Genomic DNA, 225,308 nt, shown 5'->3' on the forward strand with positions numbered 1-225,308 from the left:
CTGCGCACCCGTGGCACCTACGGCACCGGTTTCACCCTGAGCACCCGTGTCGCCCTTGGCGCCAGTTTCACCCTGCGCACCGGTCTCACCGACTGCGCCAGTGTCACCCTTGGCGCCCATTTCACCCTGGGCACCAGTGTCGCCCTTGGCACCGGTCTCACCCTGAACGCCAGTGGCACCTACGGCACCCGTTTCACCCTGAGCGCCAGTGTCGCCCTTGGCGCCGGCAGCACCTGTGGCACCTTGGGATCCGGCAGCACCCGTAGCGCCTTGGGCGCCGGCCGCACCCGTATCGCCCTTAGCGCCAGCGGCACCAGTGTCACCCTTGGCGCCAGCGGCACCAGTGTCACCAGCGGCTCCCGTGGCGCCGGCAGCGCCCGTGGCACCTTGGGCGCCAGCGGCACCCGTGTCGCCCTTGGCACCGGTGGCACCCGTGTCACCCTTGGCACCAGCCGCTCCCGTGGCGCCGGCAGCACCCGTTGCACCTTGGGCGCCCGCGGCGCCCGTGGCGCCGGTGTTGCCCCTTGCGCCGGTTGCACCGGGGGCACCTTGCAGGCCGGTCGCCCCGGCAGCTCCCGTGGCACCCGTGTTGCCCTTGGCACCCGTCGCGCCAGCGGCGCCGGTGGCACCGGTGGCACCCGTGTTGCCCTTGGCGCCGGTCGCACCAGCGGCACCCGTCGCGCCGGCGGCACCGGTGTTGCCCTTGGCGCCCGTTGCACCCGTGGCGCCCGTTGCACCCGTGGCGCCGGTCGGTCCATCGAGGGCCGAGCCGCCTGCGCTGGTGGCGGGGGCAGCGGCAAAAGCCTCCCAATAGGTGGAGGCGGAGAGGCTGGGCATGATGTTGGCGGGCACCGGCACCTTGGCGCGCCAGGTGGAGCCACCGTAGAAGACCATTTCATCGGTCATGTAGGCCTGGGTGCTGACCCAGTCGCCGCGCGTCTTCAGCGTGATCGGGCTGCAATTGGCGACATTGACGACAACCGTGGGCTGCCCCGCAGAGGTGAGCTTTACCACGCAGCGATGCGGAATATAGTTGAGCGCCGTGCCGAAGGTGAAATTGCCGCCGGCCCCGGTGGTGGCGGACGCAATGCCACCATCGAGCACGATGACCGACCCCGCCGTGGCCGTTCCGGACAGGGTGAGCTTTCCGCCAGAGGCAGATGCGGTGGTGACGGTAATCGCCGCCTGGGCGAGTTCACTCTGCAGTAGGCCCGCCGAAATCGTGGTCGTGGTTACGAGAAGAGACCTGACCGCAAATTGCCCCAAACGACGCATCTGTCACCCGTTTCATTAAACTTAATATAGTATTAAATCTTGAACGGGTCGTATTGAGTGCAAAAGCGTAGGTCAACCGGGCGTAAGTACCATTCAACTTAGAAGATGTACCAGTTTCATAAGTGAATACCCAATTCTCATAGGCATAAATACTCTGGACAATTCGACCTCATTGCGAGACGTCGGTATTTATACACTTTCGATAGGTGTTTTTACTTCACCCAATCGGCAATCGGAGATATTCGCAACCGCGCAATCGACGGCGCGACGGGCGGATCGTGCGCGGTGCGGCCGACGACGGTTGCGGCCTTGCATCGGCCGTGGTTTTCGGCCATAAGCCGCCTCGCTGTAAGGCACCCGGCTGGGGGCTGAACGGAAGGGTCATGCGCCGCAAGGCATGTGGCCAGGGGTGGAACCCCGTCTTCCCGTGTCTCCGCTCTTTCGTTTGACCGGTCTTTCGAGCCTTTCTACGGGTTCGAAGGAGGCTCTGCGCCGGATGACTTGCGGTTGTGAAACGTAACGAAAGGCAGATCCAATATGGCTCTCTACGAGCACGTGTTCCTGACCCGTCAGGACGCTGCACCCGCTCAGGTCGATGCCCTGACGGAGCAGTACAAGGCGCTCCTCGCTGCCAATGGCGGCAAGGTGACCAAGACCGAATACTGGGGCCTCAAGTCCCTCACCTACCGCATCAAGAAGAACCGCAAGGCGCATTACACGCTCTTCAACATCGACGCCCCGTCGGCCGCCGTCCAGGAGATGGAACGCCAGATGTCGATCTCGGAAGACGTGATCCGCTTCATGACGGTGAAGGTCGAGGCCCATGAGGATGGTCCCTCCGCCCAGATGCGCCGCCGCGAAGACCGCGACCGCCGCGAAGACCGCAACGAATCGTCCAGCGAGGAGAGCAACTGATGTCCGCTCCGCAAGCCCGCAGGCCTTTCTTCCGCCGCAAGAAGAGCTGCCCCTTCACCGGCGAGAACGCGCCGAAGATCGACTACAAGGACGTGCGCCTCCTGCAGCGCTATGTCTCCGAGCGCGGCAAGATCGTGCCGAGCCGCATCACCGCGGTGTGCGCCAAGAAGCAGCGTGAGCTGGCCCAGGCCATCAAGCGCTCCCGCTTCCTGGGCCTGCTGCCCTATGTGCTGAAGTAAGGAGTAGCCCAGATGGACGTCATTCTTCTCGAGCGTGTGGCCAAGCTTGGCCACATGGGCGAAGTGGTGAAGGTCAAGGACGGCTATGCCCGTAACTTCCTTCTGAGCCAGGGCAAGGCGCTGCGCGCCACCGAGGCCAACAAGGCCAAGTTCGAGCGCGAGCGCGCGGCCCTCGAGGCCCGCAACGCCGAACGCCGTGCCGCCGCCGGCGATGAAGCCAAGGCGCTGGACGGCAAGGTGTTCACGCTGATCCGCCAGGCCGGCGAATCGGGCCAGCTCTATGGTTCCGTGTCGCCCCGTGACATCGTCGAGGCTGCGGCCGCCGCCGGCGTCAAGGTCGATCGTGGCCACGTCATGCTGACCAACCCGATCAAGACCATCGGCCTCCACGAGGTGATCGTGTCGCCGCATCCGGAAGTCGAAGTGAAGGTCACGGTGAACGTTGCCCGTTCGCCCGAGGAAGCCGCCGCCCAGGCGCGTGGCGAAGACCTCACCGGCCCGACCTCGGACCGCGCCGAAATCCGCGCAGCCGCCGAGGCCCTCTTCGAGGAAGCCCAGGCCGAAGCCGCCGCGGAAGACAACGCCTGAACCGCGCGCAGGCGCAGTAACGGGGGCCGCCCATTGGGGCGGCCCTTTTTCGTTCCCGGTGCCACCACCGATCGGGGCGGCGACGGCGCGTCTGGCTCCCGCCCGATCACCAGTGCTTGGCGGCAGAGGAGGCGGCACGCCCAACGCTGGAGGTGCATCTCCCCGGCCTGCCCTCCTAGCCATCGCAACCGTCGGCTACTGGCGCGTCAGCCGGCCCGGCGCCGCGGCGCCCGCAGGGCTTGACCAAAGTCAGCCAGGGCGCACCGCCTTCCCCGGAGGCCCCGCCGCCATGCGCCAATCCGCGTTAACCCTTGTGAAATCACCCTCTTGCGCAGGGCTCTTGGCTGACATTAAACTTTTGTTAATGAACATGGCATCAGGGGGAGGTGCCGGAAGCCGCTGCCATTGCGGCGGGCAAGGGAGCGCTGGAGCATGTATGCACTTCTGGATCGTGCACTCAAAACAGTGATGGAAAAGGGCACGCTGCGCGTGACCGGGCCGGACGGCAAGCTGCGCGACTATGGCGATGGCACGGGCACACCGGTGAACATCTCCATCAAGACGCCGCTCGCCGCCGCCAAGATCGCGGCCGATGCTGACCTCTACCTGGGCGAATGCTACATGGACGGTTCGCTCGACGTGTCCGGCGGCACGACCATCTATGACGCGCTGGCAATCCTGCTCGAGAATGCCCAGACGCACAAATGGCCCAAGATCGCCAAGGCGGCCAACGCCGTGCGCATCGCCATGAAGCGCGTGGACCAGTACAATCCCGTCGGCAAGGCCAAGAACAACGTCGCCCACCACTATGATCTTTCGGGCGCGCTTTACGACCTGTTCCTCGACCGCGACCGGCAGTATTCCTGCGCCTATTTCGAGACCGACGACGGCTCGCTGGAAGATGCCCAGCTGGCCAAGAAGCGCCACCTCGCGGCGAAGCTCGCCATCAAGCCCGGCATGAAGGTTCTCGACATCGGCTCCGGCTGGGGCGGGCTCGGCCTCTATCTCGCCGAGATCTGCGGGGCGGAGGTCACCGGCGTGACCCTGTCGGAGGAGCAGCACAAGCTGTCGAACGAGCGCGCCAAGCAGCGCGGCGTGTCCGACCGCGTGCAGTTCCTGCTGAAGGACTATCGCCACCTCGAGACCAAGTTCGACCGCATCGTCTCCGTCGGCATGTTCGAGCATGTGGGTGTCGGGCACTTCAGGGAGTTCTTCACCAAGGTGAACGCCCTCCTCAAGGATGATGGCGTCGCTGTGCTGCATTCGATCAACCGCTCGGCCGGCCCCGATGCGACGTCTGCCTGGATCAAGAAATACATCTTCCCCGGCGGCTACATTCCCGCCCTGTCGGAAGTGCTGCCGCACATCGAGAAGTCGGGGCTCTATGTCACCGACATCGAGATCCTCAGGCTGCATTATGCCAAGACGCTGCGTGAATGGTTCCTGCGCTTCGCCGACCACCGTGAGCGCGCCAGGGAACTCTACGACGAGCGCTTCTGCCGCATGTGGGAGTTCTACCTCGCGGCCTCCGAAACGGCCTTCCGCTTCCTCGGCATGAACAACTTCCAGATCCAGTTCGTGAAGAACCAGCATGCCCTGCCGTTGACCCGCAACTACATGATCACGGAAGAAGAGCGCCTGCGCGAAATCGACTCCAAGTTGCCGCGGTTCAAGTCGGTTCCCGCCGAGTAGGCGGGAAGGACTGCACCACCCTGCGTCCGCGTCGGTTCCGTTCCGCCACTGTGGATAGCGTTCATAAGGCGCATAAAAGCGCCGCAAATGTTCGCCATCTGTCTACGGTCACCCGATGATTCAGAACCCTGCCCTTCGCGCCGTCGAGCCGTCACCGGACGACGAGAGCTTCCGCACCCCGCCCCACAACATCGAGGCGGAACAGGCGTTGCTGGGCGCGATCCTGGTCAACAACGAGGCGGCCGACAAGGTGTCTGCCTTTCTGCTGCCGGAGCATTTCTTCGAGCCATTGCATGCGCGCATCTTCGAAGCCGCGACGACGCTGATCAAGATCGGCAAGCTGGCGAGCCCCGTCACCCTCAAGACGCATTTCGAAAATGACGCGACGCTGAAGGAAATCGGCGGCACCGCCTATCTCGCAAGGCTCGCCGCGAGCGCGACCACCATCATCAATGCCGAGGAATATGGCCGCACCATCTATGAGCTGGCGCAGCGGAGAAAGCTCATCGGCATCGGCACCGACCTCGTCAACGAGGCCTTCGAGCCGGACATCGAGGACACCTCGCGCGAGCTGATCGAGCGCGCCGAACAGACGCTCTATTCGATGGCCGAGACGGGCAAGTATGGCCAGGGTTTCCAGCCCTTCGCCCGCGCCTTGACCGATGCCGTCGACATGGCGGCGAGCGCCTATCAGCGCGACGGCGGGCTTTCCGGCATCTCGACCGGCCTCAAGGACCTCGACGAGAAGATGGGCGGCCTGCAGTCCTCCGACCTCATCATCCTCGCCGGCAGGCCTGCCATGGGCAAGACGTCGCTTGCCACCAACATCGCCTACAACATCGCCAAGGCCTACAAGGCCGAGCACAATGCCGATGGCTCGGTGAAGGTGACGGATGGCGGGGTCGTCGCCTTCTTCTCGCTCGAAATGTCCGCCGAGCAGCTGGCCACGCGTATCATTTCCGAGCAGGCGATGATCCCGTCGGAGCGCATCCGCCGCGGCAAGATCACCGAGGACGAGTTCGCCAAGATCGTCGAGGTGACGCGCGAGATGCAGTCGCTGCCGCTCTACATCGACGCCACCGGCGGCATCACCATCGCGCAGGTGGCGGCGCGTGCGCGCCGCCTCAAGCGCCAGCGCGGGCTCGGCCTGCTGGTGGTGGACTATCTGCAGCTGCTCTCCGGCTCGTCGCGCCGCGCCTCGGAGGGCCGCGTGCAGGAAGTCTCGGAGATCACGGTGGGCCTCAAGGCGCTGGCCAAGGAACTCTCGGTGCCGATCATCGCGCTCTCGCAGCTCTCCCGCCAGGTGGAGAACCGCGACGACAAGCGCCCGCAGCTGGCGGACCTGCGCGAATCCGGCTCGATCGAGCAGGACGCCGACGTCGTGCTGTTCGTCTACCGCGAGGAATATTATCTTGCCCGCAAGGAGCCCCGGCCCAACACGCAGGAGCACTTCGACTGGCAGGAGCAGATGAACCGCGTCAACGGCGTTGCCGAGGTCATCATCGGCAAGCAGCGCCACGGCCCCACCGGCATCGTCGAACTGCAGTTCGAGGCCAGCCTGACCAAGTTCCAGAACCTCGTCCGCACGGACTACCTGCCGGAACGCTTCGAATAGCAACCAGCTGCAATCATCGCGGGCATTTTGCCTCCCGTTCGAGCAGCATTTCGTTCAAATTGCACAGAATAGGATTACGTTCTGCGCGCATCTGGTGCATTATACGCCGGTCTGGTTCGGGACATGAACGGCGGGGCCGGTGATGGGCATGAGAGCAGAGATCATGGCGGAGGCGCTGCGGTGAACCAGCACGCCCCCTTCTCTCCCCACAAGAACTTCGCCGACAATCTGCGCGCCCTCTGCACGCGCCACGGCTCCATCGCGGCCGTGTGCCGTGCGCTCGGCATGAACCGCCAGCAGTTCAACAAGTATCTCTCGGGTTCGACGCTGCCCAACGTGGCGACGCTCGAAAAGATCTGCGGATTCTTCCACATCGAATCCGAAAGCCTGTTTCAGGACCCCGCCGGCCTCAAGAAACCGAAGGGCGAGGCAATGCCAGGCGGACTGCCGCTTCACGGGCTGGGCCTCGTCGCCAGTGCCTTCGCCGCCATGCAGCCAACCACGCTGCGCGCCGGTTGCTATCACCTCTACAGCCTGTGGCCGCGCGACGAGGGCCAGTGCCTGCGGGAGGCGGTGTTCATCCAGAAGAAGGCCGGAGCCACGCTGTTCACGCGCTTTACCAAGTATCGCGCCGTCGGGCAGCACCAGAACTACTATTTGAGCGGGCGGCATGACGGCGTGGTGCTGGAATCGGAGAAGGCCCGCTTCCTGCTGTCGCTCAACCGCAAGGGCTGCGGCGAGATGAGCCTCGTGTCGATCGGGGCGGAAAGCGCCCGGTCGCCGGGCTTTCTCAGCGGCCTCGCGCTGGTGATGACGCCGTCCGGCGCGCCGCAGGCGGTGCGGGCCACGCTGCAGTTCCGGGGCTGCCGCGAGATCCTGCGGCGCACGATCAGCGAGGCGGGCCTATTGCCACTCTCTGATCAATCGATTCCAGACGAGGTGAGGCAGTCACTCACGGTGACACGCCAGATGCCGGTTTCCCATCTCGAGGCCTTCAGCCTGCTCGATGGGCTGCCATCCACCTTCCGCTAGCTATTCGGTGACGACGTCGTCCGGCGCGAACTTGTTGAGCGTCAACATGGCGGCAACAACCTTGCGGGTTTTGACCGCAATCGGTTTCGATGCCTTCAGGCGACGAATCGAACCGGCCATCTGGTCCTTGAAGGCATCGAGCAGGATCGACTGATAGTGATCGAAGCGGCTCGGGCCACCTGGTGCAATCGGTTGCCACAGGGCGCTGCCGTCACCCCGCGCGATCTTTTTCACGGAGCGCAGCACGCGGCGCAGCTCCTTGTTGTCAATCTTCGGGGGGGCCTTCGGAGCGCGCTTCGTTTCGCGCGGCGCTTGCAGCGTGGCCTGCGTTCCATCCATTGTGTCACCCCCGGCTGATCCTGCGAACGCAAAGCTGGTTACGTTCATCTAGTTGTAAATTATGCAATCGCTTGCAGAAGGCAATTTCGCTTTGCTTTCGCTCTGCGCGCGAAGGGCGAGCGTCATGCGGGTTTTGATCTTCCCTTCGGTCAGGCTTGATCCGGCTCGCAGCCGCCTTTAAGCCACGACGGGAAAGGACGTGATCGCGCGCATGACCCCCACTCCCGAAGATCTCGCCGGTGCGGTGCTGACCATTGACCTGGTGGCGCTGAAAGACAATTGGCGGCGGCTTAACGCACTGGCGGGAAAGGCAGAATGCGGCGCGGCGGTGAAGGGCAACGCCTATGGGCTGGGGATTGCCCCGGTGGCCCGGGCGCTGTGGGAGGCAGGCTGCCGCTCCTTCTTCGTGGCGCGGCCCAAGGAGGGCGAGGAGCTGCGCGAGCTGCTGCCGGACGCGACCATCTACATTCTCGACGGGCTGTTCGCGGGCCAGGCCGAATTCTATGCCAAGCGCAACCTGTGCCCGGCCCTCATTTCCATCGAGGAGGCCCGGGAATGGGCAGCGTTTGGAAGGGTTTACGGGCGAAGGCTGCCCTGTGCCATCCATGTCGACACCGGCATCAACCGGCTCGGCTTCTCGCTCGCCGAATTCGATTCGCTGCTCGCCGACGCCTTCACCATGGAGGGCCTGAACGTCAGCCTGCTGATGAGCCACCTGGCCTGCGCGGATGACCCCTCCCACCCCCTGAACCTGCGCCAGCGCGAGGCCTTTGCGGCGGTGCGGGCGAAGCTGCCGGGCGTGGCGGCGAGCCTTGCCAATTCCAGCGGCATCTTCCTGGGTGATGGTTTCACCCATGACCTGGTGCGGCCGGGCATTGCCTTGTACGGCGGAAATCCGACGCAGGACGTTGCCAATCCGATGTCGCCCGTTGCCATCCTGGAGGGCGCCGTGATGCAACTGCGCTACGTTGCCGCGGGCGACACGGTTGGCTATGGCGGAACCTGGACGGCAACCCGCCCGACCCGCATCGCCATCCTCGGGGCCGGCTACAAGGACGGGGTGCCACGCGCCCTCTCCTCCCGGGAGCCCGGAGGGCCTGCGCAGGTCTTCATCAGCGACCGGCGCTGCCCGGTTATCGGGCGGATCTCGATGGACATGATGGCAATCGACATCACCGACCTGCCGGTGGGCGCGGTGCGGCGCGGAACGCGGGCCGAGATCCTGGGCCGCCACATCGGCATCGACGCGGCAGCCTCCTGGGCGGGCACCATTTCCTACGAGTTGCTGACGAGGCTGGGCAGCCGCTATGCAAGGCTCTACACCGGACTCGAATCGGACCGCACAGCTTGAACGTCCTTGCCCATATCGGCCGCGCCACGCTGGCCATGCTTGCCGAGATCGGGCGGGTGAGCCTGTTCCTCAAGGACGCGCTGCTGCAGGGCCTCACCCCGAAAATCTTCCTGCGCCAGATCCTCGAGCAGATGATGCGGATCGGCTACTTCTCGCTGCCTGTCGTCGGCCTCACGGCCTTTTTCACCGGCGGTGCGCTGGCGCTGCAGATCTATCTCGGCTCATCGCGCTTCAACGCGGAGAGCCTCGTCGCCTCGATCGTGGCGCTCGGCATCACGCGCGAACTGGGCCCGGTCCTGGCCGGCCTCATGGTGGCAGGCCGCGTCGGCGCCTCGATTGCCGCCGAACTCGGCACCATGCGGGTGACGGAACAGATCGACGCGCTGGTGACGCTGGCCACCAACCCGTTCAAGTATCTCGTGGGACCGCGCATCATCGCCGCCGTGGTGACGCTGCCGATCCTGGTTGGCATTGCCGACATCATCGGCATCATGGGCGGCTACATCGTCGGCACGCGCTCGATCGGGCTCAACGGCTATGCCTATATCCGCAACACCGCGGACTTCCTCGAGTTCGGCGACGTCACATCGGGGCTGATCAAGGCCGCGGTCTTCGGCTTCATTATCGCGGTGATGGGCTGCTACCACGGCTTCAACTCGAAGGGCGGCGCGCAGGGCGTGGGCCGGGCGACCACCAATGCCGTGGTGTCCTCGGCGATCCTGATCCTCGCCGCCAACTTTGCCCTCACCTCGCTGCTGTTCGCGGATTGATGTGATGGCCGAACCGGGACACATCGTTCTCACCGACGTCCGCAAGAGCTTCGGGCCGAAGCACGTGCTGAACGGCGTCAACCTGTCGGTGCCCAAAGGCCATTCGCTGGTGGTGATCGGCGGATCGGGCACCGGCAAGTCGGTCATGCTGAAATGCATCCTCGGCCTCATCCATCCCGATTCGGGCTCGATCCGGATCGCCGGCGAAGAGGTGGTGGGCCTCCGCGGCAAGGCGCGCGATGCCTATCTGTCGCGCTTCGGCATGCTGTTCCAGGGAGCGGCCCTCTTCGATTCGCTCTCGGTGTGGGAAAACGTCGCCTTCGGGTTGATCCAGGGCCGCCACATGGCGCGCGCCCAGGCGCGTGACATCGCCATCGAGAAACTGGGCCAGGTGGGGCTGGGTCCGGAGGTTGGCAATCTTTACCCTGCGGAACTGTCGGGCGGCATGCAGAAGCGCGTCGGGCTGGCCCGCGCCATCGCGGCTGACCCCGAAATCATCTTCTTCGACGAACCCACGACGGGCCTCGACCCGATCATGGCGGATGTCATCAACAACCTGATCGTCGACTGCGTGAAGCGGCTGGGCGCCACCACCGTGTCGATTACCCACGACATGGCCTCGGCCCGCAAGATCGCCGACGACATCGCCATGATCTTCAAGGGCGAGATCATCTGGCAGGGGCCGGCGAAGACCATCGACCACAGCGGCAACCCCTATGTCGACCAGTTCATCCACGGCCGCGCCGAAGGGCCGATCCAGATGGACGTGCTGAAGCCGTGAGAAGTGGCCGGACGGGCCAAGCTGCGGCGCCCCCCCGGCGGACCTAAATCCCTGATCTTTCGCCTAAACCTGGGTTTAGATGACCGGCCCTGGCGTTGGGAAACGACAGTTTAAACCCCAGCCCAATGGATTGCCGCGCCGGACAGCTCTAGTTCCCGGGCCGTTCGCTGGCGCAGCGGACGGATCGCTCCGGGGGTCTTCCCCGGCGCCGGTCCACAACCCAAGACAATCATGACTGGAATGAATCACATGAAACGCGTTCTCTTCGCCCTTCCCCTGCTGGTGATGGCCTCTTCCGCTTTCGCGGCCGGCCTCGCGGTGACCAACAACAGCGGCCTGCCGATCGACGAACTCTTCGCCTCGCCGGCGGGCAAGGGTGCTTTCGGCGCCAACCTGATGGAAGGCATCAAGGAGGGCGCGCTGGACGACGGCAAGACCGCCACCATCTCCGAACTGGCCAGCGGCACCTATGACCTGAAGATCTCCGCCCCGGACGAGGGCGTGCTGTGCACCATCAAGGACGTGAAGGTTGACGGTGCCGCCCTCACCCTGACCGCCGAACAGGGCAAGGCCTGCAAGTAAGGCTCCCGCCGGGCGAGCCGCCCGGGAGCGCCGCGAGGCCTCCCGGCGCGCCGCCGTCTCACACAAGGACATCCGACACATGAAGAAGACAATCGCTGCAGCCGTTGCGCTGGCCATCGGCGCGGGCATCATCGGCGCCGGGGCCGGCCTTGCGGCGGGCACCGCGGACGAGCTGATCACCGCCCGCCAGGCCGAGATGAAGGCCAACATGGCCGCCATGAAGGCCATGGTCTCGATGCTGAAGGGCGAAACCCCCTATGACGCTGCCGCGGTGAAGGCCGCCGCGAAGTCGATGGCCGATGCCCAGGCCGAAGGCGTGGCGAAGGGCGTCTGGGACGCGGCGACGCAGACCGGGGCCACGGTGAAGACGGGTGCCAAGCCGGAGATCTGGAGCAATGCCGCCGGCTTCGATGCCGCCTGGAAGACCTTCGACACCGCCGTGGCGGCGATTGCCGCCACCCCGGACGAGGCCTCCTTCAAGGCTGCCTTCCCCGCCGTCGGGGCCGCCTGCAAGGGCTGCCACGAGACGTTCCGCGCCGCCGAATAAGGACCCGCCCATGCGCCGTCGTGCCAGAGCACTTGCCACGATCTCCGTTCTCGCTGTCGCCGGCCTTGCGCTGGCCTGGGGGATGAGCACGCCTCATCCCCTGACGGCCGCGGAGCTTCCCGCCCACACACCGGACGTGGCGAATGGCAAGCTGCTGTTCAACGCCGCCGGCTGCCTGTCCTGCCACAAGCCGGACGCCGCGCTGGCCGGGTCTGACGCGTCGCTGCCGTCGGGCGGATCGCCCTTCAAGACGCCGCTCGGCACCTTCTACCCGCCGAACCTGACCCCAGACCCCGCCACCGGCATCGGCTCCTGGACCGATCTCGACTTCGTCAACGCCGTGCAGCGGGGCATCTCGCCCGAGGGCCAGAACCTCATTCCCGCTTTTCCCTATACGTCCTACGCCCGGATGAAGACGTCCGACGTACTCGACATCAAGGCCTATCTCGACAGCCTGCCGCCCGTCGTCTCGGCGGAGAAGCAGGCGGAAATCCCCCTGCCCTGGCTCATCCGCCGCGGCGTCGGGCTGTGGAAGCACATCGGCTTCGACACGGCGCAATGGACACCGGACGACAAGCAGACGGCGGACTGGAACCTCGGCGCCTACATCGCCAATGGCGCCGGGCACTGCAACGAATGCCACACGCCGCGCAATGCCCTGATGGTGTTCGACTGGAACCGCCAGTTCGCCGGTGGCCCGCACCCCGGCGGCGAGGGCAAGGTGCCCTCGCTGCGTGACCTCGTAGGGCGCGGCAAGTATAGCGATGCGGCCGACCTCGCCTCGGCCCTGCAGAACGGCGAGATGATGGGCTATGAGCACCTCTCGTCCGGCGGCATGGGCGAGGTGCAGACCAACCTGTCAAAGCTTCCCGGCAACTACGTGCAGGCCCTGGCGGATTACATCGCCAGCCTGAAGTGAGCAACCATCAGCGCGCGCTCCGGGCCGGACCTGGTTGCGCCGCTTCGGCCGGCAACAGGGGCCGGTCGATCAACGTATCCATGATGTGGCTGAGCACCTCGGCGCGGTTGCGGGCATTGGCCTTGCGATAGATGCCGTTGAGATGCGCCTTCACCGTGCCTTCGGCGGAGCCGCGCACGCCGGCGATCTCCGATATGCTCAGCCCCTTGACCATGAGGCTTGCCACGTCGCGTTCGCTGGGGGTCAGCTTCCAGTCGTCGAAATGCTGTTCGATGACGTTCTGCAGCGCGGCGCTGGCGAGGCCGACGCTGCGCTCGAGCGTGGCCTTCCGGCGCAGCAGCTGCCGCAAATAGAAGATGGTGAAGACGATGCCTGCGAACAGGGCGGCGCTGGCAAGTGCCTCCGGCAGGAGTTCCCAGGCCGGGCCGCCGAGATCGACGAGGTCGCGCAGCACATCGGCCATGAAGATGAGGGCGCAGACGATCTGCCCCGCAAGCATGATGATGATGAGGGTAGGCAGCCGGGGCTTCATGAAACGCTCTGCATGGTGCTGCCGGAGCTTGTACCGGCAAAACCGGGCGTGAGGAAGGTTGCAGCGGGCCCCGCCCAGCGGCACCGCGACGCAGCGGGCCTGCCGCAGCCGCGCGCCCGGAAGCGGCGGACGCCGACAAGCTTCAGTGCAGGTCGTGCCCGGTGAAGGCCATCTTGACGTCGATGGCGAAGGCCACCACGGCGCAGAGCAGGAAAACGGCAGCCGCGATGAACAGCACGGCCGCGATCCATACATGGTGGATCTCCATCAATGCGGCGCCGAAGGCGGCGATGATGAGGATGAGCGCAGCGAAACCGCTCATCAGGCCAAAGAAGATGGCGACGTTCAGCAGCGCGGCGCGGCGGCGCAGCCGGGCGATGATCTTGCGGCGGTCTTCGGTGGAGAATTCGGGGTCATTACCCTTGCCGAGGTCGCGCACCCGGCCGACGACGCCCAGCAGCCGGTCATGCAGGAGGGAGATGAAGCTCCCCACCGCGCCGAGGAGGAAGGCCGGCGCCACGACATGGGAAATGAGCTGGGAAAGATGTTCGACCGAGCCGGGTTCTAGATTCATTGCAATTCCATGGAGCCTGCCGCGCGGCGGACTCTAGCGGAGCCGCACTTGGCCATGCAAGCAAGCCCTTGCGCCCTTCCGCGGACATCGCCCTGCGGCGCGCGAGGAGATGAAACTTCAATCACCCGTGGAAACCCCGGTGCCGGCAAGGCTGATCGCCGTTCAGCCCTTCGATTCGAGCACCAGGCGCAGGGCTTCCGGATCGGTGATGACGAGCTGGCCATAGTCGATGTCGACGCAGTTCTGCGCCCGGAACAGGCGGAGGATCGCGCCGATGGAGTTGCGCGACAGGTTGGTCATGTGCGCCAGGTCCGCCTGGGTGATGTCGAGCTCCACCGGTGTGCTGGGGCGCGGCACGTTGTGGCGGAAGCCGCCCAGCCGCAGCAGCGTGGCCGCACAGCGCTGGCGGGCATCGCGCAGCATGAGGTCATAGGCAGCGCCCATGGCGAGCTGACCGTTGATCACGGCCAGCAGGGCAAAGGCCGGCCAGCGTCGCGGATCCTGCGCCACGATGGCATCAATCTCGCGGGTGGCGAGCAGGACAACGCGCGACATGCGCGTGGCGTGCACGCCGACGGTGCGTGCCCGCCGCACCAGTGCCGTCTCGCCCAGCCACGACCCGGGCAGCATGAGATGCGCCAGGGTGGGGCCGAATTCCGGCACGACGAAGGACACCCCAAGACCGCCGGACAGCACGCCGTAAAGACCGGAGGACGGATCCGTGGGGTGGAACAGCGGTTCACCCGCTTCGAGAACCTGCACGCGGCTCCGCTGCAGCAGCGATTCCGCGAAGGAAGGTTCGCAGAGGCTGAGCCAGCCCCGCGCCATCAGGAATCGCATGTCGTCCATCGTCAACCGGTTCACAGGGCAGGAATTTGCCAAGCTCACGCATCTGGATTGCCCATGATTGGGCAAAGAATGGCCGACACCCAGAAATTGAATCAATCAAAAGCTGTGCAAAGGTTTGTGTACGATATCGAGGAGGTTCGCGGGCGGCGAACCCCCTCCCTTACCCGCCATCTAGCCCGATTATCCCGTGGGCGAGAGGAGGAGCGACTGTCACGAGCCTCCTTAACCGACAATGTCTTTGATCTGTTTTTCCCGTCCCCGGAAGCGAGGGCGTGCGGAACGAAAAAGGCCGCCCACTGGGCGGCCTTTCCGTGAGATGCGCCGGGAGGCGGTCTCGATATCTCGTCGTCAGCTCCGCGAACCTGCGGAGGCAACGATCCGGCTGCCCGGCACAGTGAACTCACTCGACATCGGATCACCTCCTTTCGTTGTTGACACTGGCATGCAGGGTGGGGGCTTGCCGGGCTTTCGTCAAGCGGGCAATTTCGCGGGCGCAAAGTGAAGGACGCCTGACATGACTGCCGCCGACATTCTGATCACCAATGCACGTGTGCTGACCATGGACCCTGCCCGGCCCCGCGCCGAAGCCGTGGCGATCGCGGGGAACCGCATCATCCGCGTGGGCTCCGCCGATGACGTGGCGGGGCTGAAGGCAAGGCACACGCGGGTGATCGATGCGGCGCAGAAGACGGTGATGCCCGGCATCATCGAGGGGCACGTGCATCTCTTCGGCGGCGCCGTCGAACTCGAGACGCTGATGCTCAATGGCATGACCGGCTTCGAGGCCGTGGCGGAGGCCGTGGCGCGTTTTCGCCGGCAGCGCCCGGGCGAGCCCGTGCTGCTGGCCACCGGCATCGCGCATGAGGCCTTCGGCGAACCGATCACGCGGCAGATGCTGGACCGCATGGTCTCCGACATTCCCTTCATCATGGGCTGCTTCGACCACCACACCATGTGGGCCAACACCAAGGCGCTCGAAATGGCAGGCATCATGAAGGGGCGCGAGCTGCCCGTGGGCAACGAGATCGTGCTCGACCACAATGGCATCGCTACGGGCGAGCTGCGCGAACCGGCAGCCTACATGCTGGTGCAGGCGCTGACCCCGACGGGCGGGCGCGAATGGCTGGGCATGACCACGGGCGAGAACCCCGACCCGCCGGCAACGCCCGCGCAGCGCGAGCTCGACATCGGTTTCTTCAAGAAGGGCATCGCGCATGCGGCGTCCCTCGGCATCACCTCGATGCACAACATGGATGGCAACTGGTACCAGCTCGAACTGCTGCAGACGCTGCTCGACCGCGGCGAGATGCTGGCGCGCGTCGAGATTCCCTTCCACCAGAAGAACACCTTCGAAATCGCGCGTGTCGAGGAAGCCGCCGACATGCGTGCAAAATATGCCCGCACGCGACCGGGCGGCGAGATGCTGCACTGCGACCGCGTGAAGGTCTTCGTCGACGGCGTGCTCGAGACCTATACGGCGCTGATGCTGGAGGGCTATCCCGACCAGCCGGAGAACATGGGTGCGCCGCTGTTCACCGCGGAGGAGATGAACGAGATCGTGCGCCGTGCCGACAGGCACGGACTGCAGGTGGCGACCCATGCCATCGGTGACGGCGGCGTGCGCCGCACGCTCGATGCCTATGACAACGCGATCAGGGCGAATGGCAGGCGCGACTCGCGCCACCGCATCGAGCACATCGAGATGATCGATCCCGCCGACATTCCCCGGTTGAAGGAACTCGGCGTCGTCGCCTCGCTGCAGCCCATCGCCGGTGTGGGCGTTCCAGGCTCACCGCATGAGCCCATCCTGTCGCGCGTGGGCGACAAGCTGCCATGGTCCTATGCCTGGCAGACGCTGCGCGAGACGGGTGCGGTGATCGCCTTCTCCTCCGACTGGCCGGTGGCGCCCCTGAGCCCCTTCCTCGGCATGCAGGCGGCGATGACGGCAGTGCCCTTGAGGCCCGACTGCCCGCCGCAGGCCCAGAGCCTGATGGACACGCTGCACGGCTTCACCGCCGCCGGCGCCTACATGGAGTTCATGGAGGACCGGAAAGGAACGCTGAAGGAAGGCTATCTCGCCGACGTCGTCGTGCTCGACGCCGACATGGAGAAAACGGCGAAGACCGAGGTCGCGAATGTGCGGCCCGTCACCACCATCTGCGACGGGCGCGTGAGTTTCGAGGCATGACGTTTTCGTCTTCTCCCGCTCCGTCAGCGGAAGAAGATTAGTGTTTCCCTGTGTGGTACCGCATTGCAGGGCGTAGCAGAAGTCTCTGATATGCCTTGATCTTCGTCCTACCCTCTGGTCATGCGGTACCTGGTGTTTCATCTGCGGCGCTACCTATGTGGCCCGCAGGTAGCATGGGGAACCTCGCATATGCCGACGCTCAAGCTGACGAAGCCTCTGATCGACGACCTCAGGCCACAGGCAACAGACCAGGTTTACTGGGATCAAAGCCTACGAGGATTTGGCCTGAAGGTAACCCCGGCAGGCCGCAAGGTCTTCATCGTGATGTATCGCACGACGGACGACCGACGCCTCCGGAAGTACACGCTTGGACCCTATGGCGTCATGACCTTGATATCGGCCCGAACGGCCGCCCAGAAGGTTCTTCTGGCGCGGCTTGATGGTCAGGACCCAGCAGCCGAAAAGCAGGCCCGACGCAGGCGGCCGGTCGGACTGGAGATTGGCGCGGTCATTCAGCAGTACAAGCTGGAATACCTCCAACCTCGCGAGATCGGCCTGGAGACGGTCCGCATTCTCAACCGGATCGTGCTTCCCTTGTGGAAAGGTCGTCAGATCAGCAGCATAAGCCGGACCGACGTCCGGGACTGCATCGAGGCCATTGTGCAGAGGGGCGCCTTGGCCATGGCGGGGCGAGCGCTGACCGTCATCCGGGCGTTCTTCAACTGGTGCATCGGAAGAGGCATTGTCGAGACTTCCCCGTGCCGGGGCCTGATCCCCCCTTCTTCAGGTCGATCCCGGGACCGGGTGCTGTCGGATGATGAACTGGCTGCCGTGCTCAGAACTGGCATGACACTGCCTGACCCGTACGGTCCTATCGTCATGTTTCTTGCCCTGACGGGCCAGAGACGGAGCGAGGTGGCAGGCATGCGCTGGGAAGAACTCGACCTCGACAAGAACCTGTGGACCATCCCCGCTCGCCGCACGAAGACACGGCGCGGCCATGTTGTCCACCTGACGCCAAAGATGAAGGCGCTTCTCCCCGACCGTGACGAAGAGCAACCTCTGGTATTCGCCTCGGCACAGGGCAAGACCTTTCAGTACTTCAGTGCGATGAAGAAGCGCCACGACGCGGCCTCAGGCGTGAAGGGCTGGGTGTTGCATGACCTCCGGCGGACGGTCGCCACCGGGATGGCGGCACTTGGGGTGGCGCCGCATGTTGCCGACAAGATCCTCAACCACCAGAGCGGCGCGATCAGCGGAATCGTGGCTGTCTATCAGCGGCATGAGTTCATGAATGAGCGCAAGGCGGCAATCGAGCTCTGGTCGAACCACGTGGCGGCGATCCTTGGTGAGGAGAACGGCTCTCAGGCGGCGCCCGGACCCACGGGGGAGCCGCTTGGGGATAAGGTGGAAAAAGGTCTCAGCCCGCTCCGGCAAGACCCCCGGATCGGCTAATCTGGGTGCAGCAGTCGACTCGAGGAGGTTGCCTGATGCCACGACACTACAAGGCAGTGATCGATCATAGCCCGATTGACTACCACAAGGACCTTCGCGCGATCGCGCGCTACTTCCGGGGAAAGGGCGCCCAGTTCCTGGCGATCTACGACCGGTGGAAGCTTCCCGCTCCGGCCCACGATGATCTCAGGGCACTTCTTGAACAGGTCACCCGGCGGTTGATCGACTTTGCACTCGCCTGCGACGCCATTCCCATGCGTACCCCGCTCAAGCTGATGCCGACGGTCCGGAGGATCGCCAGGCGGCCCGCAGAGTTTCTGGCCAAAGTCCACAAATATGATCCTCAGGCGGTTGCCCTGGTGTATGACTCCTTCACCAGAGGCTGCCGAGAAAACCGGCTCGTCCTGTCGCAGTTCGAGGCGGGCGAGGACACACGGCCACCTGACGAGGAAATCGCCCGTGCCGCCTCTGTGGTCTTGGCCGATCTCCAAAGGAAAAACGAGGACGATTCACACAAAGGTGGTCAGACGCTCGTTCTGCAGCGTGAGCTCATTCAGGATCTGGCGGTCATGTTTGTGAGGTCTGGCGGTTCCGGGAAGCGGACGACACAGTTCAACATGGATCTCCCTGCTCTCTATATCTATCATGGCCCGTTCCACGCCTTTCTGGCGCTCGTTCTGATCCCGGTGCGCCCCTTCGCAAGGAAATCAGGCTTCAAGATGGAGAGTATTCGTAGCCTCGCCACCATACCAGACTGGGAGAATTTGGACATGAGCGAAACAGACCCTTGGCTATTTGGCAAACATGAAGATCGAGGCCTTGAAAGAGGTCCGGCGCGGGTGGGCAACTTCTTTAAGCTGCATGCCCATCGGCTTAAGAATGGGAGCAAGGTCGTAGAGCGATGAAGTGCTGACCCCGGCATCCCTCGATTCTGCTGCAACAGTCGGCGATCGATGGCACGGGCAATGACCTGCTAGCTGCGTCATCGCCTAGTCTGGCCGTCAGCCTGAATGAGGGTAGCGCGATCACTGCGTAGACGTTTGTCACTGGATTGCTGTGTTCGGATTCCTCATAGCCGGTGCTCTGGCCCAAACCGCCGACCGAAGGCGTGATGAAGAGTTCACCAAGCATCTCAATTGCAGGCGCAGCTTACTCGCCTAGCGATACGGTTTCAGCTCACACTGACCTGGGCTCAGTCCGCCTTCGACCTTTAGCTTTTCAGAAAGGTTCCCATTCGGTCAGTGAGGCGAAGCACTCTGGTGCGTTTGCGTGAGCGGCTTGCGGCGGACGACCCGAGCGCGCATGCGGCAGAACGAGTGTTCGAGTCTGATTGCGGAAACCGAGCTGGGGCCCAGAGCTGAGACACTCCGGTGTGGCAGGTTGACTCAGTCCGACAGGTGCGTGTGTTGAGACGCGTCAAGCGGCGTCAGCCTGAAGCAAAACCCTGTGTGCAGAATTGTGCACAACGCTAAAACGATCGGCGATATCAATAATAGAGCTGATTAAAAGTCAGGCACTGACTGAGTGAGTGAGTGAGTGACTGAGTGACTGAGTGAGTGAGTGAGTGAGTGAGTGAGTGAGTGACTGAGTGAGTTGTCACTGCTGATAGCTCGAAGTCCAGTCTAGAATGCCAACAGCGTTCCAAAGTTCTCGTGTCTCGATACTAGATATTCCACCCATTCGATTGCCTAAAACAGTAGCCCCCCGAATCTGGCTTTCTGTCGCGCGAAACACAGCGCCAACAGGGAAGCCACTATGAAACCCACCCCTCCCAACATCCACCGCCACACGACGACCTCGCGCCAATCGGCCTGTCACCAGGACAGCAGTCACCCTCAGACCCTTCCACAGCGCCCGCATCCGCCGACCGAGCGCATGATCCCTGCACCCAACAAGCACACGGAGAGGGCCGTCTCCCGGCGCTTGCACCGAAAGCCGACGGCAAACTATCTTGGCGTCTCCCTCTCGTGGCTCGACAAGTCGCGCCTGCGGGGCGACGGGCCTCCGTTCCTTCAGATCGGCGGTCGCGTGGTCTACGACACCGGCGATCTGGACACCTACCTAGCGTCGCGTCGTCGCCAGTCCACCTCTGAGCCACGCTGAGGAGGTCGAGATGTCTATGCCCACGAAGGCGGCCTCTGGGCCGAAGTACCACCGCATCGAGACGATTGCCGCGAAGCTCGACCTGAGCCCGCGCTCTGTGCAGCGACTGATCAGCAACGGGACGCTTCAGGCCGTGAAGATCGGCGGTGCAGTGCGCGTTTCCGACGATGAACTGCAGCGTCTGCTGGCCGCGAGCCGGATCGTCCGTGATCCGGATTTCTGACGTCGTTTGTCGTTGTTTGTCATGTATTTGATGGCTGTCATAAGAGCTCGGCAAGTGACGATATCCCATTGTGTTATGAGTAGCACCTATGAATGACGTCTCCTGTCGCCTCCTGTCGTGCCGTGTCACCGCCTGTCCTGCCCCCTGACGGAGATCACCATGCCCCTTCACCCCATGAGCCTCGCGGATGTCATCGCGGCGGTGCCTGTTATTCCCGGGATTTCCGCTCGCACCAAGGCCAACCTCGCCAGCGCTGTCCGCTGTTTCTGCAAGGTGACCGGCCTCGACCCACGGACGACCGCTGCCGGCGACCTTGGCGTCCTCCAGGAACGGCTGGCCTCGGCGCACCCGGCGCGCCATGGCGTGACACCCCACCGCTGGGGCGTGATCCGCAGTCAGGTGCTGAGGGCCCTGGCGCTGACCGGCGCCGCAAAACCGCTGCAGACCGCATCCACCCGCCTGTCATCGGGCTGGGAGGAGCTGATCGCCGGCCTGCCGAAGATCCGTCACCGCCTCGCACTTTCCCGCCTTGCCCGTTACTGCACGCAACAGGGTACAGAGCCTGGAGACGTCACCCAGGACAGCTTTGACGCCTTTCGCGAGGCTCTCATGGCCTCGAGCCTCGTCCGCAATCCGCACCGCGTCTGCCGTGAGGCCGCCAGCGCATGGAACCAGATCCCCCCAGGCCCGCCGGGTCGCCACCCAGTCGTGCAGGTGATCGTGCCCCCTACAGGCACCGCCAAGGCCCCGGGACGCCATCCGCTGGCTGCCTTCCCGGCATCCCTCCGTGAGGATCTCGAGGCCTTCCAGCGCTGGTGCGCCACCGCCGACCCTCTCGATGAGCGGGCGCGGCCAAAGGCGCTGCGCGCCCAGACGGTGATCTCCTATACCAGCAACCTGCACAGCGCGGCGGATGCAGCGGTACGCTCCGGCGTCCCCATCACCGATCTTGCCGGCCTTGCCGTCCTTACCCGGCCCGACGTCTACCTGGCCATCCTGCGCCAGATGCTTGCCGATGCCGGCAAGGTGGCGACCGCCAATCTGCATGGCGTGGCCACCGTCGTGGTGATCCTGGCGCAAGGCTGGCTCGGGCAGTCCCCGGACGAGATCGCCGCCCTGAAGGCACTCAAGGCCAAGCTGCCGAAGCTCCGGCCGGGCATGACCTCCAAGAACCGCGATCTGCTGGCGGCCTTCGACGACAAGGCCTTTCTGGGACGCTTCCTGAGACTTGGTGACGAGCTGTGGAAGGAAGCGCTGTCGGACAGGCTGCCTGCCAGTCAGCGCCTCGTGCGGGCCCAGCTGGCACTTCTCATCGGTATCCTGCAGATCACGCCGCTGCGCCGGAAGAACATGTGCGCGCTGGTCTTCGACAGGCACATCACCTGGCCCAATGGCCCCCGGGCAGAGGCCCTGATCCATGTACCGGTGACCGAGCACAAGACGGATCGGGACTATCTCGGCGAGTTGCCCGTGGCGCTGTCCCGCCGTCTCCACCATTATCGGACGAAGCTCGCCCCTGAGCTCACCGGCACGACGCCGTCACAGCTCTTCGTCCGGGCCGACGGCCAGCCCAAGAAGCAGGAGAGCGTCGCCAACCGTCTCGAATTGGTTCTGGAGAAGCGCCTCGGCCGCAGGATGAGCATGCACCAGTTCCGCCACGTCTGCGGCAAGCTGCTGCTCGATGCCAATCCCGGGGCCTTCGAAGCCGCCGCCCAGCTCCTCGGTCACTCCGGGACCAAGAACGTGGTCAAGTTCTATGCCGGCACCGATACCCGCCGCGCTTCCCGCTGGCACGCTGCCCTGGTCGAACGGCTCCGTGACGAGGCCCGGAAGCGTGGTCCGGGGCGCCCCAAGGAAAGGTAGCGGGCCATGAGCCGGACAAACGCCAGCGACCCGGTGACTGTCTCACCGCTCCTTCACCTGCCGGAGAGCGCCTGGCCGGAGTTGGACCGCGCGGCCTTTGCAAATGCCTTCGACAGGTCCCACGACGTCTTCGATGACCAAGGTCGCGGCGCCCGCCTCAAGCCCAGCACCAGGGACTCAATCCGCTACGGCTACCGCCGCTGGCTGGGCTGGCTGAGCTCCCGCCATCCCGCTCTCCTTGCAGCTCCACCCGAGACCCGCGCATCCCCGGAGATGATCAGGGCCTTCGTGGCTCACCTCCGCGAGACCTGCTCGCCTCGTACCGTCGCGTCACAGATCGGAAGGCTCCATGACGGCCTCCGGTTCATGTTTCCAGCGCGAGGCTGGACGTGGTTCAAGGCCATCAAGACCCGGCTGGAGCGCGCTGTACCCGCAGCCGGGCGAAAGCCGATCGAGATCACCTCGCAACGGCTCATCGATGCAAGCCTCGCGCGGATGGACGCGGTTGATCTCGCCCTTGCCACAACGGTACCGGGCGTCAGCCGCAAGCACCTCCAAGCCCTTGCGCTGCGCTACCGCGATGCTCTGCTGGTGGCGATCGCCACCTTCTCTCCCCTCCGCCGCACCAATCTCTCGCAGCTGGAACTCGGGACAACCTTCCGCCGCGAACCCTCAGGCTGGGTGATCCGCATCCCTGGGGACCTGGTCAAGAACGGAGAACCCGCCGAGGCCGACCTCGAGGACTGGCTCAACATCCATGTCGACCGCTATCTCGCTGTCTACCGCCCCCTGATCTTCGCCAGCCAGCACCACCAGGGCCTCTGGGCCTCCGCCAGGGGAAGGCCGGCGACCGGTGACGCTCTCTACAACGCCTTCCAGGCGGAGGCGAAGGCATCACTGGGGCTTCATCTGACCCTTCATGACACCCGCCGCATCGGCGTCACCACCTGGGCCGTCCACGATCCCGTCAATGCTGCCGGAGCAAGGGATCTCCTGGGCGACCGCAGCGACCGGATCCTCGCACAGCATTACAATCTCGCAAGCGGTATCCAGGCTTCGCGCAACATGGCCAAAGTCATCGGCAGCCTCAAAGGCTGTAAATAGATCCACTGTCACTCGATAGCTTTCCACAATGATTGTGTACTAGGAGTTAGGCTAGATCAGCACGAGGCCGGTTAGCCTGTAGAGATTTCGTTGGTGTTTGGCGCAACTGTTGCGCCAGGAGTTGAGGTGCTAGATCAATCGTATGGACGTTCGATCCTTTTGGATTGGCACTCAAGTTCTCCAAAGTCGCAAAGCAGGGCCAGGACCCCTAGGTATTACCGATGGACCAGTTGATCGCCTCAACCGGATGCGCCCACGTTTCTGATGACGCTCGTAGAGTAGTTGGTGATGACACCACTCCAGACCGTGTTGTTGGGAACGATCATCGTGAGCCCGTCTTCTTTCTCGACAACGGTGCTGAAGATCGTGACGGCCTGCACCTTGCCCTTGATGCCTGAACCAATCTCCACGGTGTCACCAACGTCGAAGGGCTTGTTCACCATGATCAGCAGACCGCTCGCGAAGTTGCTGAGCGTACCTTGAAGTGCAAAGGCGACCACAAAACCGGCAGCGCCGACTGCCGCGAGGATGGGCGACAGGTTGAACTCCAGGGCGGACAACCCCAGAAGAACGCCGAAGAAGACGACCGCGCGACCCGACATCGAAACAACGAAATCGCGCAGAAGATTGGACGAGACATGCGTCACGTTCATCGCACGCCGGAGGACCCGTCGCAGTATCCACGCAATGATGACTGACCCCAGGACATAGCCAAGGAAGATACCCAGGTTGCGCGACCAGCGCAGTCCGCCCTCGTCGGCGACAAGCCACGCCTTGGTCCTCGCCCAGGTCGCGGTCCGGTCGGAGACATCGATCTTGAAGCCGCTGAGTGACGAGACGTACTGGCGATACTCGGCCGGATCGCCTCCCTTCAGTTCCCACTTGTCGAGAACCAGCTTCAGGCGGTCGGCAAGTGCGGTGCGTTCGCTCGTCAACTGCGTGCTCAGATCAACCAGAGCGACCTTGACGTCGGTCTTGGCACCGGTGGCCTCACTAGCCTTTTCAGAAAGCTGTACAGCCTTGTTGGAGGCCTTCTCCGCTGAAATTCCACTTCCCGAATCATCTGCAGACGCCGCGGCGGCCTCCTTCGCGATGGACGTGGCGGCTTCCGGCGCATTGCCCGGCTCGCTGGCCTTCTGTTCCACTGCCGCAGCGACAGGATCCGTCCCGTCTCCGGTTTTTGCCACTTGGCCAACGGTTGAAGAGACCTTCGCCGCCTCCGCAGTCTTCGCGCTTGCCACGCTTGCTGCCGTTGACGCCTGCTCCTGATCGCTGGCCGCCTGCTTCTCGGCAGAGTCAACCGTCTCGGCAAGATCCTTCTGCGCCGCTGCGAGACGCTCTGCAGCCGCAGCCTTCTCGGCCGCCGTCGTATCAGTGCTGCCCTCCTTGGACTTTGCATCCTGTGCAGCCTTCGCCAGAGCGTCTCCAGCTGCCTTCTCCTTGGCCAACTGCGCGATCTCGCGGTTCTTGCGATGTACCGCGAGTTCGGCAAGGCTGATCTCGCTGACCTTGGCGCGAAGCAAGGCGAACCAGGCCTTGGCCTCGACCGCGACTTCAGCGCGGGTCAGCGGCTCCAGCATGATTTCGAGGTCATCAAGCGCGATACCCGGGTCTGCGGTCGTGGTCGGCGCGGACTCTCGGGCCGGGCTCTCCGTGCCGGAAACTGCCGAAGGTGCATCCGGGCTCTCCGCCTGCGTTACGTCAGGGCCCAAAACCGCGAAGAACAGAAGTGTGAGCAATCTGAATGAGCGAGCAACGCCGCGAAACGTCCAAAGTGTTAGTTCCACGTGCTCTCTCTCTGACATGTTCGACCTTCCGCTTTCCCCAGATGGGTCTGGTAGGCTGCCGGTTCAGATTGCGCAAGCCGTGCAATAGCCTCAATTCTACAGCCCAAGACAACAACGCTCGTCGGCGATCGGAGCCACCTCGTCAGTTCGGCGCCAAACAAGAAATTCTACCGCCTTAGTTAGATCAGAGACTTAGCAAGAGCATCATCCAGTTCTCAACTTCATCTTGTCCGGTGCGCCAACATTTTAAGCGATTGAAATCACTGCATGCCGGTGTCTACCCTACAGGACCAAAAATAGAACCCTAGGGCGGGCTCCATCATCAGACGTTTGCACGGGACCAATCGGGTGAAATCTGTTCATTCCGGAAGCAAGCAAGTGAGCGGTCACCTAGGAAACCACGAACCCTGCCAAGCGGTCGATAAACCACACTGTAGCAACAATCCCGATCACATAGGCAGCGGCAACGCGCGCCCTTGAGTTTGGCACAGTGGTCACGGTCTTTAGGGCCGCGTACATCAGAAGCACCGCCCCCACGAACATCAGCTGCCCTGCTTCGACGCCCAGATTGAAGGTGAGTAAGGCCAGGGGCACGTCCTTTTGGGGAAGTCCGATCTCCTTGAGCGCGTCGGCAAAGCCAAAGCCGTGCAGTAGTCCGAACGAAAAGGCCACCACCCATGGATAGGCCTCCGAAAGTCGCCGCTCTCCGGGCTTCATCTTGACGAGTTCGCTGGCGACGAAAGCGATGCTCAGCGCGATCGTCGCCTCCACGGGCTTCTGGGGCAGGCTGAAGTAGCCCAGTGCGGCGCCTGCGAGCGTGATGCTGTGGGCCAGCGTGAATGCGGTGATTGTCTTGAGCAGCATCCAGCGCTCGCGGATGAGCAGCATCAGCGCGAGGACGAACAGGAGGTGGTCGACGCCACCAAGGATATGTTCGACGCCAAGCACGAAGTAAGTCCAAGCTATCAGCGGGATGCTCTGCACGCCCTTCAGGATCAGGACCGGGTGCTCCGGTGTCAGCCGTGCAACTTCGGTGGTGCCATCCGTCCAGCTGATCCGGGCGAGAACGTCCGTCATGCTTGTGCGCAGGCCATCAATGGTAACCGAGCGGCCCTTGAGGCTGCCCTTGCAGGACAACTTCCAGCGTTCAAAGTAAGTCGCGCCGTCGATTGAGCCCACGGGCTCGCCCAGGTTTTGGCATTCTGCCGGAAACCGCACGTAGATCGCGAGCCGGCGATCACCTATGGCGGGAACCTTCCAGAGCACCGAGTATTGCGCCTGTGCTGTCTCGTCGATCTGAAGGTAAGCCGGACGAATTTCATGCGCAGCGGCGGGACATGCCATCGCAAGAAGCAAGGCAAACAAAGACAGCAGCCTCATCACTTGGATGGACTCCCGTCTGCCGAGAGGGGCTCGACAATCACCTTGTAGCGCTTGAGGAGGTCGTCGAAGCGCTGCTGCTCGACAACGTTACGATGATCGTTCATCCACTCCCGTTCCACCGCGGGGCGAATGTCCTTGAGTGCCGGCAGGCTGCCAGGCACGCGCTCGTTCACCTTCACCAGATGCAAGCCGATGTCAGAGGTGATGGGTCCCTGCCACTGTCCGGGCACAATGTTGGTCACTTCGGCCGCAAAATCGTCGCCAAAGACCTCTGCGATGCCCCGCTGGTCCGTTAGCGGCATTGCCGCCGGCAGGAGAGTCGGGTCGCCTGCGGTCGCCGCATAGTTTGCATCCTTACGAAGGGGACCAAGAAGCGCCTTGGCGGCAGCGCTTGCATCCGGCTCATGCTTTTGCGGGTTGATATAGACCTGCTCGAACGACACCCGTGGCGCCTGGCGGAACGTGTCAGGGTGACTGTCCAGATAGGCCTGGAGTTGGGCCTCCGTGGGAGGGCTTGCCTCTGCTTCGGCCGAGTTGAGGAACTCCATCTTCAGCCGCAACCGCTTGCGGATAACCGCATCATTCGCATCCAGGCCCATGCGGAGCGCCTCGCGGACGTAGACTTCCTCCTTCACATAGTCATCGATCAGCCCCTTCAGCTCTTCAGCCGTCGGAGGCCGCTGCCACGTCTTGGCAAAAAGCCCAGCCAGCTGTTCGATCTTCGCTTGGGTGACGTCAATCGTCCCGGTGGCTGACTGCTGACCGGTCACGAGTCCGTAAGCGGCAAAAACCAGCGCGGCCAGGAGCAGGAAATGAACGAGCGGTTCGCGGATAACCCGCTTGATCACGGGCCTACCTACGGCGTGTACCAGATGGGCGAGGTGTAGGCACGCTCGGTGACGGTCATCTGTGTGCCCGGCAAAGGCTTAACACCGTAGCGCTTGGCATCGTAGGCGGTCCAGCGGGGCGTCGGAATCTCGATGACGCGTCCGTAGTAGAATGCCTTCTGCTTGGGATCGAAGTCCGGGTCTTTCCACACGGCGATCAGCTCCGATGCGCCGATTGTATTTTTCCAGGTTGCGTTCTCGATATCGACCGTGCTGCCCACCGAGGGTACTTTCCTATCGGACCCTGGCTTGCGGTCACCGCTCCAGGCCACGTCATATATCTGCTCGTGGGTTTCGCCCTTCTCGTCAAGCCATCCCTTGACGACCTGGTAGCGATCAAGATTTGCGCCGATCGGGTCCTTCAGGGCTGCCACCAGGAAGGTTGGAACCTTTCCCGTGGGTGCCGCCTTCAGGTCGCCGCCCATGGGCACCCCCTTCGCATAGCCGATGGCACCCGGATTGCGGTTATCGGCATCGGCAGGGTCAAAGTCCCAGCCGCCGAAGAAGCGGACCGTCATGCGCGACCCCGTCGTGGCATAGGTTTCCTTGCGCTGCATCGCATCCCACAGGGCCTCGCGCGTATTGTCAGTTGCCCACACGGCCGCGTAGCCGGAGGCGCTGACTTGCCAGTCCATGACCTTGATTTTCGTCTTTGGATTATCAACGAAGGTTGCGGTGAGGCGCTCGGGGCTTGGCTCCTGCGGCGTGGTCTTGCCGAAGAAGTTGTCTTCTTCGACGGCGGCCAAGCCGGTGTGGGCGTCGGTACTGCCGATCATGCCGAACTTGTAGGGGTTCGTGCCCAACTCGCTTTCGAGCTTGAGGCCATTGCGGAGGGCCGACCGCGCATACTCGAACTGGAGCATGTCCGGAGTCTTGGCCACGCTCGCGTCGAGGTTGCCGAAATCCCAGCGCTCGAAATTGGCAAATTCATCGTTCGGCGACAGCGTCGGATGGGTCTCTCCGTCACCCTTGGTCTGGGTGACCTCGTAGAGCGGCTCCCATCTGGCGCGCTCATCCACATACGTCTTATCCAGAGGCTTGCCGGTAAAGGATTCGATCATCGGAAACATGATGCCGTTTGACAGGTTTCCGTTATGCGCGATGGCCAGAACGCTTCCGCCAGTCTTGTCCTCGTAAGCCTGCATCCACCTCCACAGGTCGCGCGGGTTGTCGCTGCCCAAGGGCTTCATGGTGGTGTAGGGTACCACCTGGTCGGCCCTGTCCCCATTGTCGCGGAAGATCACGTTGCGATGGAGGTTGTTCCCGCCGGTGTTGGACGTCCACTCATAGCCGATGAAGGCCGTGAACCGGCCCGGATCATTGTATTCCTCGGCCGCCTTCACCGTGTCTTGCCACGCGTTCTTGTAAGGCCGCGTATCCGGCCCATAGATCATCGATGCCGGAAGGGTGCCGGAGCTGAAGCCCATGATGATCTGGAGTGCAGCTTCGCCACCCTTGCCGGACTTGATCATGTCGTACCAGGTCCTCGCCTGCGGGTCGGCTATGACTTCGGGCTTGCCGGCATAGAGGTCGGGGAACATGCCCATATTGTCGGAATGATCGGCGACCACCAGGAAATCGAGTGGGCGCGACAGCTTTGCAGGCTGGCCGCTCGAGGCCATGATTTCCTCGCCCCGTGCGAAGCGATAGGCGTCGCGTGGCGTCAGCCGCGCACCGAACGCTCCCGCATCGAACGAGGCGGCTGTATGCAGATGAGTATCGCCGAAGAACGGCCGCGTCGGGAAGTTCCGCCCGGCATAGGGGGAGTAGTTCGGCTTCGCCGCATACACCCTTGCGGCCACCTCGGGCGTAAGTGTTCCAACATCGTCATCAGCGAAAGCAACACCTGCTATGCCGATAATGGCCGTGCTCACAAGACACGCCCTCAAAGTCGCACGGCTCATGACTGCCTCCCTGCCAGAATAATTGAATCCGCTTCATTGCGATGTAGCGGCAGAAGATTAAGTATACTCCCCGAGCAGCAAATTTCCACAAAATACCCCGTCGCTGAATTGTCAACTCGCTTTGGGAATGATCTCGCGCACTGCCTGCCCTCTGGGCTAACAAATACCCTTCTCGGCGCATCAACGGTTTAACAGAATAAGCCAGTTATTAACCTCTTCCCGTTGGGCGCGCCACTTCAAGGGTGATGACCTCAATGACGGTGCGGCTATCTTGGCCGAAAAGGGCAAGGAGTATGCTAAGACCGCCATGATCGACCAGGATCGCAGCATCATGGAAGTGTAAGGTCTGAGCTGGGGGTGCAATTGTCTCGCTCAGCCGCTCGGAGTTCGCAGCTCTTTAGCTCCGCGAGCGAGACCATCTTCCGTTGATGACTGTTCCAGAGCGTGAGGCGGACACAATTGAGGCTCTCGCGAACACTAAGACGGCTGATCTAACGGAGCTGCGGGTAATCCGAAACGACTTCGGGGATTCTATAGAATGGAATGCGGCTCGACAGATGATGGACGTGATGGATGCCGATGTTCCCAGTGAGCCACATCAGCGCCGGCGGAAGATCGTAGAAGGCACTTCCGTGCAGCGCCACGTCCGCGTGGGACCAACTAGGGTCCTTCTCCCAGTAGGTTCTTTCGAACTGATGCTGAAAGTAGACTAGCCAGACCCCGATCGAGGCACCCGCAATGACGATCGGAAGATGCACGGATAGAAGCGTTGAGAGTCCGACTAATTGGCCAACACCCAGGATGAGAGCGGCGACAGCGAGATTGGTCAGGCCGGTACTAAGCCAGGGCATGGCCACATGCTTCATGGCGCCGAAAGGCAGGCGGGGCTGCAGCGTGAACAGGTATGATGGTCCCAGACCGAACATGACCAGCGGGTGTCGGTAAATTCGGCACCACATTCGTCCCCACCTGCTTCGTGAGACATACTCCTCAACCACAAGGGTATCGATGCCGCCAATTCCCCTGCGGTCAAGATGTATTAATCCCGCATGATGCAGTGCATGGGAGTGCCGCTAGAAGTCATAGGGAGTAAGAGTCAGAACGTCGAGGGCTCGTCCCGTCCAATCGTTCGCCCTCCGCGACGAGAAGAAGGAGTTGTGTCCGCAATCATGCTGTACCATGAAGAGTCGCACCAGGAGGGCGCCGGCCGGCACGACGAGTGGGAGCCGAAGCCAAAAGCTTCGGGCTGCCAGAACCCACATCAACACCCAGAGTGCTATGAACGGCAGACCTGTCACCAATATCTCGAAGACAGCCCGCCGGTTGTCCGCATTCTTGTAGAGCGCTAGACGGAAGGACCAGGATTTTATGGCGTCAATCACGTGGACGAACCTCTCCTTTGTGAGCGGTCTGTCAGTGGGGACGGGTCTCAATCACCTTAATACGCAACATCAAAGGCCGTTTGATGTTCCAGCACTAGCAGCTATTTGCCGCCTCAGCTGCTTGAGCAGGAGTGGGCCAGTGAGCATGTTGAGCGCATATCCTTCTTGGGCGAGCAGCCTGCCGAGACGCTCTATTGTCGCGGCATCGCCAGAGTCAGCAATTTCGAAGGCCCGTTCGATGGTCGATTTGAGATCCAGTTGCTGGCTCATGGTTGGGCTTTCTGATTGTGATGATTGATTTGCCGAGAGGCTCGAATATGAAGCCGCTAGTCCTTTGGTTCAGCGGCCGTGGCGTCGGCTCTGTGCGCCATCCGGATGCTCAACTTTTCGGCGGTCGATCGGTCGGAGTCCTTGAGCTGCCAGAATAGGAACCCGACGCCTGCGATACAGAGTAGAGCGATAAGAACAATCAGCATCACGGCTCCAACTTTGAGGCATCACGCTTACGAGCATCCGCAAGCGCATGGGGATCGATTGTAACTACCTGTTCCCGCCCGACTTCGTGGCCTATCGCAGGCAAATAGATCTGCGTGGCAACCCTGCGCCAAGCAATGAAGGAAAGGCCCGGAATCTCATCTTCCTCAGTAAGCACCATATATGTTCCGGCTGGCTGCTCGTTCTCGAGACCAGGAAGGGTGAATGGGTGGTGGAAAGTGACCATGTCTCGCGAGGAGCGCATCAGTTTTTTCCTCTCGTCGGTTTCACATCAGGCCCGCTATGCCAAGGCAGGTCCTCGAAGTGGGGCTCATACTCCCGCCGGCGATATTCGGCCTCAGTCATGAAGAGGGAGCAGTTGCCGCTGATAACCCAAACGTCGCTTGAGCGCTGAGCGTCCCCTGGTATCCGGTAAAGCCCAACTATATCGCGCGCTCGCGCTAGTGTTGAGGAGCTAAGCACCCTGCGTCTAGGTACAGCTTCCCGATCGCTCTTGATTCTAACATTTGCCAATCCTTCGTCCATTGGGACGGAGTGCTCCGGCAGCCCCGAAAATCGGACGTCGTTCTGAACAATCTGGTGGGGTTTCCGCGACATGGCTCTCTTTCTACTGAGCGGGAGCGCGTCGGTTGTCTCTCAGCTGCCGGCGCTCAAGGCATGCCCGGGCAGTTTATCTGAAGTGGGGACTCTCTGGCGGACTTAAAAGTACCTTCACGAAAACAAAACTTCTATAAAGCATGGAACTTTCTGGCCGCATAGTTCAACAAGCATAGTCTGGAGGTCTGGCTGCCTTACACTGGTCTTGGTGTTGCGCTCTATCTTCGTCCAGGATGGGTCATGCAGGTTAGGAGTAACATCATCAGGATCCCGAGCGACGCTGAGCACACTGAGGCAGAAATGATTGCAAGCTTGGCCTCGCCTAGCATGCCCGGCGCAGATCATGCTCTCTACGAAGCAAAGAGGTCCGGTCGTAACCGCGTGGTCACACTATCCGTCAGAAGTCTGTGCTCGCAAAGCATGGAGTTCAGCAATTGGGGTTGGGAGCAGATTGCGAAGGAGCATCAGGGGGTAAACGTGGTCGTCCTGTTTCGTTAGGATAAAGCCTTTCGCTGAACTTCACTTCAATCACTGCCCAGCGATAGATGATGGGCATGGATATGTCCCCGCGAGGGCCGATGCCACTAGTCCGCTCGCCTGGTAATGCAGGTAGTTGGGATGAAAATGCATCCACTCTATGACCGTCGCCACAAGTTTCTGCTGATTATTGAACCTTGCACTGTCCCAGTTGAACCCCAAGGCCTTGTTCTTGCAGTCGAAGGTGTCCGATACCCCGATGATGTAGCCAGTGCATTCCGAGAGCTTGAGCCGGTATACTGGATCGATCGTTTGTGGCTGACAGATATCAAGTAGATCGGCACCAGTCATGACACCAGATTGGCTCATTGAACAGTTTAGCGATAAGAATGAAAAGGCAGCCGCCAGGCAACGCCACATTATCAAATACATGGACGCACTCCTCCACGTGCAGAGATGCACGTAAACTATTGGGATATCAAAATGCCGCTACAGAGATGCTAAGCGGACATGGATGTCTTCTGCGAGGAGATCTTCGAGGCGGTGGGCCAAGCTTAACTGAAGAGAGCGAACCCACTCTATGCGGCTGAGAGAAAGGTTTCTCGTGTCAACCAGCGGCAATGTGATTTCTGCCTGAAGCAACGCATCTATGACTGCAGCCATCTCAACTCTGCTTAAAACCGGGTGAAAGCCTTCTTCAGCCGGTTCAGTCACTCTAATCGAAGCCTTAGCAGTGGGATACATGGTCAACTCCTGCCCAGAACTGGATTCCTAGGTATCGCGTGCTGCGCGGGATTATGTGGGCGATGATAGCTGAAGAGACCGTTGCTCAGTGCTGTCAATGAATTCAAGTACAACTCGGCCGACCTAAATACCATGATAATCAGCAGAATGAACAGATATGCAATGCGTTTTTCTGAATGTGTTAGTGATCTTCCTGTGCTCCCGTGGTGCCTCAGACGAGTTGACCTTAGCGTATGTATCCTCGCATCTTGTGATCGATCTTAAGGTAATGGCCACGATTCCGCGTCGATTAGCTTGGAGCCACCGGATAATCGCACTGCAGGTAGATGGTTGTTGTGACGCCCAGTGAAATGGCCTATTGAACTGCGGTGAGTGAGACCGACGGTCTGGCATGGATCTCTGGACCTGAACTCTCTGCCTTTTGGTGAGTGCGATGTCGGAAGCCACCGAGAAAGCCATTTTTGAGCGAATGAACAGGCTGGAGGCAGACATTGCCGCCCTGCGGGAAAGCTATGTAGTCGTCAATGAGCGCTATGCCGATACGCTCAACATGATGAAGTCCCTCACCGCGAACGCACTCGAGGCTGCTCTACGGGCAGCGATGGCGGCGGAAAAAGCTTCTTTGGCCTGCAAGAATGCAACCATAGCTGCCGTTTCTTCTGCTGCAGCCTCCGTCTTGGAGGCTACCGAGGCTGCTGCAGAGGCGGCGGGGTTGGCTGCCCTGGCCGCTGCAGAGGCGGCCGCTGCTGCATCGGCAGCAGCATCCGCAGCAGCTTCAGCTGCCGCTATTCACGCTGAAGAGCAATCAACAAGAGCGTCCGCCGAGGCGGCCCGGGCGACCGCAAGAGCTACGATAGCTTCGGCAGAGGCTGCCCAACTTGCTAATGCTGCTGCGGCAGCAGCCAGAAGCTTCAAGAACAATAAATCTGAGTGAATGGCACTGATACCAGTTGGTACAATCCGACTGATGAATCACAAGGCGGAAGTTGTCCTCTGAGGGCGCTAGGTAGCTGTGCATCTGAACACCCGTAGGGCGCTTGCTCGCAGAGTGCGAGTTATGGGTACGCTGGAGTATGCGCGTGATACAAATCAGCGACTCGAAGCGCTTAACGCCCAAGTTGAAGCCCTTTACGAACTCATGCCATTCGGCACTTACCTCACAGGATCGGGTGGAACGATACTGAGTATGAACAGTGCGGCATTGACCCTCTTCGATAGAGATCGAAACGACCTCGTTGGGAAGGTCGTTCCTCATGATTGCTTCAACTCGACAAACGCTGATCAGCTCGCGCGCCTGCTGGACCCTTATGACTATGACTTTGACGACTACAAAATTGAACTGAGCTGTGGGAATGGTATTACTCGTCAAGTATACGTCAGTGGACGGCAGCAGAGCGAGTTTTCTGGTGTTCCGAATTCGTACCGCTTTTTCATGGTGGAATGCATCAGGAACTTGCATTCCTCAGGACACCGGAGCGCCAAAGGCGTGGATGTTATCTGTAGACACATCGTCAGCCGCGGCCCACCCCACCTGACTTCGAGTGAAATGATGGCGCTTACCGGTCTAACAGCCCGGGCTCTGAATTATGCATTTCGTCTGCGTTTTGGCTGCTCACCCATGGAATGGCAGCAAATGCACTTCCCCGAACTTGCACGACAATACATCATGGAAAGCGACGTCAGTGCCTCGGTCAAGACTGTAGCCAGGCAGTTTGGTTTCGCATCCGCTGCCGCATTCTCGAGGTTCTATAAAAGACGCTTTGGCCACAACCCCAGCAACCCCAACCGTGGCTGAGCAACCTGCGCATTGCCTGATGCGGAGCCCCGCCGGGGCAGTAGATCGACCAACTCCATCAACAGTCCCTCAGCCCCCCTTGCCGCCCCACTGCCGCTCCTCTAATCCCCGGTCCGCCGCAGGCGTAGTCCACTGGTAGAACGGCAGCTTCCCAAGCTACATATCGTCGGTTCTGTTTCCATCGTGACACCTTTGTCCCCGGCCCCGCCGCAACATTTACGCCTGCGTGTCCTGGGCACCTGTGGGATGGATAACAACAACGAGGACATAACGAGTTAATGCGGTTGGCGATGGGATTAGCCTGCGTACTCCTTTGTGCTTTATAACTGCATTTCAATTAAATAGAGGTTCACTTCTTCATTCCGCATGGTGCGCCGGACAAGACAAAGATGAGAACTGGATGCTCTTGCTAAGTCTCTGATCCATCTAAGTCAGTATTGCTCCTTCTTTGGTGCCGAACTGAAATGGTGGCTGCGAAGTTGGTGGGTGTGTTGTTATCTTGGGTTGCGTAACAGGAGCTATTGCACGGCTTGCGCATTCTGAAGCGGCAGCCTACCAGACCATCCGCTGAAGACGGAAGGTCGCACATGTCCAAGAAATCTCACGTGAAGGTAACCCATTGGACGCTTCACCGTGTTGCTCGAGTATTCGCATCCGTCGCTCTCCTGGCTCTCTTGGTGTTGAGCCATGGCGCGGCGATGGCGGAGAACCCGGCTGCGCCTTCGACAGTTTCCGGCACGGAGAGCCCGGCCCCCGAACCCGCGCCAACCACGACCGCAGATCCTGGCATCGCGCTTGATGACCTCGAAATCATGCTGGAGCCGCTGACCCGCGCCGAAGTCGCGGTCGAGGCCAAGGCTTGGCTCGCCTTGCTTCGCGCCAAGGTCAGCGAGATCAGCCTTGCCGAACTGGCGGTACATCGCAAGAACCGCGAGATCGCGCAGTTGGCCAAGGAGAAGGCGGCTGGAGACGCTCTGGCGAAGGCTGCGCAGGAGGCCAAGTCCAAGGAGAGCAGCACTGATACGACGGCGGCCGAGAAGGTCGCGGCTGCAGAGCGTCTGGCGGCAGCGCAGAAGGATCTCGCCAACACAGTTGACTCTGCCGAGAAGCAGGCCGCCAGCGATCAGGAGCAGGCATCAGCGGCAGCAAGCGTCGCCAGCGCGAAGACTGCGGAGGCGGCGAAGGTCTCTTCAGCCGTTGGCCAAGTGGCAAAGGCCGGCGACGGGACGGATCCTGTTGCTGCGGCAGTTGAGCAGAAGGCGACTGACCCGGCTGCTGCGCCGGAAGTCGCCGCGTCCATCGCGAAGGAGGCTGCCGTGCCGTCTGCAGACGGGTCCGGAAGTGGAATTTCAGCGGAGCAGACATCCAACAAGGCTGTACAGCTTTCCGAAAAGGCTAGTGAGGCCACCGGGGCCAAGACCGACGTTAAGGTCGCTCTGGTTGATCTCAGCACGCAGTTGACGAGCGAACGCACCGCACTTGCCGACCGCCTGAAGCTGGTTCTCGACAAGTGGGAACTGAAGGGAGGCGATCCGGCCGAGTATCGCCAGTACGTCTCGTCACTCAGCGGCTTCAAGATCGATGTCTCCGACCGGACCGCGACCTGGGCGAGGACCAAGGCTTGGCTTGTCGCCGACGAGGGCGGACTGCGCTGGTCGCGCAACTTGGGCATCTTCCTTGGCTATGTCCTGGGATCAGTCATCATAGCGTGGATTCTGCGACGGGTGCTCCGGCGTGCGATGAACGTGACGCATGTCTCGTCCAATCTTCTGCGCGATTTCGTTGTTTCGATGTCGGGTCGCGCGGTCGTCTTCTTCGGCGTTCTTCTGGGGTTGTCTGCCCTGGAGTTCAACCTGTCGCCCATCCTCGCGGCAGTCGGCGCTGCCGGCTTTGTGGTCGCCTTTGCACTTCAGGGCACGCTCAGCAACTTCGCGAGCGGTCTGCTGATCATGGTCAACAAGCCCTTCGACGTTGGTGACATCGTGGAGATTGGTTCAGGCATCAAGGGCAAGGTGCAGGCCGTCACGATCTTCAGCACCGTAGCCGAGAAGGAAGACGGGCTCACGATGATCGTTCCCAACAACACGGTCTGGAGTGGTGTCATCACCAACTACTCTACGAGCGTCATTAGCAACGCGAGCGCATCCGGCTGAAGCGATCAACTTGTCCATCGGTAATACCTAGGGGTCCTGGCCCTGCTTTGCGACGCTGGAGAACTTGAGTGCCATTCTAAAAGGATCGAATTTCTATACGATTGATCTAGCGCCTCAACTCGTGACGCAACAGTTGAGCCAAACACCAACGAAATCTCTACATGCTAACCGGCCTCGTGCTGATCTAGGCTAACTTCTAGTGCACAATCATTGTGGAATCTGGGACAGCCATAGTTTGCAGGTATTGGCGAATATTGGCCCGTCAAGTCCGGCTTGCGGATAGCCCGGCGCATCTGTTTAACTGATTCCCCTGGAATGGAACTGAATTGCAAGGCGGGAGAAAGCAGGATGCGCAACAGTCGACTCATGCGAGGCCTTCATTGCTTTGAAGCTGTGGCACGGCACGGATCCGTCAAAATGGCAGCGGATGAGCTCGGAGTGTCGCAGAGTGCGGTCAGCCACCAGCTCCGCGACCTCACTGAATCGTTGGGCGAGCAATTGTTCATCCGCGCCGGACGTGGGATCGCGCTCACCGCCACCGGGCGACGACTGGCTGATAAGCTCGCCACAACCTTTTCTGGCCTGCAATCCTCCCTCGACGACATCATCGGAAGTGGGCGACCGTCGCTGCGGCTTGCGGTTTGCAGCAGCTTCGGGCCGGGGTGGCTCATCCCGAGGCTTGCTTCCTTCTATGAGGCAAATCCGGCGGTCAACCTCCAGCTCCGCCTCTATGCTCAGGATCCCGAACAGACCGCCGAGGTGGCAGACGCCTTCGTCACCGCACAGGAACTGAGGCCTGGTTTCACCGCGGTTCACCTTCTCGATGAGATGCTGGTCGCCGTGGCGTCACCCCGCCTGTGTGGCTCGTCGGCGGAAAGGGATCTTCCGCTCATCACCACCGACATCACGACGGAACGTTTCGGGCAGGAGTGGCGGGACTATTGCGCCATGACGGGGCGGAGCCTCGAGGGACTGCAATCCGGACGCTTCCTCGAGTGCACCCACTACATGCTATCCGTGGAAATGGCAGGTGCCGGTCTCGGCCTTGCACTGGTCCCGGACTTTCTCGCCAGGCGCCATGTCGAGGCGGGCGGGCTCGCTTATTTCGACCGCATGCTTATGCCATCCGGGAGACGCTATCACCTGTGCTTCAAGAAGTCCCGCGCCCAGGATCCGGAGGTCAGAGACCTCGTGCAATGGCTCCGGGCGGAGCGTGCGCCCAAACCCGTCAAGAACCTTGCATAAAAAAGCGGCAGTTGAAGCTTGGGAACTAGTGAACCGGTCCCTTTCGCCGCAAACATGAATACAGCTCAACAATCGCCAGTATTGCTCATTTGACCTGAGCCCTCGGTTCAGTGACATCTGCAAGCATGTACGTGGATTCACTGATTTCCCGGCGCCGGCTTCTTCGGTCGCTCGCCACCGCGACCACGGTCCCACTATGGGCAGGCGCCGCCGCCGCACAGCTGGTCAACAAGCTGGCCTATGACCTGAAGAACGGCGAGTTCAACTGGTTCCCAGAACGTTCGGAAGGCGGGCCGATCCTCATCATAGTCTCGATTCCGGACCAGCTGGTGCACGTTTACCGCAATGGCATCCGGATCGCTGCCTCAACCTGCTCGACTGGCAAGCCCGGCCACCGCACGCCGACCGGGGTGTTCCAGATCCTGCAGAAGGACAAGCACCACCACTCCTCGACCTATTCCAACGCTCCCATGCCCAACATGAACCGGCTGACGTGGAGCGGCATCGCGCTCCATGCTGGCAACCTTCCAGGCTATCCCGCCTCGCACGGTTGCGTACGCCTGCCGATGCAGTTCTCGGAGCTCCTTTTCGACATCACCCGCAAGGGCATGACGGTGGTGATCGCCGACAATACCTCGCAGCCCGCCGCCATCACCCATCCGGGCATGGTGCTGGGCGATTATGCGCGGCGCGAGTTCGCCGCCGTCGACACGGCCCTCGTCAAGGACCAGTACACCGCCGGGCACGAGGCGAAGCCCAGCATCACCAGCGTCGTCGTCAGCAGCAAGGACAAGTCCGTCACGGTGCTCGAGGATGGCCGCGTAGTGGCCAAGGGCAAGGCCACCATCACGGGCGGCGCAAAGCCCATCGGCGAGAGTGTCTACAGTCTCACCGGTTCCAGCACCTCGGATGACAGCCTCACCTGGTCGGGCATGGGCTATGGCAAGACCGACCGCGAGGACATGGGTCATGAACTCCGTCGCATCTCGGCGGACCCGCAGGTTCGCGAGCAGATCCGCAAACGCATGAAGAACGGAATGACGGTGGTGACCACCGACCAGTCCAACTCCGCCTCCCACCGCGCCACCGATTTCACCATCATGGAGGGAGTCTACTGATGAAGGCTGGCACTTCACTCCTTATCGCGGCATTGCTTCTTGGTCCCTCGCAGTCCGGCTTCGCCGCTGACCGGGCGGAGACCGTGAAGTTCAATTCAGGTGCCTCCTCAGCGGAGAAGAAATCCTCGATCAAGGGATATGACAGCGTTGATTACCGCATTGCTGCGCGGGCAGGTCAGATCATGCAGGTTCTGTTCAGTCCGTCGAACCGCTCCTGCTACATGAACGTGCTGCCACCCGGCGGAGATACGGCCATCTTCAACGGTTCGGTGTCTGGAAACGAGTTCTCCAGGAACCTGACGGCCACCGGCACCTACAGGGTGCAAGTCTATCTCATGCGCAATGCGGCGCGTCGCGGCGAGACTTGCAACTTCGCGATCTCGTTTGAAATCACTGGCTAAACCACCACAACGGAAGGAACACTACCATGAAGCCTGTCACCGCCGCAGCCGCTGTTGCGTTCGTCGCGCTCTTCACCGTACCTGCACTCGCCAACCCGCCTAAGTTCACGGCGAGCTGCCCTACCGGCATCACGGTGAAATCGAATGGCAGCGGCAAGGTGAAGATCAATGGCACGAAGGCGACTGTGAAGACCTTCAGCAACAAGGCTTGGGAAGCGAGTGCCAACGGCGTTTCAATCGATTTCGGTCTCGATGGCTCCGAGCTTTCCGTCACCTACACCGGCAAGGGCGGCGCGAATGGCATCTGCCAGGTCACGAGCGGCGGAACAAGCGGTGCTGGTTCGCCCGCCGGAAGCAATGCTGCGGGCGATTTGAACGGCGTTTCGCCCAAGGATCAGCAGGCCTGCCTCGCCGCCGTCTCGAACACGGCTAACAATGGAGATGTCGACGTGCTCGATGCCTACAGCTCGGAGGCCAACAATCAGGTCATCGTTGGCGTGGGCTCGAAGAAGGCAAAGTGGCAGTGCCTGGTCAAGAACGGCAGGGTCGCCAACGTCATGTCAATGTCGAACTAGAGCGGCGCCTCAGCGCTTCAGCCGCACCAGCACTCCACGGCTTTTCCATGAGCGAGGCTCCATGATCCGTCACCTGTCGCGTCATCTGGCGTATTCCGTGGTCGCCTGCCACCTTCTCTGGGCGGCTCCCGTCATGGCGCAGCAGGCCGCACCGACGGTCGAGAGTCTCGTGCAAGGGGCTACACTCGCTGGGCCGGGCCGCATTGGCGCTTACAGCAAGGGCGGGAAGCTGCTTCTGCTGCTTCCCGCCGAGTCGCTCGGAAAGCCCTTCATCTGGTATGCCGAGGTGGTGGGGCTTCCGGCGGGTGTCGTGTCGGACTCGCTTCAGGCGGCGGGCCTGCTGGCGCGCTTCGAGCGCCGTAACGGCGTGGTGCTGGCGCGTGACCTGACGACGAAGTCGACGCGCGGCAGCGGCACGGCCGACGATGCACCCGGGTCCCCGGCGCCTGGTGAAGCGCCGGAGCCCATCTCGCCAGCCACCACCGACGGACATGAACGGCCGATCGAAACAGCCCTCAATCTTATCGAGACAGGACCGGTGATCGCAGCGTTTCCGGTTCTTGCCGAGGCATCGGACGGGCGGCTTCTGATCGATGCAACGCAGGTGTTTTCGAGCGACGTTGAAAGTGCTTCCGGTCGTGATTTCGTGGCGCTGGGAGGCAGCGTCGCAGCAGGCGTCGATCCTGCACGCTCATATATCGAACGCGTCACGTCCAGCGAGGAGGCTCTCAATGTCCGCTCGCACCTCACCTTCCTCGCTGCCGATCCCGCCCATCCTGCCGCCGGCGTGAAGCCGGTCTCGATGGTCGTCGGGCATTCCTTCGTGTTCCTCCCTGATAAGCCGATGGCCTATCGCGCGGCAGATCCGCGCATCGGCTTCTTCACGGCGAAGTTCACGGAATTCGAACCAGGGTCGGGATCAGCTGTGCTGAGCCGCGACGTGATCACCCGCTTCCGTCTGGAAAAGAAGGATCCCTCCGCCAAGGTGAGCGATCCCGTAAAGCCCATCGTCTTCTACATAGGGCCGGGCGTGCCGAAGCGCTGGCGGCCCTACATTAAGGCTGGCGTGGAGTTATGGAAGCCTGCCTTCGAGGCGGCGGGCTTTTCAAACGCCATCATGGCGGTAGAGGCGCCCGACCCGTCAGTCGATCCGAACTGGTCGGTGGAGGACATCACTCACAACGTCATTCGCTGGGTGCCGACGAACCGCGTCAATGCCTACGGGCCTCATGTCATAGATCCGCGCTCGGGTGAAATCCTCTCGGCCCACATCCTCGTCTGGCCAAGCGTGCTGGATTACTTCTCGAAGTACTATTACGCGGTCGCCGGAACGCTCGACCCCGATGCCAGCCACCTTCCCCTGCCGCAGGAGAAGATGGGCGAGATCCTCACCTATGTCGTAGCGCATGAAGTGGGCCACACGCTGGGGCTCCGGCACAATCACATCGCATCGACGGCCTATTCGGTGGAGCAGATGCGTAATCCCGCCTTCGCAAATGCGCACGGCCCCAACAGTTCGATCATGGCCTATGGGAGATTCAACCAGGCCGCCCAGCCGGGAGACGGTATCAAGGTGCTGATCCCGAAGCTCGGACCCTATGACATTGCGGCGATCCAGTGGGGTTATGCCCCCGTGACGGGTACCCAGGCCGAGCAGCAGGCCCATATCGCCGAGGCATCGCGAAAGTTCACGGAGCAGAGGGAGTTGTGGTGGGCCGCCGGCGAATTGCCCCCGGAGACCGCAACCTACCTTCACGATCCGCGCGTGCAGAAGGAAAACACTGGCGCTGATCGGATAGATGCCACCCGTCTCGGCATTGCCAATATCGAGCGATCGCTGTCCCGCCTCGACGCCGCGACGGGAGGTGACAATGATCTGTTTTCCTCAACCTATGCGGTTCTGCTAGCCACCCAGAAGCGCATGCTCGATTCGGTCGCCGTGCTGGTGGGCGGTGCGATGCCCCGGATCGGCGCCCCGGCGGGCAAGCGCGTCGATCTGGTTCGCGCAGACGAGCAGACTGCCGCCGTCGACTACCTCCTTGGGGAAGGTGCCCGCTCGCTTGATGCCTTCAGTGATCCGGCGCTGCTCGAGCGTATCGCCGTAACAGGGGGCGGCCGCACAGTGGAAGACATGCAGCGTTCACTTCTGGCGACGCTGCTCGACGGAGCGCGGCTTGCCGTCCTGCAAAGCCAGTCCGATCAGGATGCCGAAGCCTATTCCACGATCAAGCTCGGGCACGACGTAGGTGACGCCGTGTGGGGCAATCTGGAGCAGGCTTCCCATACAGATCGGGTGCTGCAGCGCGCCTATGTGAACCGGACGCGCGACATGATCCGATCATGGCAGAACCCCACTCCGGCAGAGTCTGCTGGTGCCGCGGTCGCCGTCAAGGCAGGCTTTCCGCAATCCTTCGCCGAGATCGAATCTGACACTGGCGACGACACAGACTATCCGGCCTGGCTGCGCTCTTACCTGCCCCAGCTCAAGAACAGGCTCGACCAGGCTTCGCGTCAGGCCGAGAGCGCCGCAGACCGGCAGCACTTCGCCGAGATGTCCGTCGAGATCGGTCAACTCTCGTCATTGATGCAGCAGGAGTGACCGGACGGCGCGCACGGGAGTCATCGCCCGGGCGCCCGCATTCCAGCTACTAGGCAATTTGCAAGAAAGAGGACGCAACTGATGGATTACCAGCACATCCTCGCATTAGTCGCATCCCTTTTGGGTCAGCCCGGCGATATAGCGGCCGGAACGCCGAACCTGACGGCCGCGGTCACGCACATCGCATGTCCACGACCCTATCCCGTGAACGAGATCGACGGCCAGACGATCACCTGCGGCACCGTGCAGGTGCCAGAGGATCACGATCATCCGGAGGGCAAGAAGATCGCCCTCAAGTTCATGATCATGAAGTCGCATTCCCAGTACCCGGAGCCTGATCCACTGGTGTATCTTGATGGCGGACCCGGTGGCAGTGCATTCGGCGTGATCGGCAAGGTCGACCGGGGCTTTGCACCCTGGCGCAGAACCCGCGACATTGTGTTCTGGGATCAACGCTCCGCAGGCATTTCAGGGCACTCGGTCAATTGTTACAAGGCGCTATCCGAGAACGCGGTGAAGATTGCGAAGGGCGAAACGCTGAACGTCGATGCCAAAGGCGATCCCATCAAGGACAGTCTCGTGAGCAAATGCCTCGGAGAGCTCGAGTCTTCAGGCATCGATATCGCAAAGTACAACACGACGCAGGACGCGAAGGATATTCCGGTCGTGATGGCCGCGCTCGGTTATCCGACCTACAATCTCTATGGAATATCATTCGGCTCAAAGCTTGCGCTCGAAACAATGCGCGTTGCGCCGCAAGGCATTCGCTCGGTCATCATCGACGGCGTGGCCCCGTCCTGGGTCCATCTCTACAACTCCTTCACCGTGAAGACCGACGAGGCCATCGAGAACGTGGTGGAGCAGTGCAGGGCGGATCCTGTCTGCAACAAGACCTATCCCGATCTCCACAAGGTGATCATCGAGACGTTGCATATGGCTCATGACGGCAAGATCATCCATCAGGGGAAGCCGGTCACGACAGCCACGATCTTCCGGCCCTTCAACGAGAGAAACGGTCAGGATTCCAGGGTCTCGATGACACCCTACATTCCCGCATTCATCTATGAGCTCCATCGCGGCGGGGACATGCCCACCGTGGACATGCTCATGGCGCGAAACTTTCTGATGCCGGAGTTGGGAGACGACGACGTGACAGAAGCTTCGGCGAGCCTGCCGAAGGAACAGAGGAACTTGATCCGCACGCTTTCCGACAATGTTGCAATTTCGCGCAGAGTTGAAAAGTCGAATGCCAACGTCGTTGAGGAGTTGCGTGACACCGTCGATGAGCGCGACCAGTATGGTCCCGTGGCAGTGTTATTCGACCGGGAACTGGAAAAGGCACTCACTGCCGAAGGAAAGAGCGATCCGGCGAAGATAGCCAAGAGCATTGCAGACTATGTCGCGCTTCAGAACATCAAGCCGTCGCGAGATGCGCTCAAAGTCTTCGTGGAGGGTTACACCTCTGGCGAGCAACGTGCGCGGCTCCTGTCCCTGATCCAGAGTATGAGCGAAGCGGAGGTTGCTGGCTATTTTGACATCATCAAACGCGATGTCATGGCGTCTCAGACTCACTTCTTCGACAACATGTATCTGTTCAACTACGCCTGCCAGGAAGACATCCCTTACAATAGCTATGAAGGTTACAAGAAGGTCGCGGCAAGCGACAAATATCCATATCTCGACGAAGACTACGACCTTATGGTGAGGAACTTCTTTGCCGGATGTGCTCCATTCAAGCCGCAGGAGCGCGAGAATTGGCATACCCCCGTGGCAAGCGACATTCCCACCCTGTCCATCGGCGGCCTGTATGATATTCAAACCCCAGCAAGCTGGGCAAGGCTCGCCACGGAGAAGCTCACAAACGCGCAGGTCTTCATGATCCCCGAGGCAGGTCACGGCGCCGTCATCTACCAGCCCTGCGTGGCAGATATCGGTGTCGCTTTCACGAACAACCCCTATCGCAAGCTGTCCGATGCGTGCCCCAAGAGCATCACCATCAACTGGCACATTCCCGACTGGGCCAAGGAAGCGAAGTAGGTCGACCGCGCGCGCCAACCCAAAACCTAGGGGAACCCATCATGGAACAAGCCCTGTCTACGCCGCCCATCTGGCTGCGTGTCCTGCAATTTCCGCTGACTCGACTGATCGTGCTGGGCGGCATCGTGTTCTACATGATGGCTTGGACGGAAGGGAAGATCATCGCCTTCAAGGACAGTCCGCTCACCGGTGTTGCGATTGCCGTCGCAATGGCCGTGGCCATCATGGTCTTCTATGCCGCCTGGGGAAAAGTCATCGAGCGGCGTGAGGTCACCGAATTGTCGTTGCCGGGTGCCGGCCGCGAATTCGCTATCGGTGCGCTGGTCGGCACCGCGCTCTATACGGCCTGCGTGCTGCTGCTGATGGTGCTCGGCATGTACAAGATCGAAGGGCTGAACCCTCTGTCCATCATGATTCCCGGCATTGCGATGGCCGTCAAATCGGCAGTGTTCGAGGAACTGGTGTTTCGCGGCATCCTGTTCGGCTCGGTCGAGGCCATGGCTGGCAGTTGGATCGCGATCATCATTTCATCTCTCGTCTTTGGCTTTATCCATCTGCTCAATCCCTCCGCCACCATTGGCGGTGCTGTCTACATCTGCATCGAAGCCGGTCTGCTGTTCTCAGCGGCCTATATGGTCACGCGGCGCCTGTGGATGGCGATGGGCCTCCACATGCTGTGGAATTATGTTCAGTCGGGGGTGTTCTCCGGCATCGTGTCGGGTGGCGTCATGATGCCCGGCCTGTTCAAGACCCAGGTGGAGGGGCCAGATTTCGTGACGGGTGGTTCCTTCGGCATGGAAGAGTCGCTTGGTGCGCTGATCTTCTGCACGGGCGCCGGCATTGTCATGCTGCTGATTGCGATGCGTCGCGGCCACATGCTGCCCCCACCGTGGAAGCGCAAGGGGTGACGGCGACAGCCCGCTGACAGAGCGAAGGGTGAGGGCCGCACATTTCGCAGGAATTGCTGAAACTGCGCGGACACTGAACGGGAGCAGCATGCGGAGTTGCACTTCAACGGCCCGGTCATTTCAAAGATCAATGTCAAATGTCGCACCCTTCGGGGGTTCGACACTCGTGGATAGCGGCCCTCAGGTAGAGACTAGACCGGTTTGGATCTCGGCGCGGGATTCGAACTCAGTTGATTTTCGGACCCAACAATATCAATGACTTAATCACGGAGAGAGTTAGCTGCCGGACTCTCTCCCTCCGTCGGGAGGTAGCCTCAAGTCGTCTACTCAGAAAACCCCGACGAAACGAATTCACTGGCGGGACTGGCGGGGAGGTAGTTGTTAAGGACGCGTTCGATTGCTTGTTGCGGTGAGGGCGAGTCAACTTGCCTTGCAATCCAATTCTCAAGTCGTGCCTTCAACGCCGTGGGCAACTTCATCGAAATCGCCTCGTCCTTTGAATTGGACGGCTTCTTTGCAGTAACATGTTCAGTGCGCTTCTCGACCCGGAACAGCGGGGCGAGCTTCTTGAAGTATCCGTCGCTCGTCTCCATCCAGTAATTGTTCGGGTGGGGACCAGCGCGGTCTGACTTCTTCACGACGAAATCGTCTAGGTTTTTGTATCGCCTGGTTTTGCGCACGAGGCTGTTGAGAACGCACACGACACTCTGGCGCGCGTATCTGGGGCGCCTCTCTTGCTCCGGATAGTGCTTCTCAACGATCTCCAAGGACGTCAATTCATTGCCACTCGCCTTGCGCAGAATTTCCAGCAGGCGCTTTTCATTCACCGTATAGCTCGCGTTACTCATTTGGGGGGGCTCCAGTTTAGCATTTCGCCCGGGTTGGGCAGGCTGCAATTGGGATAAATCACCTATTCAAGGTATGGGTAGTTCGAGCCTCTTTTACAAGATCTGCCCTTCATTTCGTCTCCTTCAGGAGACGTTTGATCTCTTGTTCCGCTGTCCATGGAGCATGGTCCCACCCGTAACGCATGTATTTTCCGATCCGCACTTGACCATCGATCTCTAGCTGGACGGTTAGATACTCACCATTCTGCTCGATCTGGACAACGCGGGGTCGTCGGCCAGAGGAGAGTGCCTTACGTGACATAGGGAAACTCCTGTTTAGCTGTTCGCCGTCTGTCGGCAGGCCGCAAGTGGGTTTAAATCGCCTGCTTATTAGATGGCTGCAACAGGTCCCGATTTCAATGCCCTTGGCGCTGGTGGTTGGGGAATGTTGGGAATGTGGGGAATGTTTTATACGGCTGCCTCCGCCGGAATTCTGATTTCGGGCTGCTAGGCTGTAAAATTGAAAAACTGCCGACAATGAACCTCGGTAAACTTTCCCCACTTTCCCCACTTTCCCCACCGCCGCCATTCGTTGGCACGCCGACCATTCAGAGAACACTCAAAATCTGGTATGGTGACGTTTTCCACAAAGGCATTTGGAATTAAGGCGAATCTGTAAAACTCCCACTTTATTTCGGTGATGAGCGATGTCTGGAACAGGAAAGAAACGCCGACTTCCGGTCATTGAAGATGGTCACACCCTAGATCTGGGCGACCTACGTCGGCAGGGTCTGCTGCGGGTAGACGGGATCAGCAGGACAGCAACTGTTCAGTGGCGTTCGGGACTATCGCCGAAACCTACCCTAGAAGTGGCCGTGACTTGCTTCGCCACACCAGAGTATGGCTGGATGGAACTCCGTTATAAACTGTCCAAGAGGGACGGAAGCAGTATCGAAATGCACGAGCGTATTCATCTGTTACCACGCCCCCAGCCTTACGGCGGCTACCGGGTTCTCGCAAAGTGCCCCTTTTCGGGTCGGGCATGCCGCTGTTTGCACCTTCTGAACGGGGCCACCCGCTTCCAGTCGCGCCACGGCTACCAGACTAAACCGCAGCATAGGTCACAGAGTTTGACGCTGCATCAACGGCTCTTGAGGTGGCGGCACAGCATTGCTGAGAAACTTCTTCGGAACCAACATCAGGCGGTCCGAGACGTAATCGACGGGTCGGACGTTCCACCTCGGCCTAAGGGAATGCACGTGAAGACCTATATGAGACTGGCTGCGCGCTGGCGGCTACACAACCAGATGGCTGATGTTGCCTTTGAGCGATGGCAGGAGAAGAACTGGGGGCAAAGTGGAGTTCCTAATGCCAGTGAAATGGAAGCTCTCTATGCGGACACTGTGCGGACACAAAACAATTAAGCTCCTCGCCGAGAGCATCGGTCGGTAGCAACTTCTTGCAATACCTAGAGAGTTTGGCGCGCCCGACAGGATTCGAACCCATGACCCCCAGATTCGTAGTCTGGTGCCCAATTGGTGGTTAAGTCCCAGCTACCTATCTATTACCTGAAAATAGCTCTTCGCAAGCATACCCTAAAGTTAGGGAACAGTTATAGCGCATTATCTCGCACCTTTCGATTTTGCTTGCTCCGTCAGCGGGAGAAGAGGGGAATACACGATCGCCTCGGTGGTTGATCTCGCTTCCCCTCACCTACCCCGACTGCGTTGGGGCCTCCTCCTCACCCGCTGAAGCGGGAGAGGACGACTAGGTCACGCACGCGACAGCAGCTCCGCCAGCACCGGGTTGGGAAAGCGCCGCTCGCGCGTGACGGCGAGGAAATGCTCGCGGATGCCGTCGAGCTGGGCCACCTCGGCGAGGAGGCCGGAGGTGAGTTCGTCGCGCACCACGATGGGCGGGATGACGGCGAGGCCCGCATCCTCGCGCGCCAGAAGACGCAGCATGGCCATGTCATCCGCCTCCGCTGCGATGTGAGGCGTGACGGCGTAACGCGCCATCAGCGCATCGAAGGCGGAGCGCAGTGCCGAGTCCTTGGCGGGAAGCACGAGCGCCTCCTCACGCAGCAGGCTCTGCATGTCGCGCGTGCCCACCCGCCGCGGCGTGCCGATGAGGCTTACCGGCTGTTCGCCGATCTGGTGCACGAGCCAGGGTGTCTCCGCCTCGCGCGGCGGGGCGAGATTGGTGAGCACCACGTCGAGGGCCAGCGAGTCGAGCTCGCGCAGCAGTTCCGCCTGGCTCCCTGAGCGCAGGATCACCTCCACCTCGCGGCGGCCCACCAGCGGGCGAAGGAACTCCATCTGGAAATTGCGCGACAGTGTTGCCAGCGCGCCGACGCGCAGCGCGCGGCGGGCATTGCCGGTCTCGCGCATCACGGCGGCGAGATCCTCCGCTGTGCGGAAGATCGCATCGGCATGGTCCAGCGCGATGCGGCCCGCCTCGGTGAGGACGAGGTTGCGGCCCCGGCGCTCGAAGAGGTCATGACCTAGCGAGGCCTCCAGCGCCTTGATCTGGGTCGAGAGGGCCGATTGCGACAGGTTCAGCCGCCGGGCGGCCCCGGTGAGGGTGCCGTCCGCCGCCACGGCGCGGAACAGGCGGAGATGGTGCAGGTTCATGAACCATCTATAAAACAGAACGACATTCCGCAAAAGATGTAATTTCATAGAAGCGAGATAGAGCATATCCCTTCGGACATCCCCGGAACGGAGTCGACCGATGAACGCGCTTCCCCCGCTCACTGCCTTTGCCCCGCTCGTGCTGCTGGCCGTTGCAGCGCTGGGCCTGATCAACCCCGGCCGCCGGCCCGGCCTGTTCCCCCGCATCGCGGAGGGGGCGGCCCTTGCTGCGCTGGCGCTGGCGCTTGCCGGGCTGGTGCAATTGCTGTGGACCGGCCCCGCGACGCCGAGCCTCGGCAGCGGGGCGGCACTGCTGGCCCTGCGGCTCGATGCGGTGAGCGTCTCCATGGCACTGCTCGTCAGCTTCGTCGGCTGGATCGTGGTGCGCTATGCGCGCACCTATCTCGACGGCGAGGCGCGCGAGGGGCGCTTCCACGGGCTGATGCTGGCAACGCTCGCCGCAGTGCTGGTGCTGGTGCAAGCGGGAAGCCTGGGCGTGGTCGTGCTCGGCTTCATCGCCATCGGCGTCGTGCTGCGCCAGCTCCTGCTGTTCTACCCCGCGCGTGCCGAGGCGCGCCGCGCGGCGGCCAAGTTCTCGCTCGTCTGGGGTGCGGGTGACGTGGCGCTCGTGATTGCCGCGCTGCTGATCGGCGTCAGCCTCGGCACGGCGAGCCTCGCCGAAATCGGGGCGAAGGCTGCCAGTGGCCTGCCGCTCGCGGCGGACATCGGCGTTGCCTTCCTGGTGCTGGCCGCGGCGCTGAAGACGGCCGCCTTCCCGCTCCATGGCTGGCTGACGGAAGTGATGGAGGCACCCACTCCGGTCTCGGCCCTGCTCCATGCCGGCATCATCAATTCGGGCGGCGTGCTGCTGATCGCACTGGCACCCCTGGTGCAGGCGAGCACCGGCGCCATGGCGGCGCTGGTGATGATCGGCGGCCTCACGGCGCTGTTCGGTGCAGCGGTGATGCTGACGCAGAGCGCGGTGAAGACCGCACTCGCCTGGTCTACCGTCGCGCAGATGGGCTTCATGCTGCTGCAGTGTGGCCTCGGGCTGTGGACACTGGCGCTGCTCCATATCGTGGCGCATTCGCTCTACAAGGCACACGCCTTCCTTTCCTCCGGTGGCGCGGTGCGCGCCGTCGCCGCGGTGGGGCGGCCGGGTCCCGTCGCGGTGCCCGGCGTCGCGGCGGTGGCCAAGGCCTTCCTGCTGGCGCTCATGCTCTTCGCCATCGTGGCGAGCTTGTTCTCGCTGGTGGCGCCGAAGTCGCCGCAGTCACTGGCCCTGGGTGCGATCCTGATCTTCGGTGTCGCCTACCTTGTGGCGCAAGGCTTGGCCGATGCCGCACCGCGCGCGCTCACCCTGCGCACGGCGCTGGCCTCCACCGCAGCGGCGGTCGCCTATTTCAGCTTCCAGCTGATCGCGCATGCGCTGTGGGGCACGAGCCTGCCGCAGCCGCCGGAGGCGGGGCCGCTGGAATGGGCGCTGATCGTGCTGGCGCTCGTCTCCTTCGGCATCGTGGCGGTGGCACAGGCGCTGTTCCCGCTCTGGGCGCACCACCCGGCAACCGCGGGCCTGCGCGTCCACCTCGCCAACGGCCTTTACCTCAACGCGCTGCTCGACCGGGCGACCGGCGGCTTCCGCGCCACCCGCGCTGCCTGACACAGGAGACGACCGATGTTCATGATGCATCCGCAGTTCGCACCAGCCCAGGTCAACAGCCTGCTCAAGGCTGCAGAAGATGCCGCGCGGGCGATCCCGCCGGCCTTTCCGCTCACCGCCACGGTGGCGGTGAACCCGTTCCTCGGCCAGACCGGCAAGGACCTCGCGACGACGGCAGCGCTGATGGCGCGTGTCGCCGGCATCCGCGTGAACCTGCCGCGCAGCGACCATGCCGCGAAGCTGCGCGCCGGCGAGATCACCGATGCCGACCTCACCGCAGCGCTCGCCGCCGCGGCTTCGCCGCTGAAGCCCCGCGACGTCGCCGCGCTCAAGGCGCTGATCGCTGTCGAGCGCGCCGCACCGCAGGCGCTGCCGACCATGGCGGAGCTTGCCACGCGGGCCGACGGTACCGATTGGCCCGGCGTCATCGCCCGCGCCATCGGGCTGTGGGCGGCCGGTCACTTCGACCGCGGCCAGGCGCTGTGGTCGCCCGCACCGGGGCTGAGCACCTATGCCGCCTGGCGCGCCTGGGCGGTGCATGACCTGACGCCTGAGATCGCCGGCCTCACCGGCTTCTGCTCACATGTGGCGGAAGCGCCCGACACGGCGGAGCGCGCCATCCTGCGCGCCGCCCAGAGCCTCGGCCTCACCGAGGCATCAGCTGGCACCGCCTTCCACCGCCTGCTCGTCGACCTCGGCGGCTGGGCGCAGCATGCGCGCTGGCTGTTATGGGAGGCGGAGCTGAAGGGGGCGACCGACGCGACGCTGACCGACCTCCTGGCCATCCGCCTGATCTGGGAAGAGGCGTTGCTGGCGCACCGGCCCTATCTCGCCGGCACCTGGCAGCAGGTGACGGAGGCCCATGCCGCGCCCGTCATGGCGTCGGCCGACGACGTGGCGGATGCGATCCTGCAGGAGGCGGCCGAACGCGCGCAGCAACGCCAGATGGCCGCGGCGCTTGTCAACGCACACGCCGCGAAGGAACGCCCCTCGCTGCAGGCGGCCTTCTGCATCGACGTGCGCTCCGAGGTGTTCCGCCGCGCGCTGGAGGCGGTGGATCCCAGCGTCGAGACCATCGGCTTCGCTGGCTTCTTCGGCCTGCCCGTCAGGCACCGGCCACATGGCACCGAGCTGACGGAGGCGCATCTGCCCGTGCTGCTGAACCCCGCACTCACCTCGACCGGGCACGGCAGTGAAACGTCCGAGACCGAGGCGCGCATCGCGGCGCGCGCGGTCAGGGCCTGGGGGCGCTTCCGGCAGGCGGCGGTCTCGTCCTTCGCCTTCGTCGAGGCGGCGGGGCCAGCCTATGCGGGCAAGCTCGTCAAGGATGCCCTCGCCCTCGGCGGCAAGGCGGAAACGCCCGAGCCCGCGCCCCGCATCGAGGGCGGCCTGACGGCGGAGGCCAAGGCCGCCACCGCCGCCGCGGTGCTGAAGGCGATGAGCCTCACCACCGGCCACGCGCCGCTGGTGCTGCTGCTCGGCCATGGCGCACAGGTGACCAACAACCCGCATGAAAGCGCCTATCACTGCGGCGCCTGCGGCGGCCATACGGGCGAGGTCTCCGCAAGGCTGCTGGCGCAGCTGCTCAATGACGCCGAGACGCGCGCAGGCCTCGCGGCCCATGGCATCAGCCTGCCGGACGACACGCTCTTCGTCGCGGGCCTGCACGATACGACGACGGACCAGATCACGCTCTATGAGGACGGCTTCGGGCCCGCACAGTCGGCGCGCCTCGCTGTGCCGCGGCAGCTGCTCCTCAGGGCGGCGGAGATGGCCCGGGCCGAGCGGGCGTTGCGGCTGCCCGGCGCCACCGCGGCCACCATCACCCGGCGGGCGCTGAACTGGGCGGAGGTGCGGCCCGAATGGGGCCTCGCCGGCTGCGCGGCCTTCATCGCGGCACCACGCCGCGTGACGGCCCGGGCAGACCTCGGCGGACGGAGCTTCCTGCACAGCTACGACTGGCAGGCCGACAAGGGTTTCGCGACGCTGGAACTGATCATCACCGCGCCCGTCGTCGTCGCCAGCTGGATCAGCCTGCAGTATTATGGCTCGGCGGTGGCGCCCGACGTCTTCGGCGGCGGCAACAAGCTCATTCACAACGTGGTGGGCGGCATCGGCGTGCTGCAGGGCAATGGCGGCACTCTGCGGGCGGGGCTTCCGTGGCAGGCGGTGCATGACGGGGCGAAGCTGGTGCACGAACCCCTGCGCCTGAGTGTCATGATCGAGGCGCCGCAGGAGGCGATCGGCGTGGTGCTGGCCAGGCACCCGCAAGTCGCGGCCCTCTTCGACAATGGCTGGCTGCACCTCCTTGCGCTGAAGGATGGCGCCGTCGCGGCCCGCTACCGCCCCGGCGGCAGCTGGGAGCAGCTGACCGAAACGCGCCACGTGGCATGAGCTATCGCGGCCTCACCGCGGCACTCGCCACGCAGCACGGCAAGCAACGCGCCATCGCGCCCGCCTTCGCGAAGGCCCTGGGCCTTGCCGTGGAGGTGCCGTGCGGCATCGACACCGATGCGCTGGGCACTTTCACCGGCGAGACCGCGCGCCCGGGCACGATGCGCGAGGCCGCACGCAGCAAGGCGCGGCTTGGCATGGCGGCAGCGGGCCTGCCCCTTGGCATCGCCAGCGAGGGAAGTTTCGGGCCGCACCCCTTCATGCCCTTCCTTGCCGCGGGGCGCGAAATGCTGGTCTTCATCGATGACACGCGGGGCATCGAGGTGGTGGAGGAAGCCCTGTCGGAGAAGACCAACTTCGCGGCCCTCGACCTGACGCCGGGGGCGGACGTGGCGGGCTTCCTCACGCGTACGGGCTTTCCATCACATGCACTCGTGCTGCGCAGCGGCGGCAGGATCACCAAGGGGATCGACAGCCATGCCGAACTCGGGCGTCTGCTGGCGGCGGCCCCGGAGGGTGCAAGGCTCGAGACCGACATGCGTGCCCACGTGAACCCCACGCGCATGGCCGAGATCGGCAAGCTGGCCCGCAGGCTGGTGCATCGCATCGCCACACCCTGCCCCGCCTGCGGCACGCCGGGCTTCGGCGTGATCCGTTCGGAGGCGGGCCTCCCCTGTGCCGATTGCAACACGCCGACCACACTCGTGCGCAACCTCGTATCGGGCTGCGCGCGGTGCAGCCACGAAAACCGACAACCGCGGAGCGACGGCCGTGAGGCCGCCTCGCCCGCCGAATGCCCGGAGTGCAACCCATGAGACTGTCCCACCTCGACCGCCTCGAAGCCGAGGCGATCCACATCATCCGCGAGACGGCGGCGCAGTTCAGGAAGCCCGTGCTGCTCTATTCGATCGGCAAGGACTCGACCACGCTGCTGCACCTCTGCGCCAAGGCCTTCCACCCGGGAAAGCCGCCCTTCCCGCTGCTGCACATCGATTCGACCTGGGAGTTCCGCGATGCCCTCGCCTTCCGCGACCGGGTGGTGAAGCACTACGGCGTGGAGCTGATCGTCTATCGCAACGAGGAGGGTGTGCAGAAGAACATCAACCCCTTCGACCACGGCTCGAGCCTTTACACCGAGATCATGCGCACCGTGCCGCTGAAGCAGGCGATCACCGAACTGGGCTTCGACGCGGCGATCGGCGGCGCACGGCGCGATGAGGAGAAGTCGCGCGCCAAGGAACGCGTGTTCTCGGTACGCGATGCCAGCCATGGCTGGAACCCGAAGAACCAGCGGCCGGAGCTGTGGGACAATTACAATGGGCGCCTGGCACCCGGCCAGACGATGCGCGTGTTCCCCATCTCCAACTGGACGGAACTCGACGTGTGGCTCTACATCCTGCGCGAGGAGATTCCGCTGCCGCCGGTTTACTTCGCGGCCGAACGGCCGGTGGTGACGCGCGACGGGCAGATCATCCTCGTCGACGACGACCGGATGCGGCTTCACCCCGGCGAGGAGCCGGAAATGCGGCCCGTCCGCTTCCGCACCTGCGGCTGCTATCCGCTGACAGGGGGCATGCTGTCAGCGGCGAAGGATGTGCGCGAGGTGATCCTCGAGACGGTGCAGGCCTCGGGCTCCGAGCGCGCCGGGCGCATGATCGACAAGGACGGCGCCTCGGCCATGGAAGACAAGAAGCGGCAGGGCTATTTCTGAGCGAGGTCGTAGAGGATCTCGTTGCGGCGCAGGAAGCCGGGCGTGAAGGGATCGTTGTAATAGGCGAAGATCGGCGGGCCGGACGTGGCAAGGCCCTTCCGTCTCAGCCAGTCCTGCAATGCCGCATTCTTCTCGGCGAAGAGCGCATCGTTCCACCAGCCGCTGAAGCGGATGGCGGCGCGGCGCACCGGAGGCTCCTCGCTGAGGCGCACATCCGCACCCGCAGGCTTCGGCAGGCTCGCCAGCGTGTAACCCGATGGCATGATGAACTGGATGGTCCAGGCCTCGCCGCCCTGCTGCTGGGTAACGGGTGCCGTCATGGCGATCCTGTCGCCCGCACGGTCGCTGGCGAAGATGTAGCGGGCGAGCGGCCCGAAGCCGGCGCGCACTGCCTGGTCGCGGCTGCCGGTGCGGGTGACTTCGGCCACGGTGAGGGCCGGATAGTCGCGGATCTCGATGGAGCCATCTGACTCGACCACCGCATAGCGGGCGATTTCCACGTTGCGGGTCTGGACGTACCAGAACGCCACGAGGCCCGCGGCAACCGCCACGACGAGGAGTGCGAGGATGAGGATCATGCGCTTCGCCTTGTCCATGGGCCCTGCCTTTGGGGTTTCTACGCGGGGCCGCGGGGCATAGATCGCCCCCGGAAACGGCAGGCGGAGCGGAGGCCGTCCCGCGCTCCGCTCCGCCCTTCGCCGCCCGGGTCTGCACGAGGGCGGCGATGTTCCGGTGACCAGCACTGCATGAGGCGCGGGGCTGGACCCATGACGTAAGTCAATTCCTCGGCCTATAAGCAGCGAAATTGCCATCCCCTGCAACCGTAGAAACCCCGATCCCCGTGAACCAGCGCCATCTCGTGACCTATCTCGTGCTGGCGCTGGTGTGGGGCCTGTCCTTCATGGTTCTGGTGTATGTGGTGAAGGCCTTCGGCTGGGCCGGGACGGTGAGCCTGCGGGCGCTGACGGCCGGAGGCGCCCTCTGGGCCGTGGCCCTGCTCATGCGGCGCAGGCTGGATTTCAGCTGTGGCTGGCGCCCGCTGGCCATTGCCGGCTTCACCACCGTGGTGATGCAGCTCGCCGGCATCGCCTATGCGGCACCGCGGATCGGCACGGCCATGACGGCCATCATCGTCTCCGCCATTCCGCTGTTCACCATGGTGGTGGGGCGCATCGCGGGGATCGAGAGGCTCAACGGGCGCAGCATCGTCGGGCTTGTCATGGGGTTCGCGGGGATCGTGCTGCTGGTGGGCTTTCCCGATGCGCCGCTGACGCCGGCGTTCCTGCTGGCCTGCGCCATCTCGATCCTCGGCTCGTTCTCGGCGGCCTGCGGCAGCCTCTATGTGAGTACCAGGCTGCGCACCACCGACCCCTGGGTCGTCACCATCGGTTCGTTCCTGTGGGGCGGCGTGATGACGCTGCCGCTGATCCTGTTCGTGCCGCTGCCCACCGTTCCGGGGGTGACGGACGTGCTGTGGCTGCTGGTCCTCGGCCTCGTCACCAGCGCGCTGATGTATGTGCTGTTCTACGGGCTGCTGGCGGCCATCGGGCCGACGCGGGCGATCAGCGTCGAGTTCGCGGTGACGGTGGTGGCGGTCGCGGCCGGCACCATGCTGCTGGGCGAGCGCCTGTCCTGGGCGCAGGTGGCAGGCGGCACGGTGATCATCGCCGGCTGCGCCCTGGTGCTGGGGATCTGGCCCGGCGCACGCCGCCAGGCCACCGGTCTTTGACGCTACGTCAGCACGGCTTACATTTAAGTTGATTTCACAACCTTCACTAGCGTAATATTCTGTTCATCACCCAAGCCCCGACGACAGCGGGAGTGAGGTGTGCAAGGTCCGCCTGCCCCGGCCCCTTGCAGGACGTGCCTGCCGGGGGACGCCCGAGGAAGTATTGTTTGCCTCGCAGCATCCCCAAGTGCGCGGTTCCCGGCCGGTCCCGGAGGTGCCCCACCCCTTCGGGACCGCTGCCTGCGTGATGCCATCCGGCAGCATAGGCCAACAGCATGGGCCAGCAGCATGCCGTGCAACTTGCCCCTTTCCGTTCCATGAATGTTCCGGTACACAGGGGCATGGCCAAATCTTCTCATTTCGTCTGCCAGAGCTGCGGCTCGACCTCCACCAAGTGGTCCGGCCGCTGCGACAATTGCGGCGAGTGGAACTCCATGGTGGAGGAACAGGCCGCGGCACCGCTGTCGGGCTCCAGGGGTGCCAGCCTGCCCAAGGGGCGGGCCACGCGGCTGGTGGGCCTGCGCGGCGAATCGCCCGCACCGCCACGCATCGTCACCGGCATCACCGAGCTCGATCGGGTGGCGGGCGGCGGCTTCGTTCCCGGCTCCGGCGTGCTGATCGGCGGCGACCCCGGCATCGGCAAGTCCACCCTGCTGCTGCAGGCCATGGCCGCCCTGGCACGCAAGGGCGAGCGCGTGGTCTATATCTCCGGCGAGGAGGCGATTGCCCAGGTGCGGCTGCGCGCCCAGCGCCTTGGGCTCGACGATGCGGCGGTGCTGCTGGCCACCGAAACCAACGTTTCCGACATCGTGGCCACGCTGTCCGAGGACAAGCCGCCCGCCATCGCGGTGATCGATTCGATCCAGACCCTGTGGGCGCCCTCGATCGAGGCGGCCCCCGGCACGGTTTCACAGCTGAAGGCGGGTTCGGAGGCGCTGATCCGCTTCGCCAAGCAGAAGGGCACGGCCGTGCTGCTGGTCGGCCACGTCACCAAGGACGGCCAGATCGCCGGCCCCAAGGTGGTGGAACACATGGTCGATGCGGTGCTCTATTTCGAGGGCGACCGCGGCCACCAGTACCGCATCCTGCGCGCCGTCAAGAATCGCTTCGGGCCGACCGACGAGATCGGCGTTTTCGAGATGTCGGACGGCGGCTTGGCCGAGGTCACCAATCCCTCGCGCCTGTTCATGGGCTCGGACGAGCGGCCGACGCCCGGTACGGCGGTCTTCGCCGGCATGGAAGGCACGAGGCCCCTGCTGATCGAGGTGCAGGCGCTGGTCTCGCCCTCTCCCCTCGGCACGCCGCGGCGTACCACCGTGGGCTGGGATTCGAACCGGCTGGCCATGATCCTGGCCGTGCTGGAAGCCCGCGCCGGGGTGCAGATCGGGCAGAACGACGTCTACCTGAACGTCGCCGGCGGGCTGAAGGTGCGCGAGCCCGCAGCCGACCTCGCCGTTGCGGCAGCGCTGCTCTCCTCGCTCACCGGCACGGTGATCCCGCCCGGCACGGCGGTGTTCGGCGAGATCGCGCTGTCCGGCGCCATCCGCCCGGTGGGCCAGACCGAGGCCCGCCTGAAGGAGGCCCAGAAGCTTGGCCTCAAGGAGGCCATCGTTGCCGCCACGGCGGAACAGCCGGGCGCCAGGGGCCTGAAGGTGAAGGGCCTCGAGACCATCATGGACCTCGTTGCATGGTCTGCCGCCCAGGACCGGGGACAGCGGAGAATCGCCTAGGCTCGGAGCGGAATCCTTTCTATAAGGACCCCGAAACCGGGTCGCCGCACCCCTTCAGGACCACGAGATGCCGCTGACACTTCTCGATTTCATTCTCCTCGCCATCATGCTCGTTTCCGGCCTCCTGGCGCTGATGCGCGGCTTCACCCGCGAAGTGTTGTCGCTGGTTGCATGGGGTGCCGCGGCGGTCGCCGCCTATTTCGCCATCAAGCAGCCGGCCCTCGTCACCTGGGCCAAGGCCAACGTGCCCTACCTCGAAAAGGACATCCTGGCCCAGATCGCGGTGGGCGCCACGGCGTTCCTGATCGTGCTGATCATCGTGTCGATCATCAGCGTGAAGATCTCGGACTGGGTGGTCGATTCGGCCGCCGGCTCCTTCGACCGCACGCTGGGCTTCATTTTCGGCGTGGTCAGGGGTTTTATTCTCGTCGCCATCGCCTATCTGTTCTATGGCTGGCTCCTGCCCTTCGACAAGCAGGAGACGTGGGTCCGGAACGCCTATTCGCTGCCGATGATCAAGTCGGCCGGCGAAGGTCTCCTGTCCTTCATGCCGCCCGACATCGCGGATACGCTGAACAACACGGCTCTCGCCACCGGCGGCGAGAAGACGTCGGCGGAACCCGAGGCCGGGCAGACCGACCCGGGCTACAAGACCAACGACAGCCAGCAGCTGGACAACCTGATGCAGAGCACCGGCGGCAACGACCAGCAGCCAGCCGCCGGACAGGAGACGGGCCAATGAGCATGGACCTCGACTTCGAACTGAACGCCGACCGCCTGCGCGAGGAGTGCGGCGTGTTCGGCATCTATGGCCACCCGGACGCCGCGGCCCTCACGGCCCTCGGCCTGCATGCGCTGCAGCACCGCGGCCAGGAAGCAGCGGGAATCGTCTCCTTCGACGGCGAGCGCTTCCAGACCGAGCGCCGCCTGGGGCTCGTCGGCGACCACTTCTCCTCCGAGAAGGTGATCAACCGCCTGCAGGGCTCCTCGGCACTGGGCCATGTGCGCTATTCGACGACCGGCGAGACCATCCTGCGCAACGTGCAGCCGCTGTTCGCCGAGCTCGCCGCCGGCGGCTTCGCCGTCGCCCACAACGGCAACCTCACCAATGGCCTGACGCTGCGCCGCGAGCTGATCTCGCAGGGTGCCATCTGCCAGTCGACCTCCGACACCGAGGTGATCCTCCACCTCGTGGCACGCTCGCAGAAGAGCCGCATCGTGGAACGCTACATCGACGCGCTGCGCTCGCTGGAAGGTGCCTATGCCCTGGTGGCGCTGACCAACAAGAAGCTGATCGGCGCGCGCGACCCCAACGGAATCCGCCCGCTGATCCTCGGCGAGCTGAACGGCGCCTATATCCTGTGCTCGGAAACCTGCGCACTGGACATCATCGGCGCCAAGTACATCCGCGAGATCGAGAACGGCGAAGTCGTTGTGATCTCGGATGACGGGATCGAGAGCCTCCGCCCCTTCCCCAAGACGCCGGCGCGCCCCTGCATCTTCGAATACATCTACTTCTCGCGCCCCGACTCCATGCTGGGCGGCCGCTCGATCTATGAAGTGCGCAAGGCGATGGGCCGCGAGCTGGCGCGGGAATCCGCCGTGGCGGCGGACGTGATCGTGCCGATCCCCGACTCGGGCGTTCCCGCGGCGCTGGGCTTCGCGCAGGAAACGGGCATTCCCTTCGAGCTCGGCATCATCCGCAACCATTATGTGGGCCGCACCTTCATCGAGCCCACGCAAACGATCCGCTCGCTGGGCGTGAAGCTGAAGCACAATGCCAACCGCGCCGTCGTCCAGGGCAAGCGCGTGGTGCTGGTCGACGATTCGATCGTGCGCGGCACCACGTCCGTCAAGATCGTGCGGATGATGTATGAGGCCGGGGCGAAGGAGGTGCACATGCGCATCTCGAGCCCGCCCATCAAGCACCCGGATTTCTACGGCATCGACACGCCGGAGCAGAAGTCGCTGCTCGCCGCCACCCACACGCTGGAAGAGATGCGCCAGTATATCGGCGTCGACTCGCTGGCCTTCCTGTCGGTCGATGGCGTCTACCGGTCGGTGGGCTACGAGGGCCGCGACAATGCCCGGCCGCAGTTCACCGATCACTGCTTCACCGGCGATTATCCCACCCACCTCACCGACCTCGTGGGTGAAACCAAGAAGCAGCAGCTCTCGCTGCTGGCGGAAGCGGGCTGAACACGAATGACACGACGGCTTGAAGGGCGCGTCGCCCTGGTGACGGGCGCATCGCGCGGGCTTGGCGCCTCCGCCGCCATCGCGCTGGCCAGGGAAGGCGCCCACATCATCGCCACGGCGCGCACCGAGGGCGGCCTCACCGAACTCGACGACGAGATCAAGAAGGTCGGCGGCTCCGCCACGCTGGTGCCGGTCGACATCAAGGACTTCCCCGCCATCGACCGGCTGGGGGCCGCCATCTTCGACCGCTGGAAGAAGCTCGACATCCTGGTCGGCAATGCCGGCGTGCTGGGCAAGCTGACGCCCGTGGCCCATGCCGACCCCAAGATGTGGGACGAGGTGATGGCGGTGAACGTCACCGCCAATTACCGTCTCATCCGCTCCATGGATCCGCTGCTGCGCCAGTCGGATGCGGGCCGCGCGGTCTTCGTCACCTCCGGGCTTGCCCACAAGTGCTGGGCCTATTGGGGCCCCTATTCGATTTCCAAGGCCGCGCTCGAAGCGATGGTGAAGACCTATGCGGCGGAGAACGCCACCACGGCGGTGCGCGCCAACTGCTTCAGCCCCGGCGCCACGCGCACCGACATGCGCGCCAGGGCCATGCCCGGCGAAGACCCGATGACGCTTCCCCACCCCGACGAGGTGGCGGCCCAGATCGTGCCGATGTGCGAGGCCTCCTTCAGCGACAATGGCGGGGTGTGGAAATACGCGCCCGAAGGACTGTTCAAGCAATTCTGAGAAAGGTGCCCCGATGAGCGACAACCAGGTGATCGCGGCCTTCGCCGCCGCCCGCAAGTCACAGTCGCCGCTGAGCCGCCTGCCGGAGGATGCCGCCCCCGACCTCGCCCGCGCCTTCCGCCTGCAATGCGCCGTCACCACGGAGCTTGGCTGGGAGCAGGCCGGCTGGAAGATCGGCTGCACGTCCGAGCGCGCGCAGAAGGCACTCAACGCCAAGGGCCCCTTCCCCGGCACGATCTTCGCCAACCGCGTCTATCGCTCGGGCGAGGCCTTTCCCACCATCGCGGAGAACAAGCGCGTGGTGGAGCCCGAGGTGTGCTTCACCATGGAAAGCCCCCTGCCCCCGCGCGGCCGCGACTACACCGTGGACGAAGTGATGACGGCGGTGGCGCATGTCTGCGTCGCGATCGAGGTCGTCAACCCGCGCACGCCGCGGGGCTTCGGCGACGAGGTGCCGTGGTTCATCGTCGACGGCGGCTTGAACGAGGGGATCGTGCTGGGCGAGGCGCGGAAGCCGCTGTCACGCGCCGACTACGCCTCGCTGCGCGGGCAGGTGTGGTGGAACGGCCGCGAGATGCAGGGCGGCGTGGGCGCCAATGCGCTGGGCGGTGGCGACCTGGCGCTCACCTGGCTGGCCAATCACCTCAATGGTCACGGCCTGGGGCTGAAGGAAGGCGACATCATCACCACAGGCGTGATCACCGAATTCTTCTCCGCCGCACTGGGCGACGACATCGAGGTCCGCTTCGAGCACCTTGGCGATGTGACGGTGAAGTTCTGACCTGCGAAGCCGCCGCCGGCCTGCCCAGGCCCCAATCAATACACGCCTTAAAATTGCTTAATGAAGCATTGCCCGCCTGAAGGCCTCGAAACTATAAACAATGCTATAGTGCGCCCTATATAACTTACAGAAGTCATTCACTTTTATTTACATCGGCTGCATTTTTTTGACATAGATCAAGCACACGACTTCATCGGCGGTGCTTCCTGTCAGTAGAGCCGGCGGACGCGTCCGTCGCGCGGTTCACCGATGGGAGGGAAGACAGATCATGACCAAGAGCAGACTCCTCGCATGCTGCCTGGCGCTTGCCGGCGTGCTGCTGGCAACCGATGCCGGGGCCTATGACCTCAACAACGGCCGCCTGCTGGCCTCGAACTGCACGCAGTGCCACTCCACCAACGTCCTGCCCAAGACCGGCGGCTACGACAGCCTGGTGGGCGAGTCTTACAGCGAGATCTACGGCGAACTGCGCGAGTTCAAGCAGAAGTTCAACGCCACCACGAAAACCTGCACCGAGAATGATCCGAAGGAATGTCTCATGGCCGTGCACGCCATGCCCTACACCGACAAGGAAATGCAGGACATCGCCTGGTACCTGTCCCAGCGCTAACCCATCACCGGATCAAGGAGCCTCACATGCTTAGGCGCGAATTCGTCAAGTATCTCACCGCCGGTGCCGCCGGCCAGTTCATCCTTCCGGTGTCGGGCGCCAGCGCCGCGACCCCGCTCAACGTCGTGGTCATCGGCGGCGGCATGGCGGGCGCCACCGCGGCGAAGTACCTGCGCGTCTGGGCCAGGAAGCTCGCCCTCGATGCCCTTGTCAGCGTGACGATCATCGACAAGAGCGACCAGTATGTCTCCAACATCATGAGCAACATGGTGCTGACGGGCGAGAAAACCATCGCCAACCTCACCTACACCTATGCCAGCCTGAAGACCAAGTATGGCATCAACTTCATCAAGGCGACGGTCTCCTCCGTCGATACGGCCAATGGCTGGGTCTATGGCAAGCTGAACAACACCGGCAGCGACATCCTGCTCAATGCCACGCCGTTCAACCGGCTCATCCTCGCCACCGGCATCAGTTTCGACCCATCCACCTTCACGCTGAACGTTCCGTCGACCGTCTATGCCAACCCCTGGGAAGCCATCCCGCATGCCTGGCAGGCGGGCACCCAGACGACGCTGCTGCGCAACCAGCTCGTCAACATGACGGCGGGCAACCACGTGGCGGTGACCATTCCCGTCTCCCCCTACCGCTGCCCCCCCGGGCCTTACGAACGCGCCTGCGTTCTCGCCGACTGGCTGCGGGTAAAGAAGCCGGGTTCGAAGATCTATCTCATCGACCCGGGCCAGACCGCCGATGGCCGGCCGCCGGTGGAGCCCAACAATTTCGGCTATGCCTTTGCCAACATCCACAAGAACCTCGTCTATGTGCAGAACGCCAGGCTGACGGCGGTGACCGGCTCGCTCGCCGGCACGACGAAGTTCAAGACCCTGTCACTGGTGCCGAACAGCGCCACGCCACTCAACACGGTCAATGCCCTCGCCAGCCCCACGGCGGTGAAGGTGGAGGTGGCGAACGTCATCCCCAAGATGCAGGCAGCCGACCTCACGCGCAGCGTGCTGGGCCCGGCGGGCCTTGACGCCGACGGCCGCTGGGCCGTGGTGGACGAGCGCAGCTACAAGTCGCTGGTTCCCAAGGTCTATGTGATCGGCGACTCGATCAAGTCGGCGAACCAGCCGAAGGCCGGCCACATCGGCAACCAGCAGGCCAAGGTCTGCGCCGATGCGATCCTGCGCGAACTCAGCAACGTGGCACTCTATGATGCCCCGGTGACCAACTCCGCCTGCTTCACGCCGGTGACCACCAACCTCAACAGCCAGTATGGCGCCATGGCGTCATGGCTCACCGCCACCTTCCGCTATGGCGTCGACCCAACCGACAACGTCAGCCGGATGCTGCGGGTGAGCACCAACATCGAGTCACCGGGACGTCCGTCGAAAGACAATTTCTCCTCGATGGGCAAGTGGTTCACCTCGCTGATGCAGGATGTCTATTCCTGATCGCCACCTCGGTTCAGCAGGTGCGGTGAGACTTGGGCATCCCGGCTTGCGCCGGGATGTCCCGCGTTCCGGCTAGCGATCCTTGTCGAAGGGATTGCGGCCGCCGCGCAGGCTGAAGCGGATGGGCACGCCCTTGAGGTCGAAGCTCTCGCGCAGCCCGTTCATCAGATAGCGGATGTAGCTGTCCGGCAGCTTCGAGAGCTGGTTGCCGAAGATGGCGAAGGTCGGCGGCCGGGCGCTGGCCTGGGTGGCGTAGCGGATCTTGATGCGGCGGCCCGACGGCGCGGGTGGCGGGTTGCGCTCGATGGCGCCTTCGAGCCAGCGGTTGACCTGGCCGGTGGTGATGCGGCTGTTCCAGCGCTCCATCGCCTTCATCACGTTCTCGAGCAGCTTGTCGATTCCCTTCTCCTGCTTGGAGGAGATGGTGACGACGGGCACGCCGCGGATTTCCGGCAGCACGTCCTCGAGGTCGCTCTGCACTTCCTTCAGCTTCTTCTGCTTCTCCTCGACGAGGTCCCACTTGGACAGCGCCAGCACGATGGCGCGGCCTTCGCCCGCCACCAGGTCGCAGAGCGAAAGGTCCTGCCGCTCGATGGGCAGCGAGGCGTCGATCAGCACCACCACGCATTCGGCGAAGCGGATGGCGCGCAGCGCGTCCGACACCGCGAGCTTCTCGATCTTGCCGACGACGCGCGACTTCCGCCGGATGCCCGCAGTGTCCCACAGCTTGATCTTCTGGCCGCGCCACTCGAACTCGGAGGAGATCGCATCGCGCGTGATGCCGGCCTCGGGGCCGGTGAGCATGCGATCCTCGCCCAGGATGGTGTTGACGAGGGTGGACTTGCCGGCATTGGGCTGGCCGATGATGGCCAGCCGCAGCGGGCCGTCGCCGCGGTCCTCGCCTTCCATGTCGCCTGCCTTTTCCTCCGTATACGGAAGGATGGCGTCATAGAGCTGGTCCAGGCCCTCGCCGTGCTCGGCGGAAATCGCCAGCGGCTCGCCGAAGCCCAGCTCGAAAGCCTCGAGCAATGCGCCCTCATGGCCCCTGCCCTCGGCCTTGTTGGCAACGAGGATGACGGGCTTGCCGCGGCGGCGCACGCGGCCGGCGAATTCGCGGTCGGTGGGCGTGACACCGGCGCGCGCGTCATAGACGAAGAGCACGACGTCGGAGTCGTCGACGGCGGTCTCCGCCTGGGCGCTCATGCGGGCTTCCAGGCTGTCGCCCTTGATATCGTCGAGGCCGGCCGTGTCGAAGACGCGGAAGCGCAGGTCGCCGAGCCTCGCCTCGCCTTCGCGGCGGTCACGCGTGACGCCGGGCTGGTCGTCGACGAGGGCGATCTTGCGGCCGACGAGCCTGTTGAACAGGGTCGACTTGCCGACATTCGGCCGCCCCATGATGGCGACGGTTGCTGTCATTGCGGATCTTTGAAGGTTTCGCTTGTGGAGGACGGCGGCTTGCAGCCCGGATCATTCTCGGCGCAGCCCGCGCCGGCGCTGGCCGGCTGCGACGCGGTGCCGACCTGCGGATCGGGCTTGTCGGGGAAGCTCGAACGGCCGGGAATGGCATCCTCGCGCGCGCCGGGCAGCACCTTGTTGTTGGTCTGGCCGGTGAAGGTGTCGATGTAGCTGCAGCCGGTCAGCAGCGTCATGATGCCTGCGGCCAGCAGCAGCCGGGCGGGAAGCCTCATTGCGCGGTCACCATGGGCTGGATGAGCTGCGCCATCATGTTGGCGCGCTGGCGCAGCGTGGCGGGCGTTTCAGGATCGGCGAGCATGGCCTGCACCTGCTTGTCGGCGCCGGCATAGTCCTTCAGGCGATACTGCACCGAGGCCATGATCTCGCGCGCCATGTGGCGCCACGGGCTGGTCGCGGCGGTGAAGTCCTTCAGCCGCCCCTCGATGTCGGCGAAGGCGGCCGTATCGGCCAGCGCGGCAGCGGCGCGGATGCGGGCCACGTCGCGCAGCGTCGGGTCCACCTTGGCATCGGCGGCGATCGCGTCATAGAGCTTCACCGCCTCGTCGAGCTTCCCCTCGGTGGCGAGTTCGGCCGCGGCGCGCAGCCGGCCGAGATCGGCAAAGCCGGTCTTGTCGATGGCCTCGAACTGCTTGACGGCGTCTGCCGCCTTGCCGCCGGTGGCAAGTTCGGCGGCAGCGAAGAAGCTGTCGCCCGCGGTTTCCGACTGCTTCAGCTGGAAATACTTCCAGCCTTCCATGCCGGCGACACCGAGAATGACGAGAATGCCCACGCCGATGACGAAGTTGCCATAGCGGGCCCACAGTTTCTTGTACTGTTCCTGGCGGACTTCTTCGTCCACCTCGCGAAACAGGGATTCGTCGCTCAAAGCGTGGCTCCTCATATCAGCCAAGGGATTGAGAAGCGGCGTAGATCAGCCCCAAGGCAAGATCAAGGCAATTCAGGCGCGCTGGCGCCCGCGGCGCACCCCGTAGACGCCCTCCACGACGCGGCTGCTGTCACGCTGGTAAAGTCCCCAGAAGGCCGCGCCGACGCCGGCCACGCCGAAGAGAAAGCCCAGAACCTCGAAGAGCATGATCCCACCCAGACTCCTATTGCCCGGACGAATGCTGGCGGGCCGCAGTTAACGGCAGGTTAAGCCGGGCTCATTCCGCAACCGTGAAGGTGCCGATCAGCCCGCCGTCGGCGCGCTCCGCCACCAGGGAGTGCAAAGCCCACAGTCCGGGATTGTCGGCGGTGAAGGCGAGGCTGACGGTCTGCCCGGCGGGGACCACCACCGTATCGAGGAAAGGCCCGGGCGGCTCGCCGCCAAGCACCTGCCAGGCATGGCCGTGGATGTGAATGGGCTGGGCGAACGCCGTCCGGTTGACGATGTCGAGGCGGATGGTCTCGCCTTTCTTCGCCGTGAACATCGGCTCCGCAGCAGGCCCGGCCACGCCATTGATGGCCCAGCCCTTGCCATTCTCGAGCAGGGTGCGGAGATCGCGCTCCTCACCGTTCAGGATGGCCCTGGCGAGGCCGCCCTTGATGCCGCCCTCGAGCGTGAGGGTGACACCCTTCATCTTGTCGGGCGCGGCAAGCGGCGGCACCGGGTTGGCTGGCAGGGCGAAATTGTCGGCAATGGCCGGCGGGTCGATGCTGCCACCGGGCGCGATGAGCCAGCCGATCTCGGCCACGTCCTCGAACAGGTCCAGCGCCAGGCCGATATCGCCCTCACTGGCGCTGACGAGCAGGTCGGCGCGCTCGCCCGGGGCCAGCGCAATCGACTTGCCATTCAGCATCTCCGGCCTCACCGGCTGGCCGTCGCGCGCGATGAGCAGCGGGTTCTGGCCCTTGAACAGCAGGTACATGGTGCGGACATTGGCGGCATTGAGGACGCGCAGCCGCGTGAAGCTGTCCCTGGCGAGATCCAGCTTCGGGCGGAAACGATTGTTGATGGTGAACCAGTTGCCCAGCCGCCCCTCGCCCACCATGGCCTCGACATCACCGAAATTGCCTTCGACGGCGCCGGTATCGTCGAGCTTCCAGTCATCGAGCACGAGGACAAGATCGGCGAGGCCGGGGATGGGCTGGGCCTCCTCCACCACCAGCACGGCGCCGAGCCCCATGTCGCGCAGGCGCGACTGGTCCGACATGGGGGCGAGCCAGAAGGTGCCGGCATCGGGCGGGGTGAAGACGCAGTCGACCGCGTGGTCGGCCCCCGGCGGCACGTTGATGGTCATCAGCTCGGTCGGCCCGCGCACCCCGAAGAAATGCAGCCAGATCTCCCTGTCGAGATCGTTGATGAGGCGGAGCTTGAGGGGCTCGCCCTGCCGGGCGCGGATGATGGCGGGGCCGGGCCCGGGGCCAAGCAGCCAGGCTTCCGTCTTGCCCGCCCCCGCCTCGAGCAGGCCGAGCGTCACTTTCTGCGCATGGAGTTCGATGAAGCCATCGGCGGTGAGCTGCTGGGCGCGGGCCGCAGCACTCATGCCGGCCAGGGCCAGCGTGCCTCCAAGGAAATGCCGCCGCGTGATCACCATCGTCATCCTTCGTTTGGAAGACCCTCGTGCCCGCAAGAGGCGGCAAGATGATGGCAGCGGCTAGTCCTTCATCTCGTAGGTATTCTCGGGGGCGGGAAAGGCACGGCTCCGCACGTCCTCGGCATACATCCGGATGGCGCCTTCGATGGCGGCCCCGACCTTGCCGAATTCCTTGACGAATTTCGGCACGCGCGGGGAGAGCCCCAGCATGTCCTCCATCACGAGGATCTGGCCATCGCAGGCGGGCGAGGCGCCGATGCCGATGGTCGGGATGGGGATCGTCCTGGTGATCTTCGCGGCGAGCGGCTCGGCAATCGCCTCGAGCACCACGGCGAAGGCGCCGGCCTCGGTGACGGCCTGTGCATCCTCCTCGATGATCGCCCATTGCGCCTGGGTGCGACCTTGCGTCTTGAAGCCGCCGAGGATGTTGATCGACTGCGGCGTCAACCCGATGTGCGCCATCACCGGAATGCCGCGCTCGGAGAGGAAGCGGATGGTCTCCGCCATGCGCTTGCCGCCTTCCAGCTTGATGGCGCCGCACTGGGTTTCCTTCATCACCAGCGCCGCATTGCGGAAGGCCTGCTGCGGGCTTTCCTCGTACGACCCGAAGGGCATGTCGACGACGACGAGGGCGTGCTTGGCTCCGCGCATCACCGCACGGCCATGCAGGATCATCAGTTCCAGCGGCACCGGCAGCGTCGACTCGAAGCCGTGCATCACCATGCCGAGCGAGTCGCCCACCAGCAGGAAGTCCACATACTTGTCGGCAATCGCCGCCGTGTGGGCGTGGTAGGAGGTGAGCGAGACGATGGGATCCTTGCCCTTGCGGGCGGTGATGTCCGGCGCGGTGAGGCGTTTCGATGTGACGTGCTGCGACATGGGGCCGAGCCTAGTCCCCTTGCGTCAACCCGGCAAGCATCAGCTGAGCTGGAAGACGGGCACGCCGATCAGCGCCATGTGGAGCTGGGTCATGATGCCATAGAGCGCGATGCCGCCCAGCACCGAGAGCAGGTTATGGCCTTCACGCACGACGGGCGACGGCCTCACGCCATTTGCCGTGCCGATGATGATGTGGAGCACCGCATAGACGAGGAAGCCGCCGAACAGGATGATGCTGGCCAGATCGCCATTGGCGAGCAGGTGCCCGGTGGCCCAGAAGATCGCCGCGAAGGCCATGGGGAAACGCACCGTCTGGCGCCACGACCCGCGGAACAGGAAGATGCCGAGGAAGATGAAGGCGACCAGCGTGAGCAGGTAATTGGCATGCCTGCCCCACGCCGGCGGATCATAGACGAAAACGAAATCGGAGGCCCGCCAGCCGAGCACGATGAGCCCGATGCCGATGAGCGAGGCGATGCCGAAGACCGGGCCATAGGCCTTCTCGCCCACCCGCTGCTTGAAGCGGGCCTTGAGCGAAGGAACGGCGGCGACGAGATGCAGGACGGCGGTGAACAACACGCCAAAGGCAAGAAGCAGCATCAGACCACCGGAATTCCGAGAACATAGGGATGGAAGCCGAACAGGAACACGGCATAGAGCACGATGCCGATGACGACGGCCAGGATGTCGGAACGCACGCGCGGAATATAGTCCGGCCGCTTGCCGCGGATCTCCGACATGATGATGTCGGCGAGGCCGACGACGAGGAAGGTGCCGAACAGCCAGATGTCGGCGCGCTGGCCGTTGACCAGCAGGTGGCCTGTCGACCACAGCACGATGCCGAGCGACATCGGGTTGTGCAGCCACTTCTTGAGGTAGCCCTTGCCATGCGAAGCACCGATCAGGATGAAGGCGAAGAGCACCAGCAGCATGGTGAGGTGCTTCATGCCGGGCAGCCCGGCATAGATCACGTCGGGCTCGGCGCGCGCGAAGCCCATGATCATCAGCACCAGCCCGACGAGCGACACCAGACCGTAGAGCGCCTTCCAGGCCTTTTCGCCCAGCTGCGCCCGGAAGCTGTCACGAAGGCCCGGGAACAGGATGGAAAAGAGATGGCTGCCGCCGAACAGCAGGCTGCCGATGTAGAGCAGTGTCATGTCGCGTTATCCTTCTCCCGGTGCCGCTTGTGCCAGATTATTCATGCCGTTCCAAGCCCGCGGAGCGCTGCGGGAAGGCTGGCGAGGCTCTGCGCGATCACCGCGTCGGTGCCAAGGCCTGGCGGCAGGCGGCCATCGATGATGAGGCTCGCAAAGCCATGCACCAGCGCGAAGGCGTGGGCGGCACGCGCCTCGACGTCGGGCCGCTCCGCACCGATGACCGCAGCCACCGCCTCCTCGAGCTGCGTCCAGGCCGCTTCCGCCGCCGCGCTGTAATGCGGCGTGCGCTCGAAGCTGTCCTGGTCGCGGAACATCATCTGGTAGGCGGCGGGATTGGCGGTGGCGAAGCGCACATAGGCCGCGCCCATGGCCAACAGGCGCCCTTCCGCCGATGGCGACGGTGCTGCATCTGCTGCTGCCGCGAGTTCACGCTGCATCTGCTCGAAGCCGCGCGCGCCGATCTCGGCCTTGAGGTGCTCGACCGTGGGGAAGTGGTTCTTGGGAGCCGCATGCGAGACGCCGGCCCGCCTGGCGCATTCGCGCAGCGTGAAGCTCGAAAGCCCACCCTCCGTCAGGATGTCGATCCCGGCCTGAACCAGCGCCTCGCGCAGGCCGCCATGGTGATAGGGCTTCTTGTTCGGGGGCGCTCGATCCATGGATCACCTTTTCCCACGATATATTTACGCTGTCAATATTTATGTTGACGGCGTCAATTTTACTGGGATAGCACAACCTCCACGGCATGATGCAAGGAGGTTCAGCAATGCCCGAAACGGTCTTTTCACTTGCAGGCTACCTTGCCATGGGGGGCTGGCTCGCCCTCGTCCTCGGCATCGTGCTGGACAAGCCCCTGCTGCGCGACCGCATTGCGGGGCTGTGGATCCCCCTCATCCTGGCTTCCGCCTACAGCGTGGCCATCGCGGTGTTCTGGTGGGACGCGGAAGGCAGCTTCGACAGCCTGGCCGGCGTACAGCAGCTTTTCACCTGGCCCTGGGTGGCGCTCGCCGGCTGGGTCCACTACCTCGCCTATGACCTGTTCATCGGCGCGCTGATGTCGCGCCGCATCATGGAGGCGAAGATCAACCGCCTCGTGCTCGTCCCCATCCTGCCCTTGGCCTTCATGTTCGGCCCCATCGGCTTCGTCATGGCGCAAGCCCTGCTTCTCACCCGAAGGGAAAACAACGCATGACCTTTCTCGCTCCCACGCTGCACCCCACCCTTCCCGCCCCCGGCACGCTGCGCCGGGCCAACCCGGCCATGTGGAACACCGGCATCGTCTTCCTCGCACTGTGCCTCGTGTGCATGGGCCTCACGCTGGTCGACCACCGGCTGTTCAACGGCATCAACGTGTGGATCAAGCCGGCCAAGTTCTTCGGCGCGATCGGCCTCCATCTCCTGACCGTGACGGCGGCCCTGCTGCTGCTGCCGGAGAAGACGCGCACCAGCGGCAGGATGACCGCCCTCGCCTCTCTGATGGTCGCCTTCATGATCTATGAGACAGGCTACATCTCGCTCCGTGCGGCACGCCTTGAAGCGTCGCACTACAATGAAACGCCGTGGGGTGCCCTGGGCTATGCGATGATGGGCGTGGGCGCCGTGTCGGTGGTGATCTTCACCGCATGGGTCGGCATGCTGGTGCTGCGCCAGGGGCCGGGCACGCTGCTCGGCCGGGCCGTCGGCTGGTCATTCATCCTGTCGGCCCCGCTCACCATCGTCACCGCGGCAACGCTGAGCGCCATGGGGTCGCACTGGATCGGCGGCGACCAGACGGATGCGACGGGCCTGCCCTTCTTCCACTGGTCGACCACGGGCGGCGATCTCCGTCCGGCGCATTTCTTCGCGCTGCACCTCATCCAGATCGTGCCCGCCGCCGCGCTGACTGGCAACCGGCGCTTCACCCTCGCCGTGGGTGCTTTCACCGTGGCAGCCGCGCTCGGCAGTTTCGGGCTGGGACTGGCCGGAATTCCACTCCTCCCCCTGCGCTGAGGCCGTCGCTGAAAACGTCGTCTCCGCCGCTCGCCCGGCGGAGACATTTACCGGGCGTATACGCGCAGGTTTCATGCTATCTGTCCGCGATCCGTCGCGGGGACCTGTCCGCCACCACGCGCATCCTGTGTGAAGCCAAGGAAATGCCCGCTCCACCCACCATCTACATCGTCTGCTCCGACCGCGGCCGCAATGGCAAGACGCTGCTGGCGCGCATCCTGGTCGACCACCTGCTGATCGCGGAACGCGACCCCTTCTGCTTCGACCTGAGTGCGCCCGAGGGGGCGCTGCGTGCCTATTTCCCCGGGCGCACGGCCCTCATCGACATGCACGAGGCGAAGGGCCGGGAGAAGCTGTTCGACATTCTGCTCAGCCGTGCGGGGCGCGACTATGTGATCGACGTCCCCAGCGCCCAGCTCGCCCGCTTTCTCGAGGCGGCGGGCGAGGCGCGGCTGCACGAGGAGGCAGCGGCCAGGGGCTTCCGCCTCTGCGTGCTCTTCGTGGTCGACCGCGACCCTGCCTCGCTCAAGACCGCGGTGGCGCTGGAGGAGATGCTGCAGCCGGACATGCTGGTGCCGGTGGTGAACCGCTTCGTCGGCACCTCGCTGCCCGAGGGTGTGCCCGGCCCCGTGGTGATGCTCGACAAGATCGAGGGTGAGTTGCGCGTCATCATCTCGCACCGGCGCTTCTCGCTCAGGAGCTTCCTGCTCGGCGACGAGCAGGAGGTGCCGGCGCGGCTGCGCCCGCAGCTGAAGAACGTGTTGCACGGCGTGATCGACGGGCTGCGCAACATCGAGCCCGCCATGAGCCTGCAGTCGCTGCACGGGGCCGACCTCTGAAATTTGAATTTGAACGTCCCTGCCGCGGCGACTAGACTGCAGGTTGACCGAATTCCGGGAGTTTCCCCATGAAGACCCTCAAGGCCCTGCCCTTCGCCCTGGCCCTTCTCGCCGCGAGCGCGATCGTTCCGCTGTGCGCGCCGCAGGCCGTTGCGCAGGTGACGAACATCGACGTGCAATGGGCCATTTCATCGATCCAGATGGCGGGCAAGCGCGCCAGCCAGGTGCCCGGCATCAAGAAGGTGCCGAGCGTCGGCGTCATCCGTCTCGACATCCCCACCGTGCCCATGTACCGCGGCGACATTCCGGACTGGCAGGACTTCAAGATCATGACCCAGCGCAATGCCGCGGGCGTCGCCAAGCTGCAGCGCAACCTGGCGGCCAATCCGGTGACGGCGGCAGCGCTTGCCAAGGTACGCGTCAAGCCCTCGCAGGTGGCAGGCGTGCAGATCGGCAGCAATGGCGCGCTGCGGCTCTACATCTTCTCGGCCCGCAACTGGTAGCTCAGGCGGCGATACGCCGGGCCACGTCTTCCAGCTGGTCCGCCGCCTTTCCCCAGCCGTCGTGGAAACCCATCTCCTCGTGGCGCTGGCGGGCGGCCTCCGACCAGTGGCGCACCCGCGCCTCGTAGCGCGTGCCGCCTGCCTCGTCGGCAAAGCTGGCGATGGCGGTCATGAAGGGTTCGGCCGAGGGCACCCAGGCTTCCACATAGGCATCGGTGAAGACCAGGCGCTGCTGCGGCACCACCTCCAGATAGATCCCGCGGTTGGGGAATTCCTCGCCGTTGGGGCCGCGGAACAGCATGTAGCTGGCGCCGCCGGGGCGCAGGTCGATCTCGACGACGGGCGTGGTCCACGGCCTCGGCGTGAACCATTGCTTGATCAGCTCGGGCTCCGTCCAGCAGCGCCAGACGGCAGCCCGCGGCGCGGCGATGAGGCGGGTGAGCGAGAGTTCGTGGAGCGGTTCAGCCATGGGGCTTCCTCCGGAATGCGTATCGCGCAACAATTGCTTTCGGCCGCTTCGGCTAGGTGCAAGACTAGCATCCCGCATCGGCAGAAAGGACCAGCATCATGATCCGGCATTTTTCGTGGGGGCGCCAGTACCTCTGGGTTCAGTTCGCGGCCCTCTTGCTCGTGCTGCTGACGGCGGGCCACGCCCGGGCGGATGATCCGCTGCCCTCATGGAACGAGGGAGCGGCCAAGAGCGCCATCATCGGCTACGTGACGAAGGTGACACGGCAGGGCACCCCGGATTTCGTTCCCGAAGGCGAGCGCGTCGCGGTGTTCGACAATGACGGGACGCTGTGGCCGGAAAACCCCATGCCCTTCCAGATGGCCTATGCCATCGACGTGGCGAAGCAGCTTGCCGCCACCGACCCCAAGATCGCGGCAAACCCGATGGTGAAGGCGCTCATCGCCGATGACTGGGCAACGCTGATGGCCGCGCCGCACCACCAGGGCTTCCTCGAGATCGTGGCGCTCACCCACGCCGGCACCACGGTGGACGAGTTCCGCCAGTCGGTGGAGGCGTGGATGAAAACCGCGACGCATCCGCGCTTCAAGCGCCGCTATGACCAGCTCACCTACCAGCCGATGCAGGAGGTGCTGGCCTATTTCCGCGCCAACGGCTTCAAGACCTTCATCGTCTCCGGCGGCGGGGCGGACTTCATGCGGGTCTGGAGCGAGCGCGTCTATGGCATTCCGCCGGCCCAGGTCGTGGGTTCCACCACCAGGGTGGTCTACGAGCTACGCGACTCGGGGCCGGTGCTGGTCAAGACGATGGACAACCTCGTCGTCGACGACAAGGCGGGCAAGCCCGCCGGCATCCATGCCTATATCGGCCAGCGCCCCATCGCGGTCTTCGGCAACAGCGACGGCGACAAGGAGATGCTGGAATATGGCACCATCGCCAACCCGCTTCCGAGCCTCGGCGTCATCGTGCACCACACCGATGCGGAGCGCGAATACCAGTATGACGTGAACCCGAAGAGCAGCGGCACGCTGGTCGAGGCGCTGAAGGAAGCCCCGCAGCGCGGCTGGACCGTGGTCAGCATGAAGGACGACTGGAAGACGATCTTCGCGCCGGAGTGAGTCAGCCCGCCGCGGAGTCCGGGGCCGCCCTGCGCCGGTCGGCCTTGTCGATCTCGATCTGCAGGAAATAGTTGAGCGCCGTCCGGATGGTGGCGATGGCCGCCAGCTGGCCGATTTCAGACCAGGTGGGCGCCACCGCGGTGCGCAGGATGTCGGCGGCGAGCAGGAATTCCAGCGCCAGGGCCAGCCAGCGGCCGAGACGCAGGCGCACATCCTCCTTGGCCTCGTGGGTGGAGGCGGCATCGCCGGGCGCGAAGCTCTGCAGGATCAGCAGCAGGGTGCGGAAGGCCCCCTCGATGACCGCGATGGCAATGACGAAGGCCGCCACTCCCTCCGTGATGGTGGAGAGCATCAGGGTCAGTTCCTTGATCAGCTCGGCGGTCATCCGACGTCCTTCAGCACCAGTGTCTGTCCTGCCCCCTTGTGCCACGGGCGCGGCAACCCGTCACGCCCCCAGATCGCCGGACGCCGGACGATTGCCGCGGAACCATTTGCGCCATTTTGCCCCTTTGACGGCAACCGGAGCAGGTCCTAAAAGATGTATTGTAAATGCAACTAAATCCGGGAGGCACCATGAAACTGCTGAAACTGTCGTTGCAGGCGGCTGCACTGTCGACGCTCATCTCCACCGCCGCACTGGCCGAGCCGGTGGTGACCGTGACCCTCATCGACAAGGTGGGAAGCAGCACCAGCGAGGTGCCGGAAATGGGCATGGGCACCGGCGGCGACATGGCCATGGCCAAGATGGGCGTCAACGCCAGCCCCCGCCAGGTGCGCCCCGGCCCGGTGACCTTCAAGGTCACCAACCTCGCCAGCCAGATCGTGCATGAGGTGATCGTGGCAAGGCTGCCGGAGGGCACGGAGAAACTGCCCTACGACGAGAAGACCATGCTGGTGGACGAAAACGCCCTGCAGTCCTTCGGCGCCGTGAAGGAGATCGACCCCAGCCGCAGCGCCGCGCTGACGGTCACGCTGAAGCCCGGCAAGTACCTGCTCTACTGCAACCTTCCCGGCCACTACATGGCGGGCATGTGGACGGTGATCGACGTCGTCCCCTGACGGCGGGCGGAGCAGGACAGGCGGGCGCCGGGAACCACGGCGCCCCTTGCTGCGTTTGGCGGCGTTCCCTCAACGAGTGACAGACGGATCATGCCAGAGAAAGCTCCCGCCATTTCCCGTGAACGGCTCGCGGCACTGCTGAACGACGACCTCGCGCGCGAATATCAGGCGATCATCGCCTATACGGTCTACTCGCAGGTGCTGAAGGGCGCGCAATACATGAGCATTGCCGACCAGCTGCAGCTGCACGCGGCGGAGGAGCTGAAGCATGCCCTCACCATCGCCCGCCAGATCGACTATCTCGGCGCCATGCCCACCGCCACGCCGAAGCCGGTGAAGCTCACCGACAGCGCCGAGGAGATGCTGCGCGCCGACCTCGCGAACGAGGTCGACACCATTCGCCACTATCGCACCCGCGTGCGGCAGTGCGAGGCGCTGGGCGAGTTCGCCATTGCCGAACACATCCGCGAAATCCTGCTCGATGAGCAGGACCACCTCATCGATCTCGCCACCGCACTGGGCGAGGATGCTCCGGCGGTGGGCGACGCACAGCCCTGACCCGCGCCGCCCATTGACATGGCGCGGACACGCGGCGAAGGCTCGCTCCATGCTGCGCGTGTGTTGCCTGAGTCTCCTGCTGGTGCTGTCCACAAGTCTCCCTGCCCAGGCCGGGGACAGCGGCGAGGTCATCGACTTTCCCTGCCTCAAGAATCTCGGCGATGGCCGCGTGCTGGTCGACGGCACGCAATGGGATGACGCAATGCGCAGCCTGGGCCACGTTCTCACGGACGGCGCCTATGTGCCTTACGAGGTGCTCTCCTTCGAACTGAAGAAGAAGCAGGACGACACCTGGGCGGAAGGCCAGTGCCGCATGAAGCTGCTGCCCGTGGCCAGGTGAGCCGCGGCGCCGCCCAATGCACCATCTCTGCGCTCTAAGCTTCTGATTGTATTGTTGTTTTCTGGCAACAAGCGACGGCTTTTGCGCGCCACCGCTAGGTTTCGGGCGGGCTTGCCACTATGCCTCTCTCACGGGTCCACGAGAGACTCACATACTGTCAGGGGATATTCAAACATGACCTTCCGTTCCTGCCCGGCGCTTGTCGCCGGCCTTCTTCTGTCTGTGTCCGCCGGTGCGATGACCGCCCAGGCCGCTGACGTCGCCGTTCCTGCAAGTGATCTTTGGAATGGCTTCTATGTTGGCGCCCAGGCCGGATACCTGCAGGGCTCCTACAGCAATTCGGACCTCTGCCAGAACATCACGGGCGAGGGCCGCATCTGCCTCGGCGACATGGAGAACAATTTCAACATCGGCGATTCCAGCCCGGACGGCGTCACCGCCGGCGGCTATGTGGGCTACAACTACCGCATCGAGTCCGTCGTGCTCGGCCTCGAGGGCGACTGGAACTGGGACAATGGCCAGGACAGCAAGAGCCTGCTCGGCGAACTGAGCTACGACACCTCGCTCAACTGGGATGCGGCGATCCGCGCCCGCCTCGGCTATGTGTTGGATGAGCGCGCGCTGCTCTACGTGACGGGCGGCCCGAGCTGGCTCAACACCGAGCTCTCCACCAGCTTCAACATCAACGTCAATGCCCCCGCCCCCAACGTCAAGAAGGGCGACAGCAGCACCGAGTTCGGCTGGGTCCTCGGCGCGGGCGCGGAATATGCCATCACCGAGCACCTGAGCGTCAAGGCCGAGTACCTGCACGGCTGGTACGGCGATGCCGATCTCGACATCCTGAGCGGCACCAGCGGCGGCGAGACGGAGAAAATCTACATCAAGCAGGACCTGCAGACCAACCTGGTGCGCGCCGGCGTCGCCTATCACTTCGGCGGCCTCTGAGAAGAAGCGCCACACCAAACGGAAAACCCCGCCGCGAGGCGGGGTTTTTGTTTGGGCTCAGTAATGCGGCGGCGGCTTCTCCGGCCCGCCACCCTGCATCCGGCCGGCCTCGTCGAACTCCTCGCGCAGCTCCGACACGCGCCGCTCCAGTGAGTCGATCTTGCGCCACTGCGCCACCACCATGTCGTTCAGGTCGGCGATCACCTTGTCCTGCTCGGCAATGCGCAGTTCGAGCTCGGCGATGAGCAGGGCCGTCCCGTCACCCGGCATGGCGGTCACTCCCACTCGATCGTGCCGGGCGGCTTCGACGTCACGTCGTAGACCACGCGGCTCACACCCTTCACCTCGTTGATGATGCGGGTGGCCACGCGGGCGAGGAAGGCGTGGTCGAAGGGATAGCTCTCGGCCGTCATGCCGTCGGTGGAGGTGACGGCGCGCAGGCCCAGCACGCGGTCATAGGTGCGGCCATCGCCCATCACGCCCACGGTGCGCACGGGGAGCAGCACGGCGAAGGCCTGCCAGATCGCATCATAGAGGCCGGCCTTGCGGATCTCGTCCAGGTAGATGGCGTCGGCCTTGCGCAGGATGTCGAGCTTTTCCTGCGTGATGTCGTCATGCGGAATGCGGATGGCGAGGCCCGGACCGGGGAATGGGTGGCGGCCGACGAAATGCGGCGGCAGGCCCAGTTCCTTGCCGAGCAGCCGCACCTCGTCCTTGAACAATTCGCGCAGCGGCTCCACGAGCTTCATGTTCATGCGCTCAGGCAGCCCGCCCACATTGTGGTGCGACTTGATGGTGACGGAGGGGCCGCCGGTGAAGGAGACGCTCTCGATCACGTCCGGGTAGAGTGTTCCCTGTGCGAGATAGGCCGCGCCGCCGATCTTCTTGGCCTCGGCTTCGAACACGTCGATGAACAGCTTGCCGATGATCTTGCGCTTCTTCTCGGGGTCGGTGACACCTTCCAGTTCCCTGAGGAACAGCTTCGAGGCATCCACGTGCACGAGCGGGATGTTGTAGGCCTCGCGGAACAGCCTGACCACCTCGTCCGCCTCGTTGAGGCGCATCAGGCCATGATCGACGAAGATGCAGGTGAGCTGCTCGCCGATCGCCTCGTGGATCAGCACCGCGGTCACGGCGGAATCCACACCACCCGAGAGGCCGCAGATCACCCGGTCGAGGCCGACCTGCTTCTTGATCTTGTGCACCATCTCCGACTTGAAATGCGCCATCGACCAGTCGCCCTTGCAGCCGCAGATGTCGCGGGCGAAATTGGCGAGCAGCTTCGCGCCATCCGGCGTGTGCACCACTTCCATGTGGAACTGCGTCGCATAGAACTGGCGCTGCTCGTCGGCGATGGCCGCGAAGGGCGCACCCTCGGAGGTGGCGATGGCCTTGAAGCCCGAAGGGATCGCGCTCACGCGGTCGCCATGGCTCATCCACACCTGGTGGCGCTCGTCCTTTTCCCACACGCCGTCGAACAGCGCGTTCGCTTCCTTCACCTCGACGAAGGCCTTGCCGAATTCGCGGTGGTCGGAGGGCTCCACCTTGCCGCCCAGCTGGGCGCACATGGTCTGCTCGCCATAACAGATGCCGAGAACCGGCAGGCCGCGGGTGAAGACCCGCTCCGGCGCCCGCGGGCTGCCGCCCTCATGCACCGAGGCCGGGCCGCCCGACAGGATGATGCCCTTGAGGCCGGGCCAGTCCAGCGCCTTGTCAGCCGACTGGAAGGGCACGATTTCCGAGTAGACCCCCGCCTCGCGGATGCGCCGGGCGATGAGCTGGGTGACCTGTGAGCCGAAGTCGATGATGAGGATACGGTCTTGCATGCGGGGCTATTAAGGAAGCGGACACGAGTCTGCAAGCATGCGCCACCTGCCCCCCGAATCGCACGCCATCTTGACGCTTGATAAATACATCTTTAGCGTGAATCATTCACCCGAAACAACAGGTGCGGCATGTGTGACTTCGACAAGATCTCCCGCCTCATCATCGGGGCGCAGGCCGCCTATCTGGTGAGCCTCGGCATCGTGGCGGCAGCCGTCATACTGGGCTCGAACCCCTTCACCTCGGGTGCCAATATCCCGGCCATGGTCATCGCCTCGGCCTCCGCTGCAACGGCTGCCCTCCTCATGGCCGGCGCCATTGCGGAGCTGGACAAATGCGCCAGCGGGCCCTGCGGGCCCTCGGTGGCGACGCTCCGCACCAACCTGGTCGCGCTGGCCGCCTCGATCGGCATCTTCAGCGTTTCGCTTGCGGCACTCGCGCTGGTCGCCGGGGTGCCCTTCGCGGGATCCGTGGCGGCGGGGGCACTCGCCATCTGGGCCGTCAGCCTCACCAGCCTCTTCGCGGCCGTGGCCTCGGGCTATCTTGGCAATGCGGTGCAGGCCTTCAATTCATGCCTCAGCGCCAGCGGATCGGGCAACACCGGCACCACCACGGTCATCGTGGTGCTCGGCGTGCTCACCATCCTGCTGACAGTTGTGTTCAATGCCTTCGGCACGGCCAGCGGCGTCATTCCGGTAAAGTCGATCCTGACCATCTTCGGCTGACACTCAGCCGGTCGCGATGTCCCACAGCAGCTTGACGTTGAGGCTGATGATGATGGCGGCGATCAGCCCTGCCACCAGCGTCAGCCATGTGGGCGCCGTGAAGACCCCCATCTTGGCCCTGTCGCGGGTGAACATGACCAGCGGCACGATGGCGAAGGGCAGCTGGAAGGCCAGGATCACCTGGCTGAGGATCAGCAGCATGCCGGTCCCCTCCGCCCCGTAATAGAGCGTCACCAGTGCCGCCGGCACGATGGCCACGATGCGGGTGATGAGGCGGCGGGCCCAGGCCGGCAGCCGGATGTCGAGGAAGCCCTCCATCACGATCTGCCCCGCCATGGTGGCGGTGACGGTGGAGTTGAGCCCGCAGCACAGCAGCGCGATGGCGAAGAGCTTCGGCGCCAGCAGCGAGCCTACCAGCGGCGCCAGCATGGAATGGGCCTCGCCGATTTCGGCCACCGTCGTCTGCCCGCCGGCATGGAAGGTGGCGGCGGCGAGAATGAGGATCGAGGCGTTGATGAGCAGCGCGAACATCAGAGCCGTCGTCGAATCCCAGGTGGCGAAGCGCAGCGCCTCGCGCTTTTCGGGCAGGCTCTCGCCATAGGCCCTGGTCTGCACGATGCCGGAATGGAGGTAGAGATTGTGCGGCATCACGGTGGCGCCGATGATGCCGAGCGCCAGGTAGAGCATGGCCGGGTTCTTGACGATCTCGACGGTGGGCGCGAAGCCGCGGATCACCTGCCCCCACTCCGGGTCCGCCATGGCGATCTGCAGCAGGAAGCAGACGAAGATCACGCCCAGCAGCGTAATGATGAAGGCCTCGATCCAGCGGAAGCCGAGGCGCTGCAGCCACAGGATCAGGAACACGTCGAGCGCCGTGATGATGACGCCCAGTTCCAGCGGGATGCCGAACAGCAGGTTGAGGCCGATGGCCGTTCCCACCACCTCGGCGATGTCGGTGGCGATGATGGCGATCTCGGCGAAGAGCCAGAGGATCCAAGCGACAGGCCGCGGGAAGGCATCGCGGCAGGCCTGCGCGAGGTCGCGGCCGGAGCCGATGGCGAGCCTGGCGCAGAGCGACTGCAGGATGATGGCCATGATGTTGGACATCAGTGCCACGGTGAGCAGCGCATAGCCGAACTGCGCGCCCCCGGCGATGGAGGTGGCCCAGTTGCCGGGGTCCATGTAGCCGACCGCCACGAGGAAGCCGGGCCCGACGAAGGCCATGGCCCGGCGGAACAGCGAGGCCTTGTCGGAGACGCGAACGGTGCGGAACACGTCGACCAGCGGCGGTTCGCCCCGGCTGCGGCGCCAGCCCGTCTCGTCCGGCATTTCGGTGGATATCGTCACGCGATCGGCCATCTTCCAAAGTTTAGCATTGGCTAAACTTCTTTCAAGGGGAATTCCGGGCGGCCTGTTCCGGTTCCCTCCGGCTCAGCCGAAATGGTGCATCAGCAGCGAGGCCAGCACCACCATGCCGGCCCCGCCCAGCCGCGTCACCATCTGGGAAAAGGGCATCAGGTTCATGCGGTTGGCAGCCGACAGGATAGCGACGTCGCCAGTGCCGCCGAGGCCTGAATGGCAGACGGTCACCACCGCCGTCTCGACCGGATACATCTTCATCATCTGCCCGGTGAGGAAGGCGGTGGAGACGAGCGCCAGCACGGTCGCGGCACAGACCACGAAATAGCCGGGTGACAGCGAGGCGACGAGCTGGTTCCAGGAAATGAAGATCGCCCCCAGCCCCACCAGCACGGCAGGCGTCAGGTTCACCGCCACGAAGCGGTACATCTGGTAGCAGCCGAGTTCCATGCGCTCCGGCATCACGCGGGTGAGCTTCAGCGCCGCGGTGAGCACGATCATCATCACCGGCCCCGAAATGCCGGTGATGGGCGCCAGCAGCCCGCCGAAGGTGAACATCACGCAGATGATCAAGAGCCCCGCCCCCATCAGCTTCAGGTCATAAGCCTGCTCCTCCGGCTCCGGCTTGAGGTCCAGCTCGTCGCCGAGCTTCACCAGCCTGCCCTTGCCGCTGAAGCGCGGGTGGCGCTCGCCGAACCAGCCGAGGGTGCCGGCGGAGAGGATCGCCACCACATTGCCGATCAGCGCCGCCGGGATCATCAGGGCGATGAGGTCCGCCTGCGACTTTCCCGCCGTCTGCGCATAGGCGATCGACAGCGGCAGGATGCCCTCGCCGATGCCGCCGCCGAGGATGGGTGTGACGATGTAGAAGAAGGTGTGCTTGAGCTCGAAGCCCATCAGCGCGCCGACACCCAGGCCCACCACCACCGCCATCACGGTTCCGGCGAGGAAGGGCACCAGCATCCTGAGGAAGCCCGTGCCCAGCACCCGGTGGTCGATGCCGAGGATCGAGCCGACGACGAGGCTGGCGATATAGAGATAAAGCAGGTTGTCGGTCTTGATCGCCGCTGTCACTGCCGCCAGCATCTGCGGCTGGAACAGGCCATAGCCAACCAGCGCCGCCGGCACGAAGAGGCAGAAGATGGCAGGCCCCCCGATGTTGCGCAGGATCGGCACGTTGCGCCCGGCCCAGTCCAGCACCACGCCCGCCACCATCATCACCGCCAGCCCGCCGATCAGGTCCGCCGTCAGCCGCCCGGCATAGCCGGCGATGACGACGATCACGGCGGCACAGAGGAAGACCGGCACGGGCAGCACGCCCAGTTCGAGGCGGCTGGCGCGCGACCAGAGCGAGGGGCTGGTATCCGGCAAGGTGTTCTCCAGTTCCGGGTTGGACGCGCGCACTCTCCCGTTTAGGATGCCGAAAACCATTGGCAGAAACACGGACTCATGGCGCAGCGCGCAAAGAAGCAAGGGGCGATCCGCTCGGCCGCCTTCCGGCGGATCCGGGCCGACCACTCCTCCGAGCTGGCGGAGGACTATGTCGAGCTGATCGCCGACCTGATCGACGAGAAGGGCGAGGCGCGCGGCTCCGACGTTGCCATGCGGCTCGGCGTCGCCAATGCCACCGTGGTCAAGACGCTGAAGCGCCTGCAGGACGCAGGCCTCGTCACCCAGGAACCCTACCGCTCCATCTTCCTCACCGGCGAAGGCTGGAAAATGGCCGAGGACGGCCGCAGGAAGCACAAGATCGTCGAGGCCTTCCTGCTGGCGCTGGGCGTCTCCGAGGAGACGGCGCGGATCGACTCCGAAGGGATCGAGCACCACGTGAGCGAGGAGACGCTGCGGGCCATGGCCCGGTTCCTGGCGCGGAAGGTGCTGTAGGGTCGCCGCCCATCACCACTCCACCCACTCAAGCCGTCATCCCGGCGAAGGCCGGGATCCAGCTTCCTTTCCATCCGCACCTGCTGACCCAAAGCTGGGCCCCGGCTTTCGCCGGGGTGACGGTCGGAGGGAGGGTGACGGCATGGGAGGGTGGGTGACGGCATCGAGAGTGTGTGACGGACTACCCGCCCTTCTTCATCACCGCCATGAAGAACCCGTCCGTGTCATGCCGTGCGGGCGTCAGGACCAGCGTGTCCGCAGCACCATCGGCCGAGTCCGGCGCCACACCGCCGATCATGCGCGCCCAAACCTGTTTGTAAGGAACGAGTCGCATCTCCTTGTGATGACTCAGGAATGCGGCGACCTGCTCGGTGTTCTCCTCGGGCAGCACGGAGCACGTGATGTAGAGGATGATCCCACCCGGCTTCGCCAATTGGAATCCCTTTTCAAGAACTTGGGCCTGGTCCTTGATTCTTTGTGCGAACTGCTTGGGCGTGAGGCGCCATTTGGCGTCTGGCTTCCGCCGCCACGAGCCCGAGCCCGAGCAGGGCGCATCGATCACCACGGTATCGAAGGGGCCTGCGGCCTCCAGCTTGCCCTTGTCCTGCGCCGAGATCACCTCGCAGTTGGTGACCCCCGCCCGGGTGAGGCGCTCGAAGATCGGGCGCAGGCGGAAGCGGTCGAGGTCATGGGCGACGAGCGTCCCCTCGTTCTTCATCATGGCGGCGAGCGCCAGCGTCTTGCCGCCTGCTCCCGCGCAGATGTCGGCAACTTTCATGCCGGGCTCGACGCCGGACAGCAGTGCGGCCACCTGCGAGCCCGCATCCTGCACCTCGAACCAGCCGAGCCCATGGGCGGGCTCGGCCTCGACATTGGCATTGCGGGTCTCGGGCCCCGGCGCCGCAATGCGCACGGCAAGCGGCGACCATGGTCCTTCAATCGCGCCGAAGCGCTCGAGCGCGGAGAGCACCTGGCCCCGCTCCGCCTTCAGCAAGTTGACTCGCAGGTCAACCGGCGCGCGCTGGGCGAGTGCGGCCCCCTCCGCCGCCGCGCGCGGCCCGAAGGCCTTCTCGTAGGAGGCCACCAGCCACTCGGGAACATCGCCCGCCACATGGACGGGGAGATCGGCGGGTAACGCGCGGGAAAGTGCCGTCCGCTCCTCCACCGTCAGTTTGCCCGGCCCGTGCTGCTCCTCGGCCATCGATCCGATGGCATCGGTGGAGAGCCCCCAGACATCCCGCAACCCGGCCAAGGCCAGCGCCCGGGGCGCGTCGCTCCCCATGCGGAACCCAAGCGAGTTCCGCCGCCGGAGCGCGTCATAGACCAGCGTGCCGATGGCGTGGCGGTCGGTGGACCCGGCAAAGCGATGCGCCTTGCCCCAGTCCTTCAGCGCTTCAGACGCCGGGCGGTGACGCTCGAAGATCTCGGTCAGGACGTCGATTGCCGCAGAGACGCGGCCGGCGAGGCGCATGGATTATCCGATCACATAGAGGCGGAGCGCGAACCACGCCCACAGGGTGACGAGCGTGATGAAGCCGAAGACGAAGGCGCGGAAGCGGTTGAGCACCACGTTGTCGCCCGTATGAATGACCGAGTGCACGATGCGGCTGGCGATGAACACCCAGGCCAGCACCACCGAGAACCAGTCGACCTTCACCAGCAGGATCAGCAGCGGCAGGATGGCGTAGAACAGCATCGGCAGCTGGAACTGGTTGTCGTAATTGTTGGAGAGCTTGCGGATCTCGTCCGGCCAGCGCGAATTGTCCAGCGCCACGTCCCTGATATTCACCTGACCCGCCTTCACTGCCTGGACGCGCGCTGTGCCCATCCGGCGTGCCAGGAAGAGCAGCCAGAACACATGCACGAAGGCCGGCAGCAGCAGCCACTGGACGATGGTCATGGGGCTAGCCCTGGCGCTGGTAGTTCGGCGCCTCGCGGGTGATCATCACGTCGTGCACATGGCTCTCGCGCATGCCCGCCGAGGTGATGCGGATGAACTGCACGCGTTCGCGCATCTCGGCCAGGTCCGCCGCACCGACATAACCCATCGCAGCACGCAGCCCGCCCACCAGCTGGTGCAGCACCGCGCCCACCGGGCCCTTGTAGGGCACCTGCCCCTCGATCCCTTCCGGCACCAGCTTCAGGCTGTCCTTCACCTCCTGCTGGAAGTATCGGTCCGCCGAACCGCGCGCCATGGCACCCACCGAGCCCATGCCGCGATAGGCCTTGTAGCTGCGGCCATTGTAAAGATAGACCTCGCCCGGGCTTTCATCCGTGCCGGCGAGAAGCGAGCCGACCATCGCGACTTCCGCACCCGCCGCCAGCGCCTTGGCGAGATCGCCAGAGAGCTTGATGCCACCATCGGCGATCACCGGCGTATCCTGCTTCGCACCCTCCTCTGCGCATTCCATGATGGCGGAGAGTTGCGGCACGCCAACGCCCGCGACGACGCGCGTCGTACAGATGGAGCCCGGCCCGATGCCGATCTTCACCGCATCGGCCCCTGCCCCGATCAGCGCCTTCACGGCCTCGGCGGTCGCCACATTGCCCGCCACGATCTGCACCTTGTTGGACAGCGCCTTGAGCCGTGTGACCTGCTTGATCACGTTCTCCGAATGCCCGTGCGCGGTATCGACCACGATCAGGTCGGCGCCCGCGTCGACCAGCATGGCCGCGCGCTCGAAGCCCGCGTCGCCCGTGCCGGTGGCAGCGCCGACGAGCAGCCGCTCATGCTCGTCCTTCGCCGCCAGCGGATGGTCGGCGGCCTTCTCCATGTCATTGACCGTGATGAGGCCCACGCACTTGTAGTCGTCGTCCACCACGATCAGCTTCTCGATCCGGTACTTGTGGAGCAGCCGCTTCGCCTCGGCGCGCTCCACCCCCGCCTTCACCGTGACGAGGTTCTGGTTGGTCATCAGGTCCGCCACCTTCATGTTGAGGTCGGTGGCGAAGCGGACGTCGCGGTTGGTGATGATGCCGCAGAGCTTGCCGCTCGCATCGACCACCGGGATGCCGGAAATCCTGTGGCGCTCCTTCAGCGCCAGCACGTCGCCCAGCGTCGCGTCGGGCGCGATGGTGATCGGGTTCACCACCATGCCGGATTCGAAGCGCTTCACCTGGCGCACGTGCTCGGCCTGCTCATGGGGCTCGAGGTTCTTGTGGATGATGCCGAGGCCACCCGCCTGCGCCATGGCGATGGCAAGCCTGGCCTCCGTCACCGTGTCCATGGCGGCGGAAATGATGGGGATCGAGAGCTTCAGCGTCTTCGTCAGCCGCGTTCCCGTCTGCACCTGCGCGGGCAGCACGGACGAAGCGCCGGGCTTCATCAGCACGTCGTCGAAGGTCAGATATTCGGGGATTTGCCGTGGCATGGGCCAACCTCTCAAAGCGGACGGAGTCGGGTGAAGATTGGCGACCGTCCTTAACACCGGCGTTACGAAAGGGGCAAGCGGGGAATCCCGGCTCTTCACTTGCAATTGAACCGATTCCACCCCTATTTCTGGGTCATGATTTCCCAGCGCGCCCGCTATGCCTTCAAGGCGATGGTCGCCCTTGCCCGGGCGAAGCCTGGCGAGGGCCTGCAGATTCGCCAGCTCTGCGAACAGGAAAAGCTGCCGCGCAAGTTCCTGGAGCAGATCCTGCTCACCCTCAAGGCGGCGGGCTACATCACCAGCCGCCGCGGCCGCGACGGCGGCTACGAGATGCTGAAGGACCCCGAAAAGATACTGATCGGGCCCCTCCTGCGCACCGTGGACGGCCCCATCGCACCCCTTCCCTGCCTCTCCCGCACCGCCTACCGCCGCTGCGAGGATTGCCGCGACGAGGCCCATTGCGAGCTCCGTATCGCCTTCGACAAGGCCTATTCGCTCTATTTGTCGGCGCTGGAGAAGACGACGCTGGCGGAAGTGATGAACGAAGCCGGGGAACCGGCGAGGCAGCTGCTGGAGCAGTGATCGCGTAGCATTTCCCTCCCCCTTGTGGGGAGGGACCAAGGGTGGGGGTCCGCGAGTCGGCTGCCTTAGACTGAACCTGCGGACCGACCCCCACCCCTACCCCTCCCCACAAGGGGGAGGGGAAATCCTTCGCGGGCGCTGCGGAGCCCATTCCTCTTCCCTAACCCCCTGAAATCTTTCTTTAGAACGCTTTGTTCGGCAAATAGAACTTTCTCACTTGATTCCCTACTAATCCCGTATAGTATAGGGACATCAACTGAAGGAGACCCCGATGCGCCTGCTCACCCGCCGTTCCCTCGCCCTTGGCACCGCAGCCCTGTTCCTGTCCGTCGGAGCCGCCCAGGCACTGGCCGACCGCACGCTGCTCAACGTGTCCTATGACCCGACCCGCGAGTTCTACAAGGAGTTCAACGCCGCCTTCGCCGCCGACTGGAAGGCCAAGACGGGCGAGGCCGTCACCATCGAACAGTCGCATGGCGGCTCCGGCAAGCAGGCCCGCGCCGTGATTGACGGCCTCCAGGCCGACGTGGTCACCCTGGCACTCGCCGGCGACATCGACCAGATCGCCAGCAAGACCGACAAGCTGCCCAAGGACTGGGCGAGCAAGCTCCCGCACAATTCCGCGCCCTATACCTCGACCATCGTTTTCCTCGTCCGGAAAGGCAACCCCAAGGCCATCAAGGACTGGGGCGACCTGGTGAAGGAGGGCGTGCAGGTGATCACGCCCAACCCCAAGACCTCCGGCGGCGCGCGCTGGAACTACCTTGCCGCCTGGGCCTATGCCGCAAAGCAGCTGGGTGGTGACGAGGCCAAGACCAAGGAATGGATCGCCGACCTCTATCGCAACGTGCCGGTGCTCGACACCGGTGCGCGCGGCTCCACCACCACCTTCGCCCAGCGCGGCATCGGCGACGTGCTGATCAGCTGGGAGAACGAGGCCTTCCTCGTCCAGAAGGAATTCGGCGCCGACAATTTCGACATCGTCGTCCCCTCGCTCTCGATCCTCGCCGAGCCGCCGGTGGCCGTCGTCGAAGGCAATGCCAAGGCCAAGGGCAACCTCGATGTGGCCGAGGCCTACCTGAAGTTCCTCTATTCGCCGGAGGGCCAGAAGCTGGCGGCGAAGAACTTCTTCCGCCCGGTCGATCCGGCTTCGGCCGACCCCGCTGACCTCGCCCGCTTCCCCAAGCTCGAGCTCGTGTCGATCGACAAGGACTTCGGCGGCTGGGCCAAGGCGCAGAAGGACTTCTTCGCCGACGGCGCGATCTTCGACCAGATCTACCGCCCGACCAACTGATGACCTTCCTGCCGTCCTCCCTGCGGCAGCCGAGCGCCCTTCCCGGTTTCGGGTTGGCGCTCGGTTTCACGCTGGCCGCCCTCAGCATCATTGTGCTCATCCCGCTCGCAGCCCTCGTGCTGCGCGCGGCCTCGATCGGCCCTGCCGAATTCCTCAAGATCGCGACGGACCCGCGCACCATTGCCGCCCTTCGCCTGTCCTTCGGCACGGCGCTGGTCGCGGCGCTGATCAACACCGTCTTCGGGCTCCTCATCGCCTGGGTGCTGGTGCGCTACCGCTTCCCCGGCCGCCGCATCATCGATGCCGCGGTGGACCTGCCCTTCGCGCTTCCCACCGCGGTGGCCGGCATCGCCATGGCGGCGATCTATGCGCCCAACGGCCCCATCGGCTCGGTCGCACAGAGCCTCGGTTTCAAGATCGCCTATACGCCGCTCGGCATCGTGGTGGCCCTCGTCTTCATCGGCCTGCCCTTCGTGGTGCGCACCGTGCAGCCGATCCTCGAGGAGGTCGAGACCGACATCGAGGAAGCCTCGGCCCTCCTCGGCGCCAGCCGGCTCCGCACCGTCTTCCAGGTGGTGCTGCCGCATGTCTATCCGGCGCTGCTCACCGGCTTCGCGCTGGCCTTCGCGCGCGGCGTGGGTGAATATGGCTCCGTCATCTTCATCGCCGGCAACATTCCGCTCGTCTCGGAAATCGCGCCGCTATTGATCGTCATCAAGCTCGAGGAATTCGACTATGGCGGGGCGACCGTCATCGCCACGCTGATGCTGGCCATCTCGTTTGCCATGCTCTTCCTCATCAACGCCATCCAGGGCTGGAGCCGCAAGAAATATGGCAATGTCTGACCGCGTCCTGCCGCTCGCGCACCATCCAGAGCGCGCGACGACTGAAACCGCCACGACCAAGGTGATCCTCATCGCCATCGCCGTGCTGTTCCTTGCAGCGATCCTCTTCCTGCCGCTCGTCACCGTCTTCATCGAGGCGCTGCGCAAGGGGTGGGGCACGCTGTTCGAAAGCTTCAGCGATCCGGATACGCTCGCCGCCATCCGCCTCACCCTGCTGGTCGCCGCCATCGCCGTGCCCTTCAACGCGGTCGTTGGACTGGCCGCCTCCTGGGCCATCGCCAAGTTCGAGTTCAAGGGCAAGAACCTGCTGCTGACGCTGATCGACCTCCCCTTCTCGATCTCGCCCGTCATATCGGGCCTCGTCTATGTGCTGCTTTTCGGCGCTCAAGGGTGGCTCGGGCCCTGGCTGGTGGCGCACGACATCCAGATCATCTTCGCCGTGCCCGGCATCGTGCTCGCCACCGTGCTCGTCACCTTCCCCTTCGTGGCGCGCGAGCTGATCCCGCTCATGCAATCCCAGGGCACCTCCGAGGAGGAAGCCGCCCTGATGCTCGGCGCGTCGGGCTGGTACACCTTCTTGCACGTGACGCTGCCCAACGTGAAATGGGCGCTGCTCTATGGCGTGCTGCTCTGCAATGCCCGCGCCATGGGCGAATTCGGTGCCGTGTCCGTCGTCTCGGGCCATATCCGCGGCCTCACCAACACCATGCCGCTCCACATCGAGATCCTCTACAACGAATACAACTTCGTCGGCGCCTTCGCCGTCGCCTCGCTGCTCGCGGGCCTCGCGCTTTTCACGCTGCTGGCCAAGACCTTCCTCGAATGGCGCTTCGCCGGCGAACTCGCCGCCAGCGCGCGCCGCCACTAGATCAAGGAGACACAGAATGTCCGTCCCCGTCCGCGTCAGGAACCTCGAAAAGAACTTCGGCCGGTATCCGGCCTTGAAGGGTGTCTCGCTCGATGTCGAGGCGGGCGAACTCGTCGCCCTGCTCGGGCCGTCGGGTTCCGGCAAGACCACCCTGCTGCGCGCCATCGCCGGCCTCGAGCAGCCCGATGGCGGCCAGGTGCTGTTCGGCGACATCGATGCCAACAGCCTGAGCCTTCGCGAGCGCCGCATCGGCTTCGTGTTCCAGCAATATGCGCTGTTCAAGCACATGAAGGTCTTCGACAACATCGCCTTCGGCCTGCGTGCGAGGCCGCGCACCTCCAGGCCGTCCGAGTCCGCCATCAAGGCGAAGGTGCTGGAGCTCCTCCACCTCGTGCAGCTCGACGGGCTCGAGGCGCGGTATCCCGCCCAGCTCTCCGGCGGCCAGCGCCAGCGCGTGGCGCTTGCCCGCGCACTTGCCATCGAGCCCCGCGTGCTGCTGCTGGACGAGCCCTTCGGCGCCCTCGACGCCCGCGTCAGGAAGGACCTTCGCAAGTGGCTGCGCGAACTCCACCAGCGCACCGGCCATACGACCCTCTTCGTCACCCATGACCAGGATGAGGCCTTCGAACTCGCCGACCGCATCGCCATCCTCGACCACGGCAGGATCGAGCAGGTCGGCACCGCGCAGGAGATCCTCGACCATCCCGCAACCCCCTTCATCGACAGCTTCATCGAGGGCATCGCCCGGCGCGAGGCGCAGGCCCGCGAATGGACCAAGCCCCATGTGGTGGCGAGCAGGTAAAGAGCCGCCAGCCAGGCCCTGAAAATGAAAATGGCCGGGGCGAACCCGGCCATGAAGAGTTTTCTGGACATTGCGCCTTCCTAGCACATCGAGCGCGCGCTGTCAAGGACTAAATTCGTATATTAGGAAGCTCACATCTTCGGCAGCAGCACGTGGTCGATCACGTGGATCACGCCATTCGACTGCTCGACATCGGCGATGGTCACCGTCGCCATGCCGCCCGCCTCGTCCTTGATCATCACCATGCCGTCCTTGGCGGAGAGCCACAGCTTGCAGCCGCCGACGGTGGTCACCTCGTGCGTCCCGCCATCGGCCATCGCCATCTTGGCGACGTCGGCGGCGGTGGCCTTGGCGGCCAGCACATGGCAGGTGAGGATCTTGGTGAGCGTCTTCTTGTTCTCGGGCTTGAGCAGCGTCTCCACGGTTCCCGCCGGCAGGGCGGCGAAGGCCTCGTTGGTGGGCGCGAAGACGGTGAAGGGGCCCTTGCCCTCGAGGGTGGGCACCAGGTCCGCGGCCTTCACCGCGGCAACCAGCGTCGTATGGTCCTTCGAGTTGACGGCGTTCTCGACGATGTTCTTCGTCGCATACATCGGGGCACCCCCGACCATCGGGTTCTCCGCCAGCACCGGCGTGGCGGCGGCGCAGGCGATGACGGCTGACAGGGCGGCGGCGAAGAGCGGGGTGTTCACACGGTTCATGACGATCTCCTGTTATGGGTCTGTCCTCATCTGGACAGCCGCAGTCACGAGAGGCCGGGTGGGAGAGTTTCAGCGCGCCGGGCTGCGTCCGGTCACAAACCCGTGACCCCCGTGTGATCACATGGCGATGAGCGGAGCGGTGGCGAGGACCGCGCCCGTCGGCTGTCCGGTGGGAGAACCGCCCAGCGGTTCGTCGCTGACGGCGAGCAGCGCCTTGGGCGCAAGCTTCGCCGCAATGGCGGATGCCAGCTCCAGGCTGGCGCTGGTCGCAGCCGGAACCACGCCGAGCGAGATCGGCGCCTCATTGCCGGCGATGAGCCAGAGCTGCAGGTCACGTCCCTGCGCCGGACCACCGCTGACGCGGTTGAGCTTCAGCACGCGGCTCCCGGCATCATAGAGCACCTCGATCTGCAACGGTGCCGCGCTGGCCGTCAGGCTCGCGACATAGGAGGGCCCCACCGGCAGGTTCGCGCGCTGCGTGGAGAACAGGCCCAGCCCCGCCACGACGAGAACGAGAAGCAGGGCCGTGGCGGCGCGCCAAAAAGCCAGGCTGCCCCACAGCCCGCGCGGCTGCACCGCGTGCGGGAACAGGCGCTTCTCCACCGCCGCCAGCACATGCGCCGGTGGCCGAACCGGCTCGACCTCGGCGCCGAGCGGCGCGAACTCGTCTTCCCAGAAGCGCCGGCGCGCCTCCAGCGCAGGCTCGGCCTCGAGACGCGCCGCCAGCGCCACACGCTCCTCATGCGGCAGCACGCCGAGCACATATTCGGCTACCAGCAGGTCGTCTTCCGGCGTCATGTCGGTGCCATCGGTCATTGCTGCAGGCACTCCCGCAATTGCAGCAGGCTGCGGCGCAGCCAGGTGCGCACCGTGTTGAGCGGCAGGCGGAAGCGCTCCGCCAGCTCCTGGTAGCTGTGTCCATCGACATAGGCCGCGCGCACCGCATCGGCGCGTTCGGCCTTCAGCCGCGACAGGCAGTCGTCGATCCGCCGGCGCTCGGCAGTCGCCAGGACAGCCCGTTCCGGATCAGGCCCATCGTCCGGAATCTCCGGCGCATCGCTGATCGCGACGGCCAGCGGCTTGCGCGCCCTGATCCTGTCGATCGCATGATTGCGCGCAATGGCGGCGAGCCAGCTGACCGGGCTTTGCCCCGTCACGGCAAAACGCGGCGCGCCATGCCAGACCTTGATGTAGACCTCCTGCAATGCGTCCTCGGCGTCTGACCTCTCGCGCAAGACACGGAGGCAGACGGCATAGAGTTTCGGGCTGGTGAGGGAATAGAGCGTCCGGAAGGCTTGCCTGTCGCCAAGCCCCACGCGCTGAATCAGTGTCGACAGATCTTCCGGCATCGCCCCACGGACCATTCCCCTGCGCAGGATTGAAGAGTTGCGGAGCGCGGTCCAGTCAATTCTGCTGGCGCTGCAACGCCGCACAACCGGCAGGTGCGGCGATGGTGCAAGTCCTCGTTGGGGTCATTCACGCCCCGCCGCGGAATCCCATGGCCAGAACGAAGAGTTCCGCCGAGTCATCACGGCTCGCCATCGGCTTGACGTGGCGGACGGAAGCGAAGTCCTTCTTCATCATCTTCAGCATCTCGCCCTCGGTGCCGCCGCGCAGCACCTTGGCGAGATAGGTGCCGCCGGGCTTCAGCACCTCTTTCGCGAATTCATAGCCCGCTTCGGCCAGCGCCATGATGTTGATGTGGTCGGTCTGCCGGTGGCCCGTGGCATGGGCCGCCATGTCGGAGAGCACGCAGTCGGCCTTCTCGCCGCCCAGCGCCTCGATCAGCAGGGCCGGCGCGTCCTCCTCGAGGAAGTCCTTCTTGAAGATGGTGACGGCGCTGAGCGGGTCCATGCCATGCATGTCGATGGCAATCACCTTGCCGCGGCCCTCTTCCGCCTTTGTGCGCTTCACCGCCACCTGGCTCCAGCCGCCGGGGGCGGCGCCCAAGTCGACGATGCGGCCGCCGGGCTTCAGGAACTTGTACTTGTCGTCGATCTCGGTGAGCTTGAAGGCGGCGCGCGAGCGGTAGCCCAGCTTCTTGGCCTCCTGCACGTAAGGATCGTTGAGCTGGCGCTCAAGCCAGTTCTTCTGCGAGACCGTGCGGCCCTTGCCGGTCTTCACCCGCACCTTGAGCCGCACGCCCGGCTTCTTGCCGCTTCCCGGCCTGCTCATGCGGTCCTCCCGTAGGTTCCGTCTTCCTTCATCAGCATGGTGAGGATTCCTTCGCGAAGCCCGCGGTCGGCAACGCGGATGCGCTGCGCCGGAAAGGCGAGGCGGATTTCCTCGAGGATCGCACAGCCCGCCAGCACGAGGTCGGCACGCTCGCGCCCGATGCAGGGGTTCGCCGCCCGCTGCTCATAGCTGAGATGCAGCAGCCGGTGCGTCACCGCGCCGATCTCGTCGCTCTCGAGCCAGCAGCCATCGACGCGCGCGCGGTCATAGCGCTGCAGGCCAAGCTGCACGCCGGCGATGGTCGTCACCGTGCCGGAGGTGCCGAGAAGGTGCGAAGGGACGGGCGAGGTTCCGCCATTGGCCGCCGAGACGCGCTGCGCGAACTCCTGAAGCATGGGCCGCAGGTACTCGCGCATCGCCGCGAAGGACGCAGGTGTCACGTCGACGCCACCGCCAAACCGCTCCGAGATGGTCACGACACCCGCCGCCAGCGAGGTCCAGGCCACGGTCTCGAAACGCTCACCGGCCCGGCGCATCCACAGCACTTCGGTGGATCCGCCGCCGATGTCGAAGACCAGCGCGGTCTCGGCGTCACGGTCGACCAGCGGCTCGGCGCCCACCGCGGCAAGGCCCGCTTCCGTCTCGCGGTCGATGATCTCGAGCCTGAGGCCCGTCTCGCTCTTCACGCGGTCGATGAAGGCAGGTCCGTTCTCGGCCATGCGGCAGGCCTCGGTCGCCACCAGCCGCACCCGGTCGACATTGCGCCAGCGCAGCTTGTTGGCGCAGACCCGCAAGGCCTCGATGGTGCGCCCCATGGCGTCATCGCTCAGCCGGCCGGTCTGGGCCAGCCGCTCGCCCAGCCGCACGATGCGCGAAAACGCATCGACCACCGAGAACCCGTTGTGGGTGGGGGTTGCGATCAGAAGTCGACAATTGTTCGTGCCGAGGTCGAGGGCGCCATAAAGGCCCCCCGGCGGCGGCTCGCGCGAAGCCGACGGTTTCCGGGCGTGAGGACTCCCGGCCGCCGGTTTGCGCCGTGGCCGGTCCCTGCCCGGCCTGCTGGTCGCATCCACGTCCAAACCTTTCGAGGGCAGCCGGGCTCGACGGAGAACCGGAGCAGCAGCGGCCGCCCTTACAATCATTGCGTTATTCCGAATGTACCAGTTTCCGCCCCCCCTCACAAAGCAAATCTCCCGCCGGAAACGGCGGGCCACATTAACCGGAAGTTGAGACATGAGGTTGCAAATGATCCCTGTAACGTTCGGGTGTGTCATGCGTACTTTCGGCCCCAAATGGTTCAAGGACGGCTCGCTGATCGGCGAATTCTCCGATCATCTCGGCCTCGCCATCCCGCAGCGCAAGCAGGCCATGGCCCTGCAGGCGGCCAAGGTCGATGCCGAACTCGCCTCCAAGGCAAAGTCCGAGTTCATCGCCAACATGAGCCATGAGCTCAGGACGCCGCTCAACGCCATCATCGGCTTCTCCGACATGCTGCACACCAGGACGGCGACGAGCCCGGAGAAGGTTCACCAGTACACGGGCTACATCAAGCAGGCAGCCGAACACCTGCTGGAACTGATCAACGGCATCCTCGACGTCTCCAAGATACAGGCCGGCAAGCTCGCGGTGGAGAAGGAGCAGGTCGAGCTGGGGCCGGTGCTGGCCTCCTGCCTGCTCATCGTCGACGCCCGGGCGCGCGACAAGCACATCTCGGTCGAGCACAGGGTGGACGATGACCTGCCGCCGCTGGCGGCCGATCCGCTGCGGCTGAAGCAGATCCTCATCAACCTCCTCGGCAATGCCGTGAAATTCACGCCCGAGAACGGCCACGTGCGGATCACTGCCGCGGCCACGGCGGCTTCGGCGGTGATCGTGGTCGAGGACACCGGCATCGGCATGACCCCGGCGGAGGTCGAAACCGCGCTCCGCCCCTTCGGGCAGGTCGACTCGGGCTTCAACAAGCGCCACGAAGGCACGGGCCTCGGGTTGCCCATCGCCTTCGCGCTGGCCAGGCTGCATGGCGGCGATCTGCGCATCCAGTCCGAGAAGGGCCAGGGCACGCGCATCAGCGTGCGGCTGCCCCTCGCCCTCCCCGCCGAGCCCGAACCCCACATCCATTGAGAGTGCGCCGATGACCTCCCCGGACAAGACCACCTCCCGCATCGGCCGCATCGTGGCGGTGACGGGCGCCCATGCGGTGATCCTCATCGACGGCGGATCTGACGCCGATGCGCGCGCCAAGACCCCCGAGATCGGCACGCTGCTGAGGGTCGACACGCCGCGCACCATCTCCCTGTGCATCGTGTCCGCCCTGTCCTCGCCCATGCCGAGCCACATGCCGGACGAACCCGAGACGCGGATCATCGAAGTCGAGTTCCTCGGCGAACTGCCGCGCGACGAGCGGGGCGAGCCGATGCATTTCCGCCGCGGCGTGTCGTGCTACCCGTCACTCGGCGACACGGTGTTCCGCGCCTCGAAACACGAGCTCGCCAAGGCCTATGCCTATCACACCGACATGGCCATCCGCGTCGGCCACATCACCCAGGACGAGGCCATCCCCGCCATGGTGAAGGTCGACGACCTGCTGGGAAAGCACTTCGCCATCCTCGGCACCACCGGCACCGGCAAGTCCTGCACGGTTGCCCTCCTCCTGCGCCGCATCCTCGAGAAGAACCCGCAGGGCCACGTGCTGCTCCTCGACGTCCACCGCGAATATGCCCATGCCTTCCGCGACATCGCGGAGGTCATCAGCCCCGCCAACATGAACCTGCCGTTCTGGCTGCTGAACTTCGAGGAGATCGTCGAGATCCTCATCGGCCAGCAGCCCAACCGCGAGGCGGACGTGGAGGTACTGCGGGAACTCATTCCCATTGCCAAGCTGCGCTTCATGAACAACCAGCGCCGCGAGCGGCCGGCGCTGCAGCGCGCCCGCGAGCAGATCGAGCCGTCCTCCATCGGCGTCGACACGCCGGTGCCCTATCGCTCGTCCGACCTCATCGGCCTCCTCGACGAGCATCTGGGCAAGCTCGAACTGCGCGGCGAACTCGCCCCCTACAAGCGGCTCAAGTCGCGGCTCGAGGCAATCAACCGCGACAGCCGCTATGCCTTCATGTTCGGCTCGCTCACGGTGCAGGACACCATGTCCCAGGTGCTGTCGCGGCTGTTCCGCATCCCGGTCAACGGCAAGCCCATTGCCATTCTCGAGCTGGGCGGATTGCCGTCGGAGATCATCAACGTCGTGGTGTCGGTGCTGGCCCGCCTCGCCTTCGACTTCGGGGTGTGGAGTGCCGGCCGCATTCCCATCACCTTCGTCTGCGAGGAGGCGCATCGCTATGTGCCAGTGGACAAGACACTGGGCTTCGAGCCCACCAAGCGGTCGATCTCCCGCATCGCCAAGGAGGGCCGCAAATACGGGATCTCGCTGTGCATCGTGTCGCAACGCCCGGCCGAGCTGGACGCCACCATCCTGTCCCAGTGCAACACCATCTTCTCGATGCGGCTGGCCAACGAGCGCGACCAGGAGATCCTGCGCGCCGGCATTTCGGACGCCGCCTCGAGCCTTCTCGACTTCATGCCCACCATGGGCACGGGCGAGGCCATCACCTTCGGCGAGGGCGTGGCGCTGCCCACCCGCATCAAGTTCGACACGCTTCCCGCCGATGAATGGCCGATGAGCAACACCGCCTCGGTGACCGGCAGCTGGGCCCGCGAAATGCCGGAAGACGGCTTCCTGCAGGACATCGTGCTGCGCTGGCGCGCCCAGAGCTTCGCGCCGGAGGGCACCGTCTTCGACATGCCGCAGCAGGCAACCTTCGGCCAGCAGCAGCAGACCTCACCCACCGCCGCAGACCTCACGGCCCCGCTCCGCCGCCTGTCCGCCGCCGCCAACCGCCCTGTGGGCAGCGGCGAGGAGCGACCGAGCCTCGCCAGCCTCATCCGCCAGATCAAGAGCTGAGGCAGATACCCCTTGCGCAGCGGGCACCTAGCGGCTATCTAGCCGCCACCTGAACCGTTGGGGGATCGTCTAACGGTAGGACCGCGGACTCTGACTCCGCTAGTCTAGGTTCGAATCCTAGTCCCCCAGCCATTTGTTTTTGAAGCGAATTTTATCGTCATGCGGGCGCCGGCGACTGGGCCGAGCGGGCTTGGTCACAGCCGCGCCAACCGCAGAAACTCTATCGGTCGAGATTTCCTGGAAATCAGGGGTGCAATCCAATCCGCCGCGAATGCGTCGCGCGCGGGCAATTGCCTGGACCAAGGCCCGCCACGAACAGGTTATCGGCGTGAGATGGCATTGGTCATGTTGTTTGCAGTCCAAAGCGAAATGCCATCAGATGCGACGTCCAACGGCGCGGCTCCAACTGGTATCGTTTTCAAGAGTGAGCCGTTAGAGGACCTCAAGACGCTGACGGTATTCGAAGTCTGGTTCGCGACGTAAACATACGTTCCGTCGGAGTCGATGCCTCCGGGTCGAGTTCCAACCGGATAGCTTCCGATCACCGCCGCTGTAGCCGCCACGATCTTTGTGACGCTGTTTGCAGTTTGATTTGTAACCCAGATATAGGTTCCATCAAAAACGGAATAGACAGTTACGGAAGGTGTCGCCACGGTCGCCACGACGGTGCCAGCAGTATTCAGTTTCTTGAGACCCGAAGATCCTGCATTCGAAACCCAGAGATTTACTCCATCAAAAGTAATGCCATACGGGTTGGATCCACCAGACGAAAACTTTGCGGCCACGACACCCGTTGAGGGGTTCACCTTGGCGACCTGATTAGCATCACACAGCGTCACATAGAGCCAGGCGCCATCAAAAGCGAACGACTGCGGACCGCTTCCAACTGCATAAGTACCAAGGATTGCCCCAGTCGATGCCCTGATCTTTGTTATGGACCCACTAAAGCGGTTGGTGGCCCAAATGTTCTCGCCGTCGAAAATGATGCCGGAAACATTCCCGGGGGTCGCATATGTTCCAATTACCGTACCATAAACAGGGTCAATCTTACTGACCGACTTGCCATTGAAATTGCCGACCCAGATATACCTGCCATCGAACAGCACTTCGGTGAAACTAAACGAAGTCGTTGAGCCGATTGGATAATTTCTATTGCCCGTCCACCACTTGTTGGTGATCCGCTGCTCGACAGTCTGCGCTGGACTTGGACTGGCGAGCAGCAGCAATCCGAGAAGCGAGAGCGTGAACACCTTGAGCATTGGATCCCCCTGAACTGGCTCTCGGACAGAGACCTGGCCCATGGTCTCCGATCATGACCATGTCAAATACGAAAGTTAATCATTTATGTCAAACAACTAAGCTTATGCGCAATCTGTCCATCTTGATCACGGTCAGCCTCGTTTACGCGCAATGATCCTTGCCTGCGGACTGCGGCGTCGAGCGGCAGCAACCGATGCAATGCCTGACTGAACAAACTTAGGGCGGACATAAGCGAAGTTTTGATCCCTGGCTGGACTCCGTCGATCCCTACCCGACACTTTCATCAAGTTTGCTGCTGTTTGCTCAGTACCGGGAAAGCATGCTGCGGTTCTCGCGGACGCGGGTGACGAATGTTGCTACAATCGTTATCAGAAACCGATTGGAGGCTCTCATGCCCGGCATCGACCGTGAAACCCGCAATGCTTTCAACGAACTGGCCTTGATGGACCAGCTGTCGCGGTTGCCGGTGGGTGGGCTGCTGCGGGTACTGCAAACGATACCACTTCCCGTGCTGGAGGCGGCGGTCAGCGGAGCTTCTCGAAGCCCTTGCCGAGGTGGGTCGGGCTGGCGTGATGGCAGCCTTCGGCCAGGTTCTCGATGATCGGGCAATCGGGCCTGCCGTCGCCATGACAGTTGGCGGCCAGGTGCTTGAGGGTATTGGCCATTTCCTCGATCTCGCGCGTCTTGGCCTCGAGCGCCTCGACATGCTCCAGGGCGATGCGCTTGACGTCGGCGCTGGCGCGCGAGCGGTCGCGCCAGAGATGCATGAGGCCTGAGATCTGCTCCACCGTGAAGCCGAGGTCACGCGCGCGGCGGATGAACTTGAGCTCGTGGATGTTGCTCTTGTCGTAGGCGCGGTAGCCATTCTGGTTGCGCGCCGGTGCACGGATGAGGCCAACCTCCTCGTAGTAGCGGATCATCTTGGCGGACACGCCGGACTCCTTCGCAGCGTCACCGATGTTCATGCGTGGTCCTCCTTCGGGTGGTAGCGCCTCAGGCGCAGGGCATTGCTGATGACGAAAACGCTGGAGAGCGCCATGGCCCCTGCCCCGATCATGGGCGACAAGAGCGTGCCGTTGACCGGATAGAGCAGCCCGGCCGCGACGGGAATGAGCAGCACGTTATATGCGAAGGCCCAGAACAGGTTTTCCTTGATGTTGCGGATGACCGCCTGGGAGAGGCCGATGGCGGTGGGCACGCCCTTTAGGTCGCCCGACATCAGCACCACGTCGGCACTTTCGATGGCAATGTCGGTGCCCGTGCCGATGGCGATGCCGACGTCCGCCGCGGCGAGTGCCGGCGCATCGTTGATGCCGTCGCCGACGAAGGCGACGCGGCCCTTGTGCTTCAGCCGCGCGATGGCCTCCACCTTGCCCTCGGGCAGCACCTCGGCGACGACCTCGTCGATGCCGAGCGTCCTGGCGATGGCTTCTGCGGTCCGGCGATTGTCGCCGGTGATCATCGCGACCTTGAGGCCCATGGCGTGGAGGGCGGCGATTGCGGACGGCGTGGTGGGCTTCACCGGGTCGGACACCGCGATGACGGCGGCGAGACGGCCGTCGATGGCGGCGTAGAGTGGCGTCCTGCCCTGCTGGCCGAGACGCTCCGCCGTGGCGGCGAAGGACGCGACGTCGAGGCCGAGCTTCGCCATGTAGCGGTCGGCGCCTACCGCCACCTCGCGGCCCTGCACCTGCCCGCGCGCGCCGAAGCCGGGAATGGCCTCGAATCCCGCGACGGCGGCGGGCGCGAGGCCCTTCGCCCGGGCAGCAGCGACGATGGCCGCGGCGATGGGATGTTCGGATGGGCTCTCGACGGCGGCGATGAGGGACAGGGCCTCATCGGGCGCGATGCCATGGACCTCGAAGTCGGTGAGCTCCGGTCGGCCCTCGGTCAGCGTGCCGGTCTTGTCCATCGCCACGACCTGAACATCGCGCAGGGACTGCAGCGCCTCGCCCTTGCGGAAAAGCACGCCCAGTTCCGCAGCACGGCCTGTGCCGACCATGATGGAGGTGGGTGTGGCAAGCCCCATGGCGCAGGGGCAGGCGATGATGAGCACGGCCACCGCATTGACGAGGCCGAAGGTGAGCGCGGGCTCCGGCCCGAAGACCAGCCAGACGAGGAAGGTGAGGGTCGCCACCGCCATCACCGCGGGCACGAACCACGCCGTGATGCGATCGACCAGCGCCTGGATGGGCAGCTTGGCGCCCTGCGCCTGCTCGACCATGCGGATGATCTGGGCCAGCAGCGTATCGGCCCCCACCTTGGTGGCCCGATAGGTGAAGCTGCCGGTCTTGTTGATGGTGCCGCCGACGACCTCCGCCCCCTCTCCCTTGGCGACGGGGATCGGCTCGCCGGTGATCATCGATTCGTCGACGAAGGAGGAGCCGGCGACGACCACGCCGTCGACGGGAAGCCTGTCGCCCGGGCGCACCTGCACGATGTCGCCCGCCACCACCTGGTCGAGCGGCAGCTCGACGATCTCGCCGTTCCGTTCCACGCGCGCCGACTTGGCCTGCAGGCCGACGAGCTTCGCCACCGCCGCGCTGGTGCGGCCCTTGGCGCGCGCCTCGAGCAGGCGGCCGAGAAGGATCAGGGTGACGATGACGGCCGAGGCCTCGTAATAGACATTCGCCGTCCCTTCGGGCAGCAGCGACGGCCAGAAGGTGGCGACCACCGAATAGCCCCAGGCGGCGGTGGAGCCCAGCACCACGAGCGAGTTCATGTCGGGCGCCAGCTTCAGCAGGTTGGGAACACCCTTCCTGTAGAAGCGCAGGCCGGGGCCGAACTGCACGATGGTGGCGAGGACGAAGTAGAAGACATAGAGCGAGAAGCGATCCACGCCATGGAGCCAGTGGCCAAAGGCGGGAACGAGATGGCCGCCCATCTCCATCACGAAGAGCGGCAAGGTGAAGATGGCGGCGATCAGGACGTCGCGCTTCAGCTTGCGATACTCCTGGTCCCTGGCCGCCTGATGGGCATCGGCGTCCACATGGTCGAGGCGGCGCGGTTCATAGCCCGCCGTGCGGATGGCGGCCTCGATCGATGAGAGCGGCGTTCCCGCAACGAACGTCACCGTTGCACGCTCGGTGGCGAGGTTGACGGCGGCAGAGACGACACCCGGCACGCCGCCGATGGCCTTCTCGACCCGCCTCACGCAGGAGGCGCAGGTCATGCCCTCGACGCCGAGGTCGACGGTCTGGCTGGCAACCTCATAGCCCGCAGCCTTGATGGCGGCGACCACCGCCTCCGGCGTGGCGGGCGCGGCGAGGCGCACGTCGGCGCGCTCGGTGGCGAGGTTAACGGCGGCACTCTCGACGCCGGGCACGGCGGCGATGGCCTTCTCCACGCGCCTGACACAGGAGGCGCAGGTCATGCCCTCCACGGGGAAGCTCTGAAGCGGGGCTGGCGAAATCTGGTTCATGGTGGCGGTCCTTTCCTGCCACGCCTCATATGGACCTTCCAATGATGGGAGGGTCAAGCGATGATTTCAAGCTTCGCAAGCCACCGTATTCCTACCTATAACGAAGACCGGCATTTCATCAGGGGGCGGCAATGACGGACGGCAGCAAGGACATTCAACCCATCAGGGGCAACAAGGGCGCAACCGATCCGGGCCCCCGCAATCCTTTGCTGGATGCGCAGAACCCGGATGTGCTGATCCCGCCGGAAACCGACAATGGCGGGCTGCCCAACCTCAAATTCTCCTTCGGCATGGCCCACAACCGGCTGGAGGATGGCGGCTGGGCGCGCGAGGTGACGGTGCGCGAACTGCCGGCGGCCAGGACAATGGCGGGCGTGGACATGCGGCTCGACGCCGGGGTGGTGCGCGAGCTCCATTGGCACAAGGAGGCGGAGTGGGCCTATGTGCTGCAAGGCCGCGTGCGCTTCACCGTGGTGGACCCCGACCGCGGCGTGTGGATCGACGACCTGGGGCCGGGCGACCTGTGGTTTGCCCCGGCGGGCGTTCCGCACTCGATCCAGGGCCTGGAGGGCGGCACCGAATTCCTGCTGGTCTTCGACGACGGCAATTTTTCCGAAAACCAGACGCTGCTGATCACCGAATTCATGGCCCACATGCCGCCCGAGGTGGTGGCCAAGAATTTCGGCCTGCCGCCATCGCAGTTCGCCTCCATTCCGAAATCGCAGAAATACATCTTCCGCATGCCGGTGCCCGACGCGCTGGAGAAGGTGCGGGCCGAGGTGGGCGGCAGCACGGCGAAGCAGGCCTTCACCTATCACACCGCGGCCAAGGAACCGGTCTCCTATCCGGGCGGCAAGGCCACGGTGATCGATGCCGCCGACTTTCCCGTCACCAGCATGGCGGCACTCATCATGGAGATCGAGCCGGGCGGCATGCGCGAACTGCACTGGCACCCGGATGCCGACGAGTGGCAGTTCTACAAGGAAGGCCAGGCGCGCATGACGGTGTTCGACGCCACCGCCAATGCCCGCACCTTCAACTACACGGCGGGCGACGTGGGCTTCGTGCCGCGCACACTGGGCCACTACATCGAGAACATCGGGACCGGCGTGCTGCGCATCGTCAATGTCTTCAACCGCCCCCTCTACAAGGACATCTCGCTCAACAACTGGATGGCGCTGACACCCCCCGCCCTGGTGCAGGCCCACCTGAACCTCGACGAGACCGTGATGAAGGCGCTGCGCAAGGAGCGCTCGACGCTGGTGCGCTGAGTCTCGCTGCAGCGACCGGCGGCTGCCGCCTGACGATCGGCCGTTCTTCCACGCAAGGCTGTCGACAGTGCCGTGCCATGCCGACACCATGAGCTGGTCCTGCACTTCGTTGGTGAACCCCGGGGATCAGCGGTCCACGGCTTCCGTCTCCCGAAGCGGGACCACGGCTTTCTCCCGGTATCCGGACCTGCCCATCCCGCCACCCCGGCGCGCAACTTATGCTAATAAGCAAATAGGCAAAACCGGAGCCACCACTCCCGCGGGAGTGGCGCTTTGCAACCAAGCCAAGAAGGACAAAATCGGCGACATACTGCAATGCACGCTATGAGGGTATTCATTTTATTTATTATTTTCAATAATTTACAAAGCACAACCCGTCACAATTCCCACCACAATACATTACGATGAGTTAATGCAATTTTCACTTGCAGGCCACAATTGGGTCCGGATTTACACCTACGTGCAGCCTTGCTTACACTAAGTAATTCCAATCAGTGAAAGCATGAACGAAGCAATCTGACACGTAACAATGGAGATCCAATCTTGATTCGTATGCTCACCCTTTTCACCGCGACGGCGCTTTCGGCGGGCGTTGCCATGTCCGCCGCGGCCAACGCGGCGTGCTCGGACCTGCCCTCGCATGATGCCCTGACCAAGGCGCTGCAAGGTGCGGTGAAGGCCTCTGGCGGCCCGTCGAACGGCGGCCTGGACCTCAACATGTGGGCCACCGTCGTCGACAAGGACGGCACGGTCTGTGCCGTCACCTATTCCGGCAAGGAATACACCGACCAGTGGCTCGGCAGCCGTGTGATCTCGGCCCAGAAAGCCAACACCGCGAATGCCTTCAGCCTCGACGGCCTCGCCCTCTCGACCGCCAACATCTACTCGCCGGTGCAGCCCGGCGGCAGCCTGTTCGGCCTGCAGGAGAGCAACCCGGTCGACACCGCCGTCGCCTATGCCGGCAAGGCTTCGAAGTTCGGTACGGAGCATGACCCGATGGTCGACCACCGCATCGGCGGCGTGAACGTGTTCGGCGGTGGCCTCGCCCTCTACAAGGACGGCAAGAAGGTCGGCGCTGTGGGCGTTTCCGGCGACACCTCCTGCGCCGACCACAACATCGCATGGCGGGTGCGCGGCACCCTCGACCTCGGCAAGGTTCCCGCCGGCGTGAGCCCGAACAAGGATGACGGCGTGATCTACGACATCACCGACGGCAAGAGCGCGAGCGGCTTCGGCCACCCGGCCTGCGGCGGCAAGGAGATCGACGTCGCCAAGGAGATCAAGGCCGGCAGCTGATGCTGCCCCGCGAACACGCCTTTGCGGCAGGCTGCTGCAGGAGAGCTTGCGCCTCGCCTGCAGCGGCCGATCCCACACAAGACAAATCCCTTCAATTCACATGAGGTCGTCACATCGTGACATCATCACTCCTGCGCGCCGTAGCCGGCGCGTCGCTCGCGCTCTGCGTCATGGCAGGCACGAGCCTTGCGGCTACCATGAACTATAACGGCTCATGGCTGAACACCAAGAACTATGCCATCGGCGCCGTCGTCTCCTACGACAACGAGATCTACTACGCCCTGGCCGCGAACCTGAACGCAGTTCCCTCTCCCACCTCCGCCAAGTGGAAGCTGCTTGGCGTCAACGGCATGGACTTCAAGGGCATGTGGTCCGGTACCGCGACCTACAAGCTCGGCGCCGTGGTGAGACTCGGATCCCAGGTGTTCTATTCGCTGCAGAACGGCAACTTGAACAAGGCCCCGGCGACCGAGACCACGTTCTGGGCGCCGATCGGCACCAACGGCAACACCCTGCGCTCGGGCGCCGGTGCGCCGGCGGCAAATCTCGGCGTGCCGGGCGACTTCTACATCGACACCACGGCCAAGGCCCTGCGCGGCCCCAAGACTGCGGCCGGCTGGCCGATTGCCATCACCGCTCTCATCGGGCCCCAGGGCCCCAAGGGCAGCACCGGCGCCCAGGGACCGGCCGGCCCGGCGGGGCCGGCAGGCCCGGCCGGACCGACGGGCCTTGCAGGACCGCCGGGCCTGATGGGGTTCCGGGGACCGGTGGGTCTTCAGGGACCCGTGGGCCCGACCCTGATGAAGCGCGCGTCCTTCCAGTTCGTCGCGGCCCCGGCTCCGGGCGTCACGCCGGCAACGGCGGCGACCCTGAGCTTCACGCCCACCGTGAGCGGCACGGTGCTGCTGCGCAGCCGCGGCCACTGCAACCTCACCAGCGGCCCCGTCGGCTTCAACGAGATCGACCTCGACGCGGCCAGCAGCGTGGCAACGTCCTTCGGCGGAACATCGGCCGACTGGGGCGTCATCCACGTGCCCATGGACCTGCTGCTCAACACCCAGCTGTTCGGATTCACCACCGAGGAGCCGATAACGGTCAGCGCCGGCGTTCCCGTGACCTACTCGCTCTTCCTGCGGCACACCCCCGCATTCGGCAGCACACCGCTGCCAGCCGACTGCTCGGGCTCCTTCACCGCCGAACTCTACAACGGCACGCTCTGAGCCAACCACCCGATGACCATGCAGAGGCCCGGCACACCGCCGGGCCTTTCGCATGGGTCGACTGAAGCAAGGCTTGCAGGGGTCGGAAAGCGTAGGTCCGCCTCGTCCCGCAGCCGACCCGCAGGAACCGCCGGCATGACCGGCGGTTTTCGGCTCCTGCAACCTGGAGTGATTTTACGTAGAAGTACCTTCTTGTAAGAAGTTTCAATAAGTCATAGGCCCCATGCGGGCGTCGAAAGTGACCTTCGCTGCGCGCCCGCCTTGTGAATTCATCGCATCAACATCCGCTACAGCCGGGCCCTGCACCATGACACGCACCTCCTTCGCCAATAGCCTTCTTGCCATCGCCGCCTTCGCCACCCTCGCGCTCACCACCCCCGTTCGCGCCGACGATTTCAAGGCGGAGGTGAAATACGTCGAGGTGAATGGCGTGAAGCTCGCCTATTACACGCGCGGACAGGGCAAGCCGCTCGTCATGATCAACGGCTTCATCTCGACGATGAGCCTGTGGGACCCGTTGCTGGTCCAGGACCTTGCGAAGAACCACCAGCTGATCCTGTTCGACAATCGCGGTGTCGGCCTGTCGACCGACACTGCGGAGAACAACACCACGATCCCGCAGATGGCGGATGACGCGGTGGCCCTCATCCAGGCGCTGGGCCTGAAGCAGCCTGACGTGCTGGGCTGGTCGATGGGTGCTCGCATCGCGCAGCAAGTGGTGATCCGCCACCCGGATGCGGTGGGCAAGGTCATTCTCGCAGCCCCCAACCCCGGCGGCAGCCACAACATTCCCGCCACCAAGGAGGTCGAGGACAAGCTCAACGACCCGAACCTGCCGATGGAAGGCAAGATCGGTCTCGTCTTCCCGCCGGAAGTGGGCGGCGTAAAGGCCGGCACGGAGATCTTCGCGCGCATCAAGCAGGCGGCGGCCGACGGCACCGCCCCCAACGACATCGATGTCTCGAAGCAGACGACCGAGCGCCAGGACCGCGCCCGCACCACGCTGTGGTCGGCCGATGAGACGAATTTCGAGAACCTCAAGAACGTCAAGAACCCGATGCTGGTGACCGACGGGCAATATGACCTGATCGACAACCCGGCAAATTCGGCGCTGATCGCACAGCAGGTGCCCTTCGCGTGGCTTGCCTTCTTCGATGGCGGCCACGCTTTCCTGTTCCAGCAGCATGAAAAGTTCACAGCGACCGTCGAGGCCTTCCTGCAGGACTCTGCACCGACCGAGTAATGCAGGCGGCAGGCACGCACACCATTCCACTCTCCCCCTGGAGTCACTCATGAACACCCTCAAGACCAGTTTCCGCAGCTGGCAGAAAGTCTGTGCGACCTCGCTCTCCGCGCTGACGGCGCTCGGCGCAGGACCCGCCGCCGCCTGCACGGCGCTGATGATCACCGATGCCAATGGCGTCGCCTACAGCGGCAAGACCATGGAGTATTCAACGCCCATCCCGCTGCTGATGACCTACATGCCGGCCGGCACCAGGGTCGTCTCGCTGGCGCCCGACGGCTCGGACGGCATGAGCTTCACCACCAGGTATCCGATCCTCGGCGGCGCCACGGCGGCCGCCCTGCAGCCCGGCGCGCACCAGGGCATGATGGTGGAGGCGGCGAATGACCAGGGCCTTTCGGTGAGCTCCAACGAGTTGCCGGAAACGGTCGAACCCACCGATGTCGGCACTGACAAGGCAAAGCAGCTGGCGGGCACCGATCTTTCGAACTGGGTGCTCGGCAATTTCGCCACCGTGGCGGAAGCCAAGGCGGCGCTGGCCAAGGGCGAGGTGAAGGTCTGGCTGCCGAAGCTCGATTTCGTCAGCGGCATCCTGCCCGAGCATTACATCTTCTTCGACAAGACCGGCGACGGCATGGTGATCGAGTTCACCGGCGGCAGGATGAATGTCTATGACAACCCGGTCGGCGTGGCCACCAATGGCCCGGAGTTCCCCTGGCACCTCGCCAATCTGCGGAACTATTCCTTCCTCGACAACATGGACCGCAACTCAGGACAGTTCGGCAAGCTGAAGGTGACATCGCCCGACAGCGGCAACGCCCTGGCCGGAGTGCCCTCGACCCAGATTTCCTATGGCCGCTTCGTCAAGGCCGCCTACTACACCACCTTCACGCGGAAGGCGAAGACCCCGCAGGACGCCGTGGTGACGCTCGCCCACATCCTCAACAACTTCGACCGGCCCTATAACCTCTCGGAGGATGCGGCGGGAACGGGTGGCGACGGCACCAAGATCTGGGACACCTCGTCGGAAGTGACGATCTTCACCTGGATGAACGACAAGGCCCGCAACCGCTACTACCTGCGCACCATCGACGCGCTGAGCTTCACGGCGTTCGACATCGCCAGGCTCGCCTCGCTCAAGAAGGTGGTGGCGGTGGACTTCACCAAGTTCGTCGACCAGCCCGACGGCACCCAGATGCTGCTGGACGCGGCCGCCCAGTGAGGGAAGCGGCACGGCCACCCGACCCCGGTGGCCGTGCCCCCTTGACCTTCCCACGCTGGCAAGGCCCATATGGCCTGGCAGGCACGGAAACCAGAGGAGTTCGACCATGAAGTTCAACGTTCCCGACATGACCTGCGGCCATTGCGTGGCCACCATCACCAGGGCCGTGAAGGCGCTGGACCCCACAGCCGAGGTGCAGGCGGATCTCGCGGGCAAGACGGTGACGGTGGAGAGCACGGTGCCGGCCGCCGCCATGGCCCAGGCGCTGGACCAGGCGGGGTACCCCAATACGGGGGCATGACGCCTCCTTCACTCATCATCGCCGGGCTTGACCCGGCGATCCTTTTCGGTGGCCCTTGGAAAGGTTGCCCGGGTCAAGCCCGGGCATGATGGCATCGGGAGCGCGTGCTGCGCAGGCCGGCGCGAAATGTGGGACAATCGTGCCCCATTCCCCATATAGTTGCCCATGCGGCCCGCGGCGGGCTATGGAATTGGGAGTGAACGTGCAGCAGGACGAGATTTACGACGGCGGGTTGGACAAGAGGCAGAAACCGTCGCGGCTTTCCGACATCGTCCGCTCCATGGACACCAGCCAGGACACCACCATCGGCGAGCTGGCGGATTCATTGGGCGAGCGGGCCTTCGGCGCGCTGATGTTCATTTTCGCCGTGCCCAATGCCATTCCCACGCCGCCCGGCACCTCGGCCATCCTCGGCCTGCCGCTGGTGATCCTCACCTGGCAGGTGCTGGTGGGGCGCCAGACGCTGTGGCTGCCGGAGGTGGTGCGCAAGCGCCGCATCTCGAAGGAGATGCTGCATGCCTTCGTGACCAAGGTGACGCCGATCATGGCCAAGCTCGAACGCGTGCTGAAGCCGCGGCTTGGCTTCATCGTGACCTCCGACATCGCCGAGCGGCTGATCGGGCTCGTGGCCTTTCCGCTCGCCCTGATCCTGTTCCTGCCCATTCCCTTCGGAAACATTCCGCCCGCCGCCGCCATCGCCTGCCTCGCGCTGGGGCTCGCCGAGCGCGACGGACTGGCGGTGATCGTGGGCTATGTGCTGTCGGCCGCCTCGGTGGCGATCCTCGCGGCGGTGTCCTCCGCCCTCTATGCGGGCGTGGTGGCCTTCTTCCAGGCGCTGTTCGGGGTCTAGCTTCCCCTGCCCGGCCAATCCTGCTATCGGGCCTCATCAATCGAGCTTGCGAAGGAAGTTCCACCCTTGTCCTCCCCCGTCATCACCGTCATGACCGCCGCCGTCCGCAAGGCGGCCCGCACCCTCCAGCGCGACTATGGCGAACTCGCCAACCTGCAGGTGTCGCAGAAGGCGCCGGGCGACTATGTCACCATCGCCGACCAGAAGGTCGACAAGATCCTGCGCGAGGAACTGGCCAAGGTGCGCCCCGGCTATGCCTTCCTCACCGAGGAGACGGGCGTGGTGGCGGGCACCGACCCCGACCACCGCTTCATCATCGACCCGATCGACGGCACCATGAACTTCATGCATGCCGTGCCCTTCTTCGCCATCACCGTGGCGCTGGAACGGAAGGGCGAACTGGTCGCGGCGCTGACCTACAACCCGATCACCGACGAGATGTATTCCGCCGAAAAGGGCGGCGGCGCCTTCCTCAACAACAAGCGCATCCGCGTGGCCCAGCGCCGCGACATCCACGATACGCTGGTGAGCTATGAGGTGCCGCACCGCGGCGGCAAGGACCTGCCCCTGTCGCGCGCCGAGATCTCGGTGCTGCAGGCGCGCGTCGTCGGCATCCGCGGCACGGGTTCGGCCGCCCTCTCGCTCGCCTATGTGGCGGCCGGGCGCTTCGATGCCATGGTGTGCCGCAACATCAAGCCGTGGGACATGGCGGCGGGCATCCTGCTCGTGCGCGAGGCCGGCGGCTTCGTGGCCGACCCCGATGGCGAGAAGAACCCGATGGAGACCGGCAACATCCTCGCCACCAACGCCGACCTGCTGCCGCATTTCAAGGACGCGCTGAGCAAGGCGCGGGAGCAGTAACCGTTTTGGTGCCGTCATCCCGGCGAAAGCCGGGACCCAGCTTCGGGCGGCAACCACGTGGACGGAAAGCTGGGCCCCGGCTTTCGCCGGGGTGACGGACATATTGGTTTGCTGGGAGCACGACATGACCGACCTTCACTGGAAGTCCGCCGCGAAGCTCGTGAAGGGTTATGCGAAGAAGAAGTTCTCTCCCGTCGAGGTGACGCAAGCCTGCCTTGCGCAGATCGAGCGGCACGACAAGCAGCTGAACGCCATGGTCGCCGTCCATGCCGAGGAGGCCCTCGCCCAGGCCAGGGCCAGCGAGGCGCGCTGGATGAAGGGGACGCCCCAGGGGCCGGTCGATGGCGTGCCCACCCTGATCAAGGACCTCCTGCTGGTACGCGGCTGGCCGACGCTGCGCGGCTCGCTCACCGTCGACCGGAACCAGGCCTGGGACCAGGACGCGCCGAGCGTTGCGCGCCTGCGCGAATGCGGGGCGGTGTTCCTCGGTGCCGCAACAACGCCGGAGTTCGGCTGGAAGGGTGTGACTGACTCTCCGCTCACCGGCATCACCCGCAACCCGTGGGACGTGACGAAGACACCGGGCGGCTCGTCGGGCGGATCGTCGGCGGCGGCAGCGGCGGGCTATGCGCCCCTGACCCTCGGCACCGATGGCGGCGGGTCGATCCGCATCCCGGCGGGCTTCACCGGAATCTTCGGGTTGAAGCCGTCCTTCGGGCGGGTGCCCGCCTATCCGCTCTCGCCCTTCGGCACGGTGGCGCATGTGGGGCCGATGACCCGCACGGTGGAGGATGCCTGCCTGATGATGAACGTCATCGCGCAGCCCGATGCGCGTGACTGGACTTCGCTGCCGCCGGACGGCACCGACTACACGGCGAAGCTCGGCAAGGGCGTAAAGGGCCTGAAGATCGCCTTCAGCCCGACGCTCGGCTACGTCGACGTCGACCCCGAGATCGCCCAGCTGGTGCAGGACGCCGTGCGCGTGCTGGAGGAACTGGGCGCCGAGGTAGAGGAGGTCGATCCCGGCTTCGCGGACCCCGCCGCCTGCTTCCGCACCCTGTGGTGGTCCGGCGCGCGCGCCCTTCTCGGCAAGCTGCCGGAGGAGAAGAAGGCGCTGCTCGACCCGGCGCTGGCCGATGTGGTGGCGCAGTCGATGGCGATCTCGCTCGACGAGTATCAGGATGCCGTGAAGGCCCGTGGCGCGCTGGGCAGCCAGATGCGCCAGTTCATGGAGGGCTTTGACCTGCTGGTGACGCCAACCCTTCCCATCCCTGCCTTCGAGGCCGGCAGGCTGGCGCCGGCCGCCCCCGACAACACGGGCAAATGGGTGAACTGGACGCCCTTCAGCTATCCCTTCAACCTCACCCAGCAGCCGGCGGCGAGCGTGCCCTGCGGCTTTACCGCGACGGGCCTGCCCGCCGGCCTGCACCTCGTCGGGCGCATGTTCGACGACCGCACGGTGCTTGACGCAGCCCACGCCTACGAACATGCGACCGCGTGGCACAAAGCCCGGCCGCCAGGCTATTGAGCAACTCCGCCCTCAGGCGGCGTGCTGGTGCTCGAGGCGGGAGATTTCGTCCTTGATCTTGAGTTTCTTGCGCTTGAGTTCGGCGATTTCGGCGTCAGACGAGGCCGGGTGGTTGATGGCGTCCGCGAGTTCGGCCTCCAGGGCCTTATGCTTCGCGTGCAGTTCGCCAAGATGCGCTTGAAGACTCATGCGATCCTCCATTGTTTGGCTATGGATTGAGAACATCTTTGCACAGAGTTGGGGGCTTGTCGAACCCTCGCAAAGGGCATTAGTGAAGAAAGCCGGAAAACAAATTCGTGAACTGTCGGGGACGGAATGCCGAAGCTGGACGTGATACAGGAGGTGCAGCTTCGCGCGCAGCTGCAATCATTGATCCAGCAGCACCGCGACCTCGACACCGCCATCACGTCCCTTGCCGAGACCGGAACGGGCGACCAGCTGCAGCTGCGCCGCCTCAAGAAGATGAAGCTGGACATCAAGGACAAGATCCAGACCATCGAGAACATGCTCATCCCCGACATCATCGCCTGAGGACGGCCCCATGACCACGCCCCCCGTCGCCATCATCATGGGCAGCCAGTCCGACTGGGCCACCATGAAACACGCCGCCGAAACCCTCGACCGGCTGGGCATCGCCCATGACGACCGCATCGTCTCGGCCCACCGCACGCCCAAGCGGCTCTATGACTTCGCCACCTCCGCGCGTGCCGCGGGCGTCCAGGTGATCATCGCCGGGGCCGGTGGCGCAGCACACCTGCCGGGGATGGCGGCCGCCATGACCTCGCTTCCCGTCTTCGGCGTGCCGGTCGAATCCCGGGCGCTGTCGGGCCAGGACTCGCTCCTCTCCATCGTGCAGATGCCGGCGGGCATTCCGGTGGGGACGCTTGCCATCGGCAAGGCCGGGGCGGTGAATGCCGCGCTCCTGGCGGCGAGCGTGCTGTCGCTCGGCGATCCGGCGCTGGCCCGGCGCCTCGACGCCTTCCGCGCCGAGCAGACCGCCGCCGTGGCCGAGCGCCCGAAGGACGAGGCATGAAGAAGATTTCCGCCCCCCTGCCCCCCGGCTCCACCGTCGGCATCCTCGGCGGCGGGCAGCTCGCCCGCATGCTGGCGCTGGCGGCGGGGCGGCTCGGCATCGACTGCCATGTCTATGCGCCGGAAGCCGACAGCCCGGCCTTCGCCGTCTCCGCCGCGAGGACGGTGGCGGGTTATGACGACTTCGCGGCGCTGGAGGCCTTCGCCAGAGAGGTCGATGTCGTCACCTATGAGTTCGAGAACGTGCCGGGTGACACGGCGGGCTTCCTCGACAGCCGTGTTCCCGTGGCCCCGGGCGTGGCGGCGCTGAAGACGGCGCAGGACCGGATTGCGGAAAAGAGCTTCATCGCCGGGCTCGGCATTCCCGTGGCGCCCTTCGCCGAGGTGTGCGACCTCGCTTCGCTGGAAGCCGCCATCGCCCGCATCGGCCGGCCCGCCGTGCTGAAGACGAGGCGCTTCGGCTATGACGGCAAGGGCCAGACCAAGATCCACGACGGCACGGACCCAGGCACCGCCTTCGCCGAGATCGGCCGCCAGCCGGCGATTCTCGAAGGTTTCGTGCAGTTCGAGAAGGAAATCTCGGTCATCGCTGCCCGCAGCTGGTCCGGCGAGGTGCAGGTCTATGACGTGCCTGAGAACCACCACGAGAACCACATCCTCAAGACCTCGACGGTTCCCGCCCGGATTTCCCCCGCCGTCGCCCGCGCCGCCATGGATTTCGGCAGCAGGATCATCGCGGCGCTGGACTATGTGGGGGTGATCGGCATCGAGATGTTCGTGGCGGGGGATGATGTAATCGTCAATGAAATCGCGCCCCGCGTGCATAATTCCGGGCACTGGACGATGGACGCCTGCGCCGTCTCGCAGTTCGAGCAGCACATCCGGGCGGTCTGCGGCTGGCCGCTGGGAAGCCCGGAGCGCTATGCCGACGTGGTGATGACCAACCTGCTGGGGGACGAGGCCGGCCGCTGGCGGGAACTGGCCGCCGAGCCCCGCGTCCACCTCCATCTCTATGGCAAGCGGGAAGCGCGGCCGGGTCGCAAAATGGGTCATTTCAACAGGGTGACCCCTCGACAGCCTCAAGACTCTATGCTAACCCGCCGCCCACGCTGAGGCTCGAAAGGCGCCTCGATCACCAATCCAACCTGTTTGCAGAGGTAGCACTTGCAAGTCGTAGTCCGTGACAACAACGTCGATCAGGCCCTCAAGGCGCTCAAGAAGAAGATGCAGCGCGAGGGTATTTTCCGCGAGATGAAGCTGCGCGGCCACTATGAGAAGCCCTCCGAGAAGAAGGCCCGCGAAAAGGCGGAAGCCGTGCGCCGGGCGCGCAAGCTGCAGCGCAAGAAGCTGCAGCGCGAGGGCCTGCTGCCGATGCCGAAGAAGGTCGAAGGTCCGGCCCGCGGCCCGCGCCCGCAGTAAAAAGCCTTTCCGGTTCGCCGGTTAGAGGGCCGCATCCCCCCGGGAGAGCGGCCCTTTTCAATTGTGGCAGCCGCCGCAATTGCCCCAAACTGAACACAACCTACCACAAACTGGTTACAGGATCGTCCTACGGTTGGACGGATCGCCCCCTAGATCAGGATCATCGAAAGAGATCGAGAGGGGAAGACAATGATCCGCTACGCCATCATCCTGATCGCCGCCATGGGCACCGTCGCCGGCGCCGCCGCGATGCAGAATGCGCCCGCTGCAGCGCAGTCGGCCCCCCTCACCAACCAGACCGTGATCGAAAAGAACAGCCCCTTCCCGGTGCTGGGCCCACTCGTCGTCACCGAATGCCGCCTCGACGACTGCTCGGACGTTCCTAACGGATAATTCATGCGCGGCCGCCGCCAGCGGCATTGAATAATCACATTCAGCTCCCAACATGTTTCCCATCCCCAGGCAGTACTTCCCCCCCATCCCCTGCAAACACTGCCTGTACCTGAACCCCGGCCGCCAACTGCGCCGGGGTTTTTTTCTCGCCGCCAACAAAGTTTCCGAAAACTTAACGGGTGTGACGCGCGTTACAGTCCCAACCCCGGCCGTGGCCTACAAAGGGACCATCAAGACCGACGGGAACCACGACAATGAAGCGCACCACCCTTTACATGCTGATCGCCCTGGCCACCGCCGCAAGCGCGCTCGCTTCGGTGTCGCCCAAGGAAGCCACCTCGATCGAACCCGCATCGCGCAACGAAACGGTGATCGAGAAGAACCAGGCCTTTCCGCTGGTGGGCCCGCTCACCGTGCAGGAATGCCTGAACGAGGACTGCACGCAACTTCGAAGCTGACGATTTCCCTGGGCCGCCACTTCCCCCCATCCCCTGCAAACGGCAGCCCACAACTTGGCGGCCCCGGGCTTCGCGCCTGGGGCCACCATTTTCCCGAAACCAAATTCCGCCCACTGACGTTTCTCCTCCATGGAGCAAGGCAATGAAGACGCTGACCACATCGATTGTCCTGAGCGTGATGTTCCTCTCGGCGGGAGCCTTCGCCGGATCGAGCCGCGGCGTGCACCCCGCCGTCATGCCGGCAGCGAGCCCTGCCAACGTCACCATCGTCACCAAGAACGCGGCCTGGCCGCCGGTGGGGCAGATCTCGGTCGAGCCCTGCAGCCGCGCCCGCTGCATCGCCATCTGACCCTCGAGGAGCAAATCCATGCGCCTGCTGTTCGCCTCGCTGATCCTGCTGACCGTCGCGGCACCGGCCCATGCGGCCGAAGTGCGCAATTATTTCGCACCGCAGCTGGACGGGCAGCGCATCGCCGCCTGCCTCTCCGACGGCGCCTGCGGCAAGCCGGCGGCCGACGCCTTCTGCCAGTCGGAGGGCTATGACAAGGCCATGCTGTTCCAGCGCGAGCGGTCGAATTCGGCCCGCCTGATCGATTCGGACAAGGTCTGCGATGGCGACTGCCCGACCTTCCGGCAGGTGAAGTGCTTCACCGTGCGCAGCGACCTGCAGGTGAGCAACGCGGCGCTTTAGAACGGCTCGCGTCCGGACACCACTCGCCCCTACGTTCCGTCACCCCGGCGAAAGCCGGGGCCCCGCTTCGGGCGGCAGTCGCGCGGAAAGCGGGGTCCCGGCTTTCGCCGGGATGACGGCATTCGGGTGGGAAACCTCGCCCCGTCCACAGGCGTCCCCGATTGGGCTTGGAATCCCTCCCCCTTGTGTGTAGGAAACCCAAAATTCGGGTTTCCCTCACATGCCAAAACGCGACGACATCAAATCCATCCTCATCATCGGGGCTGGACCGATCATTATCGGCCAGGCTTGCGAGTTCGACTATTCCGGCACCCAGGCCTGCAAGGCCCTGAAGGCCGAGGGCTACCGCATCATCCTGGTGAACTCCAATCCGGCCACCATCATGACGGACCCGGACCTGGCGGATGCCACCTACATCGAGCCGATCACGCCCGAAGTCGTCGCCCGCATCATCGAGAAGGAGCGGCCTGACGCGCTGCTGCCCACCATGGGCGGCCAGACGGCGCTCAACACCGCCCTGTCGCTCAACAGGATGGGCGTGCTCGAGAAGTTCAACGTCGAGCTGATCGGCGCCAAGGCCGATGCCATCGACAAGGCGGAAGACCGCGAGCTGTTCCGCGAGGCGATGAAGAAGATCGGCCTCGACACGCCGAAGTCGCGGCTGGCCAATGCCTCCGCCGCCAAGGACGCCGACAAGGACTTCTACGCTGCCGAGATCGCCCGTCTTCAGAAGGAGGGCGGCGACATCGAGGGTTTCGAGAAGAAGTGGGCGGCGGAAGAGCCCGAGCGCCAGAGGAACTACCGCAACCGCGCCATGGTCGAGGCCTTCGAGGCCATGCTGGAGGTGGGGCTTCCCTGCATCATCCGCCCGTCCTTCACGCTGGGCGGAACGGGCGGCGGCATCGCCTACAACCGGGAGGAATTCTTCGACATCGTGGAAAAGGGCCTCGACGCCTCTCCCACGGCGGAAGTCCTCATCGAGGAGTCGGTCCTGGGCTGGAAGGAATATGAGATGGAAGTGGTCCGCGATCACGCGGACAACTGCATCATCATCTGCTCGATCGAGAACGTCGACCCGATGGGCGTGCATACGGGTGACTCGATCACCGTCGCCCCGGCGCTGACGCTGACCGACAAGGAATACCAGATCATGCGCAACGCCTCGATCGCGGTGCTGCGCGAGATCGGCATCGAGACCGGCGGCTCCAACGTGCAGTTCGGCGTCAACCCCGCCGATGGCCGCCTCGTCGTCATCGAGATGAACCCGCGCGTGTCGCGCTCCTCCGCACTCGCCTCCAAGGCCACCGGCTTCCCCATCGCCAAGGTCGCGGCCAAGCTGGCGGTGGGCTACACGCTGGACGAACTGGCCAACGACATCACCGGCGGGGCCACGCCTGCGGCCTTCGAGCCGACCATCGACTACGTCGTCACCAAGATCCCGCGTTTCGCCTTCGAGAAGTTCCCGGGCTCTTCCCCCACGCTGACCACTGCCATGAAGTCGGTGGGCGAGGTGATGGCCATCGGCCGCTCCTTCCAGGAGTCGATGCAGAAGGCGCTGCGCGGCCTCGAGACGGGCCTCACCGGCTTCAACGAGGTCGAGATCCCCGGGGCCGGCGAAGGCGACGACAAGAACGCCATTCGCGCGGCACTGGGCACCCCCACGCCCGACCGCCTGCTGAAGATCGCCCAGGCCTTCCGCATGGGCGCCACCGTCGAGCAGATCTTCGCGTCGTGCAAATACGAGCCGTGGTTCCTGCGCCAGATCGAAGAGATCGTGCAGACGGAGGAAAAGATCCGGGAACGCGGCCTGCCGAAGGACGCCGTCAACATGAAGAAGCTCAAGGCCATGGGCTTCTCCGACAAGCGCCTGGGCGAGCTTGTGAAGCTCTCCGAGGACAAGGTGCGCGCGCATCGCCACAAGATCGGCGTCCGCCCCGTGTTCAAGCGCATCGACACCTGTGCGGCGGAATTCGCCTCGCCCACCGCCTACATGTATTCGACCTACGATGCCGAGGACGAGGCCAAGCCCTCCGACCGCCAAAAGGTGATCATCCTCGGCGGCGGGCCGAACCGCATCGGGCAAGGGATCGAGTTCGACTACTGCTGCTGCCATGCCTGCTTTGCGCTGCATGACGCGGGCTATGAATCGATCATGGTCAACTGCAACCCCGAGACCGTGTCGACCGACTATGACACCTCCGACCGCCTCTATTTCGAGCCGCTGACGGCCGAAGACGTGCAGGAGATCATCCACAAGGAGCAGCAGAACGGCACGCTGAAGGGCGTCATCGTCCAGTTCGGCGGCCAGACGCCGCTGAAGCTGGCGGACGCGCTGGAAAAGGCGGGCGTTCCCATCCTCGGCACCACGCCCGATGCGATCGACCTCGCGGAGGACCGTGACCGCTTCTCGAAGCTCCTCAAGAAGCTGAAGCTGCGCCAGCCGGAAAACGGCATCGCGCATTCAGGTGCAGAGGCCAAGAAGATCGCCAAGAAGATCGGCTTCCCCGTGGTGATCCGCCCGTCCTATGTGCTGGGCGGCCGCGCCATGGAGATCGTCAAGGACGATGCGCAGCTCGAACGCTACATCACCGAGGCCGTGGTCGTTTCGGGCGACTCGCCGGTGCTGATCGACAGCTATCTCTCCAACGCCATCGAGGTCGACGTCGACGCGATCTGCGACGGCAAGGACGTGTTCATCGCCGGCGTGATGGAGCACATCGAGGAGGCGGGCATCCATTCGGGCGACTCGGCCTGCTCGCTGCCGCCCTATTCGCTGAAGCCCGCGGTGATCGCCGAGCTCGAGCGCCAGGCCAAGGTGATGGCGCTGGCCTTGAACGTCGTGGGCCTGATGAACGTGCAGTTCGCCATCAAGGACGATGACATCTATGTCCTCGAAGTGAACCCGCGTGCGTCCCGCACCGTGCCCTTCGTCGCCAAGGTGATCGGCCTTCCCGTCGCCAAGATCGCGGCGCGCGTGATGGCTGGCGAGTCGCTCGCCAGCTTCAGGCTGAAGCAGAAGAAGCTCAACCACGTCGCCGTGAAGGAAGCCGTCTTCCCCTTCAACCGCTTCCCCGGCGTCGACGTGCTGCTCGGCCCCGAGATGCGCTCGACCGGCGAAGTCATGGGCCTCGACATGAGCTACGACATGGCCTTTGCCAAGAGCCAGCTCGGTGCCGGCATGAGGATGCCGCAGGCGGGCACGGTGTTCATCTCGGTCAAGGATGCCGACAAGCCGAAGATCCTCCCCGCCATGAAGAAGCTCGTCGAGATGGGCTTCAAGCTCGTCGCCACGGGCGGCACGCAGCGCTACTTCGAGGACAAGGGTGTTCCTTCCACCAAGATCAACAAGGTGCTGGAAGGCCGCCCGCATGTGGTGGACGCCATCAAGAACGGCGACATCCAGCTGGTGCTGAACACCACCGAGACACGCGCCTCGCAGTCGGACTCCAAGCCCATCCGCCAGACGGCGCTGATGCAGAAGGTGCCCTACTACACCACGCTGCCAGGCATCCTCGCCGTCACCAAGGCCATCGCCGCCCAGCGCGAGGGCCGCCTGGACGTGAAGCCGCTGCAGGATTATTTCTGAGGCGGCTCTCCCCGCGTTCTCAACACGTCATCATGGCCGGGCTCGTCCCGGCCATCTTTTTTGCAGCAACCCAAAGGATGGCCGGGTCAAGCCCGGCCATGATGGGAGTGGGTGGGGGTCTTCAGGACCTTAGGGCCCGCTCTTACGCGCCTCCGTCACGATCAAGTCCGCCCACCTCTTCACCCGTGCGAGGTTCACGCCCATGTCGGACTTGCCGAGCTGCGAGCGGGAATAGAGCAGCACGGCTGAACCGCCATTGGCCGTGGGCACGACCTTGACGTTGATGGTGTCGGGGAAACCCATCACCCGGCTCCGCTGGACGAAGCGCAGGGTGCCCTGCTCCGCGTTGGCATCGACCTGTTCGAGGCCCGGCTCATGCACCACCGCGTCCTGCACCGCGAGGAACACATCACCGAAGGGCCTGGCGATCACCACAGCGGGGATGTCGGCTTTCGCGGCGCAGAATTCGGCTGAACAGGCCAGAGCATCATTCGGCGTGTCGCGGCGGGTGAGCGTGGCGAAGTCGACCTCGCCCAGGTCGGCCGGGCCGAACCGGGCCCACAGCCGCTCCGGTCCGAGGATGAGGAAGGCGGCGGCGAAGAGGACAACGACGGCAGCAACCAGAACCGCAACGGCTGTGAGGAATTTGCGCATGGCGGGAGATTAATCACCCTCCCCGCCGGCTTGCCAGCGAAAGCTGGCGCCCAGCTTCCTTTACGGCAGCCAAAGCTGGGCCCCCGCTTTCGCTGGGGTAACGGCCTGTAAAATCAGTGACTTAAGCGGCACACTCCCGCTCCCCTTGAAATCCGGGCCGAGTTGGGCCATGTTTCTGCTTCGCCCGGCAGGATACGGTTCACTCCGTATCGCCGGGTGTCGTTTTTCCCAGACACGGATGGAATTACGCCTCCGGGCCAGCCCGGGGGATGAAGAAACTGGAATAGATTGGACGAGACCGATGGACAAAGTGCCAATGACCGCCGAAGGCCACTCCGCCATGATGGATGAGGTGAAGCACCTCAAGACCGTGGAGCGCCCGCGCATCATCAAGGCCATCGAGGAAGCCCGTTCGCACGGCGATCTCTCCGAAAATGCCGAATACCATGCCGCCAAGGAGCAGCAGGGCTGGACCGAGGCCCGCGTCGCGGAGCTGGAGGACAAGCTGTCGCGCGCCGAGATCATCGACATCTCGAAGCTGTCGGGCGACACCGTGATGTTCGGCGCCAAGGTGACGCTGATCGACGAGGAGACCGACGAGAAGACGGCCTACCAGATCGTCGGCGAATTTGAGGCCGACGTGAAGAAGGGCAAGATCTCCGTCTCCTCCCCCATCGCGCGCGCCATCATCGGCAAGAAGAAGGGCGACTCGGTCGAGGTCAACACGCCCGGCGGCGGCAAGTCCTACGAGATTGCCAAGGTGGCCTGGCGCTGAGGCGCTGACCACATCGCTCTGCCATTCATCATCGCCGGGCTCGTCCCGGCGATCTTCTTTGGTGCGCGCAAAATAATGCCCGGGACGAGCCCGGGCATGATGAGTTCACGAGAGGTGAGACGCCCTACTTCGCCGCCAGCGCCTTGTCGACCGCAGCGGTGATCTTCGGCCCCATGGGCTTGGTGGGCGTCGAGAACCAGTCGATGAAGCGGCCATCCGCCCCGATCAGGTATTTGTGGAAGTTCCACTTGGGCCGGCCCAGAGCGCCGGCCTTCTCGCCCGCCCACTTGTAGAAGGGATCGGCCTTGTCACCCTTCACCACCGTCTTGTCGGCGAGCGGGAAGGTGACGCCGTAATTCACCTTGCAGAACGTGGCGATCTCCTCTGACGTTCCCGGCTCCTGGCCGCCGAAATCGTTGGACGGCACGCCGATGATCACGAGACCCTTGTCCTTGTAGGCCAGCCAGAGCTTCTCCAGGTCCTCGTATTGCGGGGTGTAGCCGCATTCCGATGCCGTGTTGACGATCAGCATCGGGTGGCCCCTGAACTGGGCGAGCGGCATCGGCTTGCCGTCGATGCCGGTGAGGGTGAAGTCATAGGCGGTGGTCTCGGCCATGGCGGCGGTGCTCGCGAAGACAAGGGCGCAAAGGGTGAGGAACAGCTGTCGCATGCTCCTCAAACGCGCGCAAGCCGCCTGCGGATCAGCGCAGGTCCACCTTGGCCACATGCTCCCGCGCATCCTGCTTCGGATCATGCCCGAACAGCATCTTGAGGCCGGCGAAGAGGCCGCCCTCGTTCTCCCAGATCTCCGCGCGGTCGGCATCGAAGCGGATGAGCGCCAGCTCCGGGTCATCCTTGCCGCCCTCGAACCACGCCTCGACATAGGGGTTCCACAACTCGTCGATGATCTCCGGATCGTTGCTGAGGCTCAGTCTCCCGTGCACCGAGGCGAAGATCTCATGATCCTTCGCCGCGAAGGTGCCGATGGCCCGGCTGTCGGCGCGCAGGTTCTGCACCAGCGAGGTGTCGCGCGCGGTGAAGAAGAAGATCGGCCCTTCCGAGCCCCGCAGCTGCGCCGTCATGGGCCGCGTGTGGCTTTCCTCGACGCCGACGAGGCCGAGCATCATCGTCATGTCGGACTTGAGCGCCATCCAGAACTTGGTTTCGAGCTCGTGGTTCTTGCTGCCCATGGGACATCTCCTGTGTGATGGGCAGGAACGTGGGACCTCCGGCTCAGTTCCGCTGGATCAGGTGACGCGCCCCAAACAGCACGAGCCCCGCAACGAGGCCCCAGAAGGCGGAACCCACACCCATGATGGTGAGGCCGCTCGCCGTGACGAGGAAGGTGACGAGCGCGCTCTCGATGTCGCGTGGCTCCTTCATCATGGCCGTGACGCCGCCCATCAGCGGCGAGAACAGGGCAAGGCCCGCAATCGCCGTGATCAGGTCCTTCGGCAGGGCCCCCAGCACATGGACGAAGCTGGCGGCCATGAGCCCGATCAGTCCGTAGAGCACGAGATAGGGATAGGCGACGAGCCAGCGCTTCTTCGGGTCCGGGTGGCAGTCGGGGCCGGTGACGATCGATGCCGTGATCGCCGCCATGTTGATGGCGTGGCTGCCGAAGGGCGCCATCAGCGTGGAGCCGATGCCGGTGACGAGCAGCGCAGGCTGCACCGGAGGCTGGTAACCCGACGCGCGCAGCACCGCAAAGCCCGGCAGGTTCTGCGACGCCATGGTGACAAGGAACAGCGGCACGCCGATGGAGAGGATCGTCTGCCAGTCGAAGCTCGGCGTCGTCCATTCAAGCGCCGTGATGCCGAAGCTGCAGCAATCGCCCGTCAGACCGCCGCCGAAAGCCGCGAGCACCACGCCGAGCACCACGACCACCGGCACGGCATAGAGCGGATAGGACAGGCGCAGGCCGAAGAACACGATGACCAGCGGCAGCACCGCCCAGGGCATGGCCATGGCGGCACCGGGAACGCCCAGCGTATAGCGCAGCAGCACGCCCGCCAGCATGGCGGCAGCGACGGGTGCGGGAATCTTCTCGATGGCCTTTTCCAGCGGCTTGATGAGGCCGGCGACCACCATCAGCAGGCCCGCGACGAGGAAGGCGCCCAATGCGTTGGAATAGGTGATCCCTGTCCCGCTGGTGGCGATCAGCACCGCGCCCGGCGTCGACCAGGCGGTGATCATCGGCATCCTGTAGCGCCATGAGAGAATGAACGAGGTCGCCGCCATCCCGAAGCACAGCGCCGCCGCCCAGGAGGCCTGCTGCGAAGGCGAGGCGCCGACGTTGCGCGCCGCCTCCATGATGACGAGGATGGTGGACGCGAAGCCCACCACGACGGCGGTGAGGGTCGAGGAAAAGATGCTGAACCAGCCGGAATGGTCGCGCTTCAGGGCCGTCTCGGTCACGGGATGGGAACTCCAGGCTGGTATTTCGCCACGCGAAGCATGAGCGTGGTCTTGACGTTCTCCACGTTGGGCGCGGAGGTCAATTCACGAATGATGTAGTCTTGCAACGACGGCAGGTCGCGCGCCACGCATTTGAGCAGGAAGTCGGCCTCTCCCGAGATCGCATAGGCCTCGCGCACCAGCGGCCACTGCGCCACGCGCTCGGTGAAGGCGCGCAGCTCGGCCTCCGCCTGGCTCCGGAGGCCGACGAAGACGAAAAGCGTCACCTCGAAGCCCAGGGCCGCGGCATCGAGCAGTGCCCGGTAGCCGGCAATCACCCCTGCCCTTTCCAGCGCCTGCACCCGCCGCAGGCAGGGCGGCGGCGACAGGCCGACGCGGCTCGCCAGCTCGACATTGGTCAGCCGTCCATGACGCTGCAATTCGCGCAGGATCTTCCAGTCGGTGGCATCGAGTTCCATATCTCCGCTCTAGCAACTCCGCAGCCATGCGGCGAGTGGATGATGCCGCGCGCCTACCTCGCCCATTTCTGCATTGCTCCGATGGTGCAGCGCCGCATTGCGGATTGTGCAGAGCAGCACAGCTGCGGCCCGCAACCTCCGGAAGAGACACGCAAATTCCGCTTGTAACTCATGAAGTAAAATTCGGGCAGAACCTCTGTTCACAACAGCTTGTAGTACCCTTGCCGTTGCGCCCAATTAAGCTATGCTGTTTTTTCATAGCAACTGGAGCAAACCATGTCCGCCCGCCACGCCCGGGTGCTGATCCTCGGATCGGGACCTGCCGGTTATACCGCCGCCATCTATGCCGCCCGCGCAATGCTGAAGCCGATTCTCGTGCAAGGCATCCAGCCGGGGGGCCAGCTCACCATCACGACCGACGTCGAGAACTATCCGGGCTTTGCCGACGTCATCCAGGGCCCGTGGCTGATGGAGCAGATGCGCGCCCAGGCGGAACACGTGGGCACCGAGATCGTCTCCGACACCATCACCGAGGTGCGGCTGAAGGACAAGCCGATCTGGCTCAAGGGCGACTCCGGCGATGAATATACCTGCGATGCGCTGATCATCTGCACCGGTGCGCAGGCCAAGTGGCTCGACCTGCCGTCGGAGCAGGCCTTCCGCGGCTTCGGCGTTTCGGCCTGCGCGACCTGTGACGGATTCTTCTATCGCAACAAGCGGGTGATCGTGGTGGGTGGCGGCAACACCGCGGTGGAGGAAGCCCTGTTCCTCACCAACTTCGCCTCGGAGGTGATCGTCGTGCACCGCCGCGACGCGTTCAAGGCTGAGCGCATCCTGCAGAACCGCCTGTTCGAGCACCCGAAGATCAAGGTGATGTGGGACACGGCACTGGCCGATGTTCTGGGCACGGACAATCCGCGTGGCGTCACCCATGCCCGGCTCCGGAACGTCAAGACCGGCGAAACGCAGGACGTGGCGGTCGACGGCATCTTCATCGCCATCGGCCACAAGCCCGCGACCGAGCTGTTCGAGGGCCAGCTGCCCTTCAAGCAGGGCGGCTATCTCGTCACCGAACCGCGCTCGACGCAGACGGCGATCGAGGGCGTCTATGCCGCGGGCGACGTGACGGACGACGTCTACCGCCAGGCGGTGACGGCGGCCGGCATGGGCTGCATGGCCGCACTCGAGGCCGAACGCTGGCTCCACACCCAGAAGGAGCTGCGCCATGCCGCTGAGTAACTCGGTGATGGACTGGGACAAGCTGAGGATCTTCCACGCGGTGGCGGATGCCGGCAGCTTCACCCATGCCGGTCATGAGCTGGGCCTGTCGCAGTCCGCCGTGAGCCGCCAGATCTCGGCGCTGGAAGATGCGCTGAACGTGCCGCTCTTCCACCGCCATGCGCGCGGGCTGATCCTCACCGAGCAGGGCGAGATGCTCTATCGCACGGCGCATGAGGTGTTCACCAAGCTCACCGCCGCGCAGACCCGTCTGATGGACTCGAAGGAAAAGCCCTCGGGCGAGTTGCGCATCACCACCACGGTGGGGCTGGGCAGCGTGTGGCTGACGCCGCGCCTGAAGGAATTCTCCGAGATCTATCCGGAGATCGCCATCACCCTGCTGCTCGATGACCGCGAACTCGATCTGTCCATGCGCGAGGCCGACGTGGCGGTGCGGCTGAGAAGGCCGACGCAGCCGGACCTGATCCAGCGCAAGCTCTTCACCGTGCACCACCATCTCTATGCCTCGGCCGATTACCTCAAGAAACACGGCATCCCGAAGTCGCTCGAGGAACTCGACAAGCACAAGATCCTCACCTTCGGCCAGGCGCCCAACTACCTGACGCCGGTGAACTGGCTCGAATATGTGGGCCGCCCGGAAGGTGAGCCGAGGCCGGTGGCGCTGCGCGTCAACAACGCCTATGGGCTGCGCCGCGCCGTGCAGGCCGGCATGGGCATCGCGTCGCTCGCCGACTACATCGTGCCTGAGGATTCAGGGCTGGTGCAGATCGACGTGCCGGTGGAGACGCCGGAGTTCGACACCTACTTCGTCTATCCTGAGGAACTGAAGGATACGAAGCGCGTGACGGTGTTCCGCGACTTCCTGGTGGCGAAGGCCAAGGAGTGGAGCTTCTAGTCCGCCGCTACGGCTATCGACTCTCATCATGCCCGGGCTCGTCCCGGGCATCCTTTTGCGGCCGGTGAAAAAGGTCGCCGGGCCACGCCCGGCGATGATGAAGGGTGGATTGTGCATTCCCCCGCCACATGGCTCCCATGAACACGCATTGCTTGCCGAATGCACGCGCGAAAGTCACACTTCTCCTTGCCGCGCATTCCGGCGCGGAATTCGCCGCTTCACTGTCTCCCCTTGCGAAGCGGCCGATGGGTCTTCGCCCTCTCACCCCTGATCGGGCGGACGGGACCAATCCCTCGGCGACGAGGGGGAACGGGTAACTTCAAAGGCCGGTCGCTGGACTGGCCTTTTTCTTTACATGTAGAGCTTTTCGGACTCGAGGCCCTTGTAGAGGCCTGCCACCTGCGCGCCATAGCCGTTGAACAGCACGGTCGGGATGCGTTCGCCGGTGCCCAGCACCTCTTCCGAGGCCTGGCTCCAGCGCGGATGCGCCACCTCCGGGTTGACGTTGGCCCAGAAGCCATATTCCTCCGGCCCCAGCTGCTCCCAGAAGCTCACCGGACGTTCGGCAACGAAGCTCACCTTCACGATGCCCTTGATCGACTTGAAGCCATATTTCCACGGCAGGTGCAGGCGCAGCGGCGCGCCCATCGAGTTGGGCAGCGGCTTGCCATAGGCGCCGGTGACCATCAGCGGCAGCTCGTTCATCGCCTCCGCCATGGTGACACCCTCGACATAGGGCCAGGGGAAGGACGTGAAGAGGCCATCCTTCTGTCCCACCGCCACCTCGGGCTTGTTGAATGTCTCGAAGCGCAGGTACCTGGCGTTCGATGTGGGCCTGGCGATCTCCACCAAACGTGACAGCGGAAAGCCGGTCCACGGCACCACCATGGACCACGCCTCGACGCAGCGGTGGCGGTAGATGCGCTCCTCGAAGGTCACCTGCCGGAAGAGATCATCGATGGCGATGGTGGCGGGCTTCTCCACCTCGCCGTCGATGGTGATGGTCCACGGCCGGACGGGCAGCGCCCTGGCCGCATCGGCGATCTGCTTCGAGGTGCCGAACTCATAGTAGTTGTTGAAGTTGGCGTTGTCGGCCTCGGCGGTCACCGGCCGCCCCGCATCGCCGAAGGCTGGGTTCGGCTTGGCGGGGTAGAGTGCGGCCGAAGGATCCGTCTCCGCCCGGGCGGGCTTGACCGCCGCAAGCGCCATGGCCCCGGCGCCGGCCGCCATCAGCCGGCGGCGACTGAAGAACACATGCTCCGGCGTGACGCGCGCCTCCGGAATTTCCCAGCCCCGATTGCGCTTGATCAACATCTGTGACGTCTCCTGTGAGAGCCCTGTTATAGGCCTCACCTCTCACGCAGGCCAATCAAGCCCCGATCACTTTTGGGGGAGGTGCGTGAAGTCCTTTCCCCTGCTCCTGCGAGCCCTCCGGGGCAGTACGCCTCCAGACTGCCAGAAGGGACTTCCCAACGGCATGGCCCAGCAGCGGATCGAGCACACGCGACACCGGAACCATGTTCCGGTCCCAGAAGCGGATCTGCGCCGAAGACGGCGCGCCCGAATGGAGCAGCATTCGGTTGCCCAATGACGCAAGAAGTCCCACACTGTCCAGGTAGCGCACAAACACCTCTTCGCAGGACTTGGGCCGGAGGTTTCGAAGTGCCGCCCGGTCATAGCGGCGGTAATGCCCTATTGCGGCGTCGAATTCCGAGAAGAGAAACTGATGCGCCGGGACCAGCACGATCAGGAAGCCGCCCGGTTTCAGGCGTTTCGCGGCTTTCTCGATCTCGGCAGAGTCGTCCCTGATATGTTCGATGACGTCGATGTAAAGAGTGGAATCGAACCTTTCGTGTTCTGGGAGATCGTCGAGCGTTCCACAAACCACCTCGAGGTTCGACACGTTCCGCCTGCGCGCATCCTGCTGCAACTGCCCGGCGAGTCCTGAGTCAGGTTCCAGGGCGATCCAGCGTTCCTGATGCTCTCCCTTCAGACTCCATGTCGCCGAGCCAATCCCTGCCCCGACTTCGAGGACCGTCCTCCCCAGATAGGGTCGCACGGCCTTGCTCCAATAACTGCGCCACGTGGTGGCAAGCGCAAAGCTTGCGAGTTCGTTGCCGATGTAGCTCATGCGCTGCTCGGCCGGTGCGACGCCAGCAGGCGGCAGGACCCAACCAAAAGCCGTCCATCACGGCCGGGCACGGAAGGGACCGACGAATTGCTCGCGAGCATCATGATGGCGGCGATGGTCAGCAGCGTGAGAGCCTGGAATGCGATGATGGCAGAGACCCCGACCACGTTGGTGGCCCACCCCGGAATTGCGATGCTGGTGAGAACACGGATCGTTGCGGCCGCAATACCCCCTGCGGCGGCGAGCGTCATAAGGGCGATGCATAGCATGATGAGCCTGACGAACACGGCGTCCATGAAAACAGCAATTGCGCTGAAGCCATGAATGATCAGTGACGGCAAGCTCATCGATGACTTCCCCTTGTAGCGCGTGCCCCGAGCCGTGGGCACCCTTACCAGCGGCAGGCGCGACTTGAGAAGCGTTGCACCGAGGTGGCTCCAGAGTTCGCGCATGAAGATCAGGCGATCGAGGTGACAGAAAGGGATCAGGCAGAAATTTCCGAAGTCGATGGTCCTCCCCGTCAGTATGCGGAACAGCGCCTTGAACAACTGGTACATGACCTTGAAGCCTGCAGGCTCAGACCTCTTCTGACGCTGCGCGACGATCAGCGAAAGGGGATTCGCGGCGTGGGCGGCGAGAAGGTTCGGAATGTCACTGGGCCTATCCTCCCCATCGGCATCCATGACGATCACCGCATCGTAGCCCGTACGCTCCGCCACAATCGACAGCCCAATGGCCGCAGAGCGCTGATGCCCAACATTGCTCCGCAGCCGGATACATTCCAGCTGCTCCACCGATGGGGGGAGATGTCCCATTATCTCGGGCGCCGGAACCATGGAGCAATCGTCGACGACGAATATGCTGAACGTTCGACCTTCCACCGGAAGCCCGCCGATGTCAGCCAGCAGCCGTCCGAGACAGTCCCAGTCATTGAAGAGCGGAATGACAATCGCGATACGCTCACTGTCAGACGACATCACCACCTCCGCGCATTCATGCTTCACGATTGGCAGGGACGGCGCACGGTCGACCCCGCATCCGGAGCGACCACGCAAGGCCGCCAAGAGCAAGGATGCCACCTGCTGCAGCCATCCAGAACCCCATGGTCAGCCCGGCAGGCCAGTATTCAATGACGACTTGCCCACGAGTCTGGCCGGGCAGCCTGACCTGAACAAGCAGTCCGCGCACCGCCTCGACCGGCAACTCAACGCCATTCAGCCGCGCGTGCCAATCCGGATACCAGGCCCGTGCCAGGACCAGCGTCGCCTCGGTCGCAGCGTCATTCGCGACATAGACGATGATGCGCCGTGGTGACTGCGAGAGAACCTCCGTCTGCACGCCTGGCGATTGCCAGGAAACTGGATCGGCGGGGCCAGCAGCGTCAATCTGGCGGCTGAACACCGTTGCTCCCGATGGCTTGATGCTGGACCGCCATCCGCCCGCCGCGACGCGGCTGAACTGCTCGGCCATCTGTGGAGACTGGATATCGAGGACCTCCGTACGCGTGAGATCGAGAAGGCTGCTGCCCAGGCCTTCGACGGGCAACGTCAGGCGGTCGATGATATCGTCGCAAGTCAGACCGCCCAGATAGTCGAAGCAGAACTGCTCGCGGAAGGGCTTGGGCAAGAAGGCGCTGTAGCCATTGATGCTGATGACGCTGTCGAACAGGGATGAGTTGCCGGGTCTGAAATCGCGCCAATCGGCTTCGGCGCCTGCAAGCCCCGCCCTGGAGAAGAGCGCGATGCGCCGGCTCGGCACAGCGCTTGCGGCCTCTTCCCGGTTGGAAAAGGGTGACAGGAACTTGGTCGGATAGGATGGAAAGCCAGCGCTGACAAAACTGTAACTCGCCGCCCAGACGACCAGGACATTGCTCAGCAGTGCGAGTCCGGCCCAGGTGCCCCGCCTTCCCCGCGCCAGGAATGTGGTTGCGATGATGAGGAGCAACACAAGTACCGTCGATCCAGCATAGACCACGGTCATCCCGGGCAAGGTCAGAAGCGAAACCGCAAGCGGCACCAGCAAGGCAAGTGCCGTGGGAAGCGTCCGGAAGCCGATGGTCTCCCCGCGCCTGCTGAGAACAAGCGCAGTCAGCACGATCAAGGCGATCTGATAGTAGGGAAGCAGCCGGAACATCCAGCGAAAATGCCCAAGCTGGGGGAGCATTGACAGACCGGCCAGACAGATGACCACGGCAAGCAGGGCCGCTTCTTCCGGTGTCTTCAGAATTCGTTCCAGGCTGGCATTCGCGAGCACAACGGGAATGAACCAGGCGACATAGGTCATCGGGAGTGCGACGACCTCTCTGCCGTAGAATGTGTCCCACACCGTGCTGTCGAACGGCAAGCCAACGGCCAGCAGCGCCGCGAGGCTTGACTGCCAGATCGGGGCTGCGTCGACCAGGCGCTCACTGTAGAGCAGATAGGGGACCATCGGAAGCACGGCGGGGGCAGCCAGCAACCCACCCGCGAGGAGCGCGAGATAGATCGGTACGCAGCGCCTGATATTGCCCTTCAATTGCCAAGATACCGTCATCAGCCACACCACCGCCACCACGGTGGTGAAGGCCAGCACGGCAAAGGGCCAGCCCGATACCAGCACCAAGGCCACGCTGAACGCCGCAGGGAGAAACCACTGCCAACCGCCATGAAGGCGCAGCAGCGAACCGACCGCCCAGGGCATCCACGCCAGGCTGACGAGTGCAGGTATCCAGTTGCCGGCACCCCAGTATAGCAGCCATCCACTCGTCGACGCGGTCACGGCGGCCATCATCGAAAGCGAAGGCCTGCATTGCAGAGCGCGGCACAGGAAGTAGATTCCGGCGGCGAAGACTGCGATATGAAACAGGGAGTAAACTGCTGCTGCCGCGGGGGCCGGACCGATGTTCGCAATCAGCAGATAAAGAGCGAGGGACACCGGATTGAATACCGCAAGCTGGTATTCCGCAAGAATTGCGCCCCCGCTCCAGATGCGGTCCGTGATGAACGGAAACTCCCCAGTTTCCAGAAGGCGAGCCACCTCATGGAACAAGGGCATGAAGTAGGTCTGGTAGTCATCGGTGTAGAAGAAGCGCGGCTCCCACAGCAGCGGTGCGCCGGCGGCGGCGACAGCAAGAACCGCACTGACGAAGGTAAGGGCGACATCCTGGACCCTTGTGTCGCCAGACAGCGCAGAACTGTCGCCTGCCCGAGACTTAACCATTCCGCATGCCGAGTTTGCCCCTGTCAGGTCCAGCCTAGAGCAACAGAACGGGAGAAACAACCCGCTGCGGTTTAGATTGGTAGCGGCCTCGCGGAACCGGAGGCCGCTACCCTCCGTCCCCTTAAGCCGCTTCCGCCTTCCTTCCTGCCACCACCTGCTCCGCCGCGCGGCCCGTCAGTTCGGCCATGTGGTCGAGCGTGAAGGTGAATGTGCCCACGCCCGAGGTGGCCGAGCGCAGTTCGATGATCAGCGAGGCCATTTCAGACTCGGGCATGTGGGCCTTCACCGTGTCCCAGCCGGGCCAGCCGTCGCGGCCGTCATAGCCCAGCAATTGCCCGCGGTGGCCGGTGACGATCTGGTTCACGCGCGAGGTGGCATCACTTGGGACATGGATCTCCACCTGCACGATGGGCTCGAGCAGCACGGGAGAGCATTGCGGCATGCCTTCCGTCATGGCGATGCGCGCCGCCGTCTTGAACGCCATTTCGGAGGAGTCGACGTCATGATAGGAGCCATCCGACAGGTTGACGCCGAAGTCGACGACGGGGAAGCCCAGGGGCCCATGCCCCATCCACTCGCGCACCCCCTGCTCCACCGCCGGGATATACTGCTTCGGCACCACGCCCCCGGTGATCGTGTCGGTGAACTGGAAGCCGGAGCCGCGCGGCAGCGGTGCGATCTCCACCACCACGTCGCCATATTGCCCGTGCCCGCCCGACTGCTTCTTGTGGCGGCCGCGGATCTGCACGGGCTTGCGGATCGTCTCCTTGTAGGCGATGCGGCGCGGCTTGGCATTGGCGTGGACGCCGAACTTGACCTGCAGCTTTTCCAGCGCCACGCGCAGGTGCATCTCGCCCTGGCCCCACAGCACCATCTCATGCGTGTCATGGTTATGTTCGAGCGACAGCGAGGGGTCCTCTTCGCAGAGCTTGGCGATGGCGCTCGTCAGCTTCACCTCGTCCTTGCGGTCGGCAACCGAGATGGCGAAGCCATAGACGCCGGGAGCAGTCTCGACCGTCACCAGCTGCGGCGTGTTGCCCCTGGTGGTCGAGAGCGTCTCGCCGGTATGGGCAGCCTCGAGGCGGCCCAGCGCCACGGTGTCACCCGCCACGGCCTTCTGCACCTTGCTGGGCGCGGAGCCCATCAGCGTGAAGACGCCGGCGACACGGCTGTCCTGGCCATCCGCGCCATGCAGCACGGCGCCATCGGCGACCTCGCCTGACAGCACGCGTGACAATGACAGCTTGCCGCCATGCGCGGTGTGGAAGGTCTTCAGCACCTGCACGGTGGTGCCATTGGCCTTGAGGCCCAGCCGCTTCGCAGTCTCGGCAATGCCGGGCGCCTCGTGGCGCAGCGCCTTCAGCAGGCGCTCGATGCCGGTGCCATGTTCGGCGGAGCCGAACAGCACGGGCGTGATGAAGCCGTCTGCGAGCTCACTGGCGAGATCGCCGAAGATGCGGTCGCGCGGCGGCTCCATGTCCGAGAGCAATTGCTCCATCAGCTCGTCGTCATGGTCAGCCAGCCGCTCCAGCATGGCGAAGCGCTGCGACTTCTCGAGCTCCGCCATGTCGGCGGGCATGTCGATCAGCTTGCTCTCGAGATGCTCCTGGTAGACGAAGGCACGTTCAAGGGCGAGGTCGACGAAGCCTGTGACGATCGAGCCCTTCATGATCGGGAGCTGGCGCAGGATGAGCGGCTTCGATGAGGCGGGCTGCAGCCATTCGAGCACGTTGCGCGGCGAGGAATCTGACTTGTCCACCTTGTTGATGAACAGGATGCGGGGCAGGTTGATCTCATCGAGCTGCTTGAGGATCAGCTGCAGGGCGGGCGCCTTCTTGTCATCCGCCTCGCAGACGACGATGGCGACATCGGCACCCGCCAGTGCGGCGCGCTGGTCCTGCGCGAATTCGACGGAGCCGGGACAATCGAGGAAGGTGTAGCTGTCACCCAGATAGCTCGTGGTGGCGGCGTTGAGTTCGATCGACATGCCGTGGGCGCGCGCTTCCGGAGCGGCGTCGCCGACGGAGGACTTGTCGGACACCCTGCCCTGGCGCGCGATGGCGCCGGTGCGGAACAGGATGGCTTCGAGGAGAGTGGTCTTGCCGCTGAGGTAGGGGCCCACCAGTGCCACGCACCGCGAGCCCGAGGGCCTTCTGCCGTTCTGGGTATCCATGGACAATGCTCCTTTGACTGCTGAACTCAGTGCAGCGAAGGACCGCCCTCTTCTAGCCTGTGTCACCACGCCGGGGCGGTTCCACGCCCTGAAGACTGACTCCGTTCCGGACGCCCGGCAAGGAAATTCCGAAACGCAGAAGGGCCCGGCGTCGCCGCCGGGCCCTTCGCGCAGAAATCCGGATGGTTACTTCTTGACGGCCTTGAGGCGCAGCGCGGCGATGCCGGCAGCCACGTTCAGGCCGGTCTGGGCCTGCACGCTGAGCGGCTGCAGCGCGATCGACTTGTTGCCGCCGCCGACCAGCACGTTGGCGCCGAGGCCAACTGCCACCGAGGCTTCAGCCGAAGCGCCGGCATAGCGGCCCTGCAGCGCGCCCTTGGCGATCTGGCCCGGGGCGAAGACGACCCAGGACATCACGCCCTTGCCGGTGAAGCCGATGTCGACACCGAGCTTCTCGATGGTGCCCTTGTAGTATTCCTTGCCGCCCACAGCGCGGTCGAAGGTGCACTTCACCGTCTTGGACGAGGCGAGGATCATGCCCACGCCGGCCGACACGTCGCAGTTCAGCACGCCGATCTTGACGCCGGTGGTCTTGGCGAAGGCGGGCGAGGCCGCGAGGCCGAGGGTGAGAAGAGCCGCAATGGCCAGTTTCTTCATATTCTTAAGTCTCCTATTGGACGGTGCAGGCTAGAGGCCGATATTGTGTCAGGAATTGGACCGGCCCGGTAGGGTCAGCGGAAATGGCAGTTAATCCACACGGTTAACCGCCATTTCCGGCAGATCAGGGAACGTATTCCAGCTTGAACGAGGCGAGGCCCGCGGCGACGTTCACGCCGGCCTGGCCCTCGACGCTGACCGGCTGCAGCGCGATCGACTGCTGCGAGCCGCCGACCAGCACATTGGCGCCGAGGCCGACCGCGAAGGAAGCATCCGCCGTGGCGCCGGCATAGGTGCCCGCCAGCGCGCCCTTGCCCACCTGGCCCGGCGCAAAGACCGCCCAGGACATGATGGCGCCGGCCGTGACGCCGATGTCGAGGCCGACCTGGGTGATGCGGCCCTTGTAATACTCGGTGCCGTTGGGGCCCTGGAAGGTGCAGCTTGCGGATTCCGTGCCGCCGAGGATCAGCCCGATCGAGCCCGACACGTCGCACACCAGCATGCCGAGCTTCACGCCGCCGTCGGCATGCGCCGGCAGGGTGAGGAGGCCAAGGGCCAGGAGCGAGGCAGCAATCTTCTTCATGGTTTTCGTCCTTTGTGGGATGTTCGCTTCACGCGTGGTTACTGACCGCCCGCCAGGAAATCCGGCTTGCCTAACTCGATTCCGTTGTGGCGGAGAATGGCATAGGCGGTGGTGACGTGGAAGTAGAAGTTGGGTTTCGCCCAGGTCTCGAGATAGGCGAAACCCTTGAAATTCAACTCGCGCCCACCCGCCTTGAGCGAGATCTCGCGGGTTTCCGCCCCGTCGAACTGTTCCGCCTTCAAGTCCGACAGGAAGGCGATGGTGCGGGCGATTCGGGCCTGCAGTTCCTCGAAGCTCCTTTCCTCGTCCGCCCAGCTCGGCACGGCCATGCCGGTGAGCCTCGCGCCGGCGCCCTTGGCGGCGTCCGAGGCGATCTGCACCTGGCGGGTCAGCGGGAACATGTCGGGGAAGAGCCGCGCCGAGAGGATCACCGACGGATCGATCTTCTTCGCCGTGCAATGCACTTCCGCCTTCTTCAGGATCACCGAGAGCGAGCGCAGGAAGTGGACGAAGACGGGAACCGAGGCATCATACATGTTCATCGCGTTGTCTCCTCAGCGCAGGTTGCCGCAGAAGCGCTGGATGCGCTTGCAGGCGTCCTCCAGCGTCTCGGTCGCGGTCGCATATGAAATCCGGAAGAACGGCGACATGCCGAAGGCCGCGCCGTGCACCGCGGCGACACCTTCCGCCGCAAGGAGCTCGGTCACGAAATCCTCGTCGTTGCGGATGACGTTGCCCGAGGGTGCGGTCTTGCCGATGCAGCCCAAGCAGGACGGATAGACATAGAAGGCACCTTCCGGTGTGGGGCAGTTGAGGCCCTTGGCCTGGTTCAGCATCGAGACCACGAGGTCGCGGCGCTGCTTGAACACCTCGTTGTTGCTGGCGATGAAGTCCTGCGGCCCGTTCAGCGCCTCGACCGCCGCCCACTGCGCGATGGAGGACGGGTTCGACGTCGACTGCGACTGCAGCTTGCTCATCGCCTTGATCAGCTGCTCCGGCCCCGCGCCATAGCCGATGCGCCAGCCCGTCATGCAATAGGACTTGGAGACGCCGTTCATGGTCAGCGTGCGGTCATAGAGCTTCGGCTCCACCTGCGCCGGCGTGGTGAATTCGAAATCGTCATAGACGAGGTGCTCGTACATGTCGTCGGAGAGCACCCACACATGCGGGTGCTTCAGCAGCACGTCGGTCAGGGCCTTCAGCTCGGCGCGCGAGTAGGCCGCACCGGACGGGTTCGACGGCGAATTGAGGATCAGCCACTTGGTCTTCGGCGTGATCGCCTTCTCGAGGTCGGCCGCCTGCAGCTTGAAGCCGTTCTCGACCTTGCCTTCGACGAAGACCGGCGTGCCGCCCGCCAGCATCACGATGTCGGGGTAGCTCACCCAGTAAGGGGCGGGCACGATCACCTCGTCGCCGGGGTTCACGGTGGCCATCAGCGCGTTGAACAGCACCTGCTTGCCGCCCGAGCCCACCGAGACCTGGGAGACCTTGTAGTCCAGGCTGTTCTCGCGCTTGAACTTGTCGACGATCGCCTTCTTGAGTTCGGGAATGCCGTCAACCGGCGTGTACTTGGTCTTGCCCGCCTGGATCGCCTTGATGGCCGCGTCCTTGATGTTCTGCGGCGTGTCGAAGTCGGGCTCGCCCGCCGCCAGGCCGATCACGTTCTTGCCCTCGGCCTTCAGCTGCATCGCCTTGTTGGAGATGGCGATGGTGGCGGACGGCTGGATGCGGTTCAGCGAATCGGAGATGAAGCCCATGGCGGTAACCTTTCGATTTTTCGGGCTGAATAGGCTCTGCCGGGCCCGGGGGCAAGCCTCAATCCGCCGCACTTCAACAGGCCGCGGATTGAGCTAAAAGGCGGCCATGGACGACCATCCCATCCTCATCGCCGGCGGCGGCATCGGCGGACTGGCGGCAGCCCTGGGGCTGGCCCGCCACGGCCGGGCCGTGCGCCTGTTCGAACAGGCCCAGGCCTTCGAGGAAATCGGCGCCGGCCTCCAGATGTCGCCCAACGGCGTGCGCGCGCTGAAGGCGCTGGGCGCCTGGGATGCGGTGGAGCCCGCCTGCGTCATCCCCTCCGAAATCCACATGCGGGACGGCCTGTCGGGTGCCCTCCTGCAGCGCATCCGGCTGGGCAAGACCTTCGAGGAGCGTTTCGGAGCACCCTACCGCGTCTGCCACCGGGCCGACCTGCTGGCCGGCCTGCTGGCCGCCGCCAGGCGCAATTTTGCCATCGAGCTCAACCCCGGCAAGCGCGCCACGGCAGTCGCTGACACCGGCGCTGCCACCGAGCTCCACTTCGCCGATGGCGCCTCTGCCCGGGGTGCGGCCGTGGTGGCGGCAGACGGCATCCGCTCAGGCCTGCGCGCCGCGGTGGCGGGCGATATCCAGCCGACGCCGCGTGGCGTGATCCTTTATCGCGGCCTCATGCCGCTCAACCGCGTGCCGCCGGAGATCGAGGCCGACTGCGTCACCCTGTGGGTCTGCCCCGGCGCCCACGTGGTGCATTACCCCGTCTCGAACTGGCGCAACTTCAACGTGGTCGTGGCGGTCGACGGCACGCTGCCGGACGACGGCTGGAAGACCCAGGCTCCCTCCGGCGAGGTCGCGCGGCGCCTGTCCTCGGTGTGCGAGGAACTGAGCCTGCTGCTGGCGGCTCCCGCCACCTGGACGCGCTGGCCCGGCGCCGACCTCTCGCCCTTGCCGCACTGGTGCAAGGGTCGCGTGGCGCTGCTGGGCGATGCCGCCCATGCCACCCTGCCCTTCCTCGCCCAGGGCGCGGTGATGGCGCTGGAGGACGCCGTCGTCATGGCGCGCGAGGCGGCCCGCACGCCGGACGTGGCCCAGGCCTTCCGCGCCTATGAAGCCCAGCGGCGCGAGCGCACCGCCCGGGTGCAGGAACAGTCGCGCGGCATGAGCCGCATCTACCATGCCTCCGGGGTGCTGGCGGCGGGGCGCAACCTGGCGCTCCGGCTGGCCGGCCCTTCCTATGCGCTGGGGCGGCTCGAGTGGATCTACCGCTGGGCGCCGGACCGGCCGGCCTGATCACCAAATCGTGTGGAATGGCACGGCCTTCGCCTGCGTATCAGGAGCAGGACCCAAAACCCGGGAGGATTCCATGTCACGTCTCGTTCCGCTTGCCCTGACGGTTCTTCTTGCGATTGCAGCGCCCGCCTATGCCGCAGGCGGCGGCGACGGCGGTGGCGGCGGCAGCGGCGGCAGCAGCAGCGGGGGCAGCAGCAGTGGCGGCAAGAGCAGCGGCAGCAGCAACGGGGCCAGCGGCAGCGGCGCCAACGCCTCGCCCGCCGCCAAGAATTGCAAGACCGGCCAGGTTTGGAACAAGAAGTCCAAGAAATGCGTGAAGGCCCAGTCCGGCGTGCTGCCGGACGAGGAGCTCTACCAGCAGGGCCGCGCGCTCGCCAAGGAAGCCCGCTATGACTGGGCCATCGCGGTGCTCTCGACCATCCAGGACCAGCAGGACCCGCGGGTGCTGAACTACCTTGGTTACTCCAACCGCAAGGCCGGCCGCCTCGACATCGGCATCACATATTACCAGAAGGCGCTCGCCATCGACCCCAACTTCAACCTGGCGCGCGAATATCTGGGCGAAGGCTATCTCGCCGCCGGCCGCGTCGACCTCGCCATGGCGCAGCTCGAGGCGATTGCGAAGAGCTGCGGCACCACCTGCGAAGAGTACCAGGAGCTGAACGCAGCGATCAACGCCGGCCACTGACAGCCGGCGCAGCCGCCCCCGGGCCTGCTCAGGGGCAACTTGCCCATTGGCGATAGGCCCCGGGCGGCAGCGATCCCGCGATCTTGCGGACGCCGCCCGGCGTCCAGTACCGGATATTGACCTTGTAGACGCCATTGGCCTTGGACAGCGCCACGTCGATCGTGGTCATGCCAAGGAAATTGGTGAGCGGCCTGTCCTGGTGCACGAAGCCGTGCGCCTGCACGGTGGCCTTGCAACCATTGATGCTGACCGTCTGGCCATAGGCCGTGCCGCACTCGAAGGCATAGTCCTCGTTGCCGCTGCCATACGCGAAGGCGCTTCCCGCCAGCGACTCGGGCGTCGGCCCATGCACCGAGCAGAGGTTCGCCGGGCTGTCGGAGATGAGCAGCGTGAGGTCGCCGCCACCGCCCGGGTCCTTCTCGCGCGCCTCGATGAACAGGTTGTAGGTCGCCCCCGTCGCGGTATCCCGCACGGCGACCGGCGCATCGAACTTGCCGATGGCAAGTTCGGCACCGGGCCCGGCCAGCGCGGCGGGCGCCGCAGCAGCAAGGGCACTCAGGCACAGCACAACGGCAAGTCGGTCGCGAAGCAAGCCCATCCCAGCCTCCCTGAAAGCAGCCTCCTGCTTATCACATGCAAGTTTCGCCATGAATGCGCATAAGGAGCGTGAACTTCACGTTCCGCGCGATCAGCACTCGAAGGCCAGCTGCACCTGCTGCCTGCCGCCCGACTGCGCGACCGTCGAATAGTCCGACAGCTTGCGCAGGATCCAGCCGCCCATGCGCAGGACGCCGTCGGGGCTGTCGGTGAGCTCATCGATGTCGGGCGCCCTGCCCGGCAGCACCAGCGGGCGGCCGTCATAGACGAAGCGCATCGCCAGCACGAGCTCGTTATAGGAGATGGTGCAGTCGATCGGGCCCTTGGCAATGCCGCCCAGCAGGTCGAGCGTCTCGCGCATCGCGGCAGCGGCGCGCGCACCCGTCTGGCGGTGCATGCCCCAGCGCTCGCCCAGGGTCTGCATGATCTCGTCGGCATCGCTGTCCTCGCCCGCGGCGCTGAAGACCATCCTCTCCTGCTGGCGGATGCCGATGCGCATGACGAGGTTCAGCACGATCGCCACAATGGTGGCGAAGGTCATGGGCGCCAGCACATGCTCAATGGACGTTCCGGCGAAGCGCGTGGTGAGGGCGGGCACCGATTGCAGCAGCACACCTGCGCCGACCGACAGCCCGATCACCAGCGCGCGCCGCGGCGAGAGCATGCGTGACAGCGCAAGCTCCGCACCCGACACGATGAAATAGCACGCCGCATAGAACAGGATGCCTGCCACGACGGCATCCGGCAGCGACAGCACGTGCTTCAGCGCCAGCGGCACGAAGGCGACGGCCATCAGCAGTCCGCCCGCCGCCATGGCGACGGCGCGCGACGTGACGCCGGTGGCATAGGCGAGCGTGAGGTTCGCCGATGACATGCCAACCGCCGTGCCGCCGAGCAGGCCCGAGAGCGCGGTGAAAACGCCCGAGGCCTGCAGGCCCTTCGACATGGTGGTGAAGTTGGGCCGCCGCCAGTCGGCATCGTCCAGCCGCTCGGTGCCGATCAGCACGCCCAACTCGTCAACGACGTTGACCAATGCCGCCACCACCGCGAGATAGACCAGCCCCATGTCGAAGGTGAGGCCGGGCAGGTGGATGGACGGCAGCGCAAAGGCCGGAACGTCCAGTCCCGTCTTCGCGTCGCCCGGCTGCCAAACGCCCAGCGCATAGGCCACGATCATGCCGGCCACGCAGCCCAGAAGGAGCGAGAAGAAGCGCGCCATGCCCTTGAGCCAAACCGATCCGGCCGAGGCCACCGCGAGCGTCACCAGCGCCACCACCAGGCCCGCGTTCTCGACATGCAGGAAGCTCTTGTCCACCGACTGGGTGACGATGCCGCGCAGCGTGCCCGGCAGCAGCGATACGCCGAGCATGATGACCACCACGCCGCAGACTTCCGGCGGGAAGAACACGCGCAGCCGCCGCACCAGCGAGCCGAAGACGAACTGCACGATGCCGGCCGTGAGCAGGAGCACCGCGATGCCGCCCGGCCCCGCCGTCAGCCCCGCGGCAATGGCGAGCGGGATGTAGATCGGGTTGGGGTGGAACACGATCAGCAGTTTCGAGGCGAATTTCGCCTGCAGCAGCGTGCCCAGGCCGCAGACCAGCAGCGTCGTCGACAGCATGGCGAACTGGTCTGCCGCCGAAAGGTTCAGCGCCTTGGTGATGATCACCACATAGACGAGATTGATGAGGACGATGGCCGAATGCTGGAAGGCCAGGATGGCGGTGGAGAGCGGCGGCGGCGTCTCGTCATTCGCAAATTGCAGGTAGGAAGGCCGCTTCGCCATCAGTCACTCACCCCCGGGAACCGGCTGCTCTGCGGCAGCCTGGACAAGGCGCGCAGATAAGCATGGGTGCCCGCACAGGCCTAGCGCCATGTCCCGTGATGCCTCGGGAAATGCGGCGGCGCCAGCAATCTCAAGTAGGCTTATTGATCCAGGAGACCTCGCCCTTGCCCCAGTTGCCGAGGCCGAGGCGCTGCGCCAGTGCGGGAACCAGGATCTCGAGCTCCCTGTCGAGCTTCCATGGCGCGTTGAGGATGGCGAGGCCGGAGCCCGCCAGTCCGCCGGCGCCGAAGGCTTCGCGCACGCGGAGTTCCACCTTCAGCGTGCCGGGCAGGCCGATCTCGCGGATGCCGGCAAGGATCGTCTCGGCCGTGGCATCGGCCTTCAGCGGATACCAAACGACGAAGACGCCCTGCAGGAAGCGGCGGATGCCATGGCCCAGCATACGCACCGTCTTCTCCGCCTCGTTCTTCACCTCATAGGGCGGGTCGATGAGGATGAGGCCGCGGCGCTCCGGCGGCGGCAGCTTGGCCTTGAGGCAGGTCTCGGCATCCATCGAGGTCACGTCGCAGCGCGGGTCGCGGAGGTATTCACGCTCCAGCGCGATGGCATCCTGCGGGTGAAGCTCGTTGGCGATGAGCCGGTCCTGGGGCCGCATCAGGCGCAGCGCCAGTTCGGGCGAGCCCGGGTAATGGCGCAGGCCACCTGCCGGGTTGAGCGCCGCGATCACCTCGCGATAGGGCGTCAGCAGCGCTTCGACCTCGGCATCGAAGGGATCGGCCAGCTTGCCGACGCCGCCCTCCCATTCGCCGGTCTTGCCCGCCTCGATGCCGGAGAGGTCATAGAGCCCGATGCCGGCATGCGCATCGATGACGCGGAAGGGCTTGTCCTTCTTCGCCATGTGCACCATCAGGCGCGCCAGCACCGCGTGCTTCAGCACGTCGGCGTGGTTGCCGGCGTGATAGGCGTGGCGGTAGTTCATCCGCGGAACACGAAGAAGGCGCCGGCACAGATCAGCGCGAAGCCGATGGCATGGTTCACGGTGATCGCCTGCCCAAGATAGAAGACCGAGAACACCGAGAAGACGACGAAGGTGATGACCTCCTGGATGGTCTTGAGCTCGGCCGCGTTATAGACCTCGAAGCCGATGCGGTTCGCGGGCACGGCGAGCCAGTATTCGAAGAAGGCGATGCCCCAGCTGGCGATCACCGCCGCCCACAGCGGCTTGTTGGTGTAGTGCAGGTGGCCATACCAGGCGAAGGTCATGAACACGTTGGATGCGACGAGCATCAGGATGGGCAGCACGTAGGGCGAGGTCAGGGCGGGCATCAGGGGACTTCTGCTGTTACTTGAAGCGGATGGAGGCGAGGTCGATCATGGTGCCGTCCTGGCCGAGATTGGCATAGAGGATGCGGTCCGGCGCGCCGTCCTTCACCATGAAGAAGCCGACCGAGTCGACCGCATAGCCCAGCCGGCCGCAGGGCGGATCCGGAATTTCCTCCTGCACCTGCCGATCGAAGTCCTCCTTCATCCTGCCGGTGGGAACCACCTGCCAGGCGGTCCAGCCGGCGGGCGCGGGCTGGTCATTGACCTGCGCCATCTGGCACTGGGGGTCATCGAGCACGAGGCCCTGTTGCTTGAGCGTGTCGAGGAGGGCGGGCGGGCCGCCCGGCTCGCGGAATTCCTGCAGCACGGTATAGGGCTCGCCGTCATCCACCCGCAGCGCGAAGAGATTGTCCCGCTCGTTGTAGGTGACGCCCCACAGCCCGGTGTCGAACTTGCAGGTCTCGGTCCACAGGCCGAGGTCGCTGCCCTGGCGCCACACCCAGTTGCAGGCCGCCCTGTCGGTTGAATAGAACGGCACCGGCGAGGCGCCCTCGACCGGCTCATGCGGGGCCACCCGCACGCTGACATCGGCCAGCGGCACGCAGACATCGCCGCCGCCATCGGGCGAGGCGAGTGCGGCGAGTTTCGGGTCGCCCGCCTCCAGTCCCTTGTCCTGGCCATAGAGGCACAGGCTTTCGGCGCTGACGCCATAGACGGTGACGCCGTCGAAATCCGCCTTCGCCAGGTGGTCCTTCACGAAGGCCTCGGAGAAGCGCACGTCGATCTGCTTGCCCAGCGCCGCGCGCAGCTCGGCAAGCGCCTGCGCGGCGGGCACCAGCGTGCCGTCGGCCGCGGCGGGCGCGGCGGCGAGCAGCAGTCCAAGCAGGGCGGGAGCAAGCTGTTTCATGGCCCGCACTCATGCCAGAAGACGCGGGCTTTGGCTATTGGCGGAACCATCGCACCCCGCCGCCGTTCCGCACCGGACCAAACCGGAGGATGTGCCATGGCCGACGACCGACAGGAAACCGACGAACGCCTCATGCAGTGGCTGCGCGACGCCCATGCCATGGAAAGACAGGCCGAGACCATGCTCTCCGGCATGGAAAGCCGCATCGAGCATTACCCGCATCTGAGAAAGCGCATCGCCCAGCACCTGAAGGAAACCCAGCACCAGGCGCAGCGCCTGGACGATGCCATCGGCCGCCTCGGCGGCTCCACCTCCGCGCTCAAGGACACGGTGGCGAGCCTCGCCACCCTGGCGCAGGGGCTGATGGGCTCCATGGCGGGCGACGAGGTGATGAAGGGCCTGCTCGCCGGCTATGCCTTCGAGCATTACGAGATCGGCGCCTACCGCATCCTCATCGCCGCCGCCGCCGCGCTGGGCGACGTCGAAACCACCCGCATCCTGCGCGAGAACCTGCGCGAGGAGGAGGACATGGCGCAGTGGCTCTCCTCCAGCATCGACCCGCTGACGGCGGAATATCTCGAGCGCGAGGCCAACGGCAGCGAGCGGGCGAAGCGGTAGGACGGGCCCTCATCCGCCCTTCCCGATTCCCCTCCCCCGCCCTATATTCCCCCCATCATGGGACATTCACGCCAGGAAGGCGGCTTCGCGGAAGCGCCGCAGCCGCTCGATCTCGACTCCGCCGAGTCCATCACCGGGGGCCTCGGCCCCCTGCGGCCGGAATTCGTGCCGCTGTCGAGCTTCACCCCCGTCAAGCCGCCGAAGCCACCGAAGTCCGATGGCGGCCGCCGCCTGAAGATCGTCTCGGAATTCGAGCCGCGCGGCGACCAGCCGACCGCCATCCGCGAGCTGGTCAATGGCGTGGCCCAGATGGAGCGCGACCAGGTGCTCCTCGGCGTCACCGGCTCCGGCAAGACCTTCACCATGGCCAAGGTGATCGAGGAGACGCAGCGCCCGGCCCTCATCCTCGCCCCCAACAAGACGCTGGCCGCCCAGCTCTATGGCGAGTTCCAGAGCTTCTTCCCCGAGAACGCGGTGGAGTATTTCGTCTCCTACTACGACTACTACACGCCCGAGGCCTATGTGCCGCGCAGCGACACCTATATCGAGAAGGAATCCGCCATCAACGAGCAGATCGACCGCATGCGCCACTCGGCCACGCGCTCGCTCTTGGAACGCGACGACGTGGTGGTGGTCGCTTCGGTCTCCTGCATCTACGGCATCGGCGACGTCGAGACCTATTCGGCCATGGCCTTCCAGCTGAAGAAGGGCGACCGCACGCCGCAGCGCCAGCTGCTGGCCGACCTCGTGGCGCTCCACTACAAGCGCAATGACGGGAATTTCGTGCGCGGCACCTTCCGGGTGCGCGGCGACACGATCGAGCTCTTCCCGTCCCACTTCGAGGACCGCGCCTGGCGCATCTCGCTGTTCGGCGACGAGGTGGAGTCGATCTCCGAGTTCGACCCGCTCACCGGCCAGAAGATGGCGGAGCTGGAGCAGATCAAGGTCTATTCCAACTCGCATTACGTGACGCCCAAGCCCACGCTGGAACAGGCCGTCGCCCGCATCAAGAACGACCTGCGCATCCGCCTCAACGAGTTCAACAGCGCCGGCCGGTTGCTGGAGGCCCAGCGCCTCGAGCAGCGCACCATGTTCGACATCGAGATGATGATGGCCACCGGCAGCTGCGCGGGCATCGAGAACTATTCGCGCTACCTGACCGGGCGAAAGCCCGGCGAGCCGCCGCCCACGCTCTTCGAATATCTCCCCGACAATGCGCTGGTCTTCATCGACGAGAGCCATGTGACGATCCCGCAGATCGGCGGCATGTTCCGCGGCGACTTAAACCGCAAGGCCACGCTGGCCGAATATGGCTTCCGCCTGCCCTCCTGCATCGACAACCGCCCCTTGCGCTTCGAGGAGTGGGACGCGATGCGCCCGCAGACCGTCTGCGTCTCCGCCACGCCCGGCAAGTGGGAGATGGAGCAGACCGGCGGCGTCTTCGCCGAGCAGGTGATCCGCCCCACCGGCCTCATCGACCCGCCGGTCATCATCCGCCCGGTCAAGGACCAGGTGGACGACCTCGTGGCCGAGTGCCGCGAGACGGCGCTCAAGGGCTACCGCATCCTCGTCACCACGCTCACCAAGCGCATGGCGGAGGACCTGACGGAATACATGCATGAACAGGGCATCCGTGTGCGCTACATGCATTCCGACATCGACACGCTGGAGCGGATCGAGATCATCCGCGACCTCAGGCTCGGCGCCTTCGACGTGCTGATCGGCATCAACCTGCTGCGCGAGGGCCTGGACATTCCGGAATGCGCCCTCGTCGCCATCCTCGACGCCGACAAGGAAGGCTTCCTGCGCTCCGAGACGTCCCTGATCCAGACCATCGGCCGCGCCGCACGCAACGTCGACGGCAAGGTGATCCTCTATGCCGACCAGATGACGGGCTCGATGGAACGCGCCATCGCGGAAACCAACCGCCGCCGCGAGAAGCAGGTCGCCTATAACGAGGCCAACGGCATCACCCCGCAGAGTGTGAAGAAGAACATCGGCGACATCCTGAAGAGCGTCTACGAACAGGACCACGTCCGCGCCGACGCGGGCCTCCTCGACGACGGCCCGCTCATCGGCCACAACCTCGAAAAGGTCCTGGCCGACCTCGAAAAGAAAATGCGCGAAGCCGCCGCGAATTTGGAGTTCGAGGAAGCCGCCCGCCTGCGCGACGAGGTGAAACGCCTGAAGGCCGTGGAACTGGCCGTCATCGACGACCCCACGGTGCGCCAGAGCAACATCAAGGACGCAACAGCAAGCTGGCCGCAGCCGAAGGGGGACCGCAAGGCGAGCTCGACGGCGGGCAAGCCGGGGACGCGGGCGTATCGGGGGCCGAAGAAGAAGAGGTAGATTTTGCTGCTCTTCCCCACGACCGCCGTCCCATCTACACCCGTCATCCCGGCGACCCCAAGACCGTCATCCCGGCGAAGGCCGGGATCCAGCTGTCCGCGTGACGACCGCCCGAAGCTGGACCCCGGCCTTCGCCGGGGTGACGGCACGTTGCTGGGTTGACGCACAAGCCTCGAGCCAAGGGTCTCGATCCGCAAGCCCGGTCGAAACCCCTCCCCCTCCGTGCTATTCTCCCCCCATGACCAAGCTCGAGAAAATCGAACAGGACATCGCCAGCCTCACCCCCGGCGAGGTGGCGAAACTCGCCCAGTGGTTCGCCGAATACCAGGCCGAGCTGTGGGACAAGCAGCTCGAGTCCGACGCCGAGTCCGGCCGCCTCGACAGTCTGGCGGACGAGGCCCTGGCCAGCCACCACGCAGGCAAGACCCGCCCGCTGGCAGACTGAAGCGGCAGAACTGGCGGCAGCCAAAGAGTAAGAGGAAGATGATAAGATCAAGTCTCAGTTGGAAAAGACTCGATCTTTTTGGTCAGCATTCTCGGAGAAGAGGTTCGTCTGAGAACAGCTAGAGCGTCGAGAATTTCATCTCGTTGCAATTCACCTGTCCGCACTTTGTTTGTGATAAGTCTGCCGTATCCATAAAATCGATGCGCGCGAGCGCTTATCCTGAACAAGTCGACCATGCGCTCATACAATATGCTTTCTTCGCTCTCGGTGAGAGCGGCGTTTATCACCCATTTCTCTAGGTCAGCCAATCGCGATGTAGAAATCTGAATACTTGAGAGCAGACGTCCCAGCTCAATAGATACGTCCAAAGGAGCTACTTCGACAACGTCTCTTAACTTCTGGAAGGCCGATTCTGGCAATTGCGCCATCACAAATCGGGTCTGTCCAATAGGAGTAGCGAATGCGGGACCAGTATCGCGCCACGCCTCAATCTCATAGAGTCTTTCGAGTGAAGTTGTACAAAACACCTCAATATCGCTCAGTGCGAATGGGATAAGGGTTCGTGCGGCTAGCAGTCTCTGATTATTCTTCGCATCCTCCAAGTGCATTGCGTGCTCTATCTGTAGACGCGCCGCCTTAACGGTAAACCATGCGGCTGAAAGAGCGAGTACAGCACTCACTAATGTCTGATATTGCTGCAACCACTTATGGAACGTGGCCTCAAGTGGTGACGTGAACAGAATCGCGGCTAAGCTCACACCTGCAAGCAATCCGAGCCAAAACCAGATATCGAAGTGATTTTGTTTGTCTTCCACTTAGTCTTACTCGATTTATTATTCATTCTATTTCAATAATTTCACAAAAAATTGGCGTCAGGGATGCGGCGAAGGCTGCCATCCGACCGCCACCAAATGACGGATCGCCGCTTCATGCGGTGCGATCTGGCCGCGGGCATTGATGGGGTGCAGGGGCCAGTGGGGCATGCGGTGTTCTCTCTTGGCTGCGTGTCAGGTCATACGTTCCAGATAAACCTTATGAAAATGTAGGTCGCGCCCAAGCCGAGGATGACGTCGATGATCCAGTAAGGCTGAGAAACTTGTAGTGTGAATGATGCTTGTAAAGGAAGTAGCCGACGCAGGAAAAGAAGTAGACAATTGCCAGATTGAGGTCGCGCGCCCACTCCAGCATCGCGAAAAGAGCGATGAGCAGCAACGCCCATGACAGATGGGCGCACGCGAAGGGAGACAAATCTATGAGGTGCGGAAGTCGCCACATCATCGCAACGCAGATGTGGGTCGCGGCTGATAAAGTCAAATATTTTTATACGACATCTTTCATGTAAAGCATTTCAGTCGGCTGCCCAAAGCGGGACCCCGGCCTTCGCCGGGGTGACGGCATCAGGGGTGTTGTTCTGCGGAAGGACAGCTAGGCCGCCCGCCCCTGCTCCCTCTTCCGCAACACCGCCCACCACAACCCCGCCGCCACCACCGGGCTGACGATGATGCCGATGATGACAAGGTTGCCGAAATCCGCCTGCCACAGGCCGCCGAGGAACTGCACCATGTCCCACAGGATGTGGAAGGCGATGACGGGCAGGAGGCTGTTGGCGCGCAGGGCGAAGCAGGCCATGGCGAAGCCGAAGACGAAGGTGAGGCCCAGCTGCTGGACCATCGCCTCCACCGGCATCAGCGCCAGCACGTTCACCGCATGGAGCAGCGCGAAGAGGACCGAGGAGAGCAGGATGGCCTTGCCGGTGGAGAGGGCGGTGAGCGCGCCGCGCAGCGCCACGCCGCGGAACATCAGCTCCTCCGAGAAGCCGATCAGCAGGTTGGTGGCGACGAGCACCAGCGCCACCAGCGAGACGGTGGGGGTGCCGGTGGCGAAGAGTGCCAAGAAGAGCGCCGCGATGACGGCGAAGCTCGGCACCATCCAGGCGAGGCCGCGCGCGTCCAGCGGGTGGAAGCCACAGTCCCAGCCGCCGAAGAGCCGCCGCGCCATGACGATGGCATAGAGGCTCAGCGCCACCTCGAAGGGGGCCAGCACAAGAACCATTTCGGTGGTGCCGTATTCATAGCCGAAGACATGGCCGGTGGTGAACATGCCCACCGCCATGATCGCGATGTAGCCCAGCGCCGCGAGAACGGCCTGTTTCAGTGTCGCCCGTGACTCGCCCATCGCCCTGCCCCCTGCTGCACGCGGAGGGAGTGTATTGATGCGCGGTGGCGGGGGCAATGGCGGTGAGTTTCCCTCGCTTCGTCACCCCGGCGAAGGCCGGGGCCCAGCTTTCCTTCAGTTTGCCAGCGGCACGACCCCCACCCCTTCCCCTCCCCACAAGGGGGAGGGCACAGAGTTCTGATGCGCCCGTTCCTCGTTCCCCTCCCCCTTGTGGGGAGGGGTCAGGGGTGGGGGACCCGATGCCCCCTTTCCTGCCGGAACCCGCATGCCGCGCCTGCCGTTTCCGTCCCTCTCATCACGCAGGAGGCAGCCATGCCCAAGGGCGACAAGTCGGCCTATACCGACAAGCAGAAGCGCAAGGCGGAGCACATCGAGGAAGGCTACGCGAAGAAGGGCGTCTCGGAACAGGAGGCGGAGAAGCGGGCCTGGGCCACCGTCAACAAGCAGGATGGCGGCGGCAAGAAGTCCGGCGCGGGCCGCAAGGGCTGAGGGCGGCGCCCCTCCGCCAAAATCCTGCCGCGTTTTCAAGGTCTAGCGGGTGATTGTCCGCGGGTGCCTATTCTTGCCCGCCGCGATTGTGTATGTAAGGCCCGTTGGGGCAATTTTGGGGATCATCGGATGCAGTTCTGGGTGAAGGATGGACGCGGGCTGGCGGCGGTTGCGCTGGTGGCCCTGGCGCTGGCGGGCTGCTCGAGCTTTCCGGGCGGCGACAAGTCCAGCACCACCGATGTTCCCTCCGTCATGACCGCGGCCGAGATCCGCTCGACCCTTGCCGGCAAGAGCTGGCGCTTCCAGGGCCCCAACAACACCGGCACCACGCTTTATGCCGAGGACGGCTCCTCGCTCGTCGAGGTGGACGGCAAGGGCCGCACCAAGGGCAAGTGGATGACCAAGGACGGCCAGCTCTGCGAGAGCTTCGATCCCTCGCCGCCCTGGCTGCCGGGTGGCGTGCCGATGAGCTGCTATCCCTTCTCGCGCGGCACCACGCCCAACACCTACCAGGCCGGCAAGGCCGTGTTCTCGCCCGCCGGCTAGGCGCTGGCCGCAAGGCTGGCTCCCGCCACATTTGGGCCACAGGCTCACCCAAGTGATGCCCTTGCGGCGCGGGATAGGCTTGGCCTCACGGCTTGTGATTTTCTGGGGTTGAGTTGATGATTTCGCGCCTGTCGCGCCGCCGCCTGCTTCTGTCCTCGCTCGCACTCGGCCTCGGCGGCAGGACCGCCTCCGCCCAGTCCTACGGCAACGAGGCAGACCCCTTCGGCGGCGGCATGGAAGCGGGCGACACTGGTGGCGAACTCTTCGACCCCGCGCTGCTGCCCCCGGCCGAAAGCCCCATCGACTTTCCCGTGCCGGTCATCCCCGACCGCAAGATCAAGAAGCAGTTCCGCCGCCAGATGGTGGAGTTCGACGGGCCGGAGGAGCCGGGCACACTGGTCGTCGACCCCGACAACCGCTTCCTCTACCACGTGCTCGCCTATGGCTCGGCCATGCGCTACGGCGTGGGCGTGGGCCGCGCCGGCTTCGCCTGGGAGGGCCATGCCCAGATCGGCATGAAGCGGCGCTGGCCGCGCTGGGTGCCGCCGCGCGAGATGGTGGAGCGTGACCCGCGCGCCCGCGAATGGGTCAACGGCCAGCCCGGCGGCCCGGACAACCCCCTCGGTGCCCGCGCCCTCTACCTTTATGCCGGCGGGCAGGATACGCTCTACCGCATCCATGGCACCAACGAGCCGAACTCCATCGGCAAGGCCATGTCATCGGGTTGCATCCGCATGCTGAACCAGGACATCGCAGAACTCTTCGACCAGGTGATCGTCGGCACCCCGGTCACCGTGCGCCCGTCGCGGGGCGCCTGAGACGTGAGCGGCCTCAGCACCATCGGCTTCGATGCGGATGACACGCTGTGGCAGAACGAAACCTTCTTCCGCCTCACCGAGCAGCGCTTCACCGAGCTGCTCTCGGAACACGGCGCGCATGAGGTGATCTCGGCGAAGCTGCTCGAGGCTGAGCGCCGCAACCTCCGCTTCTATGGCTTCGGCGTGAAGGGCTTCACCCTGTCGATGATCGAGACGGCGGTGGAGGTGACGAATGGCCAGGTCTCGGCCTCCGTCATCGGGGAGATCCTCGGCTTTGGCCGCCAGATGCTGCAGAACCCGGTCGAGACGCTGCCCGGCGCCAGGGAGACGCTGGACCAGCTGGCCGGCCGCTACCGCATCCTGCTCATCACCAAGGGCGACCTCTTCGACCAGGAGCGCAAGCTCGCCCAGTCGGGCCTCGGCGACTATTTCTCCGCCGTCGAGATCGTCAGCGACAAGACGCCCGATACCTACCGCCGCATCTTCTCCCGCCATGGCGACGGGCCGGAGCGCGCGATGATGGTGGGGAATTCGCTGAAATCCGATATCGTCCCCGCCATCCGGGCGGGAAGCTGGGGCGTCTACGTGCCGCATGAGCTGACCTGGGTACTGGAGCACGAGGAGGCACCCGAGGCCGAGCCCCGCTTCCGCCGCATCGCCAGCCTGGGCGCCCTGCCCGGCCTTCTCGCCCAAATGACTTGAAGGCCCCTGCTGCCTGTGGCACATGCGGCCAACCCAAGGATCAAACGATTTTGAACCGCCCTTTCCTTCGCACTGCCGCCGTCCTGTCGCTGGCCCTGGCGCTCGCCGCCTGCACCAACAGCCCCAAGGGCGTGCGCATCACCAATGGTGGCACCTCCGCCACCACCGACAAGACGCCGGTGCCGATCACCAATTTCAACGCCGAGCAGATCCGCACCGCGATCTCGGGCAAGACCTTCCAGTACACGAGGCCCGATGGCAACGGCTTCGTCACCTACAATGCCGATGGCACCTTCAGCTTCCAGGACGATGCCAAGGGCGGCGGCGTGGGCAAGTGGACGGCCAACGGCACGCAGTATTGCGAAAGCTGGGGCAAGGGCCTGCCCGAATGCGGCGTGTTCAAGAACACCGGTGACGCCTACTTCGCGTCGAACTCCCGCCTCGTCGAGATGAAGACCTAGCTATTCGTTGAGGAACGGGTTGGTTTCCCGTTCCACGCCGATCTGGCAGGGCTGGCCATGGCCCGGCAGGCAGACGACGTCATCGCCCAGCGGATAGAGCTTCTCCTTGATCGAGCGGATCAGCGCCGCATGGTCGCCGCGCGGAAAATCGGTGCGGCCGATCGAACCCTGGAACAGCACGTCGCCCACCAGCGCGAAGCGGTTGGCCTCGTTGAAGAACACCACCGACCCCGGCGTATGCCCCGGCGCCTCGTAGATCCTGAACGCGAGGCCACCGACGGTGACGGTGTCGCCTTCCTTCAGCCAGCGGTCCGGCCTGACCGGGCGGGCTTCGAACCCATATTTCGCTCCGCTGGCCGCAAGATCGTCGAGCAGGAACGTATCCTCCTCGTGCGGACCCTCGATCGGCACGCCGAGCTTCTCCTTCAGCTCCGCCGCCCCGCCCGCATGGTCGATGTGGCCGTGGGTGAGCAGGATCTTCTCGACCTTGACGCCCGACTGCCTGATGGCCTCGAGGATCACCGGCACGTCGCCGCCGGGGTCGACGATGGCACCCACCTTGCTTGCCTCGTCATAGACGAGCGAGCAGTTCTGCTGGAACGGCGTGACGGGGATGATGAAGGCCTTGAGCTGCGCGGGCTGTGGCGTCTTGGTCTGTGTCATGGCGGCAGTGCATAGCTGTGCCCCACCGGCCGTGCAACCGCCTTGCCGGGCGCGGTGCGGGCCTCTAGAGCTTGTTGAACGAAAGTTCAAATAGAACCGGTTTCATGACAACCCCAGAAGGCACTTCGCGCACCGGAATCATCGTCGCCGCCCTGGCGACGGTGGGCGCCTGCGACATCGCCTTCGGCCTGACGCTGCAGCTGATCCCCCTGCTGATGAACGAGCGCGGCTGGCCGGCCTGGGCCATCGGGCTCAACTCCGCCATGGGGCCGATCGGCATCCTGATGGCAGGCCCCTTCCTGCCGCGCATCATCGCGCGCGTGGGCACCAAGAGGATCGTGCTCATCATCATCGGCGTGCTGGTGGTGAGCCTCGCCGCCATCAGTTCGCTTCCCGTGTGGATGTGGTTTCCGCTGCGCTTCTTCTTCGGCCTGTCGACAGGCGCCCTGTTCGTGGTGAGCGAGGCGTGGATCCTCTCGGCGGCAACGGCCGAGAACCGCGGCCGGGTGATGGGGGTCTATACCTCACTCCTCTCCGTCACCTTCGCCACCGGGCCGCTGATCCTGCCCTGGACCGGCATTGACGGCTTCCTGCCCTGGGGCATCGGCATCGCCTGCGTGCTGCTCGCCACCCTGCCGCTGGCCTTCGTCAAGGTCTCCGACGCGCAGTTCCAGCAGCATGGCGGCGGCGGCAGCTTCTTCGGCTTCGTGCGCCGCGCCCCCATGCTGCTCTATGCGATCGGTGCCGCCACGCTGTTCGACAATGTGCTGATCGCCTTCTTCACCATCTATGGCATCAGCAACGGGCTGGACCTCGCCGTGGCGAGCCGGCTCCTTGGCATCGGCATCATCGGCAACGTCCTGTTTTCCTATCCGCTCGGCTGGCTGGCCGACCACTGGTCACGCAAGGCCGTCATCTATCTCTCGGCCGCCATCACCGTCGTGCTGTCGCTGAGCCTGCTCATCGTCATCGGGCACTGGTCGGTGTGGCCGATCATGATGGTGCTGGCACCCATGGCCTTCGCCACCTACGTCGTGGGCCTCGCCACCATGGGCGACACCTTCAAGGGCCCGGACCTGATGGCAGGAACGGCGGCGGTGGCCACCATGTGGGGCGTGGGCGGACTCATCGGGCCGCCGGTGGCGGGAGCCGCCATCGACCTCGTGGGCATTGATGCAATGCCGGTCACGCTCGCCGCCTTCTTCGTGCTGCTGCTGGCGGGCCTCGGGCTGACGGGCGGCAGGCTGGTGCGGGACATCCGCAATGGATAGGCAGCGCGTCATCAACCTGCTGGCGGCGGTTGCCGCCATCACCGTGTTCGGCTTCACCTTCGGGCTGATGTTCCCGCTGCTCTCGCTGATCATGGAGAGCCGCGGCATCCCTTCGCAGTGGATCGGCATCAACTCGGCGATGCACCCCGTCGGAATCGTGCTGTCGATCTTCGTGATCCCCTATGTGGTGCGGCGCTTCGGCGCCAAGCGGGCGGTGATCGGCTCGGGCCTCGTCACCGCGGCGGTCATCATCTCCTATCCGTTCTTTCCGGTCTTCTGGTGGTGGTTCGGGCTCAGGCTGCTGCAGGGCTTCTTCGTGTCGATCCTCTTCGCCATCAGCGAAGCCTGGATCGTGCGATTTGCCGAAGGGCCCTGGCGCACCCGCATCCTGGCAATCTACACCTCGATCTTCGCGCTGAGCTTCGGCTTCGGCCCGGCGATCATCAGCTTTACCGGCATCGACAGCATCACGCCCTTCGCCGTCGGCGTGGCCATGCTTCTCGCGGCAACCATTCCCATCTTCTTCGTGAAGGACGAGGAGGTGGACAGCGAGGACGAGACGCCCCTTTCCGTCCTGTCCTTCGCAAGGAAGGCGCCGATCCTGCTTTTCGCGGTGGGCATGTTCGCGATCCTCGATGCGGCGAACCTCAGCTTCCTGCCGGTCTATGCGGTGAAGAAGGGCTTCGACCAGGAGACCGCCGCCCTGGCCCTCACCGCCTTCGTGCTCGGCAACACCGTGCTGCAGTTCCCCATCGGCTGGTGCGCCGACCATTTCAACAAGCGCTGGGTGATGGTGGGCTGTGGCGTGCTGAGCGGCATGAGCTCGCTGCTCGTGCCCTTCGTCTTCGGCACCTGGGCCCTGTGGCCGGTCCTGACGGTGATGGGCGCCACCGCGGCAGGCATCTACACGGTCGCACTGGCGGAACTGGGCGAGCGCTTCTCGGGCCATGAACTGGTCACCGGCACGGCTTCCTTCTCGACCATGTGGGGCCTGGGGGCGCTGGTGGGCTCGCTCGCGGCCGGCTGGTCCATTGCGGGCTTCGGGCCGGACGGGCTACCTTTCACCATGGCGGCGGTGTTCATGGTGTTCATCGTCTCCGCCATGTTCAGCGCCGTGCGGGAGCGGCCGAAGCCGGCATGAGCCAGAAAGTCTTCAGCTATGGCGCGGGCGTGCTCTTTGCAGCAGCCGGCGCCGCGTGCTGGAGCATGGCAGGCGGCCTTGTCCGCCTCACCCACGGCATCGATGCCTGGCAGATCGTGTTCTACCGGTCGGCGGTGGTGCTGGCCTGCATGCTGGTCTGGCTTGGCCTGCGCTTCCGGGGCGAATTCCTGGCCAAGACGCGCGACGCGGGCGTCAATGCGGTGATTGCCGGCGTGGCCATCGGCACCGCCGGGCTCGTTTTCATCATCGCCATGTTCTACACCACCGTTGCCGACGCCGTGTTCATGACCGGCGTGGCACCCTTCCTGTCCGCCATCCTCGGCGTGTGGATCCTGCGCGAGCGCATTCCCGCCATCACATGGTTCGCCATGTGCGTGGCGCTGGCGGGCATGGGGATCATCTTCTACGGCAATGCCGGAGGCGGCGCCTTCGTCGGCACCCTTCTGGCGCTCTATTCCGCCTTCTGCTTCTCCTGCTACGCGGTGATGCTGCGCTGGGGGCAGCGGTCCGACATGTCGGTCGCCCTCATCTGGAATGCCGTCTACCTCGTCGTGGTGACCGGCGTGATCATCCTGCTGCCGACCGCGCTGCGCGACAGCCACGGCCTGCAGGACTTCGCCATCGGCTGGCGGAATTTCGGCCTGTGCTTCGTGATGGGCGCGGTGCAGCTGACGCTGGGCCTGATCCTCTTCACCATCGGATCGCGCAGCGTGCCGGCAGCACAGCTGGCCCTGATCGCCCTGGTGGAGCCGACCCTCTCGCCGCTCTGGGCGTGGCTGGCCAGCGGCGAGCTGCCACCCGTCTGGACTTTCCTCGGCGGCGCGGTGATTGTGGCAGCGATCGTGATTCAGGCCCTCTTCGCCACCAGGAACAAGCGCCATGCCAGACAAGCTCGCCAGCGAAGCCTCGAGCCAGCTTTCGACCATCCGTGACTTCCTGCGCTGGGCACTGTCGGAATTCCGTGCCGCCAAACTGGTCCATGGTCACGGCACCACATCGGCCACCGACGAGGCGGCCTTCCTGATCCTCGAGGCACTGCACCTGCCGGTCGACGACATCAACCCGTGGCTCGATGCACGGCTGCTGGAACCCGAAAGGCAGAGGCTCGCGCAGCTCATCCGGGCGCGGATCGATACGCGCATGCCGGCCGCCTATCTGGTGAAGCGCGCCTATATCCACGGCATCCCCTTCTACGTCGACGAACGGGTGATCGTACCGCGCTCCTTTATCGGCGAACTGATGTTCTCCGGCATCTTCGGCGGCGAAGACGCTCCGCTGATCGAGGATGTCTCCAATGTCACAAGCGTCCTCGACCTCTGCACCGGCTCGGGTTGCCTCGCCATTCTGGCCGCAGGCCTGTTCCCGGATGCCGAGGTGGACGCAGCAGACCTCTCCGCCGATGCCCTGGAGGTGGCACGCATCAATGTCGACGAGCATGACCTGGCCGACCGGGTGAACCTGCTCCACGGCGACCTCTTCGATGCGGTGGAGGGGCGGACATATGATCTCATCATCTCCAACCCGCCCTATGTCGCGGGCGGCGAAGTTGCGGCCTTTCCGGCTGAATATGGCCACGAGCCGGTGATGGCGCATCTCGGCGGCGAAGACGGTCTCGACCTCGTGCGGCGCATCCTCGCCGCAGCCGCGGACCACCTGAACCCCGGGGGCGGATTGCTCTGCGAGATCGGCACCGGGCGCGAGCGGCTGGTCGACGACTATCCCCAGCTCGACTTCCTGTGGCTCGATACCGAGGAGTCGGAGGGCGAGGTGTTCTGGATCACCCGCGAGCAACTGCTGGAGGCAGAGCTCTAGCTATTTCCGCAGGCCGGAGGACACCGCCAGATTGTCATACATGCGCCGCGTCATGCGGGCCATTTGCGGCATGAGGGGAAAGGACTCCCGCACCAGCCGCTGGTAGGCACCCTCGCCACAGTGCTTTTCGAGATTGGCGACATAGCCCGGCAGCGACGACCAGGACGCCACCGACTGCGGCGAGAACTCGCAATGGAACTGGGTGCTCATGGCATGATCGCCGACTGCCAGGGCCTGTACCGGGGTGCGGGGTGAGGAGGCCAGCACGCGGGCCTGCTGCGGCACGCGCTTCACCTCTGCCATGTGCCATTGCATGACCTTGTGGCGGGGCTCCAGCCCCTGCATGAGGCGGTGGGATGCCGCCTCCCCGGTCAGCGTCACGTCGAAGACGCCGACCTCGCCTTCCTCCGCCAGCGCCACCTCGCCGCCCAGCGCGGTGGCCAGCAGCTGGTGGCCGAGGCAGACACCGAAATAGGGCTTGGCGCGCTCGGCCACCCACTCGCGGATCGCCTGTTTCTCGGCAACGAGCCACGGAAACTCGGCTTCCTGCCAGGTGTCCTGCGCACCCCCGAGAACGAAGAGAAGATCATAGGAGGCGAGAGACGGGATGTCCTGCCCCTCGAACAGCCGCACGGCCTCGGGCACGATGCCGTCTTCGGCGAAGTAGTCGACGAACCGACCGGGATGGTCGTGGTCCATGTGCTGGAAGACGAGTGCGCGCTTCATTCCCATAGCCTTCTTCCCGGAGCAGCGGCCCCGGCGAAGACGGCAATTGCAGGAAAACCGGCCCTTTGTCGAGACTCGGACGCGAGCCTCGATTGCGAGGCTGGCACGCTGCGGGGCGGCGGAGCGGCCAGCTTTGCGGGCTTCCTGCCGAAGCCCGGCCAGAGATCAGTCGATCTGCAGGTTCACGGCCTGCGGGCCGCGGCCCTTCTTGTCAGGCTGAACCTCGAAACTGATCTTCATGTTTTCCGAGAGCTCGGGAATGCCGGAACGTTGCACGGCGGTGATATGCACGAACACATCCTTGCCGCCACCTTCTGGCGAAATGAACCCGTAGCCCTTGGCTTGGTTGAAAAACTTCACAGTGCCGTTCTGGCGCATCGAAACAGCGTCCCTCATCCAGTCTTTTCTTGACGCCCGTCGCCGCCGCCTGCGAGGCGGCACCGGACCTGCCTCAGCCGCGTCCCAATGGAAAGGCACTTTCCCCTGATGAGGATACGGGTCTTGACCAGTTGAACAGCACAGCCGACATCCGGACTTGCCGCCCGGACAGGTTTTATTATGAGCCACCTATGCGTTTGCGGCAAGAGGGGTCTTCCGCGCAGGCGGAGCTTGACTGGATGGGTTATGAAGTGGTCATGATTCGCTCGAGACCGATCCGGGCCGCCGTTGCGGCCCTCTTGTTGCTCGCGGGAGCTGGCCCCGCCCCGGCAGACACCACGCACAGCATCGAGTTCACCTATTATCCGGTGGCCGGCCGGACGCCCGGGGAGATCTACCGGTCGATCGTGAACCGCGGCCCCAAGGTTGCTGGCGAGCGCGCCATTGCCGCCACGTCCGCCCGCGGGGTCCAGAACTATAGCCTGCAGCAGGAGGGCTCATCCTGCCGGGTGGTGGAAAACCACGTCAATTTCCGCTTCACCGTGGAGATGCCGAAGCCCACCGGACTTGCGTCACTGTCGGCCAGGGACCGGGGCCTGTGGCAGCAGTTCACCGCCTTCCTCAAGGCACACGAACTGCAGCACACCAGGCTGTGGCTGCGCTGCGCCGCCGACCTCGACCGCAAGGTACTCGGCATCAAGACCGGCAACTGCAAGGACGCGGCCCAGGAGGCGGAAGACCTGTGGCGGAAGATGAAGACCGCCTGCGACAAGAAGCAGGTGCGCTTCGACAGCGAGCAGCGCGCCGAACTTCTGGCCCAGCCCTTCATGCAGAGGGTGATGCGCGGGGACTGAACTCGGGGGGCAAGAAACTACCTAGACTTATTTTCTTGATCCCCCGCCTCCGGCTGCCGATAGTGCTGGTGCAGCTTCAGCAGGATTGTTCAACCCATGGTATCACCCTGGCCCGCGGCACTTGCGCTATCCGTGCTCTGCTTCTGTGGCCAGGCCGGGGCCAAGGTGGTCTCGAACACCCAGATCTCCTACTACACGGCTGACGGCACGACGCCGGGAGCGATTTTCCGCGCCCTGCTGAAGGGGGGGCCGCGCGTCGGCGGCGCCCAGGCCATTGCGTCGATCTCCACCCGCGCCGTGCAGGACGGCGGCCTCAACGAAAGCAATGGCGGCTGCGTGATTGCTGACTATGCGATCAAGCTCAACTTTCTCATCAAGCGGCCGCGCATTGCGAACCTGGGCGTTCTGTCGGCAGCCGACAGGGCGAAATGGAACCAGCTGAACGGCTTCATCATCGCGCATGAAAACCAGCACAAGCAGATATGGCTCACCTGCGCCGCAGACCTCGACCGGCGCATCCGCGCCACCACGGCCCCTTCCTGCAAGCAGCTGGCGGGCAAGGGGCAAGCCATGTGGAAGAAGATGCTGGCGGATTGTGACCGCAAGCAACGTTCCTTCGATGGCGTCCAGGCGCGGCAGCTCGAGGCGCTGCCCTTCATGAAGCGCGCCCGCAGCGGCGCCGACTAGCCGCGGCCCAGAACCCGGCCCGCCACTGCATCGAGCATGGCGAGACGTTGCGGGTCGCGCTCGTCCGGCGCCGTCATGATGGCGAAGTCGAGCGCCCGGTCCGACCCCGCCGGGCACGGCGGATGCTGGCGCGGGAAGCTTTTCGCAATGCGCGACACCAGCCGCGTGGCATTGCCGGAATTGGCCTTCAGCACCTCGATGACCTTCGCAACGTCGACCGAGCCGTGGTCCTCGTGCCAGCAGTCGTAGTCCGTCACCATGGCGATGGTGCAGTAGCTGATCTCCGCCTCGCGGGCGAGCTTGGCCTCGGGCATGTTGGTCATGCCGATCACCCTGGCACCCCAGCTGCGATAGAGCTGGGATTCGGCCAGCGTCGAGAACTGCGGACCCTCCATCACCATGTAGGTGCCGCCGCGGGCATGGGCGATGCCTTCGGCCTTCAGGGCTGCCTCTGCGATGTCCTGGAGCACGGGCGAAACCGGATGCGAAAAGGCGACATGCGCCACGCAGCCCGTGCCGAAGAAGCTCTTCTCGCGCGCGAAGGTGCGGTCGATGAACTGGTCGACCAGCACGAAGGTGCCGGGCGGCAGGTCGCCATGCAGCGAACCCACGGCAGACAGCGAATAAAGGTCGGTCACCCCGGCCCGCTTCAAGACATCGATGTTGGCGCGGTAATTGATCGAACTCGGTGAATAGACGTGCCCCCGCCCATGGCGCGGCATGAAGACGACGGACAGGCCATCGATCTCGCCGCGCCGCACGGCATCCGAAGGCTGGCCCCAGGGCGAGGCGATCTCCTCCCAGCGCGCATTGTCCATCGGGATGTCATAGATGCCGGAGCCGCCGATGATTCCCAGAACCGATGCCGCCATGAAGCCCTCCAACTGCTGGCCGCAGGATGCCCGAGGCCAGCAAAAAGGAAAAGGCCCGGACCATCGTCCGGGCCTCGTCAGATCGTCGCCTGGCTGGCGTCAGTGCACGTCGGCCCAGACCTTCTTCTTCACCAGGTACAGCAGCAGCGCCAGGATGCCGAGGAAGATCATGACCATGAAGCCGGTGCGCTTCCTCTCTTCCATCTTCGGTTCTGCCGTCCAGGCGAGGAAGGCGGACACGTCGCGCGCCATCTGGTCGACGGTCGCCTTGGTGCCGTCGTCATAGGTCACCTGGTCGTCGGTCAGCGGCGGCGGCATGCCGATCCAGTGGCCGTTGGCGAAATAGGGGTTGTAGTGCTTGCCCTCGGGCTGCTCCTTCTTGAGCTCCTCGGGGACCTGCTCGTCCGGCACATAGCCGGTCAGCACCGAGTAGACATACTGCGGGCCGCCGATGCCGTTGAACAGCTGGTTGAAGGTGCCGTACCAGCCGGGGCGGTACTTGGTGATGAGCGACAGGTCCGGCGGATAGGCGCCGCCATTGGCGACGCGCGCCGCCTGCTCGTTCGGGAACGGCGAGGGGAAGCGGTCGGAGGGAAGGCCGGTCCGCTCGAACATTTCGCCCTGGTCGTTGGGCCCGTCCTGCATGGTGTAGCCGGCGGCGACCGCCTTCACCTGCTCGTCGGAGAATTCCGGCCCGCCCGGCTGGGACAGGTTGCGGAACGAGACATAGTGCATCGAGTGGCAGTTCGAGCAGACTTCCTTGTAGACCTTGTAGCCGCGCTGCAGCTGCGCCCGGTCGAAGGTGCCGAAGGGCCCTTCGAAGGAATAGCTGATGCCCTTTGCGGGGGTCTGGCCCTCGGCCGCCTGTGCCGCCCCGAAGGACAGCGCGAGGCCCATGGCCGCGATTGCGAGTGTCTTGAGCAGTGTCATGTTCTCTTTCCCCCAGATCACTCGGCAGGCACGGCCGTGGTGGCAGGATGCTTCTTGGCGAGCACCGCATCGGAAATCGAGGCGGGCAGCGGCTTCGGCGTTTCGAGCAGGCCGAGCAGCGGCAGGATCACCAGGAAGTGCGCGAAGTAATAGGCCGTCAGGATGCGCGAGAACACCACGTAGAGCCCTTCCGCCGGCTTGGAGCCGAGGTAGCCGAGCGCCACGCAGACGATCACGAAGATCCAGAAGAAGCCCTTGAACAGCGGGCGGTAGTTGCCCGAGCGCACCTTCGAGGTATCAAGCCACGGCAGCGCGAACAGGATCAGGATCGAGCCGAACATCGCGATGACGCCGCCCAGCTTGTCCGGAATGGCGCGCAGGATGGCGTAGAACGGCAGGTAGTACCATTCCGGCACGATGTGCGCCGGCGTCACCAGCGGGTTGGCTTCCTGGTAGTTGATGGCGTGACCCAGGTAGTTGGGCGCGAAGAAGATCCACGCCGCGAAGAACATCAGGAAGATGACGATCGCGAAGGCATCCTTCACCGTGTAGTAGGGGCTGAAGGGAATGGTGTCCTGCGCGCTCTTCACCGACACGCCGGTCGGGTTGTTGTTGCCCACCACGTGCAGCGCCCAGATGTGCAGGCCAACGAGCGCGGCAAGCACGAAGGGCAGCAGGTAGTGCAGCGAGAAGAAGCGGTTCAGCGTCGGATTGTCGACCGAGTAGCCGCCCCACAGCAGCGTGGTGATCGAGTTGCCGACGAAGGGGATGGCCGAGAACAGGTTGGTGATGACCTTGGCGCCCCAGAACGACATCTGGCCCCAGGGCAGAACGTAGCCCATGAAGGCGGTAGCCATCATCACGAGGTAGATCAGCACGCCGATCATCCACAGCACTTCGCGCGGCGCCTTGTAGGAACCGTAATACATGCCGCGGAAAATGTGGATATAGACCGCGATGAAGAACATCGAGGCCCCGTTGGCGTGCATGTAGCGCAGCAGCCAGCCGGAGTTCACGTCGCGCATGATGCCTTCGACCGACTGGAAGGCCATGTCGACGTGCGGCGTGTAGTGCATGACCAGCACGACGCCGGTGACGATCTGCACCACCAGCATGACGGCGAGGATGCCGCCGAAGGTCCACCAGTAGTTCAGGTTCTTCGGGGTGGGGAAGTCCAGCGCCTGGCCCTGCACCATGTCCATGACGGGAAGCCGCTCATGGAACCACTTCGCGAAGGCCGACTTGGGCTGATAATTCGATGCGTGTCCGCTCATTGAGGATGGTCCTTCTTAGCCGATGCGGATCTTGGTGTCGGTGAGATAGGCATAGGCCGGAACCGGCAGGTTCTGCGGCGCGGGGCCTTTCCGGATGCGGCCGGCGGTGTCGTAGTGCGAGCCGTGGCAGGGGCAGAACCAGCCGCCGTGCTTGGCAGAACCCTCGACCACCGCGAAGTCGCCCTCGTTGGCGATCGGCACGCAGCCCAGGTGGGTGCACACGCCCATCATGATGAGGAACTGTTCCTTGCCACCCACCACGCGGTTCACGTCGGTCGCGGGGTCGCTTTCGGGCAGGTTGGCGTTGCGGGCCAGCGGGTCCTTCAGGTCGGTCATCGGGACGGCCTTGGCCGCCTCGATCTCGGCCGGCAGCCGGTGGCGCACGAACACCGGGTTGCCGCGCCACTTGATGGTGATTTCCTGGCCTTCGGCGATGGGGGCCAGGTCGAGTTCGACCGAGGCCATGGCCAGCACCGAGGCGTCGGGGTTCATCTGGTTGATGAATGGCCAAGCCGCCAGCGCTGCGCCGACGGCTGCAACCGAACCCGTTGCGATATAGAGAAAATCGCGCCGGTTGGTTTCCGCATGTTCCGCTGTGGACACGTGTCTTCTTCCCTTTTGTTGCCGCGCCGTACCGTAGAACAGGCTACGGGCGGGCGTTCCCCGGCGCTCAAACCCGCGACCTTTTGGCATTGCGCTTTCGAGAAGTCTAGCCATCAAGTGTCGCAGTTCGCAGGGAAATTGGTAGGCCCCCGGGGCCTGCGGAAGGAACCGGAAAATGCTCGAAATCGCCCTCTACCAGCCGGACATCGCCCCCAACGCGGCCACCATCCTCCGGATGTGCGCCTGTTTCGGCCTCACCTGCCGCATCATCGAGCCGGCGGGCTTCGTGATGAGCGAGTCCCAGTTCCGCCGGGCCGGCATGGACTATCTGGACAAGGCCGCCCTCCTCACCCACGCCTCCTGGGCGGCCTACCGGCAGGCCACCGCCGGCCGGCGCAGCGTGCTGCTGACCACAAGGGCCAGCCTGCCCGTCTGGGACTTCGCCTTCCAGCCGGATGACCTGATCCTGATGGGGCGGGAAAGCGTGGGGGTGCCCGACACGGTGCACGCGGCCGTCGAGGCGCGCGTGACCCTGCCCATGCGCGAGGGGCTGCGCTCGCTCAACGTGGCGATCGCCTGCGCCATCGCCACCGGCGAGGCGCTGCGCCAGCTTCGCGGCCGCCCTACTCCTTGAGGCTGTTGTAGGAGAAGGCCATGCCGATCCGCTTGAAGGCGTTCTGAAGGCCAGCGGCCGTATTCACGTTATAGAAGTCGGCTGGGGATGAGGCGCAGTTCTTGAGCATGTCGAGCGTGTCGGTGATGTTGATGGAGAGCGCCACCGTACTGATCTTGATGTCGTCGTCCTTGATGTTGGCGCAAATGTCGAGTGTCAGTTGATCAGATGCCGCACTCGGCCCTCTCACGCCGTCTTTAGCGGTCGTGGGTCGCCACCAGTTTTGGCCATCCGTCAGCAGCACGATGGACTTGCGGGGCGCCGAGTCACCCGTCGCGGATGACGATTTCGTCAGCGGCTCCTCCGGGGTGAGCATGTTCCATCCCCAGATCAGGCCGACGGGGATGTAGGTCTGATTCGTATTGCCGTTGCCCATGACAGGCAGGGCATTGATCCTGTTGCGGATGATGGTCTTTCCGGTGTTGTTGACGTCTGCCTTTGCGGTCAGGTCGGTAATCCATGGGGTGTCGCAACCGCCGATCGGGCCTTCATACGGGGGTGACGTCGGACTACTGATGTTGGGGATCGGGGTCCAGGGCGTTCCACTGCCCCGCATCGGCACACATCCTGCAAATTCTACGGTTCTGCATCCGGTGCAAACTCGGGGCTCGTACTCGGTGCATCTATAGCACCGGTAGGTTCCTGGGCCATCGGAATTGGCGCACTCCGTCCAATATCCGGCTTTGCACACGAGCGGCGAGCAATGGAGATCACAGAGCCGGTCGGGCGTTCCAAGCTTCAGCCACGGTGCGCCGTTGTAGGCGGTGGTGATGTTCACCGCTCTCGCAAAAGGCACGATGCCGACCTTGGCGTAATCACTGTCCAGCACATAATCGGTCAAACCCGTGGCGGCCTTTTGCATCTCGACCATCTTCGATTTTCCGCTATCCATGAGTTCGACCATCGATCCGGTGACGTCGAGCACAAGCGCCAGTTCGAGCGGTGCAGGCCGCGGGCGCTTGACACGGCCGCCTACAGTGATCGGGATCTCCGGCACCAGGAGCCTGGCGAAGGCCAGTTGAACCTTGCCCTTCGCGGTGATGATGATGCTGTCCTCGTTCTCGCCGGTGGACACGTAGTCGACCTGGAGGTCATTGACGTCGTTCGGGTTGAAGACCAGAAGCTCCGGCGAGATGTTGTAATTGGCCTTGAAGAAGGCAATGACGGTTGCCTTCGCCCGTGCCTTCTTTTCCGCCTCGGTGATGCCCAGCGGTTGTTCCAGGGCATCGGCGGCGGCAGCCTTCGCGGCGCTGTCCACCGCGATCTGCAGGTCGCTGCGGATGAGGTAGGCCCGGCCCAGGTCGATTGCGGCAGCCGCCAGGACCATAAGCCCCACCAGGGCAACCGCGACAATGATGGCCACCGCCCCCCTTTCGCGTTGTCTGTGAACGAACGTCTTCATTGGCCTGCACCATTCCACTGCCAAGTCACCTTTAAGTAGCATACTTGACCGAAAATGCACAACCGCCCTGCGACGGAAGGTTACCGGATTTTCCCGTTCGGGCGTTCCTTCGGGCGCTGTTCACCACCGCGCGCCCGGTGCTAGGCTGTCGGGAAACCACAGGAATCGCCGATGACCGACAGCCTTCCCGCCCGCCAGGACGCCGCCCGCAGCTGGTTCGAAAGCCTCCGGGACCGTATCTGTGCCGCGCTGGAGGAGATCGAGGGCGGCGCCCGCTTCGCGCGCAAGGCGTGGGAACGCCCGGACGGCGGCGGCGGCGTCATGTCCATGCTGCACGGCAAGGTGTTCGAGAAGGCGGGTGTCCATACGTCAACGGTGCATGGCGAGTTCTCGCCGGAGTTCCGGAAGCAGATCCCGGGTGCGGAGGAGGACCCGCGCTTCTGGGCCTCCGGCATCTCGCTCATCATCCACCCCTGGAACCCCTTCGTGCCGGCCGTCCACATGAACACCCGCTTCATCGTGACGACCAGGACCTGGTTTGGCGGCGGCGCCGACCTGACCCCGGTGCTCGACCGCCGCCGGGTGCAGGACCATCCGGATTCGGTGGACTTCCACGCCGCCATGCAGGCGGCCTGCGATGCCCACGCCGTGGCCGACTATCCGAAGTTCAGGAAGTGGTGCGACGAATACTTCTTCCTGCCGCACCGGAACGAGCCGCGCGGCATCGGCGGCATTTTCTATGACCACTTCAACTCGGGCGACTGGGAAAAGGACTTCGCCTTCACCCGCGACGTCGGCTTGGCCTTCCTCGGCGTCTATCCGAAACTCGTGCGGCGGAACATGGACACTCCGTATACGGAGGATGACCGCGAGGAGCAGCTCATCCGCCGCGGCCGCTACGTCGAATACAACCTGCTCTATGACCGCGGCACGATCTTCGGGCTGAAGACGGGAGGAAACGTCGAGTCGATCCTCTCCTCCATGCCGCCCGTCGTGAAGTGGCCCTGAGCGAGGAGGACGAGATGGACCTGCGCAACGGCTTCGACATCAAGCGCTATATCCGCACCATTCCGGACTATCCCAAACCCGGGGTAATGTTCCGCGACATCACTACCCTGCTCTCGAACCTTCATGGCTTCCGCGCCGCGGTGGATGAGCTGGCCTGGCCCTTCCTCAAGGGCGAGATCGACTATGTGGCGGGGATCGAGGCGCGCGGCTTCATCCTCGGCGGTGCCGTGGCGCACAATCTCGGCCGCGGCTTCATTCCCATCCGCAAGAAGGGCAAGCTGCCGTCGCGCGTCATCGGGCAGGACTATGCGCTGGAATATGGCGTCGATACCATCGAGATGCATGCCGACGCGATTTCCAAGGGCGACCGCGTGCTGCTGGTTGACGACCTGATCGCCACCGGCGGCACGGCGGGTGCGGCCATCGACCTGATCCGCAAGTCCGGCGGCGAAGTGGTGTCCGCCGCCTTCGTGATCGACCTGCCCGAACTGGGCGGTGCCGCGAAGCTCAAGGCCAAGGGCGTGAAGGTGCACACGCTGGTGAGCTTCGAGGGGCATTAGCAGCGAGACCATCTCTCCTCATCATGCCCGGGCTCGTCCCGGGCATCTTTTTTGGCGCTCCAAAAGGATTGCCGGGACGAGCCCGGCAATGATGAGGTGAGTGGTGACGGCGGGAGCTAAACTGGCCGCTTCGGCGTCAGCACCTTGCCCTCGAAGGAAAACACCAGTTCGCCCTTCTGGTTGAAGCCCTCGTTCATGGCGAAGACCAGGCCCCAGCCCGGCCGCGAATTGAGCGCGCGCTTGCCCGTCACCGTGGTGCGGTAGGAAATCGTGTCACCCGGCGTCACCGGCTTGATCCAGCGCAGGTTGTTGAAGCCCGGAGACGGCCCCAGCACCGCGGGCTCGCGGCCTTCCGCGCGGATCGCGGCTTCCGCCTTCTGGTTGGTGGCGACATAGCACTTCATCCACGCCGCACCCGTGTGCCAGCCCGATGCCGAGAGCACGCCGAAGGGACCGTTGCGGCCGCCCTCCTCGCTCAGGTGGAAAGGTTGCGGGTCGTACTTCCGCGCGAAGTCGATGATCGCTTCCCTGGTGAAATGATGCGTGCCGAGTTCCACCACCTGGCCGATCTCGATCTCTTCCAGCCACAGCCCGATCATGGATGCCTGACCTTCATGAACTGCACGCCGATGACGTCGCACTTGAGCTCGCCTTGCGTATTGAGCAGCTCGAACTTCATCTTGAGAATGCCCATCTCGGGCCGCTTGGCGGAGATGCGGCGGGAGAGCACCGTGGCGCGGCCCGTCAGCGTCTCGCCGGCGAAGACGGGCCTGAGCCAGCGGCACTCTTCCATCGCGTTGGATGCCATGGCGGCGGAACGGTTGGCATAGCCCTCGACCGAGAGCCGGATGAGGATGGCGCAGGACTGCCAGCCCGAAGCCGCCAATCCTCCGAGCACGGAGCGTTCGGCTTCATCCTCGTCGACATGGAAGGGCTGCGGGTCCCACTCCTCGGCATAGGCGATCACCTCCTCCTTCGGCAGGTGATGGGTGCCGAGCGGGATGACGAGGCCCTCGGGGAAATCTTCGTAATGCAGCAGGTCGGACACGGGCTGGCCCTTCTATCCAGGCTCATCATGCGCGGGCTTGACCCGCGCATCCTTTTCCTTGGTCGCCAAAAAGGATCGCCGGGTCAAGCCCGGCGATGATGACTGTATGGACTACGTGTTAAACCGGAAATGCATGACGTCGCCGTCCTTGACGACATAGTCCTTGCCTTCCAGCCGGAACTTGCCCGCCTCGCGCGCACCGGCTTCGCCGTTGTTCGCCACATAGTCATCGTAGGCGATGGTCTCGGCGCGGATATAGCCCTTCTCGAAATCGGTGTGGATGACGCCCGCCGCTTGCGGCCCCTTGGTGCCCTTGGTGATGGTCCAGGCGCGCGCCTCCTTGGGGCCCACGGTGAAATAGGTGACGAGGTGCAAAAGGTCATAGCCCGCACGGATCACGCGGTTGAGGCCCGGCTCCTCGAGGCCCACGGCATCGAGGAAGTCCTTCTGGTCAGCCAGCGCCATGACGGCGATCTCGGATTCGATCTTGGCCGAAACGACGACGGCCACCGCATTCTCTTCGCCTGCGCGCTTGAAGACGCGGGCCGAGAATTCATTGCCCTTGTCGGCCGAGGCTTCCTCGACATTGCAGACATAGAGCACGGGCTTCGACGACAGGAGGCCGAGACCGCGGAAGGCCTTCTCCTCCTCCGCCGAGCGCTCGACGAGGCGGGCGGGCTTGCCGTCGCGCAGCAGCACGAGCGCGCGGCCCATCAGGTCGGCGAGTTCCTTCGCCTCCTTGTCGCCCTGCTTGGCCTTCTTCTCGGTGTTGACGAGGCGCTTCTCGAGGGACTCGAGGTCGGCCAGCATCAGCTCGGTCTCGATCGTCTCGATGTCGGCGATGGGGTCGATCTTGCCCTCGACATGGGTGATGTCGCCATCCTCGAAGCAGCGCACCACATGCGCGATGGCATCCGTCTCGCGGATATTGGCGAGGAACTGGTTGCCGAGCCCCTCACCCTTCGAGGCACCGCGGACAAGGCCGGCGATGTCGACGAAGGTGAGCCGGGTCGGGATGATCTGCTGGCTCCCTGCGATCTTCGCCAGCACGTCGAGGCGCGGATCGGGTACGGCCACGTCACCCACATTGGGCTCGATGGTGCAGAAGGGATAATTCGCCGCCTGGGCTGCCGCCGTCTGCGTCAGCGCGTTGAAGAGCGTGGACTTGCCGACATTGGGAAGCCCAACGATGCCGCACTTGAAACCCATCAGTTCTCTGCCTTCTTTGCGGGCTTCTCGGGCGCCGGATTGAGCGCCAGATGCACCTTGTTCTGGAATGAGCCTTCCTCGCCCTTGACGAGAAGCGGCATGTTGTCGGCGGTGGCCGTCAGCAGCGGCTCGAGCCAGCTGCGGTCGGCCTTGGCGAAGTCGCTCAGCACATAGCCATGCACCAGCTCCTTGTGGCCGGGGTGGCCGATGCCCATCCGCACACGGACGAAATGCGGTCCGCAATGCGCGATCATCGAGCGGATGCCGTTGTGTCCTGCCGCCCCGCCCCCGAGCTTCACCCGCAGCTTTCCGGGCTCGAGGTCGAGCTCGTCATAGAGCACGATGACCTGTGACGGATCGATGTCGAAGAAGCGCATGGCTTCCCCCACCGCGCGCCCGCTCTCGTTCATGTAGGTCTGGGGCTTGAGGAGAAGCACCTTGTCCCCGCCCATCAGGCCTTCCGAGGTTTCGCCCTGGAAGCGCTTGCGCCACGGCGAAAAGCCATGGCGGCGGACGATCTCGTCCACCGCCATGAAGCCGATATTGTGCCGGTTGCCCTGATATTTGGAGCCCGGGTTGCCGAGCCCCACGATGAGGTGCATCTGGCCCTCTTGCTGAGAAGATTACTTCTTCTTGGCCGGAGCGGCAGCCGCCGGGGCAGCGCCCTTGGCGGGAGCCGCACCCTTTGCCGGGGCAGCGCCCTTGGCGGGAGCGGCAGCGGCAGCGGGAGCCTTCTGGTTGGTCGCCGGAACTTCGGCCGAAGCGGCCTCGGCCGGGGCTTCCTCTTCCTTCGCCTGGGCGGTGACGGCGCAGAGCGTCACGTCATCGGTCAGGGCCGACTTCACGCCCTCGGGGAGCTTGATGTCGGAAAGGTGGATCGACTGGCCGATCTGCATCGACGAGACGTCGACGTTGATCTCGTCGGGGATGAGGTTCGCCGAGCACGACAGTGCCACCGAGTGCGACACGATGTTGAGCGCACCGCCCTGCTTGATGCCGGGGGCCACGTCCTGGCCCTTGAAGTGCACGGGCACGTTGACGCGCACGCGGGCATCCTTGCCGAGGCGCAGGAAGTCGATGTGGACGATGAAGTCGCGCACCGGCTCGAACTGCACGTCGCGCGGAATGGCGCGAACGGTCTTGCCGTCGACCTCGAGGTCGATCAGCGTCGAGAGGAAACGGCCGGTCTCGACATGGGGGAGAACGTCACCGTAGGTGAGCGAGATAAGCTGGGGCTCCTGCTTGTCGCCATAGACGACACCGGGAACGAGGCCGGTACGACGGACTGCGCGAGAGGCCCCCTTGCCTGCCCGGGCGCGCGTGGCGGCCTTGAGCTGCACGATCTTGGACATGTTAGTCTCCTGAGTATGATTGATCCGCCCGGACTTCCTCCAGGGGTGAACGAGCCGGCCGGACGGCGGGGGCTATAGCGGAAGGGGGCGATGGGGGCAAGATGGCGATCGCCCAAGGCCTAAGCCACTCTAAACGCTCACCAATTCCGTCATGCCCGGGCTTGTCCCGGGCATCCTTTGCTGCATCCGCCAAAAAAGATGGCCGGGACACGCCCGGCCATGATGGACTTGAGAGGATGCGAACCCCTATTCGAACAGGCTCGACACGCTCTCTTCGCGGTTGGTGCGGCCGATGGCTTCGCCGATCAGCGGCGCGATGGGGATGGTGCGGATGTTGCGGGCGACCTTCACGGCCTCGGTGGGCTGGATCGAGTCGGTGATCACCAGTTCCTTGAGCTTCGAATTGGTGATGCGCGAGACGGCACCCCCTGAGAGCACGCCGTGGGTGATGTAGGCGGTCACGTCCTTCGCACCCTTGGAGAGCAGCGCTTCCGCCGCGTTCACCAGCGTGCCGCCGGAGTCGACGATGTCGTCGATCAGGATGCAGGACTTGCCCTTCACGTCGCCGATGATGTTCATCACTTCCGATTCACCGGCACGCTCGCGGCGCTTGTCGACGATGGCGAGCGGCGTGTCGAGGCGCTTGGCAAGGGCGCGGGCGCGCACCACGCCGCCCACGTCAGGCGAGACCACGACGGTGTTGTGCACATCGAGGTGGTTCTTGATGTCGCGCACCATCACGGGGCCGGCGAAGAGATTGTCGGTCGGGATGTCGAAGAAACCCTGGATCTGGTTGGCGTGGAGATCCATGGTCAGCACGCGGTCAGCGCCGGCGCGGGTGATGAGGTTGGCCACGAGCTTGGCCGAGATCGGCGTGCGCGAGCCGGTCTTGCGGTCCTGCCGGGCATAGCCGAAATAGGGGATCACTGCGGTCACGCGCTTGGCGGAGGCCCGCTTCAGCGCGTCGATGATGATCAGCAGCTCCATCAGGTGGTCGTTGGCGGGGAAGGATGTCGATTGCACCACGAACATGTCCTGGCCGCGGACATTCTCCTGGATCTCGACGAAGATCTCCATGTCGTTGAAGCGCTTGACCACGGCCTGGGTGATGGGCGTGTTCAAGTAGGAGCAGATGCCCTCGGCCAGTGGCCGGTTGCTGTTGCCTGCCACGATCTTCATCATGCCCGAAATCCCCTGATCCGCCCCGGTTGCGAGGGTCTATAACAACCGTATGACGCGATGCAAAGAGGCATTTCGCTCATGCAACCATAGCCCCCGCTTATGGGGATAACCCGGTCTCAGCGATAGCGCTTGACCACGTCGAAGATGCCCGTTGCGGCGGCTTCCGCCACCGCGGTGGCCGCCCCGCCCCAGCCGCCATCGAGCGAGCCTGCCGGAACCTCATTGGCCTGCTTCACGTCGCCCAGCACCTTGCCGGTGGGCGATTTCACCAGCCAGCGCAGCGACACCGACTGCGTCTTGCCGTCCTTTTCGGCCAGCTTCACGTGGCCCTCGATGGTCAGCGCGTCGGCCTGGGGCTTGCTGACCACCGGCCAGCCGGCCGCCGACAGCGTCTTGCGCATGGCGGAGGTGAGTTCGTCGTCCCCGCCGCCGGGAGAGCCCTTGACCGGAACGACGGCGACGGCGCGGATCGGCTGCTGGTCCGGCTTGGCAGTGGCGGGAACGGCGGTGGCCTGCTTCACCGGCTTTGGCGCGGGAGATTCGGCGGGTTCGGCGGGTTCGGCGGCCGCCAGCGCCGTTTCGCCCGTGTCGTCGGTGGCCGGCGGCTCGGCGGCGCGGCCATCATCGGACACGGCGACCTTGGGCATCAGCTCCTCGCCGGGGATGGGTGACACCGCCGCGAGCCAGGGCTTGATCTCCTCATGCTCCACCACCTCGTCGGCATTGGCGAGCTGGGTGGTGCCGATCTCGGCGAGGCCAGGACCATGCACGGTCTCGAAGTCGATCTGGCGGCCGGCGGTGGGCCCGGCCTTGGCGAAAAGCTCCGGCGGCGGCGCGGTAAGGCGCGCGAGCCGTGCGGCATAGCCCATGGCCGCGAGCTTCTGGGCCATCAGGTCCGCCGTGCGCCGGGCCACCCGGTCGAGGACATCGGGGGTCACCGCCTGCCAGGGGTCAGGCCCGGAATAGACCCCGGCATTGTCCTCGCCCGTCAGGGTGTCGATGAGAACGCCGTCCGCGTCGCGGAACTGCCACTCATAGACGACCCGCACACCGGCATTGCCGGAATTGGCCCGGATCGAGCCGCCGAGGCTGAACACGCCTGCCCCGAGATTGCCCTCGACGAAGCCGATGTCATGCTGTCCGCCGGCACTCGCAAGGGATTGCTTGAACAGCTGAAGCTTGTCCGGCGGGATGCCGGCAATCTGCTGGAAGGCCACGGGAGGCACTGTCTTGCCCTTGGGACTGCCGTTCGACGGACCGGAATCGGTGAGGATCGAACCCGCCGAACAGGCCGTCAGCAGCAGCGCGAGGACGGCAAGCAGCACCGTGCCGAGAAAGCCCCGGCCCCGGCCTGCACCGCGGATCGCACCCAACTCACCCATGACTTACCGGATTATCATCCCCAGAGACGCCTTTGAAACGGGCTCCGCCTTCTTTTCCCCAATGATGTAGGTGCGGCCAAGGCAATAGGCCGCCCCTGCCGCGGAATTCATCAGGATCATGTGGGCGAAAAACACCATGCCGGGCCCGATCACCACCGGATTGTCCTTGTAGAACATGGGGCTGTCCATCCACGAGGGGGTGAACTTGGCGCCCAGCGAATAGCCGCAGGCATTGAGCCGGTGGTCCTTCATGCCATGGGCGTCCATGATGGCGGCATGGGCGGCGAAGACGTCGCCCGCCGTGCGGCCCGGCACCAGCTGCTCCTCCACCGCCTCGAGCGCCTCGCGGCAGGCCTCGTCCATGGCGAGGTGCGCCTTGCCCGGCTTGCCGATGATGAGGGTGCGCATGAAGGCCGCGTGGTAGTGGCGGTAGACGCCCGCCCATTCCAGCGTGAGCTGGTCCTTCTTCGACAGCTTGCGGCGGCCAGACTTGTAGCGGCAGAGCAACGCATCCCGGCCCGAACCGATGATGAACTCATTGGCCGGGTAGTCGCCGCCGCCGGCGAAGACGGCTCCCTGCTGCGCGGCGAGGATCTCGCCCTCGTCAGCGCCCGCCCTGGTCTTGCGCACCGCCGCCTTCAGCGCCGCGTCGCCGAGTTCGCCCGCCTTCCTCACATAGCGCAGTTCGGCGGGCGACTTCACCACGCGGATCATGTTCACCAAGTCGCTCGCGTCCTGGAGCCTGGCGAAGCCTTCGAGTGCGGCATCGACCTGCCTGCCGTTGGCGTGGGTGAGGCCATAGGACTGGTTCTCGATGCCCAGCCGCTTGCCCCTGGCGCCGAGGCTCTGCAGCATGTCGCGCAGCTGGGTGGCGGGCTTCGCCCCCGCGGCATCGGTCCAGATGCGGATGTCCTCGATGATCGAGGTGTGCTGCGCCTGGCGGAGATCGGCGGAGCGGGTGAGGAGTGCCAGCTTGCCGTCATTGCCCAGATAGAGGCACTGGAAGAAGCAGAAACCGAAAGTGTCGTAGCCGGTGAGATAGTACATCGACTCCTGCTGGAACATCAGCAGGCCGTCGAGGCCCTGTTTCTCCATCGCGGCGATGGTGGCCTTGATGCGGCGGGCGTATTCGGTGCGGTCGAAGTGCAATGCCATGGTCCGTCCTTAAGCGAGCGCGATGGCCGAGATGAGGCGGCCATAGTCCTTTTCGTTGCGGTGTGTGGCGCGGCGATAGCTGAAGAAGCGCTGCTCGTCACTGCAGGTGCAGAGCGACAGGTTGACGACAGTGCCCACACCCTCGTCCCGCAGGCGGTTTTCCAGATAGGCCGGAAGGTCGAACATGTAGTGGCCGGCGCGCGGCGAGGCCGTGAAGAAGCGCGCATTCTGCGCGTCGGCCTCGATGAAGCGGCCCGGAAACTCGGGGCCCACTTCGTAGGCCGCCTGGGAAATCATCGGACCGATCACGGCGGTGATGTTCCGCCGGCTGGCACCCTGCGCTTCCATCACGTCGAGCGTCCGCGCGGTGACGCCGGTGAGTGCTCCCTTCCACCCGGCATGGGCGGCGCCGATCACCTTCGCCTGCGGATCGGCAAACAGTACGGGGCCGCAATCGGCGGTGAGCACGCCGAGGCCGATGCCGGGCGTCTTCGTCACCAGCGCATCGACGCGCGGCCGCTCCTCGCCTTGCCACGGGCCCGTGACCACAACGGCATCGGGGCTGTGGACCTGCCAGGCGGAGAGCAAGTGATCGGGCGCCACACCGAGCTTGTCGGCCACCACGGCGCGATTCTTCGTGACCGTCTCCTTGTCGTCTCCCGAACCCATGCCGCAGTTGAGCGAGTCGAAGAGGCCCGTCGAATGGCCACCCTCACGGGTGAAGAAGCCGTGGGAAATGCCGCCGAGGGCCAGTGCGTCCGATGCGATCATGGTTCATCCGAAGGGATAGGGCGTGCTCATGCCCGGCGAGGTGGCGCAGAGCAGCTTGAACAGGTTACCCATTTGCGCCTCATCCGCAAGCCGCGCCATCTGGCGCGCGAGAACCTCGCGGGTTGCGGCATCAGCCTTGCCCTGCAGTTGTGCCACGCGCTGCTCCAGCCCCATGGCGAGGAGGAAGTCGCGCTGGGTCATGCCGCGATGGGTGATGGCGCCGCCCTCGCCGAGCGCATGGGCGAGCTTCTCGAAATCGACGTGCGAGGTGAGGTCCGCCTCGCCCGGCGTTTCGGTGACGGGCACGAAGCGGTGCGCGCGCATCGCCTGCAGCGTATCGCCCGGCGCGGTGTGGAGATGGCCATAGTCGATGACGAGGGCCGCGCCCCGGTGGGCGGCAAGCCTGGCGCCGATGTGGCGCGCGATCTCGTCACGCGCCGGGGCAAACTCCATCACGTCGCCGTCCTTGCCCATCGCGCCCGGCACGATGCCGCCCACGCCGATCGAGAGCCTGTCCTGCGTGAGGCCGATGACCCGCTCGCGCCACACGCCGTCCCGGCGTTCGAACTGGCGGATGGGGATGGCGTCAAAGAATTCGTTCGCCAGCAGGATCATCGGGCCCTCGGGCACGTCCTCCAGCCGGTCATGCCAGGTGGCGCCCTCGCCCACCGCCTCGCGCTGCCTGGCGCGCAGCACCGGGCTGGTCTCGACGAGATGGACGCTGGCCGCAGCGGCGAAACCGGGGGCGGCCTTGCGGACCGTGCGCAGCACATCGGCCATCAGCGTGCCGCGGCCCGGGCCGAGCTCGACCAGGTTGAAGCTGTCGGGCTGGCCCATGAGGCCCCATGCACCCACGGCCCAGACGCCGACCAGTTCGCCGAAAACCTGGCTGACCTCCGGGGCGGTGATGAAATCGCCGCGGTCGCCCAGCGGATCCCGCGTGATGTAGTAGCCGTGGCGGGGATGGCCGAGGCAGAGGGCCATGTAGCGGTCGATCCGCAGCGGACCCTCGGCGGCGATCAGGTCGGCGAGGAAGGTTTCAAGCGGGTTCATGACGCGACCTGAGGAGCAGCCACACGCCCACCGCGCAGAGCGGCAGCGACAGGATCATGCCCATGGTGAGGAAGCCGCCGAAATAGCCGAGGAAGGCATCGGGCTCCCGGAAGCATTCGGCGAGGATGCGGGACAGGCCATAGACCAGTGCAAAGATGCCCGACGCCCGGCCGGGGTGCTGCAATGCACCATAGCGGTGGGTGGCAATCCTGACCGCGAGGAACAGCACGCCGCCCTCGAGGACGGCCTCGTAGAGCTGGCTGGGGTGGCGGGGAACCTGCAGCTGGTCATGCGGGAAGACGATGCCCCAGGGCAAATCCGTCGGGCGGCCCCAGAGTTCGCCATTGACGAAATTGGCCAGCCGCCCCAGTCCGAGGCCAACCGGCACCGAGGCGGCGCCAAGGTCCAGCATCCGGTCGAGGCTGCAGCCGATGGCGCGGCCATAGAGCAGGCAGGCCACCACCACGCCGAGGAAGCCGCCATGGAACGACATGCCGCCATCCCACATCTTCAGGATGTCCAGCGGGTGGGCGAGGTAGAACAGCGGCTTGTAGAACAGCACGTAGCCGAGCCGCCCGCCCAGCACCACGCCCAGCACCGACCAGATGAAGAAATCATCGACCTGGGCCACCGTCATGGAGGGCTTCCGGCCGCCCCAGAGCCGGGGGGTGGAGACCAGCCGCTTCATGTACCAGGAGGCGAAGACCAGCCCGACGATATAGGCCACCGCATACCAGCGCACCGCGAAGGGGCCGAGCTGGACGATGACCGGATCGACATCGGGAAAGGGAATGACGGCGAGGAGGCCCGGGAGAGTCATGGCGGCGGACACTGGGCGCTCGCCCCTGCCCCGTCAAGGCGGCCCGGGGGCGCGGCGACGCCGCATCTTGAACTCGCAGGCCAAACCCCATAGCTAGGGCATTCAAAGAGGAATACCGCCATGACCACCACGCAGACCCGCTTCTTCGATGAACTGGCCAAGCTGATGACCAATGCCGCCGGGGCAGCCCAGGGCGTGCGCCGCGAGGTGGACACCCTCGTGCAGTCGCAGATGGAGCGGGTGCTCAACAACATGGAACTGGTGAAGCGCGAGGAATTCGAGGCCGTGAAGGCCATGGCCGCCAGGGCGCGCGAGGAAAACGAGGCGCTCCACGCCCGGATCGCCGCACTCGAGGCGAAGCTCGGATCCGGCGGCGCCTCCGACCAGCGCGCCGACTGAGGGCTCGCTCTCCGTCATCCACAGGCGGCGGGAAAAAAGTCATTCCCTGTGGAGGAATCATCTGAACCTCGTGGCCGACTCTTGATGCGACTCAATGTGTTGGGCAGTTTCCCTCCCGTGGGCTCGGCGGATGATTCGTCAGCCAGCGGAGGAATGACGATGGCCCTCGAGGCCCTTGAACGCGACGAAGACCTCAGCAATCCGCTCGACCGGGTGGAACGCATCGCCGAGGCCTATGACTGGGCCTTCTCGCGCACCGATGCCCGTGAAGTGACGATGGAAGTGTCCGGCGGCTGGAGCGACATGTCGATCTCGCTCAACTGGCGCGACGAGTTCGAGATCCTGCACGTGGCGGTGAGCCTCGAGATGAAGGTGCCGCAGGCCCGCCGCGACGAGGTGACGAAGCTGCTGGCCCGCATCAACGAGCAGCTGCTCGTCGGCCATTTCGACCTGTGGCACCTGGATGGCAGCCTTCTTTTCCGCAACAGCCTGCTGCTCGCCGGCAATGCCGAGGCCAATGACGCCCAGTGCGAGGCGCTGATCCGCTTTGCGGTCGACACCTGCGAGCGCTATTTTCCGGCCGTGCAGTTCGTCGTGTGGGCCGGCCAGCCGGCCGAACAGGCGCTGGAGGCCGCAATGATCGACACATGGGGTGAAGCCTAGATGGTGAAGCTGGCCGGAACGCTGGTGCTGGTGGGGGCCGGCAAGATGGGCGGGGCCATGCTGGAAGGCTGGCTCGCCGGCGGGGCGGACCCGGCGCGCATCGTGGCGATGGACCCTTCCCCGCCGCCCGAGATGAGGGAGCTGATCGCGCGCCACGACATCCGGCTGAACCCGGACGTGGCGGGCATCACCGATGCCCAGGTCGTCATCATCGCGGTGAAGCCGCAGATGATGGAGGAGGTGCTGCCGCGCATCGCCCCGCTCAAGTCCTCGAAGCCCCTGGTGCTGACCGTGGCCGCAGGCAAGACCATCGCCTCCTACGAGCGCCACTTCGGCGCCGACGCGGCGGTGATCCGCACCATTCCCAATACGCCGGCCGCGGTGGGCCGCGGCATCACGGCCATGGCGTCCAACCCCAATGTCACCCCCGCCCAGCTGGCCCTGGCGCGCACCCTGCTCGAATCGGTGGGCGAAGTGGTGACGGTGGAGACCGAGGGCATGATCGACATGGTGACCGCCGTGTCGGGATCGGGGCCGGCCTATGTGTTCTATCTCACCGAGTGCCTGGCGGCGGCGGGCGAGAAGATCGGGCTGCCGAAGGAGCTGGCCACCCAGCTGGCCCGCGCCACAGTGGCAGGCTCGGGCGAGCTGATGCGCCAGTCCGGCACCGACGCGGGCGTGCTGCGCCAGAACGTGACCTCGCCCAAGGGCACCACCTACGAGGCGCTGCAGGTGCTGATGGCGGAGGACACCGGCATGGGGCCGCTGTTCGAGAAGGCTGTGGCCGCCGCCCTCCGCCGCTCGCGCGAACTGGCCAGCTGAGGGACAGCGATGACGGCGACTTTCGATGATTTCCTGAAGATCGATGTGCGGGTCGGCACCATCATCGGGGTCGAGCCCTTCCCGGAGGCCCGCAAGCCCGCCTTCAAGCTGAAGATCGACTTCGGGCCCGAGATCGGCGTGAAGAAATCCTCTGCCCAGGTGACGAAGTATTACACGCCCGACACTCTGGTGGGCCGGCAGGTGGCGGCGGTGGTGAACTTCCCGCCGCGCCAGATTGGCAAGTTCATGTCGGAAGTGCTGACGCTGGGCTTCCCCGACGGCGAGGGCGACGTGGTGCTGGTGGCGGTGGAACGCCCGGTGCCGAATGGCGGGCGGCTTTATTAGGCGATGCGCATGCGCGCCTGCGGCCTGGTGCGGCGCGACGGCAGGCTGCTGCTGCAGCGGAAACGACATGAAGCGATCTGGGCGTTGCCTGGTGGGAGAGTTGAGCCGGGCGAGACCCCCGAGGCCGCACTGCTGCGCGAATTCCAGGAAGAGCTTGGCTGGCAGGTGAGTATCGCGGCCCGGCTGTGGCAGATCGAGAATGTCTTCACCCATCATGGCGAGGATGTGCGGCAGACTGAAATCTGCTTCGCAGTATCCTGCGATGCGCAGCTGACAGTGAAGGATGAAACGCTGGAGTTCCGCTGGATCTCACCTGTGGAGTTGCACACGCTCGATGTGCGCCCCGAAGAGGTGCGGCGCCGTCTCGCCGGTTCCTGAGCCCGCTGGGGTGGGTGATCGGTGCAGGAAAAAATCCACTTTCGGAATTTAGTCCTTGACAGCGCGCGCTCGATGTGCTATGAAAGGGCATACTCCGAAAATTTATTCAAAACCGTTATCCCGGCGAAGGCCGGGATCCCGCTTTCCATGAGCATGTGCTGAACCAAAGCTGGATCCCGGCCTTCGCCGGGATGACGGCGTTGGGGGTTGGGCGACGGCCTGGTTGCGGCGTGTGACGCGGCACACGATTTTGCGCAGGGCGCGACAGACAAGAGGGTGAGGGCGGATTATGTTCAGTGCGCTGTGGCGGCTGACGATGGTGCTGCTGGGCCTGATTGCAGCCCCGCCGTTCCTTGCGGCAAAGCGGGGTCCCGGCTTTCGCCGGGATGACGGACATGCGTGGAGGCGTGGCGGAGCCTCAGCCCATCCCGAACATCTTCTTCCAGCTGTTCATGGCCTGCATCCACGGGTTTTCCGCGGCGGGGCCCTGGCCCCAGATGTCCATGGGGGGCTTCATGCCGAAGATCTTCTCGTAGGATTCGAGCGTCATCTTCCAGGCGTCGGCCATGTTGGAGAACTGCTTGGCATCCATGCCCTGGGCGGCGGGGCGCTCGGTGATCATCGACCCAAGGTTCTCCCAGTAGTTCTGGGCATTCTGCAGATGCATCATCCAGGCGTCGTTGACGGGGCCCGGCGGGATCACCTGGTGGCCGGCGCGCATGGCGAGGAACAGGAACTTGCGGTATTCCTCGATGACGCGCTGCGCCATCTCGGAATTCTGGCCCATCTGCTTCTGCATCATCTCCATGAGGGGGGCGAAGGCCTGCAGGCCATCGGCGTTCATCAGGTTGAGCTTGAGCCAGAGCGGGTCGAGGCGATAATCCATCATCCACCACCTATACAGGGATTTGCACGGCGGCGCGAAGCCCGCCTTTCGGACTATCCGCCAGCTGCAGCTCGCCGCCATGGGCGCGCGCGATATCGAGCGCGATGGCAAGACCGAGGCCCGTTCCCGTCTCGTCCAGGTTCCGGGCATTGTCGAGGCGGACGAAGGGGCGGAAGGCCTCCGCCCGCTTGTCCGGCGGAATGCCCGGCCCGTCATCGTCGACCAGCAGCGTCAGCATGTGGTCCGCCACGCGCGCCGTCACCTTCACCGAACTGGCGTAGCGCACGGCATTGCCGATCAGGTTTGCCAGCAGGCGGCCGAAGGCATTGGGCTTGACCCGCACCATCTGGCCCTGCGGCACGTCGATCTCGCAGGCGCCGTCACGGCAGGCGCGGGCCGCGTTCTGCACGAGCGGCAGGAGTTCGACCAGCTGCGGCGTCTCGCCGGCATCGCCCTTGACGAAGGCCATGTAGGCCTCGAGCATGCGCTGCATCTCGTCCACGTCTTCCTTCAGGGGCTGCACCTTGGGCCCGTCGCCCAGCACGGCGAGCTCCAGCTTGAAGCGGGTGAGGATGGTGCGCAGGTCGTGGCTGACGCCGGCCAGCATGGCGGTGCGCTGCTCAACCTGCCGGGCGATACGGTCACGCATGTCGAGGAAGGCGACGCCCGCCGCCTTCACCTCGCGCGCGCCGCGCGGGCGGAAGGCGCCGAGATCGCGCCCCGTGCCGAAGCTCTGCGCCGCACGGGCAAGATCGGTGATCGGGCGGATCTGGTTCCTGAGGAAGATGGTGGCGATGCCCAGCAGCAGCAGCGAGGAGAGCAGCATGAGCGCCAGCAGGAAGCCGGTGGAGGTAGCGAAGGTGCGCTCGCCCCTTGTGCGGAAATCGAAGATGACATCTGGCGCGGCCAGCACCTTGACCTCGACGAAGTCCGGCTGCTGGCTGATGTCGAGCCAGAAGGGACGGTTCATCTGCACCGTGAACTCGCGCGTCAGCCGCGTGTCGGCCCGCGAGAAGAACGGCGTCGGCAGCGGCCTCGGCAATTCACCGCGGGTGATGGTGAGGCCGAGCCCGAGCGTGTCGTTGGCCAGTGCCTCGATCCGGGCTTCCGCATCGGCGCTCTTGTCGGAGCTTTCATAAAGCTGCACCAGGGCGGCCACGTCGCGCGCATAGCTGCGCGCCAGAAGCCTGGTCACGTTCTCGAAATGGCGCTCGAGGATGAGGCCCGTCATGATGGTCTGCAGCAGAACCACCGGCGCCACGAGGATGATGAGGGCGCGCGGGAACAGCCCCTCGGGCATGTGGCGCTCGAGGAAGGTGTTGAAGCGGCTGTAGAGCCAGTTCTGGGCCATGCCCCTCAGCCTAGCTCAATCGACGTGCAGCACATAGCCCGCGCCGCGCACGGTCTGCAGGAAGACCGGGTTCGAGGGATCATCCTCGATCTTCTGGCGCAGGCGGTTGATCTGGACGTCGACGCTGCGGGCCCCCTCCTCCGAGCCTTCCGGGGCAAGGTCGCCGCGCGCCACGGTGCTGTTGGCGCTGGCGGCGAGGATGCGCAGCAGCTCACGCTCGCGCGTGGTGAGGCGGATGAGCTCCGCCCCCTTGCGCAGCTCGCCGCGCTGGAGGTGGAAGGTGAAGGGCCCGAAGCCGACTTCCGGCAGGCCGCGCCCCGGCTGCTCCTGGCGCTTCAGCAGGCCGCGGATGCGCAGCAGCAGTTCGCGCGGCTCGAAGGGCTTGGCGAGATAATCGTCGCTGCCGGTCTCGAGGCCGGCGATGCGGTCCGAGGCTTCGGCCAGGGCGGACAGCATCAAGACGGGAACCGGATTGCCCTCGGCGCGCAGCCACTCGGTGAAGGAGAGCCCGGTTTCCCCCGGCATCATGATGTCGAGCACCACGAGATCGAAGGACATGATGCGCATGCGCTCGCGCGCTTCCGCCGCGCTGGCCGCCACGGAGATGCGGAAGCCGTTCTCCATGAGATAGGCCTGGAGCAGGTTGCGGATGCGGCGGTCGTCATCGACCACCAGGATATGGGGAAGGTCATCCACCATTCTGGCTGTCGCCCAGCAGGCTGGCACGGTCGATCCAGTCGCGCACCGCCTCGCGGTTGGCAGGCGAGACCATGTGATAGAGCACCTTGCGGTAGAGATGCGCGGCATTGCCCTCGGGCAGCGCCACGGCGCGGCGGATGCGGTTCATCTGCGGGCCCATGAGGCGCTGGCGCAGCTCCTCGCCCGCCGCGGTCAGGTGGAGCAGGCGCTGGCGGCGGTCGGTCTCGCCTTCCTTCTGGAAGACATAGCCCTTGTCGATCAGCTCCTTCAGCACCCGGCCAAGGCTCTGCTTGGTGATCTGCAGGATGTCGAGCAGCTGCTGCACCGTCATGCCGGGGTCGCGGCCCACGAAATGGAGAACGCGGTGATGGGCGCGGCCGAAACCGTACTGGCCGAGGATCTCGTCCGGATCCGACACGAAGTCGCGGTAGGCGAAGAACATCAGCTCGATGAGTGCAACCGTGTCCTGGTCGCTCAGGGCATGTTCGCTCGCGGGATGATCGCCCAATCCTTGGGCAGAAATTACGTCAGCCATGTTGACATATTTAAACCCATTGGCTACGCTTGGCCAGTTGAAAGTGAAAAGCGGGGGCGAAAGGCTGGAAAATCAGCTGCTTGGCACCCTTATATCCCGGACAGGAGCGGCACACCATGGCAGGCATTCCCTTCGACCAGCGCGACGGCTGGATCTGGTTCAACGGCGAGATCGTGCCGTGGAAGGACGCCAAGGTGCATGTGCTGACCCATGGCCTGCATTACGGCTCCTCCGTGTTCGAGGGCGAGCGCGCCTATGACGGCGTGATCTTCAAGTCGACGGAGCATTCGATCCGCTTCAGGAAGTCGGCCGAGATCATGGATTTCGAGATCCCCTTCTCCGTCGAGGAACTGAACGCGGCGAAGGACAAGGTCGTGGCCTTGAACGGCGGCGGCGACCAGTACGTCCGCCCCGTCGCGTGGCGCGGCTCGGAGATGATGGCGGTCTCCGCCCAGCACAACAAGATCCACGTGGCAATCGCCACCTGGGCCTGGCCCTCGATGTTCGACCCCGAGACCAAGATGAAGGGCATCAAGCTCGACATCGCGGACTATCGCCGCCCCGATCCGCAGTGCGCGCCGGTCCATGCCAAGGCGGCGGGCCTCTACATGATCTGCACCATCTCCAAGCACAAGGCGGAGAAGAAGGGCTATGCCGACGCCATGATGCTGGACTGGCAGGGCCGTGTGGCGGAATGCACCGGCGCCAACATCTTCTTCACCCGTGACGGCGCCATCCACACGCCGATCGCCGACTGCTTCCTCAACGGCATCACCCGCCAGACGGTGATCGCGCTGGCCAAGGAACAGGGCCTCGAGGTGATCGAGCGCCGGATCATGCCGGACGAGCTCCCGAGCTTCAACGAGTGCTTCATCGTCGGCTCCGCCGCGGAGGTGACGCCGGTCGCGGAGATCGGCCCCTACAGCTTCAAGCCGGGCAACATCAGCCGCACCATGATGGACGCCTACACCAATGCGGTCAGGCCGAAGTCCAAGGCGGCCTGAGCCCTTGTCACCTGCCTTCGCAGCAAGCCGCGCCAGCACTGGCGCGGCTTTTCTGTTTGTTAAGGGCATCGGCCTAGCGGTTTGACCGCGTGCAACGGATTTCATAGCTTGCGCGCTTCGCAAGGAGGTCACCAATGACTCATCTCGGAAAATTCATGCTCGCCGGCTTGGCCGCGGCGGCGCTGGCGCTGGCAGCGGCACCCGCCGCACAGGCCAAGACCATGGGCCCGACGGCGGCAGCCATCGTCGGCGGTGTTGCCGGCGTGGCGGTGGGCGCTGCCATTGCCGATGCGGCGAAGCCGAAGAAAAAGAAGATCGTGTATGAGGGCTATGCGCCGCCCTATGCGCCGGGCCAGTACGACCCCTATTTCAACCAGGCCTACAGCCCCGTGGCCGGTGTCGTGTGCTATCCCGCACAGCGCGCCTGCTACAACAATGGCGGCACGGTGAACGGCACCTGGACGCGCCGGGCCTTTGGCTACTGATCGGAGAATGACGATGAGCATGATTTCAATTCTCCGCCGCGGCGCTGCCGCCGCACTCGTCCTCGGCCTTGCCGCCTCCGCCGCCCAGGCGGACGCCGCCGACGATTTCCGCATCGACGATGCCTGGAAGGCGGCGCTGCAGGACACCGACGGCATCCTCAACGACAAGCAGATGGCGGTGGTCAATTCGATCGCCTATGCCGCCTCCGCGGCGCTCCTGTGCGACGGGATCGACATCGACCCCGAGAAGGTGGCCGTCGCCACCACCGCCGTGCTGGCCGAGACGCCGCCCGACCTCACTGACGAGGAACAGCTCGAACGCTACACCAACATCATGCTGATGATGGGCACGGCGAAGGGCATTCTTCTTGCCGAGGGCGCGCTGCACAAGGAGGCCTTCTGCGCCACCGCCAACACCGAAAAGGCGGACGCGCAGGCAACCACCTTCTGGAAGTAGTTGGCAGGACTCGCGCCTGCCGACTAGAGTGCCGGCATGGCGACTGACTGTGATTACCTGATCATCGGCGGCGGCTCCTCCGGGGCCGTCGTCGCACGCAGGCTGGCGGAGAAGACCACGGGCCGCATCATCCTTCTCGAAGCCGGCAAGAGCGACGAGGGCGACCCGGCGGCGGTGGACCTCAGGCGGCTCGACGAACAGACGGCGGACTATGACTGGGGCTTCCGCGCAGCACCGCTTGCCGGGTCACCGCCGCTCCTCAACTATGCACGCGCGAAACTGCTGGGCGGCTGCGCCAACCACAATGACTGCGCCTTCATCCGCCCGCCTGACTCGGACTTCGACCTCTGGGAAGAGCTTGGGGCCACGGGCTGGAATGCCGCGGCCATGGCGCCCTACTGGCAGCGCATCACCGACACCATCACCATCGAGACCGCTCCCTGCCACCCGGCGAGCCGGCGCTTCATCGCGGCGGGGCTCGAACTCGGCCTCGACGAGGTCGACTTCGGCCGCGAGGTGCGGCAGGGCGTGGGGCTGTTTCCGCTGAATGCGAAGGGGCGGACGCGGCAATCCTCCTCCGTCGCCTATCTCCACCCCATCGCGGCGCTGCCGAGGCACCTCGAGGTATGGACGGACTGCATGGCGAGCCGGCTCATCATCGAGAACGGCCGCGCCGTGGGCGCCGAGACCTCACGCGGCGAGATCCGCGCAGCGCGCGCCGTGGTGCTGGCCTGCGGGTCGATCCAGACGCCGCAGCTGATGATGGTGTCAGGCCTGGGACCGGCGGCGCACCTGACGGAACACGGCATCCCGGTGCTGCGCGACCTGCCCCATCTGGGGCGGCACCTGCGCGACCATGTGGCCGCACCCGTGGTGTGGGAGACGCACGAGGAAGTCTCCGGCTGGGAGATCTGCCCCTTCGAGGCGACGATGATGCTGCAGCTGGACAAGGATGCGCCCGCTCCCGACATCCTGTTCCACTTCGGCCTGCGGGTGCGCGAGAAATACGATGACGCGCGGCTGGCGACGAAGGGCCCGGCGGTGAAGGCCTCGCCCAACGTGACGCGCGCCGTGAGCGAGGGGTCGGTGCGGCTCTCGGGCCCGACCATGGCGGACAAGCCGGTGATCGACCTCAACTACTTCGCCGAACCTGCCGACCTCGACCTGCTGGTCAAGGCGCTGAAGCTGACCCGCAGGCTGGGGCAGACGCAGGCGATGGCGCCGCTCTGCCGGGAGGAAGTGCACCCCGGGCCAGGCGTGCAGACGGACGAGCAGTGGCGCCAGTACATCCGCAGCGTCTGCGAGACGGTCTATCACCCCTGCTGCACGGCGGCGATCGGGCGCGTGGTGACGCCGGAGCTGAAGGTGATGGGGATCGATGGGCTGTTCATCGCCGATGCCTCGGTGTTTGCCTCGCTCATCACGGTGAACATCAATTCAGCCGTCATGATGGTGGCCGAAAGGGCGGCGGACCTGATCGTCAATCCTCGCGGATAGGTAGATTCCCGGACTTGCAACGGCGTGCACGTCTGGGCAGTTTCCCCGAAACTGACCCAACCGGAGATATGGCCATGCCGAGGCTCATGCTGCCTTCATTGTTCGGAGCCCTGCTCCTGTCATCCGCCACGCTGGCGCATGCGGCGGGCGGCACGGCGGACGCCATCTATGTCAACGGTGACATCCTCACCATGGCGAGCAAGGACCCGAGCTATGCCGAGGCCATCGCGGTCGAAGACGGCAGGATCGCCTTCGTGGGCTCGAAGGAGGAGGCGCTGAAGCTGAAGGGCGCGGCCACCAAGCTCATCGACCTCCAGGGCCACACGCTGCTGCCGGGCTTCATCGATACCCACGGCCACATGATCTATTTCGGCAAGAACATGATCGACGCCGACCTGTTCGGCACCACGGAGATGTCCGAGGTGATCGCGCGCATGAAGGCGCAGGCGGACAAGACCCCCGAGGGCGCCTGGATCGTCGGCTTCGGCTATGCCGCGCGCAAGCTGAAGGAACAGCGCCACCCGACGGTGGAGGAACTCGACCTCGTCTCCGCCGACCGGCCGGTGATGGTGGTCGACTCATCGGGCCACCTCGGTGCGGGCAACAGCGCGCTGTTCAAGCTGCTCGGCCTCACCGCCGCCACACCCGACCCCGAGGGCGGCAATTTCATGCGCAAGGCGGGCGGCAGAGAGCTGGCGGGCCCGATGGAGGAGACGGCCCTCTTCGCGGTGCGCGCCAAGCGCCCGCCCTTCACCGGCGCCCTGGCCGACCGCGCCGTGACGGGTGCCGTGGAACTGTGGGCGAGCTACGGCCAGACCACCGCCATGGAATGCGGACTGGGCCTCGGTGATGACGACATCGACATCGTGAAGAACGCGATCGACAAGCGGCTCCTCAAGATCGACCTCTACATCTGCGCCAAGGACACGGTGGCGAGCAAGGCGATCGAGACCGGCCGCGCGGTGGCGGCGGAATATGCCACCGCCGCAACCTCCGACGATGCCGTGGCGCGCCAGGACCTGATCGCGGCGCAGGGCACCGCGGCACCGGGCGACACCGCGATGAAGCTGCTGCAGATGCGCCCCGACCTCGACAAGCGCTACATCAACCGCGTGCGGCTTGGCGGCGTCAAGTTCTGGCTCGACGGCAGCACCGATACGGCGTGGTTCACCAAGCCCTACACCAACAACCCGCCGGGCAAGACGGGCAGCTACTCGGGCTTCCAGCAGATCCCCGACGAGGTGCTCGACGAGGCCTTCGAGCGGTTCTGGACCAGCGATATCCAGATCAACATGCACATGAACGGCGATGCCGCGGTGGAGCAGGCACTGCGCGCCATCGAGAAGGCGGTGGCCAAGCATGGCATGCGCGACCATCGCCCCGTCTTCGTGCATGGCTCCTACATGCGCCCCGACCAGATCGAACGGGCGCAGAAATATGGCGCGATCCCGAGCTATCTCACCTCCAGCCTGGTGAGCGGCGGCGCGGGCGCGCTTTTCCTGTGGGGCGGCGAGCGCGGCAACAAGGTGATGGCGGCGCATACGCTGGAGGAGAAGGGAATGCCCTTCACCTTCTCGCATGATGCGCCGGTGACGCCGAAGCCGTGGATCCTGCCGCTGGTCGATGCCGGCGTGAACCGCGCCATCGCCGACGGCACGGTGATCGGCGAGAAGGAGCGCGTGAGTCCCTATGTGGCGCTCAAGGCCGTCACCTCCTATGCCGCCTTCCAGATCAAGGAAGAGAAGACCAAGGGCACGCTGGAACAGGGCAAGCTCGCAGACTTCGTGATCCTCGCCGAGAACCCGCTGAAGGTCGACCCCAAGACCATCAAGGACATCAAGGTGCTGGAGACGATCAAGGAAGGCGAGACGGTGTTCCTGCGCGAGTGATGGGAGAGGCGCTGCCCACGTGCAATCACAAGGCAGGGCCAGACTGGACGGAGGCCGGGGAACATGCTCCAAGGCGAAGGAGAGGCACATTCCCTTTCTCCGGCATCGCGATTGGTTGGCCACGTGATCGAAATCAAGCTCAATTCACCCGAACAGATTCTCAATTCCTTCGATCCCTCGCCGTTTCACACGCGCGACCTGGATGACAGGGCGGCCGAATACATCTTCGAGAGCGCCGAGGAACTGGGATCGGGAGGTCCGCTGCTGCTGATCATCGAGCTTCCGCAGAGCGAGGCGGCGCGTGAATTGTCGCTCGAACTGCCATTGGCCCTGAGCAATTCCTTCCGCTATCGCGCCGCGCAGGCCCGCCTTCAGCTGCGGGACCTGTTCCGCATCGGCCGCCTGTCACTTGCCATCGGCCTGGCGGTTCTGGGGCTCTGCACGCTCACCATCCATCTGCTCGGACATACGGAGGGAGACTCGACCGTCACCCAGATGATCGAGCAGGGACTGTTCATCCTCGGCTGGGTTGCCTTGTGGCGCCCGCTTGAAATCTTCCTTTATGACTGGTGGCCGATCAGGAAGCGGATCAACCTGCTCGATCGGCTGTCCACGGCGCGCGTGGAGATCAGGCCGCGCTGAGCGGCAGAACCGCCACTCTGTGGCGTTAGAGCTTCGCACCCTTGCGCGCGAGCTCGTCGATCAGCGCCTTCACCTGGGCGGGCGGCACCTCGCGGATGTCGCCGGGCTCCATGTCGCCCAGCGTGAAGGGGCCGTATTGCAGGCGCACGAGGCGGTTCACCACGCAGCCGAAATGGTCGAAGAGCTTGCGGATCTCGCGGTTCTTGCCTTCCGTCAGCACGCAGCGGTACCAGCGGTTGGCGCGGCCCTCCTGGCCATATTCCTCGACGAACTCGGCACCACGATACTCGACGTCGTCAATGGTGATGCCGGCCGCGATGGCATCGATATTGTCGCGCGTCAGCTGGCCCCTCACCCGCACGCGGTAGAGGCGCGCGAGCGCATTGTCCGGGCTCATCATCGCCTGCGCCAGCGGGCCGTCGGAAGAGAGGACGAGCAGGCCCTCGCTGTTCACGTCCAGCCGCCCGACATTCATCACGCGCGGGTGGCGATTGGTCCACTGTGGCGGGTTCAGCGCGGGCAGGTCGAAGATGGTCTTGCGGCCCTTGTGGTCGCGGTGGGTGACCAGCACGTCGACCGGCTTGTGCAGGAGAAACAGGCGCGGCAGCGGCTTCGTGTCCGGCGCCACGGGGCGGTTGTCGATCAGCACGGTGTCGCCCTCTTCCACCGGCGTCGTCGGCGTGGCCTTGACGCCGTTCACCGTGACGCGGCCATCGGCGACCAGCCTTTCCGCCTCGCGGCGGGAACCTGCTCCGGCCTTCTGGAGATAGACGTTGAGGCGCATCAGCCGCCCGTGACGGGCGGGAAGAAGGCCACCTCGCGCGCGCCCTGCACCGGGGCATCGAGTGCCACATGGGCCTGGTCCACCGCGGCGCGCAGCGTGCGGCGCTCGGCGAGGGCCGCGGCGACCGCCTCATCCCGCGCACTCAGGTGTTCGATGAGATCGGCGACGGTGGCGACGGAGGCGGGAACATCCACCTCCTCCGAACTCTTGCCGGCGATCTGCCGGATGCGGGCGAAATAGAGGATCTTCATCAGTCGACGACGTGCCGGATGCCGGCGCGGAAATAATCATAGCCGGTGTAGAGCGTGAGGGCCGCGGCGATCCACAGCATGGCGATGCCGGCGCCCGTGGTGTGCGGAATGACGGTGTCGCCAGCCGGGCCGGCGATGAGGAAGCCGATCGCCACCATCTGCACCGCCGTCTTCCACTTGGCGATCTTGGTGACGGGGACGGAGACCTGCAGCTCGCCCAGATACTCACGCAGCCCGGAGACCAGCACCTCGCGCGACAGGATAATGATGGCGGCCCAGATATGGCCACCACGCAGGATGCCGTCGGCGCAGAGAACCAGCAGAACCACCGCGACCAGCACCTTGTCGGCGATCGGGTCCAGCATGCGGCCGAGCGAGGACTGCTGCTTCCAGCGGCGGGCGAGGTAACCGTCGAAGAAATCGCTGATGGCAGCGAGGAGATAGATGACGACGGCAGCCCAGCGCGCCTCGTTGCCGCCCCACAGAAGGAGGCCCGCCACCACGGGCACGGCGGCGATCCGGCCATAGGTGAGGATGTTCGGGAGGTTCCACACCTTCGAATAAGCCGCCGCCTTGCCTGTGTCCGTCTGATTCATTCTGCCGCTCATTCTGCACTTTCGTGGAAGTGGTCGTAAATAGCCTGCGCCAGCGCGTGGCTGACGCCCTCCACCGCGGCGAGGTCGGTGACGCTCGCCCGTGACACTGCTTTGGCCGAACCGAAGGCCTGCAGCAAGGCTTTCTTGCGCAGGGGCCCGATGCCCGGCACCTCGTCCAGCGGGTTGACGCCGATGGCCTTGGACCGCCGTGCCCGGTGGGAACCGATGGCAAAGCGGTGCGCCTCGTCACGCAGGCGCTGGATGTAATAGAGCACGGGGTCCCTCGCCTCGAGCATGAAGGAGGCACGGCCCGGCAGGTAGAAATGCTCGCGGCCCGCATCGCGGTCCGGCCCCTTGGCGACGCCGGCGACGGGGAGATCGGAGAGGCCCAATTCGTCCAGCACGGCCTTGGCGGCCGATAGCTGGCCCTGGCCGCCGTCGATCAGCACCAGGTCCGGCCAGGCCTGCACGTCCTTGGCCTGTTCCTCGCCGCGCTCCTCCCCCTGTTCCTTCAGGAGGCGGCTGAAGCGGCGGGTCAGCACCTCGCGCATCATGGCGAAATCGTCAGACCCGATCTCGTCCGAACGGATGTTGAACTTGCGGTATTGCGACTTGATGAAGCCATCCGGCCCCGCCACGATCATGCCGCCCACCGGGTTGGTGCCCTGGATATGCGAGTTGTCATAGACCTCGATGCGGCGCGGCACGTCGGGCAGGTCGAAGGCCTTTTGCACGCCTTCGAGCAGCTTCGCCTGGGACGAGGTCTCCGCCATCTTGCGGCCCAGCGCCTCGCGCGCATTGGTGACGGCGTGCTCGACCAGCGTCTTCTTCTCGCCGCGCTGCGGCACGGCCACTTCGATGCGCCGCCCCGCATGGGTGGAGAGGGCTTCCTCCAGCAGCTCCCTCTCCTCGATGTCATGCGAGAGCAGCACGAGGTCGGGGATCGGCTTGTCGTCATAGAACTGGGCGAGGAAGGAGGCCATGATCTCCGGCGCCTCGTGGCTCCTGTCGGCCTTGGGGTAATAGGCGCGGTTGCCCCAGTTCTGGAAGGAGCGGAAGAAGAAGACCTGGATGCAGGTCTGGCCGCCCTCCTGCGCGAGGCCGAAGACATCCGCCTCCTCCACCCCTTGCGGGTTGATGCCTTGAGTCTGGGTAACGAAGCTCATGGCCTGGATGCGGTCGCGGTAGGTGGCGGCGCGCTCGAAATCGAGGTTCTCGGCGGCCTCCTCCATCTGCTTGGCGAGCTCGGCCTTCACCGTCTGGCTCTTGCCATTGAGGAAGGCCTCGGCCTCCTTGGCGAGTTCGCCATAGGCATCGGGCGTGATGTAATCGACGCAAGGAGCTGCACAGCGCTTGATCTGGTAGAGCAGGCACGGCCTGGTGCGATTGGCATAGACGCTGTCGGTGCAGGTGCGCAGAAGGAAGGCCTTCTGCAGCGTGTTGATCGCCCGGTTCACCGCACCGGCGGAAGCGAAGGGGCCGAAATAGCTGCCCTTGCGGTTGCGCGCTCCGCGGTGCTTGGCGAGCTGCGCCACGCCATGGTCCCTGGCGATCAGGATATAGGGGAAGGACTTGTCGTCCCTTAGGATCACGTTGAAGCGCGGCTTCAGCTTCTTGATGAGGTTCGCCTCCAGCAGCAGCGCCTCGGCCTCGGTCGCCGTCGTCACGAATTCCATGTTGGCGGTGAGCGAGATCATGGTGGCGATCCGCGCGGTGTGGCCCCAGGCGCGGGTGTAGTTCGAGACGCGGTTCTTCAGGTTGCGCGCCTTGCCCACATAGATGACGTCGCCCTTGGCGTCATACATGCGGTAGACGCCGGGCTTGGCAGGAAGACGGGAGACGAAATCCCGGATGAGGTCGGTTCCCCTTGCGTCAGGGATGGGCGACTCGTCGGGCGCCTGGGCGGGTTCGGACGTCATGGGGCTCTCATACATCCCTCCGCCTCACATGGGGAAGGAGGAACCCTGCCGCAACGAAAAACCGGCGCCCATGGGCGCCGGCTGAACGAGCGTGCCTCAGGCGCGGCCCTCAATCATAGGGGCTGTTGCACTGCTTCACCTTGCCGCCGGAGGCGACATAGGTGTTGGTCCTGGGATTGTAGGTCTTGTAGCGGCCCTCGCACCAGGCCTTGTGGCGGTTGCCGCTGCCATTGCCGTTGGTGAGCGCCACGACCCCGGCGCCGATCACCGGAACCGTCCACCACGGGCTGTTGTAGTACCAGCCGCCGTAATAGAAGCGGCAGGAGTTGCTCCAGTTGCGGCAGCGCGGGCCGCGATAGCCCTTGTAGTAGCCCGGGCGGTAATTGGGGTGATAACCGTGGCGATAGACAGGCCGGTTGTAGTGGCCGCCGCCGCGATAGCCGCCACCGCCGTAGCGCACGTCGACGATGGCGCCCGGCGCGCCCGACAGAAGGGCTGGCTTCTGGATCAGGATGGGAAGCACGCCGGCCCCCGCGTCCGGAGCCGAGAGCCCCAACAGTCCTGCGGCCAGCGCCGCGAAAATGGCAAGCCTTGCCTTGAGCATCTGCAGTGTCCTCCCTCAAGCCCACCGAAAATGAGCACGCGCAACGCGAGAGTTCAACTGCGAGTTATGCCGGGAAGGTCGGGAGCCCGGCGGATTGCAACTGTGCATGGAAAGGCCGGCACCTTTGCGAGGCGCCGGCCTTCCTGGCAAAGTTCCATCACGGCCCGTAGGGGCTGATGCACTGGTGGACGCGTCCGCTGTAAGCCACCCAGGTATTGGTCCGGGGGTTGTAGGAGCGGTAGCGGTCGAGGCACCATTCGACGTGGCGGCTGCCATAGCCATAGCCATAGCCCGAATTGGCGGCGCCAATCGCGATGCCGGCGCCCACCATGGGCAGGATCCACCACGGGTTCTCGTAGTAATAGCCGCCATGGCGATAGCGGCAGGTGTTGCTCCAGTTGCCGCAGCGCCGGCCATGGTAGTGACGGTTGTAGACGCGGTTGCGGTTGTATTTGGTCCGCGCCTCGGTCAGCAGGCTGGAGTTTCCGGCCTCGATGGCGGGCGAGGGGCTCACCGGCATGGCAGAGGCTCCGGTCGCGCCGAAGCCGGCAAGACCTGCCCCCATGGCCGCGAGGGCGATGATGGTGTGTTTCAGCATGTCGTACTCCTTTGCAAGCCACTGCGCCTTCCCCGAGGGGAGGAGCGCTGCCGGGCATGGAGGGAGAACGGGACGTTGCGGAGAAGGTTCCTCCGGACCCGTCACGCTGGCGTGAAGGTGCGGATGTGGACCCTAGCGCTGGCGTTCGATCTCGACGCCGACGCTGCGGGCATTCTTGATGATGTCGGGCTTCTCGACGCGAACCCGCGCGGCCACCACGCGCTTGTCGCGCAGGCAGGCGGCGGCGATCTTCTCGCACAGCGTCTCGACGAGGTTGATGTGGCCCTCGGCGATGATCTGTTCCACCTTCTTCACCACGATCTCGTAGGACACGACATGGCCGATGTCGTCGCCCTGCGGCCCCTCGCCTTCCATGACCGAGAGGTCGATGTTGACGATGATGCGCTGCGGATCGGTTTTCTCGTGCTCGTAGATGCCGATCAGCGCCATCAGGTCGAGGTCGCGCACGAAGACGTGGCGGAGGCCTGAGGCGGCGCTCGCCACGTGATGGCTGATCATCGGCTTCTTCATTCATTCACCTCGACGACGTCCGGCGTCTGCCAGACCAGATGCTGGCCACCGTCCAGCGCGATCATCTGCCCCGTCAGTGACGGTTGTGACAATATGAATTTGACGGCGGCGGAAATCTCCTCCGGCGACGTGCCGCGGCCCAGAAGCGTCAGTTTCGCCTGCTTGTCGAACTCCGCCTGGTCCATGCGGGCGGACGGCAGCGCCGGTCCGGGGCCGATGGCATTGACCCGGATATTGGGGGCAAGCGCCTGGGCCAGGGTGCGGGTGGCGGTCCACAGGCCGGACTTCGACGTTGTGTAGGAAAAGAACCTGGGGTTCAGCTTCCACACGCGCTGGTCGATGATGGAGATGATGTTGCCTTCCTGGCCCCCCGGCAATTGCCGGGCAAAGGCCTGGGACAGGAAGACGGGGGCGCGCAGGTTGGTGTCGAGATGCTCGGCCCAGCTCGCCTTGGTGATGGTGCCCACCTCGTCGGGCTCGAAGAGCGAGGCATTGTTGATGAGGCAGGTGAGGCCGCCCAGTGCTGCCGAGGCCTCGGCGATGAGCCTGTCCGGCACATCTGCGTCCGACAGGTTGCCGCGCACGATCACCGTGTTGCGGCCGAGGCCGCGGATATGGGCCGCCACCTCCTCCGCCTCGGCGATCGAGCTGTTGCAGTGGACCGCGACGTCCCAGCCGTCCCTGGCGAAGTCCAGCGCGAGCTGGCGTCCGATCCGCTTGGCCGAACCCGTGACGAGAACCGACTTCTTCATGCCGCGGGCTTCGGCAGGAGGATGACATAGTGCTTCTTCACCTTCTTCACCGTCTCCCAGGTGCCCTTGAAGCCGGCGGGGATGATGAAGGCATCGCCCTTCTTCAGCGTCCAGGACTTGCCCTCCTCGTTGGTGAGGATGGCCTTGCCCTCGATGAAGTGGCAGAACTCCCATTCGGAATAATCGACCTTCACCTTGCCGGGCGTCGACTCCCAGATGCCGCAATAGAGCCGGTCATCCTCGCCGGTGAAGTGGTTCCAGGTGCGCGTGTTGTACTTGCCCTTGAGCAGCTTCTCTTTGTCGGGCTTGCCCTTCTCGGGTTCCGGCGCATGCTTGCCCTTGGTCTTCATCACCAGAATGTCGGCCATGTCACGTCCCTCTGTTCAGTCGTTTCAGCAACTCGTCGCGGCTGGGCTGGAAATCGGAGGCGACCCACCAGTCCTCCAGCGATCTCAGCATTACGCCGATTTCGGGCCCGGGGCTCACACCTGCGGCGATAAGATCATGGCCGGTGACGGGCAGCACGGGAATGTTCCAGCGTAGCGGCAGGTCAAGAAGAGCCTGCCAGCCAGCATCCTCGAGCGAGGCATCGGAGCGCGCCCATGCGAGGCGAACCAGGTCGCACCAGGTGCCGGGCCCCAGCTGGTAGAGAATTGCGCGCTGTTCGCGGGGGCGCAGCGCCGGCGAGGGCGGCACATGTGCGATGGTGTTGCGGAGCCGTGCGCCCTCTTCATTGGAAAGCCGCCAGCGCGACTTCATGCTGGCCGGGTCGCTGGCCAGTGCGGCAAGCCTCAGCACCGGATCGGGCGGCAGGCGCGCCAGCACGCGCCAGTCATCCGTATACGGAAGAAGATGCGACAGGATGCCCTGCGCCGCCATCAGCTGAAGCGTCGGGACAGCGCCGGGGGCGGCCATCAGCTTGAACATCTCCTGCCGGATGCGCTCGGCCGAGAGGCCGTCGAGGCCCGATCTAAGCCGCGTGCAGGCCTGAAGCCCCGCGGCATCGGGCGCGCCATGGCCATAGCGCGCATGGAAGCGGAAGAAGCGCAGAATGCGGAGGTAATCCTCCGTGATGCGCTGCTCGGGATCACCCACGAAGATGACGCGGCGGGCCTCGACATCCGCCCGGCCATCGACGAAATCGTAAATCCGGCCCTGCGCGTCGCAATAGAGCGCATTCATGGTGAAGTCGCGGCGCTGGGCGTCGGCCTCCCAGTCGTCGGTGAACGTCACCTTGGCGCGGCGGCCGTCGGTCTCGACGTCATGGCGCAGCGTCGTCACCTCGAAGGGGTGATGCTCGACCACCACCGTCACCGTTCCGTGGTCGATGCCGGTGGGATGAACGCCCATGCCCGCCGCCGTGCAGGCCTCCGTCACCTGTTCGGGCGAGAGCGTGGTGGCGACGTCGACCTCCGTCACCGCCTCGCCGAGCAGCGCATTCCGCACGGCGCCCCCCGCCACGCGCCCCTCGCCGCCTGCTGCGGCGAGCACCGCGAACAGGCGCTGCAATGCCGGCTCATTGAGCCAGGCTGCGGCAGCGAGGGAGGGAAGCTTGCTCATGGGCTCTCGTACATCAGGCGGTAGAGGTTGCGGATCATGCCGGCCGTGGCGCCCCAGATATAGCGCTCATTCCACGGCATCGCATAATAGTAGCGGGTGTGGCCCTGCCAGTCGCGCGAATGGCGCTCATGATGCGCGGGGTCCATCAGGAAGGCGAGCGGGACCTCGAAGACGTCCTTCACCTCCGCCTCCTGCGGCACGGCGGTGAAGCCCGGCCGCAGCACCGCCACCACAGGCACGACGCGATAGTTTGTCGAGGTCAGGTAGGTGTCGAGAAAGCCGATGGGCTCGATGAAGGCGGGCGCGATCCCCGTCTCCTCCTCCGTCTCGCGCAGTGCCGCGGCCACGGCATCGGCATCGGTATCGTCAATCCGGCCACCGGGGAAGGCGATCTGCCCGGCATGGCGGCGCAGATGCGGCTGGCGCTCGGTGAGCAGCAGGTTGAGGCCACTCTCACGCGGCACGAGGCCCACCAGCACGGCGGCGGGCTTGGGCGCCTCGTCCGCCGGGATCATGCGCGCGGTGGGATTGAGATCATCGTCGCTGAAGCTGTGGATGGGCGGTGCCGCGGCATGAAGCCTGTGCGCGGCGCGGGCGCGGAATTCCGGCTCATCGAACAGGCTCAAGAGGCAAGCCCGATCTCGGCGGCCTTCTGCATCGGGTAGAAGCGGCCCGACGACCAGACACCGAACCAGCCCTCCTCCACCACGCCCGCCGCGGCAAGGTCATAGAACAGGGCGCGGCTCACCAGCGCCTCGAGCCCGGCGCGCACCACGACATAGGGCTTGAGGCCGCCGGTGCCCGCCTCCGCGGCAAAGCGCAGGGGGTGGGCCGCGTCGACGGTCACCGCGTCATCCACATTGGTCTCGAAGCGGATGACCTGCTCACGGCCCGCGCCCTCGACCTGCATGCGGACTGCGGTGAAGGGCGCGTCATCGACCCTGATCCCGACCTTTTCCACAGGCGTGACGAGATAGTATTTCCCGTCCGCGTCCAGCCTGAGCACGGAGGAAAACAGCTGGACCAGCGGTTTCCGCCCGATCGGCGAATTCATGTAGAACCAGGTGCCGTCCTGGGCGATGCGCATGTCGATATCGCCGCAGAAGGGCGGGTTCCACAGGTGGACCGGCGGCGGCCCCTTGGCCTTCCGGGCCTCGCCCAGCCCCTTCAGGGGATTGCTCGCATCACGCTGATCGGTGTTCATTTTCCCGTCATTACAGTTGAGTCGGACTGTCCAACCCGCCTCTTTTAGGCCATTCTCGTTCCGCAAGGATGAAATCAATTAATCCGGGCCAGACGCAGGTCCGTTCCCTACGATAGTGAGTGCCATGGCCAGCATCAACGAAGCAGACCGCCAGATCATTTCCGACATCGAGTCCGCCGGCGACAGGCTGGGCAAGGCCCGCGCTGCCATCGGCCGCGTCATCTTCGGCCAGGACGAGGTGGTGGAACAGGTGCTGATCGCCATCCTGGGTGGCGGCCATGCGCTGCTGGTGGGTGCCCCGGGCCTCGCCAAGACCAAGCTCGCCACCACGCTCGGCCGCGTGCTGGGCCTCAACGAGAAGCGCGTCCAGTTCACGCCCGACCTGATGCCGGCCGACATCCTCGGCTCCGAGGTACTGGACGAGGCGGAAGGCGGACGGCGCCAGTTCCGCTTCCTGCCGGGCCCCGTCTTCTGCCAGCTGATGATGGCCGACGAGATCAACCGCGCCTCGCCGCGCACCCAGTCCGCCCTGCTGCAGGCGATGCAGGAACACCACGTGACGGTGGCCGGCCAGCGCCACGACCTGCCACGCCCCTTCCACGTGCTGGCGACGCAGAACCCGATCGAGCAGGAAGGCACCTACCCGCTGCCCGAGGCGCAGCTCGACCGCTTCCTCGTGCAGATCGACGTGCCCTACCCCTCGCTCGATGCCGAGCGCCGCATGCTGTTCGCCACCACCGGCGCCACGGAGGCCGAGGCGGAGACGGTGCTGTCGACCACCGAGCTGATGAATGCACAGCGCCTCACGCGGCTCATTCCGGTGGGCGAGCAGGTGGCCGAGGCCATCCTGCGCGTGGTGCGTGCCGCGCGCCCCGGCCCCGAGGCCGATGAGTTCGTCAACCGCAATGTCGCCTGGGGCCCGTCGCCGCGCGCCTCGCAGGCCCTGATGCTGGGTGCGCGCGCCCGCGCCATGCTGCAGGGCCGCCTCTCGCCGTCGCTCGACGACGTGCAGGCACTGCTGGGCCCGGTGTTCCGCCACCGCATGGCGCTGAACTTCACGGCGCGCGCCGACGGCCACACCATCGACGGCACCATCGCGCGGCTTTCGGCCCTCATCGACTGAGCCGATGACCTCCGCCAGTGCCCTCACGCTAGCCGACCGCGCCGCGGCGCAGTCCCGCGCGCTGCCGCCGCTGCTCGTCGAGGCGGAGCGCATTGCCGCGACGGTGATCCTCGGCGAGCACGGGCGCAAGCGCGCCGGGCCGGGGGAAAGCTTCTGGCAATACCGGCCCTACAGCTTCGGCGATTCGACCCAGCGCATCGACTGGCACAAGTCAGCGCGCTCGGACCGGGTCTATATCCGAGAGAACGAGTGGGAAGCCGCCAACACCCTGTGGGTCTGGTCGTCGCCCTCGGTGTCGATGACCTTCCGGTCGCATCTGGCGCAGGTGACCAAGCGCGACCGCGCGCAGCTCCTCACGCTTGCCATCGCCGCGCTGGCGGTGAGGGCGAACGAGCGGGTGAGCGCGCTGGGTTCGCCCTATGCGCCCGACCACACGCGGGCCCAGATGGTGAAACTCGCCAGCTGGTTCCTGAAGGCGGAAGGCCCGGACCTTCCGGCCATCACGCGGCTGCCGCGGTTTTCCGGCGCCGTGCTGGCGAGCGATTTCTTCGAGACCCCCGAAGACATTGCCCGCGCCATCACGCCCCTCGCCGAGGCCGGCGTGAAGGGGCACCTCGTGCAGGTGGTGGACCCGGCGGAGGAGACGCTGCCCTATGCCGGGCGTGTCGAGTTCCACGCCATGGCAGGGCCGCTCAAGTTCCTCTCGTCCAAGGCCGAGACGCTGCGTGAGGCCTATGCCGGGAAGCTTGCCGAGCACCGCGCCGCGCTCAAGGAATTGTGCCGCCGCATCGGGTGGAGCTTCGTCATCCACCGCACCGACGAGCCGCCGGTGCGCAGCCTGCTGGCACTGCACGCGCTGATTTCCGGCGAGGCGGCGCGATGAGCCTGCTCAGCGCCATCACCTTCCTGACCCCCGCCGCACTCGCGGCGCTGCTGGCGCTGCCGGTCATCTGGTGGCTGCTGCGCTTCACGCCGCCGCGGCCGGAGACGGTGCGCTTCCCCGCGATCCGCCTGCTGCTGGGCCTCACCAACCGCGAGGACCAGCCGGACAAGACGCCGTGGTGGCTGCTGCTGCTGCGCCTGCTGATGGCGGCCTTCGTCATCCTCGGCGTGGCCCAGCCGCTGTTCGCCCCCGACCGCGCGGCCGAACTGGACCGCACCCCGCTGCTGCTGGTGGTCGATGACAGCTGGGCAGCCGCCAGGGACTGGGAAACGCGCCAGGCGGTGATGGCGGACATTCTCGGAAGTGCTGCCGCCGCGGGAACGCCGGTGACGCTCGCCACCACCACGCCGCAGCTCCGCCGCCAGTCGCTGGAGGCTGCCGCCCCCGCCGATCTCAAGGCCCGCGCCGCAGCCCTGCGTCCGCGCGCCTTCGACCCAGACCGGCCCGGCATGCTGAAGCAGCTTCAGGACGCCTTCGGCACGGTGAAGGCGCTGCGGGTGACCTGGATTTCCGATGGCATCGATGACGGCAAGGCCCGGGACTTCGCGTCCGGCCTGCAGGGCCTTGCCAATGGCAAGGCCGCGGTGTCCGCCATCATGCCCTCGGCCGCGCAGCTGCCGCTGGCGCTGACCACGCCGGGCTTCGAGGCCGGGCAGATCAGGGTGAGCGTGCTGCGTGCACCGGGCGAACCGGCAGGGGCCGCGGAGGTGACCGCACTCGCCGGCAATGGCCGCAGCTTCGGCGACGTGAAAGTGAACTTCGCCGCTGGCGCCACCTCCGCGACGGGTGTCATCGAACTGCCGACCGAACTGCGCAACGAGGTGGGCCGCATCACCATCAAGGACGAGCGCAATGCCGCAGCGGTGTTCATGATGGACGACCGCTGGCGGCGCAAGACGGTGGCCCTGATGGCCGGTACCTCGGTGGACCAGTCGGAGCGGCTGCTGGCACCCCTGTACTACGTCTCCCGCGCGCTCGAGCCCTATGCCGAGGTGAGCGAGCCCGCCGACACGGCAGCCCTCAAGGCCGCGCTGGACCAGGGCCTGTCGATGCTGGTTCTGGCCGACATCGGCGTGCTTCCCGCCGAGCAGGAGGAAATGATCGCACGCTGGGTCGAGAATGGCGGCGTGCTGGTGCGCTTCGCCGGATTGCGCTTCGCCCGCGCCCAGGACCGGCTGGTACCCGTCACCCTGCGCGCGGGCGACCGCGCGCTGGGCAGTGCGCTGAGCTGGGAATCGCCCCAGCCCATGCAGGCCTTCCCCGACAAGAGCCCCTTCGCCGGGCTGACGCCCGACCCCACCGTCAAGGTGTCGCGCCAGGTGCTGGCCGAACCTGATTCCGATCTCCCCGGCAAGGTGTGGGCGAGCCTTGCCGACGGCACCCCGCTGGTGACCGCCAGCAAGGACGGAAAGGGCCTTCTCGTGCTGTTCCACGTCACGGCCAATGCCGACTGGTCGAACCTGCCGGTCACCGGCCTCTTCGTCGACATGCTGCAGCGCATGCTGGACCTGGCGCCGGCCGCAGGCGGCGGCGCCCAGGGCGGCGCAGCCCAACCCGATGCCCAGGCCTTCACCCCCTTCATGGCGCTGGACGGGTTCGGCGACTTCGTCACCCCCGCGCCGGACACCCAGCCGATCCCGGCGGCCCAGGTCGACAAGGCGAGCGTCACCCCGGCGACCCCGCCCGGCCTCTACCGCCGCGGCGAGCAGGAACGCGCCATCAACCTCACGCGCACCGGCAAGGAACTGACGCCGGTGAGCGCCCTTCCCGCCGATGTGGCGGTGCGCCCGCTGGCCCAGCGGCCCGTGGTGCCGCTGGCGCCCTATGCCTTCCTCGCGGCAGCACTGCTGTTCCTGGCCGATTGCCTGGCCACGCTGTTCCTTGGTGGCGGGATGATGCGGCTGCGCCAGCGCCGCGCCGCGCTGACCGGCATGCTGGCGCTGGCAGCGCTTGCCGCATGGCAGCCGGTGCCCGGCCATGCCCAGAGCGCCGACGACTTTGCCCTGCAGAACGCGCTGGAGACGCGCCTTGCCTATGTCAGGACGGGTGACGCTGATGTCGACGGCATCAGCAACGAGGGCCTGAAGGGCCTGAGCGAGATGCTGCGCGAGCGCACCTCGGTCAATGTCGGCGAGCCAGCCGAGGTCAACATCGAGCATGACGAACTGGTGTTCTTCCCGCTGCTCTACTGGCCGATCCGGCCGGAGGCCACCGTGCCCTCGGACGCCGCGCTCGCCCGCATCGACGCCTACATGAAGGGCGGCGGCACCATTCTCTTCGACCTGCGCGAGGATGGCGCGGGCGCGGACTCGCTCAGCGGCGGGGCCACGGCGGCCTCCGAGGCGCTGCGCCGGATTCTCGCCAAGCTCGACATTCCGGCCCTCGAGCCGGTGCCCCCCACCCATGTGTTGACCAAGAGCTTCTACCTGCTCGACCACTTCCCCGGCCGCTATGACGGCGGCAAGCTGTGGGTGGAGCACACCGACAGCGACGGCGCCATCGCCGGCAACACCGATGGCGTGAGCGGCATCATCATCGGCTCCAACGACTATGCCGCGGCCTGGGCCATGGACCTCAACGGCGACCCGCTCTACGCCGTCGTGCCGGGCACCGACCGGCAGCGCGAATTCGCCTTCCGCACCGGCATCAACATCGTGATGTATGCGCTGACCGGCAATTACAAGGCCGACCAGGTGCATGTGCCGGACCTGCTCGAAAGGCTCGGCCAATGACCAGCTGGAACGTGGTGTTCGAACCGGTGCTGCCCTGGCTGCTGATCGCCGCCGTGGGCGTGGCCGGACTCGCGCTCCTCGCCGCCCTGGCCTTTTCCCGCGCCCGCGGCACGCCGCTGCGCGCCCTCGCCCTGGCGCTGCTGGTGGCGGCCCTCGCCAACCCGGTCGTCCGCAGCGAGCAGCGTGATCCCATCTCCGACATTGCCGTGGCCGTGGTCGACCGTTCGCTGAGCCAGCAGAACGGTCAGCGCCCGGCCCAGACCGAGGCCGCGGTGACGGCCCTGCAGCAGGCCGTGGCAAGGCTTCCCAACACCGAGCTCCGCGTGGTGGAGGTGACGTCCGGCGCCGGCACGGAAGATGACGGCACGCGCGCCTTCGACGCGCTGAACCGGGCGCTGGCCGACGTTCCCACCGAACGCTTCGCCGGCGCGCTGATGATCACCGACGGGCAGGTGCATGATGCGCCGCCCGACGCGGCCAAGAGCGGCATCGGCGGCCCGCTGCATGGCCTGATCACCGGCTCGCGCGCCGAGAAGGACCGCCAGATCGCCATCGAGAAGGCGCCGCGCTTCGGCATCGTGGGCCAGGAACAGACCATCACCTTCCGCCTCAACGAGGCCAATGGCCCGGGCCAGCCCGTGCCGGTGACGGTGACGCTCGGCGATGCGCCGCCGCTCACCATCGATGTCTCCCCCGGCCAGGCCGTCGAGGTTCCGGTGTCGGTGGACCATGCCGGCCAGAACATCGTGGAGATCACCGCCCCGCCGCTCGATGGCGAGATTTCGCTGCAGAACAACCGCGCCGTCGCCGTCATCGAAGGGGTGCGCGACCGGCTGCGCGTGCTGCTCGTCTCCGGCGAGCCGCATCCCGGCGAGCGCACCTGGCGCAACCTGCTGAAGTCAGACGCCTCGGTCGACCTCGTGCACTTCACGATTCTCCGCCCGCCGGAAAAGCAGGACGGCACGCCGACCAAGGAACTGGCCCTCATTGCCTTCCCGACGCGCGAGCTGTTCGTCGACAAGCTCGACCAGTTCGACCTCGTGATCTTCGACCGCTACCGCCGCCAGTCGGTGCTGCCCGCGGCCTACATGTTCAACATCGCCCAATATGTGAAGGATGGCGGCGCGGTGCTGATCGCATCGGGGCCCGACCTCGCAGCCGAGGACGGCCTCTATTCCACCCCGCTTGCCGACATCATGACGGCCATTCCCACCGGCGACGTGGTGGAGGAGCCCTTCAGGCCCGCCCTCACCGAGCAGGGCAAGAAGCACCCGGTGACCAAGGACCTTCCCGGCTCCGCGGCGGGCGCCACCGGCTGGGGCCGCTGGTTCCGCCTCGTCGACACCGAGACATCGTCCGGCGAGACGGTGATGTCGGGGCCGGACAACAAGCCCCTGCTGGTGCTGTCGCGCCAGGACAAGGGCCGTGTCGCCCAGCTGCTGTCCGACCAGGGCTGGCTGTGGGCTCGCGGCTTCGAGGGCGGTGGCCCGCAGACCGAACTGCTGCGCCGCCTCGCCCACTGGCTGATGAAGGAACCGGACCTCGAGGAAGAGGCGCTCACCGGCGAGCAGACGGGCAACACGCTGCTGATCGAGCGCCGCACCATGGCCGACAGCGCCGCCCCGGTGACGGTGACGCTGCCCTCCGGCAAGACCGAGACATTGGCGCTGACCCAGGTGTCCCCCGGCCGCTTCCAGGCCCAGCTGCCGGTGACGGAGGCGGGCCTTCACCGCCTGACGGACGGCAAGCTGGTGGCGGTTGCCGCCGGCAGCGGCGATGCCCGGGAAATGACCAGCCTGCTCGCCACCACCGCGATCATCGGTCCGGTATCGGCCGCCACGGGTGGCGGAGTCGACTGGCTCGAGGATGGCATGCCGCAGCTGGTCAAGGTGGAGGCGGGCCGCCAGATGGCGGGCTCCGGCTGGATCGGTCTGCGCGCCAATGACAGGTTCCGCGTCGAGAGCGTGTCCGACACGCCGCTGTTCGCGACGCTGCTAAGCCTCGCAGTGCTGCTGCTCGCCCTGGGCGGCATGTGGTACCGCGAAAGCCGCTGAGCCGGGTACCCGCGCAAGACCCGCCGCCCCCTTCAGCGCACCGGGCGTCAGTTCCAGATAGAGAAAGCGCCTGGGGTCGACAGGGCCGGGAAGGCCGATCTGCCCTTCCGGCAGCCGGGCGAATCCGACCTTGGCATAATAGGGCTCGTCGCCCACCAGCAGCACCAGCCCGTGGCCCTGCTCCCGGGCCCGTGCCAGGCCTTCGCGCATCAGCGCCAGCCCCAGCCCGAGGCCCTGCCGGTCCGGGTGAATCGCCAGCGGCCCCAGCAGCAGGGCCGGCGACCGGTCCTCGCCAATGGCGAGCGGCCAGAAGCTGATGGTGCCGGACAGGCCGACACCGGCATCGCGCGTCACCAGCGACAGGCCTGGAACAGGGTGGTTCCCTTCCCTCAGCCGGTAGGACGTCTTGCTGTGGCGGCCGGAGCCGAAGGCCAGGTCGAGCAGGTGCTCGACGGCATCATGATCGGTGGCGGTGGTGTCTTCGCAGGAAATGGGGCCGCACATGGCTGTATCTCGGGCAAACAGGGCTTCGAAAGGGCGCCCGGGGCCCCGGAACGCAGGACGAGACGTCTGTGCGGAAGGGATGACCGGACGGGTTCAGGCGCGCGCGCTGCCGCGCGTGGCGCGGGCTCGTCGTCGCAGGCTGATCTGGTCCATCGCAGTCATGTTTCGCGCCTTAGCCTGTAGCGGACGGAACGTCAAGGTCAGGTAAACGGGTCCTCACCACAGGGCCGAGGGTGCCGTGCCGCCGATCACCTCGGCAATGCGCCGGCGGGTGCCCGGCGTGGTTCCGTCAGGCAGCGCCGACACCGGAAAGAAGCGTGCCTCCGCAATCTCGGCCCCCGGCGTGAAGCCCTGCTCGCGGAAGCGGCGCAGGATGTAGCAGGCCACGTGATCGCCCACGAACTGGGCGTCATTGAGGTAGATGCCATGCAGCTGCGGCGCTTCTTCCGCAACGATGCCGGCCTCCTCGCGCAGTTCGCGGATGGCGGCATCGGCGAGCGCCTCGCCGCGTTCCACCCCGCCGCCCGGCAGCAGCCAGCCCGGCGTATAGCCATGGCGCACCAGCAGGACCTGCGGCGGATCGCCCTTGAGCGCCAGAACGCGCGTGCCAAGCGTCATTCCGCGCGTCTGGCGATAGACGGCATGCAGGAATGGCTTCATGACGCGAAATGCGGCACGCTTCAGGGGCTCGGACATGACACAGCGTTAGCGCCTCGCTCCTGTCTCGCCAAGCTTGAGTTCCCCCAGCGCGCTTGTTAAGCCTCTTGGCATGACCCAGTCCGTCAGCGTCCGGCCGGTACGCGGCAAGGAAGACCTCAAGGCCTTCCTCGACGTGCCGTTCGCGCTCTATGCCGGTGATCCGAACTGGGTGGCGCCGCTCTATGTCGAGCGCTTCGAGCACCTCGATCCGCAGAAGAACCCGTATTTCCGCCATGCCGAGGTGGAGCTGTTTCTTGCCTTTCGCGGCAACAGGCCGGTGGGCCGCATTTCGGCGCAGCTCTGCCGCCTGCGCAGCGAGCGCTACCAGGATGGCGTGGGCCAGTTCGGCTTTCTGGAGGCCGAAAACGATCCAGACGTATTCGCGGCACTCATCGAGGCGGCCTCGGCCTGGCTGAAGCAGCGCGGCGCGACCGCCATGCAGGGGCCGTTCAGCTTCTCGATCAACGACGAGACGGGGCTGCTCATCTCAGGCTTCGGAACGCCGCCTTCGGTGATGATGGGCCATGCCCTTCCCTATTATGCCGAACGCCTCGAGGCTGCGGGCTTCCGCAAGGCCAAGGACGTCATCGCCTATGACTTCATCGAACAGGGCGAGATGCCGCGGGCGCTCAAGTCCGCCTTCGACAAGGCGACCGCCGACAAGGACGTGGTGCTGCGCCCTCTCGACAAGAAGCAGCTGATGAAGGAGCTGCAGACCGTCGTCTCGATCGCCAATGATGCGTGGTCGGACAACTGGGGCTTCGTGCCCTGGACCGAGGAAGAGATGACGGCACTCGCCAACAATCTCAAGATGCTGGTGACCGGCGACTATGTGGCGATCGCCGAATACCGCGGCGAGCCCGCGGCCATGGCCATCACGCTCCCCAACATCAATGACTGGATCGCGGGGCTCGGTGGAAAGCTGCTGCCGCTGGGCTGGGCCAAGCTGGCGTGGAACCTGTTTGCGAGGCCGCCGGCGGCGGTTCGCATGCCGCTGATGGGCCTGCGCCGCAAGTATCACGGAACACCGGTGGGCGCCGTGCTCGGCATGGCGGTGATCGCGCGGGTCCGGAACTACCATGTCGGCCGCGGCACCACGCGGGGCGAGGCAAGCTGGATCCTCGAGGACAACATGCCGATGCGCCGCATGATCGAGAGCTTCGGTGGCAAGCCCTACAAGACCTACCGCATTTATGAGAAGTTAATCGGTTAGGCGCTACCCGCGTGAGGCAGCGGCGTGCTGCCACCTGAAGTTCGTCCGTCAGTCAGAGTTCGACAGTACACGTGTTCACCCTCGCCCATCTCTCCGACCTGCATCTCGGGCCCCTTCCGGCGGGCTCGGCGCATCGTCACTTTGCCTTCAAGCGGGCCATCGGGGTGATGAACTGGCGCCTCAACCGCCACCGCGTGCACAGCCCCGCCGTGGCCCTGGCGGTGGCCGCCGACATCATGCGCAGCGCGCCCGACCACGTGGCCCTCACCGGCGACATCGTCAACGTTGCGGCGCGTGACGAGTTCACCGCCGCGGCGCGCTGGATGGACACCTTCGGCACGCCGGACTGGATCAGCTTCGTTCCCGGCAACCATGACTGCTACGTGCGCATGGCCTGGGAACATGGTCTCTTCCATCTCGAGCCCTACATGCGCGGCGACATGCGCGTGCCGCTCACCCAGGAAACGCCGCAGATCCTCACCCCCTTCCCCTATGTGCGGCTCAGGCGCAACGTGGCGTTGATCGGCCTGTCCAGCGGGGTGCCGCAGCCTTTGCACCGCGCCTCGGGGCAATTGGGCCGCACCCAGCTGAAATCACTCGCCGGCCTTCTCTCCGACCTGCGCGAGCGTGGCTATGCCCGGGTGGTGATGATCCACCATCCGCCGCTGCCGGGCCTCGCCAGCCCGCGCAAGGCGCTGATCGACGCCAGCCTGCTGCGGGGCGTCCTGGAGGAACACGGCGCCGAGCTGGTGCTGCACGGCCACAACCACGAACACATGCTGAACACCTTCAATTCACGCTTCGGCGCCGTTCACGTGCTGGGCGTGCCTTCCGCCTCCCTGATCGAGGACGAGCACCACCCGGTGGCAGCCTGGAACCTCTACCGCATCCAGCGCCAGGCAGGAAAATGGCAGATCGACGTGTCCATCCGCAGCTATGACCCGGCCAGCCGGCAGATCGCCCCCCTCACCGAATTCGCCCTTTCTTCCTGAGCGGCGGCTGGCTAGATTGCAGCCCCAACCAAGCCCCCTCCCCTGCGGAAGCTGAAAACCATCTTGCTGCTCCCCATCCTCGACAGGCATGTCATGCGGCAGGTGTCCCTTCCCCTCGCGGGGGCGCTGATCATCGGCCTGCTGATGCTGCTGGCCGACCGCATGGTGCGCCTGCTCGACACCACGCTGGGCAAGAAGAACTCGTTTTCCGTGGTGTTCGAGATGCTGGCCTACCTCGTGCCGCATTACCTCGGCACCGCGCTGCCGGCAGCCCTGTTCCTCGGCCTGCTGCTGGGCTTCGGCAAGATGTCGGCCAATTCCGAGACGGATGCCTTCATGGCCTCCGGCATCGGCCTCAACCGCATGGCCCGGCCGGTGATCCTGATGGGCGTGGCGATCAGCCTGATCTCGCTCGTCATCATGGGCTGGCTCCAGCCCTATGCCCGCTATGCCTACCGTTCGGTGGTCTTCGACGTGCAGAACGTCGAGGTCTTCTACCTGGCGGAGGAGGGCGTGTTCATGCAGGCGGGCGACCGCACCTTCATCATCGACAAGCTCAACCGCGCCACCAACGCCTTCGAGCACGTCTTCATCTACGAGAACAAGGACGACAAGGGCTCCGACACCGTCACCGCCTCGCGCGGGCGCCTGCTGGAAAGCCCGGCGGGCCAGCGGCCGACACTGCATCTCGAGGATGGCCACCGGCTCACCTTCAAGGCCGCCCCCGATGTGAATTCGGCCGATCCTGCCATCGGCGAGGCCACGGAGTTCGCCCTTGCCGACACGCCGCTTGGCCGCATCTCCAAGGACATCTTCCGCCCGCGCGGCGAGGACGAGCGCGAGCTGACGCTGCCGGAACTCTTCGCCGCCCTCGACAATCCGCCGCCCAAGTCGAGCCATGACGACGTCAGCTCGGAGCTGAGCGAGCGGCTGGTGACGGCGGCGAGCATCCTCATCCTGCCCTATCTCGCCATTCCCTTCGCCGTCGGCTCGCGGCGCAGCGCGCGCGGCTTCCGCACCGGCGTCGCGCTGGTGCTGATCGTGGTCTACAACGAGATCATCCACCAGGGCGCGTCGCTGTCGAACCACGGCGTGGCCTCGCCGTTTCTCACCATGTGGCTGCCCTGCCTGCTGCTGGCACTGTTCGCCGCCTGGCGCTACATCGGGACCTGCTTCACGCTGCGCAACGACCCCGTGGGCGGGCTCATCGACCGCGTCGGCGACTTCTTCGGCGGCCTGCGCCACAGCGTGGTCCGCCGGCTTGGATGGGGAACAACGTCATGATGAAGATCCTCGGCTGGATGCTGAACCGCATGGTGGCCATCCGCTTCTTCGGCATCCTGTTCGGCATCTCCTTCTTCGTGCTGTCGCTGGACGTTCTCACCAACGCCAAGGACCTCCAGGCGCTGCGCCCCAACGACATGACGATCCTGCTGCAATACATGCTCTACCGCGCGCCGTCGGTGCTGGTGAACTACATGGGCATCTCGATGCTGCTCGCCATGCTGCTCAGCCTCACCGAACTCAGCTACCGCAACGAGATGGCGGCGATGTGGGCAGCCGGCGTGTCGCCGGCGCGCATCATCATCATGCTGCTGCCGCTGGCCTTCGTGGCCGGGGGGCTCAACTTCGTGCTCTCGGACTCCGCCATCCCCGCCACCACCCCGCAGCTGCGCGACTGGGGCATCGGCGATTATGGCGCGGAAAAGCTGAAGCTCGGCGAAAAGGACCCGATCTGGATGCGTGCCGGGCCCGACATCCTGCGCGCCGGCAGCGCCAATGGCGACTCGACCAGGCTCAATGACGTCATCATCTTCCGCCGTGACGACCAGGGCCTGCTGCGCGAGCAGATCTATGCCAAGTCGGCCGCGCTCGACGAGGGCCGCTGGACGCTCACCAAGGTGCTTGTCTACTACCGTGACAACCTGCAGCCCTCGCGGCTCGACACGCTGGTCTATTCCGGCAACATGAAGCCCGCCCAGGCCGGGGCACGCTCCGGCGCGCCGGAGGACATGGCGCTGACGGAACTGTTCTACTTCATGGACAACCAGGGCTTCGGCATCCGCCCGGTCTGGGTCTACGAAACCTGGGCCAACAAGCGCATCTCGCTGTTCTTCTCCGGCCTGCTGATGATGGGCCTGTGCATTCCGCTCGCCACCCGCTTCCGCCGCGGCGGCGGGCTCGGCGCCCTGTTCGCGGTGGGCGTCGGCATCGGCTTCGTCTACTTCATCGTCGACGGCATATCGCTCACCATGGGCGAACTTGGCTTCGTCAAGCCATGGCTGGCCGCCTGGCTGCCGATCCTCGCCTTCGGTTCGCTCGCCGTGGTCATGACCCTCAGGTCGGAGACGGTATGACAGGCATGCCGCAGCATGCCGGCGTGATCATCAATCCCCTGGCCGGCCGCGGCAACGGCAAGGGCCAGGCGCTGGCCGACACGTTGAAAGGCGACGCGGGCATCTCGCTGCATCTGCTTGAGCGCTTCGAGCACCTCGAGGGCGTGATCGACGACATGGCGCGGGACCGGGTGACCGACCTGTTCATCAGCTCCGGCGACGGCACCATCCAGGAAATCCTCACGCTGATCGCCGAACGCGGCGGCTTTCCCGTCCTGCCGCGCATCTGCCTCCTGCCGCATGGCACCACCAACCTCAGCGCCAACGACCTCGGCTTCCGCAGTTCGTCGATCGCGGCACAGGCCCATTTCGTGCGCAGCCTGAACGCCACGGCACTGGTCAGCCGCAACACCATCCGCTGCGCCAATCCGGGCGACGGCAAGGTGCGGCACGGCATGTTCGTCGGCACCGGCGCCATTGCGGTCGCCACCCGGCATTGCCAGCAGGCCTTCAACGACCAGGGCGTGAAGGGCCAGTGGGCGGTGGCCAAGACGCTGATGTCGGCGGTGGGCAAGTATCTCTTTTCCGCGCCCGACCCCGCCGATCAGTCACGCTTCGACCGGCCCTATGCCATCAGAGTCGAGGCCGGGGGGCGCCGCATCGCGGACGGCATGCAGCTCCTGCACATGTCGACGACGCTCGACACGCTGCTGCTGCACAGCCACCCGTTCTGGGGCGGCAAGACCGCGCCGATCCGCACCACCGTGCTGCCCTATCCCGTGCCGTCGGTTCTGCGCTGGATGCTGCCCATCATGTATGGCGGCGAGAACCACGCCGCACCCGAGGGCGCAGTGAGCTTCAGCTCGGACAGCCTGGCGGTCAGCTCCGAGGCGATCTTCGTCATCGATGGCGAGTTCTTTCCGCCGCCGGCGGGTGAAGCCTTGCGGCTGGAGACCGGGCCGCTGTTCACCTTCGTGAGGGGCTGACGCGGCCTCAGCCGTTCGCCACCTTCTTGCCGTGGCCCTGCGCCACCACTGCACCGAACAGTTCGATGATGCGGTCGAGGTCGGCGTCGGTATGGGCCGCCGAGACGGAGCAGCGCAGCAGGCACATCTTGTTGGGCGTGCCGGGCGGCAGCGCGATGTTGACGTAGACTCCGGCCTTCAGCAGCGCGTTCCACATGGCAATCGTCGAAGGCTCGTCCGGGCAGCGCACCGCCACGACCGGGCTTGCCTCGTCGCAGCCGAGTTCGAGGCCCAGCGCCTTGAAGCCGCTGAACAGCCGCGCCGAATTGTCGGCGAGCCTGCGGCGCCGCTGCGGCTCCGCCGCCAGCTTGCGGATCGCCGCGATCGAGGTGGCGATCGACGCGGGCGATGACGACGCGGTGAACATGTAGGGCCGCATCGCGAAGCGCAGAAGCTCGAAATAGGGGTGGTTGCCGGCGCCGAAACCGCCGATGGCGCCAACGCTCTTCGAGAAGGTTCCGACCACGAAGTCCACCTCGTCCTCGAGGCCTGCCTCATCCGCGAGGCCACGGCCATGGGGGCCGAGCACGCCGAAGCTGTGCGCCTCGTCGACGAGCAGCTGGAAGCCGTGCTTCTTCTTCACCTCCACGAAGTCGGCGAGCGGGGCGCGGTCGCCCATCATGGAATAAATGCCTTCGAGGACCACCAGCTTGCCGCCGCCGTCTTCCTCAGACCGCGACAGGCGCTTGTCGAGGTCGGCGGCGTCGTTGTGGCGGAAGCGCACCAGCTTGGCGCCCGACAGCGTGCAGCCGTCATAGATCGAGCTGTGCGAGTCGGCGTCGAGGTAGATCGTGTCGCGCGGGCCTGCGAGGCCCGACATCATGCCGAGGTTCGCCTGGTAGCCGGTGCTGAAGATGATGCAATGCCTGCGGTCGAGGAAGCGGGCGAATTCCTGCTCCAGCTCCTTGTGCAGCGCATAGGAGCCGTTGGCGATGCGCGAGCCGGTGGTGCCGGTGCCGAACTCCGCCAGCGCCTTCTGCCCGGCTGCGATGCACTCGGCATCGAAGGTGATGCCCATGTAGTTGTTGGTGCCGGCGAGGATCGTCTCGCGGCCCTCGATGATGGCGCGGGTGGGCGACAGCAGCCTCTCCATCACGGCGCCCACGGCGTCGCCGCCCAGCGCCTTCATGCGCGCGTGGCGCTCGGCAAGGCCTTCGAGCTTGGCAAGCAGGTCCATGTCCTACCCTTTCCTCGTGCGCGCCTCGACGACCGCGGCGAGGTCGGCCACCGTGCGCGTCTCCGACAGCACGTTGAGCGGAATCTCGATGTCGAAATGGTCCTCGACCTCCATCACGAAGTCCATCACCGTGACGGAGTCGATGTTGAGGTCGGTCGAGATGTCGGTCGCGGCGGAGAGAACCGTGCCATTGGTGTTGAACGGCTGCAGCAGCGTGCAGAGCTGGGTAACGGTGTCGGTCATTGAGACGTCCTTGAACTGGCGGTCCTTGTATCGGTGCCGCGCCCCTGAGGCAACCACCCGGCAGCCCGGTACCAGGTCACGGTTTCGGCAAATCCAGCGGCGAAGGGGGTGGGATCGGCCAGCGCCAGGCCGCCCGGCCGCGCCACCCAGTCGACGTGGTAGAGCTCGGCGATCTTGCCGCGGTTGACCATGCCCGGCTTGCCGGTGAGCCGCGCCAGGCCCTCCGCCACGGTCGCCACCGCCGCCGGCACGGCCCGCGGCAGGAAAATGGCCCGCACCGGGCCGCCGCGGAAGGCGGAGGCCGTGCGGATGAGGTCCGGCCAGCCATAGCCGCCCTCCTGGCCGTCGCTCACCTCGTGCAGGCCCTGCTCGTTCCCCTCCACGGCACGCACGATGAGGCGGGCGAGGTCGCGGCCGTGAATCAGTGAAAACCGTGCGCCCGCCGGGCCGGGAATGGCGGCGACGGGCCGCGTCAGTTCCTTGATCAGGGGCAGCGTGCCCCTGTCACCGGGGCCATAGACGGCCGGCGGCCGGATCAGGATGGCATTGAGGGCCGCCATGCGGTGGCGCACCACCTCTTCCCCCGCCCGCTTGCTCGCCGCATAGCCCGAAAGCTGCGGCTCGCGTGCGGCGAGCGAGGAAATGTGCACGAAGCGCGGCACACCCGCCTCGAGCGCGGCATCGGCCAGCGCCCGCGTGCCGTGTTCGTTGACCCTGAAATAGCCCGAGCGGTCGAGCGCGGTCAGCGCCCCCGCGAGATGGATGACGGCATCGGCCCCGGCGACCAGCCGCGCCAGCGCGGCATCATCCGCGAGATCGCCCCTGACGGTTTCGACGCCGGGCGGAAGGGCTGCCGTTTGGGGGCTGCGCAGCAGCGCGCGCAGGCGGTGGCCGCGCGGCAGCAGCTCGGCAACGGCGTGCCTCCCGGCGAAACCGGAGGCGCCGGTGATGGCGATGGTCTTGCTCATGAATTCCGGTGCGGCGGGCAGCCCCGCCTCAGTGGACGGCCTCGAGGCTGTCCGGGGCGGCGGCCAGCGTCAGCGCAGACAATTCGGCGATCTCGCCCGACAGGAACTTCTGCTTGGCGGCAGCGCGCGACAGCTTGCCGGAGGACGTGAAGGGCAGGCTCTTGGGCGGCACCATCACGACCTTGCACTCGACGCCCGCCGAGCGGTGCACGACAGCCGACACCTCATGGCGCAGCGCCTCGATCGAGGCCATGTCCTGCAACCGGCACTGCACCAGCACCGTCACCTCGTCCTCGCCTTCGTCATTCTCGACGGCGAAGGCAGCGACGTCGCCGTCACGCAGCGGCTCGATCTGTTCGGCGGCCCATTCGATGTCCTGCGGCCAGATGTTGCGGCCATTGTGCAGGATCAGGTCCTTGGCGCGGCCGGTGATCACGATCTCGCCGTCGAGCCAGTAGCCCATGTCGCCGGTGTCGAGGAAGCCGTCCTGGCCGATCACCGCGGCGGTGGCCTCGGCATTGTGGAAGTAGCCCGTCATCAGGCTCGGCGTCCTGACGAAGATGCGGCCCACGGCGCGCGCGCCCAGCACTGTGCCGCGCTCGTCGCGGATCTCGACGGTCGAGCCCTCCATCGGGCGGCCGCAGACCACGAAGCTGCGGGCACTGGCCCCGCGGGCGGGAATGGCGCGGCCCTCATGCTTCAGGGCGCTGCGGTCGATCGAGTCGATGCGGATCGGCTTGTCGGCATCGACGAAGGAAATGGCCAGCGTCGTCTCGGCCATGCCGTAGCTCGGCAGGAAGGCCTGGGGGCGGAAGCCGGCGACGGAGAGATGCGCCGCAAAGCCTTCCAGCACGTCGGCGCGCACCATGTCGCCGCCGATGCCGGCGATGCGCAGGCGCGAGAGATCAAGCGTCACCGCATCGCCATTGATGCGGCGCGCGGCGAGGTCATAGCCGAAGCTCGGCGAATAGGTGATGGTCGACTTGTTGTCCGACATCAGCTTCAGCCACAGTGCCGGGCGGCGCGCGAAGGACGTGGTGGCGAGGAAATCGACGCTCACCTGCCCCATGGCGGGCGACAGGCAGAAGCCCACGAGGCCCATGTCGTGATAGAGCGGCAGCCACGAGAAGGCGCGGTCTTCCGGATTGATGCGCATGCCATCGCGCAGGATGCCGCGGGTGTTGGACATGATGGCCTGCTGCGAGATCAGCACGCCCTTGGGGTTGGACGTCGAGCCGGAGGAATACTGGATATAGGCATCCTCATCGGCCCTGAAGGGCTCGAGCTTGGTGGCGGCCTCCGGCAGTGCCTGCAGTTCGGCGTGGGTCAGCACGCGGCGCGCACCGGCGCGGGCCGCACCCTCGGTGATGTGGCCGAGCAGGTCCTCGCCGGTGATCACGGTTCCGGCCTTGGCGGCGGCCAGCATGCCGGCCACGCGGTCGATGTAGCTGTCCTTGCCGCCGATATACATGGTGTAGGGCATCGGGCAGGGAATGAGGCCGGCATACTGGCAGCCGAAGAACACCGCCATGAATTCAGGCCCGGTCTCGGCCACGACGGCGACGCGGTCGCCGCGCTTCAGGCCGAGGGAGAGAAGCTTGCGCGCGGTGGACAGCGCCTGGCGGCGGAGCTCCGCATAGGGCAGCACGTGCTGCAAGGCGCCGCGCGGGGAATAGAAATTGAAGCCGGTGACGCCCTTGGCCGCATAGTCGAGGCCTTCGGCGAGCGTCCCGAAGCCGGCAAGGTTCTGTGCGAGGCTGCGATTTGAGGTCGGCGTAACCGATCCGGCCGCGTCGGCGTCAGCGTTCCGCTTCAAAGCGCTCTGCATGCAATCGATACCCTGCGAAATCCAAAACTCGAACCGTAACGCCCGCCTTAACCTGTCCGGCTATAGGGGGCATCCGGTAATTTTTCGTAACAGCGGGGGTGAGTCCGGGGAAATCAATTGTTGTTTCAGATTGTTACGGTGTGGAGAATGCAATTGAATTACAATTGAAATCAATACTTTAGAAGACCCGTATAAAGCGCCGCAGCGACCAGCGCCAGGGCCCCGAATGCAAAGCCCGAAACCCAGGCCAGCATGAGCGTCGCAGAACTGTAACCTGCCCCGGCAGCCACCGGCAATTGCGCCGCCTGCCGTTCCCGCGCCACCAACCGGTGCGCCATGTGGCGGCGGATGGCGGCCGCCGCCTGTTCGCGGTCCCGGCCCTCGAACAGGATGTCGCGGCTGTCCTGCCGGTCCTGCAGCACCCGGTAGGTGCGGTGGTCCGGCTCCATGACGACATAGGCGGTGAGATCAACCCAGAGCTTCGGCGGCTCGCCCGGCAGCAGCGTGAGGTCGAAGAGTTCCCTGGCCTCGGGGTTGGCCTGCACGGTTGGCACCAGATCGTCCTTGAGGATCTGCAGGCGCAGCGTCTTGGAATCGCGCAGGTCGCGGGCAGCCTCGAAATGCGCCGCCTCGGCGAGCCTCGCCTCGCGCAGCGCTTCGGCCAGGCCGTCCCGATCCTGTTTCACCGCGGGCTTCACCACGCCACACACTCCTCACCTGCCCTCGCCTGTCCCAGACCGGGACGGCGGAACTGGGGCAGGCCCCTTCCGGGCATTCACCCTGCAGGACCCGTGCCAGCACCAAGGGGGCACGGGCCCGAGCATTCCCCTCTGCCGCGCCCGACGCAAGCAAAAGCCGCAGGTGGCGTTAAAGCCCGGCCTCCTCCGCCTCGTCGGCAGCCTCCGACAGCAGCTGGCCGATCTCCTTCAGCGCCGCCTTCTGCTTGGGATTGAGCTTGGACTTGGGGCTGTCCAGCATCGCCGCCACGTCGGTGCGCAGCTGGTCGAGGCGGGCCGTCAGGCCGGTGTCAGGCATGGGTCGTGCTCCCGTTCGGGGCGGCAGCGCCGGCAGGGCCTCATGCCAGCCGCCTGCGCCGCCTCCGGTGTTGCGAAGAACCGCACGTTCTCCCGCCTGGGGCGCGAGGGGCAATGCGGCCGGCAATAGATGCCGGTGGTGACCACGCCATACCAGAAGGCGCCATCCGCACCACGGTCACGGGCGACGATCGCCTGCCAGCGCGCGGCATCTGACTGCTGCCATTCCATTGCATTCCCCTCGCTTGAGCCTGACCGGCGCCATCTGGACCCGACCGGCACGGCAGCGCCACCCGATTTCGGCTACTGCGCGGTGAAGCCGCCATCGAGCAGGATCACCTGCCCGCAGATCATGTCGGAGGCGGAGGAGGCAAGGAACAGGATCAGGTCCGCCACCTCGGTGGTGCGGCCGAAGCGGCCCGCCGGGATCTTGGCCTTCATCGGGTCGCCCTTGGCCGGGTCGCCCCACACCATCTCGCCCATCGGGGTCAGGATCACGGTCGGGCAGATCGAGTTGGACTGCACATTGTGCTTCGCCCATTCGACCGTCATCGCCTTGGTCAGCATGTTGAGCCCGCCCTTCGAGGCGCTGTAGGCGGCATGGTCGTCGAGTGCCGCCACGCCCGACTGCGACGAGATGTTGATGACCTTGCCCATGCGCTGCTCGATCATCCTGGGCACCAGTGCCTGGGCCAGCAGGAAGGGGGCGCGCAGGTTCACGTTGTTGAGCCACTCCCAGTCCTCGACCGGCGTGTCGATGATCGACTTGATGGAGGTCACCCCGGCATTGTTGACCAGGATGTCGATGGTGCCGAAAGCCTCCAGCGCGCGAGCGGCCGCTTGCTTCGGGCCCTCGACGGTGGCGAGGTCGGCCGGGATCGTCACGCAGCGGCGGCCCAGCGCCTCCACCTCAGCCTTCACCGCCGCCAGTCCGGCCTCATCCCGGCCCACGGCGGCAATGTCGGCGCCGGCATCGGCCAGCACCCGGCAGGTCTCGAAGCCGATGCCCTTGCTGGCCCCCGTCACCAGGGCGCGGCGCCCCGCGAGTGAAAATCGCTTCGTCCATTCGCTCATCGCTCACCTCCGCCCCAACTCTGCCGCTCTTCGAAGGGTCTGGCAACGAGCCCCGCAAGGCCCCGGTCCTTCAGCCCCTCTGTGCCGATCGGCATCTCCGGCGTCCGCACGGTGTGGCTGCGGCTGGCGAACAGACGGTCCCAGACGGAGAGCAGCGAGGCATAGTTCGAATCCGTGTCGCGGCGGATCGCGTGGTGGTGCACCCAGTGGATGGAGGGGGTGACGATCACCCAGGACAGGACCTTCTCCAGCCGAGGCGGCAGCCGCACGTCGGAATGATGGAAGATGGTGTTGAAGGCCAGCAGCGTCTCGAACACCACCACGCTCACCAGCGGCACGCCCGTCAGCAGGATCACCCCCGCCCGCGCCAGCGACGACAGCGCCACTTCGCCAAAATGGAAGCGCAGGGCTGAACTTGCGTCGAGAAACTCATCCAGGTGATGAACTTCGTGGAAGCGCCAGAGCAGCGGCCATTCGTGGTTCGCCCGGTGCCACCAGTAGATCCAGAGATCGAGCAGCAGGATATCGAGGACGAGCCCCGTCCAGCCGCTCCACCACGGGGGCCGCCAGTCCAGCGCATGGGCCGCGGCGAAGGCCGAGACGGGCACCACGATCAGCGGCGACAGCAGCGCGTTGAAGCCCGCGAGCGACAGGTTCTTCGCCACCCGCCGGACGCCGCCCACCACCTTCGCCAGCGGGAACACCCTCTCCAGCACGAGGAGCAGCGCGAGCCAGCCGAGCACCGCGGCGATCTTGTAGGGCAGAAGCGCCGAAAGCTGCTCCATCACGCCCCGCTCCCGCCATAGGCGCCCATGCGTTTCAGCACATAGGCCGTGGCGGCCGGCATCAGCAGGGCGAGCGCCATGTAGCGCACCATCTGGTGGGCGCCGACATAGGCAGGGTCGAGGTTGAGGGAAAAGGCCATGATGGTCATGGCGTCGAGGCCGCCGGGCGAGAAGGCCAGAAGCGTCAGCGCGAAGGGCAGGCCGGAGAAATAGGCCGCAACCCCTGCCCCAGCCATGGCAATCACCAGCGCAATCAGGAAGCCCGAGAAGCCCTCGACCAGGGCCGCGCGGAATTCGGCGAAGGTGAAATGCGAAAACCGTGCACCGATCATCACGCCCAGTACGACGTTGGCCGGGATCAGGATCGACATGGGTGCCGTGCCGGAGATGACACCCGAGAGCTCCAGTGCCGCACTCGCCAGCATCGGCCCCAGCATCAGCCCCGCCGGCACCTTCAGCCATTCCAGCGCATAGCCCGCGGCGGTCGAGACGGCGACGAGAAGGACGATGTCCCACAGTCCGCCGATCTGACTCAGCGTCATGGTCAGGGGATCCTCCGGCGGCCGCAGCCAGGTGATGACGGTGGGCAGCGCCGCGACGAGGAAGAACAGCCGGATGCACTGCGCGATGGTCACCCGCCGCATGTCGGCCGTGGTGCTGCTCGCCAGAAGCAGCGTCAGCGACAAGGCACCCGGCAGGCTGGCGAACAGTGCCGTCGGCACGTCCCAGCCATGCCGCCGGATGTAATAGGCCATGCAGGCCCAGGTGACGGCCACCACGGTGAGGCACAGGAAGGCAATCGAGATCGGCCAGTGGATGGCGCGGTCCACCGTGTCCCACGACACCGCCGTGCCAGTCTGGATGCCGAGGAAGATGAAGGCCATGGTGCGCAGCCAGTCCGGCATGCCCACCCTCACGCGGGAGAACACGGCGATGATCGCCGCCATCATGCTGCCCGCAAGCCACGGCGCGGGAATGCCGAGAAGCCAGAAGGCCAGTCCGCCGGCGGTGCCGATGGCGAGGCCCGTGGCCGTATCACGCATGGCGTGCCTGCAGCACGGCGTCGGCGAACTCCGCGAAGCCGTGGCCGCCCTCGCCCTGCGTCACATAGTTCGGAAGATGCGCCATGAGCTTCGCATAGGGCTTGATGTTGGCCACGCCGATCCCTAGCGGGAACACCGCATACATCGGCGCATCATTGGGCGAGTCACCGCAATAGGCGATGTGATTCAAATCCGTTTCGAGTCTGATATCAAGGGATTCGGCCAGGAACCTCCTGCTCATGGTGAGCTTGTCATGCGCGCCGAACCAGGCATTCACGTGGATGGAGGAAACCTTCGCCGCGGCACCCTCGCGGTGGAAGGCCTCGGCGATCTTCTGGGCGGTGGCCAGCGGCAGCGGCGGCACGTCCTCGCAGAAATCGATGGCGACATCGATCTCGCGATAGGCCTGGTCGGAAGCGATCGCGGTGCCGGGGAAATCCTTCAGCACCTGGTCGGCGATCTTCCAGAGCTTCTCGCTGTTGGCGCGCCGCAGCTCGGCCGTCTGCGCATAGACGCGGATCATCTTCTTCGCCGCCTCGTCATAGCGGAAATAGAAGGCGCCATTCTCGCCCACCACGCCGTCGACCGGCCATTGCCGCGCAATCAGGTCGCACCAGCCCGCGGGCCTCCCGGTGATGGGCACCACCTTGATCCCCGCGCGGCGCAATTTCCACAATGCATCAAAGGCTTCCGCCGGAAGCCTGCCATGGAGGGTGAGCGTGTCGTCGATATCGGTGAGAACCGCCTTCACCCCGGCGAGCAAGGCGCGGGGGGCGGTGGAGAGGGGCTGCATGGTCATGTGAGTGTCGGTCGGTCCGGTGAGAAGGTGGCAAGCAGCGGGTCACGCTGCCCGGTGAGCAGTTCCTGCGCCGCGAACAGGCCCAGCGCGGCGGCCAGCGTCACGCCGGAATGGGTGACGACGAGGTAGAGCCCGTTCTTGCTGTGCGGCCGGCCGATGGCCGAGAAACCATCCGCCGGGGTGGGCCGGTAGCCGACGGTGAAGAAGTCGAGGCCAAGCCCCTCCGCCCCCTCGACCATTGCCTCCACCTTGGCCTGTAGATCGGCGGCAAGGGCTTCCGCATTGCCTTCGGGGTCGGCCCCGGCGAAGTCGGTGCCCGCCACGATCCGCCCTTCCGCCGTCTGGCGGATGTGCAGGCCGGGCGTCATCACCAGCCCGTTCACGAGTTTCGGCGCCGGTTTCGAGTGTGACAGCAGGCCGGCGGGTGCATTCATCCGGAAGCTGAGGCCAACGCTGTCGAGGAGCTGGGCCGAGCCGGCGCCCGCCGCCACCACCACCTCGTCGGCATGGATCACGCCGACATCGGTCATCACGCCAACCACCCGGCCATGCTCTTCCGCCAGCCATTTCACCGGCGTCTCGGTCAGCACCTCAGCACCCAGCGCGCGGGCCGCGCCCAGCAGCACCTGTGCCGTGGCCAGCGGCTCCAGCATGCCCTCGCCGGGCGCGAAATAGCCCTCGTCGGGAACCTGCTTCAGCTTCGGTTCGATGGCGTGGATCTCGCCGCGCCCCACCTTGCGGAGCGGCTGGCCCCACTGGGCGCGCTCGGCCGCATAGGCATCGAGCTCCGCAGGGGCCAAGTCCCAGATCAGCCCGCCGCACCAGTTGATGGCGAGTGACGGAATCTCCGATTGCATCTTGTGCCAATGCGCCATCGAGCGGATGCGCAGGCGGAAATAGGGTTCGGGGTTGCCCCAGCTCGCGTTGATCCAGGCCCAGCTCGCCCGCGTGGCCACGCCACCCGGCTGGTCCGCCTCGACCACCGCCACCTCCGCCCCGCCCTTCGCCAGGTGCCAGGCGATGGACGCACCGATGATCCCGGACCCGATGACGATAACCCGCTTCGGCATTGATTCACTCCCCACTCGCCGCCGCAGAACTAACGGCAAGCACCGCCCTTGGCCAGCATACCCTCTCCCAACTCATCGTGCCCGGGCGCGTCCCGGGCATCCTTTCTGGCCCTCCCCAAAAGGATCGCCGGGACAAGCCCGGCGACGATGAACGGCGGAGAGCACTCTCAGAACTTCACGCTCGCCGCCCCCTTGGTCTCCAGCATCGCCCGTGCCTCGTCGGCGGTGGCGATATCGAAGGACAATTCCTCGAGGATGTGCCGGATCTTCGAGACCAGTGCGGCGTTGGACGGCGCCAGCTGGCCCTTGCCCAGGTAGAGGTTGTCCTCCAGCCCGACGCGCACATTCGCCCCCATGGTGGCCGCCATCGTGGTGAAGGGCAGCTGGAAGCGCCCTGCCGCCAGCACCGACCAGTAATACTGGTCGCCGAACAGCCGTTCCGCCGTCTCGCGCATCACCATGACGTTCTGCGGGTCGGGCCCGATGCCGCCGAGGATGCCGAAGATCGTCTGCACGAAGAGCGGCGGCGTGACGAGCTTGCGGTCGAGGAAGTGGGCCAGCGTGTAGAGGTGGCCCACGTCATAGCATTCGAACTCGAACTTCACGCCATGGCCCTTGCCCAGGCGCTCGAGGATCTTCTCGATGTCGCCGAAGGTGTTGCGGAAGATGAAGTCCTTGGAATTCTCGAGGTGCGCCCGCTCCCATTCGTGCTCGAAGGCGGAATAGCGGTTGAGCATCGGGTAGAGGCCGAAATTCATCGAACCCATGTTGAGCGACGTCATCTCGGGCGAGAAGGCCTCGGCCGCCTTGATGCGCTCGTCGATGCTCATGCCCTGGCCGCCGCCGGTGGTGATGTTCACGATGGCGTCGCAGCCCTGCTTGATGCGCGGCAGGAAGCGGTTGTAGGTGTCGGGGTCACCCGAGGGCCTGCCGTTCTCCGGGTCGCGCGCATGAAGATGCAGGATCGCCGCTCCCGCTTCCGCCGCCTCCACGGCCTGGCTGGCGATCTCGTCCGGCGTCACGGGCAGATGCGGCGACATCGACGGCGTGTGGATCGAGCCGGTGATGGCACAGGTGATGATGGTCTTGTTCTTCTTGCGCAAAAGGGCCTCCCTGCGGCGCTGGATCCTGGCCCGAGGCTACCGGGCGGAAACCTTTCCGTCACGCACAAGTTTGGGCAGGCCGGCCATGCAAGTTTGCCGCAAGCCGCGGACGCTAGCCTTCCCCGCAAACCAGCAATCGCGGGGGCGCCGCACCATGACCTCGATCCTGCGCATCGTGCTTGCCGTCGTTTCGGGCGCCGCGGGGCTCGTCGCGCTCTACCTCATCCGCAGCCCCGGCAGCATTGCCAATGCCAGGGCCTATGAGCTCGGCGCCGTCACCCTGCTCATCGCCGCGACGCTGCTCAGCACCGTGTGGGACATGCTGCACGCGCCGAAGGCCGTGCAACTCTCCGCCGCGCCCCCGGCAGAGACCGCGGCCCTGGACACCTCCGCTGCCGATCCGGTGCAGACCGAGGTGTCGAAGCTCCTCTCGCTCCTGCGCCAGCATGCCGAGGCGAACGAGAACTTCTCCACCGTCCTTGAACGCGCCAAGGAGGACCTGCACGAAAGCCTCAAGACCGAGCAGGTGCGCATCATCATCTCCTATCTCATGATCGAGAACGACAAGATGAAGGCCCGCACCTCCAACCTGCAGGCCAGCCTCGAGACCTCGCAGCGCCAGATCGAGAAGCTGAAGAGCAACCTTGCAACCGCCGAGGCGCAGGGCCTCAGCGATCCCCTGACCGGCCTCAAGAACCGCCGCGGCTTCGACGTGGTGCTGGCCTCCCACCTCGCCACCGCGCGCAACGGCGGCCAGCCCCTGTCGCTGATCATCGCCGACATCGACCACTTCAAGTCCATCAACGACCGCTATGGCCACCCGGCGGGCGACGACGTGCTGAAATGGTTCGCGAAGATCCTGTCGAGCAACGTCAAGGGCCGCGACACGGTGGCGCGCTACGGCGGCGAGGAATTCGCCATCGTGCTGCCCGCCACCCCCCTCGACAATGCCTCCAAGGTGGCGGGCCAGATCAAGGCCCAGCTCGAGGCGCAGTTCTGGCAGAAACCGGGGGCGCCCAACACCATGCTGCGCGTCACCGCCTCCTTCGGCGTGGCCCAGCTGGCGGGCGGCGAGGGTACCAGCGCGCTGGTCGCCAGGGCCGATGCCAAGCTCTACGAAGCCAAGCAGGCGGGCCGCAACCGCGTGGCGGCGTAAAGATACCTAAAACCTCGCCCGCAATTGGCCTTAGGTTAACTTCCCGCAGGCCTTGAACAATCCCGTTGCCTCCCGTCGCGGGATCGTCATATTGTCTTGAAAAGACATATGAAGCCGGAACTGAACCGGACTGGTCACGGCAATCAGGCGCCAGCACTCAAGCGGCGCCATACTCGGAGGACGTTCTCGAATGACGAAACTCACACCCGCGCAGGAAACCATGCGCGCCGCGGCGTTGTCGCGCCGTACCCTGATGAAGTCGGCCGTGGCGCTGGGCGCCGTGGGCCTGACGGCACCGCTCTACACCAAGAATGCGCTCTCCTCCTCGGGCGAGCTGAACCTTCTCATGTGGTCGGACGAATATCCCGATCCGGTGATCCCGAACTTCGAGAAGGCCACGGGCATCAAGGTCAACCAGACGCCCTTCTCGCAGAACGAAGAGCAGATCAACAAGCTGCAGGCCACCGGCGGCGAAGGCTTCGACATCTGCTCGCCCACCCAGAACCGCGCCCCCCAGTACAAGGACCTCGCCGTCCTCGCGCCGTTCGACATGAACAAGGTGAAGAACCATTCCAACCTCATCCCCTCCATGGCTGACGGCGCTGCCAAGCTCTGGACCTGGGAAGACGGCCTCTACTACATGCCGCATTGCTGGGGCTCGGAAGCCATTTCCTGGCGCACCGACCTGTGGAAGGGCGATCCCAACACGCTGAGCTACGGCTCGTTGTGGGCGGATGACGTCAAGGGCCACACCCAGGGCCGCGGCCACTCCTTCCTGCTCGGCATCGGCCTGTGGTGGGACAAGTCG

General features: G+C 65.0%; 230 protein-coding genes, 1 tRNA gene and 4 pseudogenes (1 of these 235 running past the window's edge). 121 read left to right on the forward strand and 114 right to left on the reverse strand.

Annotated elements, in window-relative coordinates:
- A pseudogene (locus tag DK847_RS20980) lies at positions 1-1,275 on the reverse strand (hypothetical protein); the annotation flags it as partial.
- A 537-nt stretch (positions 1,276-1,812) separates the two neighbouring features.
- Here DK847_RS20980 and rpsF point away from each other — a divergent pair.
- From rpsF to DK847_RS00035, 6 genes are all read left to right on the forward strand, one after another.
- A complete protein-coding gene (gene rpsF / locus DK847_RS00010; protein ID WP_111195578.1) occupies positions 1,813-2,190 on the forward strand; it encodes a 30S ribosomal protein S6 in 378 nt (125 codons plus the stop codon).
- Entirely contained in the window at positions 2,190-2,429 is a 240-nt protein-coding gene (gene rpsR, locus DK847_RS00015; RefSeq protein WP_111195579.1) for a 30S ribosomal protein S18, read from the forward strand. Before rpsF ends, rpsR begins: the two co-directional genes overlap by 1 nt.
- A gap of 12 nt (positions 2,430-2,441) precedes the next feature.
- The gene (gene rplI / locus DK847_RS00020) at positions 2,442-3,017 is read left to right on the forward strand and encodes a 50S ribosomal protein L9 (RefSeq protein ID WP_111195580.1); all 576 of its coding nucleotides are present in this window, start codon (positions 2,442-2,444) and stop codon (positions 3,015-3,017) included.
- Between the two features lie 432 nt (positions 3,018-3,449).
- On the forward strand, positions 3,450-4,709 hold the full coding sequence (locus DK847_RS00025; RefSeq protein ID WP_111195581.1) for a cyclopropane fatty acid synthase: 1,260 nt from the start codon (positions 3,450-3,452) through the stop codon (positions 4,707-4,709).
- Between the two features lie 115 nt (positions 4,710-4,824).
- The gene (locus DK847_RS00030; protein WP_111195582.1) at positions 4,825-6,324 is read left to right on the forward strand and encodes a replicative DNA helicase; all 1,500 of its coding nucleotides are present in this window, start codon (positions 4,825-4,827) and stop codon (positions 6,322-6,324) included.
- A gap of 180 nt (positions 6,325-6,504) precedes the next feature.
- Entirely contained in the window at positions 6,505-7,356 is an 852-nt protein-coding gene (locus DK847_RS00035) for a helix-turn-helix transcriptional regulator (protein ID WP_111195583.1), read from the forward strand.
- Here DK847_RS00035 and DK847_RS00040 read toward each other — a convergent pair whose 3' ends face one another.
- Entirely contained in the window at positions 7,357-7,695 is a 339-nt protein-coding gene (locus tag DK847_RS00040; protein WP_111195584.1) for a hypothetical protein, read from the reverse strand. It abuts the gene before it with no gap.
- Positions 7,696-7,906: 211 nt separating this feature from the next.
- Here DK847_RS00040 and alr point away from each other — a divergent pair, with 211 nt between their 5' ends.
- The 6 genes from alr (at position 7,907) to DK847_RS00070 (ending at position 12,645) form a co-directional block, all read left to right on the forward strand.
- Complete coding sequence (alr, locus tag DK847_RS00045; protein ID WP_111196281.1) at positions 7,907-9,046, forward strand: alanine racemase; 1,140 nt, start codon at positions 7,907-7,909, stop codon at positions 9,044-9,046.
- Entirely contained in the window at positions 9,043-9,816 is a 774-nt protein-coding gene (locus DK847_RS00050) for an MlaE family ABC transporter permease (RefSeq protein ID WP_204508185.1), read from the forward strand. Before alr ends, DK847_RS00050 begins: the two co-directional genes overlap by 4 nt.
- Before the next feature lie 4 nt (positions 9,817-9,820).
- Entirely contained in the window at positions 9,821-10,597 is a 777-nt protein-coding gene (locus DK847_RS00055; RefSeq protein ID WP_111195585.1) for an ABC transporter ATP-binding protein, read from the forward strand.
- Between the two features lie 249 nt (positions 10,598-10,846).
- Positions 10,847-11,179 (forward strand): hypothetical protein, encoded by a 333-nt coding sequence (locus DK847_RS00060; RefSeq protein WP_111195586.1) that lies wholly within the window; start codon positions 10,847-10,849, stop codon positions 11,177-11,179.
- A gap of 79 nt (positions 11,180-11,258) precedes the next feature.
- Positions 11,259-11,726: a c-type cytochrome gene (locus DK847_RS00065; protein WP_111195587.1), complete on the forward strand. Its 468-nt coding sequence runs from the start codon at positions 11,259-11,261 to the stop codon at positions 11,724-11,726.
- A 10-nt stretch (positions 11,727-11,736) separates the two neighbouring features.
- Positions 11,737-12,645: a cytochrome c gene (locus DK847_RS00070; RefSeq protein ID WP_111195588.1), complete on the forward strand. Its 909-nt coding sequence runs from the start codon at positions 11,737-11,739 to the stop codon at positions 12,643-12,645.
- Positions 12,646-12,652: 7 nt separating this feature from the next.
- Here DK847_RS00070 and DK847_RS00075 read toward each other — a convergent pair whose 3' ends face one another.
- From DK847_RS00075 to DK847_RS00085, 3 genes are all read right to left on the reverse strand, one after another.
- Entirely contained in the window at positions 12,653-13,177 is a 525-nt protein-coding gene (locus tag DK847_RS00075) for a helix-turn-helix transcriptional regulator (RefSeq protein WP_111195589.1), read from the reverse strand.
- A 142-nt stretch (positions 13,178-13,319) separates the two neighbouring features.
- Positions 13,320-13,751: a DUF2721 domain-containing protein gene (locus DK847_RS00080; protein ID WP_111195590.1), complete on the reverse strand. Its 432-nt coding sequence runs from the start codon at positions 13,749-13,751 to the stop codon at positions 13,320-13,322.
- Positions 13,752-13,913: 162 nt separating this feature from the next.
- Positions 13,914-14,600: a Crp/Fnr family transcriptional regulator gene (locus DK847_RS00085; RefSeq protein ID WP_111195591.1), complete on the reverse strand. Its 687-nt coding sequence runs from the start codon at positions 14,598-14,600 to the stop codon at positions 13,914-13,916.
- 514 nt (positions 14,601-15,114) lie between these two features.
- Here DK847_RS00085 and DK847_RS00090 point away from each other — a divergent pair.
- The 6 genes from DK847_RS00090 (at position 15,115) to DK847_RS00120 (ending at position 23,536) form a co-directional block, all read left to right on the forward strand.
- Positions 15,115-16,788, forward strand: a complete 1,674-nt coding sequence (locus tag DK847_RS00090; protein WP_111195592.1) for an amidohydrolase — start codon at positions 15,115-15,117, stop codon at positions 16,786-16,788.
- Between the two features lie 189 nt (positions 16,789-16,977).
- Positions 16,978-18,243, forward strand: a complete 1,266-nt coding sequence (locus tag DK847_RS00095) for a tyrosine-type recombinase/integrase (protein ID WP_161957072.1) — start codon at positions 16,978-16,980, stop codon at positions 18,241-18,243.
- A gap of 35 nt (positions 18,244-18,278) precedes the next feature.
- Positions 18,279-19,148 (forward strand): hypothetical protein, encoded by an 870-nt coding sequence (locus DK847_RS00100; RefSeq protein WP_111195594.1) that lies wholly within the window; start codon positions 18,279-18,281, stop codon positions 19,146-19,148.
- Between the two features lie 1,208 nt (positions 19,149-20,356).
- Complete coding sequence (locus DK847_RS00110) at positions 20,357-20,569, forward strand: helix-turn-helix domain-containing protein (RefSeq protein WP_111195596.1); 213 nt, start codon at positions 20,357-20,359, stop codon at positions 20,567-20,569.
- A 159-nt stretch (positions 20,570-20,728) separates the two neighbouring features.
- Entirely contained in the window at positions 20,729-22,432 is a 1,704-nt protein-coding gene (locus DK847_RS00115) for a tyrosine-type recombinase/integrase (RefSeq protein WP_111195597.1), read from the forward strand.
- A gap of 6 nt (positions 22,433-22,438) precedes the next feature.
- Entirely contained in the window at positions 22,439-23,536 is a 1,098-nt protein-coding gene (locus DK847_RS00120) for a hypothetical protein (protein WP_146255994.1), read from the forward strand.
- 239 nt (positions 23,537-23,775) lie between these two features.
- Here the strand turns inward: DK847_RS00120 and DK847_RS00125 are convergent, their stop codons facing one another.
- The 8 genes and pseudogenes from DK847_RS00125 to DK847_RS20360 all read right to left on the reverse strand — a co-directional run bounded on the left by DK847_RS00125 (position 23,776) and on the right by DK847_RS20360 (position 33,192).
- The gene (locus DK847_RS00125) at positions 23,776-25,341 is read right to left on the reverse strand and encodes a mechanosensitive ion channel family protein (protein WP_111195599.1); all 1,566 of its coding nucleotides are present in this window, start codon (positions 25,339-25,341) and stop codon (positions 23,776-23,778) included.
- Between the two features lie 372 nt (positions 25,342-25,713).
- Positions 25,714-26,703 carry a HupE/UreJ family protein gene (locus DK847_RS00130; RefSeq protein WP_193548164.1) on the reverse strand — a complete coding sequence of 330 codons (990 nt, stop codon included), beginning with the start codon at positions 26,701-26,703 and terminating at the stop codon, positions 25,714-25,716.
- Positions 26,703-27,554, reverse strand: coding sequence for a peptidyl-prolyl cis-trans isomerase (locus tag DK847_RS00135; RefSeq protein ID WP_245414482.1), 852 nt, complete (start codon positions 27,552-27,554; stop codon positions 26,703-26,705). Before DK847_RS00135 ends, DK847_RS00130 begins: the two co-directional genes overlap by 1 nt.
- Before the next feature lie 8 nt (positions 27,555-27,562).
- Positions 27,563-29,497: a DUF3604 domain-containing protein gene (locus DK847_RS00140; RefSeq protein ID WP_111195601.1), complete on the reverse strand. Its 1,935-nt coding sequence runs from the start codon at positions 29,495-29,497 to the stop codon at positions 27,563-27,565.
- A gap of 329 nt (positions 29,498-29,826) precedes the next feature.
- A pseudogene (locus tag DK847_RS21095) lies at positions 29,827-30,879 on the reverse strand (fatty acid desaturase).
- A 69-nt stretch (positions 30,880-30,948) separates the two neighbouring features.
- The gene (locus DK847_RS00150) at positions 30,949-31,149 is read right to left on the reverse strand and encodes a hypothetical protein (RefSeq protein ID WP_111195602.1); all 201 of its coding nucleotides are present in this window, start codon (positions 31,147-31,149) and stop codon (positions 30,949-30,951) included.
- Positions 31,150-32,499: 1,350 nt separating this feature from the next.
- Entirely contained in the window at positions 32,500-32,880 is a 381-nt protein-coding gene (locus tag DK847_RS00165; RefSeq protein WP_146255995.1) for a Rap1a/Tai family immunity protein, read from the reverse strand.
- A 57-nt stretch (positions 32,881-32,937) separates the two neighbouring features.
- Positions 32,938-33,192 carry a hypothetical protein gene (locus DK847_RS20360; RefSeq protein WP_146255996.1) on the reverse strand — a complete coding sequence of 85 codons (255 nt, stop codon included), beginning with the start codon at positions 33,190-33,192 and terminating at the stop codon, positions 32,938-32,940.
- 433 nt (positions 33,193-33,625) lie between these two features.
- On the opposite strand from DK847_RS20360, the gene DK847_RS00170 reads away from it, so the two are divergent.
- The 10 genes from DK847_RS00170 (at position 33,626) to DK847_RS00215 (ending at position 46,023) form a co-directional block, all read left to right on the forward strand.
- Positions 33,626-34,126, forward strand: coding sequence for a hypothetical protein (locus DK847_RS00170; RefSeq protein ID WP_111195606.1), 501 nt, complete (start codon positions 33,626-33,628; stop codon positions 34,124-34,126).
- Between the two features lie 123 nt (positions 34,127-34,249).
- On the forward strand, positions 34,250-34,987 hold the full coding sequence (locus DK847_RS00175; protein ID WP_111195607.1) for a helix-turn-helix domain-containing protein: 738 nt from the start codon (positions 34,250-34,252) through the stop codon (positions 34,985-34,987).
- Between the two features lie 587 nt (positions 34,988-35,574).
- A complete protein-coding gene (locus DK847_RS00180) occupies positions 35,575-37,140 on the forward strand; it encodes a mechanosensitive ion channel domain-containing protein (RefSeq protein WP_111195608.1) in 1,566 nt (521 codons plus the stop codon).
- A 366-nt stretch (positions 37,141-37,506) separates the two neighbouring features.
- Positions 37,507-38,385 (forward strand): LysR family transcriptional regulator, encoded by an 879-nt coding sequence (locus DK847_RS00185; protein WP_280956376.1) that lies wholly within the window; start codon positions 37,507-37,509, stop codon positions 38,383-38,385.
- A 125-nt stretch (positions 38,386-38,510) separates the two neighbouring features.
- A complete protein-coding gene (locus tag DK847_RS00190; protein ID WP_111195610.1) occupies positions 38,511-39,503 on the forward strand; it encodes a L,D-transpeptidase in 993 nt (330 codons plus the stop codon).
- Positions 39,503-39,904, forward strand: coding sequence for a DNA breaking-rejoining protein (locus tag DK847_RS00195; protein ID WP_111195611.1), 402 nt, complete (start codon positions 39,503-39,505; stop codon positions 39,902-39,904). Before DK847_RS00190 ends, DK847_RS00195 begins: the two co-directional genes overlap by 1 nt.
- Positions 39,905-39,930: 26 nt before the next feature.
- Positions 39,931-40,479: a hypothetical protein gene (locus DK847_RS00200; protein WP_111195612.1), complete on the forward strand. Its 549-nt coding sequence runs from the start codon at positions 39,931-39,933 to the stop codon at positions 40,477-40,479.
- Positions 40,480-40,540: 61 nt separating this feature from the next.
- On the forward strand, positions 40,541-43,078 hold the full coding sequence (locus DK847_RS00205; protein WP_111195613.1) for a zinc-dependent metalloprotease: 2,538 nt from the start codon (positions 40,541-40,543) through the stop codon (positions 43,076-43,078).
- A gap of 81 nt (positions 43,079-43,159) precedes the next feature.
- Entirely contained in the window at positions 43,160-45,115 is a 1,956-nt protein-coding gene (locus DK847_RS00210) for an alpha/beta hydrolase (protein WP_111195614.1), read from the forward strand.
- Positions 45,116-45,156: 41 nt separating this feature from the next.
- Positions 45,157-46,023 carry a CPBP family intramembrane glutamic endopeptidase gene (locus DK847_RS00215; RefSeq protein WP_111195615.1) on the forward strand — a complete coding sequence of 289 codons (867 nt, stop codon included), beginning with the start codon at positions 45,157-45,159 and terminating at the stop codon, positions 46,021-46,023.
- 323 nt (positions 46,024-46,346) lie between these two features.
- Here DK847_RS00215 and DK847_RS00220 read toward each other — a convergent pair whose 3' ends face one another.
- Positions 46,347-46,871, reverse strand: a complete 525-nt coding sequence (locus tag DK847_RS00220) for a hypothetical protein (RefSeq protein ID WP_111195616.1) — start codon at positions 46,869-46,871, stop codon at positions 46,347-46,349.
- 1,751 nt (positions 46,872-48,622) lie between these two features.
- Positions 48,623-49,483, reverse strand: a complete 861-nt coding sequence (locus DK847_RS00225) for a LysR family transcriptional regulator (protein WP_111195617.1) — start codon at positions 49,481-49,483, stop codon at positions 48,623-48,625.
- 100 nt (positions 49,484-49,583) lie between these two features.
- On the opposite strand from DK847_RS00225, the gene DK847_RS00230 reads away from it, so the two are divergent.
- The 4 genes from DK847_RS00230 to cysD are packed head-to-tail and all read left to right on the forward strand — an operon-like array spanning position 49,584 to position 55,248.
- Positions 49,584-51,143 (forward strand): proton-conducting transporter transmembrane domain-containing protein, encoded by a 1,560-nt coding sequence (locus DK847_RS00230; protein WP_111195618.1) that lies wholly within the window; start codon positions 49,584-49,586, stop codon positions 51,141-51,143.
- A gap of 15 nt (positions 51,144-51,158) precedes the next feature.
- Positions 51,159-53,537 carry a YbcC family protein gene (locus DK847_RS00235; RefSeq protein ID WP_111195619.1) on the forward strand — a complete coding sequence of 793 codons (2,379 nt, stop codon included), beginning with the start codon at positions 51,159-51,161 and terminating at the stop codon, positions 53,535-53,537.
- A complete protein-coding gene (locus DK847_RS00240; protein WP_111195620.1) occupies positions 53,534-54,352 on the forward strand; it encodes a DUF6671 family protein in 819 nt (272 codons plus the stop codon). Before DK847_RS00235 ends, DK847_RS00240 begins: the two co-directional genes overlap by 4 nt.
- Positions 54,331-55,248: a sulfate adenylyltransferase subunit CysD gene (gene cysD, locus DK847_RS00245; protein WP_111195621.1), complete on the forward strand. Its 918-nt coding sequence runs from the start codon at positions 54,331-54,333 to the stop codon at positions 55,246-55,248. Before DK847_RS00240 ends, cysD begins: the two co-directional genes overlap by 22 nt.
- On the opposite strand, the gene DK847_RS00250 is transcribed toward cysD, so the two are convergent.
- Positions 55,239-55,844 (reverse strand): SOUL family heme-binding protein, encoded by a 606-nt coding sequence (locus tag DK847_RS00250; protein WP_111195622.1) that lies wholly within the window; start codon positions 55,842-55,844, stop codon positions 55,239-55,241. The genes cysD and DK847_RS00250 overlap by 10 nt on opposite strands.
- A gap of 245 nt (positions 55,845-56,089) precedes the next feature.
- Between DK847_RS00250 and DK847_RS00255 the strand changes: the two genes are divergently transcribed.
- From DK847_RS00255 to DK847_RS00290, 8 genes are all read left to right on the forward strand, one after another.
- Positions 56,090-56,977 carry a DMT family transporter gene (locus DK847_RS00255; RefSeq protein ID WP_111195623.1) on the forward strand — a complete coding sequence of 296 codons (888 nt, stop codon included), beginning with the start codon at positions 56,090-56,092 and terminating at the stop codon, positions 56,975-56,977.
- Between the two features lie 341 nt (positions 56,978-57,318).
- On the forward strand, positions 57,319-58,707 hold the full coding sequence (gene radA / locus DK847_RS00260; RefSeq protein ID WP_111195624.1) for a DNA repair protein RadA: 1,389 nt from the start codon (positions 57,319-57,321) through the stop codon (positions 58,705-58,707).
- A 67-nt stretch (positions 58,708-58,774) separates the two neighbouring features.
- Positions 58,775-59,449 carry a CvpA family protein gene (locus DK847_RS00265; RefSeq protein WP_111195625.1) on the forward strand — a complete coding sequence of 225 codons (675 nt, stop codon included), beginning with the start codon at positions 58,775-58,777 and terminating at the stop codon, positions 59,447-59,449.
- Complete coding sequence (gene purF / locus DK847_RS00270; protein ID WP_111195626.1) at positions 59,446-60,906, forward strand: amidophosphoribosyltransferase; 1,461 nt, start codon at positions 59,446-59,448, stop codon at positions 60,904-60,906. The genes DK847_RS00265 and purF overlap by 4 nt, the downstream gene beginning before the upstream one ends.
- Positions 60,907-60,912: 6 nt before the next feature.
- Positions 60,913-61,644 (forward strand): SDR family NAD(P)-dependent oxidoreductase, encoded by a 732-nt coding sequence (locus DK847_RS00275; RefSeq protein ID WP_111195627.1) that lies wholly within the window; start codon positions 60,913-60,915, stop codon positions 61,642-61,644.
- Between the two features lie 13 nt (positions 61,645-61,657).
- On the forward strand, positions 61,658-62,425 hold the full coding sequence (locus DK847_RS00280; protein ID WP_111195628.1) for a 2-keto-4-pentenoate hydratase: 768 nt from the start codon (positions 61,658-61,660) through the stop codon (positions 62,423-62,425).
- A gap of 268 nt (positions 62,426-62,693) precedes the next feature.
- Positions 62,694-63,035 (forward strand): c-type cytochrome, encoded by a 342-nt coding sequence (locus DK847_RS00285; protein WP_111195629.1) that lies wholly within the window; start codon positions 62,694-62,696, stop codon positions 63,033-63,035.
- A gap of 26 nt (positions 63,036-63,061) precedes the next feature.
- Positions 63,062-64,492, forward strand: coding sequence for an FAD-dependent oxidoreductase (locus DK847_RS00290; RefSeq protein ID WP_161957073.1), 1,431 nt, complete (start codon positions 63,062-63,064; stop codon positions 64,490-64,492).
- 72 nt (positions 64,493-64,564) lie between these two features.
- Here DK847_RS00290 and der read toward each other — a convergent pair whose 3' ends face one another.
- The 9 genes from der to DK847_RS00330 all read right to left on the reverse strand — a co-directional run bounded on the left by der (position 64,565) and on the right by DK847_RS00330 (position 71,176).
- Complete coding sequence (der, locus tag DK847_RS00295; RefSeq protein WP_111195631.1) at positions 64,565-65,908, reverse strand: ribosome biogenesis GTPase Der; 1,344 nt, start codon at positions 65,906-65,908, stop codon at positions 64,565-64,567.
- On the reverse strand, positions 65,905-66,180 hold the full coding sequence (locus tag DK847_RS00300) for a hypothetical protein (protein ID WP_111195632.1): 276 nt from the start codon (positions 66,178-66,180) through the stop codon (positions 65,905-65,907). The genes der and DK847_RS00300 overlap by 4 nt, the downstream gene beginning before the upstream one ends.
- Entirely contained in the window at positions 66,177-66,833 is a 657-nt protein-coding gene (locus tag DK847_RS00305) for a tetratricopeptide repeat protein (RefSeq protein WP_161957074.1), read from the reverse strand. Before DK847_RS00305 ends, DK847_RS00300 begins: the two co-directional genes overlap by 4 nt.
- Positions 66,834-66,905: 72 nt before the next feature.
- Positions 66,906-67,040, reverse strand: coding sequence for a hypothetical protein (locus tag DK847_RS20985; RefSeq protein WP_280956355.1), 135 nt, complete (start codon positions 67,038-67,040; stop codon positions 66,906-66,908).
- A 70-nt stretch (positions 67,041-67,110) separates the two neighbouring features.
- A complete protein-coding gene (locus DK847_RS00310; RefSeq protein ID WP_161957075.1) occupies positions 67,111-68,484 on the reverse strand; it encodes a multicopper oxidase family protein in 1,374 nt (457 codons plus the stop codon).
- A gap of 60 nt (positions 68,485-68,544) precedes the next feature.
- Entirely contained in the window at positions 68,545-69,363 is an 819-nt protein-coding gene (gene panB / locus DK847_RS00315) for a 3-methyl-2-oxobutanoate hydroxymethyltransferase (protein ID WP_111195635.1), read from the reverse strand.
- A gap of 39 nt (positions 69,364-69,402) precedes the next feature.
- On the reverse strand, positions 69,403-69,963 hold the full coding sequence (locus tag DK847_RS00320; protein ID WP_111195636.1) for an NnrU family protein: 561 nt from the start codon (positions 69,961-69,963) through the stop codon (positions 69,403-69,405).
- A complete protein-coding gene (locus tag DK847_RS00325) occupies positions 69,963-70,520 on the reverse strand; it encodes an NnrU family protein (protein WP_111195637.1) in 558 nt (185 codons plus the stop codon). The genes DK847_RS00320 and DK847_RS00325 overlap by 1 nt, the downstream gene beginning before the upstream one ends.
- Before the next feature lie 41 nt (positions 70,521-70,561).
- Positions 70,562-71,176 (reverse strand): TetR/AcrR family transcriptional regulator, encoded by a 615-nt coding sequence (locus DK847_RS00330; protein WP_111195638.1) that lies wholly within the window; start codon positions 71,174-71,176, stop codon positions 70,562-70,564.
- A 107-nt stretch (positions 71,177-71,283) separates the two neighbouring features.
- On the opposite strand from DK847_RS00330, the gene DK847_RS00335 reads away from it, so the two are divergent.
- The 4 genes from DK847_RS00335 (at position 71,284) to DK847_RS00350 (ending at position 73,848) form a co-directional block, all read left to right on the forward strand.
- A complete protein-coding gene (locus DK847_RS00335; protein ID WP_161957076.1) occupies positions 71,284-71,709 on the forward strand; it encodes an ABA4-like family protein in 426 nt (141 codons plus the stop codon).
- Positions 71,706-72,506 carry a hypothetical protein gene (locus DK847_RS00340; RefSeq protein WP_111195640.1) on the forward strand — a complete coding sequence of 267 codons (801 nt, stop codon included), beginning with the start codon at positions 71,706-71,708 and terminating at the stop codon, positions 72,504-72,506. Before DK847_RS00335 ends, DK847_RS00340 begins: the two co-directional genes overlap by 4 nt.
- Before the next feature lie 143 nt (positions 72,507-72,649).
- Entirely contained in the window at positions 72,650-73,345 is a 696-nt protein-coding gene (locus DK847_RS00345; RefSeq protein WP_111195641.1) for a hypothetical protein, read from the forward strand.
- Between the two features lie 68 nt (positions 73,346-73,413).
- On the forward strand, positions 73,414-73,848 hold the full coding sequence (locus DK847_RS00350; protein ID WP_111195642.1) for a hypothetical protein: 435 nt from the start codon (positions 73,414-73,416) through the stop codon (positions 73,846-73,848).
- A gap of 1 nt (position 73,849) precedes the next feature.
- On the opposite strand, the gene DK847_RS00355 is transcribed toward DK847_RS00350, so the two are convergent.
- Positions 73,850-74,317, reverse strand: a complete 468-nt coding sequence (locus tag DK847_RS00355; protein WP_111195643.1) for an SRPBCC family protein — start codon at positions 74,315-74,317, stop codon at positions 73,850-73,852.
- Positions 74,318-74,415: 98 nt separating this feature from the next.
- Here DK847_RS00355 and DK847_RS00360 point away from each other — a divergent pair, with 98 nt between their 5' ends.
- Positions 74,416-75,435, forward strand: a complete 1,020-nt coding sequence (locus tag DK847_RS00360) for an HAD family hydrolase (RefSeq protein WP_111195644.1) — start codon at positions 74,416-74,418, stop codon at positions 75,433-75,435.
- A 1-nt stretch (position 75,436) separates the two neighbouring features.
- On the opposite strand, the gene DK847_RS00365 is transcribed toward DK847_RS00360, so the two are convergent.
- Positions 75,437-75,820, reverse strand: coding sequence for a DUF1622 domain-containing protein (locus DK847_RS00365; protein WP_111195645.1), 384 nt, complete (start codon positions 75,818-75,820; stop codon positions 75,437-75,439).
- 188 nt (positions 75,821-76,008) lie between these two features.
- Here DK847_RS00365 and DK847_RS00370 point away from each other — a divergent pair, with 188 nt between their 5' ends.
- The 4 genes from DK847_RS00370 to DK847_RS00385 all read left to right on the forward strand — a co-directional run bounded on the left by DK847_RS00370 (position 76,009) and on the right by DK847_RS00385 (position 78,337).
- Positions 76,009-76,494, forward strand: a complete 486-nt coding sequence (locus DK847_RS00370) for a hypothetical protein (protein ID WP_245414484.1) — start codon at positions 76,009-76,011, stop codon at positions 76,492-76,494.
- A 90-nt stretch (positions 76,495-76,584) separates the two neighbouring features.
- Complete coding sequence (locus tag DK847_RS00375) at positions 76,585-77,052, forward strand: ferritin-like domain-containing protein (RefSeq protein WP_111195646.1); 468 nt, start codon at positions 76,585-76,587, stop codon at positions 77,050-77,052.
- A gap of 49 nt (positions 77,053-77,101) precedes the next feature.
- Positions 77,102-77,392, forward strand: a complete 291-nt coding sequence (locus DK847_RS00380; protein ID WP_111195647.1) for a hypothetical protein — start codon at positions 77,102-77,104, stop codon at positions 77,390-77,392.
- A 174-nt stretch (positions 77,393-77,566) separates the two neighbouring features.
- The gene (locus DK847_RS00385) at positions 77,567-78,337 is read left to right on the forward strand and encodes an outer membrane protein (RefSeq protein WP_111195648.1); all 771 of its coding nucleotides are present in this window, start codon (positions 77,567-77,569) and stop codon (positions 78,335-78,337) included.
- A 57-nt stretch (positions 78,338-78,394) separates the two neighbouring features.
- Here the strand turns inward: DK847_RS00385 and DK847_RS00390 are convergent, their stop codons facing one another.
- On the reverse strand, positions 78,395-78,607 hold the full coding sequence (locus tag DK847_RS00390; protein WP_111196285.1) for a SlyX family protein: 213 nt from the start codon (positions 78,605-78,607) through the stop codon (positions 78,395-78,397).
- A 5-nt stretch (positions 78,608-78,612) separates the two neighbouring features.
- Positions 78,613-80,163: a glutamine-hydrolyzing GMP synthase gene (guaA, locus tag DK847_RS00395; protein WP_111195649.1), complete on the reverse strand. Its 1,551-nt coding sequence runs from the start codon at positions 80,161-80,163 to the stop codon at positions 78,613-78,615.
- A gap of 129 nt (positions 80,164-80,292) precedes the next feature.
- Here guaA and DK847_RS00400 point away from each other — a divergent pair, with 129 nt between their 5' ends.
- A complete protein-coding gene (locus DK847_RS00400; protein WP_111195650.1) occupies positions 80,293-80,886 on the forward strand; it encodes a hypothetical protein in 594 nt (197 codons plus the stop codon).
- Between the two features lie 3 nt (positions 80,887-80,889).
- Here DK847_RS00400 and DK847_RS00405 read toward each other — a convergent pair whose 3' ends face one another.
- Positions 80,890-82,215: an Nramp family divalent metal transporter gene (locus tag DK847_RS00405; RefSeq protein WP_161957141.1), complete on the reverse strand. Its 1,326-nt coding sequence runs from the start codon at positions 82,213-82,215 to the stop codon at positions 80,890-80,892.
- 102 nt (positions 82,216-82,317) lie between these two features.
- Positions 82,318-83,616, reverse strand: coding sequence for a 2-hydroxycarboxylate transporter family protein (locus tag DK847_RS00410; RefSeq protein WP_245414485.1), 1,299 nt, complete (start codon positions 83,614-83,616; stop codon positions 82,318-82,320).
- A gap of 78 nt (positions 83,617-83,694) precedes the next feature.
- On the opposite strand from DK847_RS00410, the gene mntR reads away from it, so the two are divergent.
- The gene (gene mntR, locus DK847_RS00415; RefSeq protein WP_111195653.1) at positions 83,695-84,129 is read left to right on the forward strand and encodes a manganese-binding transcriptional regulator MntR; all 435 of its coding nucleotides are present in this window, start codon (positions 83,695-83,697) and stop codon (positions 84,127-84,129) included.
- Positions 84,130-84,310: 181 nt separating this feature from the next.
- Here mntR and DK847_RS00420 read toward each other — a convergent pair whose 3' ends face one another.
- The 3 genes from DK847_RS00420 to guaB are packed head-to-tail and all read right to left on the reverse strand — an operon-like array spanning position 84,311 to position 87,500.
- Positions 84,311-85,600 (reverse strand): RsmB/NOP family class I SAM-dependent RNA methyltransferase, encoded by a 1,290-nt coding sequence (locus DK847_RS00420; protein WP_111195654.1) that lies wholly within the window; start codon positions 85,598-85,600, stop codon positions 84,311-84,313.
- 3 nt (positions 85,601-85,603) lie between these two features.
- Positions 85,604-86,029 carry an MAPEG family protein gene (locus DK847_RS00425; protein ID WP_111195655.1) on the reverse strand — a complete coding sequence of 142 codons (426 nt, stop codon included), beginning with the start codon at positions 86,027-86,029 and terminating at the stop codon, positions 85,604-85,606.
- 4 nt (positions 86,030-86,033) lie between these two features.
- Positions 86,034-87,500 (reverse strand): IMP dehydrogenase, encoded by a 1,467-nt coding sequence (gene guaB, locus DK847_RS00430; RefSeq protein WP_111195656.1) that lies wholly within the window; start codon positions 87,498-87,500, stop codon positions 86,034-86,036.
- Positions 87,501-87,599: 99 nt separating this feature from the next.
- On the opposite strand from guaB, the gene DK847_RS00435 reads away from it, so the two are divergent.
- The 5 genes and pseudogenes from DK847_RS00435 to DK847_RS00455 form a co-directional block, all read left to right on the forward strand.
- Positions 87,600-88,082: an RrF2 family transcriptional regulator gene (locus DK847_RS00435; protein WP_342634739.1), complete on the forward strand. Its 483-nt coding sequence runs from the start codon at positions 87,600-87,602 to the stop codon at positions 88,080-88,082.
- A 271-nt stretch (positions 88,083-88,353) separates the two neighbouring features.
- Entirely contained in the window at positions 88,354-89,376 is a 1,023-nt protein-coding gene (locus DK847_RS00440) for a sulfate ABC transporter substrate-binding protein (RefSeq protein ID WP_111195658.1), read from the forward strand.
- On the forward strand, positions 89,376-90,221 hold the full coding sequence (cysT, locus tag DK847_RS00445; RefSeq protein WP_111195659.1) for a sulfate ABC transporter permease subunit CysT: 846 nt from the start codon (positions 89,376-89,378) through the stop codon (positions 90,219-90,221). Before DK847_RS00440 ends, cysT begins: the two co-directional genes overlap by 1 nt.
- Positions 90,208-91,089: a sulfate ABC transporter permease subunit CysW gene (gene cysW, locus DK847_RS00450; protein ID WP_204508187.1), complete on the forward strand. Its 882-nt coding sequence runs from the start codon at positions 90,208-90,210 to the stop codon at positions 91,087-91,089. Before cysT ends, cysW begins: the two co-directional genes overlap by 14 nt.
- Positions 91,090-91,105: 16 nt before the next feature.
- Positions 91,106-91,822, forward strand: a pseudogene (locus DK847_RS00455) (sulfate/molybdate ABC transporter ATP-binding protein); the annotation flags it as partial.
- Positions 91,823-92,022: 200 nt separating this feature from the next.
- Here the strand turns inward: DK847_RS00455 and DK847_RS00460 are convergent.
- The 5 genes from DK847_RS00460 to DK847_RS00480 form a co-directional block, all read right to left on the reverse strand.
- Complete coding sequence (locus tag DK847_RS00460) at positions 92,023-92,589, reverse strand: fasciclin domain-containing protein (RefSeq protein ID WP_111195662.1); 567 nt, start codon at positions 92,587-92,589, stop codon at positions 92,023-92,025.
- 117 nt (positions 92,590-92,706) lie between these two features.
- Positions 92,707-93,405, reverse strand: coding sequence for an anti-sigma factor (locus DK847_RS00465; RefSeq protein ID WP_111195663.1), 699 nt, complete (start codon positions 93,403-93,405; stop codon positions 92,707-92,709).
- Entirely contained in the window at positions 93,402-93,938 is a 537-nt protein-coding gene (locus DK847_RS00470; RefSeq protein WP_111195664.1) for a sigma-70 family RNA polymerase sigma factor, read from the reverse strand. The genes DK847_RS00465 and DK847_RS00470 overlap by 4 nt, the downstream gene beginning before the upstream one ends.
- A gap of 127 nt (positions 93,939-94,065) precedes the next feature.
- Positions 94,066-94,764: an RlmE family RNA methyltransferase gene (locus DK847_RS00475; RefSeq protein WP_111195665.1), complete on the reverse strand. Its 699-nt coding sequence runs from the start codon at positions 94,762-94,764 to the stop codon at positions 94,066-94,068.
- On the reverse strand, positions 94,761-95,837 hold the full coding sequence (locus DK847_RS00480; protein WP_425358669.1) for a Ppx/GppA phosphatase family protein: 1,077 nt from the start codon (positions 95,835-95,837) through the stop codon (positions 94,761-94,763). The genes DK847_RS00475 and DK847_RS00480 overlap by 4 nt, the downstream gene beginning before the upstream one ends.
- A gap of 199 nt (positions 95,838-96,036) precedes the next feature.
- On the opposite strand from DK847_RS00480, the gene DK847_RS00485 reads away from it, so the two are divergent.
- From DK847_RS00485 to DK847_RS00495, 3 genes are all read left to right on the forward strand, one after another.
- Positions 96,037-96,885: a sensor histidine kinase gene (locus DK847_RS00485; protein WP_161957077.1), complete on the forward strand. Its 849-nt coding sequence runs from the start codon at positions 96,037-96,039 to the stop codon at positions 96,883-96,885.
- Positions 96,886-96,895: 10 nt separating this feature from the next.
- Positions 96,896-98,719: an ATP-binding protein gene (locus tag DK847_RS00490; RefSeq protein WP_146255997.1), complete on the forward strand. Its 1,824-nt coding sequence runs from the start codon at positions 96,896-96,898 to the stop codon at positions 98,717-98,719.
- A 58-nt stretch (positions 98,720-98,777) separates the two neighbouring features.
- Positions 98,778-98,851, forward strand: a tRNA-Gln gene (locus DK847_RS00495).
- Between the two features lie 188 nt (positions 98,852-99,039).
- On the opposite strand, the gene DK847_RS00500 is transcribed toward DK847_RS00495, so the two are convergent.
- The 3 genes from DK847_RS00500 to DK847_RS00510 all read right to left on the reverse strand — a co-directional run bounded on the left by DK847_RS00500 (position 99,040) and on the right by DK847_RS00510 (position 103,400).
- Complete coding sequence (locus DK847_RS00500; protein WP_161957078.1) at positions 99,040-99,978, reverse strand: Vgb family protein; 939 nt, start codon at positions 99,976-99,978, stop codon at positions 99,040-99,042.
- Positions 99,979-100,503: 525 nt separating this feature from the next.
- Positions 100,504-100,944 carry a Cu(I)-responsive transcriptional regulator gene (gene cueR / locus DK847_RS00505; protein WP_111195670.1) on the reverse strand — a complete coding sequence of 147 codons (441 nt, stop codon included), beginning with the start codon at positions 100,942-100,944 and terminating at the stop codon, positions 100,504-100,506.
- A complete protein-coding gene (locus DK847_RS00510; RefSeq protein WP_111195671.1) occupies positions 100,941-103,400 on the reverse strand; it encodes a heavy metal translocating P-type ATPase in 2,460 nt (819 codons plus the stop codon). Before DK847_RS00510 ends, cueR begins: the two co-directional genes overlap by 4 nt.
- Positions 103,401-103,531: 131 nt before the next feature.
- Here DK847_RS00510 and DK847_RS00515 point away from each other — a divergent pair, with 131 nt between their 5' ends.
- The 9 genes from DK847_RS00515 to DK847_RS00555 all read left to right on the forward strand — a co-directional run bounded on the left by DK847_RS00515 (position 103,532) and on the right by DK847_RS00555 (position 113,192).
- Positions 103,532-104,671, forward strand: a complete 1,140-nt coding sequence (locus tag DK847_RS00515) for a cupin domain-containing protein (protein WP_111195672.1) — start codon at positions 103,532-103,534, stop codon at positions 104,669-104,671.
- A gap of 552 nt (positions 104,672-105,223) precedes the next feature.
- Positions 105,224-105,967, forward strand: a complete 744-nt coding sequence (locus DK847_RS00520) for a GlcG/HbpS family heme-binding protein (RefSeq protein ID WP_204508228.1) — start codon at positions 105,224-105,226, stop codon at positions 105,965-105,967.
- A 116-nt stretch (positions 105,968-106,083) separates the two neighbouring features.
- Positions 106,084-107,187, forward strand: coding sequence for a hypothetical protein (locus DK847_RS20990; protein ID WP_146255998.1), 1,104 nt, complete (start codon positions 106,084-106,086; stop codon positions 107,185-107,187).
- A gap of 307 nt (positions 107,188-107,494) precedes the next feature.
- A complete protein-coding gene (locus tag DK847_RS00530) occupies positions 107,495-108,430 on the forward strand; it encodes an alpha/beta fold hydrolase (protein ID WP_111195673.1) in 936 nt (311 codons plus the stop codon).
- Between the two features lie 49 nt (positions 108,431-108,479).
- Positions 108,480-109,652, forward strand: a complete 1,173-nt coding sequence (locus DK847_RS00535) for a linear amide C-N hydrolase (protein WP_111195674.1) — start codon at positions 108,480-108,482, stop codon at positions 109,650-109,652.
- A gap of 106 nt (positions 109,653-109,758) precedes the next feature.
- On the forward strand, positions 109,759-109,953 hold the full coding sequence (locus DK847_RS00540) for a heavy-metal-associated domain-containing protein (RefSeq protein ID WP_111195675.1): 195 nt from the start codon (positions 109,759-109,761) through the stop codon (positions 109,951-109,953).
- A 196-nt stretch (positions 109,954-110,149) separates the two neighbouring features.
- Positions 110,150-110,803, forward strand: a complete 654-nt coding sequence (locus DK847_RS00545; protein WP_161957079.1) for an exopolysaccharide biosynthesis protein — start codon at positions 110,150-110,152, stop codon at positions 110,801-110,803.
- A gap of 66 nt (positions 110,804-110,869) precedes the next feature.
- Positions 110,870-111,664: an inositol monophosphatase family protein gene (locus DK847_RS00550; protein ID WP_245414486.1), complete on the forward strand. Its 795-nt coding sequence runs from the start codon at positions 110,870-110,872 to the stop codon at positions 111,662-111,664.
- 124 nt (positions 111,665-111,788) lie between these two features.
- On the forward strand, positions 111,789-113,192 hold the full coding sequence (locus DK847_RS00555; RefSeq protein ID WP_111195677.1) for an amidase: 1,404 nt from the start codon (positions 111,789-111,791) through the stop codon (positions 113,190-113,192).
- A gap of 12 nt (positions 113,193-113,204) precedes the next feature.
- Here DK847_RS00555 and DK847_RS00560 read toward each other — a convergent pair whose 3' ends face one another.
- Positions 113,205-113,381, reverse strand: a complete 177-nt coding sequence (locus DK847_RS00560; RefSeq protein WP_111196289.1) for a YdcH family protein — start codon at positions 113,379-113,381, stop codon at positions 113,205-113,207.
- Positions 113,382-113,507: 126 nt separating this feature from the next.
- On the opposite strand from DK847_RS00560, the gene DK847_RS00565 reads away from it, so the two are divergent.
- The 9 genes from DK847_RS00565 to carB all read left to right on the forward strand — a co-directional run bounded on the left by DK847_RS00565 (position 113,508) and on the right by carB (position 120,771).
- Positions 113,508-113,723: a YdcH family protein gene (locus DK847_RS00565; protein ID WP_111195678.1), complete on the forward strand. Its 216-nt coding sequence runs from the start codon at positions 113,508-113,510 to the stop codon at positions 113,721-113,723.
- A gap of 10 nt (positions 113,724-113,733) precedes the next feature.
- On the forward strand, positions 113,734-114,225 hold the full coding sequence (gene purE / locus DK847_RS00570; RefSeq protein ID WP_111195679.1) for a 5-(carboxyamino)imidazole ribonucleotide mutase: 492 nt from the start codon (positions 113,734-113,736) through the stop codon (positions 114,223-114,225).
- Complete coding sequence (locus tag DK847_RS00575) at positions 114,222-115,337, forward strand: 5-(carboxyamino)imidazole ribonucleotide synthase (protein ID WP_193548165.1); 1,116 nt, start codon at positions 114,222-114,224, stop codon at positions 115,335-115,337. The genes purE and DK847_RS00575 overlap by 4 nt, the downstream gene beginning before the upstream one ends.
- Before the next feature lie 51 nt (positions 115,338-115,388).
- Positions 115,389-115,643, forward strand: coding sequence for a 30S ribosomal protein S21 (gene rpsU / locus DK847_RS00580; protein ID WP_111195680.1), 255 nt, complete (start codon positions 115,389-115,391; stop codon positions 115,641-115,643).
- A gap of 189 nt (positions 115,644-115,832) precedes the next feature.
- Entirely contained in the window at positions 115,833-116,036 is a 204-nt protein-coding gene (locus DK847_RS00585; RefSeq protein ID WP_111195681.1) for a hypothetical protein, read from the forward strand.
- Between the two features lie 254 nt (positions 116,037-116,290).
- Entirely contained in the window at positions 116,291-116,494 is a 204-nt protein-coding gene (locus tag DK847_RS00590) for a hypothetical protein (RefSeq protein WP_111195682.1), read from the forward strand.
- Positions 116,495-116,636: 142 nt separating this feature from the next.
- On the forward strand, positions 116,637-116,843 hold the full coding sequence (locus tag DK847_RS00595; protein WP_111195683.1) for a hypothetical protein: 207 nt from the start codon (positions 116,637-116,639) through the stop codon (positions 116,841-116,843).
- A gap of 18 nt (positions 116,844-116,861) precedes the next feature.
- Positions 116,862-117,185: a hypothetical protein gene (locus DK847_RS00600; RefSeq protein ID WP_111195684.1), complete on the forward strand. Its 324-nt coding sequence runs from the start codon at positions 116,862-116,864 to the stop codon at positions 117,183-117,185.
- 220 nt (positions 117,186-117,405) lie between these two features.
- Positions 117,406-120,771, forward strand: a complete 3,366-nt coding sequence (gene carB / locus DK847_RS00605) for a carbamoyl-phosphate synthase large subunit (RefSeq protein WP_111195685.1) — start codon at positions 117,406-117,408, stop codon at positions 120,769-120,771.
- 129 nt (positions 120,772-120,900) lie between these two features.
- On the opposite strand, the gene DK847_RS00610 is transcribed toward carB, so the two are convergent.
- Positions 120,901-121,425 (reverse strand): DUF1499 domain-containing protein, encoded by a 525-nt coding sequence (locus DK847_RS00610; RefSeq protein WP_111195686.1) that lies wholly within the window; start codon positions 121,423-121,425, stop codon positions 120,901-120,903.
- A 301-nt stretch (positions 121,426-121,726) separates the two neighbouring features.
- Here DK847_RS00610 and greA point away from each other — a divergent pair, with 301 nt between their 5' ends.
- Positions 121,727-122,200 (forward strand): transcription elongation factor GreA, encoded by a 474-nt coding sequence (gene greA / locus DK847_RS00615; protein WP_111195687.1) that lies wholly within the window; start codon positions 121,727-121,729, stop codon positions 122,198-122,200.
- Between the two features lie 124 nt (positions 122,201-122,324).
- On the opposite strand, the gene DK847_RS00620 is transcribed toward greA, so the two are convergent.
- The 4 genes from DK847_RS00620 to DK847_RS00635 are packed head-to-tail and all read right to left on the reverse strand — an operon-like array spanning position 122,325 to position 125,076.
- Positions 122,325-122,870, reverse strand: a complete 546-nt coding sequence (locus DK847_RS00620; protein WP_111195688.1) for a glutathione peroxidase — start codon at positions 122,868-122,870, stop codon at positions 122,325-122,327.
- A gap of 31 nt (positions 122,871-122,901) precedes the next feature.
- The gene (locus DK847_RS00625; RefSeq protein WP_111195689.1) at positions 122,902-123,390 is read right to left on the reverse strand and encodes a pyridoxamine 5'-phosphate oxidase family protein; all 489 of its coding nucleotides are present in this window, start codon (positions 123,388-123,390) and stop codon (positions 122,902-122,904) included.
- A gap of 43 nt (positions 123,391-123,433) precedes the next feature.
- Positions 123,434-124,618 (reverse strand): benzoate/H(+) symporter BenE family transporter, encoded by a 1,185-nt coding sequence (locus DK847_RS00630; RefSeq protein WP_245414487.1) that lies wholly within the window; start codon positions 124,616-124,618, stop codon positions 123,434-123,436.
- The gene (locus DK847_RS00635; RefSeq protein ID WP_111195690.1) at positions 124,615-125,076 is read right to left on the reverse strand and encodes an Lrp/AsnC family transcriptional regulator; all 462 of its coding nucleotides are present in this window, start codon (positions 125,074-125,076) and stop codon (positions 124,615-124,617) included. Before DK847_RS00635 ends, DK847_RS00630 begins: the two co-directional genes overlap by 4 nt.
- Positions 125,077-125,352: 276 nt before the next feature.
- On the opposite strand from DK847_RS00635, the gene trxB reads away from it, so the two are divergent.
- Both trxB and DK847_RS00645 read left to right on the forward strand, forming a co-directional pair.
- Positions 125,353-126,315, forward strand: coding sequence for a thioredoxin-disulfide reductase (gene trxB, locus DK847_RS00640; RefSeq protein ID WP_111195691.1), 963 nt, complete (start codon positions 125,353-125,355; stop codon positions 126,313-126,315).
- Positions 126,302-127,210: a LysR family transcriptional regulator gene (locus tag DK847_RS00645; RefSeq protein ID WP_245414488.1), complete on the forward strand. Its 909-nt coding sequence runs from the start codon at positions 126,302-126,304 to the stop codon at positions 127,208-127,210. Before trxB ends, DK847_RS00645 begins: the two co-directional genes overlap by 14 nt.
- 351 nt (positions 127,211-127,561) lie before the next feature.
- Here DK847_RS00645 and msrP read toward each other — a convergent pair whose 3' ends face one another.
- From msrP to DK847_RS00690, 9 genes are all read right to left on the reverse strand, one after another.
- Positions 127,562-128,524, reverse strand: a complete 963-nt coding sequence (gene msrP, locus DK847_RS00650) for a protein-methionine-sulfoxide reductase catalytic subunit MsrP (RefSeq protein ID WP_111195693.1) — start codon at positions 128,522-128,524, stop codon at positions 127,562-127,564.
- Between the two features lie 55 nt (positions 128,525-128,579).
- The gene (locus DK847_RS00655; RefSeq protein WP_111195694.1) at positions 128,580-129,341 is read right to left on the reverse strand and encodes a class I SAM-dependent methyltransferase; all 762 of its coding nucleotides are present in this window, start codon (positions 129,339-129,341) and stop codon (positions 128,580-128,582) included.
- On the reverse strand, positions 129,338-130,318 hold the full coding sequence (locus DK847_RS00660; RefSeq protein WP_111195695.1) for a glycosyltransferase: 981 nt from the start codon (positions 130,316-130,318) through the stop codon (positions 129,338-129,340). The genes DK847_RS00655 and DK847_RS00660 overlap by 4 nt, the downstream gene beginning before the upstream one ends.
- Positions 130,319-130,334: 16 nt before the next feature.
- The gene (locus DK847_RS00665; protein WP_111195696.1) at positions 130,335-132,539 is read right to left on the reverse strand and encodes a hypothetical protein; all 2,205 of its coding nucleotides are present in this window, start codon (positions 132,537-132,539) and stop codon (positions 130,335-130,337) included.
- Positions 132,540-132,660: 121 nt separating this feature from the next.
- Positions 132,661-134,712 (reverse strand): elongation factor G, encoded by a 2,052-nt coding sequence (locus DK847_RS00670; protein WP_111195697.1) that lies wholly within the window; start codon positions 134,710-134,712, stop codon positions 132,661-132,663.
- A 186-nt stretch (positions 134,713-134,898) separates the two neighbouring features.
- Positions 134,899-135,369 carry a DUF992 domain-containing protein gene (locus tag DK847_RS00675; protein WP_111195698.1) on the reverse strand — a complete coding sequence of 157 codons (471 nt, stop codon included), beginning with the start codon at positions 135,367-135,369 and terminating at the stop codon, positions 134,899-134,901.
- A 124-nt stretch (positions 135,370-135,493) separates the two neighbouring features.
- Positions 135,494-135,952, reverse strand: a complete 459-nt coding sequence (locus DK847_RS00680; RefSeq protein ID WP_111195699.1) for a DUF992 domain-containing protein — start codon at positions 135,950-135,952, stop codon at positions 135,494-135,496.
- A 38-nt stretch (positions 135,953-135,990) separates the two neighbouring features.
- Positions 135,991-136,494: a DUF1993 domain-containing protein gene (locus DK847_RS00685; RefSeq protein WP_204508189.1), complete on the reverse strand. Its 504-nt coding sequence runs from the start codon at positions 136,492-136,494 to the stop codon at positions 135,991-135,993.
- Between the two features lie 12 nt (positions 136,495-136,506).
- Positions 136,507-137,709, reverse strand: a complete 1,203-nt coding sequence (locus DK847_RS00690; protein ID WP_111195700.1) for a pyridoxal phosphate-dependent aminotransferase — start codon at positions 137,707-137,709, stop codon at positions 136,507-136,509.
- 106 nt (positions 137,710-137,815) lie between these two features.
- On the opposite strand from DK847_RS00690, the gene DK847_RS00695 reads away from it, so the two are divergent.
- A complete protein-coding gene (locus tag DK847_RS00695; RefSeq protein ID WP_111195701.1) occupies positions 137,816-138,997 on the forward strand; it encodes an FAD-dependent monooxygenase in 1,182 nt (393 codons plus the stop codon).
- 73 nt (positions 138,998-139,070) lie between these two features.
- Positions 139,071-139,685: a tetratricopeptide repeat protein gene (locus DK847_RS00700; RefSeq protein WP_111195702.1), complete on the forward strand. Its 615-nt coding sequence runs from the start codon at positions 139,071-139,073 to the stop codon at positions 139,683-139,685.
- A 28-nt stretch (positions 139,686-139,713) separates the two neighbouring features.
- Here DK847_RS00700 and DK847_RS00705 read toward each other — a convergent pair whose 3' ends face one another.
- The 5 genes from DK847_RS00705 to DK847_RS00725 form a co-directional block, all read right to left on the reverse strand.
- A complete protein-coding gene (locus DK847_RS00705) occupies positions 139,714-140,283 on the reverse strand; it encodes a hypothetical protein (RefSeq protein WP_111195703.1) in 570 nt (189 codons plus the stop codon).
- Between the two features lie 90 nt (positions 140,284-140,373).
- Positions 140,374-142,068, reverse strand: a complete 1,695-nt coding sequence (locus DK847_RS00710; protein WP_111195704.1) for a uracil-xanthine permease family protein — start codon at positions 142,066-142,068, stop codon at positions 140,374-140,376.
- A 130-nt stretch (positions 142,069-142,198) separates the two neighbouring features.
- The gene (locus tag DK847_RS00715) at positions 142,199-143,047 is read right to left on the reverse strand and encodes a 23S rRNA (adenine(2030)-N(6))-methyltransferase RlmJ (RefSeq protein ID WP_111195705.1); all 849 of its coding nucleotides are present in this window, start codon (positions 143,045-143,047) and stop codon (positions 142,199-142,201) included.
- Positions 143,044-143,394, reverse strand: coding sequence for a DMT family protein (locus tag DK847_RS00720; RefSeq protein ID WP_111195706.1), 351 nt, complete (start codon positions 143,392-143,394; stop codon positions 143,044-143,046). The genes DK847_RS00715 and DK847_RS00720 overlap by 4 nt, the downstream gene beginning before the upstream one ends.
- Positions 143,395-143,410: 16 nt before the next feature.
- Positions 143,411-144,298: a hypothetical protein gene (locus DK847_RS00725; RefSeq protein ID WP_111195707.1), complete on the reverse strand. Its 888-nt coding sequence runs from the start codon at positions 144,296-144,298 to the stop codon at positions 143,411-143,413.
- Between the two features lie 96 nt (positions 144,299-144,394).
- Here DK847_RS00725 and DK847_RS00730 point away from each other — a divergent pair, with 96 nt between their 5' ends.
- The 3 genes from DK847_RS00730 (at position 144,395) to DK847_RS00740 (ending at position 147,710) form a co-directional block, all read left to right on the forward strand.
- On the forward strand, positions 144,395-144,916 hold the full coding sequence (locus tag DK847_RS00730; RefSeq protein ID WP_111195708.1) for a ferritin-like domain-containing protein: 522 nt from the start codon (positions 144,395-144,397) through the stop codon (positions 144,914-144,916).
- A 57-nt stretch (positions 144,917-144,973) separates the two neighbouring features.
- A complete protein-coding gene (gene uvrB / locus DK847_RS00735; protein WP_111195709.1) occupies positions 144,974-147,265 on the forward strand; it encodes an excinuclease ABC subunit UvrB in 2,292 nt (763 codons plus the stop codon).
- Positions 147,266-147,503: 238 nt separating this feature from the next.
- Complete coding sequence (locus tag DK847_RS00740) at positions 147,504-147,710, forward strand: hypothetical protein (RefSeq protein ID WP_111195710.1); 207 nt, start codon at positions 147,504-147,506, stop codon at positions 147,708-147,710.
- A gap of 47 nt (positions 147,711-147,757) precedes the next feature.
- On the opposite strand, the gene DK847_RS00745 is transcribed toward DK847_RS00740, so the two are convergent.
- Entirely contained in the window at positions 147,758-148,525 is a 768-nt protein-coding gene (locus DK847_RS00745) for a hypothetical protein (RefSeq protein ID WP_111195711.1), read from the reverse strand.
- A gap of 610 nt (positions 148,526-149,135) precedes the next feature.
- Entirely contained in the window at positions 149,136-149,885 is a 750-nt protein-coding gene (locus DK847_RS00750; protein ID WP_111195712.1) for a CPBP family intramembrane glutamic endopeptidase, read from the reverse strand.
- A 312-nt stretch (positions 149,886-150,197) separates the two neighbouring features.
- Here DK847_RS00750 and DK847_RS20490 point away from each other — a divergent pair.
- From DK847_RS20490 to DK847_RS00770, 5 genes and pseudogenes are all read left to right on the forward strand, one after another.
- Positions 150,198-150,365, forward strand: a pseudogene (locus DK847_RS20490) (plasmid stabilization protein); the annotation flags it as partial.
- Positions 150,366-150,503: 138 nt separating this feature from the next.
- On the forward strand, positions 150,504-150,920 hold the full coding sequence (locus DK847_RS00755; RefSeq protein ID WP_111195713.1) for a DUF995 domain-containing protein: 417 nt from the start codon (positions 150,504-150,506) through the stop codon (positions 150,918-150,920).
- Positions 150,921-151,036: 116 nt separating this feature from the next.
- Positions 151,037-151,738, forward strand: coding sequence for a L,D-transpeptidase (locus DK847_RS00760; RefSeq protein WP_193548166.1), 702 nt, complete (start codon positions 151,037-151,039; stop codon positions 151,736-151,738).
- A gap of 3 nt (positions 151,739-151,741) precedes the next feature.
- Entirely contained in the window at positions 151,742-152,440 is a 699-nt protein-coding gene (locus DK847_RS00765; RefSeq protein WP_111195714.1) for an HAD family hydrolase, read from the forward strand.
- A gap of 50 nt (positions 152,441-152,490) precedes the next feature.
- Positions 152,491-152,901: a hypothetical protein gene (locus tag DK847_RS00770; protein WP_111195715.1), complete on the forward strand. Its 411-nt coding sequence runs from the start codon at positions 152,491-152,493 to the stop codon at positions 152,899-152,901.
- On the opposite strand, the gene DK847_RS00775 is transcribed toward DK847_RS00770, so the two are convergent.
- A complete protein-coding gene (locus DK847_RS00775; protein ID WP_111195716.1) occupies positions 152,902-153,564 on the reverse strand; it encodes an MBL fold metallo-hydrolase in 663 nt (220 codons plus the stop codon).
- Between the two features lie 104 nt (positions 153,565-153,668).
- On the opposite strand from DK847_RS00775, the gene DK847_RS00780 reads away from it, so the two are divergent.
- From DK847_RS00780 to prmB, 4 genes are read left to right on the forward strand one after another with little or no spacing between them, the layout of a single operon-like run.
- Positions 153,669-154,835, forward strand: coding sequence for an MFS transporter (locus DK847_RS00780; protein WP_111195717.1), 1,167 nt, complete (start codon positions 153,669-153,671; stop codon positions 154,833-154,835).
- Positions 154,828-155,976, forward strand: coding sequence for an MFS transporter (locus tag DK847_RS00785; RefSeq protein ID WP_111195718.1), 1,149 nt, complete (start codon positions 154,828-154,830; stop codon positions 155,974-155,976). Before DK847_RS00780 ends, DK847_RS00785 begins: the two co-directional genes overlap by 8 nt.
- Complete coding sequence (locus DK847_RS00790) at positions 155,973-156,929, forward strand: DMT family transporter (protein ID WP_111195719.1); 957 nt, start codon at positions 155,973-155,975, stop codon at positions 156,927-156,929. The genes DK847_RS00785 and DK847_RS00790 overlap by 4 nt, the downstream gene beginning before the upstream one ends.
- Positions 156,877-157,809, forward strand: a complete 933-nt coding sequence (gene prmB / locus DK847_RS00795) for a 50S ribosomal protein L3 N(5)-glutamine methyltransferase (RefSeq protein ID WP_111195720.1) — start codon at positions 156,877-156,879, stop codon at positions 157,807-157,809. The genes DK847_RS00790 and prmB overlap by 53 nt, the downstream gene beginning before the upstream one ends.
- Here the strand turns inward: prmB and DK847_RS00800 are convergent, their stop codons facing one another.
- Together DK847_RS00800 and DK847_RS00805 are read right to left on the reverse strand one after the other, a co-directional pair.
- Complete coding sequence (locus DK847_RS00800; RefSeq protein ID WP_161957080.1) at positions 157,810-158,535, reverse strand: type 1 glutamine amidotransferase; 726 nt, start codon at positions 158,533-158,535, stop codon at positions 157,810-157,812.
- A gap of 165 nt (positions 158,536-158,700) precedes the next feature.
- Positions 158,701-158,913 (reverse strand): cold-shock protein, encoded by a 213-nt coding sequence (locus tag DK847_RS00805; protein ID WP_111195722.1) that lies wholly within the window; start codon positions 158,911-158,913, stop codon positions 158,701-158,703.
- Between the two features lie 257 nt (positions 158,914-159,170).
- Here DK847_RS00805 and DK847_RS00810 point away from each other — a divergent pair, with 257 nt between their 5' ends.
- On the forward strand, positions 159,171-159,767 hold the full coding sequence (locus tag DK847_RS00810; RefSeq protein WP_161957081.1) for a DUF922 domain-containing protein: 597 nt from the start codon (positions 159,171-159,173) through the stop codon (positions 159,765-159,767).
- Between the two features lie 96 nt (positions 159,768-159,863).
- Complete coding sequence (locus DK847_RS00815) at positions 159,864-160,454, forward strand: DUF922 domain-containing protein (protein WP_111195724.1); 591 nt, start codon at positions 159,864-159,866, stop codon at positions 160,452-160,454.
- Here DK847_RS00815 and DK847_RS00820 read toward each other — a convergent pair.
- The 4 genes from DK847_RS00820 to petA all read right to left on the reverse strand — a co-directional run bounded on the left by DK847_RS00820 (position 160,451) and on the right by petA (position 164,133).
- Positions 160,451-161,326, reverse strand: a complete 876-nt coding sequence (locus DK847_RS00820) for an S-methyl-5'-thioadenosine phosphorylase (RefSeq protein ID WP_111196294.1) — start codon at positions 161,324-161,326, stop codon at positions 160,451-160,453. The two genes, DK847_RS00815 and DK847_RS00820, sit on opposite strands and share 4 nt — an antisense overlap.
- A 99-nt stretch (positions 161,327-161,425) precedes the next feature.
- A complete protein-coding gene (locus DK847_RS00825; protein ID WP_111196295.1) occupies positions 161,426-162,256 on the reverse strand; it encodes a cytochrome c1 in 831 nt (276 codons plus the stop codon).
- 17 nt (positions 162,257-162,273) lie between these two features.
- Entirely contained in the window at positions 162,274-163,530 is a 1,257-nt protein-coding gene (locus tag DK847_RS00830; RefSeq protein ID WP_111195725.1) for a cytochrome b, read from the reverse strand.
- Between the two features lie 15 nt (positions 163,531-163,545).
- Complete coding sequence (petA, locus tag DK847_RS00835) at positions 163,546-164,133, reverse strand: ubiquinol-cytochrome c reductase iron-sulfur subunit (RefSeq protein ID WP_111195726.1); 588 nt, start codon at positions 164,131-164,133, stop codon at positions 163,546-163,548.
- A gap of 175 nt (positions 164,134-164,308) precedes the next feature.
- Here petA and DK847_RS00840 point away from each other — a divergent pair, with 175 nt between their 5' ends.
- Positions 164,309-164,767: a tRNA (cytidine(34)-2'-O)-methyltransferase gene (locus tag DK847_RS00840; protein ID WP_111195727.1), complete on the forward strand. Its 459-nt coding sequence runs from the start codon at positions 164,309-164,311 to the stop codon at positions 164,765-164,767.
- Here DK847_RS00840 and DK847_RS00845 read toward each other — a convergent pair.
- The gene (locus DK847_RS00845; protein ID WP_161957082.1) at positions 164,757-166,208 is read right to left on the reverse strand and encodes a pilus assembly protein TadG-related protein; all 1,452 of its coding nucleotides are present in this window, start codon (positions 166,206-166,208) and stop codon (positions 164,757-164,759) included. The two genes, DK847_RS00840 and DK847_RS00845, sit on opposite strands and share 11 nt — an antisense overlap.
- Before the next feature lie 171 nt (positions 166,209-166,379).
- Between DK847_RS00845 and hemF the strand changes: the two genes are divergently transcribed.
- Both hemF and DK847_RS00855 read left to right on the forward strand, forming a co-directional pair.
- Positions 166,380-167,216: an oxygen-dependent coproporphyrinogen oxidase gene (hemF, locus tag DK847_RS00850; protein WP_111195729.1), complete on the forward strand. Its 837-nt coding sequence runs from the start codon at positions 166,380-166,382 to the stop codon at positions 167,214-167,216.
- 14 nt (positions 167,217-167,230) lie between these two features.
- Positions 167,231-167,776 (forward strand): adenine phosphoribosyltransferase, encoded by a 546-nt coding sequence (locus DK847_RS00855; RefSeq protein ID WP_111196296.1) that lies wholly within the window; start codon positions 167,231-167,233, stop codon positions 167,774-167,776.
- Between the two features lie 116 nt (positions 167,777-167,892).
- Here DK847_RS00855 and DK847_RS00860 read toward each other — a convergent pair whose 3' ends face one another.
- The 11 genes from DK847_RS00860 to lgt all read right to left on the reverse strand — a co-directional run bounded on the left by DK847_RS00860 (position 167,893) and on the right by lgt (position 177,748).
- Entirely contained in the window at positions 167,893-168,375 is a 483-nt protein-coding gene (locus tag DK847_RS00860) for a MaoC family dehydratase (RefSeq protein ID WP_204508193.1), read from the reverse strand.
- The gene (locus DK847_RS00865; RefSeq protein ID WP_111195730.1) at positions 168,372-168,824 is read right to left on the reverse strand and encodes a MaoC family dehydratase; all 453 of its coding nucleotides are present in this window, start codon (positions 168,822-168,824) and stop codon (positions 168,372-168,374) included. Before DK847_RS00865 ends, DK847_RS00860 begins: the two co-directional genes overlap by 4 nt.
- 111 nt (positions 168,825-168,935) lie before the next feature.
- Positions 168,936-170,033 (reverse strand): redox-regulated ATPase YchF, encoded by a 1,098-nt coding sequence (gene ychF, locus DK847_RS00870; RefSeq protein WP_111195731.1) that lies wholly within the window; start codon positions 170,031-170,033, stop codon positions 168,936-168,938.
- Positions 170,033-170,635: an aminoacyl-tRNA hydrolase gene (gene pth, locus DK847_RS00875; protein WP_111195732.1), complete on the reverse strand. Its 603-nt coding sequence runs from the start codon at positions 170,633-170,635 to the stop codon at positions 170,033-170,035. The genes ychF and pth overlap by 1 nt, the downstream gene beginning before the upstream one ends.
- A 21-nt stretch (positions 170,636-170,656) precedes the next feature.
- Entirely contained in the window at positions 170,657-171,385 is a 729-nt protein-coding gene (locus DK847_RS00880) for a 50S ribosomal protein L25/general stress protein Ctc (RefSeq protein WP_111195733.1), read from the reverse strand.
- A gap of 246 nt (positions 171,386-171,631) precedes the next feature.
- Complete coding sequence (locus DK847_RS00885; RefSeq protein ID WP_111196298.1) at positions 171,632-172,564, reverse strand: ribose-phosphate pyrophosphokinase; 933 nt, start codon at positions 172,562-172,564, stop codon at positions 171,632-171,634.
- Positions 172,565-172,683: 119 nt separating this feature from the next.
- The gene (locus DK847_RS00890) at positions 172,684-173,949 is read right to left on the reverse strand and encodes a hypothetical protein (RefSeq protein ID WP_111195734.1); all 1,266 of its coding nucleotides are present in this window, start codon (positions 173,947-173,949) and stop codon (positions 172,684-172,686) included.
- Positions 173,950-173,952: 3 nt separating this feature from the next.
- A complete protein-coding gene (locus DK847_RS00895) occupies positions 173,953-175,104 on the reverse strand; it encodes a M24 family metallopeptidase (RefSeq protein WP_111195735.1) in 1,152 nt (383 codons plus the stop codon).
- 9 nt (positions 175,105-175,113) lie between these two features.
- Positions 175,114-175,875 (reverse strand): peptidoglycan editing factor PgeF, encoded by a 762-nt coding sequence (gene pgeF, locus DK847_RS00900; RefSeq protein ID WP_111195736.1) that lies wholly within the window; start codon positions 175,873-175,875, stop codon positions 175,114-175,116.
- Positions 175,876-175,878: 3 nt separating this feature from the next.
- Positions 175,879-176,928 carry a class I SAM-dependent methyltransferase gene (locus DK847_RS00905; protein WP_111195737.1) on the reverse strand — a complete coding sequence of 350 codons (1,050 nt, stop codon included), beginning with the start codon at positions 176,926-176,928 and terminating at the stop codon, positions 175,879-175,881.
- On the reverse strand, positions 176,915-177,748 hold the full coding sequence (lgt, locus tag DK847_RS00910) for a prolipoprotein diacylglyceryl transferase (RefSeq protein ID WP_111195738.1): 834 nt from the start codon (positions 177,746-177,748) through the stop codon (positions 176,915-176,917). The genes DK847_RS00905 and lgt overlap by 14 nt, the downstream gene beginning before the upstream one ends.
- Positions 177,749-177,868: 120 nt before the next feature.
- Here lgt and DK847_RS00915 point away from each other — a divergent pair, with 120 nt between their 5' ends.
- From DK847_RS00915 to DK847_RS00935, 5 genes are all read left to right on the forward strand, one after another.
- Positions 177,869-178,147, forward strand: a complete 279-nt coding sequence (locus DK847_RS00915; RefSeq protein WP_111195739.1) for an accessory factor UbiK family protein — start codon at positions 177,869-177,871, stop codon at positions 178,145-178,147.
- A 159-nt stretch (positions 178,148-178,306) separates the two neighbouring features.
- Positions 178,307-178,810: a type III secretion system chaperone family protein gene (locus DK847_RS00920; protein ID WP_111196299.1), complete on the forward strand. Its 504-nt coding sequence runs from the start codon at positions 178,307-178,309 to the stop codon at positions 178,808-178,810.
- The gene (gene proC / locus DK847_RS00925; protein WP_111195740.1) at positions 178,811-179,632 is read left to right on the forward strand and encodes a pyrroline-5-carboxylate reductase; all 822 of its coding nucleotides are present in this window, start codon (positions 178,811-178,813) and stop codon (positions 179,630-179,632) included.
- A gap of 9 nt (positions 179,633-179,641) precedes the next feature.
- Positions 179,642-179,977 carry a tRNA-binding protein gene (locus DK847_RS00930; RefSeq protein WP_111195741.1) on the forward strand — a complete coding sequence of 112 codons (336 nt, stop codon included), beginning with the start codon at positions 179,642-179,644 and terminating at the stop codon, positions 179,975-179,977.
- Between the two features lie 9 nt (positions 179,978-179,986).
- Positions 179,987-180,355, forward strand: a complete 369-nt coding sequence (locus DK847_RS00935) for an NUDIX domain-containing protein (protein ID WP_161957083.1) — start codon at positions 179,987-179,989, stop codon at positions 180,353-180,355.
- 418 nt (positions 180,356-180,773) lie between these two features.
- Here the strand turns inward: DK847_RS00935 and DK847_RS00940 are convergent, their stop codons facing one another.
- Genes DK847_RS00940 through DK847_RS00955 form a run of 4 tightly spaced genes read right to left on the reverse strand, consistent with a single transcriptional unit; the run spans position 180,774 to position 183,826 of the window.
- Complete coding sequence (locus DK847_RS00940) at positions 180,774-181,244, reverse strand: hypothetical protein (protein WP_111195743.1); 471 nt, start codon at positions 181,242-181,244, stop codon at positions 180,774-180,776.
- 7 nt (positions 181,245-181,251) lie between these two features.
- Positions 181,252-182,592 carry an ATP-binding protein gene (locus tag DK847_RS00945; protein WP_111195744.1) on the reverse strand — a complete coding sequence of 447 codons (1,341 nt, stop codon included), beginning with the start codon at positions 182,590-182,592 and terminating at the stop codon, positions 181,252-181,254.
- Positions 182,593-182,607: 15 nt separating this feature from the next.
- Complete coding sequence (locus DK847_RS00950; protein ID WP_111195745.1) at positions 182,608-183,291, reverse strand: response regulator; 684 nt, start codon at positions 183,289-183,291, stop codon at positions 182,608-182,610.
- A complete protein-coding gene (locus DK847_RS00955) occupies positions 183,281-183,826 on the reverse strand; it encodes a MarR family winged helix-turn-helix transcriptional regulator (RefSeq protein ID WP_111195746.1) in 546 nt (181 codons plus the stop codon). The genes DK847_RS00950 and DK847_RS00955 overlap by 11 nt, the downstream gene beginning before the upstream one ends.
- 116 nt (positions 183,827-183,942) lie before the next feature.
- On the opposite strand from DK847_RS00955, the gene DK847_RS00960 reads away from it, so the two are divergent.
- The 6 genes from DK847_RS00960 to DK847_RS00985 all read left to right on the forward strand — a co-directional run bounded on the left by DK847_RS00960 (position 183,943) and on the right by DK847_RS00985 (position 189,800).
- Positions 183,943-184,830, forward strand: coding sequence for a branched-chain amino acid aminotransferase (locus DK847_RS00960; protein ID WP_111195747.1), 888 nt, complete (start codon positions 183,943-183,945; stop codon positions 184,828-184,830).
- 134 nt (positions 184,831-184,964) lie between these two features.
- A complete protein-coding gene (locus DK847_RS00965; protein ID WP_111195748.1) occupies positions 184,965-185,315 on the forward strand; it encodes a YcgJ family protein in 351 nt (116 codons plus the stop codon).
- A gap of 13 nt (positions 185,316-185,328) precedes the next feature.
- Positions 185,329-185,772: a hypothetical protein gene (locus DK847_RS00970; RefSeq protein ID WP_111195749.1), complete on the forward strand. Its 444-nt coding sequence runs from the start codon at positions 185,329-185,331 to the stop codon at positions 185,770-185,772.
- A gap of 36 nt (positions 185,773-185,808) precedes the next feature.
- On the forward strand, positions 185,809-187,269 hold the full coding sequence (locus DK847_RS00975; RefSeq protein WP_111195750.1) for a GMC family oxidoreductase: 1,461 nt from the start codon (positions 185,809-185,811) through the stop codon (positions 187,267-187,269).
- A 74-nt stretch (positions 187,270-187,343) separates the two neighbouring features.
- On the forward strand, positions 187,344-189,158 hold the full coding sequence (locus DK847_RS00980) for an amidohydrolase (RefSeq protein WP_161957084.1): 1,815 nt from the start codon (positions 187,344-187,346) through the stop codon (positions 189,156-189,158).
- 123 nt (positions 189,159-189,281) lie between these two features.
- Positions 189,282-189,800: a hypothetical protein gene (locus DK847_RS00985; protein WP_111195752.1), complete on the forward strand. Its 519-nt coding sequence runs from the start codon at positions 189,282-189,284 to the stop codon at positions 189,798-189,800.
- Positions 189,801-189,825: 25 nt separating this feature from the next.
- Here the strand turns inward: DK847_RS00985 and DK847_RS00990 are convergent, their stop codons facing one another.
- The 12 genes from DK847_RS00990 to DK847_RS01045 all read right to left on the reverse strand — a co-directional run bounded on the left by DK847_RS00990 (position 189,826) and on the right by DK847_RS01045 (position 198,599).
- Positions 189,826-190,584 carry a pseudouridine synthase gene (locus tag DK847_RS00990; protein ID WP_111195753.1) on the reverse strand — a complete coding sequence of 253 codons (759 nt, stop codon included), beginning with the start codon at positions 190,582-190,584 and terminating at the stop codon, positions 189,826-189,828.
- A complete protein-coding gene (gene moaD / locus DK847_RS00995; protein WP_111195754.1) occupies positions 190,584-190,835 on the reverse strand; it encodes a molybdopterin converting factor subunit 1 in 252 nt (83 codons plus the stop codon). Before moaD ends, DK847_RS00990 begins: the two co-directional genes overlap by 1 nt.
- Positions 190,835-191,431, reverse strand: a complete 597-nt coding sequence (gene pgsA, locus DK847_RS01000; RefSeq protein ID WP_111195755.1) for a CDP-diacylglycerol--glycerol-3-phosphate 3-phosphatidyltransferase — start codon at positions 191,429-191,431, stop codon at positions 190,835-190,837. The genes moaD and pgsA overlap by 1 nt, the downstream gene beginning before the upstream one ends.
- Before the next feature lie 8 nt (positions 191,432-191,439).
- Complete coding sequence (uvrC, locus tag DK847_RS01005) at positions 191,440-193,350, reverse strand: excinuclease ABC subunit UvrC (protein ID WP_245414489.1); 1,911 nt, start codon at positions 193,348-193,350, stop codon at positions 191,440-191,442.
- 109 nt (positions 193,351-193,459) lie between these two features.
- Positions 193,460-193,954 (reverse strand): BA14K family protein, encoded by a 495-nt coding sequence (locus DK847_RS01010; protein ID WP_111195757.1) that lies wholly within the window; start codon positions 193,952-193,954, stop codon positions 193,460-193,462.
- A gap of 157 nt (positions 193,955-194,111) precedes the next feature.
- The gene (locus DK847_RS01015) at positions 194,112-194,552 is read right to left on the reverse strand and encodes a BA14K family protein (protein WP_111195758.1); all 441 of its coding nucleotides are present in this window, start codon (positions 194,550-194,552) and stop codon (positions 194,112-194,114) included.
- A 132-nt stretch (positions 194,553-194,684) separates the two neighbouring features.
- Positions 194,685-195,083 (reverse strand): dihydroneopterin aldolase, encoded by a 399-nt coding sequence (folB, locus tag DK847_RS01020; RefSeq protein ID WP_111195759.1) that lies wholly within the window; start codon positions 195,081-195,083, stop codon positions 194,685-194,687.
- Complete coding sequence (locus tag DK847_RS01025) at positions 195,080-195,835, reverse strand: SDR family oxidoreductase (protein WP_111195760.1); 756 nt, start codon at positions 195,833-195,835, stop codon at positions 195,080-195,082. The genes folB and DK847_RS01025 overlap by 4 nt, the downstream gene beginning before the upstream one ends.
- Positions 195,832-196,203, reverse strand: a complete 372-nt coding sequence (locus DK847_RS01030) for a cupin domain-containing protein (protein WP_204508195.1) — start codon at positions 196,201-196,203, stop codon at positions 195,832-195,834. Before DK847_RS01030 ends, DK847_RS01025 begins: the two co-directional genes overlap by 4 nt.
- A 1-nt stretch (position 196,204) precedes the next feature.
- Positions 196,205-197,395 carry a CCA tRNA nucleotidyltransferase gene (locus DK847_RS01035; RefSeq protein WP_111195761.1) on the reverse strand — a complete coding sequence of 397 codons (1,191 nt, stop codon included), beginning with the start codon at positions 197,393-197,395 and terminating at the stop codon, positions 196,205-196,207.
- The gene (locus DK847_RS01040; RefSeq protein ID WP_204508197.1) at positions 197,392-198,021 is read right to left on the reverse strand and encodes a CoA pyrophosphatase; all 630 of its coding nucleotides are present in this window, start codon (positions 198,019-198,021) and stop codon (positions 197,392-197,394) included. The genes DK847_RS01035 and DK847_RS01040 overlap by 4 nt, the downstream gene beginning before the upstream one ends.
- On the reverse strand, positions 198,018-198,599 hold the full coding sequence (locus tag DK847_RS01045) for a DUF1285 domain-containing protein (RefSeq protein ID WP_111195762.1): 582 nt from the start codon (positions 198,597-198,599) through the stop codon (positions 198,018-198,020). Before DK847_RS01045 ends, DK847_RS01040 begins: the two co-directional genes overlap by 4 nt.
- Positions 198,600-198,723: 124 nt before the next feature.
- Between DK847_RS01045 and DK847_RS01050 the strand changes: the two genes are divergently transcribed.
- Genes DK847_RS01050 through DK847_RS01065 form a run of 4 tightly spaced genes read left to right on the forward strand, consistent with a single transcriptional unit; the run spans position 198,724 to position 205,451 of the window.
- Entirely contained in the window at positions 198,724-199,722 is a 999-nt protein-coding gene (locus DK847_RS01050) for an AAA family ATPase (protein ID WP_111195763.1), read from the forward strand.
- A 4-nt stretch (positions 199,723-199,726) separates the two neighbouring features.
- Positions 199,727-200,605: a DUF58 domain-containing protein gene (locus DK847_RS01055; RefSeq protein WP_111195764.1), complete on the forward strand. Its 879-nt coding sequence runs from the start codon at positions 199,727-199,729 to the stop codon at positions 200,603-200,605.
- Positions 200,602-203,397 carry a DUF4159 domain-containing protein gene (locus DK847_RS01060; protein WP_111195765.1) on the forward strand — a complete coding sequence of 932 codons (2,796 nt, stop codon included), beginning with the start codon at positions 200,602-200,604 and terminating at the stop codon, positions 203,395-203,397. The genes DK847_RS01055 and DK847_RS01060 overlap by 4 nt, the downstream gene beginning before the upstream one ends.
- Positions 203,394-205,451: a hypothetical protein gene (locus tag DK847_RS01065; RefSeq protein ID WP_111195766.1), complete on the forward strand. Its 2,058-nt coding sequence runs from the start codon at positions 203,394-203,396 to the stop codon at positions 205,449-205,451. The genes DK847_RS01060 and DK847_RS01065 overlap by 4 nt, the downstream gene beginning before the upstream one ends.
- On the opposite strand, the gene DK847_RS01070 is transcribed toward DK847_RS01065, so the two are convergent.
- The gene (locus tag DK847_RS01070) at positions 205,392-205,955 is read right to left on the reverse strand and encodes a GNAT family N-acetyltransferase (RefSeq protein ID WP_111195767.1); all 564 of its coding nucleotides are present in this window, start codon (positions 205,953-205,955) and stop codon (positions 205,392-205,394) included. The two genes, DK847_RS01065 and DK847_RS01070, sit on opposite strands and share 60 nt — an antisense overlap.
- Positions 205,956-206,171: 216 nt before the next feature.
- Positions 206,172-206,615: an NUDIX domain-containing protein gene (locus DK847_RS01075; RefSeq protein WP_245414490.1), complete on the reverse strand. Its 444-nt coding sequence runs from the start codon at positions 206,613-206,615 to the stop codon at positions 206,172-206,174.
- 109 nt (positions 206,616-206,724) lie between these two features.
- Here DK847_RS01075 and DK847_RS01080 point away from each other — a divergent pair, with 109 nt between their 5' ends.
- The 5 genes from DK847_RS01080 to DK847_RS01100 all read left to right on the forward strand — a co-directional run bounded on the left by DK847_RS01080 (position 206,725) and on the right by DK847_RS01100 (position 212,181).
- On the forward strand, positions 206,725-207,867 hold the full coding sequence (locus tag DK847_RS01080; RefSeq protein ID WP_111195769.1) for a hypothetical protein: 1,143 nt from the start codon (positions 206,725-206,727) through the stop codon (positions 207,865-207,867).
- Between the two features lie 71 nt (positions 207,868-207,938).
- Positions 207,939-208,859 (forward strand): metallophosphoesterase family protein, encoded by a 921-nt coding sequence (locus DK847_RS01085; RefSeq protein ID WP_111195770.1) that lies wholly within the window; start codon positions 207,939-207,941, stop codon positions 208,857-208,859.
- Positions 208,860-208,922: 63 nt separating this feature from the next.
- Positions 208,923-210,143 carry an LptF/LptG family permease gene (locus DK847_RS01090; protein WP_146256000.1) on the forward strand — a complete coding sequence of 407 codons (1,221 nt, stop codon included), beginning with the start codon at positions 208,923-208,925 and terminating at the stop codon, positions 210,141-210,143.
- Positions 210,140-211,216 (forward strand): LptF/LptG family permease, encoded by a 1,077-nt coding sequence (locus tag DK847_RS01095; RefSeq protein WP_161957085.1) that lies wholly within the window; start codon positions 210,140-210,142, stop codon positions 211,214-211,216. The genes DK847_RS01090 and DK847_RS01095 overlap by 4 nt, the downstream gene beginning before the upstream one ends.
- A gap of 5 nt (positions 211,217-211,221) precedes the next feature.
- Entirely contained in the window at positions 211,222-212,181 is a 960-nt protein-coding gene (locus DK847_RS01100; RefSeq protein ID WP_161957086.1) for a diacylglycerol kinase family protein, read from the forward strand.
- Between the two features lie 7 nt (positions 212,182-212,188).
- On the opposite strand, the gene spt is transcribed toward DK847_RS01100, so the two are convergent.
- From spt to kce, 13 genes are all read right to left on the reverse strand, one after another.
- The gene (gene spt / locus DK847_RS01105; RefSeq protein WP_111195774.1) at positions 212,189-213,397 is read right to left on the reverse strand and encodes a serine palmitoyltransferase; all 1,209 of its coding nucleotides are present in this window, start codon (positions 213,395-213,397) and stop codon (positions 212,189-212,191) included.
- Between the two features lie 3 nt (positions 213,398-213,400).
- Positions 213,401-213,640, reverse strand: a complete 240-nt coding sequence (locus DK847_RS01110; protein ID WP_111195775.1) for an acyl carrier protein — start codon at positions 213,638-213,640, stop codon at positions 213,401-213,403.
- Positions 213,637-214,608, reverse strand: coding sequence for an NAD-dependent epimerase/dehydratase family protein (locus DK847_RS01115; protein WP_111195776.1), 972 nt, complete (start codon positions 214,606-214,608; stop codon positions 213,637-213,639). Before DK847_RS01115 ends, DK847_RS01110 begins: the two co-directional genes overlap by 4 nt.
- Before the next feature lie 28 nt (positions 214,609-214,636).
- Complete coding sequence (locus DK847_RS01120; protein WP_204508200.1) at positions 214,637-216,424, reverse strand: fatty acyl-AMP ligase; 1,788 nt, start codon at positions 216,422-216,424, stop codon at positions 214,637-214,639.
- A gap of 182 nt (positions 216,425-216,606) precedes the next feature.
- The gene (locus tag DK847_RS01125) at positions 216,607-217,137 is read right to left on the reverse strand and encodes a hypothetical protein (RefSeq protein ID WP_111195778.1); all 531 of its coding nucleotides are present in this window, start codon (positions 217,135-217,137) and stop codon (positions 216,607-216,609) included.
- A gap of 166 nt (positions 217,138-217,303) precedes the next feature.
- Positions 217,304-217,471 (reverse strand): hypothetical protein, encoded by a 168-nt coding sequence (locus DK847_RS20495; RefSeq protein WP_161957087.1) that lies wholly within the window; start codon positions 217,469-217,471, stop codon positions 217,304-217,306.
- Positions 217,453-217,701 carry an Ada metal-binding domain-containing protein gene (locus tag DK847_RS01130; RefSeq protein WP_111195779.1) on the reverse strand — a complete coding sequence of 83 codons (249 nt, stop codon included), beginning with the start codon at positions 217,699-217,701 and terminating at the stop codon, positions 217,453-217,455. The genes DK847_RS20495 and DK847_RS01130 overlap by 19 nt, the downstream gene beginning before the upstream one ends.
- Before the next feature lie 72 nt (positions 217,702-217,773).
- Complete coding sequence (locus DK847_RS01135; protein WP_111195780.1) at positions 217,774-218,544, reverse strand: SDR family NAD(P)-dependent oxidoreductase; 771 nt, start codon at positions 218,542-218,544, stop codon at positions 217,774-217,776.
- Positions 218,541-219,329, reverse strand: coding sequence for a sterol desaturase family protein (locus DK847_RS01140; RefSeq protein WP_111195781.1), 789 nt, complete (start codon positions 219,327-219,329; stop codon positions 218,541-218,543). Before DK847_RS01140 ends, DK847_RS01135 begins: the two co-directional genes overlap by 4 nt.
- Entirely contained in the window at positions 219,329-220,372 is a 1,044-nt protein-coding gene (locus tag DK847_RS01145) for an AbrB family transcriptional regulator (protein WP_111195782.1), read from the reverse strand. The genes DK847_RS01140 and DK847_RS01145 overlap by 1 nt, the downstream gene beginning before the upstream one ends.
- Positions 220,365-221,171 carry an HAD-IIB family hydrolase gene (locus DK847_RS01150; protein ID WP_342634741.1) on the reverse strand — a complete coding sequence of 269 codons (807 nt, stop codon included), beginning with the start codon at positions 221,169-221,171 and terminating at the stop codon, positions 220,365-220,367. Before DK847_RS01150 ends, DK847_RS01145 begins: the two co-directional genes overlap by 8 nt.
- Positions 221,168-222,241, reverse strand: a complete 1,074-nt coding sequence (locus DK847_RS01155; RefSeq protein ID WP_111195783.1) for an NAD(P)/FAD-dependent oxidoreductase — start codon at positions 222,239-222,241, stop codon at positions 221,168-221,170. The genes DK847_RS01150 and DK847_RS01155 overlap by 4 nt, the downstream gene beginning before the upstream one ends.
- A gap of 167 nt (positions 222,242-222,408) precedes the next feature.
- Positions 222,409-223,344, reverse strand: coding sequence for a 3,5-dioxohexanoate:acetyl-CoA acetone transferase (gene kce / locus DK847_RS01160; protein WP_111195784.1), 936 nt, complete (start codon positions 223,342-223,344; stop codon positions 222,409-222,411).
- A gap of 154 nt (positions 223,345-223,498) precedes the next feature.
- Here kce and DK847_RS01165 point away from each other — a divergent pair, with 154 nt between their 5' ends.
- Complete coding sequence (locus DK847_RS01165; RefSeq protein WP_161957088.1) at positions 223,499-224,500, forward strand: GGDEF domain-containing protein; 1,002 nt, start codon at positions 223,499-223,501, stop codon at positions 224,498-224,500.
- Between the two features lie 190 nt (positions 224,501-224,690).
- Positions 224,691-225,308, forward strand: partial view of an extracellular solute-binding protein gene (locus tag DK847_RS01170; protein ID WP_111195786.1) — the 5' portion only. Its footprint extends 543 nt past the window's final position; 618 of the gene's 1,161 nt are visible here — the first part of the coding sequence; its start codon is at positions 224,691-224,693; its stop codon lies beyond the right edge, outside the window.

Origin of the sequence: Aestuariivirga litoralis, assembly GCF_003234965.1 — a bacterium.
GTDB lineage: Bacteria > Pseudomonadota > Alphaproteobacteria > Rhizobiales > Aestuariivirgaceae > Aestuariivirga > Aestuariivirga litoralis.

Coding starts and splice junctions, on each gene's coding strand:
- rpsF (WP_111195578.1), top strand. CDS start 1,813: ATGGCTCTCTACGAGCACGTGTTCCTGACCCGTCAGGACGCTGCACCC.
- rpsR (WP_111195579.1), top strand. CDS start 2,190: ATGTCCGCTCCGCAAGCCCGCAGGCCTTTCTTCCGCCGCAAGAAGAGC.
- rplI (WP_111195580.1), top strand. CDS start 2,442: ATGGACGTCATTCTTCTCGAGCGTGTGGCCAAGCTTGGCCACATGGGC.
- DK847_RS00025 (WP_111195581.1), top strand. CDS start 3,450: ATGTATGCACTTCTGGATCGTGCACTCAAAACAGTGATGGAAAAGGGC.
- DK847_RS00030 (WP_111195582.1), top strand. CDS start 4,825: ATGATTCAGAACCCTGCCCTTCGCGCCGTCGAGCCGTCACCGGACGAC.
- DK847_RS00040 (WP_111195584.1), bottom strand. CDS start 7,695: ATGGATGGAACGCAGGCCACGCTGCAAGCGCCGCGCGAAACGAAGCGC.
- alr (WP_111196281.1), top strand. CDS start 7,907: ATGACCCCCACTCCCGAAGATCTCGCCGGTGCGGTGCTGACCATTGAC.
- DK847_RS00055 (WP_111195585.1), top strand. CDS start 9,821: ATGGCCGAACCGGGACACATCGTTCTCACCGACGTCCGCAAGAGCTTC.
- DK847_RS00060 (WP_111195586.1), top strand. CDS start 10,847: ATGAAACGCGTTCTCTTCGCCCTTCCCCTGCTGGTGATGGCCTCTTCC.
- DK847_RS00065 (WP_111195587.1), top strand. CDS start 11,259: ATGAAGAAGACAATCGCTGCAGCCGTTGCGCTGGCCATCGGCGCGGGC.
- DK847_RS00070 (WP_111195588.1), top strand. CDS start 11,737: ATGCGCCGTCGTGCCAGAGCACTTGCCACGATCTCCGTTCTCGCTGTC.
- DK847_RS00075 (WP_111195589.1), bottom strand. CDS start 13,177: ATGAAGCCCCGGCTGCCTACCCTCATCATCATCATGCTTGCGGGGCAG.
- DK847_RS00080 (WP_111195590.1), bottom strand. CDS start 13,751: ATGAATCTAGAACCCGGCTCGGTCGAACATCTTTCCCAGCTCATTTCC.
- DK847_RS00085 (WP_111195591.1), bottom strand. CDS start 14,600: ATGGACGACATGCGATTCCTGATGGCGCGGGGCTGGCTCAGCCTCTGC.
- DK847_RS00090 (WP_111195592.1), top strand. CDS start 15,115: ATGACTGCCGCCGACATTCTGATCACCAATGCACGTGTGCTGACCATG.
- DK847_RS00095 (WP_161957072.1), top strand. CDS start 16,978: ATGCCGACGCTCAAGCTGACGAAGCCTCTGATCGACGACCTCAGGCCA.
- DK847_RS00100 (WP_111195594.1), top strand. CDS start 18,279: ATGCCACGACACTACAAGGCAGTGATCGATCATAGCCCGATTGACTAC.
- DK847_RS00110 (WP_111195596.1), top strand. CDS start 20,357: ATGTCTATGCCCACGAAGGCGGCCTCTGGGCCGAAGTACCACCGCATC.
- DK847_RS00115 (WP_111195597.1), top strand. CDS start 20,729: ATGCCCCTTCACCCCATGAGCCTCGCGGATGTCATCGCGGCGGTGCCT.
- DK847_RS00120 (WP_146255994.1), top strand. CDS start 22,439: ATGAGCCGGACAAACGCCAGCGACCCGGTGACTGTCTCACCGCTCCTT.
- DK847_RS00125 (WP_111195599.1), bottom strand. CDS start 25,341: ATGTCAGAGAGAGAGCACGTGGAACTAACACTTTGGACGTTTCGCGGC.
- DK847_RS00130 (WP_193548164.1), bottom strand. CDS start 26,703: ATGAGGCTGCTGTCTTTGTTTGCCTTGCTTCTTGCGATGGCATGTCCC.
- DK847_RS00140 (WP_111195601.1), bottom strand. CDS start 29,497: ATGAGCCGTGCGACTTTGAGGGCGTGTCTTGTGAGCACGGCCATTATC.
- DK847_RS00150 (WP_111195602.1), bottom strand. CDS start 31,149: ATGAGCCAGCAACTGGATCTCAAATCGACCATCGAACGGGCCTTCGAA.
- DK847_RS00165 (WP_146255995.1), bottom strand. CDS start 32,880: ATGTATTTGATAATGTGGCGTTGCCTGGCGGCTGCCTTTTCATTCTTA.
- DK847_RS20360 (WP_146255996.1), bottom strand. CDS start 33,192: ATGTATCCCACTGCTAAGGCTTCGATTAGAGTGACTGAACCGGCTGAA.
- DK847_RS00170 (WP_111195606.1), top strand. CDS start 33,626: ATGTCGGAAGCCACCGAGAAAGCCATTTTTGAGCGAATGAACAGGCTG.
- DK847_RS00175 (WP_111195607.1), top strand. CDS start 34,250: ATGGGTACGCTGGAGTATGCGCGTGATACAAATCAGCGACTCGAAGCG.
- DK847_RS00180 (WP_111195608.1), top strand. CDS start 35,575: ATGTCCAAGAAATCTCACGTGAAGGTAACCCATTGGACGCTTCACCGT.
- DK847_RS00185 (WP_280956376.1), top strand. CDS start 37,507: ATGCGAGGCCTTCATTGCTTTGAAGCTGTGGCACGGCACGGATCCGTC.
- DK847_RS00190 (WP_111195610.1), top strand. CDS start 38,511: ATGTACGTGGATTCACTGATTTCCCGGCGCCGGCTTCTTCGGTCGCTC.
- DK847_RS00195 (WP_111195611.1), top strand. CDS start 39,503: ATGAAGGCTGGCACTTCACTCCTTATCGCGGCATTGCTTCTTGGTCCC.
- DK847_RS00200 (WP_111195612.1), top strand. CDS start 39,931: ATGAAGCCTGTCACCGCCGCAGCCGCTGTTGCGTTCGTCGCGCTCTTC.
- DK847_RS00205 (WP_111195613.1), top strand. CDS start 40,541: ATGATCCGTCACCTGTCGCGTCATCTGGCGTATTCCGTGGTCGCCTGC.
- DK847_RS00210 (WP_111195614.1), top strand. CDS start 43,160: ATGGATTACCAGCACATCCTCGCATTAGTCGCATCCCTTTTGGGTCAG.
- DK847_RS00215 (WP_111195615.1), top strand. CDS start 45,157: ATGGAACAAGCCCTGTCTACGCCGCCCATCTGGCTGCGTGTCCTGCAA.
- DK847_RS00220 (WP_111195616.1), bottom strand. CDS start 46,871: ATGAGTAACGCGAGCTATACGGTGAATGAAAAGCGCCTGCTGGAAATT.
- DK847_RS00225 (WP_111195617.1), bottom strand. CDS start 49,483: ATGAACCTGCACCATCTCCGCCTGTTCCGCGCCGTGGCGGCGGACGGC.
- DK847_RS00230 (WP_111195618.1), top strand. CDS start 49,584: ATGAACGCGCTTCCCCCGCTCACTGCCTTTGCCCCGCTCGTGCTGCTG.
- DK847_RS00235 (WP_111195619.1), top strand. CDS start 51,159: ATGTTCATGATGCATCCGCAGTTCGCACCAGCCCAGGTCAACAGCCTG.
- DK847_RS00240 (WP_111195620.1), top strand. CDS start 53,534: ATGAGCTATCGCGGCCTCACCGCGGCACTCGCCACGCAGCACGGCAAG.
- cysD (WP_111195621.1), top strand. CDS start 54,331: ATGCCCGGAGTGCAACCCATGAGACTGTCCCACCTCGACCGCCTCGAA.
- DK847_RS00250 (WP_111195622.1), bottom strand. CDS start 55,844: ATGGACAAGGCGAAGCGCATGATCCTCATCCTCGCACTCCTCGTCGTG.
- radA (WP_111195624.1), top strand. CDS start 57,319: ATGGCCAAATCTTCTCATTTCGTCTGCCAGAGCTGCGGCTCGACCTCC.
- DK847_RS00265 (WP_111195625.1), top strand. CDS start 58,775: ATGCCGCTGACACTTCTCGATTTCATTCTCCTCGCCATCATGCTCGTT.
- purF (WP_111195626.1), top strand. CDS start 59,446: ATGAGCATGGACCTCGACTTCGAACTGAACGCCGACCGCCTGCGCGAG.
- DK847_RS00275 (WP_111195627.1), top strand. CDS start 60,913: ATGACACGACGGCTTGAAGGGCGCGTCGCCCTGGTGACGGGCGCATCG.
- DK847_RS00280 (WP_111195628.1), top strand. CDS start 61,658: ATGAGCGACAACCAGGTGATCGCGGCCTTCGCCGCCGCCCGCAAGTCA.
- DK847_RS00285 (WP_111195629.1), top strand. CDS start 62,694: ATGACCAAGAGCAGACTCCTCGCATGCTGCCTGGCGCTTGCCGGCGTG.
- DK847_RS00290 (WP_161957073.1), top strand. CDS start 63,062: ATGCTTAGGCGCGAATTCGTCAAGTATCTCACCGCCGGTGCCGCCGGC.
- der (WP_111195631.1), bottom strand. CDS start 65,908: ATGACAGCAACCGTCGCCATCATGGGGCGGCCGAATGTCGGCAAGTCG.
- DK847_RS00300 (WP_111195632.1), bottom strand. CDS start 66,180: ATGAGGCTTCCCGCCCGGCTGCTGCTGGCCGCAGGCATCATGACGCTG.
- DK847_RS20985 (WP_280956355.1), bottom strand. CDS start 67,040: ATGCTCTTCGAGGTTCTGGGCTTTCTCTTCGGCGTGGCCGGCGTCGGC.
- DK847_RS00310 (WP_161957075.1), bottom strand. CDS start 68,484: ATGGTGATCACGCGGCGGCATTTCCTTGGAGGCACGCTGGCCCTGGCC.
- panB (WP_111195635.1), bottom strand. CDS start 69,363: ATGTCGCAGCACGTCACATCGAAACGCCTCACCGCGCCGGACATCACC.
- DK847_RS00320 (WP_111195636.1), bottom strand. CDS start 69,963: ATGCTGCTTCTTGCCTTTGGCGTGTTGTTCACCGCCGTCCTGCATCTC.
- DK847_RS00325 (WP_111195637.1), bottom strand. CDS start 70,520: ATGACACTGCTCTACATCGGCAGCCTGCTGTTCGGCGGCAGCCATCTC.
- DK847_RS00330 (WP_111195638.1), bottom strand. CDS start 71,176: ATGGATCGAGCGCCCCCGAACAAGAAGCCCTATCACCATGGCGGCCTG.
- DK847_RS00335 (WP_161957076.1), top strand. CDS start 71,284: ATGCCCGAAACGGTCTTTTCACTTGCAGGCTACCTTGCCATGGGGGGC.
- DK847_RS00340 (WP_111195640.1), top strand. CDS start 71,706: ATGACCTTTCTCGCTCCCACGCTGCACCCCACCCTTCCCGCCCCCGGC.
- DK847_RS00345 (WP_111195641.1), top strand. CDS start 72,650: ATGCCCGCTCCACCCACCATCTACATCGTCTGCTCCGACCGCGGCCGC.
- DK847_RS00350 (WP_111195642.1), top strand. CDS start 73,414: ATGAAGACCCTCAAGGCCCTGCCCTTCGCCCTGGCCCTTCTCGCCGCG.
- DK847_RS00355 (WP_111195643.1), bottom strand. CDS start 74,317: ATGGCTGAACCGCTCCACGAACTCTCGCTCACCCGCCTCATCGCCGCG.
- DK847_RS00360 (WP_111195644.1), top strand. CDS start 74,416: ATGATCCGGCATTTTTCGTGGGGGCGCCAGTACCTCTGGGTTCAGTTC.
- DK847_RS00365 (WP_111195645.1), bottom strand. CDS start 75,820: ATGACCGCCGAGCTGATCAAGGAACTGACCCTGATGCTCTCCACCATC.
- DK847_RS00370 (WP_245414484.1), top strand. CDS start 76,009: ATGAAACTGCTGAAACTGTCGTTGCAGGCGGCTGCACTGTCGACGCTC.
- DK847_RS00375 (WP_111195646.1), top strand. CDS start 76,585: ATGCCAGAGAAAGCTCCCGCCATTTCCCGTGAACGGCTCGCGGCACTG.
- DK847_RS00380 (WP_111195647.1), top strand. CDS start 77,102: ATGCTGCGCGTGTGTTGCCTGAGTCTCCTGCTGGTGCTGTCCACAAGT.
- DK847_RS00385 (WP_111195648.1), top strand. CDS start 77,567: ATGACCTTCCGTTCCTGCCCGGCGCTTGTCGCCGGCCTTCTTCTGTCT.
- DK847_RS00390 (WP_111196285.1), bottom strand. CDS start 78,607: ATGCCGGGTGACGGGACGGCCCTGCTCATCGCCGAGCTCGAACTGCGC.
- guaA (WP_111195649.1), bottom strand. CDS start 80,163: ATGCAAGACCGTATCCTCATCATCGACTTCGGCTCACAGGTCACCCAG.
- DK847_RS00400 (WP_111195650.1), top strand. CDS start 80,293: ATGTGTGACTTCGACAAGATCTCCCGCCTCATCATCGGGGCGCAGGCC.
- DK847_RS00405 (WP_161957141.1), bottom strand. CDS start 82,215: ATGCCGGACGAGACGGGCTGGCGCCGCAGCCGGGGCGAACCGCCGCTG.
- mntR (WP_111195653.1), top strand. CDS start 83,695: ATGGCGCAGCGCGCAAAGAAGCAAGGGGCGATCCGCTCGGCCGCCTTC.
- DK847_RS00420 (WP_111195654.1), bottom strand. CDS start 85,600: ATGCGCCTCGCCGGCCGCGTCTCTGCGGCAATCGACGTCCTGACCGAG.
- DK847_RS00425 (WP_111195655.1), bottom strand. CDS start 86,029: ATGACCATCGTCCAGTGGCTGCTGCTGCCGGCCTTCGTGCATGTGTTC.
- guaB (WP_111195656.1), bottom strand. CDS start 87,500: ATGCCACGGCAAATCCCCGAATATCTGACCTTCGACGACGTGCTGATG.
- DK847_RS00440 (WP_111195658.1), top strand. CDS start 88,354: ATGCGCCTGCTCACCCGCCGTTCCCTCGCCCTTGGCACCGCAGCCCTG.
- cysT (WP_111195659.1), top strand. CDS start 89,376: ATGACCTTCCTGCCGTCCTCCCTGCGGCAGCCGAGCGCCCTTCCCGGT.
- cysW (WP_204508187.1), top strand. CDS start 90,208: ATGGCAATGTCTGACCGCGTCCTGCCGCTCGCGCACCATCCAGAGCGC.
- DK847_RS00460 (WP_111195662.1), bottom strand. CDS start 92,589: ATGAACCGTGTGAACACCCCGCTCTTCGCCGCCGCCCTGTCAGCCGTC.
- DK847_RS00465 (WP_111195663.1), bottom strand. CDS start 93,405: ATGACCGATGGCACCGACATGACGCCGGAAGACGACCTGCTGGTAGCC.
- DK847_RS00470 (WP_111195664.1), bottom strand. CDS start 93,938: ATGCCGGAAGATCTGTCGACACTGATTCAGCGCGTGGGGCTTGGCGAC.
- DK847_RS00475 (WP_111195665.1), bottom strand. CDS start 94,764: ATGAGCAGGCCGGGAAGCGGCAAGAAGCCGGGCGTGCGGCTCAAGGTG.
- DK847_RS00485 (WP_161957077.1), top strand. CDS start 96,037: ATGCGTACTTTCGGCCCCAAATGGTTCAAGGACGGCTCGCTGATCGGC.
- DK847_RS00490 (WP_146255997.1), top strand. CDS start 96,896: ATGACCTCCCCGGACAAGACCACCTCCCGCATCGGCCGCATCGTGGCG.
- DK847_RS00500 (WP_161957078.1), bottom strand. CDS start 99,978: ATGCTCAAGGTGTTCACGCTCTCGCTTCTCGGATTGCTGCTGCTCGCC.
- cueR (WP_111195670.1), bottom strand. CDS start 100,944: ATGAACATCGGTGACGCTGCGAAGGAGTCCGGCGTGTCCGCCAAGATG.
- DK847_RS00510 (WP_111195671.1), bottom strand. CDS start 103,400: ATGAACCAGATTTCGCCAGCCCCGCTTCAGAGCTTCCCCGTGGAGGGC.
- DK847_RS00515 (WP_111195672.1), top strand. CDS start 103,532: ATGACGGACGGCAGCAAGGACATTCAACCCATCAGGGGCAACAAGGGC.
- DK847_RS00520 (WP_204508228.1), top strand. CDS start 105,224: ATGCTCACCCTTTTCACCGCGACGGCGCTTTCGGCGGGCGTTGCCATG.
- DK847_RS00530 (WP_111195673.1), top strand. CDS start 107,495: ATGACACGCACCTCCTTCGCCAATAGCCTTCTTGCCATCGCCGCCTTC.
- DK847_RS00535 (WP_111195674.1), top strand. CDS start 108,480: ATGAACACCCTCAAGACCAGTTTCCGCAGCTGGCAGAAAGTCTGTGCG.
- DK847_RS00540 (WP_111195675.1), top strand. CDS start 109,759: ATGAAGTTCAACGTTCCCGACATGACCTGCGGCCATTGCGTGGCCACC.
- DK847_RS00555 (WP_111195677.1), top strand. CDS start 111,789: ATGACCGACCTTCACTGGAAGTCCGCCGCGAAGCTCGTGAAGGGTTAT.
- DK847_RS00560 (WP_111196289.1), bottom strand. CDS start 113,381: ATGAGTCTTCAAGCGCATCTTGGCGAACTGCACGCGAAGCATAAGGCC.
- DK847_RS00565 (WP_111195678.1), top strand. CDS start 113,508: ATGCCGAAGCTGGACGTGATACAGGAGGTGCAGCTTCGCGCGCAGCTG.
- purE (WP_111195679.1), top strand. CDS start 113,734: ATGACCACGCCCCCCGTCGCCATCATCATGGGCAGCCAGTCCGACTGG.
- DK847_RS00575 (WP_193548165.1), top strand. CDS start 114,222: ATGAAGAAGATTTCCGCCCCCCTGCCCCCCGGCTCCACCGTCGGCATC.
- DK847_RS00585 (WP_111195681.1), top strand. CDS start 115,833: ATGATCCGCTACGCCATCATCCTGATCGCCGCCATGGGCACCGTCGCC.
- DK847_RS00590 (WP_111195682.1), top strand. CDS start 116,291: ATGAAGCGCACCACCCTTTACATGCTGATCGCCCTGGCCACCGCCGCA.
- DK847_RS00595 (WP_111195683.1), top strand. CDS start 116,637: ATGAAGACGCTGACCACATCGATTGTCCTGAGCGTGATGTTCCTCTCG.
- DK847_RS00600 (WP_111195684.1), top strand. CDS start 116,862: ATGCGCCTGCTGTTCGCCTCGCTGATCCTGCTGACCGTCGCGGCACCG.
- carB (WP_111195685.1), top strand. CDS start 117,406: ATGCCAAAACGCGACGACATCAAATCCATCCTCATCATCGGGGCTGGA.
- DK847_RS00610 (WP_111195686.1), bottom strand. CDS start 121,425: ATGCGCAAATTCCTCACAGCCGTTGCGGTTCTGGTTGCTGCCGTCGTT.
- greA (WP_111195687.1), top strand. CDS start 121,727: ATGGACAAAGTGCCAATGACCGCCGAAGGCCACTCCGCCATGATGGAT.
- DK847_RS00620 (WP_111195688.1), bottom strand. CDS start 122,870: ATGCGACAGCTGTTCCTCACCCTTTGCGCCCTTGTCTTCGCGAGCACC.
- DK847_RS00625 (WP_111195689.1), bottom strand. CDS start 123,390: ATGGGCAGCAAGAACCACGAGCTCGAAACCAAGTTCTGGATGGCGCTC.
- DK847_RS00635 (WP_111195690.1), bottom strand. CDS start 125,076: ATGGAACTCGATGCCACCGACTGGAAGATCCTGCGCGAATTGCAGCGT.
- trxB (WP_111195691.1), top strand. CDS start 125,353: ATGTCCGCCCGCCACGCCCGGGTGCTGATCCTCGGATCGGGACCTGCC.
- DK847_RS00645 (WP_245414488.1), top strand. CDS start 126,302: ATGCCGCTGAGTAACTCGGTGATGGACTGGGACAAGCTGAGGATCTTC.
- msrP (WP_111195693.1), bottom strand. CDS start 128,524: ATGTTGATCAAGCGCAATCGGGGCTGGGAAATTCCGGAGGCGCGCGTC.
- DK847_RS00655 (WP_111195694.1), bottom strand. CDS start 129,341: ATGAGCTACATCGGCAACGAACTCGCAAGCTTTGCGCTTGCCACCACG.
- DK847_RS00660 (WP_111195695.1), bottom strand. CDS start 130,318: ATGTCGTCTGACAGTGAGCGTATCGCGATTGTCATTCCGCTCTTCAAT.
- DK847_RS00665 (WP_111195696.1), bottom strand. CDS start 132,539: ATGGTTAAGTCTCGGGCAGGCGACAGTTCTGCGCTGTCTGGCGACACA.
- DK847_RS00670 (WP_111195697.1), bottom strand. CDS start 134,712: ATGGATACCCAGAACGGCAGAAGGCCCTCGGGCTCGCGGTGCGTGGCA.
- DK847_RS00675 (WP_111195698.1), bottom strand. CDS start 135,369: ATGAAGAAACTGGCCATTGCGGCTCTTCTCACCCTCGGCCTCGCGGCC.
- DK847_RS00680 (WP_111195699.1), bottom strand. CDS start 135,952: ATGAAGAAGATTGCTGCCTCGCTCCTGGCCCTTGGCCTCCTCACCCTG.
- DK847_RS00685 (WP_204508189.1), bottom strand. CDS start 136,494: ATGAACATGTATGATGCCTCGGTTCCCGTCTTCGTCCACTTCCTGCGC.
- DK847_RS00690 (WP_111195700.1), bottom strand. CDS start 137,709: ATGGGCTTCATCTCCGATTCGCTGAACCGCATCCAGCCGTCCGCCACC.
- DK847_RS00695 (WP_111195701.1), top strand. CDS start 137,816: ATGGACGACCATCCCATCCTCATCGCCGGCGGCGGCATCGGCGGACTG.
- DK847_RS00700 (WP_111195702.1), top strand. CDS start 139,071: ATGTCACGTCTCGTTCCGCTTGCCCTGACGGTTCTTCTTGCGATTGCA.
- DK847_RS00705 (WP_111195703.1), bottom strand. CDS start 140,283: ATGGGCTTGCTTCGCGACCGACTTGCCGTTGTGCTGTGCCTGAGTGCC.
- DK847_RS00710 (WP_111195704.1), bottom strand. CDS start 142,068: ATGGCGAAGCGGCCTTCCTACCTGCAATTTGCGAATGACGAGACGCCG.
- DK847_RS00715 (WP_111195705.1), bottom strand. CDS start 143,047: ATGAACTACCGCCACGCCTATCACGCCGGCAACCACGCCGACGTGCTG.
- DK847_RS00720 (WP_111195706.1), bottom strand. CDS start 143,394: ATGCCCGCCCTGACCTCGCCCTACGTGCTGCCCATCCTGATGCTCGTC.
- DK847_RS00725 (WP_111195707.1), bottom strand. CDS start 144,298: ATGAAACAGCTTGCTCCCGCCCTGCTTGGACTGCTGCTCGCCGCCGCG.
- DK847_RS00730 (WP_111195708.1), top strand. CDS start 144,395: ATGGCCGACGACCGACAGGAAACCGACGAACGCCTCATGCAGTGGCTG.
- uvrB (WP_111195709.1), top strand. CDS start 144,974: ATGGGACATTCACGCCAGGAAGGCGGCTTCGCGGAAGCGCCGCAGCCG.
- DK847_RS00740 (WP_111195710.1), top strand. CDS start 147,504: ATGACCAAGCTCGAGAAAATCGAACAGGACATCGCCAGCCTCACCCCC.
- DK847_RS00750 (WP_111195712.1), bottom strand. CDS start 149,885: ATGGGCGAGTCACGGGCGACACTGAAACAGGCCGTTCTCGCGGCGCTG.
- DK847_RS00755 (WP_111195713.1), top strand. CDS start 150,504: ATGCAGTTCTGGGTGAAGGATGGACGCGGGCTGGCGGCGGTTGCGCTG.
- DK847_RS00760 (WP_193548166.1), top strand. CDS start 151,037: ATGATTTCGCGCCTGTCGCGCCGCCGCCTGCTTCTGTCCTCGCTCGCA.
- DK847_RS00775 (WP_111195716.1), bottom strand. CDS start 153,564: ATGACACAGACCAAGACGCCACAGCCCGCGCAGCTCAAGGCCTTCATC.
- DK847_RS00780 (WP_111195717.1), top strand. CDS start 153,669: ATGACAACCCCAGAAGGCACTTCGCGCACCGGAATCATCGTCGCCGCC.
- DK847_RS00785 (WP_111195718.1), top strand. CDS start 154,828: ATGGATAGGCAGCGCGTCATCAACCTGCTGGCGGCGGTTGCCGCCATC.
- DK847_RS00790 (WP_111195719.1), top strand. CDS start 155,973: ATGAGCCAGAAAGTCTTCAGCTATGGCGCGGGCGTGCTCTTTGCAGCA.
- prmB (WP_111195720.1), top strand. CDS start 156,877: ATGCCAGACAAGCTCGCCAGCGAAGCCTCGAGCCAGCTTTCGACCATC.
- DK847_RS00800 (WP_161957080.1), bottom strand. CDS start 158,535: ATGAAGCGCGCACTCGTCTTCCAGCACATGGACCACGACCATCCCGGT.
- DK847_RS00805 (WP_111195722.1), bottom strand. CDS start 158,913: ATGCGCCAGAACGGCACTGTGAAGTTTTTCAACCAAGCCAAGGGCTAC.
- DK847_RS00810 (WP_161957081.1), top strand. CDS start 159,171: ATGATTCGCTCGAGACCGATCCGGGCCGCCGTTGCGGCCCTCTTGTTG.
- DK847_RS00815 (WP_111195724.1), top strand. CDS start 159,864: ATGGTATCACCCTGGCCCGCGGCACTTGCGCTATCCGTGCTCTGCTTC.
- DK847_RS00820 (WP_111196294.1), bottom strand. CDS start 161,326: ATGGCGGCATCGGTTCTGGGAATCATCGGCGGCTCCGGCATCTATGAC.
- DK847_RS00825 (WP_111196295.1), bottom strand. CDS start 162,256: ATGACACTGCTCAAGACACTCGCAATCGCGGCCATGGGCCTCGCGCTG.
- DK847_RS00830 (WP_111195725.1), bottom strand. CDS start 163,530: ATGAGCGGACACGCATCGAATTATCAGCCCAAGTCGGCCTTCGCGAAG.
- DK847_RS00840 (WP_111195727.1), top strand. CDS start 164,309: ATGCTCGAAATCGCCCTCTACCAGCCGGACATCGCCCCCAACGCGGCC.
- DK847_RS00845 (WP_161957082.1), bottom strand. CDS start 166,208: ATGAAGACGTTCGTTCACAGACAACGCGAAAGGGGGGCGGTGGCCATC.
- hemF (WP_111195729.1), top strand. CDS start 166,380: ATGACCGACAGCCTTCCCGCCCGCCAGGACGCCGCCCGCAGCTGGTTC.
- DK847_RS00855 (WP_111196296.1), top strand. CDS start 167,231: ATGGACCTGCGCAACGGCTTCGACATCAAGCGCTATATCCGCACCATT.
- DK847_RS00860 (WP_204508193.1), bottom strand. CDS start 168,375: ATGATCGGGCTGTGGCTGGAAGAGATCGAGATCGGCCAGGTGGTGGAA.
- ychF (WP_111195731.1), bottom strand. CDS start 170,033: ATGGGTTTCAAGTGCGGCATCGTTGGGCTTCCCAATGTCGGCAAGTCC.
- pth (WP_111195732.1), bottom strand. CDS start 170,635: ATGCACCTCATCGTGGGGCTCGGCAACCCGGGCTCCAAATATCAGGGC.
- DK847_RS00880 (WP_111195733.1), bottom strand. CDS start 171,385: ATGTCCAAGATCGTGCAGCTCAAGGCCGCCACGCGCGCCCGGGCAGGC.
- DK847_RS00885 (WP_111196298.1), bottom strand. CDS start 172,564: ATGAAGATCGTGGCAGGCAACAGCAACCGGCCACTGGCCGAGGGCATC.
- DK847_RS00890 (WP_111195734.1), bottom strand. CDS start 173,949: ATGGGTGAGTTGGGTGCGATCCGCGGTGCAGGCCGGGGCCGGGGCTTT.
- DK847_RS00895 (WP_111195735.1), bottom strand. CDS start 175,104: ATGGCATTGCACTTCGACCGCACCGAATACGCCCGCCGCATCAAGGCC.
- pgeF (WP_111195736.1), bottom strand. CDS start 175,875: ATGATCGCATCGGACGCACTGGCCCTCGGCGGCATTTCCCACGGCTTC.
- DK847_RS00905 (WP_111195737.1), bottom strand. CDS start 176,928: ATGAACCCGCTTGAAACCTTCCTCGCCGACCTGATCGCCGCCGAGGGT.
- lgt (WP_111195738.1), bottom strand. CDS start 177,748: ATGACTCTCCCGGGCCTCCTCGCCGTCATTCCCTTTCCCGATGTCGAT.
- DK847_RS00915 (WP_111195739.1), top strand. CDS start 177,869: ATGACCACCACGCAGACCCGCTTCTTCGATGAACTGGCCAAGCTGATG.
- DK847_RS00920 (WP_111196299.1), top strand. CDS start 178,307: ATGGCCCTCGAGGCCCTTGAACGCGACGAAGACCTCAGCAATCCGCTC.
- proC (WP_111195740.1), top strand. CDS start 178,811: ATGGTGAAGCTGGCCGGAACGCTGGTGCTGGTGGGGGCCGGCAAGATG.
- DK847_RS00930 (WP_111195741.1), top strand. CDS start 179,642: ATGACGGCGACTTTCGATGATTTCCTGAAGATCGATGTGCGGGTCGGC.
- DK847_RS00935 (WP_161957083.1), top strand. CDS start 179,987: ATGCGCGCCTGCGGCCTGGTGCGGCGCGACGGCAGGCTGCTGCTGCAG.
- DK847_RS00940 (WP_111195743.1), bottom strand. CDS start 181,244: ATGATGGATTATCGCCTCGACCCGCTCTGGCTCAAGCTCAACCTGATG.
- DK847_RS00945 (WP_111195744.1), bottom strand. CDS start 182,592: ATGGCCCAGAACTGGCTCTACAGCCGCTTCAACACCTTCCTCGAGCGC.
- DK847_RS00950 (WP_111195745.1), bottom strand. CDS start 183,291: ATGGTGGATGACCTTCCCCATATCCTGGTGGTCGATGACGACCGCCGC.
- DK847_RS00955 (WP_111195746.1), bottom strand. CDS start 183,826: ATGGCTGACGTAATTTCTGCCCAAGGATTGGGCGATCATCCCGCGAGC.
- DK847_RS00960 (WP_111195747.1), top strand. CDS start 183,943: ATGGCAGGCATTCCCTTCGACCAGCGCGACGGCTGGATCTGGTTCAAC.
- DK847_RS00965 (WP_111195748.1), top strand. CDS start 184,965: ATGACTCATCTCGGAAAATTCATGCTCGCCGGCTTGGCCGCGGCGGCG.
- DK847_RS00970 (WP_111195749.1), top strand. CDS start 185,329: ATGAGCATGATTTCAATTCTCCGCCGCGGCGCTGCCGCCGCACTCGTC.
- DK847_RS00975 (WP_111195750.1), top strand. CDS start 185,809: ATGGCGACTGACTGTGATTACCTGATCATCGGCGGCGGCTCCTCCGGG.
- DK847_RS00980 (WP_161957084.1), top strand. CDS start 187,344: ATGCCGAGGCTCATGCTGCCTTCATTGTTCGGAGCCCTGCTCCTGTCA.
- DK847_RS00990 (WP_111195753.1), bottom strand. CDS start 190,584: ATGCGCCTCAACGTCTATCTCCAGAAGGCCGGAGCAGGTTCCCGCCGC.
- moaD (WP_111195754.1), bottom strand. CDS start 190,835: ATGAAGATCCTCTATTTCGCCCGCATCCGGCAGATCGCCGGCAAGAGT.
- pgsA (WP_111195755.1), bottom strand. CDS start 191,431: ATGAATCAGACGGACACAGGCAAGGCGGCGGCTTATTCGAAGGTGTGG.
- uvrC (WP_245414489.1), bottom strand. CDS start 193,350: ATGACGTCCGAACCCGCCCAGGCGCCCGACGAGTCGCCCATCCCTGAC.
- DK847_RS01010 (WP_111195757.1), bottom strand. CDS start 193,954: ATGCTCAAGGCAAGGCTTGCCATTTTCGCGGCGCTGGCCGCAGGACTG.
- DK847_RS01015 (WP_111195758.1), bottom strand. CDS start 194,552: ATGCTGAAACACACCATCATCGCCCTCGCGGCCATGGGGGCAGGTCTT.
- folB (WP_111195759.1), bottom strand. CDS start 195,083: ATGAAGAAGCCGATGATCAGCCATCACGTGGCGAGCGCCGCCTCAGGC.
- DK847_RS01025 (WP_111195760.1), bottom strand. CDS start 195,835: ATGAAGAAGTCGGTTCTCGTCACGGGTTCGGCCAAGCGGATCGGACGC.
- DK847_RS01030 (WP_204508195.1), bottom strand. CDS start 196,203: ATGGCCGACATTCTGGTGATGAAGACCAAGGGCAAGCATGCGCCGGAA.
- DK847_RS01035 (WP_111195761.1), bottom strand. CDS start 197,395: ATGAGCAAGCTTCCCTCCCTCGCTGCCGCAGCCTGGCTCAATGAGCCG.
- DK847_RS01045 (WP_111195762.1), bottom strand. CDS start 198,599: ATGAACACCGATCAGCGTGATGCGAGCAATCCCCTGAAGGGGCTGGGC.
- DK847_RS01050 (WP_111195763.1), top strand. CDS start 198,724: ATGGCCAGCATCAACGAAGCAGACCGCCAGATCATTTCCGACATCGAG.
- DK847_RS01055 (WP_111195764.1), top strand. CDS start 199,727: ATGACCTCCGCCAGTGCCCTCACGCTAGCCGACCGCGCCGCGGCGCAG.
- DK847_RS01060 (WP_111195765.1), top strand. CDS start 200,602: ATGAGCCTGCTCAGCGCCATCACCTTCCTGACCCCCGCCGCACTCGCG.
- DK847_RS01065 (WP_111195766.1), top strand. CDS start 203,394: ATGACCAGCTGGAACGTGGTGTTCGAACCGGTGCTGCCCTGGCTGCTG.
- DK847_RS01070 (WP_111195767.1), bottom strand. CDS start 205,955: ATGTGCGGCCCCATTTCCTGCGAAGACACCACCGCCACCGATCATGAT.
- DK847_RS01075 (WP_245414490.1), bottom strand. CDS start 206,615: ATGAAGCCATTCCTGCATGCCGTCTATCGCCAGACGCGCGGAATGACG.
- DK847_RS01080 (WP_111195769.1), top strand. CDS start 206,725: ATGACCCAGTCCGTCAGCGTCCGGCCGGTACGCGGCAAGGAAGACCTC.
- DK847_RS01095 (WP_161957085.1), top strand. CDS start 210,140: ATGATGAAGATCCTCGGCTGGATGCTGAACCGCATGGTGGCCATCCGC.
- DK847_RS01100 (WP_161957086.1), top strand. CDS start 211,222: ATGCCGCAGCATGCCGGCGTGATCATCAATCCCCTGGCCGGCCGCGGC.
- spt (WP_111195774.1), bottom strand. CDS start 213,397: ATGGACCTGCTTGCCAAGCTCGAAGGCCTTGCCGAGCGCCACGCGCGC.
- DK847_RS01110 (WP_111195775.1), bottom strand. CDS start 213,640: ATGACCGACACCGTTACCCAGCTCTGCACGCTGCTGCAGCCGTTCAAC.
- DK847_RS01115 (WP_111195776.1), bottom strand. CDS start 214,608: ATGAGCAAGACCATCGCCATCACCGGCGCCTCCGGTTTCGCCGGGAGG.
- DK847_RS20495 (WP_161957087.1), bottom strand. CDS start 217,471: ATGCCTGACACCGGCCTGACGGCCCGCCTCGACCAGCTGCGCACCGAC.
- DK847_RS01130 (WP_111195779.1), bottom strand. CDS start 217,701: ATGGAATGGCAGCAGTCAGATGCCGCGCGCTGGCAGGCGATCGTCGCC.
- DK847_RS01135 (WP_111195780.1), bottom strand. CDS start 218,544: ATGAGCGAATGGACGAAGCGATTTTCACTCGCGGGGCGCCGCGCCCTG.
- DK847_RS01140 (WP_111195781.1), bottom strand. CDS start 219,329: ATGGAGCAGCTTTCGGCGCTTCTGCCCTACAAGATCGCCGCGGTGCTC.
- DK847_RS01145 (WP_111195782.1), bottom strand. CDS start 220,372: ATGCGTGATACGGCCACGGGCCTCGCCATCGGCACCGCCGGCGGACTG.
- DK847_RS01150 (WP_342634741.1), bottom strand. CDS start 221,171: ATGACCATGCAGCCCCTCTCCACCGCCCCCCGCGCCTTGCTCGCCGGG.
- DK847_RS01155 (WP_111195783.1), bottom strand. CDS start 222,241: ATGCCGAAGCGGGTTATCGTCATCGGGTCCGGGATCATCGGTGCGTCC.
- DK847_RS01165 (WP_161957088.1), top strand. CDS start 223,499: ATGACCTCGATCCTGCGCATCGTGCTTGCCGTCGTTTCGGGCGCCGCG.